Annotated in this window: 179 protein-coding genes, 1 rRNA gene and 1 pseudogene (1 of these 181 cut by a window edge); 92 read left to right on the top strand and 89 right to left on the bottom strand. The window is 68.7% G+C overall.

What is annotated here, in order from left to right:
* The 3 genes from HUA76_RS08625 to HUA76_RS08615 all read left to right on the top strand — a co-directional run.
* Positions 1–3,620, top strand: partial view of a MopE-related protein gene (locus HUA76_RS08625; protein WP_174460561.1) — the 3' portion only. It extends 532 nt beyond the left edge of the window; only the last 3,620 of its 4,152 coding nucleotides appear in the window; the start codon falls outside the window, past its left edge; its stop codon occupies positions 3,618–3,620.
* A gap of 198 nt (positions 3,621–3,818) precedes the next feature.
* Positions 3,819–6,563, top strand: a complete 2,745-nt coding sequence (locus HUA76_RS08620) for a CARDB domain-containing protein (protein ID WP_174460560.1) — start codon at positions 3,819–3,821, stop codon at positions 6,561–6,563.
* Between the two features lie 68 nt (positions 6,564–6,631).
* Complete coding sequence (locus HUA76_RS08615; RefSeq protein ID WP_141648619.1) at positions 6,632–7,033, top strand: hypothetical protein; 402 nt, start codon at positions 6,632–6,634, stop codon at positions 7,031–7,033.
* Positions 7,034–7,037: 4 nt separating this feature from the next.
* Here HUA76_RS08615 and HUA76_RS08610 read toward each other — a convergent pair whose 3' ends face one another.
* From HUA76_RS08610 to HUA76_RS08580, 7 genes are all read right to left on the bottom strand, one after another.
* Positions 7,038–7,850, bottom strand: coding sequence for a hypothetical protein (locus tag HUA76_RS08610; RefSeq protein WP_174453704.1), 813 nt, complete (start codon positions 7,848–7,850; stop codon positions 7,038–7,040).
* Between the two features lie 98 nt (positions 7,851–7,948).
* Positions 7,949–9,013 carry a nicotinamidase gene (locus tag HUA76_RS08605; protein WP_174460559.1) on the bottom strand — a complete coding sequence of 355 codons (1,065 nt, stop codon included), beginning with the start codon at positions 9,011–9,013 and terminating at the stop codon, positions 7,949–7,951.
* Between the two features lie 36 nt (positions 9,014–9,049).
* Positions 9,050–10,924, bottom strand: a complete 1,875-nt coding sequence (locus tag HUA76_RS08600; RefSeq protein WP_174460558.1) for a hypothetical protein — start codon at positions 10,922–10,924, stop codon at positions 9,050–9,052.
* 4 nt (positions 10,925–10,928) lie between these two features.
* Positions 10,929–11,732, bottom strand: a complete 804-nt coding sequence (locus tag HUA76_RS08595) for a protein phosphatase 2C domain-containing protein (RefSeq protein WP_174453701.1) — start codon at positions 11,730–11,732, stop codon at positions 10,929–10,931.
* 275 nt (positions 11,733–12,007) lie between these two features.
* A complete protein-coding gene (locus HUA76_RS08590) occupies positions 12,008–12,697 on the bottom strand; it encodes an NUDIX domain-containing protein (RefSeq protein WP_141648624.1) in 690 nt (229 codons plus the stop codon).
* A 53-nt stretch (positions 12,698–12,750) separates the two neighbouring features.
* Positions 12,751–13,755 (bottom strand): diacylglycerol kinase family protein, encoded by a 1,005-nt coding sequence (locus tag HUA76_RS08585; protein WP_174460557.1) that lies wholly within the window; start codon positions 13,753–13,755, stop codon positions 12,751–12,753.
* Between the two features lie 81 nt (positions 13,756–13,836).
* The gene (locus tag HUA76_RS08580; protein ID WP_174460556.1) at positions 13,837–14,841 is read right to left on the bottom strand and encodes an SDR family oxidoreductase; all 1,005 of its coding nucleotides are present in this window, start codon (positions 14,839–14,841) and stop codon (positions 13,837–13,839) included.
* 352 nt (positions 14,842–15,193) lie between these two features.
* On the opposite strand from HUA76_RS08580, the gene HUA76_RS08575 reads away from it, so the two are divergent.
* The 5 genes from HUA76_RS08575 to HUA76_RS08555 all read left to right on the top strand — a co-directional run bounded on the left by HUA76_RS08575 (position 15,194) and on the right by HUA76_RS08555 (position 26,426).
* A complete protein-coding gene (locus tag HUA76_RS08575; protein ID WP_217439496.1) occupies positions 15,194–16,951 on the top strand; it encodes an Ig-like domain-containing protein in 1,758 nt (585 codons plus the stop codon).
* A 35-nt stretch (positions 16,952–16,986) separates the two neighbouring features.
* Complete coding sequence (locus tag HUA76_RS08570) at positions 16,987–18,528, top strand: PEGA domain-containing protein (protein ID WP_174460554.1); 1,542 nt, start codon at positions 16,987–16,989, stop codon at positions 18,526–18,528.
* 115 nt (positions 18,529–18,643) lie between these two features.
* On the top strand, positions 18,644–20,062 hold the full coding sequence (locus HUA76_RS08565) for an IgA Peptidase M64 (RefSeq protein WP_174460553.1): 1,419 nt from the start codon (positions 18,644–18,646) through the stop codon (positions 20,060–20,062).
* Between the two features lie 123 nt (positions 20,063–20,185).
* Entirely contained in the window at positions 20,186–22,939 is a 2,754-nt protein-coding gene (locus HUA76_RS08560; protein ID WP_174460552.1) for a lamin tail domain-containing protein, read from the top strand.
* Between the two features lie 175 nt (positions 22,940–23,114).
* Positions 23,115–26,426: a putative Ig domain-containing protein gene (locus HUA76_RS08555; RefSeq protein ID WP_174460551.1), complete on the top strand. Its 3,312-nt coding sequence runs from the start codon at positions 23,115–23,117 to the stop codon at positions 26,424–26,426.
* 314 nt (positions 26,427–26,740) lie between these two features.
* On the opposite strand, the gene HUA76_RS08550 is transcribed toward HUA76_RS08555, so the two are convergent.
* Positions 26,741–27,286 (bottom strand): hypothetical protein, encoded by a 546-nt coding sequence (locus HUA76_RS08550; RefSeq protein ID WP_174460550.1) that lies wholly within the window; start codon positions 27,284–27,286, stop codon positions 26,741–26,743.
* Positions 27,287–27,708: 422 nt separating this feature from the next.
* Between HUA76_RS08550 and HUA76_RS08545 the strand changes: the two genes are divergently transcribed.
* A complete protein-coding gene (locus HUA76_RS08545; protein WP_174460549.1) occupies positions 27,709–28,515 on the top strand; it encodes a hypothetical protein in 807 nt (268 codons plus the stop codon).
* 18 nt (positions 28,516–28,533) lie between these two features.
* Here the strand turns inward: HUA76_RS08545 and HUA76_RS44895 are convergent, their stop codons facing one another.
* Positions 28,534–28,914, bottom strand: coding sequence for a hypothetical protein (locus HUA76_RS44895; RefSeq protein WP_217439495.1), 381 nt, complete (start codon positions 28,912–28,914; stop codon positions 28,534–28,536).
* Positions 28,911–29,903, bottom strand: a complete 993-nt coding sequence (locus HUA76_RS08535) for a hypothetical protein (RefSeq protein WP_174460548.1) — start codon at positions 29,901–29,903, stop codon at positions 28,911–28,913. Before HUA76_RS08535 ends, HUA76_RS44895 begins: the two co-directional genes overlap by 4 nt.
* Before the next feature lie 251 nt (positions 29,904–30,154).
* Here HUA76_RS08535 and HUA76_RS08530 point away from each other — a divergent pair, with 251 nt between their 5' ends.
* The 8 genes from HUA76_RS08530 to hxsC all read left to right on the top strand — a co-directional run bounded on the left by HUA76_RS08530 (position 30,155) and on the right by hxsC (position 42,097).
* Positions 30,155–32,764: a TerB N-terminal domain-containing protein gene (locus HUA76_RS08530; RefSeq protein ID WP_174460547.1), complete on the top strand. Its 2,610-nt coding sequence runs from the start codon at positions 30,155–30,157 to the stop codon at positions 32,762–32,764.
* On the top strand, positions 32,761–34,101 hold the full coding sequence (locus HUA76_RS08525) for an ATP-binding protein (protein ID WP_174460546.1): 1,341 nt from the start codon (positions 32,761–32,763) through the stop codon (positions 34,099–34,101). The genes HUA76_RS08530 and HUA76_RS08525 overlap by 4 nt, the downstream gene beginning before the upstream one ends.
* A gap of 34 nt (positions 34,102–34,135) precedes the next feature.
* Positions 34,136–36,310, top strand: a complete 2,175-nt coding sequence (locus tag HUA76_RS08520; RefSeq protein ID WP_217439493.1) for a DEAD/DEAH box helicase — start codon at positions 34,136–34,138, stop codon at positions 36,308–36,310.
* Between the two features lie 556 nt (positions 36,311–36,866).
* On the top strand, positions 36,867–38,576 hold the full coding sequence (locus HUA76_RS08515) for a hypothetical protein (protein WP_217439492.1): 1,710 nt from the start codon (positions 36,867–36,869) through the stop codon (positions 38,574–38,576).
* Positions 38,573–39,100 carry a hypothetical protein gene (locus tag HUA76_RS44890; RefSeq protein ID WP_217439491.1) on the top strand — a complete coding sequence of 176 codons (528 nt, stop codon included), beginning with the start codon at positions 38,573–38,575 and terminating at the stop codon, positions 39,098–39,100. The genes HUA76_RS08515 and HUA76_RS44890 overlap by 4 nt, the downstream gene beginning before the upstream one ends.
* Before the next feature lie 22 nt (positions 39,101–39,122).
* Positions 39,123–39,473 (top strand): His-Xaa-Ser system protein HxsD, encoded by a 351-nt coding sequence (hxsD, locus tag HUA76_RS08505; protein ID WP_371823451.1) that lies wholly within the window; start codon positions 39,123–39,125, stop codon positions 39,471–39,473.
* A 14-nt stretch (positions 39,474–39,487) separates the two neighbouring features.
* The gene (gene hxsB, locus HUA76_RS08500) at positions 39,488–40,930 is read left to right on the top strand and encodes a His-Xaa-Ser system radical SAM maturase HxsB (RefSeq protein WP_141645641.1); all 1,443 of its coding nucleotides are present in this window, start codon (positions 39,488–39,490) and stop codon (positions 40,928–40,930) included.
* A 3-nt stretch (positions 40,931–40,933) separates the two neighbouring features.
* A complete protein-coding gene (gene hxsC / locus HUA76_RS08495) occupies positions 40,934–42,097 on the top strand; it encodes a His-Xaa-Ser system radical SAM maturase HxsC (RefSeq protein WP_141645642.1) in 1,164 nt (387 codons plus the stop codon).
* A gap of 1 nt (position 42,098) precedes the next feature.
* Here the strand turns inward: hxsC and HUA76_RS08490 are convergent, their stop codons facing one another.
* The 4 genes from HUA76_RS08490 to HUA76_RS08475 form a co-directional block, all read right to left on the bottom strand.
* Positions 42,099–42,878 carry an SDR family NAD(P)-dependent oxidoreductase gene (locus tag HUA76_RS08490; protein ID WP_141645643.1) on the bottom strand — a complete coding sequence of 260 codons (780 nt, stop codon included), beginning with the start codon at positions 42,876–42,878 and terminating at the stop codon, positions 42,099–42,101.
* Entirely contained in the window at positions 42,878–43,549 is a 672-nt protein-coding gene (locus HUA76_RS08485; protein ID WP_174460543.1) for an SDR family oxidoreductase, read from the bottom strand. Before HUA76_RS08485 ends, HUA76_RS08490 begins: the two co-directional genes overlap by 1 nt.
* A 197-nt stretch (positions 43,550–43,746) precedes the next feature.
* A complete protein-coding gene (locus HUA76_RS08480; RefSeq protein ID WP_174460542.1) occupies positions 43,747–45,537 on the bottom strand; it encodes a hypothetical protein in 1,791 nt (596 codons plus the stop codon).
* A gap of 1,255 nt (positions 45,538–46,792) precedes the next feature.
* Positions 46,793–47,395 (bottom strand): TetR/AcrR family transcriptional regulator, encoded by a 603-nt coding sequence (locus HUA76_RS08475; protein ID WP_174458251.1) that lies wholly within the window; start codon positions 47,393–47,395, stop codon positions 46,793–46,795.
* 85 nt (positions 47,396–47,480) lie between these two features.
* On the opposite strand from HUA76_RS08475, the gene HUA76_RS08470 reads away from it, so the two are divergent.
* Positions 47,481–47,945, top strand: a complete 465-nt coding sequence (locus HUA76_RS08470) for a nuclear transport factor 2 family protein (protein ID WP_174458250.1) — start codon at positions 47,481–47,483, stop codon at positions 47,943–47,945.
* A 205-nt stretch (positions 47,946–48,150) separates the two neighbouring features.
* Here the strand turns inward: HUA76_RS08470 and HUA76_RS08465 are convergent, their stop codons facing one another.
* The 3 genes from HUA76_RS08465 to HUA76_RS08455 all read right to left on the bottom strand — a co-directional run bounded on the left by HUA76_RS08465 (position 48,151) and on the right by HUA76_RS08455 (position 52,758).
* Entirely contained in the window at positions 48,151–50,763 is a 2,613-nt protein-coding gene (locus HUA76_RS08465; protein WP_174460541.1) for a hypothetical protein, read from the bottom strand.
* Positions 50,764–51,201: 438 nt separating this feature from the next.
* Positions 51,202–51,957: an SIMPL domain-containing protein gene (locus HUA76_RS08460; RefSeq protein ID WP_174460540.1), complete on the bottom strand. Its 756-nt coding sequence runs from the start codon at positions 51,955–51,957 to the stop codon at positions 51,202–51,204.
* A 156-nt stretch (positions 51,958–52,113) separates the two neighbouring features.
* A complete protein-coding gene (locus HUA76_RS08455) occupies positions 52,114–52,758 on the bottom strand; it encodes a hemerythrin domain-containing protein (RefSeq protein ID WP_141645650.1) in 645 nt (214 codons plus the stop codon).
* A gap of 450 nt (positions 52,759–53,208) precedes the next feature.
* Between HUA76_RS08455 and HUA76_RS08450 the strand changes: the two genes are divergently transcribed.
* Positions 53,209–54,180, top strand: a complete 972-nt coding sequence (locus HUA76_RS08450) for a PDR/VanB family oxidoreductase (protein WP_141645653.1) — start codon at positions 53,209–53,211, stop codon at positions 54,178–54,180.
* On the opposite strand, the gene HUA76_RS08445 is transcribed toward HUA76_RS08450, so the two are convergent.
* The gene (locus HUA76_RS08445) at positions 54,131–58,993 is read right to left on the bottom strand and encodes a two-component regulator propeller domain-containing protein (protein WP_254614105.1); all 4,863 of its coding nucleotides are present in this window, start codon (positions 58,991–58,993) and stop codon (positions 54,131–54,133) included. The genes HUA76_RS08450 and HUA76_RS08445 overlap by 50 nt on opposite strands.
* A 511-nt stretch (positions 58,994–59,504) precedes the next feature.
* On the opposite strand from HUA76_RS08445, the gene HUA76_RS08440 reads away from it, so the two are divergent.
* Positions 59,505–60,179, top strand: a complete 675-nt coding sequence (locus HUA76_RS08440; RefSeq protein WP_174460539.1) for a hypothetical protein — start codon at positions 59,505–59,507, stop codon at positions 60,177–60,179.
* A 16-nt stretch (positions 60,180–60,195) separates the two neighbouring features.
* Here the strand turns inward: HUA76_RS08440 and HUA76_RS08435 are convergent, their stop codons facing one another.
* On the bottom strand, positions 60,196–62,574 hold the full coding sequence (locus HUA76_RS08435; protein ID WP_174460538.1) for a serine/threonine-protein kinase: 2,379 nt from the start codon (positions 62,572–62,574) through the stop codon (positions 60,196–60,198).
* 472 nt (positions 62,575–63,046) lie between these two features.
* Between HUA76_RS08435 and HUA76_RS08430 the strand changes: the two genes are divergently transcribed.
* Both HUA76_RS08430 and HUA76_RS08425 read left to right on the top strand, forming a co-directional pair.
* The gene (locus HUA76_RS08430; RefSeq protein WP_174460537.1) at positions 63,047–64,777 is read left to right on the top strand and encodes a S8 family serine peptidase; all 1,731 of its coding nucleotides are present in this window, start codon (positions 63,047–63,049) and stop codon (positions 64,775–64,777) included.
* Positions 64,778–64,942: 165 nt separating this feature from the next.
* Positions 64,943–65,629 (top strand): hypothetical protein, encoded by a 687-nt coding sequence (locus HUA76_RS08425; RefSeq protein ID WP_254614104.1) that lies wholly within the window; start codon positions 64,943–64,945, stop codon positions 65,627–65,629.
* An 81-nt stretch (positions 65,630–65,710) separates the two neighbouring features.
* On the opposite strand, the gene HUA76_RS08420 is transcribed toward HUA76_RS08425, so the two are convergent.
* On the bottom strand, positions 65,711–66,169 hold the full coding sequence (locus HUA76_RS08420; RefSeq protein ID WP_174458242.1) for a DUF2267 domain-containing protein: 459 nt from the start codon (positions 66,167–66,169) through the stop codon (positions 65,711–65,713).
* Between the two features lie 410 nt (positions 66,170–66,579).
* Here HUA76_RS08420 and HUA76_RS08415 point away from each other — a divergent pair, with 410 nt between their 5' ends.
* Both HUA76_RS08415 and HUA76_RS08410 read left to right on the top strand, forming a co-directional pair.
* Positions 66,580–66,993 carry a hypothetical protein gene (locus tag HUA76_RS08415; RefSeq protein WP_174458241.1) on the top strand — a complete coding sequence of 138 codons (414 nt, stop codon included), beginning with the start codon at positions 66,580–66,582 and terminating at the stop codon, positions 66,991–66,993.
* A gap of 164 nt (positions 66,994–67,157) precedes the next feature.
* Entirely contained in the window at positions 67,158–68,345 is a 1,188-nt protein-coding gene (locus tag HUA76_RS08410; RefSeq protein ID WP_174461173.1) for a cytochrome-c peroxidase, read from the top strand.
* Positions 68,346–68,405: 60 nt separating this feature from the next.
* Here the strand turns inward: HUA76_RS08410 and HUA76_RS08405 are convergent, their stop codons facing one another.
* The 4 genes from HUA76_RS08405 to HUA76_RS08390 form a co-directional block, all read right to left on the bottom strand.
* The gene (locus HUA76_RS08405) at positions 68,406–69,812 is read right to left on the bottom strand and encodes a M24 family metallopeptidase (protein ID WP_174460535.1); all 1,407 of its coding nucleotides are present in this window, start codon (positions 69,810–69,812) and stop codon (positions 68,406–68,408) included.
* Positions 69,813–69,982: 170 nt separating this feature from the next.
* Positions 69,983–70,348 carry a hypothetical protein gene (locus HUA76_RS08400; RefSeq protein ID WP_174460534.1) on the bottom strand — a complete coding sequence of 122 codons (366 nt, stop codon included), beginning with the start codon at positions 70,346–70,348 and terminating at the stop codon, positions 69,983–69,985.
* A 52-nt stretch (positions 70,349–70,400) separates the two neighbouring features.
* Positions 70,401–71,651 (bottom strand): kelch repeat-containing protein, encoded by a 1,251-nt coding sequence (locus HUA76_RS08395; protein WP_174460533.1) that lies wholly within the window; start codon positions 71,649–71,651, stop codon positions 70,401–70,403.
* Positions 71,652–71,822: 171 nt separating this feature from the next.
* Positions 71,823–72,149: a DUF2171 domain-containing protein gene (locus tag HUA76_RS08390; RefSeq protein ID WP_174460532.1), complete on the bottom strand. Its 327-nt coding sequence runs from the start codon at positions 72,147–72,149 to the stop codon at positions 71,823–71,825.
* Between the two features lie 183 nt (positions 72,150–72,332).
* Between HUA76_RS08390 and HUA76_RS08385 the strand changes: the two genes are divergently transcribed.
* On the top strand, positions 72,333–72,530 hold the full coding sequence (locus HUA76_RS08385) for a hypothetical protein (RefSeq protein ID WP_141646753.1): 198 nt from the start codon (positions 72,333–72,335) through the stop codon (positions 72,528–72,530).
* Positions 72,531–72,679: 149 nt separating this feature from the next.
* Positions 72,680–73,195 (top strand): aminoacyl-tRNA deacylase, encoded by a 516-nt coding sequence (locus HUA76_RS08380; protein WP_141646754.1) that lies wholly within the window; start codon positions 72,680–72,682, stop codon positions 73,193–73,195.
* Here the strand turns inward: HUA76_RS08380 and HUA76_RS08375 are convergent.
* Together HUA76_RS08375 and HUA76_RS08370 are read right to left on the bottom strand one after the other, a co-directional pair.
* A complete protein-coding gene (locus tag HUA76_RS08375; protein WP_174460531.1) occupies positions 73,192–74,211 on the bottom strand; it encodes an ABC transporter ATP-binding protein in 1,020 nt (339 codons plus the stop codon). The two genes, HUA76_RS08380 and HUA76_RS08375, sit on opposite strands and share 4 nt — an antisense overlap.
* Positions 74,212–74,370: 159 nt before the next feature.
* On the bottom strand, positions 74,371–75,291 hold the full coding sequence (locus tag HUA76_RS08370) for an SDR family NAD(P)-dependent oxidoreductase (RefSeq protein ID WP_174460530.1): 921 nt from the start codon (positions 75,289–75,291) through the stop codon (positions 74,371–74,373).
* An 87-nt stretch (positions 75,292–75,378) separates the two neighbouring features.
* Here HUA76_RS08370 and HUA76_RS08365 point away from each other — a divergent pair, with 87 nt between their 5' ends.
* The 4 genes from HUA76_RS08365 to HUA76_RS08350 all read left to right on the top strand — a co-directional run bounded on the left by HUA76_RS08365 (position 75,379) and on the right by HUA76_RS08350 (position 78,292).
* Positions 75,379–76,302: a LysR family transcriptional regulator gene (locus HUA76_RS08365; protein ID WP_174460529.1), complete on the top strand. Its 924-nt coding sequence runs from the start codon at positions 75,379–75,381 to the stop codon at positions 76,300–76,302.
* A gap of 175 nt (positions 76,303–76,477) precedes the next feature.
* The gene (locus HUA76_RS08360; protein WP_141646760.1) at positions 76,478–76,777 is read left to right on the top strand and encodes a hypothetical protein; all 300 of its coding nucleotides are present in this window, start codon (positions 76,478–76,480) and stop codon (positions 76,775–76,777) included.
* Positions 76,778–76,904: 127 nt separating this feature from the next.
* Positions 76,905–77,891 carry a C2 family cysteine protease gene (locus tag HUA76_RS08355; protein WP_174460528.1) on the top strand — a complete coding sequence of 329 codons (987 nt, stop codon included), beginning with the start codon at positions 76,905–76,907 and terminating at the stop codon, positions 77,889–77,891.
* Positions 77,892–77,926: 35 nt separating this feature from the next.
* Entirely contained in the window at positions 77,927–78,292 is a 366-nt protein-coding gene (locus tag HUA76_RS08350; RefSeq protein WP_174460527.1) for a hypothetical protein, read from the top strand.
* On the opposite strand, the gene HUA76_RS08345 is transcribed toward HUA76_RS08350, so the two are convergent.
* Positions 78,289–79,152, bottom strand: coding sequence for an SDR family oxidoreductase (locus HUA76_RS08345; RefSeq protein ID WP_174460526.1), 864 nt, complete (start codon positions 79,150–79,152; stop codon positions 78,289–78,291). The two genes, HUA76_RS08350 and HUA76_RS08345, sit on opposite strands and share 4 nt — an antisense overlap.
* 70 nt (positions 79,153–79,222) lie before the next feature.
* On the opposite strand from HUA76_RS08345, the gene HUA76_RS08340 reads away from it, so the two are divergent.
* The 3 genes from HUA76_RS08340 (at position 79,223) to HUA76_RS08330 (ending at position 81,120) form a co-directional block, all read left to right on the top strand.
* Positions 79,223–79,924 carry a TetR/AcrR family transcriptional regulator gene (locus HUA76_RS08340; RefSeq protein ID WP_174460525.1) on the top strand — a complete coding sequence of 234 codons (702 nt, stop codon included), beginning with the start codon at positions 79,223–79,225 and terminating at the stop codon, positions 79,922–79,924.
* A 98-nt stretch (positions 79,925–80,022) separates the two neighbouring features.
* The gene (locus HUA76_RS08335) at positions 80,023–80,322 is read left to right on the top strand and encodes a DUF2845 domain-containing protein (RefSeq protein WP_371823450.1); all 300 of its coding nucleotides are present in this window, start codon (positions 80,023–80,025) and stop codon (positions 80,320–80,322) included.
* 171 nt (positions 80,323–80,493) lie between these two features.
* Positions 80,494–81,120: a biotin transporter BioY gene (locus HUA76_RS08330; RefSeq protein ID WP_174460523.1), complete on the top strand. Its 627-nt coding sequence runs from the start codon at positions 80,494–80,496 to the stop codon at positions 81,118–81,120.
* Between the two features lie 246 nt (positions 81,121–81,366).
* Here HUA76_RS08330 and HUA76_RS08325 read toward each other — a convergent pair whose 3' ends face one another.
* Positions 81,367–81,903 carry a carboxymuconolactone decarboxylase family protein gene (locus HUA76_RS08325; RefSeq protein WP_174458227.1) on the bottom strand — a complete coding sequence of 179 codons (537 nt, stop codon included), beginning with the start codon at positions 81,901–81,903 and terminating at the stop codon, positions 81,367–81,369.
* Positions 81,904–82,018: 115 nt separating this feature from the next.
* Here HUA76_RS08325 and HUA76_RS08320 point away from each other — a divergent pair, with 115 nt between their 5' ends.
* On the top strand, positions 82,019–82,591 hold the full coding sequence (locus HUA76_RS08320) for a MarR family winged helix-turn-helix transcriptional regulator (protein ID WP_174458226.1): 573 nt from the start codon (positions 82,019–82,021) through the stop codon (positions 82,589–82,591).
* 270 nt (positions 82,592–82,861) lie between these two features.
* Here HUA76_RS08320 and HUA76_RS46405 read toward each other — a convergent pair whose 3' ends face one another.
* Positions 82,862–83,008 carry a hypothetical protein gene (locus HUA76_RS46405; RefSeq protein ID WP_306440919.1) on the bottom strand — a complete coding sequence of 49 codons (147 nt, stop codon included), beginning with the start codon at positions 83,006–83,008 and terminating at the stop codon, positions 82,862–82,864.
* Positions 83,009–83,125: 117 nt separating this feature from the next.
* Between HUA76_RS46405 and HUA76_RS08315 the strand changes: the two genes are divergently transcribed.
* Complete coding sequence (locus HUA76_RS08315) at positions 83,126–84,130, top strand: DUF2380 domain-containing protein (RefSeq protein WP_371823449.1); 1,005 nt, start codon at positions 83,126–83,128, stop codon at positions 84,128–84,130.
* A complete protein-coding gene (locus tag HUA76_RS08310; RefSeq protein ID WP_174460521.1) occupies positions 84,127–84,597 on the top strand; it encodes an NUDIX hydrolase in 471 nt (156 codons plus the stop codon). The genes HUA76_RS08315 and HUA76_RS08310 overlap by 4 nt, the downstream gene beginning before the upstream one ends.
* 40 nt (positions 84,598–84,637) lie before the next feature.
* On the opposite strand, the gene HUA76_RS08305 is transcribed toward HUA76_RS08310, so the two are convergent.
* Both HUA76_RS08305 and HUA76_RS08300 read right to left on the bottom strand, forming a co-directional pair.
* Positions 84,638–86,293 carry an FAD-binding dehydrogenase gene (locus HUA76_RS08305; RefSeq protein ID WP_174460520.1) on the bottom strand — a complete coding sequence of 552 codons (1,656 nt, stop codon included), beginning with the start codon at positions 86,291–86,293 and terminating at the stop codon, positions 84,638–84,640.
* Between the two features lie 45 nt (positions 86,294–86,338).
* Positions 86,339–86,866, bottom strand: a complete 528-nt coding sequence (locus HUA76_RS08300) for an ureidoglycolate lyase (protein ID WP_174460519.1) — start codon at positions 86,864–86,866, stop codon at positions 86,339–86,341.
* A gap of 199 nt (positions 86,867–87,065) precedes the next feature.
* On the opposite strand from HUA76_RS08300, the gene HUA76_RS08295 reads away from it, so the two are divergent.
* Positions 87,066–89,270: a DPP IV N-terminal domain-containing protein gene (locus HUA76_RS08295; RefSeq protein ID WP_174460518.1), complete on the top strand. Its 2,205-nt coding sequence runs from the start codon at positions 87,066–87,068 to the stop codon at positions 89,268–89,270.
* 45 nt (positions 89,271–89,315) lie between these two features.
* On the opposite strand, the gene HUA76_RS08290 is transcribed toward HUA76_RS08295, so the two are convergent.
* The 4 genes from HUA76_RS08290 to HUA76_RS08275 form a co-directional block, all read right to left on the bottom strand.
* Positions 89,316–90,725, bottom strand: coding sequence for a pitrilysin family protein (locus tag HUA76_RS08290; protein WP_141646774.1), 1,410 nt, complete (start codon positions 90,723–90,725; stop codon positions 89,316–89,318).
* Positions 90,726–90,738: 13 nt separating this feature from the next.
* Entirely contained in the window at positions 90,739–92,181 is a 1,443-nt protein-coding gene (locus tag HUA76_RS08285; protein WP_174458219.1) for a pitrilysin family protein, read from the bottom strand.
* Positions 92,182–92,272: 91 nt separating this feature from the next.
* Positions 92,273–92,887, bottom strand: coding sequence for a hypothetical protein (locus HUA76_RS08280; protein ID WP_254614103.1), 615 nt, complete (start codon positions 92,885–92,887; stop codon positions 92,273–92,275).
* 136 nt (positions 92,888–93,023) lie between these two features.
* The gene (locus HUA76_RS08275) at positions 93,024–93,578 is read right to left on the bottom strand and encodes a tenascin-X (RefSeq protein ID WP_141643066.1); all 555 of its coding nucleotides are present in this window, start codon (positions 93,576–93,578) and stop codon (positions 93,024–93,026) included.
* Positions 93,579–93,920: 342 nt separating this feature from the next.
* Here HUA76_RS08275 and HUA76_RS08270 point away from each other — a divergent pair, with 342 nt between their 5' ends.
* Positions 93,921–95,258, top strand: coding sequence for a KamA family radical SAM protein (locus HUA76_RS08270; protein ID WP_174458217.1), 1,338 nt, complete (start codon positions 93,921–93,923; stop codon positions 95,256–95,258).
* Here HUA76_RS08270 and HUA76_RS08265 read toward each other — a convergent pair.
* The 4 genes from HUA76_RS08265 to HUA76_RS08250 form a co-directional block, all read right to left on the bottom strand.
* Positions 95,242–96,126, bottom strand: coding sequence for a DMT family transporter (locus tag HUA76_RS08265; RefSeq protein WP_141643065.1), 885 nt, complete (start codon positions 96,124–96,126; stop codon positions 95,242–95,244). The genes HUA76_RS08270 and HUA76_RS08265 overlap by 17 nt on opposite strands.
* A 110-nt stretch (positions 96,127–96,236) precedes the next feature.
* The gene (locus HUA76_RS08260) at positions 96,237–97,007 is read right to left on the bottom strand and encodes an aldo/keto reductase (protein WP_141643064.1); all 771 of its coding nucleotides are present in this window, start codon (positions 97,005–97,007) and stop codon (positions 96,237–96,239) included.
* Positions 97,004–97,630 (bottom strand): AraC family transcriptional regulator, encoded by a 627-nt coding sequence (locus HUA76_RS08255; RefSeq protein ID WP_141643063.1) that lies wholly within the window; start codon positions 97,628–97,630, stop codon positions 97,004–97,006. Before HUA76_RS08255 ends, HUA76_RS08260 begins: the two co-directional genes overlap by 4 nt.
* Positions 97,620–98,789 (bottom strand): FAD-binding oxidoreductase, encoded by a 1,170-nt coding sequence (locus HUA76_RS08250; RefSeq protein WP_217439487.1) that lies wholly within the window; start codon positions 98,787–98,789, stop codon positions 97,620–97,622. The genes HUA76_RS08255 and HUA76_RS08250 overlap by 11 nt, the downstream gene beginning before the upstream one ends.
* Positions 98,790–99,048: 259 nt before the next feature.
* On the opposite strand from HUA76_RS08250, the gene HUA76_RS08245 reads away from it, so the two are divergent.
* The 4 genes from HUA76_RS08245 (at position 99,049) to HUA76_RS08230 (ending at position 104,118) form a co-directional block, all read left to right on the top strand.
* A complete protein-coding gene (locus HUA76_RS08245; protein WP_174460517.1) occupies positions 99,049–100,635 on the top strand; it encodes a hypothetical protein in 1,587 nt (528 codons plus the stop codon).
* 233 nt (positions 100,636–100,868) lie between these two features.
* Positions 100,869–102,242: a hypothetical protein gene (locus HUA76_RS08240; protein ID WP_174458212.1), complete on the top strand. Its 1,374-nt coding sequence runs from the start codon at positions 100,869–100,871 to the stop codon at positions 102,240–102,242.
* 224 nt (positions 102,243–102,466) lie between these two features.
* Positions 102,467–103,348, top strand: coding sequence for a hypothetical protein (locus tag HUA76_RS08235; protein WP_174460516.1), 882 nt, complete (start codon positions 102,467–102,469; stop codon positions 103,346–103,348).
* 44 nt (positions 103,349–103,392) lie between these two features.
* Positions 103,393–104,118 (top strand): hypothetical protein, encoded by a 726-nt coding sequence (locus HUA76_RS08230; RefSeq protein WP_174458210.1) that lies wholly within the window; start codon positions 103,393–103,395, stop codon positions 104,116–104,118.
* A 115-nt stretch (positions 104,119–104,233) separates the two neighbouring features.
* On the opposite strand, the gene HUA76_RS08225 is transcribed toward HUA76_RS08230, so the two are convergent.
* Complete coding sequence (locus HUA76_RS08225; RefSeq protein ID WP_174460515.1) at positions 104,234–106,411, bottom strand: M4 family metallopeptidase; 2,178 nt, start codon at positions 106,409–106,411, stop codon at positions 104,234–104,236.
* Between the two features lie 107 nt (positions 106,412–106,518).
* Positions 106,519–108,030 carry a hypothetical protein gene (locus HUA76_RS08220; protein WP_174460514.1) on the bottom strand — a complete coding sequence of 504 codons (1,512 nt, stop codon included), beginning with the start codon at positions 108,028–108,030 and terminating at the stop codon, positions 106,519–106,521.
* Between the two features lie 164 nt (positions 108,031–108,194).
* Between HUA76_RS08220 and HUA76_RS08215 the strand changes: the two genes are divergently transcribed.
* Positions 108,195–108,782: a GAF domain-containing protein gene (locus HUA76_RS08215; protein ID WP_141643054.1), complete on the top strand. Its 588-nt coding sequence runs from the start codon at positions 108,195–108,197 to the stop codon at positions 108,780–108,782.
* 129 nt (positions 108,783–108,911) lie between these two features.
* Here the strand turns inward: HUA76_RS08215 and HUA76_RS08210 are convergent, their stop codons facing one another.
* Entirely contained in the window at positions 108,912–109,679 is a 768-nt protein-coding gene (locus tag HUA76_RS08210; RefSeq protein WP_141643053.1) for a polysaccharide lyase, read from the bottom strand.
* A 310-nt stretch (positions 109,680–109,989) separates the two neighbouring features.
* On the opposite strand from HUA76_RS08210, the gene HUA76_RS08205 reads away from it, so the two are divergent.
* Entirely contained in the window at positions 109,990–110,787 is a 798-nt protein-coding gene (locus HUA76_RS08205) for an ABC transporter ATP-binding protein (RefSeq protein ID WP_141643052.1), read from the top strand.
* 28 nt (positions 110,788–110,815) lie between these two features.
* On the opposite strand, the gene HUA76_RS08200 is transcribed toward HUA76_RS08205, so the two are convergent.
* A complete protein-coding gene (locus tag HUA76_RS08200; protein ID WP_174460474.1) occupies positions 110,816–112,417 on the bottom strand; it encodes a putative metal-binding motif-containing protein in 1,602 nt (533 codons plus the stop codon).
* A 206-nt stretch (positions 112,418–112,623) separates the two neighbouring features.
* Entirely contained in the window at positions 112,624–115,425 is a 2,802-nt protein-coding gene (locus HUA76_RS08195; protein ID WP_174460513.1) for a hypothetical protein, read from the bottom strand.
* Between the two features lie 309 nt (positions 115,426–115,734).
* Here HUA76_RS08195 and HUA76_RS08190 point away from each other — a divergent pair, with 309 nt between their 5' ends.
* On the top strand, positions 115,735–116,757 hold the full coding sequence (locus HUA76_RS08190; protein WP_174458202.1) for an AraC family transcriptional regulator: 1,023 nt from the start codon (positions 115,735–115,737) through the stop codon (positions 116,755–116,757).
* 7 nt (positions 116,758–116,764) lie between these two features.
* Here the strand turns inward: HUA76_RS08190 and HUA76_RS08185 are convergent, their stop codons facing one another.
* Positions 116,765–117,595, bottom strand: coding sequence for a LysR family transcriptional regulator (locus HUA76_RS08185; RefSeq protein WP_174460512.1), 831 nt, complete (start codon positions 117,593–117,595; stop codon positions 116,765–116,767).
* A 208-nt stretch (positions 117,596–117,803) separates the two neighbouring features.
* On the opposite strand from HUA76_RS08185, the gene HUA76_RS08180 reads away from it, so the two are divergent.
* Complete coding sequence (locus HUA76_RS08180; protein WP_371823448.1) at positions 117,804–118,577, top strand: pirin family protein; 774 nt, start codon at positions 117,804–117,806, stop codon at positions 118,575–118,577.
* A gap of 91 nt (positions 118,578–118,668) precedes the next feature.
* Here the strand turns inward: HUA76_RS08180 and HUA76_RS08175 are convergent, their stop codons facing one another.
* From HUA76_RS08175 to HUA76_RS08165, 3 genes and pseudogenes are all read right to left on the bottom strand, one after another.
* Complete coding sequence (locus tag HUA76_RS08175; RefSeq protein WP_141643046.1) at positions 118,669–119,391, bottom strand: double-CXXCG motif protein; 723 nt, start codon at positions 119,389–119,391, stop codon at positions 118,669–118,671.
* 6 nt (positions 119,392–119,397) lie between these two features.
* Positions 119,398–120,068 (bottom strand): annotated as a pseudogene (locus HUA76_RS08170) (TIGR02269 family lipoprotein).
* 12 nt (positions 120,069–120,080) lie between these two features.
* The gene (locus HUA76_RS08165) at positions 120,081–120,950 is read right to left on the bottom strand and encodes a GNAT family N-acetyltransferase (protein WP_174460511.1); all 870 of its coding nucleotides are present in this window, start codon (positions 120,948–120,950) and stop codon (positions 120,081–120,083) included.
* A gap of 242 nt (positions 120,951–121,192) precedes the next feature.
* Here HUA76_RS08165 and HUA76_RS08160 point away from each other — a divergent pair, with 242 nt between their 5' ends.
* From HUA76_RS08160 to HUA76_RS08150, 3 genes are all read left to right on the top strand, one after another.
* Complete coding sequence (locus HUA76_RS08160) at positions 121,193–122,215, top strand: linear amide C-N hydrolase (protein ID WP_174460510.1); 1,023 nt, start codon at positions 121,193–121,195, stop codon at positions 122,213–122,215.
* Positions 122,216–122,395: 180 nt separating this feature from the next.
* Positions 122,396–123,139: a hypothetical protein gene (locus HUA76_RS08155; protein WP_254614102.1), complete on the top strand. Its 744-nt coding sequence runs from the start codon at positions 122,396–122,398 to the stop codon at positions 123,137–123,139.
* A gap of 137 nt (positions 123,140–123,276) precedes the next feature.
* Positions 123,277–124,188: a hypothetical protein gene (locus tag HUA76_RS08150; RefSeq protein WP_174460509.1), complete on the top strand. Its 912-nt coding sequence runs from the start codon at positions 123,277–123,279 to the stop codon at positions 124,186–124,188.
* Positions 124,189–124,198: 10 nt separating this feature from the next.
* On the opposite strand, the gene HUA76_RS08145 is transcribed toward HUA76_RS08150, so the two are convergent.
* Positions 124,199–125,179 carry an NADP-dependent oxidoreductase gene (locus tag HUA76_RS08145; RefSeq protein WP_174458198.1) on the bottom strand — a complete coding sequence of 327 codons (981 nt, stop codon included), beginning with the start codon at positions 125,177–125,179 and terminating at the stop codon, positions 124,199–124,201.
* Positions 125,180–125,378: 199 nt separating this feature from the next.
* Here HUA76_RS08145 and HUA76_RS08140 point away from each other — a divergent pair, with 199 nt between their 5' ends.
* The 5 genes from HUA76_RS08140 to HUA76_RS46240 all read left to right on the top strand — a co-directional run bounded on the left by HUA76_RS08140 (position 125,379) and on the right by HUA76_RS46240 (position 133,457).
* Positions 125,379–125,849: a hypothetical protein gene (locus HUA76_RS08140; RefSeq protein WP_141643041.1), complete on the top strand. Its 471-nt coding sequence runs from the start codon at positions 125,379–125,381 to the stop codon at positions 125,847–125,849.
* Between the two features lie 118 nt (positions 125,850–125,967).
* Complete coding sequence (locus HUA76_RS08135) at positions 125,968–127,053, top strand: AAA family ATPase (protein ID WP_141643040.1); 1,086 nt, start codon at positions 125,968–125,970, stop codon at positions 127,051–127,053.
* The gene (locus tag HUA76_RS08130; protein ID WP_174460508.1) at positions 127,053–129,365 is read left to right on the top strand and encodes a DUF5682 family protein; all 2,313 of its coding nucleotides are present in this window, start codon (positions 127,053–127,055) and stop codon (positions 129,363–129,365) included. Before HUA76_RS08135 ends, HUA76_RS08130 begins: the two co-directional genes overlap by 1 nt.
* Complete coding sequence (locus HUA76_RS08125) at positions 129,362–130,573, top strand: VWA domain-containing protein (RefSeq protein WP_174460507.1); 1,212 nt, start codon at positions 129,362–129,364, stop codon at positions 130,571–130,573. The genes HUA76_RS08130 and HUA76_RS08125 overlap by 4 nt, the downstream gene beginning before the upstream one ends.
* Positions 130,566–133,457: a HEAT repeat domain-containing protein gene (locus HUA76_RS46240; RefSeq protein WP_174460506.1), complete on the top strand. Its 2,892-nt coding sequence runs from the start codon at positions 130,566–130,568 to the stop codon at positions 133,455–133,457. The genes HUA76_RS08125 and HUA76_RS46240 overlap by 8 nt, the downstream gene beginning before the upstream one ends.
* A gap of 75 nt (positions 133,458–133,532) precedes the next feature.
* Here HUA76_RS46240 and HUA76_RS08115 read toward each other — a convergent pair whose 3' ends face one another.
* Together HUA76_RS08115 and HUA76_RS08110 are read right to left on the bottom strand one after the other, a co-directional pair.
* On the bottom strand, positions 133,533–134,363 hold the full coding sequence (locus HUA76_RS08115; protein WP_141643036.1) for an alpha/beta fold hydrolase: 831 nt from the start codon (positions 134,361–134,363) through the stop codon (positions 133,533–133,535).
* A gap of 120 nt (positions 134,364–134,483) precedes the next feature.
* A complete protein-coding gene (locus tag HUA76_RS08110) occupies positions 134,484–135,734 on the bottom strand; it encodes an AAA family ATPase (protein WP_174460505.1) in 1,251 nt (416 codons plus the stop codon).
* A gap of 146 nt (positions 135,735–135,880) precedes the next feature.
* Here HUA76_RS08110 and HUA76_RS08105 point away from each other — a divergent pair, with 146 nt between their 5' ends.
* The 9 genes from HUA76_RS08105 to HUA76_RS08065 all read left to right on the top strand — a co-directional run bounded on the left by HUA76_RS08105 (position 135,881) and on the right by HUA76_RS08065 (position 149,807).
* Positions 135,881–136,921, top strand: a complete 1,041-nt coding sequence (locus HUA76_RS08105) for a hypothetical protein (protein WP_174460504.1) — start codon at positions 135,881–135,883, stop codon at positions 136,919–136,921.
* A 147-nt stretch (positions 136,922–137,068) separates the two neighbouring features.
* Positions 137,069–139,120 (top strand): HEAT repeat domain-containing protein, encoded by a 2,052-nt coding sequence (locus tag HUA76_RS08100; protein WP_174458190.1) that lies wholly within the window; start codon positions 137,069–137,071, stop codon positions 139,118–139,120.
* A 132-nt stretch (positions 139,121–139,252) separates the two neighbouring features.
* A complete protein-coding gene (locus tag HUA76_RS08095; RefSeq protein ID WP_174458189.1) occupies positions 139,253–140,911 on the top strand; it encodes a TolC family protein in 1,659 nt (552 codons plus the stop codon).
* Positions 140,899–142,044, top strand: a complete 1,146-nt coding sequence (locus HUA76_RS08090) for an efflux RND transporter periplasmic adaptor subunit (RefSeq protein WP_174460503.1) — start codon at positions 140,899–140,901, stop codon at positions 142,042–142,044. The genes HUA76_RS08095 and HUA76_RS08090 overlap by 13 nt, the downstream gene beginning before the upstream one ends.
* Positions 142,045–142,053: 9 nt before the next feature.
* A complete protein-coding gene (locus tag HUA76_RS08085; RefSeq protein WP_174460502.1) occupies positions 142,054–145,227 on the top strand; it encodes an efflux RND transporter permease subunit in 3,174 nt (1,057 codons plus the stop codon).
* A gap of 66 nt (positions 145,228–145,293) precedes the next feature.
* Entirely contained in the window at positions 145,294–147,225 is a 1,932-nt protein-coding gene (locus HUA76_RS08080; RefSeq protein ID WP_254614101.1) for a patatin-like phospholipase family protein, read from the top strand.
* The gene (locus tag HUA76_RS08075) at positions 147,222–148,190 is read left to right on the top strand and encodes a 3-oxoacyl-ACP synthase III family protein (protein WP_141645846.1); all 969 of its coding nucleotides are present in this window, start codon (positions 147,222–147,224) and stop codon (positions 148,188–148,190) included. Before HUA76_RS08080 ends, HUA76_RS08075 begins: the two co-directional genes overlap by 4 nt.
* Positions 148,187–148,945 carry a lysophospholipid acyltransferase family protein gene (locus tag HUA76_RS08070; protein WP_174460501.1) on the top strand — a complete coding sequence of 253 codons (759 nt, stop codon included), beginning with the start codon at positions 148,187–148,189 and terminating at the stop codon, positions 148,943–148,945. The genes HUA76_RS08075 and HUA76_RS08070 overlap by 4 nt, the downstream gene beginning before the upstream one ends.
* A 25-nt stretch (positions 148,946–148,970) precedes the next feature.
* On the top strand, positions 148,971–149,807 hold the full coding sequence (locus HUA76_RS08065; RefSeq protein ID WP_141645848.1) for an SDR family oxidoreductase: 837 nt from the start codon (positions 148,971–148,973) through the stop codon (positions 149,805–149,807).
* Here HUA76_RS08065 and HUA76_RS08060 read toward each other — a convergent pair.
* The 4 genes from HUA76_RS08060 to HUA76_RS08045 form a co-directional block, all read right to left on the bottom strand.
* Entirely contained in the window at positions 149,797–150,684 is an 888-nt protein-coding gene (locus HUA76_RS08060) for a methyltransferase domain-containing protein (protein WP_371745644.1), read from the bottom strand. The two genes, HUA76_RS08065 and HUA76_RS08060, sit on opposite strands and share 11 nt — an antisense overlap.
* Positions 150,677–154,219 (bottom strand): serine/threonine-protein kinase, encoded by a 3,543-nt coding sequence (locus HUA76_RS08055; RefSeq protein WP_174460500.1) that lies wholly within the window; start codon positions 154,217–154,219, stop codon positions 150,677–150,679. Before HUA76_RS08055 ends, HUA76_RS08060 begins: the two co-directional genes overlap by 8 nt.
* 150 nt (positions 154,220–154,369) lie before the next feature.
* Positions 154,370–155,029 (bottom strand): exopolysaccharide biosynthesis protein, encoded by a 660-nt coding sequence (locus HUA76_RS08050; RefSeq protein ID WP_141645850.1) that lies wholly within the window; start codon positions 155,027–155,029, stop codon positions 154,370–154,372.
* A 37-nt stretch (positions 155,030–155,066) separates the two neighbouring features.
* Entirely contained in the window at positions 155,067–155,609 is a 543-nt protein-coding gene (locus HUA76_RS08045; protein WP_141645851.1) for a DUF2378 family protein, read from the bottom strand.
* 142 nt (positions 155,610–155,751) lie between these two features.
* Between HUA76_RS08045 and HUA76_RS08040 the strand changes: the two genes are divergently transcribed.
* Positions 155,752–156,963 (top strand): phosphatidylserine/phosphatidylglycerophosphate/cardiolipin synthase family protein, encoded by a 1,212-nt coding sequence (locus HUA76_RS08040; RefSeq protein ID WP_254614100.1) that lies wholly within the window; start codon positions 155,752–155,754, stop codon positions 156,961–156,963.
* Between the two features lie 109 nt (positions 156,964–157,072).
* Positions 157,073–157,726 carry an SDR family oxidoreductase gene (locus HUA76_RS08035; protein WP_174458184.1) on the top strand — a complete coding sequence of 218 codons (654 nt, stop codon included), beginning with the start codon at positions 157,073–157,075 and terminating at the stop codon, positions 157,724–157,726.
* Positions 157,727–157,771: 45 nt separating this feature from the next.
* Here HUA76_RS08035 and HUA76_RS08030 read toward each other — a convergent pair whose 3' ends face one another.
* Complete coding sequence (locus tag HUA76_RS08030) at positions 157,772–162,550, bottom strand: DNA/RNA non-specific endonuclease (protein ID WP_174460499.1); 4,779 nt, start codon at positions 162,548–162,550, stop codon at positions 157,772–157,774.
* Between the two features lie 420 nt (positions 162,551–162,970).
* Positions 162,971–163,753: an N-acetylmuramoyl-L-alanine amidase gene (locus HUA76_RS08025; protein ID WP_174460498.1), complete on the bottom strand. Its 783-nt coding sequence runs from the start codon at positions 163,751–163,753 to the stop codon at positions 162,971–162,973.
* Positions 163,754–164,221: 468 nt separating this feature from the next.
* On the opposite strand from HUA76_RS08025, the gene HUA76_RS08020 reads away from it, so the two are divergent.
* Positions 164,222–165,178 (top strand): hypothetical protein, encoded by a 957-nt coding sequence (locus HUA76_RS08020; protein WP_174460473.1) that lies wholly within the window; start codon positions 164,222–164,224, stop codon positions 165,176–165,178.
* Between the two features lie 76 nt (positions 165,179–165,254).
* Here the strand turns inward: HUA76_RS08020 and HUA76_RS08015 are convergent, their stop codons facing one another.
* Positions 165,255–166,097: a hypothetical protein gene (locus tag HUA76_RS08015; protein ID WP_246137490.1), complete on the bottom strand. Its 843-nt coding sequence runs from the start codon at positions 166,095–166,097 to the stop codon at positions 165,255–165,257.
* 362 nt (positions 166,098–166,459) lie between these two features.
* Here HUA76_RS08015 and HUA76_RS08010 point away from each other — a divergent pair, with 362 nt between their 5' ends.
* A complete protein-coding gene (locus HUA76_RS08010; protein ID WP_174458262.1) occupies positions 166,460–166,789 on the top strand; it encodes a DHCW motif cupin fold protein in 330 nt (109 codons plus the stop codon).
* Positions 166,790–166,814: 25 nt separating this feature from the next.
* Here the strand turns inward: HUA76_RS08010 and HUA76_RS08005 are convergent, their stop codons facing one another.
* The 4 genes from HUA76_RS08005 to HUA76_RS07990 form a co-directional block, all read right to left on the bottom strand.
* The gene (locus tag HUA76_RS08005) at positions 166,815–167,228 is read right to left on the bottom strand and encodes a hypothetical protein (RefSeq protein WP_174458181.1); all 414 of its coding nucleotides are present in this window, start codon (positions 167,226–167,228) and stop codon (positions 166,815–166,817) included.
* Positions 167,229–167,301: 73 nt separating this feature from the next.
* Positions 167,302–168,114: a carbohydrate ABC transporter permease gene (locus HUA76_RS08000; RefSeq protein WP_174458180.1), complete on the bottom strand. Its 813-nt coding sequence runs from the start codon at positions 168,112–168,114 to the stop codon at positions 167,302–167,304.
* The gene (locus HUA76_RS07995) at positions 168,111–169,010 is read right to left on the bottom strand and encodes a carbohydrate ABC transporter permease (RefSeq protein ID WP_141645859.1); all 900 of its coding nucleotides are present in this window, start codon (positions 169,008–169,010) and stop codon (positions 168,111–168,113) included. The genes HUA76_RS08000 and HUA76_RS07995 overlap by 4 nt, the downstream gene beginning before the upstream one ends.
* A gap of 49 nt (positions 169,011–169,059) precedes the next feature.
* A complete protein-coding gene (locus HUA76_RS07990) occupies positions 169,060–170,346 on the bottom strand; it encodes an ABC transporter substrate-binding protein (RefSeq protein WP_174460497.1) in 1,287 nt (428 codons plus the stop codon).
* A gap of 237 nt (positions 170,347–170,583) precedes the next feature.
* On the opposite strand from HUA76_RS07990, the gene HUA76_RS07985 reads away from it, so the two are divergent.
* The 4 genes from HUA76_RS07985 (at position 170,584) to HUA76_RS07970 (ending at position 174,721) form a co-directional block, all read left to right on the top strand.
* Positions 170,584–171,003 carry an STAS/SEC14 domain-containing protein gene (locus HUA76_RS07985; protein ID WP_141642807.1) on the top strand — a complete coding sequence of 140 codons (420 nt, stop codon included), beginning with the start codon at positions 170,584–170,586 and terminating at the stop codon, positions 171,001–171,003.
* Positions 171,004–171,158: 155 nt separating this feature from the next.
* Positions 171,159–171,569, top strand: coding sequence for an STAS/SEC14 domain-containing protein (locus tag HUA76_RS07980; RefSeq protein WP_141642806.1), 411 nt, complete (start codon positions 171,159–171,161; stop codon positions 171,567–171,569).
* Positions 171,570–172,022: 453 nt separating this feature from the next.
* Positions 172,023–173,324 carry a cytochrome P450 gene (locus HUA76_RS07975; protein ID WP_174458178.1) on the top strand — a complete coding sequence of 434 codons (1,302 nt, stop codon included), beginning with the start codon at positions 172,023–172,025 and terminating at the stop codon, positions 173,322–173,324.
* Positions 173,325–173,653: 329 nt separating this feature from the next.
* Positions 173,654–174,721 carry a fatty acid desaturase family protein gene (locus HUA76_RS07970; protein WP_174458177.1) on the top strand — a complete coding sequence of 356 codons (1,068 nt, stop codon included), beginning with the start codon at positions 173,654–173,656 and terminating at the stop codon, positions 174,719–174,721.
* 103 nt (positions 174,722–174,824) lie between these two features.
* On the opposite strand, the gene HUA76_RS07965 is transcribed toward HUA76_RS07970, so the two are convergent.
* Positions 174,825–175,820 carry a DUF4846 domain-containing protein gene (locus HUA76_RS07965; RefSeq protein WP_174458176.1) on the bottom strand — a complete coding sequence of 332 codons (996 nt, stop codon included), beginning with the start codon at positions 175,818–175,820 and terminating at the stop codon, positions 174,825–174,827.
* A gap of 207 nt (positions 175,821–176,027) precedes the next feature.
* Between HUA76_RS07965 and HUA76_RS07960 the strand changes: the two genes are divergently transcribed.
* Complete coding sequence (locus HUA76_RS07960) at positions 176,028–176,627, top strand: CDP-alcohol phosphatidyltransferase family protein (protein WP_174458175.1); 600 nt, start codon at positions 176,028–176,030, stop codon at positions 176,625–176,627.
* Between the two features lie 7 nt (positions 176,628–176,634).
* On the opposite strand, the gene HUA76_RS07955 is transcribed toward HUA76_RS07960, so the two are convergent.
* Positions 176,635–176,856, bottom strand: a complete 222-nt coding sequence (locus HUA76_RS07955) for a hypothetical protein (RefSeq protein ID WP_141642801.1) — start codon at positions 176,854–176,856, stop codon at positions 176,635–176,637.
* A 66-nt stretch (positions 176,857–176,922) separates the two neighbouring features.
* Positions 176,923–177,594 carry a hypothetical protein gene (locus HUA76_RS07950; protein ID WP_174458174.1) on the bottom strand — a complete coding sequence of 224 codons (672 nt, stop codon included), beginning with the start codon at positions 177,592–177,594 and terminating at the stop codon, positions 176,923–176,925.
* 241 nt (positions 177,595–177,835) lie between these two features.
* Between HUA76_RS07950 and HUA76_RS07945 the strand changes: the two genes are divergently transcribed.
* A complete protein-coding gene (locus HUA76_RS07945; protein WP_174460496.1) occupies positions 177,836–179,152 on the top strand; it encodes a thioredoxin domain-containing protein in 1,317 nt (438 codons plus the stop codon).
* A gap of 19 nt (positions 179,153–179,171) precedes the next feature.
* On the opposite strand, the gene HUA76_RS07940 is transcribed toward HUA76_RS07945, so the two are convergent.
* Positions 179,172–180,383, bottom strand: coding sequence for a murein transglycosylase A (locus HUA76_RS07940; protein ID WP_174460495.1), 1,212 nt, complete (start codon positions 180,381–180,383; stop codon positions 179,172–179,174).
* Positions 180,384–180,523: 140 nt separating this feature from the next.
* Positions 180,524–181,882 (bottom strand): amidohydrolase family protein, encoded by a 1,359-nt coding sequence (locus HUA76_RS07935; protein WP_174460494.1) that lies wholly within the window; start codon positions 181,880–181,882, stop codon positions 180,524–180,526.
* Positions 181,883–182,170: 288 nt separating this feature from the next.
* Here HUA76_RS07935 and HUA76_RS07930 point away from each other — a divergent pair, with 288 nt between their 5' ends.
* Together HUA76_RS07930 and HUA76_RS07925 are read left to right on the top strand one after the other, a co-directional pair.
* Positions 182,171–184,846, top strand: a complete 2,676-nt coding sequence (locus HUA76_RS07930) for a TonB-dependent receptor domain-containing protein (RefSeq protein ID WP_174460493.1) — start codon at positions 182,171–182,173, stop codon at positions 184,844–184,846.
* A 1-nt stretch (position 184,847) separates the two neighbouring features.
* Entirely contained in the window at positions 184,848–186,035 is a 1,188-nt protein-coding gene (locus tag HUA76_RS07925; RefSeq protein WP_174460492.1) for a hypothetical protein, read from the top strand.
* A 25-nt stretch (positions 186,036–186,060) separates the two neighbouring features.
* Here the strand turns inward: HUA76_RS07925 and HUA76_RS07920 are convergent, their stop codons facing one another.
* The gene (locus HUA76_RS07920; RefSeq protein WP_174460491.1) at positions 186,061–187,152 is read right to left on the bottom strand and encodes an isopenicillin N synthase family oxygenase; all 1,092 of its coding nucleotides are present in this window, start codon (positions 187,150–187,152) and stop codon (positions 186,061–186,063) included.
* A 183-nt stretch (positions 187,153–187,335) separates the two neighbouring features.
* Here HUA76_RS07920 and HUA76_RS07915 point away from each other — a divergent pair, with 183 nt between their 5' ends.
* The gene (locus tag HUA76_RS07915) at positions 187,336–188,298 is read left to right on the top strand and encodes a hypothetical protein (RefSeq protein WP_174460490.1); all 963 of its coding nucleotides are present in this window, start codon (positions 187,336–187,338) and stop codon (positions 188,296–188,298) included.
* Between the two features lies 1 nt (position 188,299).
* Here the strand turns inward: HUA76_RS07915 and HUA76_RS07910 are convergent, their stop codons facing one another.
* The 3 genes from HUA76_RS07910 to HUA76_RS07900 all read right to left on the bottom strand — a co-directional run bounded on the left by HUA76_RS07910 (position 188,300) and on the right by HUA76_RS07900 (position 194,299).
* Positions 188,300–192,031, bottom strand: a complete 3,732-nt coding sequence (locus HUA76_RS07910; protein ID WP_254614099.1) for an ATP-binding protein — start codon at positions 192,029–192,031, stop codon at positions 188,300–188,302.
* 227 nt (positions 192,032–192,258) lie between these two features.
* Positions 192,259–193,329, bottom strand: a complete 1,071-nt coding sequence (locus HUA76_RS07905) for a virulence RhuM family protein (RefSeq protein WP_174460488.1) — start codon at positions 193,327–193,329, stop codon at positions 192,259–192,261.
* A 148-nt stretch (positions 193,330–193,477) separates the two neighbouring features.
* Positions 193,478–194,299 (bottom strand): NAD(P)-dependent oxidoreductase, encoded by an 822-nt coding sequence (locus HUA76_RS07900; protein WP_174460487.1) that lies wholly within the window; start codon positions 194,297–194,299, stop codon positions 193,478–193,480.
* 131 nt (positions 194,300–194,430) lie between these two features.
* On the opposite strand from HUA76_RS07900, the gene HUA76_RS07895 reads away from it, so the two are divergent.
* Positions 194,431–195,411: a protocatechuate 3,4-dioxygenase gene (locus HUA76_RS07895; RefSeq protein ID WP_174460486.1), complete on the top strand. Its 981-nt coding sequence runs from the start codon at positions 194,431–194,433 to the stop codon at positions 195,409–195,411.
* A gap of 24 nt (positions 195,412–195,435) precedes the next feature.
* Here HUA76_RS07895 and HUA76_RS07890 read toward each other — a convergent pair whose 3' ends face one another.
* Positions 195,436–196,326: a LysR family transcriptional regulator gene (locus HUA76_RS07890; protein ID WP_174458163.1), complete on the bottom strand. Its 891-nt coding sequence runs from the start codon at positions 196,324–196,326 to the stop codon at positions 195,436–195,438.
* Positions 196,327–196,391: 65 nt separating this feature from the next.
* Here HUA76_RS07890 and HUA76_RS07885 point away from each other — a divergent pair, with 65 nt between their 5' ends.
* Positions 196,392–197,348 (top strand): MBL fold metallo-hydrolase, encoded by a 957-nt coding sequence (locus HUA76_RS07885; protein WP_174458162.1) that lies wholly within the window; start codon positions 196,392–196,394, stop codon positions 197,346–197,348.
* A gap of 61 nt (positions 197,349–197,409) precedes the next feature.
* Here the strand turns inward: HUA76_RS07885 and HUA76_RS07880 are convergent, their stop codons facing one another.
* Together HUA76_RS07880 and HUA76_RS07875 are read right to left on the bottom strand one after the other, a co-directional pair.
* Positions 197,410–198,420 (bottom strand): PHB depolymerase family esterase, encoded by a 1,011-nt coding sequence (locus tag HUA76_RS07880; protein ID WP_254614098.1) that lies wholly within the window; start codon positions 198,418–198,420, stop codon positions 197,410–197,412.
* 43 nt (positions 198,421–198,463) lie between these two features.
* The gene (locus HUA76_RS07875) at positions 198,464–199,279 is read right to left on the bottom strand and encodes an alpha/beta fold hydrolase (RefSeq protein WP_141642787.1); all 816 of its coding nucleotides are present in this window, start codon (positions 199,277–199,279) and stop codon (positions 198,464–198,466) included.
* A gap of 72 nt (positions 199,280–199,351) precedes the next feature.
* Between HUA76_RS07875 and HUA76_RS07870 the strand changes: the two genes are divergently transcribed.
* Complete coding sequence (locus HUA76_RS07870) at positions 199,352–199,996, top strand: TetR/AcrR family transcriptional regulator (protein WP_174458160.1); 645 nt, start codon at positions 199,352–199,354, stop codon at positions 199,994–199,996.
* Between the two features lie 6 nt (positions 199,997–200,002).
* On the opposite strand, the gene HUA76_RS07865 is transcribed toward HUA76_RS07870, so the two are convergent.
* From HUA76_RS07865 to HUA76_RS07840, 6 genes are all read right to left on the bottom strand, one after another.
* Entirely contained in the window at positions 200,003–201,679 is a 1,677-nt protein-coding gene (locus HUA76_RS07865; RefSeq protein ID WP_174460485.1) for a hypothetical protein, read from the bottom strand.
* An 86-nt stretch (positions 201,680–201,765) separates the two neighbouring features.
* A complete protein-coding gene (locus HUA76_RS07860) occupies positions 201,766–203,358 on the bottom strand; it encodes a transglycosylase SLT domain-containing protein (protein ID WP_371823447.1) in 1,593 nt (530 codons plus the stop codon).
* Positions 203,359–203,366: 8 nt separating this feature from the next.
* Positions 203,367–203,765, bottom strand: coding sequence for a BlaI/MecI/CopY family transcriptional regulator (locus HUA76_RS07855; protein ID WP_174460483.1), 399 nt, complete (start codon positions 203,763–203,765; stop codon positions 203,367–203,369).
* 64 nt (positions 203,766–203,829) lie between these two features.
* Positions 203,830–204,165 (bottom strand): protealysin inhibitor emfourin, encoded by a 336-nt coding sequence (locus HUA76_RS07850; RefSeq protein WP_174460482.1) that lies wholly within the window; start codon positions 204,163–204,165, stop codon positions 203,830–203,832.
* 3 nt (positions 204,166–204,168) lie between these two features.
* On the bottom strand, positions 204,169–205,311 hold the full coding sequence (locus tag HUA76_RS07845) for a M4 family metallopeptidase (RefSeq protein ID WP_174458155.1): 1,143 nt from the start codon (positions 205,309–205,311) through the stop codon (positions 204,169–204,171).
* A gap of 192 nt (positions 205,312–205,503) precedes the next feature.
* On the bottom strand, positions 205,504–207,090 hold the full coding sequence (locus tag HUA76_RS07840) for a bifunctional 3-(3-hydroxy-phenyl)propionate/3-hydroxycinnamic acid hydroxylase (protein ID WP_174460481.1): 1,587 nt from the start codon (positions 207,088–207,090) through the stop codon (positions 205,504–205,506).
* 249 nt (positions 207,091–207,339) lie between these two features.
* On the opposite strand from HUA76_RS07840, the gene HUA76_RS07835 reads away from it, so the two are divergent.
* Positions 207,340–209,412, top strand: a complete 2,073-nt coding sequence (locus HUA76_RS07835) for a BTAD domain-containing putative transcriptional regulator (protein WP_174458153.1) — start codon at positions 207,340–207,342, stop codon at positions 209,410–209,412.
* 14 nt (positions 209,413–209,426) lie between these two features.
* Here the strand turns inward: HUA76_RS07835 and HUA76_RS07830 are convergent, their stop codons facing one another.
* Entirely contained in the window at positions 209,427–210,362 is a 936-nt protein-coding gene (locus HUA76_RS07830; RefSeq protein ID WP_174458152.1) for a LysR substrate-binding domain-containing protein, read from the bottom strand.
* 102 nt (positions 210,363–210,464) lie between these two features.
* Between HUA76_RS07830 and HUA76_RS07825 the strand changes: the two genes are divergently transcribed.
* Both HUA76_RS07825 and HUA76_RS07820 read left to right on the top strand, forming a co-directional pair.
* Positions 210,465–211,511 (top strand): NAD(P)-dependent alcohol dehydrogenase, encoded by a 1,047-nt coding sequence (locus HUA76_RS07825; protein ID WP_174460480.1) that lies wholly within the window; start codon positions 210,465–210,467, stop codon positions 211,509–211,511.
* A gap of 141 nt (positions 211,512–211,652) precedes the next feature.
* Entirely contained in the window at positions 211,653–211,943 is a 291-nt protein-coding gene (locus tag HUA76_RS07820; protein ID WP_174458150.1) for a FruA-associating protein, FapA, read from the top strand.
* 53 nt (positions 211,944–211,996) lie between these two features.
* Here the strand turns inward: HUA76_RS07820 and HUA76_RS07815 are convergent, their stop codons facing one another.
* Positions 211,997–213,223, bottom strand: coding sequence for an acyltransferase (locus HUA76_RS07815; RefSeq protein ID WP_174460479.1), 1,227 nt, complete (start codon positions 213,221–213,223; stop codon positions 211,997–211,999).
* A gap of 148 nt (positions 213,224–213,371) precedes the next feature.
* On the opposite strand from HUA76_RS07815, the gene HUA76_RS07810 reads away from it, so the two are divergent.
* Both HUA76_RS07810 and HUA76_RS07805 read left to right on the top strand, forming a co-directional pair.
* Complete coding sequence (locus HUA76_RS07810; protein ID WP_174458148.1) at positions 213,372–213,989, top strand: RNA polymerase sigma factor; 618 nt, start codon at positions 213,372–213,374, stop codon at positions 213,987–213,989.
* Positions 213,986–214,477, top strand: a complete 492-nt coding sequence (locus tag HUA76_RS07805) for an anti-sigma factor (RefSeq protein WP_174458147.1) — start codon at positions 213,986–213,988, stop codon at positions 214,475–214,477. Before HUA76_RS07810 ends, HUA76_RS07805 begins: the two co-directional genes overlap by 4 nt.
* A gap of 12 nt (positions 214,478–214,489) precedes the next feature.
* Here the strand turns inward: HUA76_RS07805 and HUA76_RS07800 are convergent, their stop codons facing one another.
* Together HUA76_RS07800 and glpD are read right to left on the bottom strand one after the other, a co-directional pair.
* Entirely contained in the window at positions 214,490–216,265 is a 1,776-nt protein-coding gene (locus HUA76_RS07800; RefSeq protein WP_174460478.1) for a S8 family serine peptidase, read from the bottom strand.
* A 228-nt stretch (positions 216,266–216,493) separates the two neighbouring features.
* Positions 216,494–218,191, bottom strand: a complete 1,698-nt coding sequence (glpD, locus tag HUA76_RS07795) for a glycerol-3-phosphate dehydrogenase (protein WP_174460477.1) — start codon at positions 218,189–218,191, stop codon at positions 216,494–216,496.
* 1,276 nt (positions 218,192–219,467) lie between these two features.
* On the opposite strand from glpD, the gene HUA76_RS07790 reads away from it, so the two are divergent.
* Genes HUA76_RS07790 through HUA76_RS07780 form a run of 3 tightly spaced genes read left to right on the top strand, consistent with a single transcriptional unit; the run spans position 219,468 to position 223,383 of the window.
* On the top strand, positions 219,468–221,783 hold the full coding sequence (locus HUA76_RS07790) for a TonB-dependent receptor domain-containing protein (protein ID WP_217439565.1): 2,316 nt from the start codon (positions 219,468–219,470) through the stop codon (positions 221,781–221,783).
* A complete protein-coding gene (locus HUA76_RS07785; RefSeq protein ID WP_174458144.1) occupies positions 221,780–222,547 on the top strand; it encodes a hypothetical protein in 768 nt (255 codons plus the stop codon). Before HUA76_RS07790 ends, HUA76_RS07785 begins: the two co-directional genes overlap by 4 nt.
* Positions 222,544–223,383 carry a hypothetical protein gene (locus HUA76_RS07780; RefSeq protein ID WP_141642768.1) on the top strand — a complete coding sequence of 280 codons (840 nt, stop codon included), beginning with the start codon at positions 222,544–222,546 and terminating at the stop codon, positions 223,381–223,383. The genes HUA76_RS07785 and HUA76_RS07780 overlap by 4 nt, the downstream gene beginning before the upstream one ends.
* A gap of 82 nt (positions 223,384–223,465) precedes the next feature.
* Here HUA76_RS07780 and HUA76_RS07775 read toward each other — a convergent pair whose 3' ends face one another.
* Entirely contained in the window at positions 223,466–223,678 is a 213-nt protein-coding gene (locus tag HUA76_RS07775; RefSeq protein ID WP_174458143.1) for a hypothetical protein, read from the bottom strand.
* Between the two features lie 215 nt (positions 223,679–223,893).
* Here HUA76_RS07775 and HUA76_RS07770 point away from each other — a divergent pair, with 215 nt between their 5' ends.
* Entirely contained in the window at positions 223,894–224,316 is a 423-nt protein-coding gene (locus HUA76_RS07770) for a hypothetical protein (RefSeq protein ID WP_141642766.1), read from the top strand.
* Positions 224,317–224,340: 24 nt separating this feature from the next.
* Here the strand turns inward: HUA76_RS07770 and HUA76_RS07765 are convergent, their stop codons facing one another.
* Positions 224,341–226,257, bottom strand: coding sequence for an ATP-binding protein (locus tag HUA76_RS07765; RefSeq protein WP_174460476.1), 1,917 nt, complete (start codon positions 226,255–226,257; stop codon positions 224,341–224,343).
* A 292-nt stretch (positions 226,258–226,549) separates the two neighbouring features.
* Between HUA76_RS07765 and HUA76_RS07760 the strand changes: the two genes are divergently transcribed.
* Together HUA76_RS07760 and HUA76_RS07755 are read left to right on the top strand one after the other, a co-directional pair.
* Complete coding sequence (locus HUA76_RS07760; RefSeq protein ID WP_141642764.1) at positions 226,550–226,894, top strand: DUF2007 domain-containing protein; 345 nt, start codon at positions 226,550–226,552, stop codon at positions 226,892–226,894.
* 29 nt (positions 226,895–226,923) lie between these two features.
* Positions 226,924–227,928, top strand: a complete 1,005-nt coding sequence (locus tag HUA76_RS07755) for a hypothetical protein (protein ID WP_371823446.1) — start codon at positions 226,924–226,926, stop codon at positions 227,926–227,928.
* Between the two features lie 19 nt (positions 227,929–227,947).
* On the opposite strand, the gene HUA76_RS07750 is transcribed toward HUA76_RS07755, so the two are convergent.
* The gene (locus HUA76_RS07750; RefSeq protein WP_141642763.1) at positions 227,948–228,247 is read right to left on the bottom strand and encodes a hypothetical protein; all 300 of its coding nucleotides are present in this window, start codon (positions 228,245–228,247) and stop codon (positions 227,948–227,950) included.
* A gap of 64 nt (positions 228,248–228,311) precedes the next feature.
* Between HUA76_RS07750 and HUA76_RS07745 the strand changes: the two genes are divergently transcribed.
* Positions 228,312–228,512 carry a SlyX family protein gene (locus tag HUA76_RS07745; protein WP_174458140.1) on the top strand — a complete coding sequence of 67 codons (201 nt, stop codon included), beginning with the start codon at positions 228,312–228,314 and terminating at the stop codon, positions 228,510–228,512.
* Positions 228,513–228,516: 4 nt separating this feature from the next.
* On the opposite strand, the gene HUA76_RS07740 is transcribed toward HUA76_RS07745, so the two are convergent.
* Positions 228,517–228,963, bottom strand: coding sequence for a hypothetical protein (locus tag HUA76_RS07740; RefSeq protein ID WP_141642761.1), 447 nt, complete (start codon positions 228,961–228,963; stop codon positions 228,517–228,519).
* A gap of 478 nt (positions 228,964–229,441) precedes the next feature.
* Between HUA76_RS07740 and HUA76_RS07735 the strand changes: the two genes are divergently transcribed.
* Entirely contained in the window at positions 229,442–230,413 is a 972-nt protein-coding gene (locus tag HUA76_RS07735) for a quinone oxidoreductase (RefSeq protein WP_174460475.1), read from the top strand.
* 164 nt (positions 230,414–230,577) lie between these two features.
* Here the strand turns inward: HUA76_RS07735 and rrf are convergent.
* Positions 230,578–230,686, bottom strand: a 5S ribosomal RNA gene (rrf, locus tag HUA76_RS07730); the annotation flags it as partial.

Here is a 230,686-nt window from a genome sequence, read left to right as displayed (position 1 = left end):
TTCGAGCCATCGCGGCGGGCCACAACCACGCGCTCGCGTTGGACGCGGACGGCAAGGTGTGGGCTTGGGGCAAGAACGACTTCGGACAGGTGGGCACGGGGAGCGCAACGCCCTCCGTCCTGGTACCGACGCTGGTGGCCAACCTGCCTCGGGCGAAGGCCATCGCCGCGGGCTCGGGCCACTCGCTCGTGATTGACGAGCAGTTCGGCAACGTGTGGGCGTGGGGACAGAACTCGTCAGGCCAGGTGGGCAGCGGAACGCCGGGATCCACGCCGGTACTGACGCCGACCGCGGTCAACGGACTGTTCGCGGCGACGCAGGTGAGCGCGGGCCACTCGTTCTCGATGGCCATCATGGGCAACGGGCTGGTGAAGACGTGGGGACTCAACGCCTCCGGGCAGTTGGGCCATGGCGTGGCGGGAGGCAACAGCGTGGTTCCCGTGGACGTGGTGGGGATGACGGACGCAACGGCCATCGCGGCGGGCTACCACCACGCGTTGGCGGTGCGTCCGGACTGCCCGGTGTGGGCGTGGGGCAACAACGGACAAGGGCAGCTCGGCACGGGTGCGACGACCACGGCGGCCACGACGGCTCCGGTGGCGAGCCTGGTGCTCAACACATTCTATTTCGACGGGGACATGGACGGATTTGGGGACGAGTACATCGCCCTGGAGTCGTGTACCGCGCCGGACGGCTACGTGGAGGACGTCGACTGTGACGACTTCACGTCGACGACGTTCCCGGGTGCGTCGGAGCAGTGCAACGGGCTGGACGACAGTTGTGACGGCGTGGCGGACGATGGCAACCCGGGTGGTGGCACGACGTGCGACACGGAGTTGCTCGGGGTCTGCGCGACGGGCACCACCGCGTGCACGGGTGGCAGCGTGGTGTGTACGCAGAACCAGTCCGCGTCGGCCGAGCAGTGCGACAACCTGGACAACGACTGTGACGGCGAAGTGGATGACGGGAACCCGGGCGGACTCGTGACGTGCCAGACGGGAGACAAGGGCGTGTGCGGCGAGGGCGTGAGGTACTGCACCCATGGCGTCCTCGACTGTGTGCAGAAGCAGGGGCCGTCAGCGGAGGTCTGTGACGACCGGGACAACGACTGCAACGGGCAGTCGGACGACGGCCTGACCTTCACGGCGTGGTACCTGGACATGGACCACGACAACTACGGTGTGACATCGCAGTCGATGCAGGCCTGTGCGCGTCCGGCGGACCATGCGCCCAACGCGGGGGACTGCGACGACACGAAGGCCACGTTCAATCCGATTGCGCCGGAGCTGTGCGACGGCGTGGACAACAACTGCGACGGGCAGGCGGACGAAGGGTTGACGCAGCACACGTGGTACCGCGACACCGATGGTGACGGCTTTGGCATGGCGGCTGACACGGTGCGGGATTGCCGTCAGCCCGCGGGCTACGCGTCCGTGTCGGGGGACTGCAACGACGGAAGTGCGTCCATCAAGCCCGGAGCGGCGGAGGTCTGCGACGGTGCGGACAACGACTGCGACGCCCTGGTGGACGAAGGAGTGCTGAGCACGTTCTACCGCGATGAGGACGGCGATGGCTTCGGCACCGCGAGTACGACGACCCAGGCCTGCTCGATGCCCGCGGGCTACGTAGGGAACGCGACGGACTGCAATGACGCCAGCGCGGCCATCCACCCGGCGGCCCCCGAAGTCTGTGACAGCGTGGACAACAACTGCGCGGGAGGCGCGGACGAAGGGCTTCCCACCCAGGACTGGTACCTGGATGGAGACGGCGATGGCCATGGTCGGTCCACGCTGTCGACACGGAGCTGCCGTCAGCCCACGGGCTACGTGGCGAGCGCGACAGACTGTAATGACTCGAGCGCGGACATCCACCCGGGAGCCTCGGAGGTCTGCGATGGGGTGGACAACAACTGCAGTGGCGGGGTCGACGAGGGCCTCACCACTCAGGCCTGGTACCGGGATGCGGACTCGGATGGTTACGGGGCCGCGAGCATCTCCCTGCAAAACTGCAGGCAGCCCTCCGGGTACGTGTCGGATGCCACGGACTGCAATGATGGCAACGTCGGCATCAGGCCCAACGCCGCGGAGACCTGTGACAGCGTCGACAACAACTGCAATGGCTCCGTGGACGAAGGCGTCACGTCCACCTTCTACCGGGACGCGGACGGCGACACCTACGGGGACGCGGCGGACGCCACCCAGGCCTGCTCGCAGCCCACTGGATACTCGACACGCTCCGGCGACTGCAATGACGGCAGCGCGAGCATCAAGCCCGGAGTGAGCGAGGCCTGCGACAGCATCGACAACAACTGCAACGGCTCCGTGGACGAAGGGGTCCAGACACGTTGGTATCGCGACGCGGACGGCGACAGCTTCGGCTACTGGACCCCGAGCGTCATGGCCTGCGCCCAACCCACGGGCTACTCCTCGAACGACGACGACTGTGACGACACCCGGGCGAATGCGTACCCCGGAGCCACGGAGGTCTGCGACAGCGTGGATAACAACTGCAGTGGTTCGGTGGACGAGGGAGTGAAGACCACGTACTACAGAGACTTCGACAGTGATGGCTATGGGAAGCTGTCATCCACGAGTGCCGCCTGCGCTCCTCCTTCGGGTTACGTCGCGAACAGCAGCGACTGCAATGACAGCAGCGCGACCATCCACCCCGCGGCCGCGGAGGCCTGCGACGGCGTGGACAACAACTGCAGTGGTTCGGTGGACGAGGGCCTTCCCCTCCAGACGTGGTACCTGGACGGCGACCTGGACGGGTATGGCAACCCGAGCGTCTCCGTGCAGAACTGCCGAAAACCCTCCTCGCACGTGGCCGATGGCACGGACTGTGATGACACCACCTCCAGCATCCGGCCGGGGCGCACTGAGTCGTGTGACGGCAAGGACAACAACTGCAACGGCTCCGTGGACGAGGGCGTGACGTCGACTTGGTACCAGGACGCGGACGGAGATGGCTACGGGAACGCGTCGACCGCCACCCAAGCCTGTTCACGCCCCTCCGGCTACGTGACGAGCTCCACCGACTGCAATGACAGCAGCGCGATTTCCAGTCCCGGAGCCACCGAGGTCTGCGACAGCCTGGACAACAACTGCAATGGCTCCGTCGACGAAGGCGCGACATCGACCTGGTACCGAGATGCGGACGGCGATGGCTACGGCAACGCCTCCTCGACCACGCAGGCCTGCTCGCAGCCCTCCGGCCATGTGGCGAACACCAGCGACTGCCATGACGGCAGCTCCAGCATCCACCCAAGTGCCTCGGAGACCTGCGACGGAGTGGACAACAACTGCAACGGTGCCGTGGACGAAGGCGCGACATCAACCTGGTACCGGGATGTGGACGGCGACGGTTATGGCAACGCGAGCCAGACCACTCAGAGCTGTGCGCGGCCGGCCGGCTACGTTGCCAACGCCACGGACTGCAACGACAGCAATGGGGCCGTCAGCCCTGGCGCAGCGGAGATCTGCCGTGACGCCATCGACAACAATTGCTCCGGACAGAACAACGAAGGGTGCGCTTCCCTCCCTCCGTGTCCCTACGACATGTCGGAGTTGAGCTTCGGAGAGGCCTCGCTGCTCCCCCAGTGCCAGGAGACACCCATCTGATACCCCTCTCTCCCTTCAGCGCCGAAGGCCCCCCGTAGCCCGACGATGAGAACTCCACGGCCCTGAGGCGCCGGGCCCCCTCGTGAGGGTTCCTGGCGCTGTCCGTGAATAAACCCCGCCGCCCCCCGTCCAGGGGCACGGTGGAGCAATCCCCGCAGCAAGGCCGGACCCCTAGGCTCCCCCGGAGGCACGTCACACATGCACGCGCGTCGTTGGTGGGCAATCGCGCTCGCGGGAACACTCGCGGGCTGCATCGTGGAGCCCGAGGCGCCCGACTGGGACTGGGACGAGGACCCCACCCAGCCCTGGCCCGACCCCACCCAGCCCGACCCCACCGAGTCCGGCGGTCCCGACTTCCAGGTGGAGTCCGTCTCCGGCCCTTCGGCCCTCGGCGCGGGCGAGCTGCGAGCCCGGGCGCGCCTCTGCAACGAGGGCGGCGGCGCTGGCTCGACGGAGGCCTCCTTCTTCCTCACCGCCACCGCCGCTCCCGGCATGAGCGAAATCCTCCTGGCCACCAGCACCCGCCTCTCCCTCCGCTCCGGCGAATGTCGGGAAGTCTCCGTCTCGGTGAGCGCGCGGGCCGCGCCCGAGGGCAGCTACTTCCTGAGCGCGAGGGTGGATCCAGACGGCGCCGCCACGGAGACCCGCGAGGACAACAACGTCCGCCTCGGCAACACCGTCCGCGTGGACCGCACGCCTCCGGAGACACCCGCGCCCGCATGGACGCAGGCCGGAATCGGGAGGCCGCGCAACCTCAGCCTCCATACCGAGGCAGGCGCCACGGTGCGCGTGTACGAGGGCCCAGGCTGCTACGGCCAGGAAGTCGCGAGCACTGTCACGGGCAGCGACGCCTACTGCGAGGTCCCCATCGACGTCCCGACGACGCCCGGAGCCACCTGGTCCGCGCGCGCCTATGACGACGTCGGCAATGGCTCGCCCTGCAGCCCCACCGTGGACTACCCCTACGGCGACGGCACGCCACGGATTGCGCCGGTGCTGATCAGCACCAGCCCGGGCTCACCCGGCGGCAGCCTCCAGCCCATCTTCAACGGCCGCGCGGAGCCGCGCGTCACCGTCGAGATTTTCAGGAACGCCACCTGCCAGGGCACCGCGGAGCAGACGCTGACCGCGGATGGCGCCGGCTTCTTCTTCGCCCAGATGAACGTGGCCAGGGACGAGAAGGTGACGGTGTCCGCGCGAGCCAAGGACTCGGGCGGCTACTCCACGCCTTCGCCCTGCTCCAATCCCCTGGAGTACCAGAACGACGGCACGCCGCCGGCCCCGCCCCGCGTCACGGACGTGAAGTGGCAATACCTGAACGACGGCCGACAGCTCGTCGTCACGGGCACCGCCGAGCCCCATTCCACCGTGGGCATCTTCATCGACGTCGCGTGCACGGGAACGCCCGCGCGCACGGTGCAGGCGGACGCGGAGGGCCGCTTCACCGCGACCGCGCCCTTCGGAGCCGGCGGCAGCCACCGCGTGTTCCTCGCGGCGAAGGACGCCTCGGGCAACGTGTCCACCTGCGCGGAAGGGCCCGCGTACGAGCTCCGCTGCCCGCCGGGCACCGCGGACTGTGACGGCCGCTCCTCCAACGGGTGCGAGGTGGACCTGACGGCGAACCCGAACCACTGCGGCACCTGTGGCAACACCTGCCAGGACGGCCCCTATGCGGACGGCGTCTGCGTGGCGGCGACGTGTGGCCACACCTGCGCGCCGGGCTACTACGACTGCGACGGCAAGCCGTCCAACGGCTGCGAGTCGCGCACGGTGTGCCAGCCCACCAGCCAGTGCACCATCGACAAGCCGAGCGAGCTGATGATTACGGCGCTGTCCGTCGTCGAAGACCCGGTGCGCACGGCGCCCGGTGGGCCGTGGCACTTCGGCACGGTGATGCGCGAGCTGGCCGGTGGGCAGGACCCGTCGCCGATGGTGCGCGCGTGGCTGAAGACGTGGCTCGCGAAGCAGAACGTGAACGGGCTGGAGATTCCGCCGCGTCCGGAGATGCAGACGCGCGTGCTGGGGCCGTGGGAGGCGCGCAGTGGTGGGCCGTCGGCGCCGCTGGACTTCAACTCGGCGCCGTTCCGGCTGCTGGCCATCGTCAACCGCATCGACCTGCGCGAGCAGGGTCTCCAGGCGGGAGAGGGGCGCTTCATCTTCGGCGTGGTGGACCCGAGCGGTGTGCCGCTCGAGTTCACCATCATCCTCGAGTACGCCCTGCCCGGAACCACGCCGGAGTCCATCCAGCGCTGGGCCACGGACTGGCATGAGCTGGGAACGCTGAAGGTTGGAAACGCGGGCTACAACGCGAAGCTCCAGGCGCTCACGGACCGCTTCTCGAAGCGAGGGGTGATGACGGGTCGGCACGAGGGCAGCGCGCTGAACCAGATTCGCACCAATGAAATCGAGCTCGCGGAGCCGTGGGAGATGCGCGAGTTCATCCTCTCGCCGCTGGGCCTGATGCCGACGACGATGAAGCTGACGCCGGCGCTGCACTTCGAGAACACGCAGCTTTTGGCCACCTTCCTGACGGAGAACAGCGCGGACGTGCTCGCGGAGCGGCATGTGGTGCCCGACAGCATGGGGGGCTTCCCGTTCCTGGCGGCCCACTCACTGGTGCCGCTGGACTTCTTCTGGCGCGCGCCGAACGTGGCGAACGAGGTGCGCCACAAGTTCTCCCTCAACACGTGCAGCGGCTGCCACGCGGGCGAGACGCAGACGGAGTTCGTCCATGTGGCCCCTCGAACGCGAGGGACGACGGCGGCGCTGTCACCCTACCTGCGAGGCACCACGGTGACGGACCCGGTGACGAAGTCGGTGCGCACGTTCGATGACCTGACGCGGCGCGCCGATGACCTGAAGGCGCTGGTGTGCGCGCCGACGGCGGGCCTCAAGTCCGTGGGCCTGGTGCCGTCCAACCTGCCGCCCGCCCGCGTTCACTGAGTCACGCAAGGAGTCAGCAGGCCCGGGGAGCAAACCCTCTCCGGGCCTTGTCAGGGTAGGCTTTGGACATGGCCCTCTCTCCTGACGACTATGCCCGTCGCGATGTCAGCAGCGCCCTGCATGCGAAGCTGCACGTCCAGCTCGAGGTAGACCGCGTCAAGCTCCCGCCCGTCACCCCGGGCGAGGCCGTGGTGGAAGGACGCATCGCCCGGATATTCCGAGGCGACCCGGCACGGCTCTCCACCCCCGTCTCCTTCGAGGTCGCCTGCTACCGCAAGGGCGACATGCTTCCCCCAAGCGGCATCCGCTGGAGGCTCGTCAAGGACCTGGAGCACGCCCGGTACATTGAAATCTACCTCGACACGAACGCCGTAGGAGTCATGGATGCTGGGCCGGGCATCGCCGTGCTCGAAGCCCTGTCCGACACGCCCCAGTTCGTCTTCAGCGACATCGAAGAAGAGGACGAATAGCGCCTCACCGGCCGAAGCCACCCAGGGCCGTGCGGCTGAAGCTCGCGGCCCCCTGGCTCACGCGCACCGCGGACTGGCTGAACACCTGGAAGGCCGCGCGAATCTCCTGCGCCGTCTCGCCCGGGGTCAGAATCCATTTGTCCTCGATGCCCATCTCCTGGAACACGCGCCGGAAGTCCGTGCTCCCGTCATCGATGCCCATCGCCGCGACGATGTGGTTCTCCGCGCGACGCAGGTCGTTCACCACCGCCGCCACGTCCCTCGCCGTGGCGCGGCTCGAGTGCATGTCCGCGCCGTCGGTAATCAGCAACGTCACCGTGCGCACCGGCACGCCGTTGCCGCTGAACTCCTGGGACTTCGCCAGCACCGTGCCCAGCAGCACCACCGCCTGGTCGTACAGGGGCGTGCCCTGGTCCGCGCTGTAGTTCTTCGAGTGCATCCGCACCACGTCCTCCAGCGGCCGGTACGGATTGAGCACGTGGCCATTCAGGTAGCGCGTGTGGAAGAGGACGCCGTCCTTCTGCTTGCTCGCCAGCAGCGAGTCGAGCACCAGGTTGTGCCCGTCGCACACCGTCTTCGTGTGTCCGCTCGTGGAGATGCTCCCCGAGTCGTCTGGCATCACCGTCACCAGCACCACCTCGCTGGCCTGCACGTCTTCCACCCGCACGCCGAGCCCCGCCTGGATTTGCGCGCCCAGGTCCACCACCGACAGCGCCTGCAACCCCGCGGGGCTCAACACCCCTTCCGCGTGCGCATCCTCGAAGAGCTTCGTCACCGCCGTCTGGCCACCCCACGTCGATTTGCTCGTGCTGCTCATGTCCAGCTCACTTTCTCCCCCGGTCCGAGGGCAGGGCTCCGCCCGCCCGCTCTCTTCGGAGCAAGGTCGGGTCTTGATATGCGTGATGAAAAGACAGCTCAGCCGATGCGCAGGTCCGGCCAGCTCGTCAGCGGGTCCGTGGACTTCACCAGGTGCATGCCCGCATCCGCGAAGCGCTTCAGGGCCGCGTCCGCCTGCGGGGTGAAGTCCGCCGCGAAGCCGCCCTTGCCGTCGGGCACCGTCACCGCGGACATGCAGTCGGTCAACAGATACACCTTGCGAGCCAGCGCCGCGTCCTGCGCGACGATTTCTCCGAGCAGGTCGTCGATGGAGCTCTTCACGCAGTGGCTCGCGGCCTGTCCGCCAATCACCACCGCGTCCGCGGTCAGCAGTGTCTTGAGGAACTGGGTGTTGCGCTGTGCCAGCGGCTGGCCGTCATGCCGGCCCATCACCTCTGGCCGCAGCACGGAGTAGTTCTCCGTCAACGGGTTGCCGCCCTTCACCTCCGCCCAGGACTGCATGCCGCGCGCGTACGAGTGGAACAGCCGCGCCTCCTGCACCACGCCCGCCAGCGCGTGTCCGTCGCCTCCCAGGAGGCAGTGCGGCGGCCACAGGTACAGGGTGTATTTCCCCGCGCGCTCCAACTCCTCGCAGTAGTACTTCACCTGCTTGAGCAGCCAGGGGTAGTTGCCGCCGCACAGCCACTTCGCCATCGCGGGGTTGGGCCGCGCCTGCCCGCGTTCGATGTGCTCGCGCGTCACCTCGCGGTACGGCGTGAGCGGCTTGTCATCCTGGTCCACCCAGAAGGACGGGAAGAAAATCTGGTACGCGAAGTGGGTGTCCAGCGTCGCCGTGACGTTCGTCAGCGTGCCCAGGTTCTTGTAGATGAACTCCGCGATTCGGCGGCTGTCGTCCACCGCGCCGCGTCCGCTGCGCCCCGCGACGTAGAGCGAGCCCTCCGGGAAGCAGAAGTCCTTCTGCACGTCGATGAGCAACAGGTGCAGGTTGAACCCATCCGCCGCCGCCGAAGTGACTCCATGCGCGCCCCGCCACGCGCCCGCCTCCAGTTGAAGCCTTCCCGCGTCCGGGCCGTAGCTGTACTGGCTCGCGTGGTCCGCCCGGTAGAAGCCAGGCATCGGAAGTTCCTTCAGGTGCTTCTTCATCGCGCTACCCCCATGTGAAGAACTCAATGTGTCCGCTCACGCCATCCGCAGCGTGGTGAGGTCCTGCCTGCCCACCACCAACAACCCCTGCCGAGTCAGCAGGAGCTGACAACCCGAGTCCACGAAGGGCTCGGCATCCGGAAACTCGCGCACGGCCTCCAGCCGACCTTGCCGTGGCTCCACGCGGGTGAGGCCCGCGTCCGTCGCGCAGAACAGCGCCTCCCCCACCGCGCACCGTCCGCTCCGGAACGCGCCGCCCAGCCACGAGCCATCCCCCGCCTCCGCCGCGCCGCTCGCGCGCACCACGCCGTCCGAGCCCACCACCACGCAGTGGTGCCGTGTGCGCCCCGCCGCTTCCTCCGCGAGGAACAGCCACGCGAGCGCCCCGTCGAAGACACAGTCCGCGTCCACGAGCTGTCCCGAGGGCCACGGCAACACGAGTCCGTCTCGCAATCCCAGACGCTCCGCATCGAAGACGAACGCGCCCCTCAGTCCCCCCGCGCGGTGGAACCCCAGGCCGAAGCGGGGCCCCACGAACAAGTGCGTCTGTCCCTCCAGCACGTTGCCGATGCGCTCCTGGCCATGCGCGCCGTCGCGCCACAGTCCGCCGCCCACCGCCCAGTAGCGATGTCTCGCATTGGCGGCGAAGGCCGGGCGTCCCTCGGGGGCGTCCACGCTCAGTCGCTCGGGCGCGCGCTCCGGGACGAGCACCGCCACCACCCCGTCGCGTCCTACCAGCGTCGCGTCCCCTTGCAGCGACCAGCGCAGGGAGGGGTCCAGCAGTCCGCGCAACGCCACACGTCCATCCTCGCGCCGATAGGCTCCGTCCGCGTGGTACAGCCAGCGTGGGACTCCCTCCTCCACGCTCGCGTGGACCAGGACACCGCGCGTGGAGAACAGGTGCGTCGCCGTCACTTGACCGCGCGTCGAGGTGACGGGTGTGCTCGCCGCCACCGCGTGGGGCTGACACGTGGGGCAGGCGCTCCGCGCATGTTCGACGCCGCACGACGCGCACGCGGTGAAGCGCAGGCCCTCCAGCAGGGGCAGCGGGAAGACGCCGCGCAGGTCCTCCACGAAGACGCGGTGCAGGTGGTGGAGCACGTCATCCGGCAGCGTGCGCAGCGGGAGCGCGGGCTTCGGGTACTGCACTTCCGGATGGAAGACGGTGATGCGCTGGAGCAGCCGCCCCGCCGCAGTCGCCCGCGCCGCCGGGGACTTCGCCCGGTACACCCCGCCGTGAGGCCCCACGCACAGGAGCGACTGCATCGCGGCCACGGTGAAGCCATACCAATCACTCGCCTCCGACGCGGGCCGCGTGGGGATGAGGCTCGTCGCGCCGCCCAGGCGCACCGGGTCGAGGAAGCGCTCGGTGAACACCGAGCACAGGAAGCCTCCGAACTGGAAGCTGTCCGCGTCGATGAGGTGCGCGTCCGCGTGCCCCGTCACCAGCACGTTCAAATCGTTGAAGTCGCCCACCACCACGCCCGAGGCATGCACCCCGGCGAGCGTCCGATGCAGCCCACACAGCACTTCGACCGCGCGAGCGGACGTGGCGCCGACGCGGCGGAACGAGGGTTCGCCGAAGCGACGCAGGGACTCCACGCCGTCCAGCTTGCGCATGGCGTAGCCCAGCACCCTCTGTCCCGTGGAATCCGTGGCGAGCGCCTGCGGCGTCACCACCCTCCCCGGCAGGCCCGTGGGAAAGGCGCGCAGCTTGCGTTGATGCTCGTCCAGGCGAGCGCGAGCGGCGGCCTGTTCGACGGCGAGCCCCGTGTAGTCTGGATGCTCGGGCTGCTTGAACACCTTGAGCGCACGCCCCTTGCCCAGGTCGAACACATCCGCCTCGCCGCCCTTGCCCAGCGCCTTCGCGGGATTGAGCCGCACCTTCTTGCCTTCGAGCCAGAGGTCCATGGCGTCACGCCCTCCCCATGCGGCGACGGAGCACCACCATCGTCGTGTCGTCCGCGAGCAGGCCCGGCGCTCGCTCCAGGCGCCGTGCCTCGAAGTCGGCGCGCACGTGCTCTCGGTTGAGCATCGCCAGCCGGCGCCGCAGCGCATCCGGGTTCGTGAAGTAGCGGTCCTCCGTCCAGAACCGCGACAGCTCCCCCACCCGCTCATCGCTCGCGGGAAGGCGCGCCTCCGCCAGCTTCGCCAGGTCCGAGACTCCATCTGTCCCGAGCATCAACACCCGGACATCCTGCGTGGGCACCAGGGCCTGTGCGACGAGCGGCGTCTCCGCGTTACCCGACAAGGCATAGGCGAGATAGGGCGGTGCATTGTTCGCGAAGGGCCCCAGCACCCGCACCTCGCCGTTGAGGCACCACACCCCATCTCCCGCGGAGAAGACGAGCGTGTGAGAGGGCGTCAGCACCGCGCCCACCACCGTGAAGAGGAAGTCCCCCAGTGTGTCGCGGCCGAGCTCCCGCCGGAGCTCACTCAGCAGACACAGCACGTCCTCTCGCAGCCCGGGAAGGAACCCGGCTTCATCCACACGCCCGTCTTCCGCCAGTCGCACCAGCGCCGCCTGCGCCACCCGCCGCACGCCGAGCTGCGCGCCCAGCTCACTGCACGGCTGGCTGCCACAACCGTCCGCCACCACCGCCACCAGCCCGTGCTCGCTGGCGCGCACGCACCAGGCATCCTGGTTGTTGCGCCCCGCCCTCGCATGCTCCCGGCCCTGCACGGAGGCGGCGGCGACATCGAAGGGAAGCGAGGACATGGCTCTCCCGTGGCCCGCGAACGGGCTCGGCACGGCGAAGGTGCGACAAGGTGACGCGCCCTGTCCCCCGGGCTCCCCGGGAGCGGCGGCCTCCCACGCTCCCCGAAGAGGGACTCCACGGGCCGCGCCTCTCCTCTGGTGGCGCTGTCCCGCGGAGCCTCGCTCCGGGTTCGCGTACCTACGACACCAACATAGTGTCCAAACGACACTGTGTCAATGCAATGGGAGGCCGGACGGGAGGACAGGGCCTCCGTGCGCGGGTGGACAGCGGGGCGTCAGAGTTCGAAGTTGAAGCCGGCCTTCTCGAGCTGGCGGTACTTCTTGTGGTCGAACCGGTAGAGGCGCGCGGCGCGGTGGGAGACGTCCTGCTCCACCTCGTCCAGCTCCTCCAGCAGGTCCATGGCCAGGATTTTCTTGCGGAAGTTGCGCTTGTCGAGCTCGCGCTCCAGCACGACCTCGTACAGGCGTTGGAGCTGGGTGAGGGTGAACTTGGGCGGCAGGAGCTCGAAGCCGATGGGCTGGTAGCGCACCTTGCCCTTGAGGCGCTGCAGCGCGGTGTTGAGGATGTCCGCGTGGTCGAACGCCAGCTTGGGCGTATCCCAGACGGAGAACCACGCGGCCTCGCGGGCGTCGGTGGCGGCGCGCAGCGCGTGGGCGCTGAGCTTCACCAACGCGAAGTACGCCACGGTGATGACCCGACCCCGAGGGTCCCTGTCCGGCTCTCCAAAGGTGAAGAGCTGCTCCAGGTGCCCGGGGCGCAGACCGGACTCCTCTTCCAGTTCACGCCGCGCGGCGGCCTCGAGCGACTCGTCCAGCTTCACGAAGCCGCCCGGCAGCGCCCAGCGGCCCTCGAAGGGCTCCACCCCGCGCTGGATGAGCAGCACCTTCAGGTCATCGTCGTCCAGGCCGAAGACGACGCAGTCCACCGTCAACGAAGGTCTCGGGTACTCGTAGGTGTAGCTCACGGCGCACCGGCATAGTGTCCGGAGCACACCCGAGTCAACGAGAGCGCGCTGGGCTACACCTGGACCATGCGGGACAGCTTGCGCCAGTCGACGAGCTGGACGCTCTCCTCGGCCAGGTCGAACTCCACCGAGCGACGCATGCCGATGACGTCGCCGCCCATCTGGAAGGGCACGTCGCGGTCGAAGTCCATGCGCAGGCGCTGGACGAACCAGTCATGCATGTGCGGCAGCGGGTGCTCGCCGCGCCACAGCTTGAACATGTTGCGCGTGGCCTCCAGCACGCCGGCGCTGTAGACGCGCACGGAGAGCCGGTGCGGCACCGTCTGGGCGAAGGGGAAGGCCTTGAAGCCAAACCCCCACTCGGGCGTCGTGGCGGCGCCGGCCACGCCCGCGGGCCCTTCGTACAGGAGCGCGCCCTTCTCACTGTTGGGCACCGGAATCACGTTGCCGCGAGCATCCACGGTGAGGGCGGGCTCGCCCACGTTGTAGACGGACACCCGGGGGGTGCCGGAGCCGAACATGTGCCGAGGCACCGTCCGGGTGAACATCGCGGTGAGGTAGCCGCGCAGGCCCGCCTGCTGGCTGCGCAGCGGACCCGCGGCGGAGAGCTGATCCTTGAAGTCCTGAATCATCTCCGCGTCCCAGCCCGTACCGGCGAAGGGGGCCACCTTGCCCTCCACGCGCACCAGGGAGAAGGGACGCGTGGGCGGCAGGACTTCGCGCATCGCGGCGATCTGCTTGAGCGCCACGGCGGGACGGGGGGCGCCCGTGACGCGCGCCCAGGCGTTGCCAGTGCCCATGGGGAGCACGCCAATGGCCGGCAGGGCCACGCCCGCCGCGCGCAGTTCGTTGAGCAGACCGGTGATGGTGCCGTCACCGCCTCCGGCCAGCAGGAGCGAGGGCGGGTTGGGACGCAGCTCGGAAATCCAGTGCCGGGCCTCTTCGAGCGAGCGGGTGAGCGCCAGTCGGGCCTTGGGGAGGAAACGCTGCACCAGGCCGCCGACTCCCTCGGAGCCCCGGCGTGCACGCAGATTGACGAGGACAGCGATGTCGGTCATGGCGGCGGGACTTTCCCCGGGCCGTGTCATGGCCCGGTCACGGGCCCGCGATGGACCGGGCCCGTGACGACAATGTGAGTCTCACACCCCTAGTGCGTGGGCGACGCGCGCGCCAAGCCGCCCCCGAGCCTCCCTCCTCCCCAAGAGAGCGGCCGTGGCGACCAGTCCCCCGGCGAAGAGCAGGCGGCGCAGGGCTTGCTTGCTCCGGGAGTGATAGCCGCCGGACGTGGCGGTGCCCTCGGACATGGGGTGGAACAGGCTGCCGGGGGTGGCGCCCTGACGTTCGTCCTCGAAGTGAAGGGCCTCGGTGGCGCCGTGCATGGTGCGCTCGAAGGTCCGCGGCATCAGGCCGTGCATGGCGGCGAAGGCGCGGGCGGCGGGGCCGACGAGGACTTCGGCGCGGGGTTGGCGCAGGACGCGGAGGATGGCTCGGGCGACGCGTTCGGGGGTGTAGACGGGCTCCACGGGGCGCACGCGCCAGCCGGTGTAGTTGGCCGTGTGGTGCCACAGGGGCGTGTCGATGGCGGCGGGCATCACGGTGCAGACGTGGATGCCGGTATCGAGGAGTTCCTGGCGGACGGAGGCGGTGAAGCCTCGCACGGCGTGTTTGGAGGCGACGTAGGCGCTGACATAGGGGGCGGTGACGGAGCCGAAGGATGAGGAGACATTGACGAGGGTGCCGTGGCCCTGGCGGCGGAACTGCGTCACGGCGGCGCGGGTGCCGCTGACGGTGCCGAAGAAGTTGGTCTCCATGAGCTGGCGGAAGGCGTCGTCGGGGGTCTCCTCCAGGCTGCCCATGAGGTAGACGCCGGCGTTGTTGATCCACGCGTCGAAGCGGCCGAAGGCTCGCACGGCTTCCTGGGCGAGCGCCTGCACGGAGGCGGAATCCGAGACATCGGTGGGGACGGCGACGGCGCGGACGCCGAGGGAGACGCACTCACGGGAGAGGTCCTCGAGCGGCTCCTCGCGGCGGGCGGCGAGCACGAGGTGGGCGCCCTTCTTCGCGAGGGCGAGCGCGGTGGCGCGGCCGATGCCGCTGGACGCTCCGGTGATGACGACGACGCGGTTCTTCCATGCCCGTTTCATGTTCCCTGGCCTCCGTTGGGCGAGCCGGCGCGCTGGCGGCTCCTGGCCCTGAGCGAAGATGGGGATGAAGGTGGCGAGTGCCTCGTGCCCCAGGGGGCTCCCCCGGAGAGCGGGCGGCAGAGCGGTTCCGGAGCACGGACGGGAGTCCAGCGCCGAGACGGAGCCGTGGAGGTTCCACCCGAAGTGGAACGACTCCGCGCCGGTGGGTCTGGGCCTGAAAGCAAGGGGTTGGGGTGGTTTGGAGGAAGCGGGAGAGGGCTGTTATGGGCATGCGACTGTCTGGTGGGCAACGGAACGCGGCCTGCACTGACACCACACGATGAGCACTCCAAGACCTGTCCTGCCGCCCTGGGTGGTTGCCGTTCTCCTGTCCGCGCCGGCCTGTATCGACGTGCCGGGCATCACTCCCGTCCAGGGCGAGGTGCGCATCCGCACGCCCGAGGCGACGGCCTATACGAGGGGGGTCTTGGACCTCGGCATGGAGGTGACGGGGCACCGTCCGGACCGTGTGGAGTTGCTCCGGGACGGAGAGGTGCTCGCGGTGCTGGAGTCGCCGTACACGTATTCGTGGGACACGGCGGGGGAGGCGGAGGGTGAGCACCGGTTGGGGGGACGGGTGGTGTTCGGGGAGACGGTGTTTACGGGAGAGGAGCGTGTGGTGGTGGTGGACCGCACGGCGCCGCAAGTGGTGTCGCGGGCCCCGGAGCCGGGGGCTCAGGATGTGTGGGTCAAGAGCCCCATCCAGGCCGTGTTCTCCGAGCCGGTGAATGCGAGCACCGTGACGAGCGCCTCCGTACGGCTCACCGTGGGCGGAGTGGAGGTGGCCCGGACGGTGTCACTGTCGGGTGATGGGAAGACGATGACGGTGGTGCCGGCAACGCCTATCTCGGGGCCCACCTCAGCGGCGATGGTTCTCACCTTGGCCGTAACGGACAGGGCGGGAAATGCCTTGGAAGTTCCCGTGGGCACGTGGGACTGGAGACATTCCACGATGATGCTCCTGCCTTACGGGCCCGTCCTCGCCAAGGATTCAGGGAACCTTGGTGTCCATCTTTATGAGTTCGGCTCGGACAAACAAGGAAACTCCGTCATCGTCCAATCCGAGAAACTCCCGGCGTATTCCAGGCTGCGCGTCTACAGCAACACTGGCAGCCAATGGATGGAGTTGGGCAGTGGGCTGGAAGCAAGAACGTCTGGATTCGAGCCCTATAATCCAACAGTCAGATTCGACCCCCTGGATGGAACACCTGTTGTCGCCTGGCATGAAGGAAATGGCAGCAACGAATCCGAGCGCATCTATGTCGCGCGCTGGATGGGAACTCACTGGAGTTATCTGGGAGGAACTTCAGGAATTCTGCCATCCATCTCCGACAGCACTCACCCAGTCATGGACCTGGATGCGACGGGAAAACCACTCATCGCGTACTATTCCGACACCGAGCAGACCACCTATGCCTATCGCTGGACAGGAACAGCCTGGGAGCCCCTGGGAGGAAGCCTCAACGCATTGCTCGGCCTGGACTCCAGCTACCCCATCGGTATCAAGGTCGGTCCCACCCAGTCGATGTTCCTGGCGATGAGAGGGCAAAAAAACGGGCAATCGAAGCTCTATGTTGTCCGCTGGAACGGCACCGACTGGAAGCCACTTCAGGAAGCACAACCTCCGGTCGGTGTTCCCTTCGAACTCTCGCAGTTTCGTGAGCCTCGCCTCTCTCTTGCCCCCGATGACAAACCGATTCTCGCCTGGGTCGACCAACCGGTAGAGGGCCCCGCACAAGCGCACTCCTATATTTGGAAGAACGACGCGTGGGAGGTCTATTGCCCGCAACACACACCGCCCACCGAACCAACGTCCGAAATGACGCGCCTCGAGTTGGATGACACCGGAACGGTGTGGATGGCCTGGTCGGCAAAGGGAACCCCCTTCTTCCACATCGAGCGATGCACATCCGGGTCATGGACTCCCTTCGCAAGCAGCGAGACCACCCTCCCTCCCATTTCGACCGCGACATTCTCGGAATTCACCATCACAGGCATCAACACCATCCAGGTGGTGACCACCCTCGCCGATGGTGGAACGCTGGTCGTCCACTCACACCTCAATCGCTGACATCGACCATGTCCCCACCTCGTCGAGTTTCCCTCATGTTTTCCAGGAAGCATGCCGTGCGGTCCGCATTGTTCATCCTGAGCTGTGTTCTTCCCCTCACCGCCTTCGCAGCGCCCCGGCGTATGGTCGTCGCGAGCGGCGATTGCAAGGACGCGGAACTGGGCAGTCAGGCCAATGCGTTCCTCGGCGCCCTCGTGTCACGTCCGGAGCAAGACGTTTTGAGCGCGGCCGGTTTCAGTGAGCGGCTCTTTCCACAACCGACGAAGAGCTACGAGGACCTCCAGCGGCAACTCGACTCCGCGCAGGACCACTTCTACGAGAGTCGAAACGGCAAGGCCGCAGTGGCCATCGACGAAGCCCTCCAGCAGATCAACCGCCTGCCCGTGGGCGATGAGCGCTGGAAGCTCTACGTGAATGCCCAGCTCCTGCACGGCCTGAACTATCGGGCCATGGGAAGACAGAAGGAGAGCGACACGGCGTTCCGGAGCGTTTTGCGGCTCCAGCCCGACTACCAGCTCGACCCTGACTACTTCGCTCCCTCGGTGCGCCAGGGGTTCGACAAGCTGCGAAGGGAGCTGAACCTCGCCCGTAAGGTGAAGCTCTCGGTGAAGTCCACGTTGCCGACTTCAGACGTGTACCTCGACGGCATCAAGATGGGGCAGACGCCGCTGACGCTCGACGTGCTGGCGGGCACCTATGACCTCACCCTGGTGAAGGGCGAGGCCATCAGCTTCCCTCGGCAGATTCAGGCGCAAGGCGCTGACACACCGCTGCTCGTGGACCTCGCCTATGAGGGCTCCGTCTCCGCCACGCCGTTCCCCTGTCTCTCCATCCCCGAAGCCAGCGCGGAGCGGACCCTCAGTCACGCCGTCCGTCTGGGCGGCACGCTCGGTGTCGAAGAGGTCATCGTTGTGCGCCTGGAGCGCCCCAGCAGTGGCCCCAAGTGGTTCGCCGCCACCGTGCTCAATGTCGAGGGCGGTCAAAAGCTTCGCGAAGGCGGCTTCAAGACGCAGGGCCTGGATGCCCCGGCGGAAGCACTCTCCGCCCTGGTGGACTTCGTGACCACGGGTCGGTCTCCTTCCAACCTCGTAGTGATGAACGCCAATGGGCGAGCTCCCTGGGAGCAGGCTGTGACCTCGGACAAGTCTGGCGCCCAGCACGGAGGTGGCATGGACATCAGCGCTCCGAACCCTCTCTCGGACGGCATCGCGGACTCGGCGGACCGACCCACACCGGCACTGCGCGTGGCCTCCTATGTCCTGCTTGGCACCGGCGTGGCCGCGCTAGGCGGGGCGGGCGTAGTGCGGTTCCTGGCGCAGAAGAACGTGGATGACCTGGAGAAGCGCCTCGAAAACGGCCGAATCCTCTCCTCGGACCAGGAGGCGCTGCGACTTCGGAACTCCCTGGTCCAGAAGAGCAATCTCCTCACGGGACTGCTCGTCGGAGGAGGTGCGGCCGTCGCCACGGGCGCGGTGCTCTTCCTCGTCTCTCCTTCATCAGCCGACACTCCGCCCGTCTCGGTGGGAGTCGCCACGGATGGAGAAGCCTTTTCGACCAGCCTCTCCGGTACCTTCTGAATCCACGTCTCGCGGACTACGAGGGAGGAAGCCTGACACACCGCGTTCGTCACGAAGCCAGCGAGCGAGTTCGCCAGCCGCGCCGATAACGTCGCCGCCGCATAGAGTGCCGCGCATGACGCGTGCCCTTCTTGCCCTGCTCCTGGCCACGAGCGCTTCCGCCGCGGCCCCTCGCACCCTCCGGGTGGATTACTTCCACACCGGCAATGCCACCGAGGAACGCTTCAGCCTCGACCGGGTGGTCATCGAACCGCTGCCCTGGCCGGGCCACGCGGCGCGCGCGATCGACGACACCAACCTCGGCAAGTATCTCTTCGAGGTGAGGGACCGGGACACGAACCAGGTCCTCTTCTCCCGGGGCTTCGCTTCCATCTACGGAGAGTGGGAGCTCACCACCGAGGCGAAGAGCCAGCACCGCACCTTCCACGAGTCGCTTCGCTTTCCCACGCCGGAGCGCCCCGTCCAGGTGCTCCTCAAGAAGCGCGACGCACAGAACGCCTTCCGCGAGGTGTGGTCACTCATCGTGGACCCGAAGGACATGTTCGTGGACCCGTCCTCACCGCCCGCTCCGGGCCCGCTGCTGAAGCTGCTGGAGAACGGGCCGCCGGAGCAGAAGGTGGACCTGCTCATCCTCGGCGACGGCTACACCGAAGCGGAGCGCGCCAGGTTCGAGAAGGACGCCCGGCGCATGGTGGACATCCTCTTCACCTTCTCGCCCTTCAAGGAGCGCAAGACAGACTTCAACGTCTGGGGCCTGATGCCGGCCGCCGTGCAGTCCGGAATCTCCCGGCCGTCCACCGGCATCCACCGGCGCTCACCCGTGGGCACCACCTATGATGCCTTCGGCAGCGAGCGCTACATCCTGACCTTCGACAACAAGGCCTTCCGCGAACTGTCTGCCTTCGCGCCCTACGAGTTCGTCGAAATCCTGTCCAACGGCAACACCTACGGAGGTGGGGGCATCCTCGGCCTCTACGGCACCGTGGCGGCCGACAGCCTGTGGGCGCCCTACGTCTTCGTCCACGAGTTCGGCCATCACTTCGCGGGCCTCGCCGACGAGTACTACACCTCCGAGTCCGTCTACGTGCCCAGCGCCGACCGGCTGGAGCCCTGGGAGAAGAACGTCACCGCGCTCAAGGACCCGGAGCAGCTCAAGTGGAAGCACCTGGTGACGACCGGCACGCCCCTGCCCACGCCCTGGAGCAAGGAGGCCTACGAGACGCACTCCAATGACGTGCAGAAGCGCCGCCGCCAGGTCCGGGCCCAGCGCAAGCCAGAGTCGGAGATGGACTCACTGTTCGTGGCGCAGCGTGACTGGGAGGAGAAGTTCCTTTCCTCACAGAAGTACTCGAACAAGGTGGGCGCCTTCGAAGGGGCCAACTACGAGGCCCGGGGGTATTACAGACCCCAGCTCGACTGTGTGATGTTCACCCGGGATCGGGTGCCCTTCTGCGCGGTGTGTCAGAGCGCGATTTCACAGGTCATCGACTTGTACGCGGGTCCCCGACCTCCAGCCTCCCGCAAGACACCCTGATAACCAGTCATTTCGAGGGATTCCTGCGTGACATGGCGGTGTCACGGGGGCCCCGCAATGGACCCTCTCCAGGTTCAGGTGTAAGGGGGGCGAGTTACTACCTGCATCCCTGGAGGGGACCGCATGCAGAAGCGAAATTGGCTTGCAGCGCTCATGACCGCCGTGCTCGTCACGATGGGCACGGGCTGTGGAGATGAGTGCGTCGACCAGTTCGACTGTCGCGCCGATAATGGCCAGCCAGATCCGGGCAAGGAGTGGACCTGTAACGATGGGACCTGTGATCAGGTCGCCATCAACGTTCCGACCCCAGACTCGGGGACGCCGGATTCGGGGACGCCGGACTCGGGCACTCCGGATTCGGGTACTCCGGACGCGGGCGTGACCTGCAACCCGGGCTGCGGCACGGGCGAGCTGTGTGACATCAGCTCCGGCACGGGCGTGTGCAAGATTTGCCGCGACTCCGCCACGGGCACGGGCACGGATCAAGGCTGCTCCGCCGCCGCTCCTGTCTGCGACATCACTGGCACAGGCGGCAAGGGCGTATGCACCGCGTGCCGCGACACGGCCACGGGCAACGGCCAGGACCTGGGCTGCGCCGCTGAAGTGCCGGTCTGCGACACCACCGCCAACAACGGCGTGGGCGTCTGCAAGGCCTGCACGGACTCCGCCACGGGCAATAGCCAGGACCTGGGCTGCTCGGCCACGGCCCCCATCTGCGACACGGCGGCCAACAGCGGCGCGGGCGCGTGCAAGGTCTGCTTCGACTCGCAGACGAGCCCCGACCAGGGCTGCTCTTCGCCCACCAACATCTGCGACACGGCGGCCAACAACGGCGCTGGCGAGTGCAAGGTCTGCAACGCCACCGCGGGTTGCCAGGGTGAGCAGACGTGCAACGCCACGGGCTCCGCCTGCGAGGGCTGCGCGGACAACGCGTCGTGCGCTCCGGAGACCCCGGTCTGCCGCACGGACACCACGCCGACGACGTGCGTCGAGTGCTCCCCGGGCAACACCGCCCACTGCGATGCGACCAAGCCGGCCTGCAACGCCAACTTCCTGTGCGGCTGCACGGAAAATACCGACTGCGCCGCGGTGCCGGACAGCGCGCGTGACTTCTGCGACCCCACGGGCAACAACAACCGTGGTCAGTGCGAGGTCTGCGTCACCGACACTCAGTGCGCGGGTCTGGATCCGCTGAAGCCGGTCTGCAACAACCGCACGGAGTGCGTGCAGTGCCTGACGAACGCGAGCTGCACGGCGGGCCAGGTCTGCAACACGACGACCCACGCTTGCGAGACGGCCCCTGGCCCCACCGCGGCTGAGACCAGCGCGCAGATCGCCGCCTTCCTCGCCGCCGAGGCTGGCTCCCCCAACCTGCCCGTCAATGGAGCCTACGTCACGTTCCTCAAGCCCGCCGTGCCGGGCCAGGACAACGCGTCCGAGCCTATCGGCTTCTTCCTCCAGGCGGAGGCCAACGGCCCCGCGATGTTCGTCTCCGACCCCGCCGTCGTGAACCAGGTGGCCGTGGGAGACCGGATCAGCCTGACCGTCGCCACGAAGCAGCTCGCGAACCAGCAGGACCTGGCCAGCACCGTCGCGGAGTTCACGCGGCTCAGCCAGGGTCACTCGGTGCGCTCGCTTGCCGTGGACCGCTCCGGCGCGAACGACATCGTTACCGCACTGGACGGCTACGAGTATCAGCTCATCACGCTCTCCGGTACCCTGGGCGCTGTGGGCGGCGCGGGGGCGGGCTTCACGGGCTTCCCCATCACGACGACCGGGATGTCCACCACCAACACGATTCGCCTGCGCATGCCCACGGCCCTGCCCCAGGCGCTCGAAGCCGCCCCGGGCTGCCAGTTCACCCTCGTGGGTCCCATGTGGCGGTTCGGCACCACCCCGCAGCCGTCGGCCTTCTCGGCTTCGGACATCACGCTCGACTGCCCCGCGCCCAAGCTGGTCACGGCGACCAGCCTGTCCGCCACGCAGGTCCGGCTCACGTTCGACCGTAAGATTGCTGAGGCTTCGGCGCAGGCCTCGGACTTCACCATCGAAAACCTGACCGTCTCGGGCGTCGCGGTCGACGGAACGCTGGTGACCCTCACCACGAGCGAGCAGACCGCGGGCACGGCCTATACGGCCACCGTCTCCGGCGAGGTCACCGACCTGAGCGGAAAGCCAGTCGCCAGCGCGAACAGCAGCGCAAACTTCACCGGCTTCACTCCTCCGCCCGAGGGCGCTTCGCTCGTCATCAACGAGGTGGACTACGACAACCCCGGCAATGACACCGCGGAGTTCATCGAGATCTACAATCGAGGCAACGCGGCCGCCGACCTGAGCGGCCTCGAACTCGTCGTCGTCAACGGTGAATCGACCGCCACGCCGCGGCGCGAATATAACCGCTTCCCCCTGAGCGGCGTGACCGATGCGGCTGGCACCTCGGTGACGTCTCTGCCTGCGGGTGGGTACCTGGTCGCCGCCCCCGCGCCGTTCTTCACGAACAACCCGCTGCCCGGCGTTCTTCGTCTGGTCATCGCCACGCCGCCGCCGGCTAACGCGAACGAGAACATCATCCAGAATGGCACTGGTGACGGCATTGGCCTCATCCAGAACTCCACGGGAACGATGGTCGACACCATCTTCTACGAGACGCCTGCCCCGAATCCCCCGGCTCCCCCAGTCCTCCATAACCCTGTGTTCAACATCCTGACCGGCGCGGGTGACCTGGCCCTCAGCTTCGTCGAGGGTACGCGGACCCTCGCCTCGGACTCGGGCTCGACGGCGGGCTCGCTCCAGCGCGTTCCCAACGGCGGCGACACCAACGACAACAACGCCGACTTCGTGTTCCTGCCCAGCTCTCCGGGCGCGCCGACGCCGTAATCGACTGACACGGGGCTGAGCCCCCAAGCTCATCCTTCCTGGCCGCGGTCCCTTCGGGGGCCGCGGCCTTTTTCTTGGCCGAATCACCCGACACGCCATTGAGCTGCTGTCACCGCCACGGACTACAGTGCCCGCTCTCACCTGGGGCCACTGCCCCTGCTGGTTCGGAGTCTCCATGCGGTTCCAACGTGCACTGACGCTGCTGCTCGCCCTCAGCCTGTCCGCATGCCCCGGCTCCAAGCCCTCCACGCCCCTGCTCCCTGAACGGGACGCCGGTCCGAATCCCACCGACGGCGGCCACACCTCGCTCACCGTCGAGACCACCTCCCTCTCCGACGCCTACCTCGGTGACGCGTACTCCGCGCCCCTCACGGTCTCTGGTGGCTCGCCTCCCTATGCCTGGAGCCTCTCCAGCGGAGACCTTCCCTCGGGAATGCGGCTCGGCGCTCAGGGACTCCTCTCCGGCAGCCCCATCGCCTCCGGCTCCTTCACCTTCACCGTTCACGTCCAGGACGCTTCCGGCGCCGCGTCCTCCCAGCAACTCACCCTCTCCGTTCTCGCGCCGCCAACCTTCTCCACCGCGTCCCTCTCGCTCGGTGTCGTCGGCCTCCCCTACTCCGCCGCCCTCTCGGCCTCCGGTGGACTCGCCCCGCTGAGCCTCCACGTCACCTCCGGTGCCCTGCCCCCCGGCCTCCAACTGGAAGCCTTCTCCCTCGCCGGCACCCCCACCACCTCGGGCTCCTTCTCCTTCACCCTCGAGGCCCGTGACGCCAATGGCCACACCGCTTCCGCGGACTTCCAGCTCACCATCCGCGACGGACTCACCATCACCTCCACCACCCTCCCGGATGCCTATACGGACAGCGCCTACGGCCAGGCCCCTTCCGTCCTCGGCGGGAAGGCGCCCTACGCGTGGACCCTCGTCAGCGGCGCCCTGCCTCCCGGGCTCGCGCTGCTCGGCTCCGGCGTCCTCGATGGCACCCCCTCCGCCGCCGGCACCTCCACGTTCAGCCTCCGCGTCACCGACGCCAACGGCGCCACCGATACGCGGGAGCTCTCCCTCGCGACCTACCTGCCCCCCTCGCTCGCCGCCGTGGCCCCGCAGAGCGTCTACGTCCAGGACAACGTCGCTCGCGCCCTCCAGGCATCGCAGGGCAAGGCCCCCTTCGTCTTCTCCACTCCGGGGCCCCTTCCCACAGGACTCTCGCTCGCTCCCGAGGGACTCCTCCACGGACAGCCCACCCAGGGCGGCGCCTTCACCTTCGACGTCATCGCTCGTGACGCCAATGGCCGCACCGCCGCTCGCTCCGTCACATTCACCGTCCTCGCCCTTCCCACCATCACCACCCAGTCCCTCCCCGATGCGACGCTGAGCACCGCCTACCAGCACGCGCTCACCGCCACCGGTGGCCGAGGCACCCTCACCTGGACGCTCGTCTCCGGCACGCTGCCTCCCGGCCTCTCGCTCTCGCCCCAGGGCACGCTCAGCGGCACGCCCTCCTCCGCCGGCACCGCGTCCTTCACCGTCCGCGTCTCCGACGAGAACGGTCGCACGGCCCCTCGGACCCTGGCGCTCGTCGTCTACGCCCCACCCGCCATCACCACGAGCGCGCTCCCCGAGGCCGACACTGGCGCGCCCTACTCCGCCACCCTGGCCGTCTCCGGTGGCAAGGCGCCCTTCTCCTGGAGCGTCGTCTCAGGCTCGCTCCCCACCGGCCTGTCCCTCTCCAGCTCCGGCACCATCAGCGGCACCACCACCTCCAGCACCCGCACCTTCACCGTCCGCGTCTCCGATGCCCAAGGCCGCTTCGCCGAGCGCAGCGTGTCTCTCTCCGTCTACGTGCCGCCCACCGTGACGACGGACACCCTGCCCCAGGCCATCTCGGGCCAGCCCTACTCCGCCACCCTTACGGCGAGCGATGGGCGCGCACCCCTGACCTGGAGCCACGTGGGCGCGCTGCCCACCGGCCTGACCCTCTCCGCGAGCGGCCTCATCTCCGGCACTCCCACCGTCCAGGGCATCACGTCTTTCAGCGCCTCCGTGCAGGACGCCAAGGGCTCCTCCGCCTCGCGCGCGCTGTCACTCACCGTCAGCGGCTCGGGACAGCCTTTCATTGTGGGCCACTGGAACATCGAGTGGTTCGGCGCGGAGACCCAGGGCCCGCCCAACTCCACGTCACCCGGGGGGAATCTCGATGACCTGCAGCTCGCTCATGCGCGAGACATCCTCGCGGACACGGGCGCCAACGTGTGGGGCCTGGTCGAGATCGTGGACAACGCGGACTTCGACGTCCTCAAGGCGCAGCTCCCCCAATACGACGGCTTCCTCGCCAACGACTCGACCTACGTCCCCAACACCAGCTTCTGGTACTCGGCCGGAGAGCAGAAGCCCGGCATCCTCTACGACAGCAGCCTCGTCTTCCAGAGCGCGGAGCTCATCCTCACCGAGAACTCCAATGTCTTCGGAGGTCGCCCTCCCCTGCGCGTCAACTTCACCACCTTCATCAACGGCGCTTCGGCCCCCCTCATCGTCATCGTCATGCACATGAAGGCCTTCGCCGACGTGGAGTCCCATGGGCGAAGACAGGAGGCCAGCATCGCGCTGAAGGCATATCTCGACGGGATGCCTACCGCGCGCGTGATTGTCATTGGCGACTGGAATGACGATGTCGACCGCTCCATCACGTACAGCGGAGGCGTGTATCTGAACACGCCCTTCGAGAACTTCCTCTCCGACCCCACCCACTACACCTTCATCACCCGGGCCCTGTCGGAGCGCGCCGAGCGCACCACCACCGAGTACCCCGACACCATCGACCACACGCTCGTCAGCGATGAGGTCGCCGCCGTCTACGTCCCCGACTCCGTCCGCGTCGTTCGCCCCGACTCGTGGATTCCCAACTACAACAACATCGTCAGCGACCATTACCCCGTCGTCAGCCACTATGCCTTCGGCGGAGGAGGCGGCGTCCCCGACGGTGGGACGAGCACACCTCCCGCGATGCTCATCAACGAGGTGCTCGCCAACGAACCCTCGGTCCCGAGTGGCGACGGCGGCACCGTGCCCGACAGTCAGTACGAGTTCGTCGAGGTCATCAACACCGGCGGCTCCACCGCGGACCTGTCTGGCTGGTCTCTGTCGGATGCCAACGTGGTCCGGCATACCTTCGCCACGGGGACACTCGTCCCGCCGGGAAAGGCGTATGTCGTCTTCGGCGGCCCCAACGGCTTCCCACCTGGCACGCCTGACACCGTGCACGCCTCCACCGGACAGCTGGGCCTCAACAACGGCGGCGACACCGTGAGCCTGCGCAACCTCCAGAACACCGCGGTGGATGTGATGACCTATACGAGCACCGTGGACAACGTGTCGCTCAATCGCTCACCCGACGCGTTCCCCGGCGGCACCGACTTCGTCCTCCACACCACGCTCAATCCCAGCCTTGGCTCGTCACCGGGCCGTCGCGCGAACGGCAACGCGTTCTGACGCGAGGCCCCGTTGTCAGCGGACGGCACGTTCGACCTACCGACGACTCGGCGTGAGCACCCGCGCCGCTTCGTCGCGGGATGAACCGGGCGATGTCCGCTCACTGACGGCGGCACGGCCTCGTGCACGCTCACGCCTGCGAACCCGAGGCGGTCCTCGCGAGGCGGCTGCCCACGGACGGCGACATGGCCTCGTCCGCGCTCACTCGTGAGAACCCGAGGCGGTCCTCGCGAGGCGGCTGCTCACGGATGGCGACATGGCCTCGTCCGCGCTCACGCATGCGCACGCAAGAGCTGTCCTCGTGATGCGGCCGCTCACGGACGCGACGAGGCTTTGTCGCGCTCATCCCGACCGAACTCCCGCTCCGTCGGGATGAGCGGCTCCTGGGCAATCACCACCTCGACATCTCGCGCCACCCAGCCTCCGGGGCCGTCGTCGTACGTCACCTCGACGGAGTCCCCCTCGCGCATCGAGGCCAGGCCCACCTGCTTCCCGTTCAACCGCAGCAGCGTGTCCGGCGTCACCTCGACATCCCGCTCCTGTCCGCCCGAATCGCGGATGAGCAGCTCGTTGTCGCCCACCCACTCCACGCGCCCCGACACACTCCCCGTGGGCGCGGGTCGCCCCGAGCCACCCTGTCCCGTGCGGCCCTGCGCATCCGGACCTGTCCAGGCCTCGAGGTCTGGCGCACGCTCACGCGAGGCGACCAGGTCTCGAAACAAGGCCGAGCGCACCTCCCGGTCGTCCGCCGAGGGAGTGCGCGTCGACACCTTGTCCTCTTGCCGCTCGCAGCCACCGCCCCCCAGCACGCCCCCCACGAGCGCCAGCGCCCACCATCTTCCCTGGCGTGTGCGGTCCATCGTCCCCCCGTGCTCCGCATGCGCGTCAACGCTCGCGGGCCTGGGCACGACGCGCCCCGCCCGCTCACCTCCTCGTCAACATGCGAACGCTCCAGGCGGCCGAGAACCCGGGGAACCCAAGCCCCAGCCCCGAAGCACGAGGGACAGGCAGCCTGGCGCCTCGCCGCTCGGGCGTCAGCGCGAGGATTCTCGGTGGATTCGTCAGGTCCCGTTCTTGGCGAATGAGCGACTCAAGGCCCCCAGACAGTCACCAGGGGACTCGGTTGCGAGCCGCTGACACCAAGAGCGGATGGAATTCCAGCGCGCTGTCAGGCTACGAGGCGGCTTCGACCTTCGCCTTGTGAGCCCGCGTGACTCCGCTTCCCCTTCCCAAAGAGCGCCATCTGCGGCCCTACTCCTTCTTCTCGGCGCAACGGGGCGGCATGTGGCTGTTTCTCGTCGTCACCTTCGTCATCTCCTACAACGCCACTTCCCGCACCAGTTCGCTGCGCGAGTACCTGACGCCTCCGGTGCTCGCCGGCGGCTGTGTCGCGCTGTTCCTCGCGCTGTTCGCCTTCTTCTTCTGGCGCATCCGCAGGTGGGGCACGACCTATCACCAGGGAGTCTCGTTCTCGAGCGCGGGTGACGAACGAGAAGCAGCCCGCTGCTACGAGGAGGCCGCACGCCAAAGCACCCAGGGCACCCAGCGGGCCGTCTCCGTCACCATGGCCGGACAGTCTCTGTTGACTCTGGGGGAGGCAGCACGCGCACTCGAACTCTTCGGCTCCGCGGAGCACTCCGGCGCGTTGCGAAGGTTCGTTCCAGCCGCGCACCAATGGCTGCCCAATCTGATTGCCCACGCCTACTTCCTCCAGGGAGAGCTGTCCCCGGCACGTGAATGGCTGGAGGAAGGGCGCAAGCGGGCTGGGAAGCTGCCCCCCTCCTACGCGTTGCTGCCCGAGGTCTCGCTGCTCTGCCGCGACGGACAACACAACGCCGCGTTGGCGCTCCTCGCGGCCCGAGCGAACGAGGCGGACGCCCTGGCGGGGCGTGATACCCGCCGACTCAAGCTCCTCAAGGCCTTCGCCCTGGACGCCGTGGACCCGATAACTCATGCGATGGACATCGACGCCACACTGGCCGCCGCACGGCTCGGGCGCCCCGATGACTTCGAAGCCCTGTCCTCGCGGTGGCCGGAGCTGCGCGCCTTCATGGAGCGCAGGGGCCTGACGACTCCCGTCGCCGCGTAGACGGCGAAGCGGAGCCCCCTAGAACTTCCACTCCGTCCCCTGTTTCCCGAGCACGGCGCGGGTCGCCGCCACATCCTGTAGCGCCTTGAAGGGCGAGGCATCGGCCAGCTTCACGACGGAGTCCAGGACCACAGCCGCCATCTGCACATTGTCGCTGGCGATGGCTCCGTCCAGGCGCTCGAAGAGTTGTCGAAAATTCTCCCGACGCTCGTCGAAGCTGCGGTCCAGGTAGTCCAGGAGCACGTCACGCATGGCATGGATGTGCTCGACATCCACTCGGGATTCTTCACGCAGCCGAGTCTGTTCCGTGCGCTCTTTCTGGATGTCGCGCACGCACTCGGCCACCACCTTGATGCCGGTCAGCACGTCCTTCAGGGGCAGGTTCATCTTCATGCTCATGTCGTCTCCCGTTGAAGAAGGCCGCGAGACTGCTCTAGCAGGACCTCCAACTGGGTGTTGAGGTCTCCGCCCTCGGTGAAGAGCGGCACCCGCATCAGCTCGCTCTCCGCCTTCGCCAGTTGCATGGCCGTGGCGAACCGAGCCAGATGCCCATCGTTCTCGGTGTCGAAACACTTCGCCAACTCCCAGAGGGCGTCGATGGCCCGACCTGTTCGCTGGTCGAGAGCGCCAAGAACACCGCCCAATTCGTCCACGCGCACTCCCGCCCGCGCCAGCAGAGCGATGGCCGCATCGATGCGCGCGACCTGTTCATTGACGTCCTCCGCATAGGCCAGAGCCTTCGTTCTGGCTTTCTCTCCCTGACGGGCCATGACGAAACCAACAACGGCCATCGCGGGAGCCACCGCGATGCCTCCGAGGATTGCGGTGCCTCCAGCCACACCCCAGCCGCCTGCGGCAAGCGAGCCCCCTCCAAGCCAGGCCAGCAGGGCGCTGTTCGCCGCGGCGCCCGTCAGCCCCGACAACGCGGCCCCCGTTCCAGCCGTGGCGAAGCTGGTGACCAGCCCCGTGGTCAGCGCGCTCGCTCCCGCGCCTGTCACGGCCGCCGCGACCGAGCCCGACAGCGTGCCGCCGGCTTCGAGATATTGCACGGCGAACTCGCGGACGGATTCCCGACTCACTCCCACTCGCCCCAGGTGCTCCAAGGCCTCGATGCGGGCCTTTTGATTCATCTGTTCGAGGAAGTCGAAGAGACGACGGAAGGTCGTGGCGACAACGCCATCTCGCTGAGAGGCCAGGGCATCCAACTGACGTTGGAGCGCGCCGCGCGCTCCCTCCAGCCGTTGAACCGCCCCTTCATGGCGCGCCTGAGCCTCCTCGCCAATATCCTTGGCGTCCTTCATGCGATCGATGCCGTCGTAGCTTTTCTTGGCGCCATAGCCAAAGAGACCTGCGAGCAGGAGCGCGGCGGGAATGAGCGGAAGCGGCACCGCATACCTCCAGAGTGCGTGAGCAGGGACCATCAAACGAAGTCTGTCAATCAAGGGGCGGCCGACTTCAGGCGCACACTTGCCCGACCCACGATGGGTCACGAACGCCCCGATGGGAATACCTCTCCGGGGTGATGAGCCATTGAGCCTTTCCCCTCACGCTCGCGCCTGCATCCCATTACCCTGACCAGGGCTGGTACCATCAGACGTGTGCGGTAGCCGTCCTTCGGCGCCCGGCGGGGAGCGACACAATGGCCGTATGGATGCGGGCGCTGCCGACCCTGGTGGCCGCCGCTCAGTCAGACGGGGCCAGGGGAACGCTGTGCTTCATGGTCGTCCTGGGTCTGGGGGCCTGGGGCGGCATTGTCTGGCTCAACAAGCTCAACAAGCGCTGGAAGGCCGCGCAACTGTCAGGCGCCATCGTCGCTCCTGCTCCCGCTCCTTCTCCCGCCTCTCACTCCGCCCCACCTGCCGCCACCATCGCGCTGCGCTTCGAAACCGTGAGCGCGCCCAGAGTCTCCCCAGGGCTCATGGTCCGTATCCCGGATGAGCCGATGCTGGTGGCACCACGTCCCGCGCCTCCGCCACCCGCGACGCCCCCACCCTCGGCTTTCACGATGACGGCCTCCGCTCCGGTCGCGAAGCCCGTCGAGCCCGCACCGGCCGCGCCCATGCGGTCCGTGACTCCCGTGCCCAAGGCAGGCGCCACTCCCCCCGTGGCGCCTGTCGCGACGCAGTCGGCTCCCGGTCCCACGCTGTGGCCACCCACTCCTCTCAAGACCGGTTGGATTCCACCAAGAGAGGTCATCGAGGTCGCTGGTTACAAGCTGAAGGACGGCATGGTGTACGTGGGCTCGCGGCTGCGCGCCGTGAATGCGCCCGGCACCGAGCCCGCGCTCATCAACCCGAGTCTCGAAGTGGCCTCACGGCCCAACCGCGATGGACAGGGTATGACGTACTGGCCCTCCTACTCGGACATTTCTCCCGCTTCCCGCGCGGGCTATCTGGAGTGGCTCGCGAGTGGTCGCCGCAATGCCCATGCCTATATCGGCTATGTCTTCCTGTTCTTCTACGGGCTGGAGCGGCGAGTGCTCATCGAGCTGGGCACGGACGCAGCGGCGCTCGCCGAGGCCCGCCTCATCGAAGAAGAGGTCCAGGCCCTGCTCAAGATCCACGAGGAGAACAACTCCTTCCGTACCTACGCGTCGGCCTTTCTCGACGTCCTGCGCGTGCGCCGCGCTGGCGAAGATGGACTGCTGAAGGAGACGCCCCAGTTCACGCTGCGCCATGCCGGCGCGGCCTCGTTCGATGTGCGCATGGCCGTGGGCACCGCCGCGTCCAAGGGGCTGCCGCTCCCTGCGGACTGGGCCCTCGCCTGGGCCGTGGAGACCAGTGACACCAAACTGCGAACCCCCGCCACACGCTGCCCCGAGGAGTTCCAGGCCCTCTTCCGCGCGCGCTACCAGCGAGACCATGGCACGGGCATCGTCCCTCGCGCCAAGAAGTCGAGGGTGGAGGCCCGCTACGAACCCGCGAGCGCCTCCTTCGCGGGCATGGTGCGGCTGGCGTCGGCCTCCGTCACCGAGGCCTCCGAGACGTCGCTCAAGCCCGTGCGCGCGCTCGTCGAGGACTGCTGCGAGTCGCTCGAGTCCTACAGCCGCTGGGTGGGGAAGAACCCCGACGCGCGCAACAGCATGAGCGCCCTGGCGCTGCTCCCCGACGAGCTGACGTCTACGATGCAGGGAGGCTCGGACGTGCAGGCACTCCGCGAGCTGTTGCAGCAATCGCTCGGGAGCAACACCTCCGCGCCCGTGGCCGCCGCCGACCTCCTCAAGCACTGGCCCACCGCGACCTCTGGGAAGCTCTCCAAGTCCGAGGCCGTGGGGTTGGCCCAGGCCCTGGAGAAGCTGGGCTACGGCATGGAGCCCGACCCTCGCATGGGCGGCGCCGTGCTTGCCCCCGACGAGTCCGCCCACGTCTTCACACTGCATCCTGAGTCACCGAGCGCGCCTTCCGGCGACTACCTGTCCGCGCTCGCGATGCTCCACCTCGCCGCCGCCGTGGCGACCGCGGATGGAACCGTGTCGACGGACGAGACCACGCGCATGGAGGCCATGGTAGAGGCGGCCCAGGGACTGCTCGCCTCCGAGAAGACCCGACTCAAGGCGCATGTCGCCTGGCTGCTCGCGAGGCCCGCCTCCAACGCGGGCCACAAAAAGCGCGTGGAGGCGCTGGCTCCCGAGGCCCGCACCTCGCTGGGCAATCTCTTGATTGAGGTCGCCGTGGCGGACGGCAACGTGTCACCCCAGGAGCTCAAGACGCTGTCGAAGCTCTACGCGATGCTGGGACTCGACGAGGCCAGCGTCTACTCCCGCGTCCACGCCGCCACGGCAATGCGGCCCACGGCGGCGACGGAGCCCGTCTCAATGCGGCTCGCCGGAGCACCCGAGCAGGGCTTCACCATCCCCGGGCCTCCTCCCGAGAAAGGCGAACGGCTGGCGCTCGACATGCGCAGCGTGCAGGCGAAGCTCGCGGAAACCGCCGCGGTCTCCAGCCTCCTGGGCAGCATCTTCGCCGAGGAGGAAACACCGCCACCCGCCGTCCCATCGACCCCCGCCCCGGTGGAACCTGGCGTCGCGGGCCTGGACTCCCTCCACACCTCCCTGCTGCGCTCCCTCGTCGCGAAGACGGAGTGGCCTCGCTCCGAAGTGGAGAAGCTCGCCGGCGGGCTCGGACTGCTCACGGACGGCGCGCTGGATGTCATCAACGACGCGGCCTTCGAGGTGTGCGGCGAACCCGTCCTCGAAGGCGACGAAACCCTTCAGCTCAATGAGCAGGCAGCACGGGAGATGATGTCATGACGGACGCGACGCTCCAGGGACGCATCAGGCCGAAGGATCGGGATGCCATCGTCCAGTCGCTGCGCGCGGGCGTCGTGCCTCGCGTGGGACAGCAACACATCCAGGTAGGCCGAGTCGAAGAAGTCCGAGCACTGGTCCGCGACGTGGAGCGCATCGCCGAGGGCGGAAGCGCCATCCGCTTCGTCATCGGCGAGTACGGCTCCGGCAAGACGTTCTTCCTCAACCTCATCCGCTCCATCGCGCTGGAGAAGCGCCTCGTCACACTGCACGCGGACCTCAACCCCGACCGGCGGTTGCACGCGACGGATGGGAAGGCTCGCAGCCTGTACGCGGAGCTGATGCGCAACATGGCCACCCGGGCCAAGCCCGAGGGGGGAGCGCTCGCCAGCGTTGTGGAGCGCTTCGTCTCCGGCGCCCTCACGGACGCGAAGAGCCTGAACCTGAACCCCGAGGCTGTCATCAGGGAGAAGCTCGCGGCGCTCTCGGAGCTGGTGGGCGGCTACGACTTCGCGGAGGTCATCGCGGCCTACTGGCGCGGCCATGACAGCGGGAACGAGGTGCTCAAGGCCGACGCCGTGAAGTGGCTGCGCGGCGAGTTCTCCACCCGCACCGATGCACGCAAGTCGCTGGGGGTCCGCACCATCATCGACGACGCGGATGTCTACGACCAGTTGAAGCTGTTGGCGCGCTTCGTCCGACTGTCCGGCTACGACGGCCTGATGGTGTGCCTGGATGAGCTGGTCAATCTCTACAAGATGGCCAACACCAAGGCCCGCGCCTCCAACTACGAGCAGATCCTCCGCATCCTCAATGATTGTCTCCAGGGCACCGCCGAGGGCCTGGGCTTCATCCTGGGAGGAACGCCCGAGTTCCTCATGGACACCCGCAAGGGCCTCTACAGCTACGAGGCCCTCCAGTCGCGGCTGGCCCAGAACACCTTCGCCGTGGGCAACCTCGTCGACTACAGCTCTCCCGTGCTCAGGCTGGCCAACCTCACCCCCGAGGACCTCTACGTCCTGCTCACCAAGCTTCGGCACGTCTACTCCACGGGCGATACGTCCACGCAGCGCCTGCCCGATGAGGGGCTCCACAGCTTCATGACCCACTGCTCCGAGCGCATCGGCGAGGCGTACTTCCGCACGCCCCGGAGCACCGTGACAGCCTTCATCAACCTCCTGGCCGTCCTCGAACAGAATCCGACCGCGAACTGGAAGGAGCTGCTCGGAGGCGTGCAACTCGCCGTGGACGTCAACCCCGACCTCGCTCCCCTGACCGAGGCGGAGGCAGGAAGCCTGACGGCCGGAGCAGATGATGAGCTCGCATCCTTCAAGCTCTGACCCGAGCGGCTCCGCGTCAGGCTCCTTTCACCGGTTGCACCCCAAGGTGCAGCGCTGGGTGTGGACCCAAGGGTGGAAGGAGCTGCGCGGCATCCAGGAGGTCGCGATTGCGCCCATCATCGAGGGGACGCAAGACGTCATCCTCTCGGCGTCGACGGCCAGTGGAAAGACGGAGGCCGCCTTCCTGCCCATCTGCAGCCGGCTGGCGGAGGACTCCGGCGGCAGCGTACGCGCCATCTACATCGGCCCGCTCAAGGCCCTCATCAACGACCAGTTCGAGCGACTCGACGGACTCTGCGACGGGTTGGGGATTGCCGTGCATCGCTGGCACGGGGACGTGTCTCAGGGCCACAAGGCGCGGCTGCTCAAGTCCCCGGCGGGCATCCTCCTCATCACCCCCGAGTCGCTCGAAGCGCTCTTCATCCGCCAGGGCTCCGCCCTCGCCAGCCTGTTCTCCTCGTTGGAGCACATCGTCATCGACGAACTGCATGCCTTCATCGGCACCGAGCGGGGATGCCAGCTCCAGTCGCTCCTGCACCGTGTCGAGCTGACCCTGCGCCGCAACGTGCCTCGCGTGGGCCTCAGCGCCACGCTGGGCGACATGACCCTGGCCGCGGAGTTCCTCCGCCCTGGCGCCAGGGAGAAGGTCCGCCTGTGCAACTCCGACTCCGGCGGCGGAGAGCTGCTCCTCCAGCTCAGGGGCTATCGCAAGCGAACTCCGGATGCCAGGCGGCTGGCCCCTGGAGAGGACGAGGAGTCCTCCGACGGGCTGCCCGAGGATGAGCACGACGTGGGAGCGCACCTCTTCAAGACGCTGAGAGGGACGCACAATCTCGTGTTCGCCAACAGCCGGGCGAACGTCGAGCTCTACGCGGACCTCCTGCGCCGCATGTGCGAACAGGCGCAATTGCCCAACGAGTTCTTCCCCCATCACGGCAACCTCTCCAAGGAACTGCGCGAGGAAGCGGAGGCCGCGCTCAAGGCGAGGCAGCGGCCCGTCAACCTCGTATGCACTACCACACTAGAGATGGGCATCGACGTGGGCGCCGTGCAGAGCATCGCGCAGGTGGGCGTACCTCCCTCGGTGGCCAGCCTTCGTCAGCGCCTGGGACGCAGCGGACGTAAGGGTGGACCCGCCGTGCTCCGGTTGTATCTCCAGGAGGCGGAGCTGACGAAGACGAGTCCCCTGCCGGACCAACTCCGCGTGCGCCTGGTTCAATCGGTGGCCATGCTCGAGCTGCTGCTGACGAACTGGTTCGAGCCTCCCGCCTCGGGCGCCTTCCACTTCTCCACGATGGTCCAGCAACTGCTCTCTCTCATCGCCCAGCATGGCGGCGCCAAGGCGGGCGAGGCCTTCTCCGCGTTGTGCCAGGCGGGACCTTTCGCGCGGGTGTCACGCGAGGACTTCGTGCACTTCCTGCGGGGATTGGGACAGCGAGAGCTGCTCTCACAGTCCTCGGATGGGACGCTGCTTCTGGGCCGGGTGGGCGAGCGGATCGTCAACCACTACAGCTTCTATGCGGCCTTCGCCTCGGTGGAGGAGTTCCGGTTGGTGGCCTCGGGACGCACGCTGGGCACGATGCCTATCGACCAGCCGCTCTTCGTCGGCACGTACCTCATCTTCGGCGGACGACGGTGGCGCGTGCTCGCCGTGCAGGGCGACGAGAAGGTCGTGGAGTTGGAGCCCGCCCCCGCTGGGCGCGTCCCCATGTTCGAGTCCACTGGTGTCGGCGGCGTGCATGACCGCGTCCGGGAACAGATGCGCGCTGTCTATGCCGGTGACGGTGTTCCTCGATACCTGGATGCGCGCGCGCAGGAGCTGCTGGCGGAGGCTCGGGCGAACTTCCAACGATGGGGGCTCGCCGAGCGCTCCATCGTCACCTCAGGTCGAGAGGTCCATGTCTTCCCGTGGGCCGGCGACGCGGTGGTGCATACGCTGGCGCTGTCGCTCCAGGCGCGTGGACTGTCGGTGGAGCCGCTCGGTGCCGTCTTGAGCGTGGAGGCGATGCAGTCGGACGTGGAAGGCGCCCTGCGTGGACTCGTGGCGGAGGGGCCTCCTCGGGCAGAAGCCCTCACGACCCACGTGGCCAACATGGCGCTCGAGAAACATGACGGCTTCGTGCCGGAAGACCTGCTGGCGCGTGACTACGCGGCTCGGTACCTGGATGTCCAGGGTGCGTGGCGCGCGGCGCAGCGGGTGTTGCAATGAAGCCCTTCATGGAGAGGCCTTGTCACCCATGAGTCGTCCTTCCCACGAATCTCAGGCCGCCGACCCGGCTCTCCCTGTGGACGCCGCTGCCATCCAGCAGGCCGCCACCCAGGCCTTCGCCACCTGGACGCGAAGCCTGCCCGTGGCGCCCTCCAATCCCACGGACTTCATCCGCTCCGTGGAGCCGAAGGTGCGGAGGGCCTGCCGGCTCTACACAACCATCACCGAGCGGAAGGTCGTGTGGAAAGACGGCCCCACCCGGGGCTCACCGCCTGTCACGGGTTTGAGGCGAAAGGCCGACAGCGTCGACCCCTGGTTGGAGACTCGGGAGAGCCTCCACGAGAGCAGCCTCTCCATCCTTCCCTGTTCAGCGTGCGGGGGCCCAGGCTCGATTCCCTGCTCCAGATGTGGCGGGAGTGGGGACGTCCGTTGCTCGAACTGTAACGGCACACGGAAGGCCTACGGCTACGCTTCGAATGGCTCGCGCCGACTCATGAACTGCAGGTCATGTGATGCGCGGGGCACCGTTTCCTGTAGCGGCTGCAATTCGGGGCGGGTGTCCTGCTCGCCGTGCCTGGGGCATGGTCGTGAGCAGCGCTGGCTCGAGTTCGTCGAGTCGGTCCGCTTCGACCTCCTGGTGATGACGGAGGACGAGACACTGCGTGGCTTGCCGTGGACAACGGTGGGAATGGAGAAAGACGCGAAGCTCCTGGGAGAAATCAGCGCGAACGGTGCGCTGTCACAGGATAAGGTCGCGCCTCATCTCCCCGAGGATTGGCTCCAGGAGCACTGGGGGAAGACCCGAATCGCGCTCAAACTCCAGGAGCGCATCACCAGCCAGCTCTTCCAGGTCTTCGAAGCGCCCGCCGCGCGGGTCTCCTACTCCATCGCGGATGCGCTCCCCACGACGGTTCAGTTCGAGGGGCAGCGGATGCTGGCACCACCCGTCTCCGCGGACCGACAGTTCGCGGCGCGGGCCCGGAAGGTCTTCGCGGCACGGCTGGTCCTCCTCGCGCTGGCGGTGGGGGTTCCGTTCCTCTACCTCATTCGAGGCTCCTACTTCTGGAACGGCTGGCTGGTAGCGCTGTGTGTCTCGCTCGGTGGGTTCGCGATTGTGGCCGAGCACCTGGTCCGGGACTGGACCCTGGGCAGGAAGCGGAAGACTCGCCGCCGGAGCATCGGCCTGGCTGTGTACGCGCTCGCGGCCGGTTTCGTGGCGCAGGCTTCGGAGCCAAGACTCGCTGATGCCCTGCGCCATATCTGGGCGGGACGCCTCGACGCCGCGAACAAGGAACTGCTCGCGCTGGGCAAACCCGAGGACCCCGCTCTCCAGCCAATCTGGTCCGAACTCCATCTCGCCCATGCGCTCCGCGCGGAGACCGTGAAAGAGGTCGTCGAGGATGCCGTTTTGTTGAAGTCAGGCTCTCCGCAGCGGGCGAAGGTCAACCAGCGCCTCCTTGAGCTCACTCGGCGGCAGGTCCTCCAATCCCTCGCACGCAAGGAGCCGGCCTCCGCCCTGGAGGTGCTCTCCATCGCCAGGCCCGCGCTCGAACAGGATTTCTCGAAGGACGTCGGCGTGCTGACCGCGAACATCCTCGAAACGGAGTACGAGGCCTGTTCGACGGAGGCTTGCCGGTGGAAGACCCTGGGCGCCGCGCTTCGCGCCGAGTCCACACCAGGCCGGGAGCAACGCCTCGGACAGGTGCGCGCGACACTCGTGGAGCAGTTGTCGCCAAAGCCGCGTCCCAAGGTGATGACCTTGGAGTGGCTCCTGCATCTCGACAAGACTCGCGCGCTTACCACCGAACTGGGTGAGACTCCGTCCGATGCGGATCTAGGGGAGCGCGCACGACAAGCCGCTACATGGACCCGGGAGGAACGGGAGCGGATTCCCCTCATCGGCGCCGAGCGCGCCGTGGCCATCTCTCTGCTTCAACTGACGACCGGTAGCGACACAAGCCTCCTGACGAAGACGACGGACTCCGTCGCCCTCTACTGCGCGCTGAAGGATGGACGCTGCGCCGGTGCGTACCTGGTGGGCGCGGACAAGAGTTCACGCGTGCTCAACAACTTGAAGCACACGGCGACCACGAAGGAGCTGCTCTCACGTGTCATGGGGCATCCTGTCGAGCTGCCCACGCCACCGCAGCTCCGAGGAGGCAAATCACCCACCCAGACCACCTGGAAGGACGGAGGGGTGACCATCGTGGCGCGGTGGAGCAGTACCTACTTGATGGAGCTGCGCATCGGAGAGGTGAAGCCATGAATCCGAAACCTCCACGGCTGCTCTCCGTCAGCGCGGCACTCATGGGACTGCTCGGCGGCGCGGCACCCTCGGGTCTGCTCGTTCCAGGTATCGAGGTCCAGGTCGCCCAGCCCACCTGGCGACGACGCGATGAAGAGGAAGCGCGTGACGAACTGCTCCTCGTCGTCCCACCCACCAGCGGGCAGATTCTCCTCGCGGGGCATCGCTCGCACCGCTCCCACTCCTCACATCGAAGCCACTACTCCGGGAGCCGAAGCCGGAGCTACGGCGGTGGCTACTCCGCTCCCGCCGCCGAGCCAGAGCCGCCGCCTCCACCGCCCAAGCCCGCGATGGTGTCCTTCGTTGTCTTTCCCGGGGGACGCATCTTCGTCGACGACAAGCCCGCGGGGCAGGACGTGACGTCTCTCATGCGACTGGCGGCGGGCAAACACGTGGTCCGCATCGAGAACCGCTTCCTTGGCACCACCACCGTCGAGGTGGACCTGGTCGCGGGGCAGATGGGCGATGTCACGATTGAGTGGTAGCGATGGGATTGGGAGCAGACACGTGACGACGAAGGAAGCCGAAACCCCGCCACCATTCATCTTCCGCGACGGTGCCATCCAGACCGTCCTCGACCTTCGGGTCTACCGGCTCACGGCGATACAGAAGTCCGCCTATCGCTTCGCGGAGCGATGCACCGCCGTGCTCGGCTCACCCGAGGCAGACAGGCTTCCCGTCCGCTTCGTCTTCGGACCGACCATCATCGAGCAGGATGCGCTGGAGACCGCGCGGCTGTTCTTCCAGGAGCTGCTGGACCAGGAGCTGCGCGAGCAGGTGGGCGACGAGACGCGCGCCCTCCGCGCGCTGATTATCGCCCAGGCCTTCTCGCGCACCGACCTGATTCGCCAGGATTGAGGGCTTCGCACCCCATGTTCCATGACCGCTCCAGGTACCAGTCCTCTCGGGGATACCAACTGGCGCCCTTCCGATTCAGCCCACTGGACGGCTCGCGCTACATCGCCACGAACGACGTGGGCGAATACGTGGTGCTGCCCCGCGAGGAACTGGTCGAGTTCATCAGCCATGCGCTGCCACCGGACCGGGAGGCCTACAAGTCGCTCAAGTCCAGGCACTTCATGTTCGACGAGTACTCGCGCGTTGCGCTCGAGCTGCTCGCGCTGAAGTATCGGACCCGCGCGGAGCAGCTCGCGTCCTTCACCGGGCTGCACATCTTCGTCGTCACCCTGCGCTGCGACCACTCCTGCCCCTATTGTCAGGTGTCGCGGCAGGCCGAGGGACGCCTCGACTTCGACATGTCGCAAGAGCACGCCGACCAAGCGCTCAACTTCATGTTTCGCAGTCCGTCCCCAGCCCTCAAGATCGAGTTCCAGGGCGGCGAGCCGCTGCTCCACTTCGAGCGCATCCGCTACATCGTCGAGCGCGCCAAGGCTCTGAATCAGGTGCATGGCAGGGACCTCCAGTTCGTCATCGCGAGCAACCTCTCGCGGCTCACGGATGAGGTGCTGGCCTTCTGCCGGGAGCATGGCGTGCTGCTCTCCACGTCCCTGGATGGGCCCGAGGCCCTGCACAACGCCCAGCGACCGGTGCGTGGCGGGGACAGCCATCAACGGACCATCGATGCGATTCGACGGGCGAGGCAGACGCTCGGGCCAGACGCGGTCTCCGCCCTGATGACGACGACCCAGGCGAGCCTGGAGCGCGTCGAGGACATCATCGACGAGTACGTGCGCCAGGGCTTCCACGGCATCTTCCTGAGGAACGTCAGCCCGTATGGGTTCGCCGTCCGCCAACGCGCCTCGCGCCAGTACGGCGTCGAGGCCTGGGTCGAGTTCTACAAGCGAGGGCTCGCGCACATCCTTCGTATCAACGAGCAGGGGTACCCGCTCCAGGAGGAGTTCACCGCCATCCTGCTGCAGAAGCTCTTCTCACCGAGGGGCTCGACGTATGTTGACCTCCAGTCGCCCTCGGGCATCGGAATCGGGGCGCTCGTCTACAACTACGACGGCGCGGTGTATGCCTCCGACGAGGGGCGGATGCTCGCGGAGATGGGCGACTTCTCCTTCCGGCTCGGGCACCTCTCCCGCGACTCCTACGAGTCCATCATGACGTCTGAGACGCTCCTGACCCACTTGAGCGACACGATGCCAGAGGGCGCCCCCATGTGCGGTGACTGCGCGTTCCTCCCTTACTGTGGCGCGGACCCGGTCTTCCACCAGGCGACGCTGGGAGATGCCGTCGGCCATAAGGCGTTCAGCGCCTTCTGTAAGAAGCAGATGGGCGTGCTGCGTCACCTCATTGGGCTGCTCGAGGATGATTCCCGCGCCCGGGACATCCTCCTGGGGTGGCGCTGAGCCATGCCCGCCCTGGACCTCGCATCTACCGGGCTGAAGTCCCTTTCGGAGCGCTCACCCGAGCCATTCATCGGTCGCATCCGCGAGCAGCCAGACCTTCCGGAGTCCGAACGCGGACGGGAGATTCTCCTCGTCCGACGTCCGCTGGCGCACCTTCCTCCGGGCTTCCGGGGGTATCTCCTACTGGATGACGGCTCGGTGAGTCCGGGACTGCGGGACGTCTACGTCCTGGCCCCCGGGCTGCGCTACCTCGCCGAAGGGGACGTGGTCCGCATCCATCCCGAGCGAGGAGCCCTGGCGACGCTGTATCGCCGCGCGTCTCCGTCGAACACGTTCCTGGTGACGGAGCGCTGCGACAACAACTGCCTGATGTGCTCCCAGCCACCTCGCAAGCAGGATGACTCCTGGCTCGTCGATGAGCTGATGGCCACTCTCCCGCTCATCTCCCCGGAGACTCGCGAGCTTGGAATCACGGGCGGCGAGCCGAGCCTGCTCAAGGGACGTCTCCTCGAGCTCCTGGAGCGGATGAAGGGTTACCTGCCCCAGACCTCGGTCCATATCCTGACCAACGGACGCGGCTTCGCGGACGCCGAACTGGCACGCGCGGTGGCGAAAGTTCAGCACCCCGACCTCATGCTGGGGATACCGCTCTACTCGGACCTGCCCGAGGAGCATGACTACGTCGTGCAGGCCTTGGGCGCGTTCGATGACACCCTCCGGGGTATCCTCCACCTCAAGCGCGCCCGCGTGCGCGTGGAGCTGCGTTGTGTCGTCCACGCGCAGACGTACTCGCGCCTGCCTCAACTCGCTGACTTCATCACGCGCAACTTGTTGTTCGTCGACCATGTCGCGCTGATGGGGCTGGAGCTGATGGGGTTCGCCAGGACGAACCTCGGAATGCTCTGGGTGGACCCGCTCGACTACCAGGCCCAGCTCACCGCCGCTGTCAGGACGCTGAGCCGCGCGGGGCTCAACACGTCCATCTACAACCACCAGCTCTGCACCTTGCCCGCCGAGCTTCATCCCTTCGCGAGAAAAAGCATCTCCGACTGGAAGAACGTCTACACCGAGGACTGCGAGGGCTGCGTGCGGCGGGATGCCTGCGGCGGGTTCTTCGCTTCAGGCGTCCTGAAGCGAAGCCGAGGCATCCAGCCCTTCCGAGACTGAGTCAGAACGCGGGCAGGTCCGACGCCAGGTGCGCCGACAGGCCGCCGTCCATCACCACGGCACTGCCATTCACGTAGCCACTGAAGGGCCCGACGAGGAAGGACACCATCCCCGCCACCTCCTCCGGCGTCCCGAACCGCTTCACGGGGATTCGCTCCAGCAGTCGCGCGCGCACGGCCGGGTCCGCCTTCGCCAGCATCTCCGTGTCGATGTAGCCCGGGCAGAGCGCGTTGCAGGTGATGCCATACGCCCCCCACTCGGCGGCGATGGCCTTCGAGTAGCCCACCACCGCGTGTTTGGTCGCCGCATAGGTGGACGACTGCGCCCCACCAAAGAGCCCCATGATGGACGCGATGTTCACGATGCGCCCGTACCCCTGGGCCTTCATGCGCGGCAGGGCCCACTGACACAGGTTGCGCACGCCCTTCACATTCACATCGAACAACTGCTCCCACTCGGCGGCGCTCACCTCGTCCACTCGGTGGAACGGTCCACCCACCCCCGCGTTGTTCACGAGCACTCGCGGCACCCCCAGCTTCGCCTCGAGCCGTGAGAGCGCCACACCCACCGCGCCCTCGTCCGCCAAATCACAGGCCAACGGCCACACACGCCCCCCAGCCGCGGTCAGCCGCTCCTGGAGTCGCGTCAGCGCCGCCTCGTCCCGCGCCAGCAGGACCACCTCGAACCCCTGCCGCGCCAGCTCGGTGGCGATGGCCGCGCCAATCCCGCGACTGGCTCCAGTGACGACCGCGACAGGGGCCTGCTTCGACTGCGTCTCCATCAGAGGACACCTCGGGGAGGGACGAGGCGAACCTCGTCGACCCGTACGTTCAACGGCTTGGTGGAAATCTCCCAGATACACTGCGCCACGTCGTCCACCGAGAGCATGTCCGAGGGACTGAACTCCGGCCGGGACTTCCAGAAGGACGTGTAGACCGCCCCCAGGGACAGGAGCGTCGCCCGGATGCCGAGCGCCTTGCCCTCCTCGTTCAAGACCCCGGTCAGCCCTCGCACCCCGTGCTTGGACGCCGCATAGGCCCCATTCATAGGCAAGGTGAGGTGGTCGCTCACGGACCCGAGGTGGATGAGCCGCCCCCCACCTCGGGGCTTCATCCTCCGGAACGCCTCCCGCGCACACAGGAACGTCCCCGTCAGGTTCACCTCCAGACTCTTGCGCCAGTCCTCGAGCGTCAGCTCGTGGAGCGGCGCGAAGACGCCAAAACCCGAGCAGTTGACCAGCACCGAGATGGGACCAAGCCCCGCCTCCGCCTTGTCGAACATCGACACCACGGAGTCCTCACGCGTGACGTCCACGCGCACCGCGTCCTCGGTCTCCGTCGCCACGTCGTTCGCGGCGCAGAGGACCTTCAGGCCCTCCGCACGCAGCTTGTGCGTGACGGCCCGGCCGATGTCGCCCGTGCCTCCGACGACGATGACATTCCGACCACTCACGTGCCGTGCCCTCCCCTGGACTCACCCTCGCGGGGCTCGCGAGGCGGGGAGTATGTCGGACCGGCACAAGAAAGGGGCCCCGTGTCACTGCCCCCACGCGTGTTCACCCGCGGCGGGGAGTCAGGCCACGAGGGCCCGGACCCGGGAGCCGCCCCTGAAGCGGGCCACTCCCGGGGACAGCCATCCCTCCAGCCCACTCAAGCCGCGTTGCCGCGCTGGCTCAGCCGGGTGCCTTCCGGCGAGTTGTCGATGTCGACCCCCAGCTCGTCCCGGAACACGTCCAGCAAGTAGGGCAGCACGCCGATGGTGCCCGCTCGCATCCGATGGTGCAGCGCGAGGTCCTTGTTGGTGAGCCGCCGCTCCGGATGAGGACGCTTCAGCAGTGCGTTGGTCTCACGCTGGACATTCTCCAGCGCGAGGAGCGCCGAGCGCTCCAGCGTCAGATACTCCGCGGTGGCATCCGCGATGGCATCCGCGAGCTCCATGCGCGGCCCCGAGGTGGCTCCCGAGCGCTCACGGACCAGGCCCCTGAGGTGCTCGCGGGTGGTCTCGTACACCGCGTCATGCACGGGCGTGAAGACATCCTGCAAGCGAACCAACGACTCTTCCCGGAAGGTGCTCACACCGCGCTGGGCACGGTCGAACATCTCGATGTAGCGAGCCTCCGCCCAGTTGCGCTGCGTCGCCGTGTGCAGGCGCGTGGGCCTCATCATCTCCCAGTCATGCGCCATCCGCTCGCGCATCCGGCCCCAGAACCCGTCGGACTCCCCTTCCACCTTGAACACCGCCGCGCGGATGTGCTCGTAGGCGCGACACATGTAGCTCCACAGGTTGAACTGGAGCGAGTAGAGCTGGAGCCCCAACTGCCCGTAGTCCACTCCCGGAACGATGTCGTTCGCCCACTCGAAGGGAGTCGGAGGCTCACCGGCCACGGGCCTGCCATCCATCAGCGTCTGGAAGTACTCCTCCATCAGGTTCGGAGGCCCGGCGCACACCCCTCGGGTCGACAGGTAGTGGTTGTCGCGGTCCGACACGTAGAGCAGCTCGGCCGAGGAGATGGGCGTGTCGTACGTCATCGGCTCCTCCGGGAGGAAGAGCATGAAGGCCGCCACCATCCGCACGCCGTCCGTCACCCGGTAGATGTTCGACAGGACCGGGTCCAGCGTGCCGTTGGGCACCGGGTCGTTCGCGCGCATCAACATGAAGGAGGGCACCGCGAGCACGGCACACGCCACCGCGTGCAGGTCGCCCATCCGCCAGCGTCCGTCCGGAAGCACGGTGTCATCGCGCAGGAACGCCCGACGCACCGCGAGCACCGCGTGCATCATCGGCTTCCAGTGCTTCATCATCGACTTGAGCGCCGTCACGTTCATCGGCGCGCTGTTCCGGTAGCGACTGCCCGCGAAGTGACAGGCCTTGAACTCCGTCTCCACCTTCATGCGCATGGCTTCAGGGAAGACGTTGCTCTCCCCGATGTGCCGCCCCTCCGCGTCGATGGCGGGGTGCGCGATGCGATACACCGGGAGCATCGCCTCCAGGAAGCCCAGCTCCAGGGGGATTCCCGTGAGCTTCCGCATGACGTCGGACGCATCCGGGTTCCACCACATCGGCTCCGTGGGAGCCTCCCGCCGCGCCTCGAACGCCAGGTACTTCCGATGCGTCTCGCTGTCGAAGGCGAGCGTCGGGGGCTCGCGCGACACGATGCCCTCGGCCAGCAGCGCCTCGAGCAGCTCCTTCACGCGCTCCCAGGGGTACGGCTCTCCCGGCGTCCACCGCGTGGCGGCCCCCGCCATGAAGGAGTCCTCGAGGCAGAGCTGCTCTCCAAAGGAGTGCAGGTCCAGCTCCTCGATATAGATCTCCTTGGTGCCGTAATAGATGTGCAGCTCTCGCTGGCCCTCGGATGAGTTCAGGTACTCCTTGATGAAGCGACGCCGCATGGGCACGTACAGCGTCTCATGGGGGTCCAGCGACACCGCGTCCAGACTCACGTGGCAACTCCTCGAAGGCCCTGAATGAAACAGTCGCCAGCAGCCGGTATCCGGTCCGCTGGCGACTGAAGTCAGCTCATCGCTCAGAAGTCGAGAGGGGCAGCGACGATGATGCCGCCGCCACAGCCACGACCACCGATGACGGTGCCATCGTCAGCCTGCATCGGACCTGCACGAACGCGAGTCTTGATCTTCATGGACTGCTCCTTGTGCGTGTGTGAGGACTGGCTTTCCGATTCACGCGAGGAACAGACCTCGCGGACCCGGGATGTGAATTGAAGCCGGATTGTTACTTGCCGTCAAGTTGCACAAGCTTCGTGGATTTCAAATGCAACACGAGCAATGGGCAGGCCTCCCACATCGTCGCGAGCTGTCGAAAGCGAGGATGGCGCGATGCGCCACCTTCCACGTCCCTCATGCAAACAGTCGCCGGCAGGCGAGACACCACCCGCCGGCGACTGAAGTCAGCTCACAGCGGTCAGATGTCGAGCGGCGCGGCGATGATGATGCCGCCGCCACAGCCACGGCCACCGGAGGTGGCGATAGGTCCAGCGCGAACGCGGGTCTTGATCTTCATGGACGGCTCCTTGATGTGAGTGAGGACTGGCTTTCCGATTCACGCGAGGGACAGTCCTCACGGACTCGGAGTATCAATTGAAACCGGTCGACAACTTGACGTCAAGTTGCAGCAGCCATTCGGGGGCTCCATGCAATGGCCATGACGAGATGCAGCGCAATCACTGCCTCATTACTGGAATTCCTGCATCATGGACCCAACTCTTGAGACCTGAAAAACAAGTTTATCCAGGCGGCGTCAAGATTGACGATGCCGCAATGCGGCACCTGCGAAACAAAAACAGTCGCCAACAGCCGACACGCGGCCTGCTGGCGACTGAAGTCAGCTCACCGAGGACGGACTACTCGATGGGGCGGCGATGACGATGCCACCACCACAGCCAAGGACAGGGTCGGCACGGACGCGGGTCTTGAGCCTCATGGACTGCATCTGGGTCAGAGAGGACTGACTTTCCGGCTCACGCGAGGAGCAGGCCTCACGGACTCGAAGCATCAATTGAAGCGGGATGATTCCGGGAGGTCAAGTCGCGGCGGTGCTTTGCAGCCCCCCGTCATGGCCTCGACTCCGAGGATGCCACCCATTGGGTGATATCGCGGCGGCGGCGAAACCCTCCGCAATGCCTCCCAAACAAGCGCCCGCCAGAACAGGCCCTCGCGAGGCTGCTTGTTCGCGGCGCGGTCAACGTCTCGCGGCGGGTCGAATGCCGTCGAAGAGGAGCGTGAGCATGCGCTGGCGGAAGGGTTCGCTCCATGCATCCGTGAGCGCTTCCTGGCAGAGCGCGGCGAGCAGGGCGACCAGCTCGGTGGGGAGCAGGTCTCCGCGGACGGTGCCCGCCTTCTGGGCGCGCTCGAGCAGTACGTCGATGGCGGGCCGGAGGCGCGTCAGGGCGTCGCCGACGCGGACCTGGACCCCGGTTTCGGCGAGCCGGGCGAACACGGCCCTGTTCCGGGCGCTGACGGCCATGACGCGGGCGCAGAACTCGAACAGGGCGGTGACCGCGCCCTGGTTTTCGACCATCGCGTCGACCTCCGTGATGAGGCGGTCCAGCAGGTTCATCACCACGGCTTGGAGCAGGTCGGGTTTGGTCGGGAAGTGCCGGAACACGGTGCCAATCGCGACGCCGGCGTGAGCGGCCACGGCCTCGGTCGAGGCGGACGCCCCCTGCTCGGCGAACACGGCCTCGGCCGCCTCCAGGATGCTCGCGCGATTACGGCGGGCGTCCGCACGAACGGCTTTGTCCCCACCACCACCACCGGAAGGCGGCACACCGCTCCGAGCCATCAGTCCTCCATCCTTCCTTGCGAAAATGAGTCGGACTCACTATTTATCCTGAGTCGCACTCATCTTTTAATCGGGAGGTTCGACCATGTCACCCTCGGCGGCCGGCACAGCAGGTCCACTCACCGTCTACCAGCGCATGCAGGAGGCACTCGTCGGGGACGGCGCCACGCTCCTCCCCGCCGAGCTGCTGGCCGAGGATGTCGTGGTCGAGACGCCGTTCTCCCCTCCAGGCATGCGACGTCATGAGGGCCGCGAGGCGTGGCTGGCGTTCTACCGGGCCCGGAGCGCGGTCCTGCCGGTGCGGTTCGAGCAGTTCCGCGAGCTGGCCACTCACCAGACCCACGACCCCGAGGTCATCGTCGTCGAGTACGAGCTGGCGGGGACGGTCACCACCACCGGCCTGCGCGCCTCGGCGACCCTCATCGGAGTGCTGCGGGTCCGCGACGGACTGATTCAGCACTGGCGCGAGTACCAGGACATCCTGGCGATCAGCGAGGCGCTGAAACTCACGCCCCAGGACCTCGGCGGAGCTGGCACGCCCGCCCCGTAGCCCCCGGCGCGCGACACTTCGCCCGCGTCAGGCACCTCGCGCGTCATGAAGCCCACCGCGACACGTGACGGGAACCGCCCCCGGTCGAGCGCACGCGTGAAGACACCGTCGACTGGCAACGACGGAGCGCGGACCTGAAAACAGAACGGCGGACGGGCTCTCGGCCCGTCCGCCCATTCACGTCACCGTCAATCAGACGAAACGCCTACCAACACACGTACTCTTTCTCGCCATCGAAGTCGCCCAGCTCGATGCCGCACCCACCGGTACGCCACACGTTGGCGGGCTTCGGGGTCACCGGCACCTCGGTGACCGTCGTGGCCGTCGGCCAGAACTTGCGGCAGTAGTTGAGGTCATACACGTTCGCGCCCGTCGAGCAGTCCGAGTCGGTGAGCCAATCGCCGCCCGGGCTCTTGTGCAGATTGACCTTGCCCCACCAGGTGGAGATGCGGCCGAGCTCGGGGCCCGCCTGTCTGCACTGGCAAGCGGGACGGGACTCGGTGCGCGTGATGGCGAGGTCCACGTCGAGGATGTCTCGCACCGAGCCGCGACGGTTCTTGAAATGGAGGCGCACGGTCTTCAGTTCGTCGGCCTGCGCGCCGTTGGCGCATGAGAGCGTGAGCGGAAATTCAGTGTAGGCGAACTCGGGCCCGGAGAAGGCGTCGGCCTCCCTGCCACTGATTGACAGCGTCGTCTCCACGCGCCGCGCACAGGGAACGGTGACGTTCGCAAGCGTGCTGTACTGTGGCGGCGTCTCCCAGGTCGGTGCGCTGTGTTTGACGAGGAAGTTGCGCGACGCCTCCTTTCCGCCGATGCGGAATTTGAGGTCAAAGTTGCCGACGGCCCCCGAGACTTGACGCGCACGAAGCATCTTCACCGAGACCTGGCACGGCGTGACCGCGCCCTCCGTCGCTTCCACGTGCCCGAAGTTCAGGTTTGTCAGCGTGGTGCGCGTACCCAGGTCGACGACGTGCTTCGGATTGCTCGTGTTGCCACCGAACAGCTTCACCTCGGTCGTGGTGAAGAACGTGTCTTGCGTCGGCGGGCACGTGAGGTTGAGGTTGAACTGGCTGTTGCCTTTGTCATTGCGACCGATTCCGAAGAGGAAGTCGATCTCCTCGAGCCTGACGGGGATGGTCTGGCTCATCGTGCCGCCGTACGGCACGTTGTAGGTCGCGATGGGACTGGTGTACCACTGGCGCAAATCTTTCGAGGTTCCCTCGCGGATACCGAACGCATTGCTGAGTGTCGGCTTGGGGATGTCCACCACCGGGAATCCGGGGGGCGACACTTCGCCGAAGAATTGGCCTTTGCGATCAAACGCAGGTGAATCGCGGTGGGTGAGGCTTTCGAGGAAGAGGTCGAACTTGCACGGAACGGTCGGCGTTCCGGCGGGCGGCGCGCAGGCCGGCGCGGTCCCGAGGTCGGTGGACGTCGCGCAGCGGTTGCCCACGCGGGCCTCGACGGTGAAGTCGGCCTCGTGCTTCACGCGGCCGCGCCTGTTCTTGAACTGCATCTTCTGCGTCATCTTCACGGGCGCCCCGCCCGGACAATTGAGGGGCAGCGTAAAGGTGACCGAGCCCTTCTCATCAGGCCCCCAGCGGTCCTCCTCGGTCGCCGCCACGGTCACGTTCACGAACTTCGTCGTGCCGCACGGGACGGGCACGGTGGCGACCGTCTTGTTGATGCCCACCTCGTAGCCGACGGGGAGCTTCTCCGGTGCGATGTACTTGTCCACGAGTTCCACCTTCCCGGCGCCCGCGTCGACGGTGATGTTTCGGACCTCCATGCGGCGGTCAAAGGCAGATGCCGAGGTCGGCTTGAAGCTGATCAGTCGCAATTCGTAGGCACAGTCGGTCGTCCTCCCGTTGCCCGATGCGCATGCGCACGACGAGTTCGTTTCCACCGACGGGATGTCCGACGGCGCGAGGGAGATCACCTCCGGGGGAGTGAGCGGCGTCATGGTATTGGTACTGTCGTCCGCATCGCCCGGGTCGTCGGTCGCCGAGGCACAGTTCGTGCCGTTATCAAGGCAGGTGTAGACGTCGGACTCGGGCGTATCGCAGTCGTCCTGCTGGTCCCAAATACCCGTGGCGCTGGTGCAGAGGGTCGGCCCCTCGTAGCAATACGCATATTCGGTAGGGCACGGCATCGTCGTGCCGTTCGCCGAGGCGCACCTGGCGATGTCGCACTCGGTTGCGCAGTTCACCTCGACGCCGCTCGCGGTGTAACAGCGGGCCGGCGGGCAGTTCTGCGACGCATTCGCGCTGCTGGCGCAGTGGACCGCGACGTTGTTGATGTCGCGGCAGGTGACCGCTCCACAGCCAGAGATGCAGTCGACCGCGGCGCCGGACGGGTTGTAGCAAGACACCGCGGGAAGCGTGGACGGAGTCACTGGGGGCGCGGGAGGAATGGTGCCGGTCGAGTTCCAGGCATTGGCGGGCTGATTGTTGATGGCCGCCCAGAAGCGGGTGTCCATCGGGACCACGCCATTTGCCCACCAGTGCCAGCCACCCTGTCCGTCATGGAACTCGGCCATCCGGAAGCCGGCACCGAACCGCGACGCGCAGAGTGCGTCGGCGGTGGCCCGCGAGCCGAGCACCGACCCGGCGAGCGGCGCCGTCAGCTTCACCTCACCCGCGGCCCAGCCATTGTAGAAGTCCACGACGAGGCCCGCGGGCACGGGGCGACCGTCCTGGCGGAGGCAAAGCATGGGAAGGAGGGTGTCGATGGTGGTGTCACCTGAGTACACGTTGGTGATGTCATCTCCACCCACGAGCGTGAGGTTCGGCCGCTGCTCCAGGAGCCGCCACGTCATCGCGCGCCGATAGTTCGAGGAGAGGCCCTGGAGCTGGCTCCCGGACGTCTCCCCCTCGCGCGGCTTGATGGATGACTCCGCCAGCGTGTCTCCACCACAGCCAGAGAGCCCCACGGTAAGCCCCACGCCCAACAACGCCAGGATGAGTCCCATCCGCCTCGTGGACGAGACGGTTTGCTTCTGACCATTCATGAAGGTGTGTCCTCTGTGCCCGGGAGTCACACGCACTTCGCGGTGTTCTCGGATACTCTTGAAAATGCCCGAGGCTCGGGAGGTCGCGCGCTTTCTTCGCCGACCCTTGCGTTCAAGAGGCGTCCACGTCGCCGTGGCAGGCATCAGGCCGTCCGGCGGGCTATCATCACGCACCCACGTAAAAGCCCCGTGGCACCTTGCTGGCGCCACGGGGCTCGCTCTTCATTGATGCTGCCGGGCGACTGACTAGCGCAGGGGCTCGATGACGTAGATGAGCGTCACCTTCGCCTGCACCGTCTGCTCTTCCGGCTGGATGGGCGTGGTCCCTCGGGCATCCGCGGACTCCGCCATCGCGAAGCGCGCCGGGTACATCTGCGGCGGCTCCGTCACCGTGCTCGCGTCCACCACCGCGCCCAGCTTCACGTTCAGCGCCGCCGCCAGCACCTCGGCGGACTTGCGCGCGCGCGCCACCGCCTGCCGCAGCGCCTCACCCTGGACCGCGTCCTGCTTCGCCAGCCCGAAGCGCACCTGGTCCACCCGGTTCGCCCCCGCCGCCAGCGCCTGGTCCAGCAAGCTCCCCACCCGCGAGAGCTCCGTGAGGTGCACGCTCACCAGGTTGCTCACCCGGTACCCCTTGAGCTTCGGCTCCGTCTCGTTCGGCGCCGGGGGCCCGTAGTCCGGGTACACCGAGTAGTTGCGCGTCTGGATTTCCTTCCGCGCGATGCCCGCCGACGTCAGCGCCGCAATCACCTTCTCCATCTTCTTCGCGTTCTGCTCCCCCGCAGCCTTCGCGGTGGCCGCCAGCGTCTCCACCGCCAGGTCGATGAAGGCCTCGTCCGGCTGCGCCTTCACCTCGCCCGTGCCCTCCACGCGCAGGGTGCGCACGGCCGGGTCCAACGGCGGGCGCGGCGCGGACAGCGGCTGAGGCTGAGCGGAGGCCCCCAGCGCGGTGAGCAGCATGGCGGTGAGCAACATGGAACGGATGGGTCGAGCGTGAAGCATGGCGCCTCCTGGGGCGGGATTCCGGTACGGCGGGTGTCGTGATGACGCTGCCTTACTCCTCAGGACGGGGCCTGCCACCCAACATTCACGCCCCTTCACGGCACCCGCCCTTCACGGGAGGGCGGAGCGCACCCCGCCCTCCCGCGAGCGCGGACCTCACGGACTCGCGGCGTCCCCTGCCTCGTACCCGGGGGCCGGGGGCTTCGGCGTCTTCTCGCCGCGCCCGGTGACTTCCCGCACCTTCGTCGTCGCCTTGCGGCGCGCGGCCCTCAGCGCGTCACGGCCAATGTCCATCACCGCCGACACCGCGCCCGCCACCAGATTGGCCGGCGGCGTGTCCGGAGCCATCGGGTGCGGCCGGGTGGGGGCCGCCTGCTTGGCGCTCTCCAGCAACCCACCGAGCTCCCGCAGCTCCTGCGGCCGGAAGGCCTTCTTCACCTCGGGGAAGAGCGTGCCCTCCTCCTCGAGCACGTGCGCGCGCACGTTCTCCATCAACACGTACACCTTCGCGTCGAAGCGCTCCGCCTCCGCGGGCAGCTCATCCAGCTCCGACAGCACCCACTTCACCACGTGGTGCTCCTCCAGCGAGCGCAGCACCTCCTCCTTCATCGACTCCGAGCGCGTGCGCACCGCCGGGTAGAACACCTGCTCCTCGATGGCGGCGTGCACCGACAGTTCGAGCACCATCTGCTCCACCAGCTTGCGCTTGAGCTTGTGGGCATTGGCGCCCGCCTTCTCGAACCTGCGGAAGAGCTGCTCCACCGTCTTGTGGTCCGTCTTCAGCAACGCGATGGCATCCATGCTTGATTGCCTCCCTGGGGTTCTGGGGGCCGCGCATCCCCTCCATGGAGCGCAAGGCTCCAGGCGCGACATGTCCTGGATGGTGGGGATGACGTCGTCCCGATGCCGAAGCGACGGGAGAATGGCCCGCTCCCCCGCGACCCCGACAGGCGACCCTGGAGACCGCTCCCCCTGAGAACCGGAGGGATACATCCGGGTTCGCGCGAGCCCACCCTGGAGGCCCCGCCCCCCTGACAGGGAAGCACCGTGCTCAACAAGGGAACCGGATGCTCCTGGGTGACCCTTGGCCAGGCTCCGGTGTCCTGGCGGCCGTCGGGGAGGCGACGTGCCGACCGCCCCCCGGTCCAATCCCACGCGGAACCACCTCTGCTCAATCTCCGTCTCGGCGCCAAGGGTGGTGGGCCCGCTGCATTCGCGGGACGGGAAGAGGGGAACGCAGTGAACACCGTGATGAATGATGCTCAGCGCGTGCGCGTAGCCCGGATTGCGACGGAGGCCGAGGACATCTTGTCGTACGAGCTGGTCCCGGAAGAAGGTGGCGAGCTGCCGGCTTTCGAGCCCGGCGCCCACCTGGACGTGCGCGTTCCCGGCAAGGACTCCGCGCTGCGCTCGTACTCACTCTGCAACGACGCGGAAGAGACGCACCGGTACGTCATCGCCGTGCAGAAGGATGCGCGGGGCCGCGGCGGCTCGCGCGCCATGCACGAGCGCGTGCGGGAAGGCGACGTCCTGGTGGTCAGCACGCCGCGCAATGACTTTCCCTTGATGTTCGCGCGCAGCTACCTGCTGGTGGCGGGTGGCATCGGCATCACCCCGCTGCTGTCCATGGCGCGACAGCTCCAGCGCACCGGGGCGAACTACGTCTTGTACTACTGCGTCCGCGCTCCCGAGCGCGCCGCGTTCCGCGAGCTCCTGTCCTCCGCGCCGTTCGCGGACCGGGTGCGCTTCCACTTCGACGGGGGAGACCCGAACAAGGGGCTCGACGTGTCGGGGCTGCTGTCCACGCGCGGGCCGGGCACGCGGCTGTACTGCTGTGGCCCGACGGGCTTGATGAAGGCCGTGCGCGAGGCCTCCACGCGCCACCGCTGGCCCTGGGAGAAGGTCCACTTCGAGTCCTTCGGCGCCGAAGGCAACAGCGTCGCCCTGGGCAAGGAGGACACCGACTTCGAGGTGACCATCCGCAGCACGGGTCAGGTGCTCAGCGTGCCCAAGGGCCAGTCGGTGCTCAACGTGCTGCGCCGCAATGGCCTGCGCGTGCCCAGCGACTGCGAGGCCGGCTCCTGTGGCACCTGCGTCACCCGCGTCTGCGAGGGACAGCCCGAGCACCGCGACACCTTCTTCCAGCAGGAACCCGCCGGCGATGAGCGCATGCTCATCTGCGTGTCGCGCGCTCGCTCCAAGCGGCTGGTGCTGGATTTGTGACCAGGCGGGCTCGGGCCACCTCGGCCCGAACCAGCGCCCGCAGAGCCTCCGGGTCGAAGGGCTTCTCCACGCGCGGGTTCTCCACCCGCTCCAGGAAGGTGCGCGCCGTCGGAGTGAAGGCCCCTCCGGTGATGAACACCACCCGCTCCGCCACGGCTGGCGCCGTGCGCACGAGCGCCTCGTAGAGGTCCATCCCCGTCATCTCCGGCATCATCAGGTCACACAGCACCACGTCGTAGCGCTGGGGCTCGGGGGCCACCAGTCGCTCCAGCGCCTGCCGCGCGCTCACCACCACGTCCACGTCGTTCTCTCGCGCCAGCGTGCGACGGATGGCACCGCTCACCAGGGCGTCGTCGTCCACCACCAGCACCCGCCCCCGGACCGGCGGCGAGTTCTCGGCTCGGACGGGCTCCGTCGTCACCGATGGCGTCCCGACACGAGCACCAGCGTCGAGAGGAGGGCTCGTCGGCGCCCGGGCCAGCGACTCCGGGGCCGTGATGGGAGCACGTGCCTCGGGGCTCGCGCCACTCTCGGCGGAGAAGGGAGACACGGGGCCCGGGAGTCGTGCGGAGCCCGCGTCCATCACGAGGCCCGCCGCCGTGCCACGCGGAGCTGGAAAGCCCACGGGCTCGGACACCGGCGGGTAGCCCGTGGGTGAGGTATCGCGCTCCGTCGCCTGCCTGGCTCCGTGCGGTGACTCCCAGATGGTCGGGGAGCTCGTCGGTGAGGACGGGCGCTCCATCGCGGACCGCATGCCCTGCGATGACTCGGGCACCGTCGGGTAGCCCGTGGGCGAGGACGCGCGCTCCATCGCCGACCGCATGCCCTGTGACGACTCAGGCACCACCGGGTAGCCCGTGGGCGAGGCCGTGCGCTCCAGCGCCGACCGCATGCCCTGTGACGACTCGGGCACCACCGGATAGCCCGTGGGCGAGACCGTGCGCTCCAGCGCGGACCGCATGCCCTGCGATGACTCGGGCACCACCGGGTAGCCCGTGGGCGAGGCCGTGCGCTCCGTCGCGGACCGCATGCCCTGTGATGACTCGGGCACCACCGGGTAGCCCGTGGGCGAGGCCGTGCGCTCCGTCGCGGACCGCATGCCCTGTGATGACTCGGGCACCACCGGATAGCCCGTGGGTGAGGGCGTGCGCTCCAGCGCGGACAGCGTGTTCTGTGACGACTCGGGCACCACTGGATAGCCCGTGGGTGAGGACGTGCGCTCCCTCGTGGACCACGTGCCCTGTGCCGACTCGGACACCGTCGGATGGCCCTTGGGTGAGGGCTCGCGCTCCGTCACCGGCCTCGGCTCGGACACCGTGGCGTAGCCCGTGGGTGACGAGGGACGCTCCGTCACGGGACGCGCGAGCGGAGCGGACTCGGGGACTGTCGGGTGGCCCAGGGGAGACGAGGGACGCTCCGTCACGGACCGCGCCCCGGGCACCGTCGGGTAACCCGTGGGCGATGACGGACGCTCCCGCGCGGACCTCGACTCCGACTCCGCCGCGCGCTCACCCGAGCCTCGGACCGCGGCCCACCCGCTCCCCGACACCTGCCCTCGTGCATCCGACAACGAGTCCCGCGACCGCCCCCGCGCCTCCGAGCTCAAGGCCGCGCCCACTTCCCTCGCGCGACGCAACGTCACCCGGAACACCGAGCCGCGGCCCAGCTCACTCTCCACGGAGATGGTGCCGCCCATCGCCGTCACGTACGCATGGCACAACGACAACCCCAGCCCCGTGCCCACGCCCACCGGCTTCGTCGTGTAGAACGGGTCGAAGATGCGCCCGAGCGACTCCGGTGAAATCCCGCTCCCCGTGTCGCGCACCTCCGCCACCACCCACCCGTCCGGCCCACCGCGCGTCACCAGGCGCACCTCGTTCTCCTCCGCCCGGCCCTCCGGCAACGCCTGCGCCGAGTTGATGAGCAGGTTCAGGAACACCTGCGCCAACCGCGCCTCGTTCCCCTCCACCCACGTCACGTCCCCGTAGTCGCGCACCACCTTCGCGCGCGGGCGCAGCTCGCCCATCGCTATCTTCACCGCCGAGTCGAGCACCGCCCCCAGCTCCACCGGCCCCTGCTTCTCGTCGTCCGGCCGCGAGAAGGTCTTCAAGTCCCGGACGATGCGGCGCACCCGGTCCGCGCCATGCAACGCCTCGCGCAGCGCCTGCCCCACCTCGCGCAGTCGTGTCCCCGCGTCCCGCGCCTCTCCCAGCTCACGCGCGAGCGCGTCCGACTCCTCGCTCGCGTGCTCCAGGTTCGACACGATGTACGCCAGCGGGTTGTTGATTTCGTGCCCCACGCCCGCCGCGAGCTGCCCCACCGCCGCCATCCTCCCCGCCTGGACGAGCTGCGCCTGCGTCTGCCGCAGCGTGCGCACGTTCGCCTCCAGCTCCTCGTTCGCCCGCGCCAGCTCCCGCGTGCGCTCCTGCACGCGCGCCTCCAACCACCGCTCACGCGCCTTCAGCTGCCCCACTCGCAGCAGGTACACGCTGACGCCCAACATCCCCAGCCCCAGCACGAACAACACCCAGAAGTCCGTGCGCTGCCACAGGCTCGGCTCCAGCAGCACGTCCAGCGACACCGGCTCCGTCCAGCCACCGTCCCGGCCCTCCGCCTGCACCTCGAAGCGATAACGCCCGGGCCGCAGCCCCGTGTACGTCGCCCGGCGAATCTCCGCGCGCACCCAGCCGTCGTCGTGCCCCACCAGCCGGTAGCGGAACGGCAACCGCACCGCGTCCCCGGGCGTGAAGGCCGTGAAGCGGATGTCCAGCCGCGAGCCATCCGGCCGCAGCTCCACCGGGCCCGTCACCGGCACCAGCTCGCCCTGCACGCGCACTTCCTCGATGCGCACCTCGGGAGGCTGACGGCTCGCGCGCACCCGCACCGGGTCTACGACGATGGCGCCCTGGATGGTGGTGAACCACAGCCGCCCATCCTTGCCCCGCCACCCCGACGGCTGCGTGTTCCCGTTGCACTCCGCGGTGCGCATGCCGTCCGTCTGGTCGAACCCCATCACCGCCAGCCGCGAGCGGCGTCCCTCCGCCACCTCCTCCAGCTCACGCAGCGACACCCGGGACACGCCCTTGTTGCTGCTCATCCACAGGTGGCCATCTCCGTCCGGGACGATGCTGAACACCGCGTCGTCGTAGAGCCCGTGCTGCGACACCGAGTAGCGCGTCCACGCGCCCCCCTTCCACCGCCCCAGCCCCGTCTCCGTACCCACCCACACCGTGCCGTCCGCGTCCGCCAGCAGCGCCAGCACCACCTCGCCGGGCAGCCCGTCCTTCAGCGTGAAGCGGTGCAGGCCCTTGCCCTCCTCGAAGCGCCACAGCCCTCCTTCGGAGCCCAGCCACACCGCGCCGGAGGCGTCCTCGGCCATGACGATGATGGGCTCCGTCGACAGCCCCTGCCGCTCGCCGAACACCGTGACGTCGCCGCCCCGCACCCGCGCCAGCCCCTCGCGCGTGCCGAACCACTGCGTCCCACGCGAGTCCACCAGGATGGACGTCACCACGTGGTCCGGCAGCCCCTGCACGCGCGACGACTTCGCGAAGCGCTGCCCGTCGTAGCGGAACGCCCCCGCCTTGGAGCCCACCCACAGCGTGCCGTCCGGCGCCTCGTGCAGCGCGGTGATGACCGGGTCCGTGCCTCCCTCGAAGTCCTCCATGCGGTGGATGCGCCCGTCGCGCAGGTAGAACAACCCGCCGCCCACCGTGCCCAGCCACACCGTGCCCCGCTTGTCCTGCAGCACCGTGCTGACCGTCTCGTTGCTCAGGCCCTCCGGGGCGCCGTACGTGGCGAACGGGCCGTCGCGCAGGCGGAACAGCCCCGAATAGGTGCCCACCCACAGCGCCCCATCCCGGTCCTCGAGCAGCGACAGCACCTCCGCGTCCGCGAGCCCCGCGCCGTGCAGCGGTGAGCTGAAGCCGTCGACTTCCCGCCGCACCAGCCCGCCCCGCCGCGTGCCCACCCAGAGGTTGCCCTGGCTGTCCGCCAGGAGCGCGGTGACGGTGGCCGGCAGCCCCTCCGTCGCCGTGAAGCGCGTGGCCACCACGCCATTCCACGAGACGAGCCCCGTCTCCGTCCCCATCCACAGCGTGCCGGCGACGTCCTGGAAGAGCGCCGTGACTTCCGGGCGCTCGTCGGGGCCCGGAACGGGAAAGGGCGTCTGCCGCACCTGCCCACCCTCCAGCAACGCCAGGCCCGCCTTGGTGCCCACCCACAGCCGGTTGTCACCGCCCGCTCGCGCCAACGCGGTGACGAAGGAGCCCGGCAGACCGTCGGCTTCCGTGTACTGGCGCGCCACGCCCTCGCCCAGCGGCACCTGCCAGAGCCCACCGGAGGTGCCCACCCACAGGGCCCCCTCGCCCACCAGCAGCTCCTCCACCCGCACGCCCTCCAGCGGCGCGGAGGCACCGGGGGCGCGCTCGAAGCGGCCATCCACGTAGGCCACAAGCCCCTGGTCCGTGCCCACCCACAACACGCCGGAGGCATCCTCCGCGAGCGCCTTGATGGTGTGGTTGCGCAGCTCCGGCGTGTTGCGCTTGTCGAAGACGACGAAGCGCGCGCCGTCGAAGCGCACCAGGCCTTCCCACGTGCCCAGCCACACGTAGCCGTCCCGCGTCTGCGCCAGCGCCAGCAGGCTGTTCTGCGGAAGCCCGTCGTCGCTGCGCCACGAGTCCTGGCTGTACTGGGAGACCCATCGCTGGGGATCCAAGGCGAGGCCCGGCCGCGCCAGGACGAACCCGGCCAGCAGGACGAACCCCACGAACCCGCGCCAGATTGCGCGGAGCCGATGCCTCGAAATGCCCATGACGGCCCCAGTGTCCGGCAGAATCGACCGGGAGGCCAAACCTCGGGCGTTCACCCACAGTGGAACGTTGGCCGTTAACGGCCTCGGCGACAGCGGCGGGGGACCACCTGCCCCCCCACGACATCCAAACTTCCCCCCGCCGCTGTCGCCTCGTACGCCACCACCGCCGGCACCCGAGAGCCGTGCTCCCGGATGACCGGGGTCATGGCCCAAGCGCTCCTCGCTTCGAGACCCCGGTGGTGGGTGGGGTCTCGCCGCATCGCGCTGAACCCAAGATGGGAGCCACCCCTGTCTCGCGCCACTGCGGGAAGAAGACAGCAGTCACGTCCCACGGTCGCCCCAGGGCACCCCCTGGGCGGTTGTCCTCCCGCCCGGCGCCAGGCCGTGAAACAACCCGAACCCGCCTGCTCTCGCGGTGGCTTTCCGGACGAAGTCCAGGCGGCGGACGAAGGTGCATGACACCCCGAGGTCGCCGAACGTCTATGCTCCGCGCGCCGAAGAGCGAGGGTGGATGAGCGACGGGGCGTTGTTCTCGACGGACACGGTGAGCACCGAGGCGCGGTACCAGTGGCACCTGTGGGCCGCGGACGTGCTGGATGTGGCGACGTCGGCCCTGGTCGGCTGGGCCGCCCTGCGCGCGATGGAGCACGAGCGGACGCCGGTGGCGATGGTGCTGGCCATGGTCCTCTCCTGGCTCGCGTGGTCCGCGGTGGGCGGTATCTGGGGGCGGACGCTGTGGCGGCAGCTCCTGGGCGTGCGGCTGGTGCGCAACGCGGGGGCGCCGGGCGCTCAACGCGGCCTGGTCCGGGCCTTCACCACGCCCGTCGACCTGTTGGTGGCGCCCGTGCTGCAACGCCGGCCCTTCGACACGATGCTCGGCCTCTACGCGGAGCCGGTGACGGCGGGCGCGGGGGCCCGGCTGAGGGGAATGGCCCCGCAGCTTCCCTGGCTGGCGCTGCTGGCGGGCGCGGTGTGGCTGCTCGTCACTCCCACGCGCGCGGAGATGCTCAAGTACCTGGGGAGCACGTTGACGGGCTGGCACTGCTGCCACGGCACGCGGGACGTGACGTGGGAGTGCCGCACGTCACTGAACCGCGCGGTGCGCGAGGCGAACTCCGGCCGCGAGGACGTGCGCGCCGTCGTGGCGGACTGTCCCGTGGCCTCGGAGCGACTCGCGAAGCCGTGAGCCGGAGCGACAGGGGTCAGCGCAGCGTGGTGATGAGCTGTCCCTCGTCGCAGAACACGCCCACCTTGCCGGGCTCGACGAAGTGCTCGGCGTGGGTGGCGAAGTTCTTCACGGCCCGCTCCTTGTTGGGGGGCAGGATGCCCAGCATGCCCCGCTGACGGCGGTCCTTCACCACGGAGCAGTTGGTCCAGACGAAGTCGTCGAGGTTGCGGACCGCCACGCCGCTTCCACCAAACGGGCCAATGCCGCCCGCCTTCCTCACCGCGCCCGTGAGGAGCTTGGGCGCGGCAATCATCGGGGGAGCGGGCTTCGACGGCTCAGCGGCGGCCTCGGGCTCGGCGGGGGTTTCGTCGGGGAAGGACTCCAGCTCGGCACCAACCTCTGGCAGCGCGATGAAGCGCGGGCCCGTGGCCGCCCTGGCGGACTCGTCGAGGCTCAGCCGGACCATCCGCGCCTTGATGCGGTCCCTGGGGGTGGCGCCCGCCCATGACACCGTGGCGCGCCCGAGCAACACTCGCTGCATGTTCTTCGCGGGGCCCACGACATTGAACTTCTGGCGCATCCGCAGGGGCACGGCCTGGGGGCCCCTGACGGCATAGCCGCCGTTCTCCTCCACCACCGCGAGCGCCACCTCGGGCGAGACATAGGTGACGCCCTTCTCGGGCTTGGGAGCCACGGCGACGGGCTCGGGAGCCGGCTTGGGAGCAGTCGGCTTCGGCGTGGGCGTGCGCTTGGGTGGCAAGGGCTCCCGGGTCGCCACCACCTCTGGTTCCGGCCTCGGTGCCGGCTTGTCGACAGGAGGCGGGGTCGGACGCGTCTCGGCGGTGGTCGGCGGAGCGGGCTTCTTGTCCGAGGTGGGAGGCGGCGGTTTCGCGGCGACGGGCGGAGGAGGCGTGGGGGCGTCCGGGCCGCCCTGACCCTTGACGAAGTGGGCCGTCGTCACCGCGGTGCCGACCATCAGCAGCAGCACCGTGAGCGCGATGACGAGCATCGTCCCCGTCTTCCGGGAGGACGCGGGCTTCGCGGCCACAGCGGTGTTGACGGATTGGGAAACGGACGCTGTCGACACCGGAGCCACGGGGCCCGACGAGGCCGCCTGGACCACCGGGCCCGACGACGGGGCGCCGCTCGCGGCCATCGCCGCCCCACCCGCGACGCCTCCGGAGCCGGGACGCAGCGTGGTGGCATCGGTGCCCATCGCGTCCTCGGCGGAGGGAACATCCTGCCGGGCCATGCCGGCCACGCGCCGCTCATTCGAGGGAGCGGGCGGCTCCGTCGGCGCGCGCATCATCGTCGGCTCGAAGCCCGACTGCGCGGTGTTCTCCGGAGTGCCCTGGGGCCCGGTGCCGAACGCTCCCGTGCCGGTGCCACCGGCCAGGACGGGCATCGGCGCGGGCGTGCGGTGGTGGCTCCCGGACGACGTCACCTTGGAGATGAGCTGTCGCTGCGCGGCGAAGGCCTCCGGGCACAGCGCGCGGACGAAGTGGCCCACTTCCTCGGCGCCCACCGCGGCGCCCGAGCGCACCAGCTCCCCGTTGAGCGCCCGCGCCAGTTCGTCCGAGCGCGAGTAGCGTTCATCCGGACGGGCGGCCAGCGCGCGACGCACGACGGCTTCCAGCGCCTCGTCCACGTCCCCGCGCAGCCCCTTCATCGACGGCACGGTGGGCTGCGACATGGCCGCCATCATCTCGCCCACCGTCCCGTGGGGGATGAGCGAGCGGCCGGCCAGCATCTCCCACAGCACCACGCCGCACGAGTAGATGTCGCTGCGGTGGTCCAGCGCCTCCGCGCGCACCTGCTCCGGCGACATGTAGCCCAGCTTCCCCATCACCGTGGCGGGCAGGGTGTACTTGCTGCGCGCCGCGGACTTGGCCAGGCCGAAGTCGATGACCTTGACCTCACCCTCGTACGACACCATGACGTTGTGGGGTGACACGTCGCGGTGGACGATGCCCAGGGGCGAGCCATCCGGCCCCACCTTGCGGTGCGCGTAGCCCAGGCCCTCCGCCATGCGCTGGCCCAGGAACAGCGCCACCGGCACCGGCACCTGCGCGCCCTGCAACCGCGCCTGCTCCAGCAGGTACGCCAGGTCCACGCCGGCCACGTACTCCAGCGCCATGTAGTACGTCCCGTCCGCCTCCCCCATGTCGTACACCTGGGCGATGGACGAGTGGACCAGGTGCACCAGCACCTTGGCCTCGTGGTGGAAGCGGTCCAGGAACTGCCGGTCCTTCAGCAGCGTCGGGAGGATGGTCTTGACGATGCACGGCTTCTCGAAGCCGGCCGCGCCGCTGATCTTCGCCAGGAACACCTCGCCCATGCCGCCCTGGCCCAGGGGATGGACGAGCTCGTAGCGCCCGAGGAAACGGGAGGACTCTGTAGGTGCGGTGCTCATGGCTTCTCCTGGCAGCGAAGCACCCGGACACACACGGAATCAAGCTGTCGAGGGCCCTTCTCGCATCTGTCAGACACCGTACGCGCTCGGAACATCAACCCACCTGCCCTGGCCGGGGTGTCAGACCGGTGAGGCACAACTGTCAGTGAACCTCCTGTCTTCCAGTACGTCCAGCGCCCGGCCGCGTTGAACCCGTGGACGAAGGACTCCCGCGTCCTCCTCCTCCGAGGTGGGCGGTGAGCGCGGGTTTCAGGACAACCGGCGCCTGGGGTGGCCCGGGCCGAAAGCCAGTTTGAGACAGGCGGGCCACACAGGATGTGAACCCGCGCACCTCCCGTCGCCGCGCCCCCGGTCGGGCCGTTGCCGCGACGCGAAGCGATGCGCTCCCTGGGAACAGGTGGGGCCGTCCGGCCGGAAGCCCTCCGGCCGGGCCTCGCAGTGTCGCCCGGGTGGTGACGAAAGGAAGTGCCTCATGACGCGCTGGGGATTCATCGGGTTCTTGGCGGTCGCGGGCTGTCTGCCGGACGAGTCATCTCACCGGGATGCCCAGCTGACCGCCTGTCCCGGCATCACCGCGGGCATGTTGCCGGGCGAACCTCACGGGAAGGCGACAGCGGGGCTCGACTCTGGCGACGAGGACGGCCGTGAGCGCGTCATCATCCGCTACCGGCGCGAGGACGGGGTGACGGCGGCCCAGGTGCACCAGCTCGTCGGGCAGGTGACGGCGACCTTCCGGAACGTGCCGGCCGTGGCGGCGCGCGTGACGCCCGAGGAGCGGCTGGCCCTGGCGTTGGACCCCCGCGTGGAGAGCATCGAACCGGACCAGAAGCTGTACGCCCTGGGGACCTCCGCGCCGACGGCGCTGGCGCTGGCGACCACCCTGGCCGGCACGCGGGAGTACATCGGAGAGCTGCGCCGGGTGCAGGCGCTGGAGGTGTGGGACCAGGATGGGGACGGGCTGCCGGACCCGGGGGCGGTGACGGGCGCGGGCGTGAAGGTGTGCGTCATCGACAGCGGCCTGGATTTGGACCACCCGGAGCTGCGCGACGCGGTGGTGGCGGCGCGGGACTTCCTGGATGGGGACGACGCGCCCAGCGACCGGGACGAGGAGCGGTGGGGCTCCGGCCACGGCACGCACGTGGCGGGCATCATCGCCGCGCGGCCGGGGCTGGGGGGACGCGGCGGGCCAGTGCTGGACGAGCGCGGATTGATGGGCGTGGCGCCCGGTGCGCAGCTCATCATCGCCCGGGTGCTGAACCTCGAGGGAAGCACCCACATGAGCCTGGTGATGAAGGCGCTGGAGTACTGCCAGGCCGAAGGCGCGAAGGTGGCCTCGCTGTCGCTGGGCGGCAGTCTGGGCAGCCTCAACACAGAGGAAGGCTTCAAGGCGGCGCTGGACGGCGGGATGCTGGTGGTGGCGGCGGCGGGCAACGAGGGGCAGGGCTTGATGTCCTATCCCGCCTCGGACCCGTCCGTGCTGGGGGTGGGCGCCCTGGACAACACGGACCGGCGCGCGGTGTTCTCCTCCTACGGTGAGGGCCTGGCGCTGATGGCTCCCGGCGTGGACGTGCTCTCCACCTTCCCTCAAGGCCGGGGCTCGTTCGCCGCGCTGGAGGTGGGCGACTCCCGGCCCATGTCACGCTCGCTGCTGTACGCGCCGACGGGTGACACCTGGGGCTCGCTGGTGGACTGCGGCATGGGTGAATCGGTGGCCTCATGCGGGGAGGACGGCAGTTGCCGCGGCTTCGTCGCGTACGTGCACCCGAGCGCCTACGTGCGACCCGACCGGGCCATCGTCAACGTGATGCGGCAGGGCGCGCGCGCGGTCATCTTCGCCAGCGAGCTGATGGAGGGAGGCGCGGAAATCCTCTCCGTGCCGCAGCGCGGAACCTGGGTGCCGTCCGTCACCATCACCCAGGCGGCGAGCACGGTGATGGAGCGACAGCTCGGCGCCACCGCGAAGCTCAGCCTGCGCCCGGCGGACTACGCGTACATGTCCGGCACCTCCATGGCCACGCCGTATGTCAGCGGCATCGCCGCGCTGCTGTTCAGCGCGCGCCCCTCCGCCACACCCGCCGAGGTGAAGGCGGCGCTCCTGAGCAGCGCGAAGGACCTGGGCGACAGCGGTTACGACGAGCAGTACGGCCACGGCCTGGTGCAGGCCCGGCGGGCGCTGGAGGCCCTCGTCGGCCCGGTGCCCTGAAGCCCCGCGTGCCCGCCCCTCCCTCCGGGGAGGGAAGGCCAGCGGGCCGACGTGTCCACCGCCCCGTCGATGAGAGGACGGGCGAGGGACATCGGACCCGGGAACATTGCCGGGATGGGGCGTGAACTCCACGTTGCCTTTCGGACGCTCGGAAAGGAGTCCGACATGAAGGCATTCGTGCGTATCGCGGGATGTGTGGCGGCGCTGTGGGGATGCGCCGTGTGGGCCCAGGAGGACTACCGCCCCAGCGCGGAGCGGGCCCCTGGAAACCTGGAGCCGGTGCAGGTCGATGAGCCCAAGAAGTCGTCGAAGCGCGCCGACACCGGCCTGTACGCGCAGCTCGGCGGCGGCGCGGAGGGCTACACCGGGCAGCTGGCGCCCCGGCTCGACGCGGGCTTCACGTACGGCGGCGCCATCGGCTACCGGCCCCTGGGCTTCCTCGGCGTGGAGCTGGGCTACAACGGCAGCGTCAACAACGTGGACATCGACGGGAACGGCCGGGCGGGAAGTCTGGGCGAGGGCGCGGACGTGGTGCGCAACGGAGGCCAGGCGCTCGTCATCGGCAACTTCACCGACACCCAGCTGCAGCCCTACGCGGTGACGGGCATCGGCATCGACGACTACAACATCCGGCACGACGCGGTGGGCCGCGAGTTCGGCTTCAATGACGACACCAGCGGCTATGTGCCCGCGGGCCTGGGCCTGCGCTACCAGTTTGGCAAGCTCATCACCGCCGACGCGCGCGTGAGCTACAACTTCCTCTTCGACCAGGACTTCGCGCCCACGTCCGCGACGCCCAACGCCCTGGACGGCCGCTACATGGGGATGCTCCAGATTGGCGGCACCTACTAATCGAAGCCCGGCACGAAGAAGGCGCCCGGACCTGGGTGGGTCCGGGCGCCTCGTGCTTCGTGCCGCCACCGGGCCCTCGCTTCAGGAGGGCCGGTCAATCCCGATGCGCGCGGCGGACCACGTGCCCTGGAGCCACCGGGGCAGCTGGCTCTCGATTTTGTCCGCCTCCTGCTCCGTCACCTGCTCGCGCAGCGCCGCGAAGACGCCGTGCAACACGAGCCGCACGTTCTCCGGCTCGGCGTTCAGGTGGTTGGCCACCTGGAGGTAGAAGTCGTCGCGGTCCACCTTCCCGCGCACGCTGTCCGGGTGGCGGGGGCACGCATCCACGAGCCCCCGCAGGTCCTCGGGGAGCTGCTCGCGCAGCTGCCGCATCAGCCCGTCGGACAAAAGCTCCGACAGCCCGCGGAACACCGCCTCCGCCGCCTGCTCCGCCTCGAAGTCCGGGAGCTGCGCGGATACCGCGTCCATGAAGGACTTCCGGTCCGTGCCCACCCCCAGCCCCGACCACGACTGCGTCGTTTCCTGCTTCTGAATCGACATGCGCGTCTCCTCTCGCGCCTTCACCGTGGGGGCGCGGCGAGTGTCCGGCAGCAGGCAACAGGCCTGCTTCCCGGCCGCTCGGTCCGCGTCAGGCCTTGCGCCGTGCATTCCCAAGCATGGGATTCCCGTTCGCTCCTGGGACATCCAACCGACCCCGCGCAGCGCGGTATGTCTGCCTTTGATTCGACCGATGAACTGGACTCATGGCACCTCACCGCGAGTCCCTGCAGCCGGCGACAAGGCGTCCGGAACCACACGGAACTCCGGGGGATTTGCAAAAAACCCGGCACATCGCGTGCGAGAGGAATGGGTGGAATGAAATCCCGTCGCAATTGTACTGGGGGCGCGACGTAGGTCGTCTGTGCGGCGACCAGGCCGCCTTCTCTTTCCCCCACGAATTGAGGATTTTCATGTATCGCATCGCCGTTGCCGCCCTGTTCCTTGCTGCCACTGGTTGCGCCACCACGGGAGGCGCCGGGAGCCGCGAGGGCAACGCCACCGTCGCCGGTGTCATCCGTCTGCCGGAGAGCGGGCTCGCGCAGGCGGGCAACCCGTGTGACCAGCTCCGCGTCGTCGTCGCTCACGCGGCCACGCCCACGGATGCCCTGGGCAGGGCCATGGTGAAGTCCAGCCGTGGCAACCGCTGCTCCTTCACCATCTCCGGCATCCCCAGCAACACCGACCTGCAGGTCAGCACGGTGCCGGACGCCAGCCTGAAGTGCGACAACGGGTCGGTGCCCACCATCACCCCGGAGCCGTCCACCATCAAGATGGCGAACTACGGCACGGGCACGAAGGACTTCACGCTGAGCTGCGGCGCCTGAGTTCGGTTTGACGTCCGGAACCCTCCGCTCCCAACTCGAGCGGAGGGGCCGGGCAGCCCTCGGGACGTCCAGGAATTCCGGATTGCTTCGCGCTCTGAGGGGCGCGAGACTTCTGGGAGACCGCCCGCAGAGCGGCACGAGGTACCGGAGTGGACCGGGCCGCGATGGATGCGAAGAAGGACGACCCGGTGAAGATTCCAAGCAGTTGGCGCGCCGCCACGCTTGCCCTGAGCCTGGGCGGGCTGGGGTGGGCGTGTGAGTCGGAAGAACCGTTCCCCACGCTCGACGAGCTGGACCAGCTTCGCAGCCTGCACTCGCTGTCGAGCCACCCGCGCCTGGACGCCACCAACAAGGTGGACGGCCTGCCGGTGGCCCAGGAGCTGGGACATGACTTGTTCCGGGACACGGGCCTGTCTCGCTGCGGCACGGTGTCCTGCGACAGCTGCCACTCCGGCGATGGTCGCACGGTGGACACGGCGACGGCGGAGGGCTGCGGCGGACAGCGCACGGAGCGCAACCCGCCCACGGTGTTGAACGTGCGGCACAACCGCTGGTTCATGTGGGACGGGCGGGCGGACTCGCTCTGGTCGCAGGCGATTCTGCCGCTGACGAATCCGGTGGAGATGGACTCGGACGCGGAGGTGGTGCGGGCGAGGCTCCAGGCGGAGGAGTCCTACCGGACGCGCTACCAGACGCTGTTCGGCGTGGAGCCCTCGGGCGTGGCCGCGCCGGTGCTGATGGCCAACGTGGGCAAGCTGATGGCGGCGTACGAGCGGGTGCTGATGCAGGTGGACGCGCCCTTCGATACGGACGTGAAGCGCTTCATCGCCGCGGCGGAGGCCGGCTCGGCGGAGGGCGACCCGGCGTACCTGGGGCTGAAGACCTTCGTGCGCAAGGGGCAGTGCATCGTCTGCCACAAGGGGCCTTCGCTGACGGACGAGCTGTTCCACAACGTGGGCCTGGAGGACCGGGGCCCCGGCGCGGGCGGACAGTGGGCGGTGCTCAACGCGCTGCTGGACTGGGAGTTCAACGCCTCGAGCAGGCACAGCGACGACCCGAACGGCGCGGACGCGCTGCGGCTGCGCACGCTGCGCTCCCAGGCGAAGCAGGAGGAGCTGGAGGGCGCGTTCCGCACGCCGTCGCTGCGCAACGTGGCGCTGACAGCGCCGTACATGCACACGGGCGCGCAGGCCTCGCTGGAGGAGGTCGTCGACTTCTACAACGACGGCGGCAACCCGGAGGGCTCCTTCACGGGCAAGCGCACCGTCACCATCGTCCCGCTGGAGCTGACGGACGCGGAGAAGCGCGCGCTGGTGGAGCTGCTCAAGTCGCTGACGGGCACCCCGCGCTGACCGGCGCACCGACGGGCTCCCGCGCCGTGTGAGGACGGGAGCCCGCGAGCAACCGGGACTTCAGCGCACCAGGTGGAAGTCGGTCTGCCGCTTCCAGGCCCAGTGCACGCGGCCTTCCGCGTCGATGGTGATGTCCTCTTCCTGGGCGGAGCGCACGCGCTGGTTGTTCCACTCGGGCACGGGGCTCGTCGCCTGGAGCTCAATCGAGTACCACATGTTCGCCATGACCTTGTGGTCGCCGTTGCCGGGCACGCCCTCCTGCCGGTCCCACAGGCCCACCATGGCGCCCGCGCCGTGGCCGTGCAGGCCAATGGGGTGCGAGTAGATGGTGCCGTCGATGCCCTCGGACGTCATGCGCTGACGGGAGCTCTTGAGGACCTCGTTGCCGGTGCGGCCGGGGCGCAGCTCCTCGAAGACGATGTCCTGGAGGCGGTTGGACGTCTTGAGCGCGGCCTTCAGGCCCGCGGGCACGTCCGTCTCACCCTCGCGCAGCACGTAGCCCATGTGCTGGGTGTCGGTGTTGAGCCGCAGCGCGGTGACGCCGTAGTCGCAGTGGAGCACGTCGCCGCGCTGGATGACGGGGTCCTCGCCGAGCTGCTCCTCGGTGACGCCCTGGCGCTGCACGTCCACGGACGGCTGGAACCAGGTGTCCAGGCCCAGGTCCGCCAGGCGCTGGCGCATCCACCACTCCACGTCGGAGATGCGGGTGACGCCGGGGGTGACGACCTGGTTGGAGAAGGCCGTCTCGATGATGTTCCAGGCGAGCTTCGTCTCGTCCTCGTAGAAGCGGACTTCATCGGGGATGCGCCACGCGATGAGGTCCACGGGCAGGCCCTCCGCGGGCTTGAAGCGCTTCACCCAGTCGGGGCCGAGCGCCTGGGCCATGCCCTCGTACTCGCCATGGGAGAGGCCGTCGGCGAAGGCGAACGTGCGGGAGATGTCGAGCGCGATGCTCTGGGGCTTTCGCTCCTCCAGCACCTGCTTGAGCACCAGCCACTGGTCCGGGCCCCACAGCTCCGCCTGACGCAGGCCCTCGCCGCCGTGGCTCACCTGCTGCTGGGCGCGACGCGGAACATAGACGCCGCCCTGCGGTCCACCGCCGAGCGCCAGTCGCTCCACGCCCTTCTCCGGGCCCAGGTCATGGAACACGTAGATGGTGCGGCGGCGCGCGGCGAACGTGGTGGGAGACACGAGCGCCTTGAAGACGGGGTCCTCGTTGTACTCGCGCATGGGGACGACCCACATCTCGATGCCGTACTTGCGCATGAGTTGGGGAAGCGCCGTGTCCATGCGCTCGCGCAGCCAGGCCTGCTGACGGTCGGCCTGCTCACGCAGGGTGCCGAAGGGACGCTCCGGCACGGAGGCCTTCGCCGTCGCGACGGCGGTGGCGTCCGGAGACTGCGAGGAGACGGAGGCACATGCGGTGCTCAGCATGAGCGGTGCGAGGAGACGGAGGCGGGTTCGCATGGCCGCGCAGTCTGGCACGCACGGACAGGGGCGTCTCGGCCGTGTGGCGCGCCGAGGGCCGGGGGCTTCGTGACTTGCGAGGCTTTCCGCGCGGTGGTGCTCAGCCAGTCACAGGAGGTTTCGCGCGGGGGGCGGGCTGGCGCGATGCGCCAAGGCGCGCGCGGGCCGAGTCAGGGAGCGCCGGCGCACGCCTGCTGGTCGGCGCCACAGGCCGCGTCGATGCGCGAGGCGTCCACGGGCTGCTGGCACTCGCTGTCGAGCGACGCGGTCAGCACCTCCGTCCGGATGCGCATGCACCGCACGCAGCCAGTCCTGGCGCCCGTGGCGTCCTCCAGCTCCGGCTCCACCTGCCGGTAGCGCTCGAGGACCTGGGCCATGCAGGCCGCTTCGTCCAGCGAGGACCCCTCGCACCGCGCCTCGTGGGAGCACTGCACCGTGGCGGCGCGTTCGGCCCACTCGTCATAGGTGATTTGCGAGGGGTCCTCGCCGCCACATCCCAGCCACGCCACGGACATCGCGAACAGGAGCCACCGCATGGCCACATCTCACCGGGAATCGGCCGGCCTGTCACCCGCGGGACGGGCGGCCTCAGCGCCGCGTGAGTCCCTCGGCGCGGCACTGCTGGGTGTCACAGCCCTCGACGACGCACGGTGCGCACTCGAGCATTCCTCCACAGCCGTCCGGCACGGCGCCGCACGTGGCCTCCCGCGTCTCGCACGTCACCGGGACGCAGCCGGTCGGCAGGTACTGCTCGCTCGTGTCGAGCATGCCCGCCACCTCGTTGGCGCCGCCCACGAGCAGCACCGAGCCGTCCCGCAGCGTCAGCGCGCCCGGCAGGCCGCGAGGCTCCGTCAGCGCGGGAGCGGAGGCCCACTGCCCCGTCATCGGGTCGAAGCGCTCCACCGACGCGAGCGCGCCCGCCATGGGATGCTCGCCGCCCAGCACGAGCACCTGGCCCTCGGGCGTCACCACCGCGGCATGGTGCTCGCGAGCCACCGACGGCGCCGCCACCAGCGTCCACAGGCCCGTCAGTGCGTCGTAGACCTCGGCCGTGCTCGACGCGCGCGCGGTGCCACCGCCCACCACCAGCACGCGCCCGTCCGGCAGCAGCGTCACCGAGTGCCCCTGTCGATGCGTCCCCGCCGCGCCCCCCGCGAAGCCCGCCTTCTCCCAGCGCCCGGTGGCCACGTCGTACAGCTCCGCCTGAAGGCCGCTCACGAAGAGCGCCTTGCCCTGGGCCAGCATCACCGCCGTGCCGGCGCCGCCCCGCACGAAGCCCGGCGGCGTCGCGGGAGCCCACGTGCCCGTCATCGGGTCGAACAGCTCCGCGGAGCGCAACGGCCTGCGGTCCGCGTCGGTGCCACCCGCCACGAGCACGCGGCCATCGGGGAGCAGCAGCGCGGAGGGATCATTCCGGGCCTCGAACATGGGCGCCACCTGCGTCCAGAGGCCCGACGCCGGCGCGTACACCTCCGCGTCCGCGAGCGCGCCCGGCGCCACCACCTGCGTGCCACCCGTCACCAGCACGCGGCCATCCAGGAGCCGCACCACCGCGTGGTTGCGACGCGCCTTGTGCATGGAGCCCGTCAGGCTCCACATCCCCGTCTCCGGCTCGAACACCTCGCAGCTCGACAGGGTGCGCTGTCCGTCATGGCCTCCAGCGGCCAGCACGCGCCCGTCCTCCAGCGGAACGAGGGGCAGCAGCTTGCGCGGCGTCGCCAGCCTCAGGGGCTCGACGCCCGTGTCCAACGTGCCCCCGTCCGCGCGCGGACCGGAGTTGCACGAGAACACGAGCGCGAAGAACGCCACGCCGAGAAAGGATGTCTGGACACGTCGCATGGGACCCACTCGCCTCGCTGGTCGAAGAGAGCCCGTGTACCCTGACGGTCTGACATTCCTGGGATGTCCGACCTGAATGATTCCGGACGCTTGCCCCGCGTGCCGGGTCGGAAATCCCCCACTCGCGCGGAGCCCGCACTCGCGACGTGGGAGCGCGAGTCACAAGGGTGCTCAGTGGCGCACGGAGTCCTCGTCCGACGGGGCGGAGACGTTCACCGGCTCCGCGTCCATGCCATTGGAGTGGCGGGGAGGCAGCGCGCCGCCGTCGTCATCCACCTCCAGCATCAGCAGGGGGTGGTCGGCGCGGGACAGGTACACGTCCTCGTCGTTGACGTGGTCCACGTCGCGGTACTCCACCAGGTAGTCGTGGCGGGGAATGGGCACCAGTCCCTGCTCCAGCTCGAAGTGGATATCGCCGACGGCGGCGACGCGTCCCACCTTGCGTCCGTCCGCGGTCCTCACCGTCATTCCCTCGCGCACCTCGCCGGACTGAATCATCACGACCTCCTCGCGGCTGCACCTCTGTCAGCAAGAACCTGCGGGCCCGGCGCGCGTGACGACAGTCCGACGGAGCAGGCAGGGCAGCGTCCGTCTTCCTGGTGGGGGCGAAGGGAGGCGATGGGGCGGGTGGGGAGGCTCGCGCGGAGTGGAGTGCCTAACATTCGCGACAGGAGGTGCCGCATGTTGCTGGAACTGTCCGCGGTGGAAGCCCGCGAGCTGAAGCAGGCGCTGGACACGGCGTTGCTCGAGCTGCTCACCGAGATTTCCCACACGGACCAGCGCGCGTACCGCGACCTGCTGCGTGAGCGGTATGACCGGCTGGAGCAGCTCAACCGGCGCCTGGAGTTGTCGCTGGAAGGCAGTCAGGTCTACGCCTGAGGTGGGGCCGCGCGCATCGGCCGGGCGGACGAGGCGAGGGAGCAAGGCGCCGGAGCGGCGGCTCGTGAGGCGGGCGCGCGCGGAAGTGGGCGTGGTGCGCGGACGCGAGCGGGCGCACCTTCTTCCGCGAGCACGAGGGAGGCCGCGCCATGATTCCGGAGAACATCATCCAGTACCTGGAAGGTCACAACGTTCCCTTCGACCGCAGGCCGCACCTGCGAGCCATCACCGCGCAGGCGCTCGCGGCGTCACTGCATGTCAGCGGCTTCCAGGTGGCCAAGTCGGTCATCCTCCGCTCGGATGACTCGCTGTGGATTTGCGTGGTGAGCGCGCCGGACACGGTGAACCTGGACCGCGTCGCGGCGGTGACGGGCGCGAAGAACCTGCGGCTCGCCGAGGAGTCCGAGTTCGCCCCGCTCTTTCCCGAGTGTGAGGTCGGCGCGGAGCCGCCGTTTGGAAGGCTCTATGGAATCCCGGTGGTGGTGGACGAGCACCTGCGCCACGCGGAGCACCTGTTGTTCCGCGCGGGCTCCCACGCCGAGGCCCTGGAGTTGCGCTTCGCGGACTTCGAGAACGTGGAGGCCCCGCTCACCGGAATCATCGTCCATGACCGCCAGCGCGAGCAGTTGAGCATCGAGAACGACAGCTTCTCGCTGCAGCCCTAGCCCTGGGCCCGCCCCGTCTTCGCGTCGAACCGCCGCAGCTTCGAGGCATCGAAGCGCAGGGACACGGGGGTGCCCGAGGCGGCGCGGAAGTCACCGGGTGCACGGGCCACGAGCTGCTCACCCGCCACGTCCACCGTCACCCAGCTCTCCGCGCCCATGGGCTCCACCAGATACACGAGCCCCGTCAGCGCCCCCGGTGACTCGTCGCCCTGAGCCGTCACCACCAGGTGCTCGGGGCGAAGTCCCAGCACCACGTCCTCGGCCGCGAGGCCCAGTGTCCCGGGCTTCACCTGGTTGATGCGCGGAGAGCCGAAGAAGCCCGCCACGAACAGGTTCGCGGGCGCGTCATACAGCTCGCGCGGCGGAGCCACCTGCTGCACCTCGCCCTGGCTCATCACCACCACCCGGTCCGACAGCGTCATCGCCTCCGACTGGTCATGCGTGACGTAGATGAACGTGGCCTGGAGTCTCTCGTGCAGCTTCTTGATTTCACCGCGCATCTGCGTGCGCAGCGCGGCGTCCAGATTGGACAGCGGCTCATCGAACAGGAACACCTTCGGCCGTCGCACGAGCGCGCGTCCCAGGGCCACGCGTTGCCGCTGCCCACCGGACAGCTCCTTCGGCCGACGCGACAGCAGCGCCTCCAACCCGAGCACCGAGGCCACCTCACGCACCCGCGCCTCGATGTCCGCGCGCGACAGCCCGGCGACCTCCAGCGGGAAAGCCAGGTTGCGAGCCACGTCCAGGTGCGGATAGAGCGCGTAGCTCTGGAACACCATGGCGATGTCGCGCTCTTTCGGCGACATGCCGTTGACCACCTCGCCGTCGATGCGCAGCGTGCCGCCAGACAGCTCCTCCAGTCCGGCAATCAGGTTGAGCGTGGTGGATTTGCCACAGCCGGACGGGCCGACGAGGGACACGAACTCACCGTCCGCGATGTGCAGCGTCACGCCCTTCACCGCGGCCACGCCCCCTCGATACACCTTGCGCACGTCCTCCAGGGACACCGTCGCCACGCGACTAGCCCTCCCCGGTGCCCGAGCCTCGGGCCCATCGCGCGCGGGGTCTCTTCATCGAAGCTGTCTCTCGGATGCGCATGGAGGCAGCCAAGCCCCTCGTCACCGGGCACGGCAAGCGCGATGTCGCGCCGCCGTGCACCCGCTGACAGCCCGCGCCTACAGCGCCAGCGTCATGCCACCGTCGATGACGAAGGCGGAGCCCGTCAGATAGGGATGGTCGTCGCAGGCGAGCATCAGCGCCGCGTCCGCGACCTCCGCCGCCGTGGCGAGCCGCTGCTGTCCATGCACGTTGACGCGAGCCCAGGCGGCCGCCGCTTCCTGGAACTGCTCCTCCGGCATGTTCTCCGCGCCCATCTGCCGCCGGACCAGCGGTGTGTCCACCGTGCCCGGGCAGAGCGCGTTCACCCGGATGCCCAGCGTGCCGTACTCCAGCGCCGCCGCCTGGACGATTCCCACCAGCGCGCGCTTGCTCGCGGTGTACGCCGAGCTTCCCTTGCGCGTGGCGAACGCCTGCACCGAGGACGTCACCACGATGCTCCCGCCTCCCCCACTCAGCATGTGAGGGATTTGCGCCCGCATCGCCGCGAAGACGCCGCGCACGTTGGTGTCCGAGAGGTCATTCCACTCCTCCAGGGAGATGTCGTGCAGCCCCTTGGCCATGCTGATGCCCGCGTTGTTGAACGCGACATGCAGCCCGCCGTAGTGCTGGACCACCGTGTCCACGAACGTCCGCACCGCGTCCGCATCTCTCACGTCGACCTTGTAGTAGGTGGCCTCGCCGCCCGCCTGACGGATGAGCTGCTCCACCTCCTGGCCCAGGTTCTCCCGGCGACCGCAGAAGGCCACCTTGCCGCCCTCGGCCGCGAAGGCGATGGCCGCGGCCCGGCCGATTCCGGACGTCGCGCCGGTGACGAGCACCACCTTGTTCTCGAAGCGCCTCCTGCCAGTCACGGGCGCCACGCCCACCGGCGAGCCACACGCCACATCCGCCGCGAGCACCGCCGTACTCCCCAGCGCCGCCGTCAGAAACGTCCTCCGCTCCAACCGCACGGAGTCCTTCGAATCCCGCGTCGTCATCGTCACCTCTCAAGGAAAATCCTGGTGAGGCCCTCACAAGTAGCAACGCTGGACTGTTTGGATAATCCACATTAACCAGCACAGGTCATGCACCCGGGCTTCACAATGAAGAAGGACCAGCTCGACGGCGTGATGACGCTGTTGAGCGTCGCGCGTCTGCGCAGCTTCCGCGCGGCGGCGACGGAGCTGGGAATCTCTCCCTCCGCGGTGAGCCAGATTGTGCGCGCGCTGGAGGCTCGCGCGGGCGTGGCGTTGCTGACGCGCACGACTCGCAGTGTCGGGCTCACCGAGGCGGGCAGGAGCTTCCTCGAACGGGCCACACCCGCCGTCGACGAGCTGCTCGCCGCCTTCGACTCCGCGCGCTCGCTGGGCGGCAAGGCCAGCGGCCTGCTCCGACTCAACATCCCTCGCGCCGTCATTCCTCACGTCATCGAGCCCATCCTCGCGGGCTTCTGTGCCGCCCATCCGGACGTGCGGATTGAAATCCACGCGGCGGACCACCTGAGCCGCATCGTCGACGAGGGCTTCGACGCGGGCGTCCGGCTGGGCGAGCTCGTCGAAGCGGACATGGTGACGGTGCGCCTGACGCCGCCCTTCGGCTTCGCGGTGTTCGGCGCCCCCGCCTACTTCGAGCGCCACGGGCGCCCTCGCAAGCCCGAGGACCTGCGCGCACACACGTGCATCAACTACCGCTCTGGCGACGGCTCGCTGTACCGCTGGCAGTTCCAGCGCAAGGGACAGCCTCTGGAAATCGCGGTGCAGGGCACCGTCATCGTCAATGACTCCGCGCTCAACTTGAACGCGGCAGTGAAGGGACTCGGGCTCGCCTATGCGGCCCAGCCGCTCGCGGCCGAGCACCTCCGGGCAGGTCGCCTCGAACGCGTCCTCGCGTCGTTCTGCCCCGACACGCCGGGCCTCTTCCTCTACTTCCCCAGTCGCCTCCAGGCGATGCCGAAGCTGCGCGCCTTCATCGACTACTCACGCAAGCACCTGAAGGTCTCCGCCCCTTGAGGCGGGCGGTGCCTCGCGCATGACGCATCGCGCCCTGGGGCCACCCCAAACCACACATACTCACAGTCAAGGCCATACGGCCCGCGCAGGGGCCCGTGGTAGCGTCCACGGACATCATCCAGCGCGAGGACCGCTGCCTGCGGGCCGCGCGCCCTGACGAACGGGGGAAACAGTCATGGCATCCGACACCATCACACTTATCAAGGGCCAGGGGCCCCTTCCGCTGCCGGAGAAGCCGCACCTGCGCCTCGCCAGCGGCAACTTCTGGGCCGAGGAGGTGGAGGCCAAGGGGGGCCGCGAGAAGCAGCTCACCGCGGGCCTCTTCATCATCGACACCCGCACGTCTCCCTCGAAGCAGGACCATGTGCGTGTCCATGCGTCCCAGGTGGTGGAAGTGGACGGGGCTTCGCTGGAGATCCTCGAGGTCAGCGGCGCCGAGGGCAAGGAGCCCGCCATCCACCTCAAGGTCCGCTGAGTGCCACACGCATAGTGCGGGCGCGACGCAACTCTGGCGCCGCCGCCGCGACAATCCAGACATCCACTGACGCCCTTGGGGGGCGACAGTCCATCTTCAGATTCCGCTGTTCCGAGGGGGAGCATCCATGAGCTTCAAGATTGGGAATGAAGGGTCCCGCGTCACCCAGCCCGTCCCGCAGGCCACCGAGACGGTCCGGCCGCAGGCGAAGACACAGGAAGTCCGTGAGCAGCAGCCCGCGTGGGCGAGCGCCCGGACCCAGGACGGCATGCTGCCGCCCAGCCGCCGTGAGCAGTTCGCCACCGCGCTCGGCCAGACGAGCCAGGCGAGCGGCGCGGAGAGCCCCAAGACGAAGGACCCGAAGGCGCTCGACACCAACGTCACCTACGGCCCGGTGAAGAACGGCAGCGTCTTCGAGGCGGGCACCGACGGCACCAAGGCGCACTGGAACGACGTGCAGCAGGGGCAGATTGGTGACTGCTACCTGATGACCTCCATGGGCGCGATTGCGCGCGCCAACCCGGCGCTCATCGAGAACATGGTCAAGGGCCCGGACGCGTCCGGTAACTACAACGTCACCTTCCAGGACAAGGGCAAGCCGGTGACCATCACCGTCACCCCGGACCTGCCGCTCAACTCCGGTGGCAACCCGGCCTACGCCGCGACGCCGCAGGAGAACGGCAAGGCGGAGCTGTGGCCGGCCCTCGTGGAGAAGGCCTATGCCCAGTGGAAGGGCGGCTACCCCAACATCGTCCACGGCAACAGCGCCAACGCGATGGAGGCGATGACGGGCAAGAAGAGCAGCAGCCTCGACGTCGGCGGCGCCACGCTGGCGGACCTGGAGAAGCGGCTGAACGCGGGCGAGGCCATCACCGCGGGCACGCACGACGACATCAAGTTCCTCGGCATCGACCTGCCGGACGGCACCGACAAGCCGCTCTACAAGAACGGCACGCTGGTGGCGGACCACGAGTACTTCGTCTCGGGCGTGGACACCAAGGCGGGCACGGTGACGCTGCGCAACCCGTGGGGCGCCGGCACGCCGGACATCGTCCTCACGGAGGCGCAGTTCCGTGAGTCCTTCCAGTACGCCAACAGCAACCCGACGAAGTGATTCGACGGGCGCCGGGCACGCGCGGGTGGACCGGATTGGCACTGGCCTTGGGGCTGGTGCTGTCCGGGTGCGCGCGTGAGACGCCCGCCGTGGCGCCCTCCCCGGCGGAGCAGCCCGGCACCATCACGCTGACGAAGAATCACGGCCCGCTCCAGGTGACGCCGCACCTGAGTCTGGCCACGGGCAACTTCTGGCCCGAGGACACCGAGGCGGGCGCGCGTGTGTCCACCGCCGCCCTCTTCATCTACGACTCGCGAATCGTTCCACCGGAGCAGCAGCACGTGCGCGTGCGCGCGGGCCAGACGGTGGAAGTGGCGGGCGAGGTGTTCGAGGTCTCCGAGGTCATCGACCGTGGAGACGAGCAACTGCTGCGCCTGCGGCTGCGTCCGCGTCAGCCCTAGACGGAGCGAGCGGGCAGCGCTGGGACGTCACGGGGCTTCAGCATCCCGGCGGCCACGCGCACGGTGAACGCTCGCGGCGCGAAGCGAGGCATGTTGGCCTGGAACCAGTTGCGCCAGCCGGCGATGAGCGAGGGCCTGCCCTGCTCCAGGCCTCGGAGTCCCGCGAGGGCCACCTGCTCGGCGGTGGCGGTCGGCCCCACTGCGACCTGGCGCGTGCCCACCACGTCGAAGAAAGACGTCTCCACGGGCCCTGGGCACAGCGCGAGCACGCGCACGCCCCGCTCGCGGTTCTCCGCCCAGAGCGCCTCGGTGAAGGACAGGACGAACGCCTTCGTCGCGCCGTAGATGGCCATGTACGGCAGAGGCTGGTAACCGGCGATGGAGGCCACGTTGAGCACGCCTCCGAGTCCTCGGGCGACCATGTCCGGCAGGAACAGATGGGTGGCATCCACGAGCGCGGTGACGTTGAGCATCACCTGCTCATGCTGTCGGGCCAGCGGGACGGCCTCGAAGGCGCCGTGGGTGGCGAAGCCGGCGTTGTTGATGAGCAGGTCCACGTGCAGGCCGCGCTCGCGACACTGGCCATGGAGCTGGCGCGCGGCGCCCTCGTGACTGAGGTCCATGCTCAGCACCTCCACCTGGACGGCGTGTTGCTTCATCAACTCGGTGGCCAGGACACGCAGCTTGTCCTCCGAGCGGGCCACGAGGACCAGGTTCATGTTCCGCGCCGCGAGCAGGCGGGCGAAGGCCTCGCCGATGCCAGAGGACGCGCCGGTGATGAGCGCCCGGCGGCCCTCGTAGGGGAAGGGACCCGAGGTGGGCGCGGGGGAGACAGCGGGGGATGTCGAAGCGATGTGCATGGGTCCAGAATGTGAGCTAGGACTCACGTTCGCAACTCGCGTCGGTGCTCACATTCGTGGAGGAGGAATCATGCCGCGCCGTCCCCCTGTTTCCCGTCGGAGGAAGCCCCATCAGGACCGGGCGCAGGCCACGTGTGAGGCCATCCTCACGGCGGCGGCTCGCGTTCTCGTCAAGAATGGCTATGAGGCCGCGAGCACCAACCGCATCGCCCGCGAGGCGGGGGTGAGCATCGGTTCGCTCTACCAATACTTCCCGAGCAAGGAGGGATTGGTGATGGCGGTGATGGAGCGGCATCGCACGCGCTCGCTCGCGGGCTTCGAGGCGGAGCTGGTGCGACTCGCGAGCCAGCCATTGCCCCAGGCGATTCGGGCGCTGGTCCGCCAGTTGCTGACCACGAAGTTGGAGAACCCCCGGCTGCACCAGGTGCTGCACGAACTGGCGCCGAGGATGCGGCAGTTGGGGCAGGTGGACCCGCACGAGCAGCGGCTGTTCCGCCTGGTGCGAGCCTTCCTCGCGCCAAGGGCCGAGGAGCTGCGTCCCAAGGACCTGGACATGGCGGTCTTCGTCCTGGTGCATTCGGTGGAGACGCTCTGCATCAAGGCGGTGGCGGACCGTCCCGACTATCTGACCAATGAGGCGTTCCTCGACGAGCTGTGCGCGTTGATGCAGGGCTATCTCCAGCCGGCGGGAGCGGCCTCTCGGACCACGCCGAAGAAGATGACGGGACGGGGGCGAAGCTCGGCCTCGCGCGAAATCTCCGCGCGGCCGTGAATATCCTCCGGGCGCATGCGTCGGTCGCGCACCCCCGATTGTTGGAGCCGCCTCGCATGCGAACCCTCCTCGCTGGCCTCGTCCTCGCCTGCCTTATCGTGCCCCTCCGTGGTGAGGCAGCGACCCTGCGCTGTGGCAACAAGCTCATCTCGGATGGCGCCTCTCAGTCCGATGCGCTCATGAAGTGCGGGGAGCCCATGAGCAAGCACACGCGAGAGGAGTCGACATCCACGCGGAACAGGGTGCGCGAAGGCAAGGAGGAGTCCTCCACCACGCAGACGGTGACGGTCCAGGTGGAGGAATGGACATACAACTTCGGGCCCAACCGGCTGATGCAGGTGGCCGTCTTCACCGATGGCAAGCTGACCGACGTGCGCAGCGCGGGCTACGGCAAGTAGGCCCGGCACGGGCCCATGAAGAAACGCGTCGTCCCGAATCGAGAGGGTCACGGTGCCCCTCGCCTCGGGTTGCACGCCCTGAAACATCGGGCGCGGAACGCTTCGCCTCCTTGCATCGCCGTCCGTCCTCACCGAGCATTGGTCCGTGTCTCCACTCCCCTCCGCGTCGTCATGCGGCTCGCACTCCTCGCTGGTGGGTCGGCGGTGAGCGCGGACGCCAGTCCTCCACTGAACCGCGTCCTGGCTGACCTCTTCGTGCGCACGCGCGCCCAGGAGGCCGCGCTCGTCCTCGGCGCGGCGCTCTGCACCGCCTTGTTCGCGCAGGTCGCCATCTCGGTGCCGGGCTCACCGGTGCCCATCACGGGACAGACGCTCGCCGTCGTCCTCACGGCCGCCGCGCTCGGGCCTGGACGTGGCGTGGCCGCGCAGCTCGCCTATCTCTTGTTGGGGGCGGTGGGGTTGCCCTTCTACGCGAAGGCGGCCAGCGGCTGGGGGGCGCTCGTCGGTCCGACGGGCGGCTATCTGGTGGGCTTCCTCCCCGCGGCCTTCCTCGTGGGGCTCGCGGCACGCCACGCCTACGATAGGCGCCCGAGGACAGCGGTGCCCCTCTTCCTCGGGGGACAGCTCGTCATCCTGGTCATCGGCGTGTGCTGGCTCCATGTGGTGGCCTCGCTCGACTTCGCCACGGCCTTCCACAAGGGCTTCGTGCCGTTCATCCCTGGAGGACTGCTCAAGGCCGCCCTCGCCGGTCTGATCTCGTCTCTCGCCTGGCGACTCGTGCGGGCTCGCGAGGCCTGACCTCATTCTCGCGGTCGAAGCAATGTGCTCTCGGGTGCGGACCACGCGAGGAGAGACCTGACATGCCATTGCGTGGGTTCGGGAGTGCGCCCTGATGGCAAGCAAGGCGGTGCTCGCAGCGCGTCAATCCCATCAACCTATAGGTCTGGCTTCATGGGCGACCCACGTTGCACCGCGAGATTGAAAGACTCAACGTGGCGGAAGCCCCGGGCGCCGCGACCCTGCCAGCGCCCGGTGAGTGACGGCTCAGGCGACGCGGGGGAAATCCACCTCGGTGCCGGCCACCACGTTGAGGTAGTTGGTGAGCACGTTCTGCGCGACGGCGGCCACCACCTCCACCAGCTCCGCGTCGCTCAGCCCCACCTTGCGTGCCTGCGCGAGTTGCGGGCCCACGTCCGCTGCCCGCGTCCGAGCGATGGCGACGGCGAGGTCCAGAATGGCCTGCTCGCGGGGGTCCGCCGAACGGCCGGTGCGAAAGCCCGTCAGCTCATCCGCCTTCACTCCGTGCCCCTTCGCCAGCGCCGTGTGCGCGGAGAGGCAGTAGGTGCAACGGTTCAGCTCCGCCACCGCGATGGCGATGGCCTCCTGCGTGCGCGGCGACAACTTCGCGCCGCCCATGGCGTTGAAGTAGCCCGCCACGGCATCGAGCGCCGCGGGGGAGTGGGCGAAGGTGGAGAACATCTTTGGGACCATCCCGAACTTCGCCTTCAGGGCGGCGAGCGTGGGCTCGGAGGCTGCAGGCGTATTCGCGGGGCCAACAGGGGCAATGAGGGGCGTCGTCATGGGGTGCTCCTGGGGACAACGGGTTGTGTGGCAGGTCGATTGGTTTCGACTCGATACCAAATGCGCCCGCCCTCCTTGCTTGTCAAGTCAGTATCGACACGATACCTTTGTGCCCATGGCCGCCGACCGCCTCTACGTGTTGCTCGAGCGACTCGGGAACCTGCTCCGCACGGAGGAACGGGCAGCGGGGCTGCCACACGGGCTTCAGCCGGTGCACCTGCAGGCGCTGCGCTATCTGCAGTCGTGCAACCGCTACAGCAACACGCCCGCGGCGCTGACGGAGTACCTGGGGCTCACCAAGGGCACCGTGTCCCAGACGCTCCTGCTGCTGGAGGAGAAGGGACTGTTGCGAAAGCAGGCGGATACGGAGGACCGGCGCGTCATTCATCTCCTATTGACGGAAGCCGGCCGCGCGGTGCTGAAGCAGGCCCTGCCACCCGAGCTCTTCAAGCGGGCCCTCGCGGGGCTGCCCGGTGATGGCGCGGCGCTCGATGAGTCCCTCACGGAACTGTTGCGCGCGTTGCAGGCCGCGAATGCCCAGCGCAGCTTCGGCGCGTGCGGCACCTGCAAGCACTTCCAGCGAGAAGGCGCGGGGCGCTTCCGCTGCGGCCTGACGCAGGACCCGCTGTCGCGCGAGGACAGCCAGTTGCTCTGCCGGGAGCACGAGGGCATCTCCCCAGGGCACTGATGCCGGGCTCGAACCACGTGCGCTGCTCGGCCGGAGGGAGGCGTGTCGTTCCGAGTTGATAGGGTCGAAGTGCCCATGCGCACTCTTGCCCTGATGTTGAGCGCAGTCCTGTTGACCACGAGCTGCGCTTCCCAGTCCTCCTCATCCCAGAGAGAGTTGGACGCGTTCCATGCACGTCGCACAGCGCTGAACGGGCCTCCACCCGCCTCGATGGGCCTGGGCTCGGACGCCGTGCGGCGTCGCGAGAGTGGAACAGATTCGAACACCGTGTCAGGAGCCGTGGGTGGTGGGCAGCAGAACGCCGCACTGACACGACAAGCGGTCCTGGCCGCCGTCGACGAAGTGCGGAGCTCCACGGAAGACACGGCCCGAGCCATCTCCAGGCTCGCCACGAGCACGCGAGAGCTGGGTGGGCATGGCAGGCACTTCATCCGCTACTTCGACCACGGGGCAAGACAGTTGCCCTGGCTTCGTGGGGCACTCGGGAGCATCACTTCTCTCACGGCTGAATCCAGCTTGGTGGGAGACGCGGCCATGGAGCTTGGCATCCTCCGGATGACGGGCCCTCGGCTCCAGGCCGCGTTGTCCGGCACGATGCTGCTTGCCACCTGGCTCGACTTCCTGAACCTCGTGAGCGTCGTGCTCCAGCAATGCCCTTACTACAGCGTGGAGCAGTTGCTCGTGGACATGGACCGCGTGTGGAACCTGCTGGAGCCGGCCTTGGGCGCTCTCGCCTCGCGGGAGCAGGCGCGCGTGGAGGCCACGGCGACAGCCATGCCCGTGCTGATGGGGCAACTGACCCATGAGTTCCACTCCATTCGCGAAGGTGCGCGGATGGCGATGGAGCGCACAGGACAAGTGGTGGCGACGGCACAGTTCATCGAGATGCTCGCGCTCGTCTCCGCGCTGAAGATGTCACTGCCCAGGCTACCGCCCGCTGCGCCCGTCGCGCTGGGAGCGCGACTGGTGATGGGCCCTGGCGGAATCATGGCCGGCCAACAACTCGTCGTCTCCGCCGAGTGGGTGGAGATGATGCGAAGGCTCGTCCAGGCGGGAGTCATCTCCGCGCCCGTCGTGAGCGCGGCGGTCCGCACCAGCGCGGGACACGTGTGGATGGCGCAGGCGAACCAGGAACTGCCCAAGGGCGTGCGTGAGGCACTGGGAGACTCACCCGAGGTGCGCGGCATGCACGTGACGAACAGGACCGGGGCCGGCATGTCCGAGGCGCCGAAACATCACGTCCTGCCGCAAGAGCACCGGGAGTGGTTCGAGAAGCGCGGCTTCACGGGAGACATGAGCATCGACCAGTTCTGCGTGAGACTGGAGCGCTCTCATCACGAGGCCATTCACGGCGGTGGTGCTTGGCAACTGGGCCGCACCTGGCCACATGAATGGAATCAGATGATCATGGGTATCTTGCGCGATGCCGAGCTCGCAGCGGGCAGGATGTTGCCGCGCGACTCCATCCTGAAGCTCGTCGCGAAGGAGATGCAGCGCTATAACATCCCCATGGAATTCACCCCGGGGCGAAGGCGATGAGCGCGGGGGACTCATGGCATGGCAACTGGCCGGCGCGTCTGTATGAGTGCGTGCGTGAGCACGGCTACACGTCACTCACAGCCTTCGCCGACGCACATCCCGCCATCTCATTGGTCGAGTTGACGGAGATGCTCGGCAAGGGCCGCTTCAGCGCAGTGCAGGTCTTCAGTGGACTGGTCGAAGAAGCCGAACGCAGCCATCAGCTCGTACGCCTGATGCGAGGACAGCTCGTGCGCGAGCTGTCGGAGAGCTTTCCCAACGGCTGGCCCGCGGGATTGGACGACGACGCCCGCCTGGAGGCCGCGATGATGCTCGCCTCGTGGATTGGCTTCACACCCGAAACGCACAAAGAGCGTGCTCGACAGGTCACGGCCACACTCCTCGCCAATCCCCCACCCGCCGGTTGGCGCCCGCTCAGCCACGACGACGGACTCCTCCGCACCCTCCTCCCAGACGACACCGCCTGACAGGCCCACGGCGGAGACACCGCCGCGGGCCCCACACGGTCTACACAGTCTTCACCAGCGCCCTGCCCGCCGCCCGCCCCGAGAAGATGCACCCGCCGAGGAACGTGCCCTCCAGCGCCCGGTACCCGTGCACCCCTCCTCCACCGAACCCGGCCACCTCGCCGGCCGCGTAGAGGCCGGGAATCACCTGTCCCTGCGTCCCGAACACCCGGCCGGACAGGTCCGTCTCGAACCCTCCCAGCGTCTTGCGCGTCAGCACATTCAATTTCACGCCGATGAGCGGCCCCGCCTTCGGGTCCAGGATGCGGTGCAGCTTCGCCGTGCGCACCAACTGGTCCCCGCGATACCCCCGCGCCTGTCGAATCGCGGCAATCTGCAAGTCCTTCCCGAACGGGTTGTCCAACTGCCTGTCCCGCGCGAGCACCTCACGCTCCACCGTCGCGAAGTCGAGCACCGGCGTCTCCGTCTTCGCGTTCATCCCCTCCACCAACGTCCGCAAGTCGTTCGCCACGACGAAGTCCGCGCCGTGCTCCTTGAACGCCTCCACCGGCCCCATCGCCTTCTTGCCCACGGCCCGGTTGAGCACACCCTTCCAATCCTTCCCCGTGAGGTCCGGGTTCTGCTCGGAGCCCGAGAGCGCGAACTCCTTCTTCAAAATCCACTGGTTCAACACGAACCACGAATACTCATGGCCCGTCTTCAAGATGTGCTCGAGCGTCCCCAGCGTGTCGAAGCCCGGGAACAACGGCGGCGGCAGCCGCTTGCCCGTCGCGTCCAGCCACAGCGAGCTGGGCCCTGGAAGAATCCGGATGCCGTGCCGAGGCCAGATGGGGTTCCAGTTCCTCAACCCCTCCGTGTAATGCCACATGCGGTCGCGGTTGATGAGCCGTCCACCCGCCGCCTCCGTAATCGCAATCATCCGACCATCCACATGCGCCGGCACACCCTGCACCATGAACTTCGGCACGGGCCCCATGCGCTCCGGCCAGCTCTTGCGCACCAGCTCGTGGTTGCCGCCAATGCCTCCCGACGTGACAACCACCGCCGAGCCCCGCAGCTCGAAGTCCCCTGCCGTCTCCCGTGAGCTGCTCACCCCACGCTCCACGTCCGAGGGCACCAGCTTCATCCCTCGCACCCCCACCACCGCCCCCGCCTCGACGAGCAGCTCGTCCACCCGGTGCCGGAACAGGAATGTCAGCGTCCCCTTCTCCCGCGCCGCCTGCGCGCGCCGGACAAAAGGCGCGAGCACTCCCGGCCCCGTGCCCCACGTCACATGGAAGCGAGGCACGGAGTTGCCGTGCCCCACCGCGCCGTAGCCACCGCGCTCCGCCCAGCCCACCACGGGGAACCAGCGCATGCCCTGCGCATGCAGCCACGGGCGCATCTCCGTCGCCGCGAAGTCGACGAAGGCCTCCGCCCACTTCCGGGGCCAGTGGTCCTCCTCACGGTCGAACCCCGCGGTGCCCATCCAGTCCTCGAGCGCGAGCGCATGCGAGTCCTTGATGCCCATCCGCCGCTGCTCCGGCGAGTCCACCAGGAACAACCCACCGAAGGACCAGAACGCCTGTCCCCCCAGGTTCTGCTCACCCTCCTGGTCCACCACCGTGACGCGCTTGCCCGCGTCCGCGAGCTCCGTCGCCGCGACGAGCCCCGCGAGCCCACCGCCCACGACGATGACATCCGTCTGCTGTCCCATCCGGAGCCTCCAGTCCCAAAACCCAAGGGAGGCCGGATGATAGCCTCAGTCGTCGACCTGGACCCGCACCCTCGACGGCTCCGCGAACTGCCGCACCACGCAGTCCCCCTCGCTCCCATCCTCCCAGGCGAGCATGGCGAACTCCGCCGGCGCATCCAACGCGATGATGGGATGGTGCCACACGCCCCGGTGGTAGTTCACGCCCTCCCCCGGCCCACACACGAAGGCCTCCAACTTCTCCACGTCCGGCCCACCCTCTGGCGCGCTCGGGGCGACACACACCAGGTACCGCTCGCACCGCATGGGAAGGAACGCCTGGCTCGAATACGGATGATGCTCCAGCAGCTTCACCGTGAAGGGCAGCCCCTGGGGCACCGAGCGGAACACCGCGAGGTTCGGCTTCGCCGAGTCCCGCGCGTTCTCCAGCCGCGCGGACCAGTCGAACCGCACCGCCGTCCCCTGATTCGCCAGCGCACCCGGCGCGAGCCCCGCGGAGACCACATCGCCAAACGGTGCGAAGCCTTCTGGCGACAACCGCCGCGCGACGATGACTCGGGACACATGCTCACTCATGGCTGAAGCATAACGTCGGGGGATGACGCACCCAAGGCGGCCAGGCCCGGCGCGAGTGCCATGGGACTGTCATGGTCAACAGCGCATCCCCAACGCCACGGGTCCTCCCCATGGCGACAAGCGCTTCATCTCCCGTTTACATCGCCATGGCATCTTCCACGGACTCAGAGCCGTCATGCCGAGGGCTCCCCACCCCCCCATGCGAATCCTCCTCACCGCACTCGTCCTCTTGAGCGCACCCGTCCTCGCTCAACCCCCGTCCCCACCCAAGCCCGAGTCCGTCCCCAAACCCACCAGCTTCTTCCGCCAGCTCCAGGAGACACGCTCCTTCAACAGCGGCCGTCCCGTGGGCGCCACTGTCACTCCGGATGAGCAGACGCTGTTCTTCCTGCGCAACTCCGCCACCTCCAACGCGCTCTCCCTCCATGCGTTCGACGTGGCCACCGGCCAGTCGCGAGAGCTGCTCACGCCCGAGAGCCTCCTGCGAGGCGCCGAGGAGACCCTCACGCCCGAGGAGAAGGCGCGCCGGGAGCGCATGCGGATGAGCTCGCGCGGGTTCTCCAACTACACCCTGTCCGATGACGGCAAGAAGCTCCTCATGGGGCTGTCCGGCAAGCTGTTCGTCGTGGAGCGAGCGTCCGGAAAGGTGACCGAGCTCAAGACGGGACCGGGCGTCATCGACCCGCGACTGTCCTCGGATGGCACCCAGGTGGCCTACGTCCGCGAGCACGACGTGTACCGCCTGGACCTGGCCACCAACACCGAGCGCCGCGTCACCAAGGGCGGCACCGCGGAGAAGACACACGGGCTGGCGGAGTTCATCGCCCAGGAGGAGATGTATCGCTTCTCTGGCTACTGGTGGAGCCCGGACGCCAAGGCCCTGGCCTACACGGAGTCGGACACGAGCGGCGTGGAGAAGCTCTCCATCGCGGACACCGGCAACCCCGCGCAGGGCGCGCAGCAGCTCTCCTACCCTCGCGCCGGCAAGGCCAACGCCAGGGTGCGGCTGGGCGTCATCCCCGTCACCGGCGGAAAGACGACGTGGGTGAACTGGGACGCGGAGAAGTACCCCTACCTCGCCACCGTGCGCTGGCCCGCGAAGGGCCCGCTGACCCTGCTGGTGCAGAACCGCCACCAGACGGAGGAGGTGCTGCTCGCCGTGGACGTGAAGACCGGGCGCACCACGCCCCTGCTCGTGGAGAAGGACGACGCCTGGCTGGAGCTGGACCAGACCTTCCCCCACTGGCTGGAAGACGGCAGCGGCTTTCTCTGGGGCACCGAGCGCAACGGCGCACCCGAGCTGGAGCTGCGCGACGCCACCGGCAAGCTCGTGCGCTCGCTCGTCCCGCCTGACGCGGGCTTCGGCGGACTGGTGGGCTACGTGGAGAAGGAGGAGACCGTCTACTTCGTCGGAGGGACGAACTCCGCGGAGCGCTACGTGTGGCGCGCGCGAAAGGGAGACAAGCCGACCCGCGTCACCACGGGAGGCCCGGCGCTGGAGTCGGCCCGCCTCTCCCCCCGGGGAGGGCTGCTCGTCGTGACGTCGGAGGGCCCCAAGAGCATGCGGAGCACCGTGGTGCTCAAGGCGGACGGCACGCGCGTGGGCGAGCTGCCCTCCATCGCGAAGGAGCCTCCCTTCCAGCCCCGGCTGGAGGTGCGTCAGGTGGGCAAGGAGCGCTTCCCGACATCCCTGGTGCGCCCGCGCGACGCGAAGCCCGGGGTGAAGCTGCCCGTCATCGTGGAAATCTACGCGGGCCCCGGCACCGCCATGGTCCGCCAGAGCATGGCGTCGCACCTCACCGCGCAGTGGATGGCGGACCAGGGCTTCCTCGTGGTGCGGCTCGACGGACGCGGCGCCTCGCCGACGGCCGACGCGAAGCTGCGCAAGCCGAAGTACGACTTCCCCAAGGTGCTGATGGATGAACAGGTGGCGGCGCTGCGCGCGCTCGCGGCGGAGGTCCCCGAGCTGGACTTGAACCGCGTGGGAATCACAGGAGGCAGCCACGGCGGCTACATGTCCGCGCTCGCCGTGCTCACCCGGCCGGACGTCTTCAAGGCCGCGGTGGCGGTGTCGGCGGTGACGGACTGGCGGGACTACGACACGCACCTGACGGAGCGCTTCCTCGGCCTGCCCGACGAGCACCCGGACGCGTATGCCCAGAGCTCACTGCTCACCCACGTGAAGGCGGGCCAGCCCATGGGCAAGCTCCTCGTCATTCACGGCACCGCGGACGACAACGTCTTCTTCTTCCACGCCCTCAAGCTGTCGGACGCGTTGTTCCGGGCGGGCCAGTCCCACGAGTTCCTGCCGCTCTCCGGCATGACGCACATGGTGTACTCCGACCCGCAGGTGACGGAGCGCTTGTGGGAGCACACCATGCGCTACTTCAAACAGCACCTCTGACGGACAGGACGGAGGCCCTGGACTCGGCCTCCGTCCCCAACACCGTCAGCGCACCGGCGGCGGAAGCACCTTGAGCTGCGGCTTCACGACCTTCAGGTCACCCACCACCACGATGGTCATCGACTCACGCGTGAGCGTCTTCGTGGCCATCTGCTTCACCTGCTCCGGGGTGACGGCCATCACCGTCTGCACGTAGTCGCGCAGGTACGAGTCCGGCAGTCCGTGCAGGTCCACGAAGCGCAGCTTGTTGATGATGCCGTTGCGCGACGAGTTCTGGAGCAGGAAGACACCCGCCAGGTAGTTCTGCACCTCGCGCAGCTCGTCGGCGGAGGGCGGCGTCCTGCGCAGCGTGTCCACCTCCTTGAGCACCTCCTTCAGCGACTCCCCGGTGACGGCCGTCGTCACGTCCGCGTTCTGCACCCAGGACGCATCCCCCACGTGCACGGAGATTTCGCTGTAGGGCGAGTACGAATAGCCCTTCTTCTCGCGGATGTTCGCGGTGATGCGCGAGCTGAAGTAGCCACCGAGCAGCGTGTTCATCACCTCCTGCTGGACGTAGTCGGGGCTGGCGGGCGGCAGCGCCTTCACCGCGACGCGCACCGTGGACTGCACCGAGCCGGGCCGGTCCAGGTACTGCACCGACTTCGCCACCTGCTGCGTCGGCGGGTTCTGGACGCGCGCGGGGCCCGGCTTCCAGCCGGTGAACACCTCGCGCACCGCCTTCTCCACCGAGGCCGCGTCGAACCGGCCGACGATGTACAGCCGCGAGCGGGCCGCGCCGATGTTCGCGTCGTAGTGCGCGCGCACACCCTCCCGCGTGTAGCCCTTCAACATCTCCTCGGTCGGGAAGATGCGGCCATAGGGATGGTCGCCATAGACGGCCTTCGCCAGCAGCTCGTCGGCGAGCACCTGCGGCTGGCTCCGGTAGATGGCCACGTCCCGCAGCAGGTTCGCCTTCACCCGCTCCACCTCCGCCGGAGGGAAGGCCGGGCTCTGGATGACGTCCGCGATGAGCGCCACTGCCTGGGGCGCCGACTCGGAGAGCACCTCGATGCCGACGAACGTCTGGTCCTGCGTGGTGCCGACGTTGAGCTGTCCCCCCAGCCCGGCGGCCGTCTGGGCCACCTGCTCGGCGGTGCGGGAGGTGGTGCCCTCCACCAGCAGCTTGCCCGTCAGGTCCGCGAGCCAGACCTCATTGGACTTCTCGTGGATGTTGCCGGTGTCGATGGCGAGCTGGATGGCGACCTTCGGCATGTCGCCATAGGGAAGCAGCGAGACCTCCAGCCCGTTGTCGAGCTTGAACTCGGTGCGGACGGGGACCTTGAAGGGCTTGGGCGCCGCGGGAGCCGGAGGGGCCTCCTTGGCGGGAGCGGCGGCGATGGCGGGCGCGTGCAGAAGCCCGAACACCATCAGCGCGGGAGCGACGAGACGGCTGCGAAGTGAGCGCGTGTTCATGGGTCGCATGTCCTCAGCGGGCCTGGGCCTTGGTGGGGGCGGGAGTCACCGTGAGCACCGTGCGGTTCTCACGGCGCAGGTACTCACGCGCGGTCTTCTGGATGAGCTCCGGTGACACCTTCATCAGCTCGTCCTCCAGCCGGTTGATGCGCTCCGGGTCGTCGAAGAAGAGCGCGAAGGAGGCCAGCAGGTCCGCGCGGCCGAAGCCGAGGAACGACTCCACGTGCTCATACAGCCGCGAGCGCGCCTTCACCCGCGCACGCGCCAGCGTCGCCGCGTCGATGGGCTTTTCCTGAAGCTGCGCCACCACGCCGTCAATCTCCTTCAGAATCGCTTCCGGCGACGTGCTCGCGTCGTGGAACAGATACGCGGTCCACTGCATGGGCCCGTTGTAGTTCCACTGGTTGCCCAGCTCGTTCACCCCACCCTGCAGCTCACCCGCCAGGCCCTTCTTCTGCACGAGCTGCTGGTAGAGCGCGCTGTCATTGCCCTTCAGGAGCACCTCGTCGACCAGCGCCATGGCGTAGTACTCGGGCGTGCCCACCGCGGGCATGTGGTAGCCCACCGCGAGCGCCGGGCGCTCGGCCAGCTTGTCCGGCTTGTCGTGGCGCTTCTCCTTCTCCTGGCGAGGCTCGGAGATGTCCGGCTTCTGGGGCTGCGCCACCGTGGGCAGCGGCCCGAAATACTTCTTCACCCAGCCCTTCACCTGCTCCGGCTCGAAGTCGCCCACCACCACCAGCACGGCGTTGCTCGGGGCGTAGTACGTCTTGAAGAACGACTTCACGTCGTCCAGCGTGGCGGCCTCCAAATCCTTCAGGTCGCCGTAGAAGTTGTGCGCGTTGTACCAGTTGGTGTTCGCCACCTGCGGCATGTCCAGCCACGGGAAGCCGCCATAGGGCTGGTTGAGGACGTTGACCTTCACCTCGTTCGACACCACGCCCTGCTGGTTCTTGAGGTTCTCCTGCGTCACCTCCAGGCCGCGCATCCGGTCGGCCTCCGCCCAGAGCATCGTCTCCAGCGCGTTGGAGGGGACAATCTCGAAGTAGTTGGTGAAGTCGAAGCGCGTGGAGCCGTTGAGCACTCCGCCGTTCTTCTGGATGAGCCGGATGAACTCCATCTTCCCGAGGTTGGTCGAGCCCTGGAACATCATGTGCTCGAACAGGTGCGCGAAGCCGGTGCGGTTCTTCGGCTCGATGCGAAAGCCGATGTTGTAATAGACGCCAATCGCCGTCTTGGGCGCCGTGGTGTCTCGCGAGAGGACCACCTTCAAGCCGTTATCGAGCTTGAAGTAGTCCACCGGCACCTGGAGCTTGGGCGTCTCGGCGGGAGCCGGGGCCGGGGCCGCCACCGCGGGAGCCTCGGCGGGGGCAGGTGGGGCTTCGGGCTTCTGGGCTTCGTGTGATGCCGCGCACCCGAGGAACGCGGCGGCTGTTACCGCTCCGAACACTCTTCTCATCGACCCCTCCCAGGGACCTGGCCATGCGTCGAAGGACGCCGACCCTTACGGCGAGCTGTGACCATCGATTGCGAGGACGTGCTGGCGACTTCTAGGCCACCATGAAGGGGGCCGCGCAGTAGGAGCAGACGACCTTGTCTCCTGGAAGAACATTCTCCGCGCCCACCGGGGCATCACACGAGGGACACCTGCTGGCGACACTCTGCGCCCGCTCCAGCGCGTCCCGGTGGACGTACTCGCGCGACTCCGCCAGGTAGACGAGGTCCACCTCGTGACGGGCGATGAGCGCGGTGAGCAGCGCATCCGCCTCGTCCTCGGACACCTTGAGGTGAAGGGCCGCGTCGCTCGCGCGGAGCCGGATTTGTGCTCGGATGAAGCCACGCAGTTGCTCCCGGCGCCGAGCCGTCCGGGACGGCGCCATGCCTTTCTTCCACAGGAAGACCCCCACACCCACGAACACGACCGCCAGCGCCAGAACCAACCACCCGTCCGAGGCTTTCTTCCCTTCATCCGGCGAAACGATTCCCACCACGCCCACCGCCAGCCCCATCACCCCGAACACCGCGCCAGCGACCCCCACCCACGCGACCACCAGGCCCACGGCCCTTGCCAGCCAGTCGAGGACGCCCGAAGCACCAGGGCTCACGGCGGCGGGCGGCGGGGACACGGCTGTCAGCGGGGAGTCGTGACGGCGAGGAGTATTCATGGAGTCTCACGGGCTGCGGGCGGGAGCCCCGCATCCTAGAGGCCGCCCCCGCGGCGGTGTCCCGGGAAAATCCGCCCCGCCGCGCCCGGCCACACTCCGGGCACGGCGAGGTTGTCACTCAGGGAAGGTCAGCCCTTCAGCCCTGAGGCTCCTGCGGGCACGTCGAGCACATGGGCGGGCAGTCCTGGGGGCACCACGTCGGCTCACCCGTGGAGCAGATGAAGTCACCGCACGGAGGCGTGTTGGGGCAGTCGATGGGGCAGGACCACCCATGCTCACCGTTGTTGCAGAGGCCGTCACCGCACGAGTTGCTGGGGCAGTCGCCGGGACACGTCGACGTCGTCTCACCCCCGTTACAGATCCCATCCCCGCACGAGGTGCCAGGGCAGTCCGACGGGCACGACCAGGTCGTCTCCCCGTTGTTGCAGAGGCCGTCACCGCAAGTGGGCACCGAAGCGCAGTCCTCGGGACAGGTGGAGCTGCTCTCCCCGTGTGCGGTGTCACAGAAGTTGTCGCCGCAGATGTAGGCGCAGGGCTCGCACCACGGCCAACTGCCCCCGCATGGGCACTGCTCGAGCCCCGCCTCCACCTGTCCCGGCTCCATCACTCGGGAGTCGGGAGAAGACTCGCCACACGCGGAGAAGAGCCCCAGCGTCAGGCTTGCCACGACGACCAACAGACGAGACTTCATGGGCGACTCCTTGGAAAAATGGGTGTCCAGGGTAACCCAGAATATCATCTCAATAACAAACACAGACGATGCGTGATTGCGCGGGACGTCATGGACGCGACTTCCCCCTGGGAGTCCGCGCCTGGCACCCGGACACATCGACAGGGTCTCCCCTCACCCGGCAGCGTCATTCGACGTTTCTTCTCTCGGACGGAGTGACAGGTCCACGTGCCGTGTGTTACCCCGAAAGACCACCTCGTTGGTGTTCAAACAGTACGTCTGGTTACTGACACCAACCCATCCAGGGCCGTTTCCGTGGAGCCATCGCGGAGGGTCCTGCCATGCCCAAAAGTGAGGAACCGCGTGAGCGCTACATCCAACGCGGTGCGGCCCCTGTCCCTGGGACAGCGATACCGTGCCTATACCCACAGGAACCTGGACGAGCTGACGGCGAGGGCACGCCTGTCGTCGGACGAGCGGCTCGCCGTGCAGGCGGTGGCCCAGGTGCTCCCCTTTCGCGTCAACACGTACGTGGTGGACGAGCTCATCGACTGGTCCGCCGCGCCGGACGACCCCATCTACCGGCTCGTGTTTCCGCGGGCGGACATGCTGCCCGCATCCGACGTCTCGCGCATCGTCGACCTGATGCGCTCGGGGGCGCCCGCGCTGGAGCTGGCGGGGGTGGTGCGAGACATCCGCGCGAGCCTCAATCCGCATCCCGCCGGGCAGATGCAGCTCAACGTGCCCAAACTCGCCAACGAGGAGCCGCTGCCGGGGCTCCAGCACAAGTATCAGGAGACGGTGCTCTTCTTCCCGAAGCAGGGACAGACGTGTCACGCCTACTGCACGTATTGCTTCCGCTGGGCGCAGTTCGTGGGGGACGCGGATTTGAAGTTCGCCTCGCGAGACATCGCCCCCATGGTCGACTACGTGCGCGAGCACCCGGAGGTCACCAACGTGTTGTTCACCGGGGGCGACCCCATGGTGATGAGCGAGGCGGTGCTGGCGCGCTACATCGAGCCGCTGCTGGACATCGAGCACCTGGAGGCCATCCGCATCGGCACCAAGGCGCTGGCGTACTGGCCGCAGCGCTTCGTCACGGACCCGGACGCCGACGACACGCTGCGCCTGTTCGAGAAGGTGGTCGCCTCCGGCAAGAGCCTGGCGTTCATGGCGCACTTCTCCCATCCCAACGAGATGGTGCCGGACATCGTGCAGGAGGCCGTGCGCCGCATCCGCTCCACGGGCGCGGTCATCCGCACCCAGGCGCCGCTGATTCGCACCATCAACGATGACGCGGCGACGTGGGAGCGCATGTGGCGCACGCACCTGCGCCACGGCATGGTGCCGTATTACATGTTCATCGAGCGGGACACGGGACCGCAGGACTACTTCGCCGTCCCGCTCGCCTCCGCCTACGACATCTTCCGGAGCGCCTACCGGCAGGTGTCTGGCCTTGCGCGCACGGTACGCGGCCCGTCGATGTCCGCCACGCCCGGCAAGGTGTGCGTGGATGGCGTGACGGAAATCGGGGGCGAGAAGGTCTTCATGCTGCACTTCATCCAGGCCCGGGAGGCGGAGTGGGTCGGCAAGCCCTTCTTCGCGAAGTACGACGAGAAGGCGACGTGGCTGTTTGATTTGAAGCCCGCCCTGGGTGCCACGCACTTCCCCTGGGAGCAACCCGCTATCCCCCCAGGATGAGGATGGCCATGCCGAGGATGAGCACGGCAATCATCCCGGACTTCAAGAGGACGTTGGCCTCGCGGAAGAAGAGGGCAGACAGGATGAAGCCCACGATGAGGCTCGTCCTGCGCAGCACGGACAGGTGCGTCACCATCGCCTGCGGCTCGGTGATGGCGACGAAGTAGATGAGCTCGGCCGCCACCCAGGAACACCCCACGAGCGGAATGCCCCAGCTCCAGGTGAGGCCCAGGCCCAATCCGCCGTTGCGCAGCATGTACGGCACGAAGACGAGCGCGGACAGGAGGCAGCGCTGGAACGCGGAGCTGGCTTGCAGCTCCAGCACGGGCAGGCCCAGCCGCGAGACGAGGAACTTGTCATACACGGTGGTCGCCGCCGACAGCGCGGTGGCGGACAACATCCACCACACGGAGCGGTTCTTCGCCAGCACCAGCCCCTCCTTCCGGCCGACGATGGAGAGCACGTAGTACGAGCAGACGGTGAGCATCAGCCCGAGGAACTGCACGGGCGTCAGCAGCTCGCGGAACATCAGGAAGCCGCCCGCCAGCGTCCACAGCGGACCGGAGGCGCGCACCGCTCCGGCGATGGAGATGGGCAGCTCGCGGACCGCGTAGTACGCGAGAATCCACGACGCCGTCATCGCCACGCCCTTGGGCAACAGCCACGCCTGCTCCCGCCACGTCAATCCAAACGGCTCGACGTGGATGGGCAGCGCGCCCGGAATCAACACCGGCACCCAGCACAGCGCGCCAAAGAGAGAGGACCACATGACGACGGGGATGACGCTGTTGCCCGTCATCGCCTTCTTCGTCCAGACATCATAGAGGCCGAGCATCACGCCCGCGCCCAGGCCATACGCAATCCACATGGTTGAGGGTCTTCGAGGCAAAGAGGTGCCCGCTCGGGCCCACGGCTTCGCGAGGCCCGAGTCGGGAGCACGGCGGAGCGACACGCCCCGCCGGCGAGAAAGTCTTCCCGTCAGCCTTCGAGCGAGCGGAAGGCGTCCAACGTCTGACGCAGGTGCTCCGGAGACTTCGTGCCCGTCAGCACGTAGCCGGAGAAGCGCTGCCCGAGGATGTGAGTCAATGACTCGCGCATGGACAGCCGCGCGTCCCTCCCCTCCTCCTGGAGCAACTGGCCCATGGCGAAGGGGCGGTTGACCAGGACCTGGAGCCCGTGTCGGGCCGCCAGCTCGAACGCCGGCTCCAGCGTCCGGTGGAGCAGGTTGTAGGGGAACTGAAGGAAGGAATAGACGCCCGCGGCACAGGCGGCCTCGGCGCCGGCCCAATCACTCACACTGGCGCCCACGCGGGAGACCCCGAGCGTCCCCGCGTACTCGAGCACGCGCAACACCTCGGGCGAGCCCACGTTGCCGGCCGTCGCTTTGTGAACCTGGAGCAGGTCGATGTGCCCGAGCAGCCGCACGCTCTCGTCCAGGCTCCGGCGAAGCGCGTCCGGCGAGTGGTCCGTGAAGGACGTGTTCCGCACCGCGTCCCAATGCTCACCCAGCTTGGTGGCCACGAAGACGGAGCTCCGCGCGGAGCCGAGCCCCGACAGGAACGCACCGAAGCGCTTCTCGCTCGAGCCATACGCGGGCGCGGTGTCGAAGCAGCGGACCCCCAGTTCGAGGGCGGTGTCGAGCAGCCGTCTGCCGTCGGCCTCCGACGGAGGCGGCTCGGCGCGGTAGCCCCACCTGCGCCCGAGCGAGAGCAGTCCGAGCCCCAGCTCCACGGGCCGTGTCCCGCTCATGACTTCACCTTGGGGTGATAGAACGCCTGCGGCTTCACGTCCTCGGCGCGGAAGCCACCGTTGCCCAGGATGACCTGTCCCACGCCCAGCACCAGGCCCCGCGCCGTGCCCGAGCCCTTCAACACGGCCGCGCGCACGTCCGGGTCCGGGTCGCTGAAGGCCGCGCCCGCCGCGAGCTGACAACTGTCCACGGTGATGGCCCCGAGCACCTGCGTCCCGGAGCCGAGCACGCTCTCTCCGAACACGGACACGCCACCCAGATACCGTCCCCCGTCGCCCACGGTGATACGCGCACCGGAGCGATTGGCCTTCGCGGTGAAGCCGCCCTCGCCAAACTGGTTGCCGTCACCGACGAGGATGCTGCCCGTCTCGGCGGCCAGCAGCGTGCCCGTGTGGAGGATGTTCCGGCTGCCCAGTTGGAACTCCGCCGAGGCCGCGCAGGTCAGCGTGACACACGGATGGATGACATTGCCCTCGCCGATGCGCAGGTGCCGCGAGATGAGCACGGAGAACGGGTCATAGATGACGTTCCCCGTGTCCGCGAGCGCGAGGACCTCCTCCACGGTGAGCAGTCCCGCCGAGCGCCGGGGCGCATCCAGGGCCGCGAGCAGGTCAAGCCGCATGGGTGGCCTCCCGCACGACGGACGCGAGGCTCGCGTGCAGCACGTCACACGGGCGCTTGGCGATGAGCCCATCCTCCAGTCGCTCGTAGAGCCGCGCCGTCAGCACGTCCGTGAGGAACGGCGCCTCCGTCATCTTCCCCGGCAGGATGCAGATGTGGCCGGGCACCGGCTCGTGGATGGCGATGTTGAGCGAGCGCGCGGAGCCCGCATCGGGCGCGAAGTCCACCTTGGTGCAGGCCACGTCGCTGTGCGGCCCCGCGTTGCGCCAGCCCGGCACCAGCCGCTCCAGCGCGCGGTGGAGGTTGTCCGCCCGCTCGGGCACCACGTGGTAGTCGGGATTGGCGCACAGGAGCGCGTCTTCGTTGAGTCCCACGACGCTGTAGTCACCGTGGTGCATCATCGCCGCCTCGTGCGGGTCCACGTAGAACAGCCCGTGCCCGCCCAGACGCGGCACCACCACCAGGTGGCTCTTCCAGTAGCGAATGGGCAGCTCCAGCCCGAAGAACTGGCGGAACAAATCTCGCGCCCCGAAGCCCGTCGAGTAGACGAACAGCCGCGACTCGATGTGCAGCGTCTCCCCCTCGGCGGTGATGACGGTGGCCTCCGAGCCGCTCACGCGCTCCAGCCGCGAGCCGGTGAGGACCTCCGCGCCGCCCTGCTGCGCGGACGTGTACAGCTTGCGATACAGCATCCGCGTGTTGATGCTGACGTCGGCGACTTCGAACACCGCGGACGCGCGAGACAGGTCCGCCGACGAGAAGCGCGCCTGGGCCTGCGCGTGCGTCAGCGGACGATGGCTGACGCCCGCCTCCTCCCAGCGCGAGACGAGCTCCTGGAGCCGGTCCGCGTCCCGCACCAGCACGAGCGGCGGCCGGTCCGCATCCTCCACGGCCTCCGGCGCGAAGGCTCGAATCTGCTCGTGCCCGTAGATGCACCGCCGCGCCACCTGGATGGCCGCCTGTCGGTCCTTCACCGAGCCCGCGTGATAGCTGCCCCGGTGCAACCAGCCCTCGTTCCGGGTGGACGGCCCACTGGCCAGCGTCGGTTGCTTCTCCAATAACAACAACCGCAGGCCGAGCCGCGCCAGCTTGTGGCTCGCCATCAGCCCCGTCACGCCTCCGCCCACCAGCACCACGTCATACCGACGGATGTTTCGCATCACGTAGCTCTCCCTATGTCCTGTCACACCGTCACGCGCCCTCCGTGACGAAGAATTTTCACAATCGTGACTTTCACGATTAGCTCGATTTGCTACTATTGACGCTTTGCGTCTGACTTAGGAAGGACGCGGCGGGTGTGGCGCCTGGGAGGCGTGAAGCACCATCCCGGGTGGGCTCGCGCGGAAGTCCCCGAGCGAAGGGCACCGAAGCAAACCCACGAGGGGCGTTCTCCTGGAAAATCATCAGGAGGCTGCAACCGTGCGACGGATGTTCAGGCTGCTGTGCTGTGTGGGCGTGCTGGCGGCGTGTGGTGGCTCGGAGACGGACGAGGACTTCGAGCAGGAGAGCGACCCGGGCACGCGGCTGGCGAGCGTGAAGCTGGCGGACGGCCAGGCGGTGACGTTCTACGAGGTGCCCGACTACGGCATCGTCACGGTGGTGAAGGGCCCGCGAGGCACGCCGATGCCGGACGCGGCGGCCTTCGACGGCATGCCCATCCCGGACATCTACCGCAAGTTGTCGGGGGGCCAGGAGCCGCCCGCCGCGCTGGTGGAGGCCGCCCGCCGCGTGCCGTCCGCCCTGGCGCAGACGCCCGTGCGCGAGGCGATGGCGCCCGAGGGCAAGGCGCAGACCTCCCTGGGGCCTTCAGGAGACGGCGTGAGTCAGCTGGCCGTGCCGGACACCGCCTGGTGGTCCGCCAACTTCTGCCAGGGCCTCAACACCGAGTACGACGAACTCTGGTGCCCGCTGGGTGTCTACAGCTGGGCGCACACCGGCTGGGGGCCCGTGCAGAAGTACTACCAGGCCTGCGCCACGACGGGTGAGGCCACGGGCTCGCTGTGGATGGACAAGTGGGCGAGCGGCGCGTGGCAGCGCCTGCAGACCGCCACGCTGCCCAAGTGGTGGTGGACGTGCGTGTGGGGCGTGGGCGCGGCGCAGTACCGCTCCGGCCTGGACGCGACGGCCAACGCGCTCTTCGTGGCGCGCTACCGCTACGCCATCCCCAACATCATCGGCAGCGCAGGGGACCTCCCGGCCGACCGCAGCTACCCGAACTTCGCCGACAACATCCAGGGCATCACCCACAACTCCACGCACTGGTTCCTGACGCGAAACACCACCAACTTCTGGAAGGACGAGGCCACGAACGGAATCATCGCGAAGCAGGCGATGACGGCCATCAACGACGACCCGCCGGAGCGCTTCCACATGCCGACGCCCTGGTACAACGCGGGCTTCCGGCACTACGGCGACCTGGTGCACGTCAATGGCTACCTCTACATCGCCATGGATGGACCGAGCCAGGGCGGCGCCGTGGGCGTCTTCAACACGAGCATGCAGTACATCGGCTACGCGTCGCTGCCGAACTGGTCTGGTGGCGTGGCGTTCCTCGCGTACAACCCGCGTGACGGGCTGTTCTACGCGGCGACGAACGCCTTCGGGGCGACCTCGCTGCGCGGCTATTCCATTGGCCTGTCTGGCAACACCGTCACCGTCACCCACAAGCGCACGCTGACGCTGTCGAGCAGCATCCCCGTGGGCGCCTGGATTCAGGGCGGCAAGATTTCCGCGCGCGGCAACCTGTACATCAGCGTGGGCGGCGGCGGGCAGACGTCCGGCATCTACATGGTCGACGTGGTGAACGGCTTCGTGCAGACGTATTACTACGTGCCCTACGGCTCCTCGGACGAGTTCGAGGGCCTGGACCTGTGGGATTTGGACGCGGACCAGCGCATCGGCGCACGCGGACAGATTCACATGCAGAAGATCAACATCGACCTGCCGGGCTTCGCCGACGACTACTGGCTGTCTCACTACCGCGTCGACGACCCGAGCAAGCTGTAGCAAGGGGAATGGACGACCTCGAGCACCAAGGAGCCCGAGGTTTCAATCCACCCCGCACGGCGAGGGCCCGCGGCTCGACCCCGGAGCCAACGGCCCGCCCATAATGAAACACAGGCTCCGCGCGCCGTCGCCCCCCGGACACCCTTCGTTCGGGGGGCTGGTGATACAGCGACAGGGACGACAAGGCTGTCGGCGCCGCATGGAGCGGGTTTGTCGCATCGGAGTGGCTGTCCATGAAGTGCGTCGGATTCAGCGTGTTCGTGAAGGGGCTGGCCCTGGGGTCTCTGCTGTGGATGACGGCATGCAACGTGCCCATCGAAGCGGAAGAAGAGACAGGGGAGCTCGTGTCGCAAGAGGAGTCATCCCTGGAGTCACCGCTGGTTCCCGGCGTTCCGTGCGCCGACGGAACCATGGAGCAGATTTTCTCGGGAGGCATGGCGGGGTGCGCGGGCAAGGTCACCTGGGGCAGCCGCGCCTCGCTCTGCGCGCCAGGCTTCCGCCCCGCGAGCGCGCGTGAATGGGACACGCTGTTCAATGGACTCTCGCCCGCGCACAACTACTGGACCAACGATGACCTGCGCTACAGCGGCGTGTCGGGGGCCTGCAGCGTCTCGTACGTGACGGGCACCGCCTGTCCCGCCGGTCAGCCCATGCGCGTGTGTACGGCCGCCGGCACCGACGCGGAAGGCAACGCCTGCAATTGGACCGGGTGCGGCTTGCTGGCGAACACCCCCAACAGGTTCTTCGGAGGCTGCGCGGGCAACACCACCGCGGGCACGCTCTGCGTTCCTCGGGGATGCGCGGATGGCACCGTCGAGCAGACGTTCGCCAACGGCATGGTGGGGTGTGCCGGAAGCATGAACTGGGCGAATCGCGCCGCGCTGTGCGCCCCCGGCTACCGGGTGGCCACCGCCGCCGAGTGGGTCGGCCTCCATGGCACGAGCGTGCCCACGCACCACTACTGGACCAACGACGACCTCAAGTACAGCGGCTCGGCGGCGGCGTGCTACGTGAGCACGACGGTGGGGAGCGCGTGCCCCGCGGGCCAGCCGATGCGCGTGTGCCGGTCCACGGGCACCGACGCCGAAGGCAACACGTGCAACTGGGTCAACTGCGGGTACGGCGCGCTCCCTCCGCCCAACCAATACTTTGGCGGGTGCGCGGGCAACCCCACGGCGGGCGCGCTCTGCGTGCCGACGCGGGGCTGCGCCGATGGCTCCGTCGAGCAGGTCTTCACGAGCAACCTCGTGGGCTGCTCGGGCGTGGTGACGTGGCCCAACCGCAATCAACTGTGCGCCCCGGGCTGGACGGCGAGCACCGCGAGCACCTGGACCAGTCAGCATGGCCTCGCGGCCCCTCGGTACAACTACTGGACCAGCGACAACCTGCGGTATCTGGGCACGGGCACCTCCGCCTGCGCGGTGTCGACCACGTCCGGCACGGCCTGCAACGCGAACCAGCCCATGCGCTTGTGCACGCCGGCTGGGACAGATGCCCTGGGCAACCAGTGCAACTGGACACACTGCGGCTACCAGACCAACACCCCCGACCATTACTTCGGCGGCTGCAACGGCAACACGACGGCCGGAACGCTGTGCAGGCTCTAGGCATCCTGGCCTTGCAAGCCACAACGCCAACGTAGTTCTACCATGCAGCCAAAAGGCAGACACAACGACTGGAATTCATGACCAGCCTTTGGGTTCCCGCCTAGTATCCGTGAGCCCCCCAAGGGCTCACCATGACCCGACCCAACCCCCAGAGACCTCATCCCGGAGGATGGCGACCCGCCGTCCTCCTCGCGACCCTGCTGACGACCCTCCCCCTCCCGGCGATGGCGCAGTACACCTGCTTCTCCCAGCCGGGGACCCCCGGCTGTTACTTCGACTGTGGACCGGGTGACCTCGGCTACCCGAACGGGGCCATCCACATGTGCACGTGTGACGGTTCGCCCCAGGCCCCCCCGCCCCAGTACGGCTCGAACATGGGGGCGGCCTGCTACAACATTGGCAACCACTGCGCGTCGTGGGAGACCTACCCCCACTCGACCAACAGCTGTTACCAGTGGGCCTGCACCCCGGGCCAGAGCTGCACGGCGACCAATGGCTGTGGGGGAAGCTGCGTCTATACCCCGCCCTCCTCGGGGAGCAGCGGGACGCCCACCGCGTGTGTCGCCGGCCCCTCCGCTCCAACCTGCGGCGACAGGTGCTGCGCGGCGAATGAGGCGTGCGTCAACAACGCGTGCCTCCCGCTCTGTGACGGCTCGCCCTACAACCCCGCCAATCAGTGCTGTGTGGACAATGAGGACATCCGCTCGAAGTTCGTCATCGAGGACCTGGATGACTGCCCCGGCCGCTCGCCGCGGCCCGGCTGGGACCCGAACGCCGGCACGAACCAGAACGCCTGTGGCACCGAGGACTCGGCCTTCGACGTTCCCGACTCCTTTTCCACCCCCGCCGGCACCGCGAACTTCTTGCCGTCCTGCAACGTGCATGACTCCTGCTACGGCACCTGCAACAGCGACAAGGCCACCTGCGACACCAACCTGAGAAGTGGCGTCGAGGCGGCGTGTCGGAGCGCGTTCAACACCCCCGCCACCGCCACTGATATGACCCGCTGCCTGAGAATTGCCCCCGAGTATCACTGGGCGGTGAGACTCTTTGGCGGTACCCCTTACGAGAACGCACAGAAGAAGGCCTGCATTTGCTGCCCTTGAGTCGACGCCTTCGCGTCCGGCCCTCCTCTTCCACAGGTCTCCTCATGAACTTCCACGCACCCACACTTCTCATCACCTGCTTCGTGACCGCGCTGGCTTCCGGATGTTCCGAGCGGCCTCAAGCCTCTTCGAATCCACCACCACCGGCCGCCACGGCACAGGCCCCTCTCACCGACAGCCTCACGGGCATCTGGGTCGGCACCATGGCCATCGCCGGCTCCACGTCCGCGTCGATTCGCTACGAAATCACCGACAACAACGGGCAACTGTCGGGGAATGCCTTCGACCTGGAGCCCAGCCGGAATCAGTTCATCAAGACGGGGACCCTGACAGGCACCCGGACGGGCACCGCGGCGCAGTGGACGAGCGGAGGGGATACCGTCTCCGGGACCCTGAGCGGTGACTCCTTCACGGGCACGCTCGTCGTCGCGGCGCAGGGACCGGACGCGTCCATGACGGCCCAGGTCGCCCTTGAGCGCACCACCTGTGTCGCCGAATCCGACGCGGCCTTCTGCACGCGGCTCAACGCCAGCTGTGGCCAGAAGGCGGCCGCGGACAACTGCGGAGTCCGGCGCGCGGTTGGCAACTGCGGCTCCTGCACGAGCGGAACGTGCACCCAGAACCAATGCCAGCCCGAAGCCTGCTCCGGGACGACCTCGACCACCTGTAACGGGGAGTCGGGCTGCTCCTGGAACTCCAACTGCTGCGGCGGCGTGTGCCTCCCCTTGGGCGGGACGTGCCCCATCACCTGTCCGCCCCCGGAAGGGTGACGCGGCGGAGCTCACGTTGAAACGGACCGGCGCGGCGGCGCCCCTCCCGTCGCCGCCGCTGCGTCAGTCCCCCGGGCGCGAAGTCAACCTCGCGCCCGGGTCCTGAACGTCAGGGTTACTTCACACCGACGGCGGTCCAGCTCTCCTTCACCTTCGCCACCTCGGTGGAGTCCGCGCCGTAGAGGTCCGTGGCCGCCTGGATGGTGGCGGTGCGGGCCTGGGCGAACGTGGTGCTCGGCGTCATGTAGTGGGCCAGGGCGCGGTAATAAATCTTCAGGCCCTTGTCCATGCCGACGCCGTCCTTCACCTCGAGCTTGGACGTGCGGTTCGTCCCGCCGTTGGCCAGCAGGTAGAAGGCGTTGTTGGCGATACCGCTGGAGCCGTGGACCTCCGTCTGCTTCGGGTAGTCCTTGTAGTTGTCGATGGAGTACCCGTCCTTCGTGGGGTCGTCCATGTAGCGCAGGCCGTCCGTGTCGTCGCCGTTGGTCGGCGTCCAGGCCGTCTCGCCCACCGTCCAGTTGAACTTCACCGCGGAGTTCTTCGTGGACGCGTACCACTCCACGCCGGCGCCCATGATGTCGCTCATGGCCTCGTTCAGACCACCGGACTCGCCGCGGTAGACCAGACCGGCGGTGCGCTCGGTGAGGCCGTGGGCGATTTCATGGCCCGCGATATCCAGCGCGGTGAGCGGACCGGAGTCCACGCCGTCGCCGTCGCCGTAGCTCATCTTCTCGCCGTCCCAGTACGCGTTGACGTAGTTCTCGCTCACGTGCACGTAGTTGACGAGCTTCTCGCCCTTGCCGTCGATGGAGTCGCGGCCGAGCACGTCCTTGAGGAAGTCGTACGTCATCGCCGCGCCGTAGTGCGCGTCCACGGCGGCCTGGTTGCGCTTCGGGTCCGTCGCCTCGCCCCAGACGTTGTTGTCGTCCTTGAAGGGCGTGGTGCCGCTGGCCTCTTCCTGGTTCTTCGCGTCGTACGTCGACACGCCCTTGCCGCGCGTGGTGTCTTCCAGCGAGTACGTCCCGTCCGCGTTCTGCTTCGTCTTCAGGTCCACCTTGCCGCTGTAGAGCGAGGTGTCATCCGCCGTGCCGGGCGCGGGCGGCTCGGTGGGGGGCTCCGTGGGCGGCTGGGTGGCCTTGGGCGAAATCGACAGGCCCCAGTTGTTGAGCTTGCCCTTGTCGCCCTTCGCGTTGTCCTTCACCGTCAGCGTCCACTCGCCCTTGGCCGTCTCGCCGGCGAAGACGCTCAGGTCGAAGTCACCCTTCACGTTGTCGGTGCTGCCACCGGTGCGGTTGTGCACCGCGGCGCTCTTGCCAGAGGGGCTCGTCAGCGTGACGGTCAGGTCGCCCTTGTACGTGTGGCTGATGTCCAGCGACAGCTTGAGCTTGTCGACGGTGACGTCGTCGGCCACCTTCACCTTGGAGGTGACGGTGCTGTTGTCCTTGATGGCCGCGTTCGGCGAGGTGGAGACCTTCACGTCCGCGGGCGGCGTGGCGGCGGCGCCCTTGGTGCCCTTGGTGGCCGCGGCGTCACCCGTGCCGTGCGTGGCGCAGGGGCAGTTCTTGAAGCCGTCGATGGTGTTGAACTTCTCGTAAATCTTGCCGGTGTTCGCGTCGACCAGGTAGTTCATCCGGCGCGGGTTGTCGGTGCCATTCACATTGGCGACCTCGACGCGGTACGCGGAGCGGTACTCACCGGACGGGTCCTTGTAGATGACGCGCTCGGAGTTCGGCTGACGGTCCGGCTTGCCCGCGAAGTCCTTCAGCGCGATGTCCAGCACCTGCGCGTGGGACAGCTGGGGCTTCTGCGTGCCCAGGCCGGCGGGAATCGTGGACTGGTCACCGGTGACGCTGCTCACCTTGCCGTCCTTGCCGAGGTGAGACACCACCTGCTCGGCATACACCTTCACGCCCTCGTGCTGCCGGTCCAGGCGCACGTGCGTCATCCCCAGCTCGTCGCGCTCCACGTTCTTCGGGACGAAGGCCGGGTACTGGATGCCGCCCCGGAGCCCCTGCGTCGCGGGCTTGCTGGTGGCCGGAGTGAGGTGCTCCAGCGAAGTCTGGATGGCGGACTGCGCCTCCTTGCTCTCCAGCGACAGGCGGCCCACGGGAGCCGGCAGCGGCTTCAGCGTCTGCTCGGCGCGCGCCAGGTCGGTGGTCTTCGCCGCGGGACCGAAGCCGTCCTTGATGACGTTCGGAGCCGTCCGGGTCTTCGCGGTGTTCTTCGGCTGAGCCTCAGCGGAAATGGTGGGGAGGACCGTCGGCTTCGAACCATCAGTGCGGCGAATGCTCATGGGTCTCAGAACTCCGTACGAGGTGGCTAAAGAGTTATCGCCAGAATGTATCAGGAAGTTCCCTGCTGATTTCCACTCCACCCCCTGGAGCCATGTGTCTGAATATTTCAGTCCGCGAGCCAGCGCGCGGAGGAGACCTTGTCTCCAAATCCCCAGGAATTGAGATTCACTTCTCGGAGTGAACCGTCTCCGATGAGGTCCTGAGTCTTGCCGCTGTAGTTGGAGTCGGCGTGGAGCCGCACGCGGTGTCCGGGCGGGAGGCACCAGCGCACGGCGGAGACCTTGTCGTTGAGCCCGTCGATGTCGTGGAAACGGGCCCAGGTCTTCGCGCCCCGGTCCGCGAAATCGAAGATGAACCCCCGGTCGCTGAAGTCGGAGTCGTCGTAGAAATCGACGAAGGCGCTCGCGAGGTTCGCGCCACACCCGTCGTTCGCCCAGATGTTCCGGAATTCCACCATCTTCACGGAGCCCGAGGGGCCGTCATCGGCGTGCTCGGTGGCGTAGAGGATGAGCTTGCGGTCCGCGCCCACGAAGACTCCGCCGGCCGCGTCGAGGTTGCACTGCCGCGCGCCGTCGTTGCTGCAATACAGGTGTTTCGCCGCGACGTGCTCCAGGCGCAGGTGGCCGTCCAGACTCACCCGGTAGAGGTGGGCGTAGTCGTCGCTGACGGGGCCCCAGCGCAGGCCGCCGAGCAGCGTGCCCACCAGGTAGAGCTGACCGTTCTGACAGTCGGTGACGAAGTTGAGGTTCTGGAAGGGGCCCCAGGTATCGGAGGCCAGCTCCTCGCGTGCCCACTGGTCCACGCGCGTCCACGCGTTCGTCGGCGAGCGGAGGTCCGTGGAGGTGGAGAGGAAGACCTCGAGCACCTTCGCGTCGTACTGGCCGAGCAGCAGCAGGTAGCGCCGGTCGGACAGGCGCGTCAGCGAGGCCGTCCCCGCGTTCGCGGAGGCGCCGGGGATGAAGGCGAAGGGCTCGGGGGACAGGCCCTGGTTGAAGTCATACAGCGCGACGCGGCCGGCGCCAGGGCCCTGCTCCATGGGGAGCGCGAGGATGTTGCCCACCGCCTGCATGCCTCCGCCGTGGGCGTAGCCGTTGAGCACGGGGAGCGCCGTCACCGCGCGGTCATCGAGCGGTGGCGCGGTGTCCTCGGGTTGGGAGATGGAGGGGGACAGGCGATTGGAGCGAAGGCGCAGTCCTTCACCGTTGCGCGAGGGGAGGTGGACGACGTGGCCCACGTTGCCGTTGGTGTTGCCGTCTCGCTTGGACACCACGAGGTAGCGCCCGGAGCCGAGTGACAGGCGTTGAATCCCCTGCCAGTGATTGTCACCGGGATAGGCCACGTTGAAGTTGAACGAGCCGGGGCGGAAGCCGAGCACCTCGCCATGGTCTCGGAGTTCATTGAAGCGCGCGGGGACGTCGGGGACACAGAGGTTGCAGTCCGGGCTTCCCCAGACACAGGAGGTGTCTCCCTGGAGGGGAACGAGCGAAGCGGACGTGGTGGTGACAGTGGATGCGGAGGTGGCGTGCTCCGGGCCGCAGCCGGCGAGGCTCGCGAGTGACAGGGCTGTGGCCAGGGCGCGGGCCCACGTCTGGGAAAAGGTGCGGGGATGAAGGGGCATGGTCTCCTCGGGAAAAATGACGCGGGCGGCTCGGAAGCAACGGAGCGTATGGACCTGGTACGTCCAGGAGCATGGCTTGACCCGAGGGTGTCGTGCCATGCGACGCTTCTTCTTCGCGCTCCCCCCGGCGCGACAGGCCCGTCCCCCACCTGGAGTTCCCCCTCATGGCCTCGAAGGCGTACGCCGCCATCATGAATGTGTCGCAGTTGTTGTTGGACAAGGGCTTCGAGCCCCAGAACGTCTCGGAGGCGCTCGGACAAGTGGGTGTCGCGCTCGACGTCGACCGTGTCTATATCTTCGAGAACAGCAAGGCCGCCGATGGGAAGCTCTTGTGCAGCCAGCGCTACGAGTGGACCGCGGCCTCGACCTCCGCGCAGCTCGACAACCCCGAGCTCCAGAACGTGCCGTATGACGAGGTGCTGCCGTCCTGGGTGCCGCCGCTGTCCTCGGGCCAGGTGGTGAAGGGCCATCCCCGCGACTTCGCGTCCCCCGCGCGTGAGCTGCTGGAGAGCCAGGACATCCGCTCGCTGCTGGTGTGTCCCATCACGCTGGGCGGCGAGTGGTGGGGCTTCGTGGGCTTCGACGACTGTCGGACGGAGCGCGCGTGGCCCACGGCCGAGAGCGCGGTGCTTCAGGCCCTGTCCAATGCGCTGGCCGGCTCGCTGCGACATGCGCGGCTGCGCAGCGCGCTCAGCGGCGTGCAGACACAGCTTCGCGCCATCATCGAGCGCTGCGCGAGCACGACGTCCTGAGTTGGAGACGCCCGGGAAGACGCGCCAGGCGCTGAGCCTCCTTCAGGTCTTCCTTCGACAGGGACATGTCTGGAGGGCCCACCTCGCAGCGGGCCTGCTCGAGTCAGGCCCGCTGAGCGCACTGCCTCTCTACCACTGCGCGGGGTCGGCGTCGGCGAAGGTGGTCCCCACGCCAATCTCGTCGAACCAGATGCTCCGTGTCCCCTGGCTGCCTTGCATGTACCCGTTGTCGTACCAGCCATTGGCATACAGCCCAACCCGGAACTGGAAGTAGCGGTCGTCCGCTATCGTCGTGTTCAGGTTGTACTGCTCCAGGACCTTCGTCCCGTCGAACCACAGCTTGTAGAAGCCCGTCCCATCCGTGGCCCACTTCGCCTGAATCACAATCTTGTGCCACTCCCCCGCCGTCACCGTGGCCAGATTGCCGAACGTCACCGTCTTCTGATTGCAGATGGTGCCCTGCTTCACCCGCGTGAAGAGCTGGTTGCCCGAAATCCACACCATGCTCGACGGCATGTAGTCGTCGCAGCCCGTGTCGGAGAAGTCCGCGATGAACTGCGCGATGTTGTACGACTGCGGCTGGAACTGCCAGTCCGCCTGCAGCCGGAACGCGAAGCCGTAGAAGCCCGTGTCCCCTCGGCGGTACACGTTGCTTCGCATCACCTCCGAGTGGTACCGGCCGCCGTAGGCCGCATCGTAGATCTGCGTCATCTTGAGGCCCGTCGGCCCCTCGTAGGTGACGTTCGTCACCTCGTTCACCGAACCTCGGTGCTCCCGGCTGATGGAGTTCCAGCCAGACAACGTGCCCGTGTTGCGGAAGAGGGACGCCGCCTCGGCGACCAGCCCAAACGCCAACAACGTGGCACCGGCAACAACACCCAGTCTCTTGGTTTTCATTGTGCTCGGGGGTGAGGGGTTCGGGGCCCGCCCACGGCCTGGCCCCGAAGTCCTCTTAACCAGGAAAACAAGACAGTGCATGCCGAGGTGAAGGGGACGTTTCCTTTCGAGCGCTCGGGCGCAGGAGCGCGGCGCGGGCCCCACCGGGTGGCGGCATTTATCCAGGCCGACTGGTGGTTTCGTCGAGGGACGTGGGGGCCTGGTGGCGATGTGCCGAGCGAGGGGGCGAGTTGCCGCTCGGTGGTGGGATGCCGCGGGTTCGCGTCTTGGGAGGGGCGGAGCGGCGGGGCCCGCACTATGGTGAGGAGCGATGAGCGAATCGGGCAGTCAGGTGGCGGCGAAGCTGGCCATCGAGGTGAAGGACCTCCACAAGTCCTTCGGTGACAACGCGGCGCTGCGCGGGGCGAATCTCGTCGTGCCCGAGGGCACCACCTGCGTGCTGATGGGCGTGTCCGGCTCCGGCAAGTCCGTGCTGATGAAGCACCTGATGGGGCTGATGAAGCCGGACCGGGGGTCGGTGAAGGTCAACGGCGAGGAAGTGGCCGAGCTGGACGAGAAGGCGCTGAACCAACTGCGCCGCCAGCAGGGCGTCCTCTTCCAGGCCAATGCCCTGTTCGACTCGTTCAACGTCTACGACAACGTGGCCTTTCCGCTGCGTGAGCGCACGGAGATGTCCGAGGACGAGATTCGCCAGACGGTGGACAAGACGCTCGCCATGGTGGGGCTGTCCCACGCCACGACGCGCTTTCCGGGCGAGCTCTCCGGCGGCATGCAGAAGCGCGTGGGCTTCGCGCGCGCCGCCATCCTCCAGCCGAAAATCCTCCTCTACGACGACCCCACGGCCGGTCTGGACCCGCTCACCACGGCCTCCGTCAACGAAATCATCTTCACCGGCAAGCAGCAGCTCGGCGCCACCTCGCTGGTGATTACGCCGGACGTGGCCTCCGCTTTCGGCATGGCGGACCACCTGGCGCTGATGCACGAGGGCCGCGTCGTCGAGTACGGCCCGCCCGACTCCTTCCGCGAATCCCAACACCCCGCCGTGAAAGCGTTCCTCAACAACTACCTCCGACGCCGCTCCCAGCGCGTCCGCGCCGCCGAGGGCTGAAGTCCCCTCGGACGGCGCGCGTCGCGAATCAGGGCGTGCAGTAGCGCACCGAGTCCAGGTAGCTGCCATCCGGCGTGGTCGTCATGTACATGGCTCCCACGCGACGGGGCGCGAGCTTCTCCATCAGGACCCACTGCGCATACCGATGCAGTGGCAGATATTCGGAGGTCGGAGACCTGTCCACCGCGGCATGCCCCTCGTCCAGCGTCCACAGGCGCCCATTCCACCCGAGATAGTCAACACCCTCCGGCGGCGGCGCCTGATGGTCCTTGAACGCAGCAATCCATCCAAGGCGGAGCACTCCTTCGTCCGCGAGGGCGCCGTACCAGAGCACCTCCGCCGGGGAATGGGCTTCCGCCCACGTCTCCGGCAGCCCTCCACCGAAGAGGTTCTCGACCACCTGAATCACGCGCCCCGGCCCCACTCGCAGGATGAGCACGGGCGACGCCAGGGGCCCACCGCGCGTCGAGCCCAGGTCCACCAGCAAGGGCATCGCCTCATAGGAGGTTTCAAAGGAGCGCTCGTCGCCCACCGGGTCCAGGTTGGCATCGAAGCGACGCAGTCGCACCGTGTCGCCCGCGAGCCCTGACTTCTGATCACTCATGGCGACCAGAATCTCCCCATTGCGCAGCCACAGGACATTCGCCAGATTCTGCGTGACGTCCCCCACGCTCGTGAAGAGTGCTTTGGGCGCCGTGAGCACCTGCCCCTGCGCATCCGTCACCGTCCCCATCACCTGTATCGGCGGGGACTGCGCGGAACCCGCGCGCCAGATGACCACCACCCGGCCATCCGCGACGGACGTCGCCGCACGAGTGCTCCCACTGTCGAACTCCCTGTCGAGCAGTGGGTACTCCACCAACCCGCCCTCGGGCAGAGGTGTCGGCGCGCCCCGGGCGTCGAGTGGAACAAGATAAGCCCGGAGCGGTGCCGACCCATTGCGCGCCACGGTGGCGTAGTGCAGCGCCAAGCCCGTCTGCGTGCGCACGAGCTGCGCGTTCTGGAGACTCCCTTCAGGGGCTTCCGTCCGAATCCACGGCATCGACACGCTCGCCGTCCCCTGGATGGCCAGCTCCGAGTTCAACCGCAGGATGAGGACCCTGTTGCTGTCACCAATGCTCACGAACACGCCACTGTCCGTCTTCAGACTGGAGACGCGCCCGAACGCCGTCTCCAGACTCGTGACGCGCGACCAGCTCGGAGGGTCCGTCACGCCATCGCAATCGTTGTCGAGTCCATCGCAGCGCGTCTCGGACACGTCTTCATAATCCGCGCCATACGAGCGCCCGGTACACACCGCCTCATAGGCGCCGTCCACCCACGCCCGCCTGGCCCCCGCGCAGACGCCGCGCGTCTTCTCACACGCCAGCGGCTCCACACCGCCATCCGACTCGGGGGGGCCAGCGTCCGGCTCGGGAGTGCCACCATCCCCCCCCGTGCCACCATCCAGTCCACCGTCGGTGAAGGTCTCTCCTCCATCCTCGCGGTGGCCACCATCTCCCCCTCCGTCCTCCACCACGCCCGGCCCAGAGTCCCGCTTCCCTTCATCCTTCGAACTCGAGGAACCACACGCCGCCGCCATCACCAGCAGCAGGAGCCCCATCCCCGCATGAACATGCTTTGCTTGCATGCCGCACAGGATGGCACAGCCAACTCCTGGCGTCCCAAGACCCAGACACGCGCCCCGCGGAATCCTTTCCTCACGCAACTATTCCACGAGGCGCCGTCAGCATTCCTTCCCATCCACGTCCTGTGCGCGGCCTTCCACACAACGCGTCCGTCTTTGAAGCCCCGCGAGGAGCCCGACAGTCTCCTCGCGGGGGGGCCCTCGGACTGCTAGCGATTGAGGCCGATGCGCGGACCCGAGCCCGGCGGCACGCAGGTGTAGGTCACCTCCTGGCCCGCCGTCTTCGCGTAGTTGCGCAGCGTCGCGTCCGTCACGTTCGCCGCCGTCCCGTCATCCGGAGTGAAGGCATTCGCGGCCGGACTGAAGAGGAAGCCCTTCACGCGCCCTCCCAGCGCTACCTTGGCCACCAGGTCGCACTCCGTCACCGCTCCACCCAGGACCTTCGAGGTGAACGGCGTGCGCGCGCGCTGCAACAGCAGGTCGATGCGCGGACCCACGCTCGCGGAGTTCGTGTTCGTCAACGTCACCTGCTGACCAACAATCGGCGCCAGGTCCGTGTCGAACGCGAGCAACAACTGCTCCACATCCCGCCGCGTCGCATCCGGGTTGTTCAACGGGAAGCCCACGCCGATGCTCGGGATGAACACGATGGCCGACAGGAACCGCGCCGCGGTGTCCACCGCGCCGTCATGCACGAAGCCAAAGCCTCGCACCTGGTCCCCCGTCCAACCACTGTCCCGCGCCAGGAAGAAGGGCGTCGTCGGATTCCCGAACATGCCGACCTTCTGATACATGTTCCGCAGGTGCGGAATCTTCACAATCTGCGGGATGTTCTCGAAGCTCACCCGACCATCCGTCCCGAAGAAACCCTGGGACGCGTCGATGCGGTGACACCCCTCACACGTGAAGCCCAACCCCTCTCCAAACGGAATGCCGTCCGCGCGACGCGAGCCCGAATAGAAGTTCAGGCCCCGCTGCTGCGCCGCCGTCAATGAGTTGTCCAGGTTGCGCACCGGGTTCGGCGGCAACTGCACTTGCAGCTGGAAGTCGGTGAAGCGCTGCATCTCCGCCACCGTGGGCATGCTCGCCCGGCCCAGCAGCCCCTCGAACGCGACGATGAAGTTCATGAACGAGAGGTTCGGGTCCAGCTGCCCCACGCCGAAGAAGCCGTTGGAGCGGTCCCCTCGCCAGTGCATGGCTCCGGAGTTGACCATGCCGCGCAGGGTCTGCGTCGTCATGGGGCCCTTCATCGGGTGGAAGTCCTCCACGTTGCCCGAGCCGTTGATGTGCGGCTTCAAGAGCTCCGCCGCCCCCAGCAGGCGCCCCGGAATCGTGTTCTCCACCACGTCCTCATCCGGGTTGCCCAAGTCCCAGGCGAGGTCGTCCATGTCGCCGAAGATGTGGCAGCTCGCACACGAGGCCTCGCCGTTGGCGGAGAGCGTCGTGGCGTCGTAGAGCACCGGCCGCCCCTGCACCACCGCCGCGGGCTCCGGGTTGGCCAGCACCTGCTTGCCCAGCTCCGCGCGCGTGGCCAGGTCGATGACCTTCACCGCGTTGTCGAAGCGGGTCATCACATAGAGCCGGTTGCGCTCCTCATCCAGAATCAGGCCGCTGGGCCCACCACCGCTGACCGGGATGTACGCCGCGCTGTTCAACGTCGGGTTGAAGCTGTCCGCCTCCAGGGCCTGCGTGTCGAACACGCCCACCTTGCTGGAGCTGTATGCGGCCACGTAGAGCTTCCGGCCATCGCGGCTCACCACCATGTCCAACGGCATGGAGAGGCTGTGCGCCTTCGCCGCCGGGTCGAACCCGGGCTCGTTCGCCAGCTTCGAATAGTCCAGGTGCTTGTTCAGGTGCCGGGGCAACACACTGCCCCCGAGGATGGCGGTGATGCGCGTCTCCGCCAGGTGGCCCTGCACCGTGGTGCCGCCGTAGTTGCCGGGGCCCTCGAAGCGGACGTGGTTGAAGGCCTCCGTGTTGGACACGTACACCGTGCCCGTCACCGGGTTGGTCACCATGTTGAACAGCGTGGTGCCCACGTGCGGATAGGCCGCCTTCTGGCCCAGCGTGTTCGCGTCGAGCGCGAAGACGTCCTGGTCCGGCAGCCGGAAGCGCACCGCGTTGTTCCAGTTGCGCCCCAGCTCGTCCTGCCACTGGCTGGACTGGTTGTTGTACTTCACGATGAGCGCCACCTCGGGCGCGGGCACGCCCTGGTGGTTGGTGGCCGGGCCCGGGCTGCCGCCAGGGTAGATGGAGCCATTCACCAGACAGGGCAGATAGGGATTGAAGCCCTCACACACCGCCTCCTCCATGATGGAGGTCGTCTGGTTGCCAGACTTGAACACGGCCGCGTACACCGTCTGCCCATCCGGGCTCACCGTCAGCGCGCGAGGCGTGTCACCGAACAGGTTGAGGATGCGCACCGGCGTGCCACCCAATGTCGTGCCCAGGTTCGCCGGGTCGAAGACCCAGACGTCCGCGCGCCCCACGCCCGGCGTGGTGAGCTGTGGATCTCCCGCACCCGGCACACCCGCAATCGAGGCGTGCGTGCGGTGCTGTCCACGGTGCGCCGTGGTGATGAACGCCCGGCCCCCCGTGCCCGCGAAGACGATATCTCTCGGCTCGTCACCCACCAGCAGCGTGCGCACCACGCGCGGTGTCCCCGAGAGAGACACGACGCTGACACTGTCCGACAGGTGGTTGACCACCCAGACCTCGCTGTTGCCTCGCGGCGCCACGGCCACCGGCTCCAGTCCCACGGGAACCTTCGCCTGCAGCGCGAGCCCGGAGGCCCCCACCGTGAAGATGGACAGGCTGTTGTCCGGCGTGTTCACCGCGAACAACCGCGTGCCATCCGGTGACAGCGCGAGCGGACGCACATGGCCACTCTCGAAGGCGATGAAGGACGGAGCCGCCGCGTGCGCCGGGGTGAAGGCCGGCGACATGACGGCGAGCAGCGACAGCGCCGCCAGCAAGGACTTCTGGATGCTTCTGAGTCTCGGGGGAGTCATGGGGAGGCCAGACCTCTGGGTACGACGAGGGGGACGACGCACACGCCGACCAAGGCGCGGCGGGGCATCTGCCGACGGAGGGGTGAAGCCAGAATGTGAGCGGGGTGGAAAAGCGTGGAGCCTTTGAACCGCTACGCTTGAGGCGGTCTACAGACAGACATGATGCGACGCGTCACGAGGAGGGCACACGATGCGAGGGCAAGCATCCTCACCTCCGACATGGCAGGATTCCCAGGAAGACAAGGTACTGGGGGAGGCGCCTTGGGTGCTTGCTCCGTTCCGCCAATTCCTTTGACCAAAGGCGACAACATGAGCTCTCCGGCGACCATGTTGACGAGCTGGGCGCTGGCGCTCCACCGCACGCTGGAGCTGCGTGGCGTGGACTCGCATGCGCTGTTCGTGCAGGCGGGACTGAACCCGGGGCTGCTGGGAGACGCCAACGCGCGCTATCCGCAGGAAGGGATGACTCGGCTGTGGCGGCTGGCGGTGGAGCGCTCGGGAGAGCCGGCCATTGGACTGGCGATGGCGCGGCAGGTGAGTCCCACCACGTTCCATGCGGTGGGCTACCGGCTCAATGCCTCCAGCACGCTGCGCGAGGCCTTCGAGCGACTGGTGCACGCGGTGGCGCTGGTCTCCGACGCGCTCCGGCCGGCCTTCACCCGGGATGGGGACTGCTATCAGGTGATCCTCTACGACGGGGGCGAGGGGCCGCACCTGTGCGAGGAGGAGACGGACGCGGTGGCGTACCTGCTCGTGCGCTTCTGCCGGGTGGTGTACGGCAAGGAGCTGTCACCGCGCGAGGTGCTGCTGCGCCGTCCGGAGCCCTCGGACCTGACGCCCTACGCGAAGCTGTTCCGCTGCAAGGTGACGTTTGGAGCGAACGCGGACGTGCTGGTGTACGAGCGGCCACCGTTCGAGGTGACGTTGCCGGGAGCGAACCCGGAGCTGGCGCGCATCAATGATGAGCTCATCACCCGGCACCTGGCCCGGCAGGCGGGGCAGGACGTGGTGGCTCGGGTGCGCGCTGTGCTGCTGGAGTTGCTGCCCCAGGGAGAGCCGTCGCAAGAGAAGGTGGCGGAGCGGCTGCATATGAGCGCGCGCAGTCTTCAGCGGCGACTGGTGGACTCGGGCTCGGGGTTCCGCGAGCTGCTCGCGGAGACTCGCCGGACGCTGGCCCTGTCGTATCTCTCCGAGCCGGGGCGTTCGGTGAGTGAGATTGCGTATCTGTTGGGCTTCTCTGATGTGAGCACGTTCACCCGCGCGTTCCGGCGGTGGACGGGACAACCTCCGAGCCGGTTCGGGATGCCGGCTCGGGCGCGCTCGGGTTCGTGAGAAGGACTCATTCGACGAAGGCACCCTCCGTCGCGCGCAGCGCGGCGAAGAGGTCCCGCTGAACCTCGCGAAGCTCCTTCGGGATGCCATGTGCCATCGGCGCGAGGAGCCAGAGGGGTGGCCCCGCGTCGAGTTCCCTCTCGAACTGGAGCCGGGCGTCTCCGTGCGCGAGGAAGGCCGGGAGCGCGGCCCGTCCCAGGCCAGCGGAGCACGCATCGCGCATGGCCAGCAGTGAGCTGCACGTCACGGCACCCGGTACGTCCTTGGGGACCTCGCGCCACCAGCTCATCGAGGCCCTGGCGCGCAGCTCAACGCTCGGCTGCAGCCAATCCGGCGCACCGCTTCGTGCGCGATAGACTCCGACCTTCAACCGTCCAAGCCGTCGACCGCGCAGCGCCCCGCTCGGGTTTTGACCGGGACGCAGCGCGAGGTCCACCTGACCCGGCAGCAGCTCCAGTTCGTCGTCACTCACGAGCACCTCTACCGCCTGCACGGGCCTGGCCTTCGCGAGCGCGAGGAACAAGAGCGGGGCCAGCACGTCGCTCGTCGTGATGACCACGGTTCGTTCCCGGCCCCGTCTCTCCGCCCCTACGAAGTCCTCGATGTCCCTCGCGGCCACGCGCATCGTCGCGGCCCGCTCCGCGATTCGCAGCGTCAGCGCGCTCGGCACCAGGCGCGCGCCCCTCGCGAACAGAGCCGTGCCGAGGCGTGCCTCCAGCGCCGCGACCCGCCTCGACACCGAAGAATGTCGGAGCGACAACTCGCGTCCGGCGGCCTCGACGCTGCCAGTGCGAACCAGCGCCTCGATGGTCTGAAGCTCGTCCCAGGAGATGTGCATTCTCGCACATCTTCTGTGCGTCCATCCGGAGGTGTCAAACGAGCCGGGCCGGGCTAACTCCTTCACCGCGCATCCCAGCGCGGGAGGAGACGAACATGGGCAGACACCGGGACACAGGGCCCGCCCCTTTCAGGGCAAGGACGTCGATGCGCTCCTCCCGCTCAACGCCGACGCCTCGCTTCTCGCCGCCGCTGACGAGGCCCACGTCGTGAAGCTCTCACGTCGCACGTTCGTCGCCGGAAGCGCCGTGGCCCTCTCCGGTTGTCACACCGATAGGAACCTGCCCATGCCGCGCCTCGAACACCGCACGCTCGCATCGCTGCCTCGCACCACGCTTTCGTGGCTCTCGCTCCGGGACCACTTCGTCGCGACGGTGGGACCCCACTCCGGCCAGGGTCGACCGCTGGGGCCGCTGCTCGTCCTCGCGGATGCGACATTCGCGCCGAAATCGCGGTTCCCGCTTCACCCGCACGAGGAGATGGAGATCCTCAGCATCGTCGTGGACGGGACGCTCTCGCATCACGGAGACCAGGCGCACGGCGCGACGATGGGACCGAGGACCGCGCAGTTGATTTCCGCGCGGAGCGGGATGATGCACGCCGAAGGAAACGACACGGACCGGCCGACGCGGATGCTCCAGTTGTGGTTCCGGCCACACACCTACGGCGGCCCCCCTGCCTACTACTCGCGCCAGCTCTCGGATGACGGGCGTCAGCTCATCGCGGGCGACGAAGGGATGCCTCTGCGCGCCGACGTGCGGGTCTGGTGGCTCCCGCTCGTCGCGGGCAGGCCCGAGCGGCTGACGCTCGACCGCGCCCGTAACGGATACCTGCTCGCGACGACGGGACCGCTCCGGGTGGAGGCGCTCCAAGGAGGCTCGGGTGTGGACCTGGCGCTCGGCGAAGGCGCCGTGCTCGGCGAGGGCGCCGTCACCGTGACAGCGGACACCGCGAGTTCGGCGCTCTGGATTGACCTTCCTTGAGGCGCTGGCTCCGAGGTCTCGTGGTGGCCCTCCATCAACGAGGCCTGAGCATGAGTGCTCGGCCTGCATGCGGAAGTGGGTGGACTCGGGCTCAGCGGGTTGGCAGCTCGCGGAACGTGAGGCCGTCGAGTTCCAGGCGGAGCACGGCGTCTTTGAACCGCTCCGTGCCGATGACCATGGTGGCGAAGTTGCCCAGTCGGAACAGGTCCAGGTCCGTGGGCAGGGTGGCCGCGTCCAGGATGGGCTCGTCGGGCCATCGGAGACTGAACCGGTCACAGGTCGGGCACGGCGGTGGATGTCCTGGCGGCATGCAGTCGGGATGAAGCCGTCCTCGAGGAGCCACCTGGAGTTCCAGCAGCTCGGGCGGGGCCTTCTGGCGAAACCGCAGCTCCGTGCGGCAACCGAGCAAGCCTCGCAGTCCTTCCGCCTGAAGGAGCTCCAGTGCTTCACGGCGCATCAGCAGGCGAATGCCTCCCAGCCAGTCAATGGACCCGAAGCTCCCAGAGGCACGCCCCACCAGAGGTCCGAAGGTTGTCCCAGGAGGAAGGGACACGTCTGGAGGCACCAGGGGACGCACCAGCTCGCGCAGGCGCACGAACTCAGCGAAGGGCTCGGGCCTGGGCCTTTTAAACTCGTCGTGCTCTGGGAGCCCGGAGAGATCGACGGACGGGTAGTCGTGCCCCACGGAGCTCCAGGTCGCGCCACAGGAGTGGCATCGCAAGCCAGGCAGCCCCCACTTGTGGCTCCCATCCAGCTCGTTGCCGTGCTTCGCCATTGCGGCTTTGTCTTCGTCCAACAAGAAGAAACGGCTCATGCGCACCTACGCTCCTGGGCGGGAGTAGTACGGACGGATAGGACCACCCATCAGCTCAAAGCGGTGGATAAGCTCGCCCGCGTGCCTGAAAATCTCTTCGGGAGAGGCACCACTGTTCGCCTTCCGGAATGCTCGCCACGCATCGTTCCAGGCACCTCCACGCCCCGTGCCATCATGGATGCGCCGGTGGACGGAGAGTGGAATGGGCATCGTGTAGTGATGAATCTTGACACCCTGACGCTCGAACCACACTGCCAGATCTTGAGACTGAGGGAAGATGTGGTGCTTCTCCCAACGCCCCGGCGTGAGCTGGCGTGACGGAGGGGTGACTCGGTCCGGAGCACCGTTCCAGTTGGGGAACGTCATGACGGAACCCGGGGGAAGCTTCTGCGCCCCACCCCAATTCCTCCGAGGCCCACTGCCCGGTGCCGCCGCTGCAGCGGGTGGGCGCGACGGCGGGAAGCGCGCCAGTTCCACTTCTACAGGCGTGTCCTCGCAGCGATAGAAGCCGCAGGTGTCACCCAGGCACAGCAGGGTTACACACTGTCCTCCTCTGGTGCCTGACACTCCAGCTCGGCCTCGTCCCAGGCCTGCTGCACGGGTGGCTTTTCAACCGTGGAACAGCCCAGCCAGGACACCGCGACCAACGCAAGCCATTGGACGTAAGGGATTCGCATGGGCCAAGCCCATCACGTCCGCGCCATCACCGGGAAGCGATTGGCTCCCGCGGGCAGCGAGAGGTTGCGCACGAAGAGGTCCGCCTCCATGTCCTCGCCAATCACTTCCGCCCCAGGCCACCACCGCTCGGGCGTGAAGCCGAACTGGACCGCCTTCACGGGCTCGTCCACCAATCGTGACAAATGCGGACGCAAATCGAAGCCCTCTCGCGCGAACACATCCTCGATGTAGAGCGTGCCGTCCTCGACGCCCGCGAAGACCCACGCGTCCTCGCTCAGCTTGCGCAAGGGCCGCGCGAAGTTCGCCGCCGCGTACCAGGTCGCGATGTGTCCGTGCCGGCGCGCACCGAAGCGCTCCGTCACCGGGACGCCCTCCTCCGCCAACGCGACGAGCCTCGCCCGCACCGACGCCTCGGACACATCCAACACCGGCGCGGGCTCCCCCCTCGGCGTCACCTCCAACGTGACTCCGAACAACGTCTGCTCCCGGGGCTCAAAGCCAAAGCGCGGATAGAAGTCGAGCACCTTCTTGTTCGCGAACAGCACCACCGGCGCATCACCACACGCGTCCATCGCGGCCTCCATCGCCACCCGCGCCAGGCCCTGCCCCCGACGCTCGGGCACACACCCCACCGCGCCCAATTGATAGCCGACCACCTCGCGCCCCTCCACGCGCAGGCACATCCGCATCACGGAGGCATTCGCCACCACCCGGCCCTCGTCCACCACGCTGAACGCGCGGTAGTCGTCCGTCCACTCGCCCCAGGCGCACCAGCGGCGGAAGTCCACCGTTCGGAAGACCTGGGGCACGTACTCACAGAAGGCGGCTTGCAGTTCGGGAACACGGTGGTCGATGACCACGACTCGCGGAGACTTCGACATGGGATGCATGAACATCACAAACGCACGCGTGTTGGGAAATTCCCGCACGGCACCGCGTCGACCCGGGACGCAGGCGCCTTCCGCGGGAACGCAGGCCGTCGCCGCCCGCGTGCGATAGGCAACACGCCCGGCGAAGCCAGACCCGCGTGCGATTTCAACCCCCGGGATTCACTGACAGGACGGCACTGGCGCGACGGCTGCACAGGGCCGCCCTCGCCACCCCCCACACAAGGAGCCGTCACATGTGCACCGACTTCCTCGTCGTCGCCTCGGACAAGAGCGTCGTCAATGGCCGCAGCATGGAGTTCGGCGTCGACCTCGACTCGAAGCTCCTGGTCCGAGCCCCCGGTGAGAAGTTCGTCTCCCCTTCCCCCAAGGGACTCAACGGCCTGACGTGGACGACCACCTACGGCTACGTCGGCCTCACCGCCAAGGGCAGCCTCCCCATCATGGTCGACGGGCTCAACACCGCCGGCCTGTCCACCGGCAGCCTGTGGCTGCCCGAGTCCCGCTACCCCAAGGTCACCGACAACGCCAAGGCCCTCACCCTGGCGCAGTTCCCCGGCTGGCTGCTCGGCAACTTCGCCACCGTGGCGGAGGTGAAGACCGCCCTCCAGGAAGGCGAGGCCCAGGTCTGGGAGAGCGACTGGCTGGCCCAGTACCTCCCCCTGCACTTCCCCATCCACGACGCACAGGGCAACAGCCTGGTCGTCGAGTTCCTCGATGGCGAGATGCACCTGCACGACAACCCCGTCGCCGTGCTCACCAACGCGCCGCCCTTCCCCGTCCAACTCCAGAACCTGCGCGACTACGTGGGCCTGTCCCCCTGGGACGCGAAGCGGGTGGAGCTGGGCTCGGAGACCTTCGCCCAGCCCGGCCACGGCAGCGGCCTGCGCGGCCTGCCCGGGGACCCGATGCCACCTTCCCGCTTCGTGCGGGCCGCGTACCTCAAGCAGTTCGCCCGGCCCGTCGCCAACGCCACCGAGGCCACCAGCCTCGCCTTCCACCTGCTCAACACCGTCGACATCCCTCGCGGCACGGTCCGCTCGCTCGATGAGAAATCCCTCAAGGAAGAGGACGACTACACCCAGTGGACCGTGGTCAAGGACCTCACCCACACCGTCCTCAACGTGCGCTTCTACGAGGACCTGCTCATCTACTCGGTGAACCTCAAGACGCTCGACTTCAAGGGCGCCAACGGCAAGACGTTCGCCGTGCCGACGAGCCCCGCATCCATCGACATCACCTCCAAGCTGACGACCTGAGCCTCGGACGCCGTATCAGTCCCAAGCGCTGAGAAACGCCGTGCGACAGGCCCGTCCCCGAGACTTCCGGGGGCGGGCTGTTTCGTGTCAGGATTGAATGTGCAACTGGTGCACGCGTCGATGCGCCACTCCGCCGGGCTTCCCCAGCGCGGACCCATTCCCATCCTAGGAGCAAACCTCATGAAGCGGCTCATCCAGGGACTGTCCCTGACGTCTCTGTGTCTCTCGCTGGTGGCCTGTGGCTCGAGCAAGTTCTACACGCTGCCCGTCGCGGCGAACGATGCCTCGGCGACCAAGACGTCCATCGGAGTCTGTGCCCTGGAGAGTGGCCTCGAGTCGCATTCCGTGGACACCACGGCCATCGCCGTCACCTACGATGCGACCTCCACGATGTACTACCGTTACAATGGTAACGACGCGTACACCTTCCAGGTCTCCGTGGACGACAAGCAGGTTCCTCCGGCGGAGTTGGAGACGAAGCTCACCACGGTGCGCAAGAAGGGCGAGGAGCTGTACCTCTGCGCCCAGGACCGCATCAACCCGCGCTTCGTCGCCGCCCCCGCCCATGAGCCGTCCCAGACGAACGTCACCATCAACCTGAACGCCCCTGGCGCGAACTCGGCGGACACCGTGTCGGCCGGCGCGTCGGTGTCGACGAACACGAACACGGCCTCGGCCACGACGACGTCCTCCTCCGCGTCGGTGAACCTGAGCGAGGGAACCTGCGCCCGCGCCGTGGACTGCTATGCGCGGCTGGCCAAGACGGTCTGCGAGGGCGCGCAGGACTGCAGCTTCAAGGTGGAGATCTCCGGCAACGACGAGACGGGCTGCCGTGACGCGCTGCTCCGCGTCCCGGACCTGCTCCAGCCGTTCAAGATGATTCGCCCCAACCTCTCCGCGCCGGCCGTCTGCCGCGCCGAGTAGTCCCCAAAGACAACCCGCCTCCGGCGCCGTGCCGGAGCGCGGGCGACAGCGGCCTCCGGTTTCCCAACCCGTGAGGCACGCGGAGTGGACTACCTTGGGCCCCCTCGCCGTGAGCCGAGGCGGGACGGGGTGGTGCCATGAGAGCGACACGCGGACATGTGCTGCTGGGGCTTCTGGTGCTGGTGGGGCTGACGGCCGCGGGCATCGCCGGGGTGACGCTGCGCTATCGGGCCCCTCCGGCTCCCGCCCTGGCGTGGCTCGTGGGAGGGCTGCTGCTCGCGACGTGGAGCGCTCGGGCCTTCTGGAAGCGCGACGCCGACGGCGCGGCCAAGCTGCTCTTGTTCTGTTTCGGGATGCCCGCGGTCGTACTGGGCATCTGGATGGTGGCCTCCTCCGACTTCAGCGGACTTCCTCCTTGGCTCGCGTTGGGCTGCGCGGCGGTGACCACGTTCATCGGGGTCCGGATGTGGAAGGACTGGCGGCGGGCGGAGGTATTGCCCAACGTGCTGCTCGAATGGGCGCCGGCCGAGGACATCCTCGAGGTCGACGGCGTGCACTTCGCCGTGAGACTGGCCGTGACGGAAGAGGGGTCCGCGCCGCTGGAGCTGCACCTGATGGCGCAGGGGTGCGTGGACGCGGAGCGGGCGCTGACGCTGAAGCTGTCCGGGCCTCCCGAGTCGCGGCTGCGCTATCCGCGAGAGACGACGGTCCACCTGGAGGCGGGAGAGGTGGGCCTGCTCATCGTGCCGCTCTTCCCGGTCCCCGGGGCCCCGGCGCCCGGCAAGCTCTCCCTGCAGCCCAGTGCCCGAGGTCCCTCGGCGCCACGCCTGCGTCACTGGCGCGCGCGGCGCTACGAGGGGCCCCTCCATCCCGCGATGCGAGTCCTGGGCCTGTTCGCGGGCATCCTCGCCTGGGGTGGCGGGATGCACGTCGAGGTGGCGGGGGTATCGGAGGGGAAGCCTCCTCCACCCCAGCTCCCCGAGGCGCGCTGGAAGGTGCTGTGGCGGCCGGGCGCGGAGGAGATTCAGCAGGCCCGCGCCGCGGCCTGAGCGACAGGCTTCAGTGGATGCGCAGGGCCAGCTTGCCCAGGTGGTGCTTGCCCACGGCCTCGTGCGCGCGAGTGACTTCATCCAGGCGGTAGACCTTCGAGACCTCGACGTGGAAGGGGCCGGACTCGATGAGGCTGTTGAGGCGGCCGAGCACCTTGGGGTTCGCCTCGCCGTTGTAGGCGGTCGCCTTGACGCCCTCGGGGCCCTTGGGCGCGGGCTCGACGCCGTTGGGGAACGCGATGTGGCCACCCTTCTTCACGACGGCCTTGAGCAGCTCGTTCACCTTGTCTCCGCCCGCGAGCACCAGCGCCGCGTCGAGGCCGTCCGGAGCGAAGTCCCGCACCGCCTTCACGACGTCGTCGGAGCGGCCATCCACGGCCTTGTCCGCGCCGAGCTTCTTCATCAACTCCACGCCGTCCGCGCCCGAGGCCACCGCGAGCACCTTGGCTCCGAGCCGCTTCGCCAGTTGCACCGCCAGGTGCCCCACGCCGCCGCTCGCGCCGTACACCAGCAGCGTGGTGCCCTGGCCAACCTTGAGGGTGTCCTCCACGCCTTGGAGGGCCGTGATTCCGTCCGCCGCGAGCACGCCCGCCTGCTCCGCGCTCAGCCCCTTGGGCACGGGCGCGGTGTCCGCGGCCCTCACCGCGGTGTATTCCGCGTAGAAGCCTCCCTTCTCGTTCAGGAAGCCGAAGGCGTAGACCTTGTCGCCGACCTTGAGGTTCTTGACGCCTTCGCCCAGGGCCACGACGGTGCCCGCGCCATCCGTGCCAAGCACGTATGGGAAGGAGGCCTTGCTGCCCGGCTTGTAGCCTTCCATCTCGCCCGCGCGCTCGGCGGGGTCCCACTGGCCGATGCCGGCGGTCTCCACCTGGATGAGCACCTCGCCGGGGCCTACCTGGGGAACGGGGACGGTCTTGGTGCCGAGAACTTCCGGTCCGCCGAAGCGGTCGATGGCGGCGGCCTTCATCTGAGAGGGAACGGAGGTCTTCATGGAAATGACTCCTCGCGGGCGGAGGTCCCGCGCCGGACAGGGTTCCTCCGCAGGCTGGTCATGGGTGGGAGGAATTGCAGAGGAAGCGACGAAGCCCCAAGCCAGGGCCCGCCCTCACGCCCGCCACCCTGGCGCGGGAGGACACCAGGCTGGCGTACAGTCGCGCGGCGGATTTTCCCCGAAGATTCCGGAGGTGGAGATGTCGTCGCGAACGAAGCTGCGCTCGCTGCTCGTCGGTGGTGTCCTGCTGCTGTCCTCCACCGCTGGCAGCGCGAGCGCTCCGAGCGTGTCGCTGGGAGGAGTCGAGCTGCGCGTCTTCGACCGGCAGAAGGGCTCCATCGTCACGGTGGAGGAGGCCTCGGACCCGTATGGGATGAACGTGGACGCGCTGCTGCTGGTGAAGGTGCAGGGCAAGTACGAGGGGGACAAGCCGCTGAAGCTGAAGCTCGTGGTGAGCGCGCCGAAGGAGGAATCGGAGGCGGGTGAGCGGCGCGCGTGGAAGGTGACGCAGACGCGCGAACTGCACGTGCTCGCGGAGGGCGGCGTCACCGTGGTGCCATTCCTGATGCCCTACGAGTGCTCCTCCACCGTGAAGGTGGTCGCCACGCTGTCGGGCCCGGGCGTCAACGGGAGCAAGAAGCTGGACACCGCGTTTCCGTGCGCGGAGTGAGTTGCCTCCATGCGCCGCCCACCCAGAGGCATGCGCCCTTCAAGGTCGGTTTTGCGAGGGGTATCCAAGACAACCCCTCGGATTGCGGCGTGTCAGACCGAACCGGTAGCTTGCATGCATGCCGGACATCCGACTGCCCGCCGAAGCGAAGTTCAAGACTGAGCTGGAAGCCCTCGCCGCCCATGACGACAAGCCCCGCCCTCCTGGATGGGCGCTGTCGCCTCGCGCCGTGGAGACGTACATCCTCGGCGGGTCCAAGCCCGTCGGCGGCGTGACGATTACGCCCAAGTACGTCGGCGACAAGGGACTCATCCAGGTCTGCATCGCCACCCTCGCCTCGGACCGCGCGCTGATGCTCGTGGGCGAGCCCGGCACCGCGAAGAGCTGGCTGTCCGAGCACCTGTCCGCCGCCGTCAGCGGCACCTCCGCCCTCATCGTCCAGGGCACCGCCGGCACCAGCGAGGACCACCTCAAGTACTCGTGGAACTACGCGCTGCTGCTCGCGCAGGGCCCCACGCCCGAGGCCCTGGTCCCCTCCCCCGTCCTGCGCGCCATGCGCTCCGGCAAGTTCGCCCGCTTCGAGGAAGTCACCCGCACGTCCCCGGAGATTCAGGACGCCCTCATCTCCATCCTCTCGGAGAAGCAGGTCTCCATCCCGGAGCTGGGCGAGGTGGTCAGCGCCCAGCGCGGCTTCAACCTCATCGCCACCGCGAACACGCGGGACAGGGGCGTCAACGAGATGAGCGCCGCCCTCAAGCGCCGCTTCAACTTCGTCACCGTCCCCGTGGTCGAGGACCTGGAACAGGAAATACAGATTGTGACGAAGCGCGAGGCGGAGCTGCGCAATGACTACCAGGTCGGAGTGCCGCCTCCGGAGGAGCTGTCGCGAATCCTGCTGACGCTCTTCCAGGAGCTGCGCAAGGGCGTGACGAAGGACGGCAAGACGAAGGTCCGCACCCCGGGCGCCGTGCTGTCCACCGCGGAGGCCATCAGCGTGCTGTTCAACAGCTCCATCCTCGCGGAGCAGTTCGGCGGCGGGAAGGTCACCCCCCACGAGCTGGCCGCGTCACTGGTGGGCGCCGTGGTGAAGGAGCAGGAGGACGACGTGAAGGCCCTGCGCGAATACATGGAGACCGTCGCCAAGGGCCGCACCGGCGCGTGGAAGGACCTGTACTCCGCCAGCAAGAAGCTCCTGAGGGGCTGATGGACCTGGACCTGCTCTCCCGGGTGCATCTGTTCCCGGTGCGCCACCACTCGCCGCGCACCACGGCGGTGCTCGGGCGCTGGCTGGAGCGCGTGAAGCCGGAGGTCGTCCTCATCGAGGGGCCTTGCGATGCCTCCGACCTGATTGACGTGCTGTGTGACGCGGAGACGAAGCCGCCCATCGCGCTGCTCGGCTACCGCACGGATGACACGCCGGGCTCCGCGCTGTGGCCCTTCGCGGACTACTCCCCCGAGTACGCCGCCCTGCGCTGGGCGAAGGTGAATCGCGCCCGCGCGCTCTTCATCGACATCCCCGTCGGCGTCAGCCTCGGCATGGACCGCCATGACGAGACGGCCGGTGTCGAGAGCGAGGAGGTCCCGGAGGGCGAAAGTCACGAGCACCTCCATGACGAAGAGCCGCTCACGGAGCGGTTCGCCCGCGAGCAGGGCTACCGCTCCTTCGAGGAACTGTGGGAGGCGCTGTTCGAGGCGCCCGACTGGACGCCCGAGGGTTTCCGCCCCGTGCTGCTCGCCTGGGCGGACGTGCTCAACGCGGGGCCTCGCCAGGACTACCACCGCTGGCGCGATGCGTTCATGGCGCGCAAGGTGCTGGAGGTGGTGGCGAGCGGCGTCGCGCCGGAGAAGGTCGCCGTGGTGGCGGGCGCCGCGCACATCGCGGCCTTCCTGGCCCGGGACGTGGAGCCCGCGCTGGAGGCGAAGCTCCCCAAGGCGGTGCCCTGCGCGGTGACGGTGATTCCGTACAGCTTCCCCCGGCTGTCCGAGCAGCTCGGCTACGGCGCGGGCAATCGGGCGCCGCACTTCTACCAGAAGGCCCACGAGGCCCAGTGCGACTTCCGGCGCGCGACGCTGGAGGTGCTCATCGACTTCGCCGCGCACCTGCGCATGCGCGGCTTCACCGCGTCGCTGTCGGACGTGCTGGAGGCCTACCGACTGGCGATGACGCTGGCGGACTTGCGCGAGAAGAGCGCTCCAGGACTGGACGAACTGCGCGAAGCCACCGTGGCCACGCTGTGCCGGGGCGACGCGACGCATGTCGACGCGTTCCTGTGGAAGAGCGTCGTCGGTCATCAAGTGGGACGGGTGGCCAGTCGCATCGGCAAGAACTCGCTCCAGGCGGAGTTCTGGCGGGAGCTGGACACGCGCCGGCTGCCGAGCACCGACAGCGCGGAGACCTTCACGCTGCGCCTCAACAACACGGTGGAGGTCGGCTCCTCGGTGTTCCTCCACCGCCTGCGCGTGGCGGGGATTCCCTATGCGACGCTCGCGGCCACGGGACAGCAGCGCGCCTCGCCACAAGAGGCTGGCGGACAGGCGGCGCTGACGCGGGTGCGCGAGTCGTGGCAGGCGCAGTGGACGCCGTCCACGGACGTGGCGCTGGTGGAGAAAATCGTCCTCGGCGACTCGCTGGAAGCCGTGACGACCCGCGTCCTCCAGGAGCAACTGGACGCGGCGAAAACCACGGGCGCCGCCGCGGACGTCCTGTTGGAGTCGGTGATTACCGGCTGCCCGCAGACGATGGCCGCGGCCCTGCGCGCCTGTGACACGCACGCGGCCACGGACGTGGACCTGCCCTCGCTCGCCTCGGCGGCGCGCGCGCTGTCCGGACTGGTGGCCTATGGCACCTCGCGCGCGCACACGGACGTGGGCGACGAGGCGGTGGCGGTGCTCTGCCAGAAGACGTACTCCCGCGCGCTGCTGCGCGTGCGCGAGGCCTGTGCCTGCGCACCGGACGCCCTGCCTTCCGTGGTGGAGGCGCTGCGCACCCTGCACGAGGTGGCGCTGGCCCAGCCGCTCGCGGACAAGGCCGGCTGGCTGGCGGAGGCCCGCGAGCTGATGGACAGCACCACCGTGCACCCGGCGACGTCGGGCCTGGCCACGGGCCTGCTGTATCTGGCGCACGAGCTGAACGAGGCGGAGGTGGCGCTCATCGTCGGACTGCGGCTGTCGCTGGCGGTGGCTCCCGAGGAAGGCGCGTCCTGGATGGAGGGCTTCCTGGGCGTCAACGCGCTGGTGCTGGTGAAGAACCGCGAAGTGGTGAAGGCCCTGGACGACTTCCTGACCAGCATCGACCCCGAGCGCTTCCGTCAGACCCTGCCGGTATTGAGAAGGGCACTGGGCGTGCTGGGTACCACCGAGCGCCGCTACCTCATGGAGAACGTGGTGGCGGTGCGGCAGCTCGGAGAAAAGGGCCGGGCCGTGAAGACGGTGCTCGAAGAGAAGGACACAGCGAAGCTCAAGGACATGAGCGCCGAGCTGGGCAAGGTGCTCGACGACCTGGACGACCTGCTATGAGCGTGGACCCCAAGGAACTGGCGGAGAAGGACCGGGATGCCCTGCTGCGCTGGCGGCTCGCGCTCGGCCCGACGGCGGAGAAGACGGGAGCCTGTCCCTCGCTGCGAGCCCTGAGCACCCAGGCGGGCTCGGTGGGCGTGGGCGGCGGAGACCTGGAGGCGTTGGATGACGCGCTCTCCTTCGTCTACGGGGAAAAGCGCGCGAGTTCGTCCGGCTCGCGCCCCTACATCCCCGAGTGGCTGGGTGCGCTGCGGACTTTCTTCCGCGACGACGTGATTGCGCTCGTCCAGAAGGACGCCATCGAGAAGAAGGGGCTCACCCAGCTCCTCTTCGAGCCGGAGACGCTGCCCTTCCTCGACAAGAACGTGGAGCTGGTGACGACGCTGGTCAGCGCGCGCGGGCTCATCCCCGACGAGGCGAAGGCAATTGCCCGGCAGATTGTCCGCGAGGTGGTGGAGGAGCTGCGCAAGAAGCTGGAGTCCTCCGTCCGCACGGCCGTGTTCGGCGCCCTGCGCAGGGACAGGACGAGCCCGCTGCCGATTGCGCGCAACATCGACTGGAAGCGCACGATTCGGCAGAACCTGAAGGGCTGGGACGCGGAGCACAAGCGACTGGTGCCCGAGCGTTTCTACTTCTGGCCCAACCAGCGCAAGCATCACGAGTGGGATGTGACGCTGGTGGTGGACCAGTCCGGCTCCATGGCGCAGAGCGTGGTGTACAGCTCCGTCATGGCGGCCATCTTCGCGTCACTGGATGTGCTGCGCACGCGCCTCATCCTGTTCGACACGGAGGTGGTGGACATGACGCCCCTGCTCACGGACCCCGTGGAGGTGCTGTTCACCGCGCAGCTCGGCGGCGGAACGGACATCAACCGCGCGGTGGCCTATGCGCAGGCGAACCATGTGCAACGGCCGGAGAAGACCCTCTTCCTGCTGATTACCGACCTCTATGAAGGCGGTGACGCGGAGGAGCTGGTGGCGCGGCTGCGTCAGTTGGTGGACTCGCGGGCGAAGGTGCTGTGCCTGTTGTCGCTGTCGGACGGAGGCAAGCCCACGTACGACCACGCCATGGCGGAGAGGCTCACCGCGCTGGGCATTCCCTGCTTCGGGTGTACGCCCAAACGACTGGTGGATGTGGTGGAGCGGGTGATGCGCAACCAGGACCTGACACCGCTGCTGACCGCCGACAAGGAGACACACCATGGCTGAGCCTCGCAAGGTGGCTGCCAGCAGCGGAGGGTTGACGGAAATCATCGGAGACCCCTCGGAGGTCGCGAAGGGCACTCGCATCTTCGACGACAAGCAAATCACCCACCTGTCCCGCTTCGAGAACCGGCTGTTCGCGGATGCGCTGGGCTCCGGGGCGTCGCCCTACAAAGTGTCGCTGGTGTTCGGTGACGGGCGTGAGGTGAAGGGGAAGTGCTCCTGCGTGGCCGCGCGCTCGCGGCCCTTCTGCAAACACGCGGCGGCGCTGCTGGTGGCGTGGGCTCGCGCGCCGGAAGCCTTCGTCACCACCGATACGGCCCCGGCGGGCGCGGGAGGCCCGGCGAAGAAGAGCGTGAAGAAGGGCAAGACGGAGACGGGCGAGCTGATGAAGGCGGGCGTGGCGCAGGTGTCCACGCTGGTGCGGGAGCTGGGCCTGTCGGGCGTGACGTCCCTGTCCGAGGACCGCGCCGAGCAGGTGCGCGCCCTGGGTGAGTCGCTGCGCGCCAATGGCCTGCGCCGGCTGGCGGCCCGCACGGTGGAGGTGGCGGCCCTGCTGGAGCAGGCGGCGGCGCGGACGGGCACGTTCGAGCCCCCTGTCTTCACCGACCTGGTGGCGGACATGCTGCTCACCGCGCGCAAGGTGGAGAAGCACCTGGGCGGTGAGCCCCTGGAGGACCGCTACGTCGAGGAGCTGATTGGCAAGACGTGGACGAAGAAGGACCGGGCTCCCATCGAGGGGCTGACGCTGGTGGAGTACGCCTTCACCACGCGCACCACGCCCGACAACTTCCTCGTCCGGGAGAGTCGCTTCCTGGAGCTGGGCACCGGAGCCCACTACACGGAGAAGCAAATCCTCCCCGCCTTCCTCAAGACGGTGGAGCCCAAGAAGAGCCACGCGGGCGTGGTGCTGGAGGAGGCCAAGGGTGGGCAGTACCCGGGCTTCCCGCCTCGGCGGCTGGACCTGGAGGACGCGAAGTCGACGCATCCACAGGACGACTCGGCGCTGCGGCTGTTGGTGAAGATGGCGCTGCCGGACGTGGGGGCGGCACTGGCGGCCTTCCAGGAGCACCGCAAGGACGTCTTCGCGCCGGAGCTGCTCCCCGTGGCGCTGCGGGTGCAGACGCTCCTGGCGAGCGGGCAGCGCTCACAGTTGGTGGACTCGGGAGACCGGGGGCTGTTCCTCCCGGCGGACTCGCGGCTGGAGGAGCCCTTCGCCGCGGCACTGGAAGGGGCCACGTTGAAGGTGGTGCTGGGGGACGTGGGGCTGGAGGCGGCGCTCCCCACGCTGTTCCCGCTCGCGGTGGTGGTGGAGACACCGGAGGGACTGGAGCTGCGCGGACTGGGGCTGCGGGAGGCAACGGAGGAGCCCACGCGGCGTCGGCGTCGTCGGGCGAAGCCGGAGGCGCCGGTGGCGGTGCCTCGCAGCGGATGGGCGGACGCGGCGCGCGAAGCGGGGGCGTCTCGCGCGGCCATCGCCCTGGCCGAGGTGCGGGATGAGCTGGCGGAGAAGTTCTCCAACGGGCTGTCCTCGCTGTCTCCGCGCGCGGTGGAGCCGCTGGTGGCCCGACTGAGGGAGCTGGGGCTGGAGAAGCCCGGAGCGCTGCTGGAGGCGCTGGCGCAGCGTCCCGACGCGGCGGAGCGGCTGGATGACTTCGTCAAGGTGTACCAGGTGCTCGGCATCGCCCTGGTGCGGCTGGCGGGGGCGGCGCAGGTCCAGGGGGACACGTTGGAGCCAGTGCCCACGCACCCGAGCATCCACATCCGGAAGCCCGAGGCGCCGCTGCCTCCGGGTGAGGCGCTGTTGAAGCGGGCTCGAGGAGAGCTGTCTCGTTACGAGGCCGCGGCCCATGCGGCGCACTACTACGCGAGCCTGGACGCGGACTCGCTGCTGGAGTCCCTGTATCCCGCGTGGAGCGACGGCGCGGCGAGCACCTTCGTGGCCCGGGCGGTGGCGGCACGTCCGAAGGAGCGCGTGCTGGAGGTGGTGAAGCAGGCCCTGTCCGAGCATCACAGCCGGATGGTGCGCCGCACCGCCATCCAGGTGCTGGGGCAGTTGGAGGTCCATGCGGCGCGAGTGCTGCTGGACGGCATGACACGCAAGGGCCACGACGCGGGCCTGCGGCTCCATGCACGCGAGGTGTTGAACGATGTGCAGGCCCGGGAGACGGGGCCCGCGTCCATCGCGGCGCTCGCGAAGGTGCGACAGGGGAGGATTCGGCCGCTCGCGCAGCGGGCGCTGTCGGAGCCGACTCGGGAAGCGCGGCTGGCGGCGGTGGATCAGCTCGAGGGGTTGGGGCTCACGCAGGCGTGGCCGGTGCTGCGGCAGGTGTTCTACGGAGACCCGTCGAACGAGGTGCGGAGACGCGCGGCCATGGCCCTGGCGTGGCTGGGGGACTCGGAGGTGCTGGACAAGTACGTGCACAGCGTGGAGGCGCGCGACACGGACGACGAGGAGGCCAAGACGGCGGTGTACGCGCTGGGGGTGCTGGGTGACGTGCGCGGCGCGGAGACACTCCTGGCGGCGTTCGTCGACGGGTGGAAGCCGGGCGTCGTGTCCGACTCGCTGAAGACCTTCGGGCTGGCGATGCTGGAGCCGGCCGTCCGATTGGCGGAGACGCGGCCGGAGGCGATGGAGCGACAAGCGCTGCGCAACCTGTTCGAGCGATTCCCAGCGGACGCGCTCTCGAAGGTGCTGCTGGCCCATGTGGAGGCAGCGCGCGCGCACCCCGAGCGGCTCACGCGCTTCGGGACGTACCTGAAACTCGCGAACGAGAACATCCACGGCGCGGGCAAGGTGGTGGCGGCGGCACTGCTCGACATCCCCGATGCCGCCGGGGACAAGACGCTCTCACGTCAGGCGAAGAAGACGCTCGGGGTGAAGACCTAGCCGCGACGCCGTGCAGGCCAACACCGCGCCGGGGCGCGCACTCAGTCCCCGGCGCGAACACCGCACAGCCCCAACTCACCCCACGCGTGACGACACGTGCGGTCTCACCAGCGACTCCAGGAAGGAGCCGAGCGCGGCGTTGACGAGCGCGGGCTCCTCCACCGTGGAGGAGTGCCCCCCGCGCGGAAGCCGCGTCAGCCGCGAGCCCGGAATCAACTGGTGGAGCCGTTCGGCCTTCGCCGGAACAGTGGCCACGTCCTCTTCCCCCACGACGATGAGCGTGGGCACGCGGATGTTCGGCACCTCGTGTGACACCGCGTTGCGACGGATGACACCGTTCACCGCGCGCCAGATGTCCCGACGGTTCTCCAGCAGCCGCGCCCGCCACAGCGCCCGCTCCTCCGCGCGGTTCGGGTCCGTCAGGAACGTCCGGCCAAACATGATGCGCATCACCGGGTCCACCACCGGCCGCAACCCCGCCATCCGAGCGATGAGGTTGAGCAACGTGTAGCGCGGCACGTTGGCCAGCGGCTCGGCGTCCGCCGACGTATCCAGCAGGCTGAGCGAGCGCAACAACTCCGGCCGGCGCGCCGCGATGCGCATCCCGATGAAGCCTCCCATGGACAGGCCGACGAAGTGACACGGCCCCAGGTCCAGCTTCTCCATCAGCCCCACCGCGTCCAGGTACAGCGTCTCCATGTCGATGGTGCTCGCCTCGGGCACCGCGCTGCGCCCCTGCCCCCGGTGGTCATACGCGATGCAGCGATAGCGACTCCGCAGCGCATCCACCTGCGGGTCGAACAGCCGCGAGCTCCACAACAACCCATGGCTGAACAGGATGGGCTCACCCGAGCCACCCGTATCCTCGTAGTGCAACTCGGTTCCATTCACGGTCAACATCGGCATGGCGGTTCCCTCCCCACGTCCCGCAGGATAGGCCAGCTCGTGACGCGACACGGCACCCGTCTTGCCGCGGTGCGCCGGCTGTCGACTCGCGGACGCCGTGGGAGAACGGACGTGCCCGGGTTACCAGAGCCCCTGGGCCTGGAGCAGGGCCCCCATCTGTCCGGGGGCGGCGGCGCTGGCGGTGAAGAGCCGCTCGGCGGCCTCCGGCGACGGGTCCTCCCAGGTCAGCAGGCCCGTGTCCTCCTCGCGACGACACACCACCAGGCTCGCGCGCACGTGCTCCGCGGACTCGAAGGCGAGCAGGTCCATCAGCACGGGACTCTGGCTGGTGAAGAAGCTCTGCCGCCCCTTGAGCGGCTCCACGCTGGCCCGCACGAGCTGGGGGTGGAGGGAGTGGGCCACCTCATCCACGACGACCACCGCGCGCGCCCGGGCCAGGTAGTGCTGGAGGGCGAGCAGGCGCTTCTGGCCATGACCCAGCTGACGCGCGGAGACCCGCGTGTCTCCGGGGCCCAGGAAGTCCAGCTCCAGGCCCCCGAGCGTGAGGGATTCGTACTTGCCCTCGGGCGACGCCTCCAGGGGAACGAGGCTGGCCTCCGCGGAGGTGAAGCCGAGCAACCGCGACGCGTCGCGAAGGAAGGGGACGGCGTCCGACGGGACGACATACCGCGCGGAGCCCCACTGCGCCGCCGCCAGCCGCCGCAGCCCGTCCAGCAGCGCCTCCGACGCGAGCCCCGTGCCCGTGGCGAGCACACCCTCCGCCCGCCGGGAGAGGCGCAGCTCCACCTGGTAGAGCTGCTCGAAGTAGGCGAGCCCCTCGTCGAAGCGGCTCAGCCCCGCCAGGGCGGACACCTCGCGGGCCATGGCCAGCAGCGGCTCCACCGTGGCCGTGCCCTCGCCCGTCTTCTCCACCCAGGCGATGCCTCCGGACATGAGGACCAGCCACAGCCGGCCGGCGACCTCGGGAGCCAGTCGCTCCTGGACGACGAGCGAGGTGTCACCCTCGCGCGAGACGGTGACCTGGAGCCCCTCGCGACGGATGACCAGCGGCCACGCCATGTCGCGCGGCGACACGACGATGTCCATGGACAGCCCGGAGCCCGCGGGCCCGTCCTGGGGCATCACGGGCACGTTCCGAACCCGCACCGTGATTCGGCCGGTGTCCGCGCTCAGCGCGTACTCCAGTTCGAAGGGCTCCAGGGCCATGGCCGTGAAGTCCGAGCTGGCGACGGCCGCGAGGAGGTCCAGGAGCAAGGTCTTCCCCGTGCCGTTGCGGCCCAGCAGCACGTTGAAGGACGGACTGAACGACAGCCGCGTGCCGGGGTTCACGGAGCGGAACTGGTGGACCTGGAGCCACTGGAGCTTGAGCATCGTCCACCAGCCTCCCCCTCGGACACGCCAGGGTCAACCCTGCCTGTGACACAAAACGCTACTCTCGGAGAAGTCAATCAACACCCATTGTGAACAATTCTTGAGACAGTCAGGCTGCTGGTGCAACGCATTGACGGAGGTCACTCATGTCCCCGCAGCCGCGCCTGATTCGTTTCACTTCGAGGATTTCATTGCTCGCGCTCCTGGCCGCCCTGGGTGCCGTCACCTGGAGCACGCCAGCCCAGGCGCGGACGCCAGGGGGCGTCATCGGCGTCGGGTATTACGACCATCAAGGCCCGCCGCCCTGGGTCGATACGGCTTGCAAGTACACGGCGGTCTACAAACCTTGTCATTGCCCGCCCCCTACCGTCGCCAACTTCGACTCCGCCATGGGCTGTTCCAACGAGAGCCAGGCGTGGGCTGACAGGGACGCGCTGAACTCCTGTACCAACCTCTGTGCGAGGGCGGCCAAGGACTCGCCGGGGGCCGGCAACGGCAACAACAACGGCGGTGTCGCGGGACGTCCAGGGGGCTCGACGAATGGCGGCATCTCGCTCGGCGGCGCCGGCACCCTGGCGGCCCGGGAATCGGGGGGCTATGTGGGGTACGTCCCCTTCAGCCTGGAGCCCATCGGACACGCCGAGCAGAAGGAGCATCTGGCCGAGGCGCTCGTGGAGGCCACCTCCGTCCCCTGGGTCTTCCTCGAAGGGATGGGCGAGTCCATCCAGTGGGAGGACCCGAAGGGCGCGGCGGCCTTCGTCCAGGCCTACTGGAGCGACCGCGGCACGCCCAACCCCATTGGCCACTGCAAGCACTCCCTTCAGGTCTCCTGTCCTCTCCAGGATGTGAAGCTCGGTGACAGCCTTCAGGTCTGCTCGGGGGAGAGCGACGAGGACGCCCAGAAAATCGCCGAGACGAGCTGCGCGCCGCTGCGCTACGACGCGCTGAGCCGCTCCTGGAAGACCTGGGGCCTCTTCGGCTACCACCACGAGGGCTCGTACCGCGCGCCGACCGCGACGGTCCTCGCCGTGGGTCCCCAGCAGTTCCTCGGCTTCGTGCCCTCCAGCATGGAGGCCATGGGCCCCTCCGAGGACTGGAGCAAGCTGGCGGACGAGCTGCTGGAGCGCACGGAGGGCACCAGCGTGTGGCTCGCCGGACCGCCGGAGTTCTACTCCGCCAAGGAGTAGCGACCCACCGGCCGCGCCCGCTCCGCGGCTCGCACGCGGGGCGGAGTGACGGCCCGCCCAACCCGGGAGGACGGCCCAGTCCCGCCATCCCCGGGAGCCCGGCTTGTCACGACAGGGCGCGACAGGCAGGCTCAGGGCACTTCCGACATGCGCCCTGCTCGTCCCGCCCTGCTCGCCCTCGTCCTCCTCGCATTGCTTGGCACGGCCGCGGGAGTCACCTACGCGCTGCGCCCCCCGGCCTCCACACCGGCCACCGCGAGCGCCTCCCCTCCCACCGCGCCCAAGCCCGTGGCCCAGGCCACGCCACCGCCCGCCGAAGTGAAGGACGGGCACCCGCCGCGCGGCGTCTACGCCGGCGCCGAGGCGTGCGGCGAGTGCCACGAGGACGAGCACGCCGAATGGAGCAAGGGCTGGCACTCGCGCGCGCTGTCCCCCGCGACGTCGAAGTTCGTGGTGGGCGACTACCGCAAGAACACGCACTTCAAGGGAGACTCCAGCGAGGCGTGGATGCGTCGCGACGGTGAGCACCACTTCATGCGCACGAAGGGCGCGGACGGTCAGCTCGCGGAGTTCCCGGTGCAGTGGGTGGTGGGCGGCAAGCGCATGCAGGACCCCGTCACGGTGCTCGCAGACGGTCGCTGGCAGGTGCTGCCCGTCTACTACCACGTCACCGGCAAGGGCGAGTGGGTGGACTACTCGGAGACGAAGCAGGGCGCGCTCACGCCGGACCACCCGTTCTTCTGGGCCAACTTCCGTCGCAGCGCGCAGCACGCGTGTCTGGACTGTCACGTCACCGGACTCGACGCGCGCCACGACCGCGCCACCCACACGTGGACCACGCGCTTCACCGACGCGGGCGTCGCGTGCGAGAGCTGCCACGGGCCCGGCGCCAGGCACGCCGACACGCAGGACCCCAAGGACATCGTCCAGCCGTCGAAGCTGTCCTCGGAGCTGGGCTTCGCGGTGTGCGCGCAGTGCCATGGCCCGCGCCGTCCCCTCTTCCCCATCCTCGACCTGGCGCACCGCTTCCAGCCGGGCCAGAAGTATGAGGACTTCTACCAACCCATCGTCCTCTTCGTGGGCAACGAGCGCTCCGGCGACTACTTCACCGACGGCCGCCCCAGCACCTCCAGCTTCGAGTACCAGGCCCTCATCCAGTCGCAGTGCCACCTGCAGGGCAATGCGACCTGCCTCACCTGTCACACCGCGCCGCACGAGCCACACGCGCCCAACGAGCTGAACCTGCCGGAGAAGACGGCCGCGAAAATCTCCGTGGGCTCGGCCACCTGTCAGCAATGCCACGCGGACCTGTTCGCCGCGGGCGCGAAACACTCCAAGCACACCGGGCGCGCCGCGCAGGACTGCGTGGCCTGTCACATGCCGCCCGTCGTCTCCGGCGTGCTCGACAAGTTCGCGGACCATGCGCTCGACGTGCCCGCGCCGAAGAACACCACGCGCCACGGCATCCCCAATGCCTGCAACACATGTCACACGAAGGAGACGCCGGAGGCCATGGACCAGGCCCTGGCGAAAATGTGGCCGGACTCCGCGAAGCGGCAGGAGCGGCGCGTGCGCCTGGCGGACGCCTTCGACGACAAGACCGCGGACACCAGCCGGCCCGCGCTGGAGGCCGTGCTCGCGGACACGAAGGAAGCCGCGTCGCTGCGTGGCGTGGCGGCGAAGGTGCTCGGGCGGCGATACAAGCGCGAGGCCGTGCCCGCCCTGCGCGCCGCGCTGAAGGGGACGCAGGACAGCCTGCTGCGCGCGGACGTCATCGAGGCGCTGGGCGCCGTGGGAGGCAAGGAGGCCACCGAGGACCTGGCGGCGCTGCTCCAGGATGGCTCCACGTGGGTGCGCCAGTCCGCGGCGCTGACGCTGGCGAGCTTCGGCGACGCGCGCGGCACCGCGGCCGTGGAGGCGCTGGCGTCGCGGCCGGAGACCTCCGGGCTGGTCCAACCGCACATCATGCTCGGGCAGCTCGCCGTGCGTCGGAAGGACCTGACCACCGCCATCCGCGAGTTCGAGCGGGCGTTGGATTTGCAGCCCTACAACGCCGACGCGCTCGTCCGCCTGGCCGACCTCTATGTCGTCCAGGGACAGGTGGAGAAGGGCAAGGAGCGGCTCGAGGACGCGCTGCGCTTCGACCCACAGAGCCGCGCGGCGAAGCAGCGTCTGTCCATGCTCAAACAGGGTCGCTGAGCGGAGGACGCGAGCCCGCGGGCGCTCCATCCACTGCTGAGCAGGCTCTCGTCCCTTTTGTCAGACAGGCGGGGACCGGCCCCGGGGTACGTGGCCGGTATCGGGTGCCTCCCCTACCTCAGGGCACCCGATATGAACGCCCTGCTGCTCGCCCTCCTCCTCTCGCACCCTGGCTCCGAGCCAGGGGTGCCGCTCGCCCAGGCCCGGCCGCCGTCCGCCGTGCGACAGCGGCCCCAGGGACACGGCGCGCCCAAGGTGCTGCCCATCCAGAATCCCAGGCCACAGTCGGCCCAGGGACAGGGCATTCCCGTGACGCCCCCGGGAGCGCCGTCACAGGCGCCCGGCGCGCCACGGCGGGGCACCCCTCCCCAGGGGCAATGGGACACGTCCGCCCCAGGGCCCGGTGAGGACACCGGGACGAGCGACGACCCGCCGGAGCCACCGCAGCCCGAAGTGTCGGACCCGCTGCTGACGCCCATGCCGCCCGCGCCCATCCAGGTGAAGTCCTGGGAGGAGGCGCTGGACATGGTGCGGCAGAGCTCCACCGACTTGAGGACCGCGCTGGCCCAGGTGGAGTCCGCGGCGGGACAGGCGCGCATCGCGCTGGCGGGCCTGCTGCCCGTCATCACCGGCACGGTGGGCGTGCAGTACAACGTGCTGGACCCCGACTCGACGACCTTCATCGGCGGCGGCACGGGGGGTGGCGTGGGCGGTGGCGTGGGGGGAGGCATTGGCGGCGGTGTCGGCGGGGGCACGGGGACGGACAGCGCCCTGAGACCCACGCAGCCGCCGTTCGCGGGAATCCTCTCGGCCTCCGTGCCGCTGTTCGACCTGCAGGCCATTGACGCACGGCGCACGGCGCGGGAGGCCCAGCGCGCCGCGGCGTGGTCGCTCGCGGAGACGCGGCGTCAGCTCAGCGGCGCGCTCGCCCGGGCGCTGGTGCAGGTGGCCGCGCAGGAGCGACTGGCCGAGGTCAACCGCGTCAACCTGCGCACCGCGCTGGAGCGGCTCGCCCTCGCGCAGCGTCGGTTGGATTTGGGCGCGGGCACCCGGTTGGACGTGGTGCGCGTGAAGCAGGACGCCGAGTCCGCGCGCGCCCTCGTCGTGTTGGGTGACGAGAATCTGCGACAGGCGCGCGAGGCGCTCGGGCTCGCACTCGGGTTGCCGCAGGCGGTGGGCCTGGCGAAGGGCGTGCGCGTGGACGAACTGCTCCAGAGCGCGCGGAAGGACTGCCGCCAGCTTCCAGAACTGGAGGGGCGCTCGGACCTGGCGGCGGCGCGCTCGCGCTTCAGGGTGGCGCAGCGGCAGGTCAGCTCGGTGAAGGCGCAGTACGCGCCCTCGATATCGCTGACGAGCACGACCATTGCCCTCACCGTGGAGGAAGACTTCGTCAACGTGCCCATCTGGAACATCGGAGCCAGCCTGCTCTTGCCCTTCTGGGACGGCGGGGCACGCGAGGGACTGCTGCGACAGTCCCGCGCGGAGGCGGAGGTCGCGCGCCAGCAGGTGGTTCAACTGGAGCGCTCCGTCACGGTGGAAGTCACGCAGGCGCGGCGTGGCGTGAAGGTCTCCCAGGCCTCGCGGGACATCTCGTCGCAGGAGCGGGTACTGGCCGAGGAGAACGACAGGCTCACCCGACGCAGTTTCGAGGTGGGCACGGGCACCAGCCTGGAGCTCATCCAGACAGCGGCGGCGCTGCGACAGGCGGAGCTGGCGCTGGTGGTGCGCGAGTTCCAGCTGGAGCAGGCGCGCGTCGAGGCATTCCTTGCGGAGGCGGCATGCGACTGGTGAGGAGATGGGGCGCGGGGTGCGCGGTGGCGCTGGCGCTGGCGGGGTGCAAGGGCTCGAAGGAGGGAGACGCCCCCCAGGGCGGGCAGGCCGGCGCGGGGACGGCCCTGTCCGTGCAGACGCTGGCGCTGTCGCCCGGCGAGGTGCAGGAGGCGGGCGAGTACGTGGGCACGCTCATCTCCCGCAGCAGCATCTCCCTGTATCCCCAGGTCGCCGGCTACGTGCAGGCGATTCCGGTGCGCCCCGGCTCTCGTGCGCAGCGCAACGAGGTGCTGCTGGTGGTGGACCCACGCAGGGAGCAGGCGGGGCTGCGCGCCACCCAGGCCCAGCGCGCGTCGGCGCTGGCGCAGCGCGAGTTCGCCCGGCGCACCCGGGAGCGCAGCGCGCAGCTACTCAAGGAAGGGCTCCAGAGCCGCCAGGACTATGACCAGGCGGTGGCGCAGGCGCAGCAGGCGGAGGCGAGCGCGCGGGCGATTGAAGCGCAAATCCAGTCGCAGCGCGTGCAGCTCGGCTTCTACGAGGTGAGCGCGCCCTTCGCGGGCGTGGTGGGAGACATCCCGGTGAAGGTGGGCGACTACGTCACGCCGCAGACGCGGCTCACCTCGCTGGACCAGAGCAAGGTGCTGGAGCTGTCCGTGCAGGTGCCGGTGGACCGCGCCCAGCGCGTGCAGGTGGGGAAGACGCCGCTGGAGGTGCTGGACACGGAAGGCAAGGTGCTGGTGTCCGCGCCCGCCTTCTTCGTGGCGCCCACGCCCGCCGCGACGACGCAGTTGGTGGAGGTGAAGGCCGCCTTCGAGAACACGGGCAGGCTGCGCGCGGGGCAGCTGGTGCGCGCGCGGGTGGTGTACGCATCGCGCGAGGCGCTCACCGTGCCCACCGTCGCGGTGACGCAAATCAGCACCCAGTCCTTCGTGTACCTGGTGGGCTCGGCCGACGGAGGCACCGTCGCGCAGCGCACGCCACTGGACGTGGGAGAAGTCACGGGCAACGACTACGAGGTGACGGGAGGGCTGGACGCCGGGGCCCAGGTGGTGGTGACGGGGTTGCAGTTGCTGCGCGATGGCCAGCCCATCAAACCCACGCCCGCGAAGCCCGAGGGCCAGGGTGTGGGCGGCGCCTCCGACGCGGGCCAGTGAGAGGACGGCATGTTCACTGACTTCTTCATCCGCAGGCCCATCTTCGCCAGCGTGCTGTCCATCCTCATCACGCTGACGGGGGCCATCAGCATCCCCACGCTGCCCATCGAGCAGTACCCGGACCTGTCACTGCCGGAAGTGCAGGTGACGGCGACGTACATCGGCGCGTCGGCGGAGACGGTGGAGAGCGCCGTGACGACGGTGCTGGAGCGCCAGCTCAACGGCGTCCAGGGGATGCGCTACATCTCCTCCACCAGCAGCAACACGGGGCAGAGCAGCATCACCGTGACGTTCGACCAGGACCGCGATTTGGACATCGCGGCGGTGGACGTGCAGAACCGCGTGGCCACCGCGTCGCCGCAGCTCCCCGCCGCCGTCAACGCGCTGGGCATCACCGTCAACAAGGCGCAGACGCAGCTGCTCATGGCCTTTGGCCTGTTCGACGCGGAGAACCGCTACGACACGGGCTTCCTGAGCAACTACGCGGACGTCTACATCCGCGACGCGCTCCTGCGCGTGAAGGGCGTGGGCGACGTGCGCATCTTCGGCGAGCGGCGCTTCGCGATGCGGCTGTGGCTGGACCCGACGGAGCTGGCGCGGCGCAGGCTGCAGGCCTCCGACGTGGTGGCGGCGCTGAGCACGCAGAACGTGCAGGTGGGCGCCGGACAGGTGGGCCAGGAGCCGGCGCCTCCGGGGCAGAACTTCCAGTTCACGTTGCAGGTGCAGGGGCAGCTCGCCACGGCCGAGCAGTTCGGGGCCATCGTGGTGCAGCGTGGCCAGGATGGCTCGCTGGTGCGGGTGCGGGACGTGGGCCGGGTGGAGCTGGGCGCGGAGAACTACGCGCAGTTGCTGCGCTTCAACGGCCGGGACGCCGTGGGCCTGGGCATCTTCCAGCTCCCGGGCTCCAACGCGCTGGAGGTGCGCGACGGCGTCGTCGCGGAGCTCAACCGCCTGCAGAAGAGCTTCCCCCCGGGCATGAAGTACGAGGCAGCCTTCGACACCACCGTCGCGGTGCAGGCGTCGATTGAAGAGGTGCTCGTCACGCTGGGCGAGGCGGTGCTCCTCGTCGTGCTGGTCATCTTCATCTTCCTGCACGGCTGGCGCAGCGTGCTGGTGGTCGCCACCACGCTGCCGGTGTCACTGATTGGCACCTTCCTCTTCGTCAGCGCGTTCGGCTTCTCGCTCAACACCCTCACCCTCTTCGGCCTCACGCTGGCCACGGGTCTGGTGGTCGACGACGCCATCGTCGTCATCGAGAACGTGGAGCGCACCATGGAGGAGGGCTACTCGCCGCGCGAGGCCACGCAGCGGGGCATGCGGCAGGTGGCCGGCGCCGTGGTGGCCATCGCCCTGGTGCTGTCCGCGGTGTTCGTCCCGGTGTCCTTCTTCCCGGGCACCACCGGCTCCATCTACCGCCAGTTCGCGCTCACCCTCGCCTTCTCCATCAGCCTCTCCGCGCTGGTGGCGCTGACGCTCTCCCCCGCCCTGTGCGCCCGGCTGCTGCGGCCTCAAGAGGGCCAGAAGTGGCTGGCGTTCCGCAAGTTCGACAAGGGCATGGACCGCTTCCGCGACAGCTATGGCCGGCTCCTGGAGAAGCTCATCGGCCCGCTGAAGTGGCCGGTGGTCATCGTGTTCGCGTTGTGCCTCGTCGGGACCGTGCTGGTGTACCGGGCCACGCCCTCCGGCTTCATCCCGGACGAGGACCAGGGCTACATCATCGTCGCCGTGCAGGGCCCGGAGGGCACGTCGCTCGACTACACGCGGCGGGTGCTGCTCCAGACGGAGGACGTGCTGAAGAAGCAGCCCGAAGTGGTGGACATCTTCACCGTGGGCGGCTTCTCGCTCCTGGGCACCGGCGCCAACTACGGCACCCTCTTCGTCAACCTGAAGCCCTGGGACGAGCGCAAGACGCGCGAGGAGAGCGTGGCGGGCCTGGTGGAGCGGCTGCGCGGTCCGCTCATCGGCATTGGCGGCGCGCGCGTGCTGCCCTTCCAGCCTCCGGCCATCCGAGGCGTGGGCAGCGTGGGCGGCTTCGAGTTCGTCCTGGAGGACCAGCTGGGCGGACGCTCCCTGTCGGACCTGGCGAAGACGACGGAGGCGCTGGTGGGCAAGGCCAACCAGGCCCCGGTGCTGCGCGGGGTGTTCTCCTCCTTCACCGCCAACACGCCGCTGCTCGATATCCAGGTGGACCGGGAGAAGGCGCTGTCGCTCGGCGTGCCGTTGGACTCGCTCTTCTCCACGCTCCAGGTGTACCTGGGCAGCCAGTACGTCAACGACTTCACCTTCTCCAGCCGCGTGTATCGCGTGTACGTGCAGGCGGCGATGCCCTTCCGCAGCGAGCCCAGGGACATTGGCGCGCTCTATGTGCGCTCGGCGGGCGGGGACATGGTGCCGCTGGAGGCCCTGGTGCGAATCAAGCCCATCACCAGCGCGCAGAACATCCAGCACTACAACCTGTATCGCTCCGCGGAATTGAACGGGCAGGCGGCCCCGGGCTCCAGCAGCGGCGCGGCGCTGGAGGCCATGGAGGGCGCGGCGCGCGAGGTGCTGCCGGAGGGGTACACCTACGAGTGGACGGGCCTGTCGCTGGAGCAGAAGGAGGCAGGTGGGCGCGTGCTCCTCATCTTCGGACTCGGTATCGTGTTCGTGTTCCTGGTCCTCTCCGCGCAGTATGAGAGCTTCGCGCTGCCCTTCGTCATCCTCCTCGGGGTGCCGGTGGCCATGCTGGGTGCGCTCGGGTTCCAGAACCTGCGCGGCCTGCAGAACGACGTCTTCTGCCAGGTGGGGCTTGTGATGCTCGTCGGACTCTCCAGCAAGAACGCCATCCTCATCGTCGAGTTCGCCGAGCAACTGCGTCACGAGGGAAAGAGCGTGATGGACTCCGCGACCGAGTCCGCGCGCACGCGCCTGCGTCCCATCCTGATGACGTCGTTCGCCTTCCTCATGGGCGTGGTGCCGCTGGTGCTCGCCTCGGGCGCGGGCGCGGCGGCGCGCAAGTCCCTGGGGACCACCGTGTTCGGCGGCATGTTGCTGTCGACCTTCGTCAACCTCATCTTCATCCCCGTGCTGTACGCGGTGGTGGAGTCCACGCGCTCCCGACTCCTCAAGCGGCACGAACACGCACGGCCCGATGGCGGAGGAACACCACCGCCCAACGAGCCGCCGCGTCCACAGCCGGCCTGAGCCACGTGGCGGGGCCGATACGACCCAATATCCCAAGCCGGAGGGTTCGCTATCCTCCGGCGATTCATGGCCCGCTCCATGCCCCTCGACGTCCAGCGTCGTCGGCTGTACGCGCTCAAGCGCGCTCCCGCATTGCGGCACACCAGCAACACCGTCCTCCTCCAGATGTTGGATGTGGCCTGGGATGTCACCTGGGCCAAGGACACGGTGCTGTGCGAGGAAGGCCAGGAGGCCCACGGCTTCTTCCTGCTGCTCGAAGGAGAGCTGGAGGCACACCGTGACGGCGAATTGCTGCTGACACTGCGTCCTGGAACCCCACTCGGGTTCGAGGCGCTGATGGGCGGCCACTACTCCGTCACCGCGCGCGCGGCGACCGCCTGCAAGGGCCTCTTCTTTCCACGCGATGGCGTGTGGACGCTCGTCCAGGCACGCGCGGGGCTGAGGCAGGACCTGAAGCGACTGCTGGCTCACGCGGAGCCACCGAAGCAGGAGGACCCGCTGCCGCAGGTGGAGGTGGTGACGTTCGCGAGCGAGGTGCGGGACACGCCGCTGTCCGAGCTCATCGAGCTGGTGGCCAAGGTCATCACCCACGACTTCAAGGACCGGGTGTTGCTGGTGCGCACGGCGGAGTCGGGCTCGGACGAGCTGCCGGTGAAGGGCGCGGACGGCGTGCTGCGCGCCACGGTACCGGCGTCCGAACCAGGGGCGCCGGGACGCCTGAGCGTGGCGCGCCTGCGGGAGCTGGCCCGGGAGCACGACCCGCATTACGTCTTCCTGGACGGCTGTCAGGTGACGGGCAGCGCGCCGCTCGTGGACAAGCACGTGCTCCTGGTGACACACCATGAGAACACCCGGGTGCCGCGCCCTGGAAAGGACCGCGTGCTGCCCACGGTGGTCATCGACCCGAGACATCCGACGCGGGAAGCCGAGCTGCGAGGCCGACCCCATGAAGGCCCCCGCGCGGACGCGCATGTCCTGCCGCCCTGTCGCCTGCGGATGGACCTGCGACGACTGGCGACGCTGAAGGTGGACGCAAGGCCGTTGACGGAGGTGGGCCTGAGCCCCGCGGAGCGGGACGCGCTGTCACGCTGGGCCCGGGCCATCACCCACCGTCGCGTGGGACTGGCGCTCAGCGGCGGCGGCGTGTGGGGCTTCTACCATGTCCACATCCTGCGCTGGCTGGTGGAGCACCGCGTGCCGGTGGACTTCGTCAGCAGCTCCAGCATGGGCTCGCTGGTGGGGGCCTACTTCTGTGGCACCGCGCTGGATGGCCACAGCGGCCTGGAGGGCCTGCACCGCCTGGAGGAGCGGGCCATGAGCCACCGGCTGTCGCTGGCGGCGATGGCGGCGGTCTTCACCACGTACTCGCTGGAGCACCTGGTGACGCAAGATTTGGGAGACGTGGGGCTGGAGGAGCTGCCCATCCGCTTCCTGCCGGTGGCGACGGACCTGACGAGCGGCGAGTGCGTGGCGCTGGAGCGCGGCCCCGTGGCACGGGGAGTGCGCGCGAGTGGCTCGGCGCCCGGACTCTGGGCGCCCACGCTGGTGCCTCCCGCACGCTACGTGGACGGAGCCTTCACCAGCATGGTGCCCGCGAGCGTGTTGGTGAGCGCGGGCGCGGACCTGGTGTTCTCCAGCAACATCTTTCCCTTCGGCCTGCGTGAAACAGCCTGGATGCCGGAGAGCCGGGTGGGCCGATTCCTCGCGGGTCTCAATCCTGTATCGAGGGCGCTGGACCTTGTTGCCAGCGGTGTGTTGCTGTTGCATCGCAGCGGTGACGCGGAGAGCTTGATGGCGGACGTGAGTTACGACATCCAGTCAGCGGACACTCCGCTGAGAACGGCGATGGAGTTCACCAAGGCGCGAGACATCCTGAAGCGCGCCGCGTCGGATGAAGCGCTGGCCTGGAAGCTCACGGAGCTGCGCGCCCACTGGGAGCAGATGCGCCTGCACTGCGGTCCCAACGGGCGGCGCTGTGGAGGACAGCAGGCGGCATGATTCCCGTGCGAATCCTGGGAACGGCGAGCCTGCAACCCGGCCCGGCCGTGACGACCGAGGAGCTGTGCGCGCGCGTGGGCCGTGACGCGACGGAGGTGCTGCGCAAGACGGGCATCCGCTCGCGGCACTTCGCGCCACCGGGGACGAAGGCGGCGGACGTCGCGGCCGAGGCACTCCACGGCGCGCTGGTCGCCGCGGGACTGGAGGCGAAGGCGCTGCGGCGCATCTTCTGCGTCTCGTCCATGGGCGGGGATGTCACCACGCCCGCCACCGCGAACCGGGTGGCCGCGGCGCTGGGCCTGTCGGGGAGCTGCGACGCGATGGACCTGAGCAACGCGTGCATGGGCTTCCTGAGCGCGTTCGACCTCGCGGCGCGCTCGGTGGCGACGGGGCTGGGGCCGGTGGGCGTCGTCTCGGTGGAGCTGCTGTCGCGCACGACGACGCCAGACGACCCCAGGCCCTACCTGGTGCTGGGAGACGCCGCCGCCGCCGCGGTGCTCGGGGCCGGACGGCCTGGGGAAGGCGTGCTGGGCGTGGCGCTGGGCAACGACGGCTCGCTGCCGACGGACGTGGTGCTGGAGAACCCGCACGCGACGGGTAAGCCGGAGCGGATGCGCTTCCTGACGCCCAGCAAGGAGATGACGCGCGTGGCGCTGGACGCGCTGCTGCGCGCCGCGCGCACGGTGTTGGAGGAGGCCCAGGTGGCCCTGCGCGACGTGGAGTGGGTGCTGACACACCAGCCCAACGGGCGGATGCTGGAGGTCGTCCTGGATGCGATGGGCGTGGAGGCGGCGCGCGGGGTGCGCGTCGTGGACACGGTGGGCAGCGTGGGCTCCGCGTCGCTGCCCACGAGCCTGGACCGCCTGTGGCGCACGCGGCCGGTGAAGGCCGGGGACCGCGTCCTGATGGTGGGCGTGGGCGCGGGCGTGGCGCACGGCGCGGTGCTGTACCGGGTGGGAGGATGACGCGCGCCGGTGGGCTGCCTCTCGCCGCGTGGCTGGGCGCCTTCGGGTGGCTGCGGCGCTACCACCGCTACGAGGTGGTGAACCTGGAGCCGCTCTTGCGTCCGGGCGCCAAGCTCATCGTCGGCTATCACGGGCGCCCCCTCGCGGTGGACCTGTGCATGCTGACGGTGACGTTGCACGAGCACCTGGGCTACCTGCCACACGGCGTGGCGCACGGCGCCTTCGAACGCATCCCCGGGATGCGCGCGGTGGTGGACGGCCTGGGCTTCGTCACCGGAGACGACCCCCGGCTGGCGGAGGCGGTGGCGCGAGGCGAGCACGTGCTGTTGCAACCCGGAGGCACGCGCGAGGGATGTCGCAGTTACCGGCATCGCTACCAGGTGAGCTGGGGCGAGCGGCTGGGCTACCTGCGGCTGGCGGTGCGTTACCGGCTGCCCATCGTCCCCGTGGGAGGCAGCGGCATGGATGACGCATACCTGGGACTCAATGACGGGTACGCGCTGGGCAGACGTATGGGGATGCCCGCGAGGCTGCCGCTGTGGCTGGGCCTGGGCGCGACGGGGGTGTGGCCGCTGTCGCTGCCCTTCCCCGTGAAGATGACGCAGTGGGTGGGGGAGCCGCTGACGCGTCATCTGGAGCCGGGCTTCGACGCGGGCAGGCGAGAGTCGATGTTGGCAGCACACCAGGAAGTGGCGGGCGCCGTGCAGGCGCTCTTGGACCGGGCACGCGGCCGGCGGCCCGAGGCGATGGACTGAGCGAGGCAGGGAAGGCAGAGGGGCGATGAGCGACTCGGAGGAGGAGAGAGGCAAGGGAGAGCGACCATGGGCGCTCATCCTGGGGGCCTCTTCGGGCACCGGCGCGGCGATTGCCAACGCGGTGGCGCGCAAGCCGGGGCTGGATGTGTTTGGAGTCCACCGGGGCCGCTACGTGGACAACGCGGCGCTGGTGGAGCGTCAGGTGAAGGAGGCCGGACGACGCGCGCTGCTGTGGCAGGCGGACGCGTCCACGCCCGAGGCGGCGGAGGCGGGTGTACAGGCCTTGCGCGAGGTGGCGGGGCCTCGCTCGGTGAAGCTCTTCGTCCACTCGATTGCAGGCGCATCGGTAGGGCGGTTCCTGTCGGAGGGTGAGGACCGGCTCCACGCGCGGCGCATGCGCAGGACGTTCGACACGATGGCGCACTCGTTCGTGTACTGGGCGCAGGCGCTGGTGGCCGAGGACATGCTTGCGCCGGACGCGCGGCTCCTGGGGTTGCAGAACTCGCTGGACGAGACGCACCTGTCGAACACGGCGCTCATCAGCGCGTCGAAGGCGGCGCTGGAGATGTACGTGCGTTATCTGGCGATGGAGCTGGGCGGCAAGGGGCACCGGGTGAACCTGCTCAAGTTCGGCACGGTGCTCACGCCCGCGCTGAAACACGTGTACTCACCCGAGGCCCTGGTGCGACTGGAGGCGGCCCACGCGCGCATGAATCCCGCGGGACGCATGTGCACGGTGGAGGAGGTGGCGAACTTCGTCGGCGTGCTCACCGGTGACGAGGCGGGCTGGTTCAACGGCGCCACCATCGACTTCACCGGAGGCATGACGCTGCGCCTGTTGGACCTGGTGCTCAACCCGTGACGGGAACCACCGCGAGCTTCGGCATCCGGAAGCGCAGGCAGTAGAAGAACGGCGACACCTGTTCCTCCAACACGTCCGTCGCGCGGGAGGGCAAGAGCTCCCGGGGACAGTGCGCGTCGCGCGTGTAGAACGTTATCGCTCGGAACGCGGCGCGCTGGAGGAGCGAGGGTCGGTGGGCCGCGTCCAGCTGCTCGTCCACCACCACCACCGGCGTGCCCGGCTTCGCCACGCGCGCCAGCTCGCGCAGTCCCGCGGCCGGGTCTCGATAGCCGCCAATCCCTCCCACGCTCAGCACCCGGTCGAACATGCCCGAGGGAAACGGCAGCGAGTGCCCGTCCGCCATCATCAACCGCACGCCCGGGTAGCTCCCCTTGCGCAGCCGATGCTGGCAGCGGCCCAACATGCCCTCGCTCAGGTCCACGCCCCAGACCTGGACCTCCTGTCCCGCGCCCAGCTCGCGACGGATGAGCGGCAGGTTCGCTCCGGCGCCCACGCCCACCTCCAGGATGCGAAGGGGCGCTCCATCGTCCGACGAGGGGGGCAAGGCGCCCAGCTCCAGGCGCCGGATGTAGCCCGCGCGCATCTTCGACTCGGTGACGGACTGGAGCAGCGGCGTCAGCACCTTCGTCAGCGGGTCATGCAGCGCCGGCAGCCCGTCGTAGATGACGCGCATCAGCCGGTCCGTGCCGCGCACCGACTCCTCGCGATACAGCCGCGCGAGTCCGCGCTTCACCGGCCACGCCTCACCGCACCCTCCGCAGCGCAGCCAGCCCCACGACAGGCGGCCTTCCTCCTGCTGGCCGTGGAACACCAGTGTCCCGGCGCAGGCCGGGCAGGCCAGCAACGCGACGTCCCCTGCTTCCAATCCGCTACGCACCCGGACTTTGTAGCACCCTCGCCCGGGCCAGGTCGTCCTGCGCGCCCATGTGTTCGAAGCGCTCCAGTGCGCGTGTCAGGTGCGGACGTCTCGCCGGGTCCTCGGGCGGCAGGTGCCGCGCCAGCTCGAACCGCGCGCGAGCCTCCTCGTACGCCGTCTCCTTCGCCGTCGACATGGCGACACACTCGCGCCACGCCTCGTACGCGCGAGGCGCGTCACCCGACAGCCACGCCTCCAACCCGCGCCACAGCTTCGCCGCGGGCTGCGCGAAGAGGAACACCTTGGCGAAGCTCTCCACCGCGCGGCACGCCGCCCGCGCGTTCTCCAGCAGCGACACGTCGCGGCCCCCCTCGAGTTCCCAGAGGGTGAGCAGCACCTCCGCCACCGCCGTGACGGGGAAGTAGATGAAGTGCGCCACCGACTTTCCGGCCACCAGCTTCGCCAGGGCCTTCTCCTCCGCCACCCGCGCGCCGGCCAGGTCTCCCTCGCGCAGCCGCAGGAGCGCCAGCGAGCCATCCAGGATGATGCGGTCGGTGAGGCCGCCCTGCGCCTCCGTCCAGACCACCGTCTGCTCCAGGGCCGCGCGAGAGCGCGCGTGCTCCCCCAGGCGCAGATGGATGTACCCCTGGTAGTGCAGCGCCCAGTGCTGCGTCTGGAGCGCCCCGCGCCGCCGCGCCGAGTGCTCCAGCCAGTCCATCAGCGGCAGGCCCCGGTGGAACTTCCCCTGGTAGCAGGACACCACCGTGAGGAGCGCGCGGCACTCCTCCGCGAGCCGCAGGTCACCCACCGAGTCGACGATGCCGATGGCCCGCTCCAGCCACGCCTCCGCCTCCGCCCACCGCGCCATGTACGTCGAGTACACGGCGTTGCGACACAGCACGTAGGCCAGGTCCGCGGGGTTGCCCATGCGCTCGGCCACCTCGCGCGCCCGCCCCACCCACGCCTCCGCCACCGGACGCACCGGCACCGTGCCCGCCACCACCGCCATGTTGGTGTAGCCGCGCGCCAGCTCCGACGACGCGCCCGCGGGCTCACACAGGTTGAGCATGCGCAGGCCCGCCCAGAGCACCGGCAGCGCCTCCTGCCCGTAGATGAACGCGTCGGTCAGCCGCATCAACAAGCGGCCAGCGACGCGACGCACCCGCCGCCGCTCCTCCGTCTCCACGTCGTACGCGTCCGGCCGCGCGCTCTGCGCCAGCCGCAGGCCCACCTGCACCAGCGTGCCCAGGGCCCAGCCCAGGCGCGTGGTGGGCACCGGCCAGCCGAAGTGCCGCAGCGCCCGCTCCGCGTGTCCCCGGAACGCGGCCAGCTCGCCCAACTGGAAGCGCGCCTCTGCCAGCAGCGCCTCCAGGTGGCCCAGGTGCAGCGCGTCGCGCGCGGGCACCCGCTCCAGCGCACGCGCGAGGAAGGGCAGCGCCTCGCGACAGGCACCCACCCGCAGGGCCTCTTCACCGGCGCGCTGCGCGTACTCGGCCTCGCGCGTCGAGTCGCCCGCCTCGCCCCAGTGGTAGCAGAGCGCCGCCGTCCGCTCCGAGCCATCGCGGTGCGCCGCCTCCATCGCCTCCGCCACCCGGCGGTGCAACAGCGGGCGCTCCGCCGCGGCCAATTCCTCCAGCACGCCCTCGCGCAACTTGTCGTGCGCGAAGCGCCAGTGCCCGTCCGCCACGTCCAGCACCGCCGCCGCCGCGCAGTACGACAGCCAGCGCTCCACATCCACGCCGGGCGCCGCGTGCCTCAAGAGCGCCACGTCCACCTGTCGCCCGACGATGGCGGCCACGCGCAGCAGGTCCCGCGAGCTGGCGGACACCTTCTCCAGGCGCCGCCGCACCAGCCGTCGCACGCCACCCGCGAAGACGCGCTCCGGCAGCGGCATGTCGCCCAGCCGGTCCAACCCGCCCGCCTCCTCCGCCAGCGCGCGCGCCACCTCCACCAGGAAGAAGGGGTTGCCCTCCGTCTCGCGGCGCAACAGCTCCACCAGGTGCGGCCGCCCCCCGGCCGGGCCAATCATCGACTCGCTGAGGACGGCGATTTCGCCCGCGTCCAGCCGGGGCAGCCGCAGCACGTCCAGGCCCGGAAGCTGCGTGGGCAGCGTGGGCGCCTCGTCGTCGCGGAAGCTGCCCAGGAGCAGCAACGGCAACCCCGTGGCGCGAGCGGCGAGCCGAGACAGCAACAGCAGCGATTCCCCGTGGGCCCAGTGCAAATCCTCCAGGAGCACCACCGTGGGCTGCGTCAGCCGGGAGAAGATGTCCTCCACCACTTGCAGCAGGCGCGCCTGCGCCATCTCCGCGCCCAGCTCCGCGGGGTCCGGCACGGCGCGCCCCAGGATGAGCTCCAGGTCCGGCACCAGCGGCTTGAGGATGCTGGCCTCGCGGTCATCCAGCGGCGTGAGGATGGACAGCCAGCGCAGCACCGGGCGCCACTCCTGATACGGACTGCCGCCCGCCGCCACCGCCTGGCCGCGCAGCACCACCGCGCCGCGCACCAGCGCCAGGGGCCGCAGCTCGTCGAGCAGGCGCGACTTGCCTACCCCGCTCTCTCCACCCACCAGCAGCCCGCCGCCATGCCCCAGCAGCGCCGCGTCCAGCACGGAGGACAACAGCGACAGCTCGCGCGCGCGGCCCACGTAGCGCGCGGCCTGCAGGAAGCTCTCGCGCGTGGTGACGGACTCCGCGGGCACCGGGCGATGGGTGGCCGCGCACAGCGCCGCAATCACCTCGTCCGCGCTGCGAGGCCGCCGCCGCGAGTCCTTGGAGACCAGGCGCTCCAGCACCTCGTGCAGCGCCTCCGGGAAGTCCGGGGGCGCCGGAGGGGCCTTCCCGTCGAAGGGCAGCCGTCCGAAAATCATCTGGCACGCCATGGCGCCCACGCTGAAGAGGTCCGTCACCTCCGAGGGAGGCTGGTCCTCGAACAGCTCCGGCGCCAGGTAGCCCGGCGTGCCGCCCGGCTGCGCGCGGTGCACCTGCTCGCGTCCCACGGCGAGCCCGAAGTCGAGCACCTTCACCTGCCCACGCGCCACCAGCACGTTGGCGGGCTTGAGGTCGCGGTGGATGATGCCTCGGCGGTGCAGGTACGCGAGCGCCTGGAGCGTCTGCACCAGCAGGTCCACCTGCACGTCGAGCGGCTGATTCACGCCCGCCTGCACCAGGTGCCGCGCATCCTCCAGCAGGTCCATGGCCAGGTACGGCCGGTGCTCGGCGTCGAAGCCGTAGTCGAGCACGCTGATGACGTGGGGATGTCTCACCGACGCCAGCGTCTGGAACTCGTGGGCCAGCGACAGCGCCAGCTCATGGCGCGCGGCGGAGGACGGGGTGTTCTCGCCCACGGGCGGCTTCACCAGGTCTTCCACCGTCTTGTGCAGCCGCTTGATGGCGACCGGGCCGTTCAGCAAGTCCTGCGCGCGCCACACCGTGCCCGCCCCGCCCCGCCCCAGGAAGTCGGCAATCCGGTAGCGCCCCCCGACGACCTCGCCGTCGAAGAGACGGCGCGCCGGGTCCTCGAGCCGAGGCTGTGTCGCATCCAGTGGGATTGAACGCATGTGCGGGGGGCCGCCCGCCGGCATGATAACGAAGATTCAGGTTATCCGGGGGGTTGCTTTCACCCGGGTGATACACGGGTTGTTACACACCCGGCACCGGGCGCCTTTCCCATTGCCCTCCGGGGTAGGAGGGCCCGCCTGCCGGAATGTTCAGCGGCCGATGAGGCTCGCCAGGCCCCGGCCGCCCTGGATGGCGCCGAAGATGAGGGCTCCGAAGTAGCCGATGGTGCCCAACGTCATGCCGTGGCCCGCCAGGATGGCGTAACCGTCACGCTGAAGAATGCCGATGGCGAAGAACAGCGCGGCCAGCGCGGGCAGGGTGTTGCTGAACGGCACGAGGCCGAACGGCGCCATCAGCAGCACGCCGGCGACGAACAGCATGAAGCCGTTGAAGCGGTTGGTGCTGGCGCCGTGGGTGAGCGCGAGCAGCCGCGGCTTGCTCAAGCGGTCCACCTTGGTGAACACGTCGGCGCCCTTCTCCAGCGCGGGCTGGAGCGACGCGCGCGCGAGCTTCCTGTCCATCAGCTTGCGCGGCAGCCAGGGCACGCGGTTGAACGTCACGCCCACGCCGATGAGGACGATGAGCGCGCCGAACACGGTGGACACGCCCGGGACGGACACGGGCAGGAGGAAGGGGAAGGTGAGGATGCAGCAGAAGAGGAGCAGGCCCTGCTCGCCACACGACTGCATCAGCTCGCGCACGGTGAGCGACTCGGGCAGCCGCGCGGCCAGGGACCGCAACGTGGCGGACAACTGGGTCTGGGTGTCGGAGAACTGAGCGGAGGGCGAGGACGACGAGGGCGTGGACATGGACGCCCGCTGACTACCACGACCGGCCGGCCCGTGGTCAGCTCCAGGCGATGTCGTACACCGCCTCCTCGCCCTCCCGACGAACGACCTGCACGGAGGGGTGACGAGCGCCGCTGGCCTCGAGTCCCGCGAGGAAGAGGCCCACATAGAAGCCCGCCACCACCACGGGCCGGCAGGTGAGCGCGTAGCGCCCGGGCCCCCGAGGCTCCAGTGACGCCTCCAGGTAGTTGGTGCCCGTGCGCAGGTTGCGCGTCATCCGCGCCAGCATCCGTTCAGGCCCCAACAGGCGCACGGTGGTGAGCAGCGCGCTGCCGATGAGCGTGGAGCCGAAGCCCTCGACGAAGCGGCGGCCCACGACGACGGCGCCCTCTTCCAGCGGCATCTGCGGCGCCAGCGTGTCCGCGGCCACCTTCAGCGCGCCCAGCCACACCTCCAGCGGATAGGCGGGGGCGAGCCGTCCGTTCGTGTCGATGCCCACCTGCTTGAGCCGGCCGACGCAGCGCTCATCGAGCTGGTCTCCCAGCGCGCGGATGAGGCCTTCAAAGCTCTGGGGGAAGACGAGAGGCTCGCGGGTGTCCAAGGCGGGCGGATGCTAGACACAGGACACAGCGCTCCGCATCCGGCAGGTTGCCGAATTCGCGGGAACTGAAACATCCACTGGTGAACATCTGTCTCGTCCTCGGGGATGACCCAGGGGGTGCGCGTGCCTATCTCGAAGGCGCATGCGCGGGTGGATGGCCTGGGTGGTGGCGGCGTGGGTGCTGACGGGGTGCCCCGTCGCGTGCACGGAGGAGCGACCGAAGCCGTTCCAGCTCACGGGTGAGGTGGGCTCACACGGGCCGGACTTCGCGGTGGCGCTGTATCAGACGGTGGGCGTGCGCATGGCGCCGGGCAACCGGCTGACGTGGGCCAACAACGGCGCCGTGTTCGACGTGATGGAGGAGGAGATTCGCAAGGCGCGCTCCTCCGTGCACCTGGTGATGTTCATCTGGCGACCGGGGCGTGCGTCGGACCGGATGGTGGCGGCCATGGCCGAGCGGGCGCGCGCGGGGGTGGCGTGTCGGGTGATGGTGGACCCCTTGGGCAGCGCGGGCTTCGAGACGGACGTGAAGCCACGCCTGGAGGCGGCGGGCTGCCGGGCGCACCTGTTCCGACCGCTGCCCGCGGACGAGAACCTGGCGCGCAACCACCGCAAGCTCTTGGTGGTGGATGGCCGCGTCGGCGTCACCGGCGGACTGGCGATTCAGGACGAGTGGCTGGGCGAGGGCCTGCGTGAGGAGGAGTGGCGCGACACGAACGCGCGCGTGGTGGGCCCGGTGGTGGAGCAGATGCAGCAAGCGTTCGCGGAGAACTGGCAGGAGACGACGGGCGAGCTGTTGCCCGTGAGCGACTTCCCCACGCTGGCGCAGCCGGTGCCCGGGCTCGACGACGCGGGCGCGGGCTGGGCGGCCTTCGTGGGCAGCACCGCGAACCCCGAGGTGACGCGCGCGGAGCGGCTGACGCAGTTGATGGTGCGCGCGGCGACGAAGCGGCTGTGGATTGCCCAGTCGTACTTCACGCCGAACGGGCCGCTGTCGGAGCTCTTGCAGGAGCGGGCGCGCGCGGGGGTGGACGTGCGCGTGCTGGCACCGGGGGACCTCAACGACCAGGAGATCATCACCGTGGCGCAGCGCGCGACGTATTCGTCGCTGCTGGAGGCGGGCGTGCGCGTCTGGGAATACCAGCCGTCGATGATGCACGCGAAGACGATGCTCGTGGATGACCGGCTCGTCCTGGTGGGCTCCATCAACTACGACCCGCTGTCCTTCAACGTGCTGGAGGAGGGCTCGCTGGTGCTGGAGGACCTGGACGCCGCGAAGCAGATGGAGGCCTTCTTCCTGGAGGACCTGACGCACGCGCGCGAGGTGGGTGACTCCGGGCAGGCGCGGCGCTGAGCGCGGCGCGACACGTCCGATAGGCGGCGTCGCTTCGTGGGTGGACTGGGCAGCCTCGCGACAGTGTGCTGAAGAGGGGCCACCCTTTCCCGCCGCTGGAGCCGCCGCCATGACGCAGCCATCCCGCCTTCTCTTCGTCGCCGGAGCCACGGGCGCCACGGGGCGCAACGTGGTGAAGCAGGCCCTGGCGCGCGACGTGCCGTTGATTGCACACGTGCGCCCCAAGAGCGCGGACACCGAGCCGGCGCGGAGCTGGCCGCGCAAGGCCGTCGTCGAACTGGCGAGCGGCGAGCCGCTGGCGGAGGCGATGAAGGGGAGCACCACGGTGCTGCAGCTCATCGGCACGATGCGCAAGCGCTTCGCGTCGGGGGACACGTACGAGTCGAGCGACATCGGCACCACGCGGCAGCTCGTGGAGGCGGCGAAGCGCACGGGGGTGGACCACCTTGTCCTGCTCAGCTCGGTGGGCGCGGGCCGGCCGGTGGGGGCCTACTTGAAGGCGAAGGCGGAAGCGGAGCGGCTGGTGCGCGAGAGCGGCATCCCCTGGACGGTGGTGCGCCCGCCCGCGTTCGAGGGCGAGTACCACCGCCCGCCCGCGCTGCTGCGCACGCTCTCGAAGCTGCCGCTGCTGGGCGGGCTGCGGCCCATCCACCTGGACCAGCTGGCCGCCGTGCTGCTGCATGTCGCCCAGAAGCGAGCACCGCTGAACACGGTGCTCGAAGGGGACAGTCTGTGGCAGGAGGTGGCGGCGGCCGGCGCGTGAGCCCGGCTCATCGCCCTCCATCCAGGCAGGGCGATGACCGAGACCTCAAGGCGTGGTGGCTGTTTCCGGGGGGTCCTCGTCCGGCCTCTCGCGCTCGAAGTTGTCCATCCGGGTGGAGTTATCGAAGCGCCAGTCACCCCGCACCACTTCCGTCGTCCCGTTGGCGTTGGAGGTGAGGACGGCATCGACCCGAATTTCATTCGGACGATTCGTCTGATCGCCCACGTACTGAGGCGTGATTCGCACTCGGACGGAGTCTCCCGCCGCCAGGTGCCTGGCCATCTCCGCCTCGAACTCATACCAGTTGCGGAAGAACTGGGGACCCGTACCCGGCGGAGCATTCTCGTCATTCAGACGCGTGCGAGGGTCGTCCGAGCGATTCGTCACAGAGCCGTTTTGATACCGGGTCTGTGGCACGTAGTTGAGGAACTCAGGCGGTCCGCCGAATTGAGCGCCAATGAGGTGGCCGCCCTCGTCGTGTCGGTACTTGAGGTGTTCCTGCACCGTCCGGCCATCCACCTGCGTCTGGACCTTGAGGGGAACCCGTCGGCCATTCTTGTCGACGAGGTACTCCTTGTTGCCTCTGCTCTGCGCGGACTCGCTGCGGACCTGGTCGGGCACGAGGTAGAGGTCGCCTTCGACGGAGGACACCCGTCCCCGGCTGTCCGTCACGTAGAGGTAGCGTCCATCCACCCAGTACGCGGTGTTGGGCTGTGGCTTGCCCAACTTGCTGTTGAGCTTGTCCCCATTCGTGACCTTGCTGCTCTCACTCCTCACATCCGCCGGATTGATGTTGGGCGGAAGCGCTCGAGCCACCCAGGGTGGGACCCCCGCCGGCAGTTGGCTGATGCGCTCGGGGTTCACGACGGATTCGACCTGCCGCTGACTGTTCGTCACCTGCAGCGTCTGGCCGTCCCAGTACGCGGTGTTGGGCCTGGGGTTCGTTGGCAGTCCCCCCGTCACCACGCTGCTGGGCCGGATGTGGGGGGGAAGGATGTCCGAAACCCACGGAGCCACGCCCTGAGGCAGCCGCTCGTCCGGGTCCGTCACAGGCGAGACATCATCCTCGCGCGCCACGTATCCACGGCCGGTCGTCAGGGAGTCCACCTGCGCCGCATGAGCGTTGAGCTGGCTCTCCACGCTGGCAATCTGCCGCTCCATGTCCGCGAGCTGCGCGGCCGTGGCCGGCGTCTGATTGCCCGTGGCACCCGCGATGCCTTGATTGAGCGTCGCCTGCGCGGCCTCCAGACTCCGGAGGATGTTGGAGAGCTTCTGCACCTCGAGCCGGGACTCGAAGCCCTGGCTGCCGTAGCCCGGCATGCCGGTGATGGCCTGCTTCACCTTGTCGATGAGCTGGCGTGCCTTGCCCACCGCGCCCTCGTAGCGCTGGAGCACCCGCGCCGTCTCCATGTGCGCCTGGATGTCCTCGGCCGTCGCTTCCGGGCCCGCCTCGATGCGCACCCTGCCGTCGTCGTAGCGCACGTGCGTCGTGCGACCCTGGAGCTCGGGGTTGCGCACCACGGGCACGGGGGGACGTCCCGTGTTGTCCGTTCCCACCTCGGGCGTCTGCGCGGGCGTCGTGGCGCCCGGCCGGTCCGTGCGCGACGGGCCTGCCGTCGGGGGCACGGGGATGAGCTGTCCCGTCGCGGGGTTCACCCGGTACTCGGTGGGCGCGGGACGATTCTCCACCGTGTTCTGGGGAGGACGCCCGGTCTGCTCGGGTCCACCCGTCGTGCCGGGCCGGGTGTCGGTGCCCGTCGTCGTGCCGGGTCGATTGTTCGTGCCCGTCGTCGTGGTGCCCGGCCGGTCCGTTCCGCCCGTGGTGCCGGTATTCCCCGTCGAGCCGTTGGTGCCATCCGAGCCATTCGACCCGTTGGAGCCGTTGCTCCCCGACGTCCCGTCGCGCCTGCGTCCGCCGACGCTGACGGTGGTGCCCGCGCCGCCGTTGGCGCCCTCGGCCGTGACGTCGCGGTGGCGGGCGTTGACCTCGAAGTCCACCACGCCCAGCTTCGCGCCCACGCCCAGCTCGCGGTCCTTGAACGAGCCCGAGGTGAACTTCGCCTCCAGGTCCAGGCCGTCGAAGGCGTTGTCGAACTTGCCGTCCATCAGGTTCTTCGTCACCTGCTGGAGCTGCTCACCCTTCAGCCCGCTGATCTCCGCGGTGAAGAACTTCCCCGCGGGCCCCGCGTCCACCGAGCCCGACACGGAGATGCTCGTCTCCGCGGGCCCCGCGAACGCCGCGGTGGCGGGGCTCGCGATGAACGCCAGCACGTCCTTGGCGTCCAGCTTGCTGGCATCCAACGGAATCTTCGTCTCCAGGCTCACGGAGCCGGTGACTTCTCCGCCGATGTTGAGCCCCGCGTCACCCTTGAGTCCTCCGGCGATGCTCGCCGCGCCGGAGCCCTCGATTTCGAGCGACCGCACCAGATGCGTGGGCTTGCCGTTCTCGAACTCCACCCGGAAGCTCGCCGTCGCGCCGATGCTGGCCGACAGCTCCGCGCTGGCCGGACCCAGCTTCCCGCCGAGGCCCGCCTCCGCCTCCGCGCCCATGTTCACTTCCATCGCCGACAGGTGGTCGAGGAGGAACTTGTGGTCCTCTCCACCGGAGGCCAGCGCCGCGGGCCCCTTGCCCAGGATGACGGCCGCCTTGGCCGCCTCCTCCGGCGTGTCGAACGTCATCTCCATGCGGCCACCGGCCGACACCGACGCCGAGCCCACCAGGCCCACGCCGACATCACCCGTCACCTCCGCCGACAGCTGGTACTTCCCGTCGGCCGTCTTCTCGACCTCCACCTCGCCTTCGATGCCGGCCTTCAGGCCCACCTTGACGTCGAGGTTGCCGCTCAACGTCAGCGTGTCGCCCGGGCTGTTGAGCTTCTTGATTTCGTCCGCCACCGCGCCTTCGATGGGCGCGGTCACCTGGTCGATGACGTAATCAATCGGCTTGAGCACCGCGTCCTTGGCGAAGCCCAGCGCGTCCTTGGCGAAGTCTCCCGCCGCGCCCGCCAGGTCCCCGAGCCCCTCGGTGACGAAGTCCTTCGCGTCCTGGTACCAGGGGAGCTGGCGCTCCTTGTCGAGCTCCTTGGGCTTCGCGCCCGACGCCACCTTGCCGTCGGCGCCCGTCTCGAACTCGACGTGGTCGTACTTCCACCGGTTGTCGTCCGCCTCCTGGAGGCTCTTCACCTGCGTGGGCTCGTGCTTCATCTGGAGCTGGCCGTCGGGGCCCACGGTGCCGGAGGAGTTCAACACCGTCTGCGTCCGGTTCGCGTAGCCGTCGTCGAAGCGGCTGCCGTCCGGGTCATACCCCGTCACGGTGGTGTTGCTGGTGATGTTGCCCTGCGTCTGCTTGGTGAGGGCGGGCAGCGAGTCGGTGGACGCGGCGTCCTTGGGCCCGTAGGTGACCTCCTGCTGGCTGCGCGCCACCTGCACGCCGTTGCCGTTCTTGTCCGACGCGAGCGGCTGCGTGGACACCGACTCCGTCTTCTGCGTGGAGGTGGCGGGCTCGCCCTGCGCGTTGAAGCGCGTCTCCTCCGTCAGCGTGAGGCTGGACTCGCCGGGCTTGAGGGTGGTGGGGTCCCGGTTCGTGTCGTGGTGGTCCTCGCCCTTGGAGGCGTCGTTCAGGGCCTTGCCCTGCTTCGCCTCGAAGTCGCTGACGGCGTTCGCGTCGAAGCCCGGAGTGTGGATCTCCGTCTTCTTCACCTGCTTGGCGGGCAGGCCCTGCGCGTTGAACTCCGTGTCCGTCGTGACCGTCGTCGGGCCCTGGGGCGTGTTGGGCCGTCCCACCAGCGCCGCCGAGGGCTTCTCCATGCGCACCTCTTCGGAGCGCGACTGGGGCAGTGCCGTAGCGGGGTTGTACTTCGTGGTGGACGTGGTGGTGGTGGCGCCCGTCTCCGGGCTCTGCGTCGTCTGGCTCTTGCGCGACTCCAGGCTGGTGGTCTTGCCCTGCGCATCCGACGACCTCGTCCACGTCGTCTCGCTCGTGCCACCTTCCTTCGGTGACTCCTTCGCCGTCACCGTGGACGTGTAGCTGCCATCGGGCTTGATGGTGACGGTGTTGCCGCTCTTCGCGTCGGACAGCACCGTCTCGCCGGTGGACGCGTTCTTCTTCACGTCGTAGTTCGCGCCCGAGGACGGGTCGGTGAACTTCTGTCCGTCCGCCAGCTTGGAGGCGTCCTGGACGTCCTTCGCATCCACCGCGTCGAGCGAGGCGGGCGACCCGTCCACGGGCTTCGGCGCGGGGACCTCGGCCTTCGGGGGAGCGGTGGTGCCGAGCAGCTTCTCCAGCTCGGCCGTGCGACTGGAGCCCTCGAACGCGGAGACAAGCTCGTTCTTCTTCGGCTTGACGCTGTCGATGTCCTTCTGCGTGAAAGGAGGAGTCTTCTTCTCCTGGGTGGCGGCGGTGTTCGCCTTGCCCATGGCCTCCTCGGCCTTCTTCGCGGTGAGGGCGACCTTCTCCTCGGCGGCCTGGAGCTGCTTCTCCGCGGCGGCGGCCTTCTGCGCGGCGGCCTGCTTCGCCTTCTCCGCGTTGGCGGCGGCCGTCTTCGTCTTCTGGGCATCCTCCGGTTTCTGCCCGGGCTTCTGCGCATTCTTCTGCGCGTCGGCGGCGGCCTTCTGCGCGGCGGCCTGCTGTCTGCGCGCGGCCTCCGCGGCCTTGCGTGCTTCCTCCGCGGCCTTGCGCGCGGCTTCGGCGGCTTTGCGCGCGGCCTCCGCGGCCTTGCGCGCTTCCTCTGCTCGTTGCCGAGCTTCCTCGGCGCGACGCGCGGCCTCGGCCGCTGCAGCGCTCGAAGTTCCAGAACCACCACCCGTAGGTGACAGACCGCCCATGGAACATCCCCTTTTCGTCAGAACCGACCCCTCATTATCGGAGGAATGAGAAAACGATTTCCTCCGACACTCCTGAGGGGTCTGGATAGTTGCTGAATGAGTCCTATCCGGAAACAGGCGTTAGATACCAACAGGCCTGCCCGCATGCAGAGCAAAGACTGGCAGGGACGCGCGGCAACGCCTCGCAGCGACACGCGGTGAAAACCAGCCACCCCGCAATGTCTGACATGTGGGCCTCGCCTGCCCACGGAATGGTCTCACCAGAATTCTGGGAGCCACATCAAACCAACCAGGCGAACGGATTCGCAGTGCGAAACGTGGGAGCCCGAACAGAGTGCCCGCCGCGCGCGCCTCCGGAAACACCTCGGGCCCGAGCGGAGACTCCGCCCGGACCCGAGGTGACTTCGTCGAAGTCGCGCGTCAGTTCTTCGCTTCGGTGGCGCGGCGGATGCGGTCGAAGTCGAAGTTGGGCGACGGGTCCTGCTTCTTGTCGGTGATGTCCTTGTGACCGACCAGGTTGTCCGCCGGCACGTCGTAGCGCTTCGCCAGGTAGGGAACGAGCTGCTCGAGCGCCTTGTACTGGGCCTCGGTGTAGCCGTCCTTGCCGTCGCCCTCGTTGACGATTTCGATGCCAATCGAGCGATCATTCACGTCGCCCGGCTTGCCCGGCAGCGAGCCTTCACCGGCGTGCCACGCGCGCTTCTCGTCGCCGACGAGCTGGTAGATGGTGCCTTCCTTGCCAATCACGTAGTGCGAGCTGACGTCGCCCCGCCCCGTCACGTCCTTGTACTTGGACTCGAGCCAACCCATGAACGACGTGGGCTTGCCCGTCAGCGTCTCCAAGCTGCTCTCATCCGAGGGGTCCGCGGTGTGGTGCAGGACGATGGAGTCGATGTCCTGTCCCGCGGGCCTGTCATTGAAGTTCTTGGAGGGGCGGACGACCATTTCCGGCGTCGGGTTGGTGGGGTCCGTGGAGATGGGCGTCAGCGGCTGCGGCGCCGCGGGCGCGGGCGGCGGCGTGGGGGACGGGCCCGGGCTCGGAGAGGGCGTGGGGCGCGCGGCCTTCGGCTGCTCGAAGCTGTCCACCGGCTTCGGCGTAGGGCCCGCCGTCGGCTGGGGAGGCGGAGGAGGCGGACGCGGCTCTTCGGACCTGAAGGGACGCAGGAGGGTGTTCTGAACAAAGCGCTGAAGCGGAGCAACCATGGGGTGTGGTCTCCAGGGAAAACAACGACGTGACTGGGTTATCGCGCACCCGGTGTTCCCAGTTGCGGTTTCTTCGAGAGAAAGAACCCCGCACCCACCCGGAGTTCCTCCCGGTACCACCTCACGGTTCGAGGCCGGCGACGCTGTAATGCGCGGGCGGCCCATCGAGGTCCTCGGCGGCGCCTTCGCGCCATGGCCTCGCGGCGGAACCACACATCCAGGGATCAGCCACAGGCACCATCGCGAGCGCCGTGGACCTGTAGCTGGCCGCACAGTGGCCGCGCGCGTCGCTCCCTGCTCGCGACGCCCACCGTCTCGCTGGCCGAGCAGGCCCAGGCGAGCACGACCTCACGGGCGCGCTGAGTGTTGTCCGAACATGGCATGGGTAACACAGTGGCGGGTCTGGGCGCCGTTTTGACGTGGACGCGGTAGCGTGGGCCCCTGCTCATTCTTCGATCGAGACACCCCATGCATCGTCTCCTCATCGCCGCCCTGCTCTCGCTGTCCCTCGCTGCATGCTCGGATGACCCCGACCCTTCTCCGCCGACGGATGCCGGCGCGGACGCGGGCGTTCCGGATGACACGGATGCGGGCTCGGATGCCGGGACGGATGCGGGCTCGGATGCGGGGCCTGGGCCTTGGACGGATGCGGGCAGTTCGCACGGCACGGGGAAGCTGCCGTGTGACAGGACGGGCACGGTGGTGGACGACACCAACCAGACGTATACGTTCTGTGTCGCGCAGGTGGCGGGCGTCGAGCTGAAGATTGTCGAGCCTCGCGCGGGCATCGTCCCCGTGCCGCTGAACCTGGCCATCTACCTGCATGGCGACGGGGCTCGGGCGCACACGGGAAACACGGCGCCGCGCCTGCAGGCGCCGTGGGCGTTCGACCACGACACGCTCTATGTGTCAGCGCTCGCGCCGAACAAGTGCGCGTGGTGGACGAAGCCCTCGTTGACGACGTGTACGGACACCGCGACAGCCGCGGACCGGGATGTCGCGGGAGACAATGCGCGGGCGCTGACGGAGGTCATCGACACCTTGCGCAAGCGCTGGGACCTCAACAACGAGCCCATCCTGTTCGGCGGGTCTTCGGGGGGCTCGGTGTTCCTCACTGCGAGCTTCCTGCCGAAGTACGGCAGTCGCTATCGCGGCATCTACGCGCTGGGGTGTGGCGGCGAGGCGCCGTGGAGTGGCGCGCTGGACTGGGACAGCACCCGGCCCGAGCTGCGCGGACCGACGAAGCTGTTCTATTTGTACAGCGACCAGGATGAGTATCTCCCGGACATCCGGGCCAGCATGACGGAGTACCGCAGGTTCGAGGTGCCGCTGGCGGAGAAAGTCATCGCGGGAGCGGGACACTGCGTGTTCGACGATATCGGCGGAGTGAAGGACATCTGGGCAGAGGCGCTGGACGCGAAGTAGTCGCGGGCAGGACGCCCGGCATCGGCGGTGAGCTCCGGATGCCGGGCGTTGCGTGGGTTGGAGTCGTGGGCAGGGGTTACTTGACGCAGTTGCCCCAGCCGCGCTTGCCATTGACGACGGTCATCTCCCAGAAGCGGGTACCGGCGTTGTAGTCGATGCTCACGCCGTCCGTGTAGCTGCTGGTATTGAAGTGGCCGCCGATGCCGGAGAGGAGGCAGGCGACGCTGTCGGGGTTGTAGGCGAGGTTCTCGGTGAAGCCGCCCGGATCTCCAGCGACCCAGAGCCAGCCACCGTGGTTCTCGGGCACGTCGACACACACGGCGCTGCCGCCACCATCGCCCGCGAGGTTTCCACCGAGGTACCAGTTGAGGCCGTCACTCCAGACGCGGACATAGTCCGAGTTGGAGTTGAAGCCGCCAGAGGCCTCGATGGAGGTGAGGAAGCAGCGACGCTGCGCGGTGGCGGCGCCGAGGAGCTTCGCGGCGGAGCCCTGGTACCAGGACACCTCGGCCGTCCGGTTGGCGGCGGTGGCGAGGCACTGGATGCCAGTGGAGAGCGCCTTGCTGTTGTTCTGGCTGACGTACACGGTCCAGTTGCCGCCGCTGATGAACGTGCCGGTGCCGCTCCAGCTTCCGGTGACGCGCGGCACGAGGTTGCCCTGGACGCCAGAGAGGAAGCAGGTGCGGTTGGTGGCGGTGCCGATGGCGGTGGAGGTGAAGCCGTTGGTGGAGGTGCCCCACCAGTACGTGCCGCCGAGGGCGACGCCCTGCTCGACCTGCGCCGGGGATTCGTCACCGGCCACGGGTGCGGTGTCCGTGGGCTGCTCCAGGGGCTCGCCGCCGCAGCCGACAGTGAGGGCGGTGAGTGGCAGTGCGAACAGCAGGTTGCGCACGGCCTGTCGTGAACACATCGAGTGCATGAGTGGGCCCATTCCTTGTGAGTGAGTCGCCGAGGCGTACTGGAGCGCGGTGGTGCGCGCAGGGCACGCCGACGGTGTCCCCGTGACGCGGGCCGCGGGGTGCGGACCTGTTTCATCACGGAGCGGGGACACGCAGAGCAACTCGGGTGCCAAGGGATTGGGGGCACCGTGGACGTGGGGATGATGCAGGTCTTGCACTGTTTCGTGAGGAGGTCCGTGCAAGTGCTGCTCGGTGTTGCAGGGGTTGCACGGTGGGCCGGTGCTCAACGCCTTTCGGCAGCAGCCGTCCGTCCAACACCTTGTAGAGTGAAGGCCCAGCCGCCCCCGTGCCGCACGAGCCCTGTTTCTGAAAGGAGCCGTTCCTGAAGATCTCGAACATTCCCTTCTGCACGACGGACTGGAGCGCGCTCCAGCCAACGGAGCACCCGGGGGTCTCTGGGAAGGCGCTCTGGCGGACTCTCCAGGCGGGAGACATCCGGGTCCGGCTCGTTGAGTACACACCCGGATACGTGGCGGACCACTGGTGCAGCCGCGGCCACATCCTCCTCGTGCTCGAGGGAACGCTGCTCACGGAGCTGAAGGACGGACGGCGTTTCGAGCTCGGGCCGATGATGAGCTACCAGGTCGCGGACGACGACGGGGCCCACCGCTCATCGACAGAGACAGGGGCCAGACTCTTCATCGTGGACTGACGTCGCGAGTGTTCCCCTGGCGGCGTCACATGCGAGGCTTGCATGCTGACAAGCTCAAGCCCACCCGTGGGAGCAGGCGCCGTCGCATCAGTCCCCCCAGCGTCACGATGAAGGGAAGCAGTGTCTCGACGAGCAAGAGAACAAGGTACGCCCGCGCTTCGGGCGAAGAGAGTTCGGCCCGGAGCATCGGGCCGACGTCAGCGCTGAAGAAGTCGTTCTGGAGCCAGACGAAGACCCAGAGGACCGACAGTGCACAGGCCACGCGCCACAGTCCGTCTCGGCGCCACAGCACCAGCAGCGCACAGAGCGCGGACATCATGACAGTCGCAATGACCGGAACGGGCTCCCAGGGGGCCAGCTGCTTGTCCAGCACCTCTGCCCAGCACAGGCCAGGGAACAAGATGACGCCCAGGGCGACCCGGTATGTGTGTCTTTCCATGGATGTGGCTCTCCAGCCTCGGTCCTCACCGGACTGCAAGGAGTCCGCCAACCAGTCACGAGAGAGCCTCCACCTACTCCTTCACCGCGCCCGCCGTGAGTCCCGACACAATTCTTCGCTGGAACAGCACGGTGAGCACCACCAGGGGCAGCGTGGCCACCACGGACGCCGCGGCAATCTCGCCCCATGGCTCGCGGTACTCGCTGGCGAACAGGCTGATGGCCACGGGCACCGTTCTCTTCTCCGGTGTCGTCAGGAACGTCAGCGCGAACAGGAACTCGTTCCACGCGAAGATGAAGACCAGAATCGCCGTGGTCGCCAGCCCCGGCGCCGCCAGGGGCAACAACACGCGGCGGAACGCCTGGAACGGCGTGCAGCCATCCACCCGCGCCGCCCGATACAGCTCATCCGGGAGCTGCTGGAAGAACGACGTCAGCACCCACAGCGTCAACGGCATCGCGAACGTCGCATAGGGCAACGCCAGTCCCACCAGGCTGTCCCTCAGGCCCACGGCGCGCAGGATGAGATACAGCGGGCTCACCGTGGCAATCGGCGGAAACATGCTCACCGCCAGCGCCGCGCTCAACAGCAACCCCTTGCCTCGAAACTCCAGCTTCGCCAGGGCGAACGCCGCCGCCGAGCCAATCACCAGACAGAACACCGTCGTCAGCGCAGCCACCACCAGCGAGTTCAACACCACTCGCAAGAATGGCCTCCCCCACAGCACGCTCACGTAGCTCTCCAGTGTCAGGTGCGAAGGCCACGGCCTTGTCAGCTCGCCATCCGGCCACAGGCTCGTCAGCACCTGCCAGAAGAACGGCCCCAGGAAGAACGTGAGGAACGCCACCACCGCCAGCGCCGTCCCCAGGCCCGCGCGTTGTCTCATCGCGCCTCCTCCTGCCGCCCCAGCAATCGCAGCCACACCGCCGCCAGCACGACGACGCACAGGAACGTCGCCACCGACAGCGTGCTCCCGTACCCGAAGTCTCCCGAGCGCATCAGCGTCTTGTACGCATAGATGCTCAGCGTCTCCGTCGTGTTCGCCGGCCCTCCCTCCGTCAGCACGTAGATGGCGTCGAATACCCGGAACGCATCCAACGAGCGGAACAGCAACGCCAGCAGCAACGCCGGCTTCAACAGCGGCAAGGTGATGGAGCGGAACGTCCGCCACGACGACGCACCGTCCACCCGCGCCGCCTTGTAGAGGTCCTCCGGAATGCCTTGCAGCCCCGCCAGCACCAGCAGCGCCACGAAGGGCGTGGTCTTCCACACGTCCACGAGGATGGCCGCGTGCAGCGCATACCCGGGCGCGCCCAGCCAGTTGATGTCACTCCCCAGGAGCAGGCGGTTGATGAGCCCGTAGTCCGGATTGAACATCCACGCCCACAGCCTCGCGCTCACCACCGTGGGAATCGCCCACGGCACCAGCACCGCCGCGCGCAGCAACCCTCGCCCCGGAAACGCGCGTTGCAGCAACAGCGCCAGCGGCACCGCGAGCAACAGCTCCACCCCCACGGCCACCCCCGTGAAGTACGCCGTGTTCCCCAGCGCCGCCCAGAACCTCGCGTCCCCGAGCAGGTACGCGTAGTTCCCCAACCCCACGAAACGCCGCTCACCGAAGACGAGGATGAAGCGGTGCAGGCTCAGCCACACCGCAGCGAGAATCGGATACAGCGCCACCGCCGCGAGCACCAGCACCGCCGGCGCCACCAACCAGTACGCCTGCCTCCGCTCCCGCTCCAGCGAGCCCCTCGCACGCGCCCCTCGCCCCTCGGAGGTCATCGCGCCGCCTCCTCGAAGCCCCGTACCCGTCCGCCCGATGCCCCCGCGCTCATCGCCCCTCCCCCATCAAATGGTCCACCTGCTTCTGCGCGCGCTTCAGCGACGCCTCGGGCGAGCGCAGTCCCGCCACCGCCGCGGAGAACTCGCTCTGCAACACATCTGAAATCAGGTTGTAGTACGGCGTCACCGGCCTCGGCCGCGCGCGCTCCGCCATCTCCCGCAGGCCCGCGATGAACGGCGAGCTCTCCTTCAACCTCGCATCGTCATACACAGACGCCCGGGGCGGATTGCGCGCGTAATGCACCGCCAGCACCAGGTTCGCCTCCGGCGACGTCAGGTGTGAGATGAGCTTCGCCGCCAGCTTCCGCCGCTCCGGCGACACGTGCGCGTTCACCGCGAGCTGATACCCACCCAGCGTCCCGAATCCCGGCTCGCCACTCACCGTCGGCAACGGCGCCATCCCCACCTTGCCGCGAATGGGCGAGCCCTCCTTCTGCGCCTCGCTCCACGCATACGGCCAGTTGCGCATGAACACCGCGCGCCCCTCCTGGAAGATGCGCCGCGCCTCCTCCTCCCCAAACCCCATCACCGTCTCCGGTGACACCCCACTCACCAGCAACCCGCGCAGATACGCGAGCGCCTCGCGCGCCGCCTCCGTCTCCAACAACACGCGCCCGTACTCCCCCATCGCGTCCCCGCCGTGCCCCCACAGCGCCTCAAAGACATTACAACTCAACCCCTCGTACTGCCGGCCCTGCCACACGAAGCCCTGGATGCCCGGCACCTTCGCCTTCGCGTCCAGCGCGAAGCGCTCCAGCTCCGCGTACGTGCGCGGCGCCCGAGGCACCAGGTCCGTCCGGTAGTACAGAACGCCCACGTCCAGGTACCAGGGCACCGCGTACGTCCGCCCCTCCACCACCACCGCCTCCACCGGACCCGGCAGGAACTCCGCGCGCAGCCGCTCCGGCGGGAACTCCGCGGACAGGTCCGCTATCCACCCCGCTCGCGCGAACTCCGGCACCCACACCACGTCCGCCACCAGCACGTCGAAGTCCTTCGCCCCACCCTCCAACGACGTGAGGAAGAACTGGTGCGCCAAATCGGAGGAGTTCGGCAGCGCCTCCGTGACGAGCGTCACCCCGGGGTTGTCCCGCTCGAAGCCCGCCAGCAACGCCCGGAAGGGCTCCGGCGGCCCCCACAGCGGCTGGTACTTCAGCACCAGCCGCGTGGCCCCCGCCCCATCACGCCCTTCGTCCGAGCCCGAGCCGCCCCGCCGGCACCCCGCCGACAGCACCGCGACACCCAACACGAACACGACGAAGAACGAGCGGACCATGGGTGCCCGGCATGTCTCCAACCCTCCACCCCACCGTCAACCCACTCCGACGACCCACGGTTCTCACCCCAACACCCCCACCGGCACGTCGGAGGCCCCACGTCGGGTAATTCGTGCCCATTTGGAGAAAAACGCCCCTCTGGAACTCCAGGGACCAAACCCAGGGCGTCCGTTTGCCTTCACCCCGGGAACGGGCGTTATCCTTCCGACAGACTGGACCTCTGGGTGGGGGATGACATGGTGGAGAAGGCTCGGGAGTGGAAGTACGGCGCGCATCGGGTTCGCATCGAGCCGCCAGACATCGCGGTGGCGACCTTCGAGGGCCCCATCACGATGGACGACGTGAAGCGCACCTCCGAAATCTACAAGGAGGTCTTCACCGTCCTCGGCCCCTACTACATCCTCGCGGAAATCGGCCGCTCCCAGATTGAGGCCGCCGGCCGCCGCTACCTGTCCGAGAACAACCGCTCCGAGTGGTTCAAGGGCTGCGTCTACGTCGGCGCCGACATCGTCCAGCAGACCTTCGGCAAGGCCATCTCCCTCGCCATGCTCTTCACCGGCAAGTCCAGCTTCGAGACCACCTTCGTCAAGACGCTCGACGACGCCCGCGCCTGGGTCCAGCAGAACCGCGCTCGCTCCCAGCGAAAGGCCGGCTGAGTCTCGCTTCACGGGCTGTGTGAAGTCTGACACCCCCGCTGTCTCCTTCCAGACCCAGGCCCCCTCCGAAAGTCCTGGTTTGGGAGGGAAGACTGGATTCTCGCTCCCTGTTGCCACGGGCGGTATGCTTGTGTCGTCAGCCCAAGGGAGCGCCCATGCAGCAACAGGAATGGAAGTTCGGTGCCCACCAGATTCGCCACGAGGCCCCGGACCTGGTGGTGGCCGTGTTCAGCGGCATGCTGAATCTGGAGGACATGAAGCGGGCCGTTGAAATCTACGGCCAGGTCGCCAAGAGCGGCGGCTATTACATGATTGCCGATATCGGCAACTCGCAGCTCCAGGCGGAAGCCCGCCGGTACCTGTCCGACAACAGCAAGGCGGAGTGGTTCAAGGGCTGCGTCTACGTCGGCGCGGACATGGTCCAGCAGACCTTTGGCAAGGTCATCTCGCTGGGCATGTTCCTGACGGGCAAGTCGGAGTTCAAGACGGAGTTCGTCAAGACGATGGCCGAGGCCCACGCCTGGGTGGAACAGCAGCGCCGCGCCAACCTCCGCAAGAGCGGCTGAGCGCACCCGGTCCGCCTTTTTCCGTCGTCTGCTTCAACCTTCGCGGTGGCCCCTTTCCGGGGCCCCGCCGCCCCCCCGGGCCCAGCTCGCGCCTGTAACCGGGTTGAGCGCTGTTTCCTCTCCGAGGACGCGCTCCCCGTACCCCTGGTGCCTGCTGGATTTCTCACAATCCAAGCCGATGCGACGTCCGTGCGTCCGGCCAACCCTCCGGAATCAGGCGGATTCTATAAATACTAAACCTTCGTGGTGTCACAAGAGACCAGTTTCACTAAAAAAATCGCACCATACTGGCATAAACCCGGGAAATTGAGGTATAGGCGGTCATTCTGGAGCCCCCATCGCGCCCGGTATTCCAAGTCAGGGCTCCGGAAGCCGGCTGTGCCCCATGCCTCAACCATCCTTTGTCCGAGCGGTGAGCTGGGGGGGCCCGCGCTCGAACTGACGAGTGACGCCATGCCCGTAACGGTTCAGAAGCAGGAAGAGACCGGTGTTCCGGCCCACGCCCCCGCCTCGCGATGCCCTCACCTGGGGGCGCAGTACAACCCCTTCGCGGGGCCGCACGTCGACAACCCCCACCCCTTCTTCGAGAAGCTGCGCAAGGAAGAGCCGGTCAGCTTCAGCCCCATGCTGGGCATGTGGCTGGTGAGTCGGAACGACGACGTCCTCCAGGTACTCAAGGACACGTCGCGCTTCTCCAACCGGGACATGCTGGTGAGCGGCACCCACCTCACGGAGGAGGCGAAGGGCATCCTCGCGCAGGGCTTTCCCATCGCCCACGTGCTGCTGGGCATGGACCCGCCGGAGCACACCCGCCTGCGACGGCTGATGAACCGGGGCTTCACCGCGCAGCGCATCTCCGGCATGGCGCCCTTCATCGAGAAGATGGCGCGCCAGCTGGTGGGCCGCTTCGCGCAGGAAGGTCACGCGGACCTGGTGGAGCAGCTGGCCTATCCGCTGCCCGCCCACGTCATCCTCGGCGTCATGGGCGTGCCGCAGGAGGATGTCTGGAAGATAAAACGCTGGAGCGCGGACTGGCAGCAGCTCACCTTCGAGCACGTCCCGCCGGAGAAGCAGCCGGAGATGGCTCGCGGCGTGATTGAGTTCCAGCGCTACTGCATCCAGCTCATCGAGGAGCGGCGCAAGGCACCCCAGGAAGACCTCATCAGCTACCTGGTGGAAATCGAGGCCGACGGCGAGGCGCTCACGCTGCACGAGCTGGTGATGGCCATTGGCGCGTCCATGCTGTCCGCCGGCCACGAGTCCACCACGGCGATGATGTCCAACACCTGGAAGCTCGCCCTGGAGCACGGCCTCTGGAAGCGCCTGCGGGACAACCGCGAGCTCGTCCCGAAGTTCATCGAGGAGGGCTGCCGCTACGACTCCGTCCAGCACGCGATGATTCGCACCGCCCTGGAGGACGTGGAGGTCGGCGGCGTCCAACTGCCCAAGGGCTCACGGCTCCTCATGCTGTACGCCGCCGCCAGCCGGGACGAGTCGCTCTGCCCCCACTCGAACAAGCTCGACGTGGACCGCGAGAAGCCGCCCCAGCACCTCACCTACGGCCGTGGCACGCACTTCTGCCTGGGCGCGCCCCTGGCCCGGCTCCAGGCGCAAATCACCACCAACGTCCTCCTGGACGCACTGGAAGACCCGCGCATGGTCCCCAACCAGGACCACGGCACCTGGCAGAGCATCGTCCTGCGCCAGATGCGGCACCTGAAGGTGGAGTGGACGCCGTCTCCGGCAATCCCGTAGCCACCGCCTCCGGGAAATCGGCGCTTCCCGCGCCTCCCCATCCATGTCATGAGCCGGGCCCTGCGGACCTTCATCGGTCTCCAGGGCCCGGCGCATGTCTGGGCCCTGACTTCAGTGGACCCGTGCCTCCCACAAGCGGTCCACTCGCACCCGGCTTCCGGCCAGAGTCGGAGTCACTGTCGACCCTCATGGGGTTTCGGCGGACTTCACTTGGCTGTTTGAAACGGGCGTGCGTACGTTACAGAGAGAAATTTCTTGCCATACTGGCCGTTCTTGCGAGAAAGAGTCCTGGAATACCCTGCTTGCTCGTAAAGACGAAGGAGCCCCCCATGTACGCCGAGGTCATAGACGAAGCGGATGTGCAGTTCGCGCGGCGCGTCGACCGGCAGGCGCTGGCGAAAATGACCCGGGAGATGTCCCGTGTGAGCAACGTGAGGGCGCTGTGGGCGCTCGGCACGCAGTGGCTCGTCATTGTCGCGGCGTTTGCCGCGGTGGTGTGGGTGGACCGGTGGTGGGCCTGGCCCATCGCGGCCCTGGTCATCGCCACGCGTCAGCACGCGATGCTCGCGCTGATGCACGAGGCGGCGCACTACCACTTCCTGTCGAACCGGAAGGTGGGTGACGTGGTGGCCGACTTCCTGTGCGCCTTCCCGCTGAACATGACGACCGCGGGCTACCGGCACCAGCACATGGAGCACCACCGCCACGTCAACACGGCGAAGGACCCGTACTGGGCCTCCATGCAGCAGGACCCGTCCTGGCACTTCCCGCGCACGCCGATGCGCGCCGCTGCGGTGTTCATGGGCGACGCACTGGGCCTGTACGCGCCCAACCACCTCAAGGTGGTGTTGCCCTGGACGTACTGGGGCCGGCTCCTGGGCGGCGCGAAGCCCAAGGTCTCCGCCGCCGAGCACGTGCGCTACGTCATCTACGTCGCCGCGCTGCTCACCACGCTGGTGATGACGGGCGCGTGGCTGCACTGGCTGCTGTTGTGGGTGCTGCCGACGACGACGGTGATGATGGCTTTCTTCCGGATGCGCGCGCTGGGCGAGCACCCGCTGGACGCCGAAATCAAGGGCGACGAGACGCGCGAGACGCGCGACGTGAAGGGCACGCTGCTGGAGAACTTCTTCGTGGCGCCGCTCAACTGCAACTACCACCTCACGCACCACGCCTTCCCCTCCGTGCCCTTCTACAACCTGCCTGTCATGCACGAGGAGTTGGACAAGGCGGGCATGCTCGAGGACGGGGTGAACCGCTTCGACACGTACCTGGGCAAGCACAACAGCCTGGTGAAGTACCTGACGCGCAAGCCCGCCACCGTCGCGGAGGCCCTGCCCGCCACCACGCCGACGCCGACTCCGGCTTCGGGCGTGAGGATGCCGCTGCACTCGTAGCCTCGTGACGACGCACGCATCGCCCTGGCGAGCGAGGCGTTGGCCGCTGTCAGTCACCGTCGGGGTGGGGGCCCCGCGGAGAACGACCGGTCGACGACACGCCTCACGGGAAGCGACGCAGCGACGTCCACGGGAAGGGCTTCCAGAAGGGCGTGCTCACCGCGTCGGCATCGAGCGGGAACCAGGGCCCCACGGAGTCATTTCCCGAGGAGAGGACATGGAAGTCCTGAGCGGGCATGAAGCCTTGCCCCAGGAGCGCCACGCGGCGGCCCCCCGCGTCGGCCGCCACGTCCAGCACCAGCACCGTGTGCCCCGGGCTGCCGCCCAGCACGAAGAAGTCCCCGCCACGCAGCTCGTCTCGCGCGGGACGCCCCTTGGCGCTCTCCAGTGACAGCGTGCCCGCGTAGGTGAAGACCAGGTCCAGGTAGGAACGGAACGCCGCGCGAGAGCTGTCCGCCGCCGCGCTCCTCGCCCACGTCACCTTGGAGCCCGCGATGCGCGCCCGGTCTCCCGCCGCGTACTTCGGCCACGAGGCCAGGTGTCCGCTGGTGAAGCGATAGGCGATGCGCTCCCGTTGCTGACTGGACCACTGCCACTCCGCATGCAGCCGGATGATGGAGTCCGCGCACTGCTGGAGATTGGCCGAGCCGATGTCCAGCTCCGCCACCGCTGCCAGTCGCGCATCGTCGCCGGGCAACACCTCTCCGCCCCGGAAGTGCAGCACGGGCGTGCCTTGCGCGCGCAGGGGCAGGCCGCGCAGCCACGCGCCGAACGAGCCCGCCTCCAGTGTCACGCGCGTGTAGCCCTCCGGCGCGGGGATGGCGAGCTCCAGTGGACGGACCTGGGCGTCCTTCGCCAGCCAGCCATAGCGCGCCAGCTCCTCGCGCGTGGGGGCGCGGGGCTCGGAGGAGGCGGTGGACTGCTCGGGGGCCCGTGAAGCCGCCGTCGCGAGCACCGTGCCCCGCAGGCGCGGCGCCAGCGGGCTGGCCCCCGAGGCTCCTGGCCACAACAGCGCCACCAGACAGGCCCGGGCGAGCCACGCCGCCCCGGTGCGAAGTGGAGAGGACGGGGAAAGGGGCGGACACTCGGATGCGGTCACGACGGGAGACTCCAGGCAGGTGGGGAGCGGCGCTCCGGATGGGAGGATTCTCGCCGCTCGAAGGTTCCCTCGCAGCCTCGCGTTTCGTGGAATGCGCACGCGCGTGAGGTCGCCTGCTCTCCGCCGGGGCGATGACCGACGACTCGACGACACCTCCTCCTCCCCGGCAGGTGCGTGATGACGCTCGTGCACTACCTTTGAACGAAGATGCGCCGCCAGGCGAGCCTCGTGCTGCTCAACATCCTGTCCCTGTCCCGCCTCCCCATGGCGGTGGCCTTCATCGTCGAGTCCGACGCGAAGGTGCGCGCGGCGCTCGTCGTGCTGGCGGCCTTCTCCGACTTCCTCGACGGCTGGATTGCGCGACACAAGGGCCTGGCCACGCGACTGGGCGCGCTCATCGACCCGGTGGCCGACCGCGCCTTCATGGTGACGGCCATCCTCGTCTGCTACCTCGACGGCCTCATCGCCCTGCCGGAGGTCCTGTTGTTGCTGGTGCGGGACATCGGCACCGCGGTGGGCTTCATCGTCACCCGACTGGTGCCGAAGCTGCGGCGGGTGGAGCTCAAGGCGCGGATGCTCGGCAAGGTGGTCACCTCGCTGCAACTGGTGACGCTCTTGTGCGTGCTGCTGTTTCCCCCCGCTGTGCGCCCGCTCGTCGCGCTCATCGCCGTGCTGTCGCTCGCCTCGGTGGTGGACTACACGCGCGCGGTGCTGCGCTCCCGGATGAGGGCTCGGGGGGCTTCACCTGTCCCGCGCTCCGACGAACACGGGCCGCGGGGAACGCCTCTCCCCACGGCCCGTAAATAGAAGCGCCTCAGCCCGGAGGTGGAGACGCGGAGTCTTGCGAATCCGAGAGCCCCAGGGCCCGGTCGCGCTCGGGGGATGCGGCGGCGCGCTCGCCTTCACTCATCTCCGACCAGACATCGTCCAGGTCGTCCAACAAGGCATCCTCCTCGGGCGAACCACCCTGTGGATTTCGCGCACGCACACTCTCGAACTTGCGCAGCAGTGCGCGGTATCGGTCAAAGGCCGTCATGACGGGAACCTCCCTGCGAGCGACGACGAACCTGAACGCGAGCGACTGACGGGTCGCTCCCGCGTCTCAATTGTCCGGGTCCTCCTTCCGGAGCACCGAGATTTCCACCGTCTCGTGTTCACCCACCATGTCCACCACCGCGCTGACGCGATCTCCCGGGTCCAGGTCTCGCAAGCCCACGCTCTTTCCGTTGCGCAGCACCCGCGTCCGCGGAGTCACCTCCAGCGTCAGCGGCTCTCCACTGTCCTGCGCGATGACGACGTCGGGCGGAGCCACCGAGCGTACCGCCCCCGTGAAGGTGGCCATCACCACCGCCGTCCCCGTCGGCGCCGGCACGTTGGAGCCAGCGGGCGGCACGTCGGTTTCCACCTGTCGTGGCGCGGTGCCAGCGCCCCCCGTGCCGCGCGCCTGGGTATCCGGCTCGGAACCCGCCCGCGCCTGTGTGCCCGAGCCGCCCGTGCCCTGCGCCTGGGCGCCGACCTGCGTGCGCAGCTTCGAGACTTCCTGGCGGAGCTGGCGGACCTCCGCGCGCAACCCCGACATGCTGTTCCACAGCTCGGACACCTCGGCGGGTGTCGGCGTCTGTCCTGACGGAGGCACCGGCTTCACTTCCGAGGGGGCGGCCGGCGGCCGTGCCTCCTCGGACGCTGACTGCGCCTCCGCCGTACAGCCCCCCGCGCACAGCATGAGCGACAGGCTCGCGACCACGACCGCCATCCAGGCAACCTTCCCTCGCATGAGGCACGGCCTCCCTTCCTCCACAAAGGTGGGGCCTGCCCGCTCATGGACAACCGCCGAAATGGCGGGCAAGCGCCCCGAGAGCAGGCCACCAGGGCAGCGCTGGATGGCCCTCTCCCCTGAAGCCAGGTCCTCCGGCCGACAGGTCGGCCTGACTCGCACCCAGGTCCTCGAAAAAGAGCGCTGAAACTTTCGGCGCGCTCGGCGCACTCCGTGGCGTCACTTTTCCAGGAGTCGTGTCGTGAGCAAGCCATCCGTATGGGTGAGCCTCGTGGTGGGGCTCGTGTTGGGATTCGTGGGAGGCCGCACGTCGGCGCCCGCCGCTGCCCCCAAGGGCGCCACTCCCGCGCCAGCCGCCGTGGCCCAACCCTCCGACCGCCAGCGCCCTCCCATCTCTCCCGTCGTCTACAAGGTGCCGGTGGATGGCTCGCTCGTCCACGGCGAGGAGAGCGCGCTCGTCACGCTCGTGGAGTTCTCCGACTACGAGTGCCCCTTCTGCGCTCGCGGCCACGCCACGGTGAAGCAGTTGCAGCAGCGTTATGGCGACAAGCTGCGCGTGGTGATGAAGCACCACCCGCTGGACATGCACCCTCGCGCCCGGCCCGCGGCGGTCGCGGCCCTGGCCGCCGGAGAGCAGGGGAAGTTCTGGCAGTACCATGACGTCCTCTTCGCCAACCCGAGAGCCCAGTCCGACGCGGACCTGGAGCGCTACGCGAAGGAGCTGGGGCTGGACGTCGCCCGCTGGAAGCAGGACCTGGCGGAGCCGAAGCTGGCCGAGCGCATCCGCCGGGATGAGGCGATGGCGATTCAGCTCGGCGCCACCGGGACGCCGGGCTTCTTCGTCAACGGCCGCTTCATCAACGGAGCCCAGCCGCTGACGGTCTTCACCGGCGTGGTGGACGAGGAGCTGAACAAGGCGGAGGCGCTGGTGAAGGGTGGCGTGCCCAAGGCGGACGTCTACGCGCGCATCATCGAGCGCGGCGTGGAGCGCCCGCCCGCTCCTCCCGCTCCGGCGGAGCTGCCCCGGCAGCAGGTGGAGGTGGGTGAGGCACCCTCGCGCGGCCCCGCCAACGCGCCCGTCACGCTGGTGGCGTGGTCCGACTTCGAGTGCCCCTTCTGCTCCCGCGCGGTGCCCACGCTGAAGGCGCTGGAGAAGGAGTACGAGGGCAAGCTGCGCGTGGCCTTCAAGCACCAGCCGCTGCCCAATCATCCCAACGCGAAGCTCGCCGCGTCCGCGTCCATGGCGGCGCATGAGCAGGGGAAGTTCTGGGAGTTCCACGACCTCCTCTTCGCCAACCAGCGGCAGCTCGACCGGGCGGCGATGGAGGGCTACGCGAAGCAGGTCGGGCTGGATGTGACGCGCTTCAAGAACGCGCTCGACGCCAGGAAGTTCGACGCGCGCATCGACCTGGACTCGGCCGAGGGCACGCGGGTGGGTGCCGGGGGGACGCCCACGTTCTTCGTCAACGGCCGCCCCATCGTCGGCGCGATGCCCATCGACCACTTCCGTCGCATCATCGACGAGGAGCTGAAGAAGGCCGGCGTGGCCCAGCGCTGAGCCACCTCCGGGCCTCGCGTCACCGGGCGTCCACCACCGGGACGCGGGGCCTGGGCACCAGGAAGAGCAGCCGCCCCTTCTGCTTCATCATGCCCGCGGCCAGCTCCGCCTCGGGGCCTCGGCCCCAGAAGACATCCACGCGGCCCGCGCCCCGGATGGCTCCGCCCGTGTCCTGGTTGAACACGAAGCGGGACAGCGGCCTCCACTGCACCGAACCATCCGCCATCTTCACCGGGTGGTCCGTGAGGATGAAGGCCAGGCCGCCCTTGGGGAACAGCCGCGCGTCCGTGGCGATGGAGCGGCCCGGTGTCACCTCCCTGCCCAGCGAGCCCACCGCCGCGCCGGGCAGGAAGCGGAAGAAGACATAGGACTCGTTGTAGTCCAGCACGCGGTCTCGTTCGGTGGGGTTCGCCGCCAGCCACGCTCGCAGCGCCTGCATGGACATCTGCTCTCGGGGAATCACTCCCTCCTGGATGAGCAGGGCGCCGATGCTCCGGTACGGACGGCCGTTCGACGCGGCGTAACCCACGCGACGCTCACCACCGTCATTCAGCCGCAGGGTGCCGCTGCCCTGCACCTCCATGAAGAAGAGCGAGACCGGGTCCTTCACCCAGGCCAGCTCCAGCTTGCGCGGGCTCAGCCCGCCGCCGCGAATCTCGGCGCGGTTCCAATAGGGCACCAGTCGCTTGCCCTCCAGTCGCCCGAAGACGCGCTCTGACGCGAAGCGCTCCGCGAAGGGCTCCAGCGGCACCTCGATGAGGTCATCGGGCGCGGACAGCACGGGGACGCGGTACTCGTCGGTTCGCGACAGGCTCGCTTCGAGCACGGGCTCGTAATAGCCCGTGAAGAGCACCGTGCCGTCCTCGCCTCCAGCGGACTCGAGCAGGTCGAAGTCCTCCATCACCGCCTTCGACACCTCCAGCGAGGACATGCCGTCGGTGAGGCGCGCGCGCAGCCGCTCCAGGGCGGATACCAATTCTCCGGCCGTGACCTCGCGCGGGCCGTAGACGAAGCGCTGGTCCACCGGCCGCGTGCGCAGCCAGATGAGGCTCTGGTCCAGCGCGATGCGCAGGGACGCCGACTCGCCGTCGTCCACGAGCTTCACCGTGTCGGAGAACTCCACCAGTGCTTCCTGGGGGCGGGTGACCGCTGGACGCGGCACGCGCGCACAGGAGGCGCAGACGAGGAGGAGCACCGTGAGCGAGACGCGTCGAGCGGACCGGGAGAGCATGGCCCCTGGTAACTACTCCAGCCGGAGCCCTCGCGACACTTCCGAGGAGCGTGCCAGAGGGCCGCGGCCTCGCGAAACGCATGAGCGCGGCGCCATCGACGCGCCACCCCGACTGGCTCCGAGGAGCGCTCCGCCAGCTCTCAGCGCGCGGGCGTCGCCACCGGGGACAGCGCTCCCTGGGCGTCCACCACCACCTTGCCGTCCTTCATCACGAAGCGCACCTGACGCAGCGCCTTGAGGTCCTTCAACGGGTCGCCGTTCACGGCAATCAGGTCCGCGAGCCTTCCCGCTTCGAGCGTGCCCACCCGGTCCTGCATGCGCAGCAGCTCCGCCGCGTTCGCTGTCGCCGCGCGCAGGACCTCCACCGGCGGAAGGCCCGCCTCACCATGGGCGGTGAGCGAGCGCATCGTGGACGCGCCACGCGTCTGCCCTGGCACCGCGAGGTACATGTCCGAGCCCGCCGCCAACCGCACGCCCGCCGCCACGGCTCGACGCGTGCGCTCATACCCCTTGGCCACGAGCTTCTGGCAGCGCTCCTTCATGGCGCGCCGCGCCTCCGCGTCACCCGCGTCCGAGGGAAACTCTTCACAAATCTCCAGCGGTCCCTCGGTGGGCACGAGGAAGATGCGCTTGCGCACCATCGGAGCCAGCACGTCATCCGGCAACGCATACCCATGCTCGATGGAGTCCACCCCCGCCTCCACCGCCGCGCGGATGCTGTCGTCCTTGGTCGTGTGCGCCGCGACCGGGCGCTTCACCCGATGCGCTTCCTCGACGATGACCTTCAGCTCCTCCACCGAGAGGATGTTGTGGCCATTGTCGACGATGACCTTGATGCAGTCCGCGCCGTCATACACCGCCTGCCGCACGGCACGGCGCGCCTCGTCCACGCCTGTCACGGTGACGTATTCCTGGTCGATGAGTCCCTGCGCGGGCTGCTGGAGCTGCCCGAACTGTCCACCCTGCGGCGCGAGCGCGCGGGTACACGCGGAGATGCGCGGCCCCTCCACCCAGCCCCGTTGGATGGCATTGCGCAGCGCCACATCCCCATTCACACCGGAGTTGCCCACGTCCCGCACCGTGGTGATGCCCGCCTCCAGCAACTCCCGCCCCAGCTTCGCACCCATCAAGGCACGCTCGGCGGTGCTCATCCGCGCCACGAGCAGCTCCATGCTCGACCCATCCCCTCCCAACTCGAGGTTCGTGAGCAGGTGCGAATGTGTATCGATGAGTCCCGGCAGGAGGGTGACGTCCCCCAACTCGAGCACCCGCGTGCCCTCGGGAATGGCCAGGCCGGAGCCCACCGCCTGGATGCGATTGCCCTCGATGAGCACCACGGCCTTCGTCACGAGCTTCGCGCTCCTGCCGTCGAACAGCCTCGCCGCGCGCACCGCGACCCGCTCGGGCCCGGTCGCCTGCGCCCTCGCCGGAGCAGCCAGCCCCCAGGACAGCAGGACACCCATGCTCCACCACAACGAACGCCAGGAACCCAGGGTCATCGCGCCGCTCCTGAACGACAGGGAAGCCCCACGCTCGCCCTGCCGGAGTGCGAAGGCAAGCACCGGCCCTTCGCGAGCCTGGGGCCCGCGCTCCGACAGAGCCCTCGCAAGGGGACCATCGCCGTGGCCGTGGATGGGTATTGCGCAAGGAGCCTCGGGCAAACCGTCCACCTGAGATGAACTCATTGCCAGATGAACGTCATTGCCACACGGCCCGCGACAACCTGACTTCCGTTGTGGTCACGTATAGGAGGTTTTCAGCGCCCACACCCCCGCCCCCACACCACGATGACGCGACTCGGACCGTCTCTTCTCGCCCTGGCCCTGGTCGCCGTCCCCTTTCGTGCCCAGACGACTCCGCGGCCTGGCACCGAGTCCTCGCCGCCCTCTGCGCTCTCGGCCCCCGCGCTCCGTCCCCCCACCCTGGCCGAGGACGCTCCCGCGCGGCTGCCTCAAGGCCTCCACCTGGACGCGCCCGTCACCGTCGAGCTGGAGCTGACCGTCGACGAGGCCGGTGACGTCGTCGAGGCCCGCATCGTGGGCGAGCCTCCCTCCGCGCTCGCCCAGGCCGCGCTGCATGCCGCGCCCCGCTTGCGCTTCCACCCAGCCACCTCACAAGGGCAACCCGTCGCGGTGCGACTGCCCTTCACCTATCGCTTCGAGCCGCCCCCCGTGGCCACCCTCCGCGCGGTGCTCACCGGCCGGGTGCGCGCCAAGGGCACACGCAAGCCCATCGCCGGAGCCACCGTGCGCGCCGACGCGGCGACGACGGAGACAGACGCCCAGGGACTCTTCCGACTGGAGCTGCCCCCCGGCGCGCATGCGCTGAAAATCACCGCGCCCGGACATCGGCTGCTGATGCTCACCGAGACGCTCGACGCGAGCCAGCAGTTGGAGGTGCTGTACTCGCTGGAGCCGCTCGCGGTGAACCCCTACGAGACGGTGGTGCGCGCGGACCGGCCGCGCACCGAGGTCTCCCGCGTCACGCTGCACGAGCAGGAGCTGCGCGAGGTCCCCGGCACCATGGGCGACCCGTTCCGCGTGGTGATGCTCATGCCGGGTGTGACGGCGCTGGCCTCGGGGCTCTCCTATCCCGTGGTGCGCGGAGTGCAGCCCGCCGCCAGTGCCTTCTACGTGGACGGCGTGCGCGTGCCCTTCCTTTATCACCTGCTCGTCGGCAACGCGGTGGTGTACCCGGACCTCGTCGAGTCGCTCGACTTCCAGGTCGGTGTGCCCTCCGCGCGCTACGGCAGCCTGCTGGGCGGCGCGGTGGACGCGCACGTGAGCCGGCCGCGCGAAGAGGGCCTGCACGGCAGCGCCTACCTGGACCTCATCCACGCAGGCGCGTTCCTCGAGGTCCCCATCCCGGAGACGAGCACCACCGTCACCGCCGCCGCGCGCATCAGCTACACGGGCCTCCTCATCACCCGCATCGCCAACAGCCTCACCGGGCCGTCGTCGACCACGATAGGCGGCAACGTGTACTCGGAGCCCGGCGAGCCCAAGCTGTACGCGGACTATTGGGACTACCAGACGCGCGTGGAGCAGCGCGTGGGCCAGGGCAACCTCCGAGTCCTCGCACTCGGCACATCGGACGCGGTGGGACTCACGGCGCGCATCCCCACGCAGAGCTCGGGCGGCGTGGGCCTGCTGTTCCACCGGCTCGACTTGCGCGGTCGCCACCCCTTCGCGAGAGGCGAGGCGGAGGTGGGCCTGACGCTCGGGTATGACCGGCTGAGCCTCGCCTACAACAAGGGCGGCAGCGCGCCCGGCCGCTACGAGCTGACCCAGGGCAGCGTCGCCCTGCGCACGGGCTACACACGCGAGCTGTCCTCCGAGCTGAACCTGGAGGTCTTCGGACACCTGGAGCGACGCGACGCGAGCATGGTGGCCACCGGCCTGTTCCGCCCCGTGGGCCCGGTCGACGGGAAGGACGCGTACTCGCGCCCTGGCATCCTGGGCACCTTCGCGGGCGTGGGCACGCAGCTCACCTGGCGGCCTTCCCCGCGGTGGACGCTGGTGCCGGGCCTGCGGCTGGACAGCTACCACGGCTTCGGGGACACGACGCGGCTGGCGGTGGAGCCTCGGCTCGCGGTGCGGCATGCCTTCACGGACACGCTCACGCTGAAGGCAGGCGCGGGCCTGTACCACCAGCCCGCGACGGTGCTGCTCCCCGTGCCCGCCGGAGAGATGCTCGCGCTGGAGCGGGGACTCCAGCGCGCGGCGCAGTTCTCGCTCGGCTCGGAGTGGCGACCATCTTCGGAGTGGGAAATCTCCGCGGAGGCGTACTTCAACCCGCTCCTGCGCACGCTGGAGTTCAACTTCGAAGACGTGGTGAGCAACCTGCGGCGTCGGGGACTCGAAGCCGAGGACGTGGAGAGCCGGGGCCACAGCTACGGCGTGGAGCTGATGGTGCGAAGGCCACTGGGGCGACGCTGGTTCGGCTGGCTCACGTATGGATTCAACCAGAGCCGGCGCTTCACGCGCTACGCGAAGGTGGGCCCGGATGGCGAGGAGCTCGGCATGGCGGAGGGCTACCTGCCCTATGCCTTCGAGCAGGCGCACTCCGTCAACGCCGCGCTCAGCTACCGCTTCGACTTCGTCACCGTGGGCGCGGTGGCGCACTTCAACACCGGCCGCCCCGAGACGGGCCAGTTCGGCTACCGCACCATGCGCGAGGGCCTGGGCGAGGACGGCGAGCCCGAGTGGAAACCGGTGAGCCGCGACGCGGTGGACCGACTGCCCTCTTTCTTCCGCGTCGACTTCCGCGCCTCACGCAGCCTCGTCTTCGACAACTTCATGCTCGATGTGTACCTGGATGTCTTCAACGTCACCGCGCGCAGCGAGGTGCTGACCCGCGACTATGGCTACGAGGGCGAAGAGGGCCAGCCCGTGGGCCTGAAGCGCAAGAGCCTCGGCATCCCAGTGATTCTGCCCACGCTCGGCATCAAGGGGACCTTCTGACATGCGCCACCTGCTCATGGGGCTCGCCTGCGCCATCACCTCGGCCGGCTGCGCGCTGGAGCCCGAGTCTCCCGTCTTCCTCTCCGGCACCGTGCTGGAGTCCGACGGCTCACCCTGGCGCGGCGCTCCGCTCACGCTGATGCGTCCGCGCCGGCTGGATGGACCCCAGCCGATCCCAGGACAAGCTCCGAGTGGACGCCTCACACTCGCGTACGAGCCCTGGGCCCTGGTGACTCCGGACGCGCAAGGACTGTTCCTCCACGAGCTGACCGCGCGCGACACCGGCGCGGACCAACTGGCTCGCCCATCCCCCTGGGCGAGCCTCAGCGCCTTCCAGCTCCACCTGCCGTCCCTGGACGGCGCGAGGGACTTCCTGGCCTTCAACTTCATGCGGGACGTGGACCTGCCGCCGCTTCGCCGCTGGGACAGCCAGTTGCGTGCGAGCGAGGACTCGGGCGGCGTTCGCCTGACGTGGGTGGACGTGCCGCCGCTCGCGGACATCCCCGAGCACGGCTACTTCGTGCAGGCGCGTGGCGAGTCCGGCGTGGTGTGGAGCCAGGAGAAGCGCTCCGGCGAGGCGTGGCTGGGGCCGGAGATGCTGGAGGACTTCGCGCCACCGCTCGCCTTCGTGCAGGCCCGAGCCGAGGGCTGGCGGGACTGGTTCCTGAGCGTCCTGGAATATGTGGATGTGCATGAGGCGCCCCCGGTGCCGCTGCCCTTCACGGGACGCATCCCCTTCAGCCGAGGACAGCCGTGCGAGACGGATGACGGCGTCGTGGACCCGTGTCCCTTCACCGACGGCAAGCTCGAGTCGGCCCAGGTGCCGACGCCGATGTACGGCTCGCTGGAGCAGGTGCTCATCATCCGGCTGCGGGAGCCCGTCCATCCCCGCCGCGTGCTGGTGCGCGGCCACAACAGCACGTTCATGGAGGAGGTCCTTCACGTGGAGGGCTCGCTGGAGGGCGGCGCATGGCAGCCGCTGGGCCAGGACACACTCATTGTGGCGCTCGACACCCCACCCCACACGGACGACAGGAACACGCAGGTGGCCTTCGAGCGCGACGTCGACGCGCCCCTCCGGGAAGACACGCCGCTCGTGGACCGGGTGCGCATCTACACCGCGAAACCGTCCAGCAACCCACCGATGCGCGGCTACTTCCACCAACTGCGCGAGGTGTCTGTCTTTTGAGGAGACACCCCGCGCGCGCCGCGCGTCACGCGTAGGGGTTGTAGAACTTCGCGAATGTGGCGCGGGCGAAGTCGCCGAACGTCATGCCCGGCTGGAAGGCGCCCACGCGCAGCTCCGCCGGGTCCGTGCCCTCGGGCGGACGCAGGCGCTCCTCGTTGTCGGGCTGCATGAAGACGGCGAACGTCGAGCGGGAGATGTTGCGGCTCGCCGGGTGCGCCAGCGCCTGCACCGCGTGCGGTGTCGCGCGCAGCAGTCCGCCCGTGACGATTTGCGCGCTCTCGCCAATCTGGAACGCGAGGCAGTCCTTGGGGATGACGACCTTGCGCTCCTCGCCACCGCGCGTGCGCACGTAGAGCCCCGCCTCCGGGTCCGGCACCGCGATGTCCTGCCGCGTCGGCTCCGAGGCCCCGGGCTCCGCGTCGAAGTACATGGCGGGACACAGCCCCGTCAGCGAACCGTGGTCACTGTGCCAGCCGCACCAGGAGTCGCGCGTGCGCGGCGTCGAGTCCTCGTTGATGGCGAAGTAGTAGAGCAGCCGCGCCTTGCACGCACGGGACTCGCGGATGGTCCGCGCCAGCTGCGCATCCGGCGAGAGCCTCTCGCCCAGCCGCGCCGTCACGTACCGGTCGCACTGCGCCGCCACGAGCAACCCCACGTCCACCATCTTCCGCCCCAGGGCCTGGAAGGCCGGGCGCAGCGCGGGGAAGTCCGGGTCCGGCCACACGTTGGGGAGGTAGTTCTCCGGGTACTTCTCCACCAGCGACGCATCCACCTGGGGCGAGTCGTACTGGGGATTGTTGTAATAGGAGCCCTTGAACTCGTCGAACTGGCCGGGCTTGAGCACTTCCTTGCCGTGGCTCCAGCCGAAGGAATAGCTGCTGCGCTCGTGGACGTAGCGGTCCTTCACGTCATTGGGCAGCGCGGCGAACCGGAAGCCCAGCGGCAACAACCCCTGCCGCAGCTCCACCAGCCCGGGGATGCCCCGGACGATGAGCAGGCCAATGCCGTCATACCCATACGCGCGCTCGATGTCGGCGGACAGGTCCGCGCCGTCCACCAGCTTCGCGTAATCGAGAACCACCACTCCGTCCTTCGCTCCCGCCACATCGCTGCTCATCCCGAACGCCTCGTCTCTTCTCCCCGGACCGCGTGGAAGGGGGGCGACGCGCGCCGTGCCCTTCCAGGGCCATGCGGAGGGCCCCAGCATAGCCGAGTCCCCGCGCGCGAGGACGGCGACGAAGCCCCGGCCGGTGCACAATGGGGGCAAGCGTCTCCGGCTCCCTGTCCTGAAGGAAGAACCATGGCCTCCGCGAACAATCCCTCCCAGCTCGGCATCACCCTCTGCGCCGTCTCCTACCTGGGCCAGTTCGACTCGAACTCCAAGCGCTACACCCTGATGAACGAGGCCCTGTCCGCCACGCTCACGGAGGGCTGGCAGGTGACGTGGGGCCCGGCGACACACGGCGAGGACCTGGTCTACGTCGCCGCCAACACGAGCGGCGACTGCGCGGTGGTGGTGCGCGGCACCCTGTTCGACCGCATCGAGGACCTGCTCCAGGACAAGAACATCAACCCCCAGGAGCCCCTGCCCTTCACCGCGCCGTCGTTTCCCGCCGATGCGGCCATCTCCAAGGGCGCCGTGGAGGTGTGGAAGAACGTCGTGGCCATGTCCTCGTCCGTGGGCCCCGGCGGCGGCGCGCTGCTGACGTTCCTCCAGGGGCTGCCCCAGGGAACGTCGCTGCTCGTCACCGGGCACAGCCTGGGGGGACAGGTGGCCACCGTGCTGGCCGCGTGGCTCCAGGGCGCGCTGACGAACGTGTCCGTGCTCCCCGTCACCTTCGCCGCGCCCACCGCGGGCAATCCCGCCTTCGCCGAGGCCTTCGACGCCGCCTTCCCGGAGGCCCAGCGCTACTACAACGCGCTCGACGTGGTGCCGCGCGCGTGGACCGAGGAAGGGCTGACGTCCATCATGTCCCTGTACCCCGGCGGCCCCGCGTGTGGCCTGCTGTGCAAGGCGGCCGTCGACGCCGCGCTGAGGACCCTCCGGGACAACGCGCTGACGTACCAGCAGCCCACGACCGGCACGGAGCTGCTCGGAACCGTCTACTCGGTGAGCGGCTTCGGCGCCTTCGAGGACGAGGTCAACGACCAGCACCGCGCCCTCTATTACATGTTCCTGCTCGACATCCCGGTGAGCACCATCCACTCGCTCAATGCCACCTGGGCACCGCCGCCGAGCGAGGACGCGCGCTCGGCGGGGTGAGTCAATTGGAGCGGGCCGAGTTCAGGCGCTTGAGCAACGAGCCCAGGGTGGCGAAGTCGATGGGCTTCACCAGGTGCGCGTCGAAGCCCGCCTCCTTCGAGCGCTGCCGGTCCGACTCCTGGCCATACCCCGTCACCGCGATGAGCTGGAGGCCCCCGTCCGGGCGCTGGGTGCGCAGGTTGCGCGCCAGCTCGTAGCCGTCCATGACGGGCAGGCCGATATCCAGCAGCGCCAGCTCCGGGCAGAAGGACGGCGCCACCTGGAGCGCGCTCGGGCCGTCGTAGGTGACGCGCGTCTCGCAGCCCAGCATGTCCAGGGCCTCGGCGAGTACGTCCGCCGCGTCGCGGTTGTCGTCGACAATCAGCACGCGGTGCGGCATCGGCGCGACCTCCTGCGCCGCGACCGCGGAGGCCACGCTCGCCTCGGCGGGCAGCGCCTCCAGCGCGGGCAGTCTCACGGTGAAGGTACTGCCCTGTCCCCGGCCATCACTGCTCGCCTGAATGGTGCCGTCGTGCTGGGCCGCCAGGCTCCGGGCAATCGCGAGCCCCAGTCCCAGTCCGCCCTGCGAGCGGTCCAGCTCCTGCCGCTCCTGGAAGAAGAGGTCGAAGATGCGCGGCAGCATCTCCGGAGTGATGCCGCTGCCGTTGTCCTGGACGGAGGCCACCACCTCCGAGCCCTCTCGCGTCCCGGTGATGGTGATGCGCCCACCGGGCTCCGTGTACTTCGCCGCGTTCGTCAGGAGGTTGGAGAACACCTGCCCCAGTCGCGTCGCGTCGGCGTCCAGCAACAGGCCATGGCGAGGCAGCTCCACCACCAGGTGGTGGCCGCGCTCCTCCAGGAGCGGACTGGACTGCTCGATGGCCTTCGCCACCACCTCCGCCAGCTCCACGCGCTCACGGCGAAGGACCAGCTTGCCCCGCGTCACGCGGGACACGTCGAGCAGGTCGTCCACCAGTCGCACCAGGTGATGCACCTGTCGCTCGATGACGGTGCGCTCGCGCTCCGCGCCGTCACCGCCGCGCAGCCGCATCAGCTGGAGCGCGGTGAGGATGGGCGCCAGCGGATTGCGCAGCTCATGGCCGAGCATCGCCAGGAACTCGTCCTTGGCGCGGCTGCCCGCCTCCGCCTCGCGGCGCGCGTTGGACAGGTCCGTCACGTCGAAGGCCACCACGACGATGGAGTCCACCCGGCCCTCGTCGTCCAGCATCGGCTGGTAGACGAAGTCGAAGAACACCTCGCGCGGAGGGCCCCCCTCACCGGAGACCATCATCAGTCGCAGCGAACGGCCGATGTATGGCTCGCCCGTGGCGATGACCCTGTCCAGCAGCTCGAAGATGCCCTGGCCCGCCAGCTCCGGCAGCGCCTTCGCGATGGGCTGGCCGACGACGGGGCGGTTGGCGACGAGCCGCAGGTAACCCGCGTTGGCGAACTCGAAGATGTGCTCGGGCCCCTTCAGGATGCAGATGCCCACCGGCGCGTACGTGAAGACGCGCGTCAGGAGCCGGGCATGGGCCTCCTGGATGGACCGCAACCGCGCCTTGGTGAGCTGCGTCTCCACCCGCGCCATCAACTCGCGCGCGGAGAAGGGCTTCACCAGGTAGTCGTCGGCGCCGGCGCGCAGGCCCTCGATGCGAGCCTCCTCACCCGCTCGCGCGGAGAGGACGGTGACGGGCACTCCGCGCGTCCGCTCGTCGGCGCGCAGCTCGCGCAGCAGGCCGAAGCCATCCAGCCCCGGCATCATCACGTCCGTCAGCACCAGGTCCGGAGGTCGGGCTCGCGCGGACTCCAGCGCCGCGAGGCCGTCCGCCACCGCTTCCACTTCCCAGGTCCGCGAGAGCAGCGACGTCAGGTACTCGCGCATGTCGGCGTTGTCGTCCGCCAGCAGGATGCGCGCGCCCTTGGCGACGTTCTGCGCCGAGGGGACCTCGGCCCCCAGCTCCAGCGACTCCACCTCCAGCCCGCCTGGCAGCCAGCGCAGGGCCTCGTTCACATAGGGCGCGGCGCCCAGCGCCGTGAAGGCCCGCGAGTCACGAGCACCGACGTGCGCCTTCGGCAGATGGTCCGCGCCGGAGGGGATGCGCAGGGTGAACGTGGTGCCCTTGCCTTCCGTGCTCGCCACGCCGAGCGTGCCGCCATGGAGGCGGACCAGCTCGTGTACGAGCGCCAGGCCGATGCCGGAGCCCTCATGCGTGCGCGCGCGTGCGCCCTGGACGCGGTGGAAGCGCTCGAAGACGCGGGGCAGCTCCTGCTCCGAAATGCCGATGCCCGTGTCGAAGACCTGCAGCTCGACCTGACCATTCGTCCACCGCTGGGAGATGCGGATGGTCCCCTCGAAGGTGAACTTCAGCGCGTTGGAGAGGAGGTTGAGGACAATCTTCTCCCACATGTCCTGGTCGACGTAGACGTCCTCGGGCAGTGGCGCGCAGTCGACGTCGAAGCGCAGGCCCGCGCGCTCTATCGCGGAGCGGAACGCGCTCGCGAGTCCCGCGGTGAGGGCGGGCAGGTCCACCGGCTCGTAGTGGGCCTGGATGCGCCCCGCCTCCAGACGGGAGAAGTCGAGCAGGGAGTTGACCAGCTTCAAGAGCCGCAGCGAGTTGCGGTGAACCGTCTCCAGCGGCTCGCCGGAGAGGGCGCGTGACGGCGAGGCCAGCGCGTCCTCGGTGGGGCCGAGCATCAGCGTCAGCGGCGTGCGGAACTCGTGGCTGACGTTGTTGAAGAAGGCCGTCTTGGAGCGGTCGATGGCCGCGAGGGCCTCGGCGCGCTGACGCTCCTCGTCGTAGGCGCGGGCATTGGCGATGGCCGTCACCACCGGGTCCGCGGTGAGGCGGAAGAGGCCCAGGTAGCGGTCATCCAGGACGCGGCGCGGGCTGACGCCAGCCACCAGGAAGCCATACGGATGCGGCTGCCCGGAGCGAGCCAGCGGCAGCACCACCGCGCGCGACGGCGCCGTTCCCCAGCGGCCCGTGGGGAGGTCCCCGAAGCGCGAGGCCAGGTCATCGACGAGGACCTCCCGTCCGGTGCGCGCCGCTTCCACGAAGGGCCAGCAGCCGGCGGGGTCCGTCACGCCGTTGAAGGCGCAGTGCGCGGGCTTCGCGGAGCCCGCGTAGCCCTCCATGCCGCTGGAGCCCACGCACCGGACCTCGGTGCCGGCGTCGTCGAGCAGGTAGAGCAGCGTGAAGGGCAGGTCCTGGTCGTAGCCGGAGAAGATGGACGCGGCGGTCTGACAGGCTTCCTCGGCCGTCTTCGCGGCGGCGGAGCTGGTGGCCAGCTCGCCCAGCATCTTGAGCTGGCGGTTGTCCTGCACCTGCTCGGTGGTTTCCTGCACCGTGACGAGGACACCGCCGACCTGGCCGGCTTCGTCATACACGGGGCTGTACGAGAAGGTGTGGAACGTCTCCTCGATGAAGCCTCGGCTGCTGATGAAGAGCGGAAGGTGCTCGCTCCATGTCGCGGGTCCGCCCTTCAGCACGCCTTGGGCCATGGGGCCGATGACGTCCCAGATTTCAGCCCAGACAACGGAGGCGGGAGCGCCCAGGGAGCCCGGGTGCTTCAGGCCGAGCACGGGCCGGTAGCCGTCGTTGTAGATTTGAAGCATCTGGGGTCCCCACCACAGCAGCATGGGGAAGCGGTTGCCCAGGACGACGCCCACCATCGTCTTCAGGCTCGTGGGCCAGCCGGAGAGGGGGCCCAGCGGTGTCGCGGACCAGTCCTTGGAGCGGACCAACTCCGCCATCTCGCCGGCTCCGCCGAGGTGCCCTTCCTGGAATGCCGTGGCTCGCTGTTTGGGGAAGTCCGGCGCGGACATCAGTGCTCGTTCGGAAGAATGGAAGTGACCTGGGCTTCTAGTGTCGCGTCCACAAGCACGCAATCACTGCCGCATGGAGCCTCTTCTCCCGAACATTTTACCGGTGGTCCGCCCACCCCCGGGGCAGGCGGGCTCGCCGCCCGGGAGCAGCCGACTCATGGCTTCTTGCCTCGGCCCCCTGTCCTGGATTCGAGCTGCTTCGTCTTCTCCACGGCCCGGTCGAAGTCGGAAGTCGGCAGGTTCGACTCCAGCTTCCGCTGGTTCTCGCGATACCGGTCGAACTCGGATTCCGCGTGGGCCGTCGCCAGCTCGTGACTGACTTGCCCCGCGTGGGACAGGACGTCCCGCTCATTGAACTGGAGGAAGCCATCCAGCTTCGCCACCCAGCTCTCCATCGTCATGGGGCGCCGGCGGCGGGCCTGGTCCTCCGCGTAGTCCAGATACATCGTGACGACACGGCTGAGCTCTCGCAGCTCGGGCTCCGTGAGGTAGTTCTTCGCCACCGTGACATCCGCTTTCCGGATGGGTCCTTCGGGAGCGTGCTTCCAGGTCGCGAGTCCCATGTGGGGCTGACTCGCGTCGGCGCGCTCTCGAATCAGCTCCGCGGCGGTGTGGCCATGAATGGCCCAGTGCAGCTTGTTCTGCACCGTCGCATAGAACGTCTGGGTGATATCCGATTGGGCGTCATAGTCGACGCTGCACTGGGCGTAGATGTCGGTCAGCTTTTGATAGAACCGACGCTCCGACGCTCGAATCTCCCGGATTCGCTCCAGGAGTTCGTCGAAGTAGTCCTCTCCCAACGAGTCGGCGGACTGGAGGCGGGCATCGTCGAGCACGAAGCCCTTCACCAGGTACTCGTCCAGCAGGGCCGTGGCCCACTGCCGGAACCGCGTCCCCTGAGTGGAGCGGACCCGGTAGCCGACCGCGAGAATCGCGGGCAGGCAGTAGTGCTCCACCAGCCTCGCGACTTCCCGGGTGCCCTCCATTTGAACTATCCGGAATTTCCGGAGGGTTGCCGCCGGGTCGAGCTCTCCCTCCTCGTAGATGTTCTGGAGGTGCTCGTTGACGGTTCGCACGTCCTTGCCGAAGAGCTCGGCCAGTTGCTTCTGGGTCAGCCAGACGGTGCCCTCGACGAGCCGCACGTGGACCTTCGAGACACCATCCTCACCCACGTAGACCAGGAACTCTCCCGGACCGGGCCCTCCCTGTTTGGCGTCACCGCTCATCCTGGCGGCTCCTCGCGACACTCGACGTCACACCCTGCTCGGACTCCCACGCCATCTCGCCACCCTCCTCGCCTTGGGCCCTTGCCGGAATACTCAACGCACGGCCCACGCTCCCGAACCGGAAGCATGGGCCGTACCAATCCACCCCTCAGAGGAAGTAATCGGGGAACAACTCCGCGCCGGGCACGGATTGATACTTGTCGAAGTTCGTCACGCCGTCGGCGCGCAGGACGTCCTCGTCGATGCAGAAGTTGCCGGTGAAGCTCTTGCTCGGCTTGGTGAGGATGGCGTACGCGGCGTCGGCCATGATGTCCGGCGAGCGGCTGCCGCGAATCGTCTCCTCACCGCCCAGCAGGTTCTGCACCGCCGCCGTCGCGATGACCGTGCGCGGCCACAGCGCATTCACCGCGATTCCATCCGGGCGCAGCTCGTCCGCCATGCCCAGCACACACATGCTCATGCCGTACTTCGCCATCGTGTACGCGACGTGCGGCGAGAACCAGCGCGCCTCCATGTTCAGCGGCGGCGAGTTGTTGAGGATGTGCGGATTGCTGGAGCGCTTGAGGTGCGGAATACACGCCTGCGAGCAGGCGAACGTCCCGCGCGTATTGATGCCATGCATCAGGTCATAGCGCTTCATCGGCGTGTCCTCCGTGCCGGTGAGGCTGATGGCGCTCGCGTTGTTGATGAGGATGTCGATGCCGCCGAACGTCTCCACCGCCTTCGCCACCGCCGCGGCAATCTGCTTCTCGTCGCGGATGTCCACCGCGAAGGGGAGCGCCCGGCCGCCCGCCTTCTCGATTTCCTCCGCGGCCGTGTAGATGGTGCCCGGCAGCTTGGGGTGCGGCTCCGTCGTCTTCGCGGCGATGATGATGTTGGCGCCGTCGCGCGCCGCCCGGAGGGCCATCGCCTTGCCGATTCCTCGGCTGGCCCCGGTGATGAAAAGCGTCTTCCCCTTGAGTGTCGTCATGCGGCCGGTCTCCGTGGGTGGCACGTAAGGTCTGCTTAAGAACTCCCTGGGTATAGCGATTCTCGGGCCCGAGAACACGGGCGACATGGACCGGACCTCCCCACTCGCACCGGCCCAGGAGAGGACTCGCGATGAGCGACCAGGACAGGAAGGACACCCTCACCTCGGTGATATCCCGCCGAAGGGTGCTGCGCGGCATGGGCCTGACGCTGGCGGCGATACCGCTGGTGCAGGTGCTCGCCTGTGGCGCGGATGACTCGGGCACCCCGGGAACCGGGGGAGACACCGACTCCGGAACGAACACCGACGCGGGCACCACCGCCACCGACTGGGCCACCGGCGGCACCGCGGTGATGGCGGGCACCTACGCCAACCCCTTCACCGACGAAGCGGGCACCACCTGCGCCCTCACCTGCGCGGCCACCCTGGGCCCCTGCTATGCGCAGACGCTGGTCCGCAAGGACATCAGCGAGGGCCACGACGGCCTGCCCGTGCGGCTGGCCTTCCGCGTGCTGAACGAGGCGTGCGAGCCCATCCAGGGCGCCTCCGTCGACATCTGGCACGCCGCGCCGGAGGGCCTCTACTCGGGCGAGGACGCCAGCACCTTCTGCACCTCGGACGACCCGACGGCCACGTCCGCCCGGTGGTTCCGAGGCGTGCAGGTGACGGACGCCGACGGCCGCGCCGACTTCGATACCTGCTTCCCCGGCTGGTACAGCAGCCGCACCGTCCACATCCACTTCACCATTCGCGTGGGCGAGGCGGAGTACGTGACGTCGCAGCTCTTCTTCGACGACGCGCTCAACGACGACGTCATCAACCACCAGCCGCTCTACAACACGCGCGGACCGCGAGACACGACGAACGCCAACGACAACGTCGTGTCCGCCGAGTCCGTGGGCAACTACCTCTTCCAGACCTCACGCCAGGCGGATGGCGCCATGCTCGCGTGGAAGACGCTCATCATCCGCTCCTCACTGGACACCGCGCAGTGCCAGATTCCAGGAGGCGGCGGAGGCGGTGGTGGTCCGGGCGGCCCTCCGCCGGGCGGCGACGGAGGCCCCGGTGGCCCTCCGCCGGGTTGGGACGGCGGCATGCCCCCCATGCCTTGAGCCCGCGTCTCCGAGCGCGCGAAGTCAGCGCGACTTCGCGCGCTCCAGCTCCTCCACCAACAGCTCCGACACCTTGCGCACGCGAGGAATCTCCAGGGCCGACTTCGCGCAGATGAGGTGGAGCTGGCTCTTCTTGTAGGGCCCCAGGTCGATGTCGAGCGGCACCAGGTTGCGCTCCCGCTGCTGGCTGAAGCGGTGCGTGACATGGCCCAGCGCAATCGCGCCCACGCCCGCCTCCGCCGCCGCCAGCAGCACCAGGAAGTTGTCCGCGGTGAAGACGGGGGCGAAGTTCGGGATGAGCGACTCCAACTGGGGATTGGGCGACATCGCCTCGAACGGCGGAGCCCACGCCACCCAGGGCAACTCCTGGAGCGTCGGCCGCTTCGGCAGCGTCGCCTTGAGCGACTTGGAGACGAGGACGGCGGTCTCCACTTCCAACGTGTACACGCGGGTGAGGTCCGCGTTCCTCGTGGACCGCGTGCGCAGCGCGAGGTCCGCCTCCCCGCGCCCCAGGTCCGCGTAGTTCACCGACGACTGCACCTCCAGCCGCAGCCCCGGGTGCTTGCGCGCCACGTGGCCCGCGAAGGGCGCCAGGAAGTCGAAGCTCACGAAGGGGCTCGCCGTCACGCGCACCAACCCCTGGGGCGAGGAGTCGGCCGACTCGGCGGCGCGCTGGAGCTCTCCGGCCCACTCCGCCATCTTCCTCGCGGGCTGCAGCAGCCGCTCCCCCGCCGACGTCAGCGCCGCGCCGTCCACGCTCCGCCGGAACAGCTTCGCCCCCACCTCGTACTCGAGCGCCGCCAGCCTGCGACTCACCGTCGGCTGGCCGATGCGCAGCCGCTTCGCCGCCGCGCTGAAGCTGCCCGTCTCCGCGATGGCCAGGAACAGCCGCGCGTCATCCCACGGAATATCCATATTTGGATGGCTTCATACCAAAATTGCCATTTCCCATGCATCAACGCATCGATACCTTGGCGCTCATGAAGAACGTCAAGCGCATCACCCTCTCCGTCCTCGCCGTCCTCGTCCTCGGTGCGGTCATCCTCGGAGTCGTCGGCGTGGCGGCCACCTCGCACCCCCACCAGCGCTCGGCGCTCGGCGCGGCGCGGCCCGCGAATGACCTGCTCGCGGTGCTGGACGAGCCCGGCCCCGTGGAGTTGGAGTCCGTGGCGTCCTCCGACTGGGCCGTGGCGCGCAGCGGCCTCATCAACCTGAATCACCCCACCGCGAAGGCGGCGAAGCTGGAGGACGGGGATGAGCCCATCCAGGTCTTCTTCCATGCGCTGCGCCACCCGACGAAGGGGCTCTTCATCGTCGACACCGGCATCGAGACGGCCCTGCGGGACGCGCCGGAGAAGGCGGCCATGCAAGGCATCGTCGCCAGCGCCATGAAGCTGGAGAAGCTCAAGGTGCACCAGCCGCTGGGCGAGTGGCTGGCGAAGCAGCCCCAGCCCCTGGCCGGCGTGTTCCTCACGCACCTGCACCTGGACCACCTCACCGGCATGGCCGACGTGCCCGCGGGCACCCCCGTCTACACCGGCCCGGGCGAGGCGGAGGCCCGCGCCTTCCTCAACGTGCTGATCAAGCCCAACACGGACCGCGCGCTCGCGGGCAAGGCCGCGCTGTCCGAGTGGACCTACGCCGCCGAGACGGGCGGACTCTTCGAGGGCGCGGTGGACATCTTCGGTGACGGCTCCGTGTGGGCGCTCTGGGTGCCGGGCCACACGCCGGGCAGCACCGCGTACCTGGTGCGTTCGACGAAGGGCCCCGTGCTGCTCCTGGGCGACGCCAGCCACACCCGCTGGGGCTGGGAGCACGACGTGGAGCCAGGCACCTTCACCGCCGACGCGACGCGCGGCACCGAGAGCTTCAAGAAGCTGCGCGCCTTCGCCGCCGCGCACCCGAACGTCGCGGTGCGCTTCGGCCACAAGCACTGACTCGGAAAAGGCCCGCGCTCCTCATCGACGCTCGAGGAGCGCGGGTGGAAGTCCCGCGCGGCTACGGCAGGTCGAGCGCGTGCTGCTTGAAGAAGTCCCACATGAACGTGGTGGCGTCGGGGCCGGCCGGGTCGGCGAAGGGGTAGCTCGCATTGCCTCCCGGCCACGCGTGGTCCATGCCGCGAATCTCGTACTTCTGGGCCACCAGCTCACCGCCGTAGACGTAGTCCTTCACGACGTAGGTACGGCCACCGGGGACGCTCAAGGTCCGCGTGCTCGTCGGCGTGCCCTTGACGCTGTCATTGGCCACGCCGTCATCGCCGTAGTCGCTCGTCTGGAGGAACTGCTTCACGGCCTGCTCGCCGTTGAGGGGATTGACGACGCTGTCCTCGGTGCCGTGCACCACGAGCACCGGCACCGTGCGACGCGGCCGGCCCGAGCAGACCCACGCGTCCTTCCCCTTGTCATCCGGCGAGTAGATGCTGCCGAAGAGCATGGCGAAGGCCGTGCCGGACACCGTGGTGGCCGCCTTGTACATGGCGCCCGCTCCCACCATGCCCGCGGCGAACACATCCGAGTAGCAGGACATCAGCGTCGTCGTGAGCACGCCGCCCGCGGACACGCCGCCCACGTAGACGCGGCGCGCGTCCACCGAGTAGCGCTGCTTCATCAACTCCACCATGCCGACGATGAGCGACGGCTCGCCCGTGCCGCGCTCCTGGTTGTTGCCGAGCATGAAGTTCCAGCACTGCGTCGCGTTCACGAACGTCGCCTGGTTCGGATAGAGGATGAGGAAGCCCTCCGCATCCGCCTTCTCGTTCAGGCGCGTCAGTCCCGCGAACTGGTCCGGGTTCTGGAGACAGCCGTGTAGCGCTACCAGCAGGGGGCGCGGTGTCCCCGGTTGGTAGCCAGTGGGAACCCAGAGTTGGTAGCCCCGGGCTCCCCATGCGCCCACATAGTTGCCATGGACCCACGAGCCGGCGTACGCGGGTGCTCCCGTGGAGAGCACCAGCAACACCGTGAGTACAAACAGCGACCGCGAGAGTGCGACACCACGTCGATGCATCGACATCGTCCAGCCTCCTGGGTTGTGGAGCTCGGGTTCGCTGCTCGGCTCAGGCGCCGAGCGAGGTGCCGGGTGCATCGCTATCGACGGCACGGAGGAAGTCCTCCACGGCGTCGGTGAGCGGACCGGGCTGGTCCAGCGGAGCGGCATGGCCGGAGTCCGCCAGCACGTGGAGCCGCGCCTGGGGCAGCAGGTCCACATAGGCCTGCTTCGCGGACAGCGGCGTGTAGTCGCGCTCGGAGTGGAGCACGAGCACAGGACAGGTGACGTCCTTCAACCGCGCCATGACGCTCCAGCCCAACAGTCCGCGCGTCGCGCGCAGGTAGGCATCCGGGTCATTGGCGGAGAACGTGGCGATGGCGCGCTGACGGAGCACCTCCTGCTCCGGCTTGGGGAACAGCTTCGGAGCCAGCACCTTGGCCAGGGCCTTGGGACCCAGGAAGCGCAGGAGCGTCAGCCGCAGCGCGAAGTCGAACTTGCGCCGCACCGTGCGGGCGACGAGCTCCGGGCCGCTGTTGACGATGACCAGGCTGCGCACCAGGTCCGGCCGATCCACCGCGAGCTGGAAGCCCATCATCCCGCCCATCGACAGGCCGATGACGTGCACCTGCTTCAGGCCGAGCGCGTCGCAGAGCGCGGCCACATCCCGGGCGAAGAGCGGCACCCCGTAGGCACCAGCCGGCCGACCGCTGCGACCGTGGCCCCGCGCATCCGGGACAACGAGTCGGTAACCGTTTACCAGCCGTGGCGTTACCAGCTCCCAGTCGACTCCGGAGGAGCCGAGCCCGTGAAGCAGCAACACAGGAATGCCCTGACCCGACTCTTCGTAGTGGAGAGTGAAGCCTTCGAGCTGCAACGTGGACATCCTCGAACTCCAGGCGCGGAAGTAACGTTGGCCCACCCTATCTGAACGAACGTTCGTTTAACAAGAACCCACATGAGCACACCCACTCGCTCTCGGCTCCGCGCCCAGCCGGCGAGCCTCCCGCCGTCAGCTCCGTCGGACGGCACCCGACGTCGAATCCTGGAGACGGCGCTCCAGCTCTTCGCGAGCCGCGGCTACCACGACACATCCATCCGCGATTTGGCCAAGGTGCTGGAGCTGCAGCCGAGCGCGCTGTACGCGCACTTCGCCTCGAAGGAGCACGTGCTCGCGGAGCTGGTGCGCATTGGTCATGAGGCGCACCACGAGGCGCTCCAGACGGCGCTGAAGGAATCAGCACCCGAGCCGAGGCAGCAGGTGCGAGCGCTGGTCCGCGCGCACACGCGAACGCATGCGCTGCATCCCCAGCTCGCGGTGGTGGTGAACGAGGAGCTGTACGCGTTGACGCCGGAGCTGGCCGCGCCGGCGGTGGCGCTGCGGGACAAGTCCGCCGCGCTTTTGGCGGAGGTCATCGAGCGCGGGGTGGCGCAGAAGAGCTTCTCGCCGCCCCATCCCCGCGTCACCGCCGCCGCCATCTCCGCGATGGGCGTGCGCCTGCCCTACTGGTACGAGCAAGGCGGCGCGCTCGACGTGGAGACCCTCTCGGAGCTCCACGCGGAGCTGGCGCTGCGCATGCTGGGAGATGGCGCGGCGCGGTGAGGGGACTCACGGAGGGGTCGCGTTCGCGGCCTCCACCTCCGTCTGCAACTTCTTCAGCGGCGGCACGCCCCACTTCGCGCGCTCCTCGTCCGAGACCGAGGGGTCGACCGGGACGAGTCGCCACTTCCCGTTCACCTGCTCACGCTGGGTTCCGTAGCGTTGCGGCTTGCCCTGCTGGGTCAACAGCCGGTCCTCGGCGGCGGCGGTGAGCCAGCGAGCCAGTCCGTCCTTCGGGTCGAGCTCCACGGCCTTGAGCAAGAGCGTGTGCGCGCGCTTGAAGTCCGCCACATCCTTGCCGTGGTGGAAGAGCAGCGCGGCGTGGAAGGAGTCCTTCGCGCTCTGGACCTTGCCCTCCTCCAGGAGCTGGCGAGCGCGGGCCAGGCGCTTCACGTCCCGGGGACCGACCACCGCCCAGTCTATCTTTGACTCATCCTGTCGGTCGTCCTGGTCATCCAGGTAGAGGCCATACAGCTCCGCGTTGGTACCAGGAGGCGCCGCGGCCATCAGGTTCGCCCTCACCTGGGCCATCAGCGGGGCCCAGCGCGCGTCCGCACGCAGCGGGGCGAGGTCCTCGTCGCGCCGGACATGCTGCCAGTTCGAATACCCATGCTTCGCCGCGCGCTGGAGCGCGGTGATGGCCGCGTCCGAGTCCTTGGCCAGGGAGTGGCAGCAGGCCTCGTTGTAGGCGTCGGACGCGGCCTTCGAGGAGTCCACCCGGGCCGCCTCGGCGAAGTGCTTCGCGCACTGCGCGAACTGCTTCGCGTCATAGGCCGCGTCGCCCTGGGCGCGCAGCGACACCACCTGGACATTGATGCCCGCGCCCTGCTTCGACTCCACCGCGGGCAGGGAGGCAGTGATGGCGCCCACGTGGAAGATGCCGTGATAGCCATTCTCGACGGAGGCCGCGTGTTCGACGAACGGACGCTCGCCCTTGTCCTTCCCCTTCATCGGGTACGCCGAGCACACGGCGTTCTGGCCCATACAGACCCAGGCACTGCCACCGGTGTAGCTGTTGTTCAGCGACGTCACCGGGAGCTTCGCCTGGGCGAGGTGCCAGCCCATGGGGGTGTAGTTCGCATCCCACGGCGTGCCCTTCTCGAGCCGCACATGGAGGTTGCCCGCGAGCACCAGCGTGAGGTCCTCCGCGCCCTTCGAGAGGGCGGCGAGGAGGTTCTTCGCCATCTCACCGTCCCGGTCCGCGCTCTTCGCGACGTCGAAGGCGACGACGGTGAGCTTCGCGCCGGAGCGACGCAGCTCGCGCAGCCGGCTCAACAACTGGAGCATCGCCTTGCTGCTGCGCCCATCCTGGACATCCCGCATCCAGAAGGGGCGCAGCAACAGGTCCGCCTGGCTCTTCTGGGCGTCATCCTCCGCCAGGAAGGCGTCCAGCGGGCCCTGCTCCTCCGAGGGAATCTCGAGCCCCACGCGAACCGCCAGCCCCTGGACGGACGCGTGGCACGCGACGTCGCCCACGAAGCGGGGCACCTCCTCGGTGCCATGCATCTCTCCGAAGAGGACCAGCCCACCGGGCTTGAGCAGCGCCTCGAGCCCCCGTGGCGCCTCGCCACATTCAGGCTTCACGCTGCTGGGAGCCGCGCTTCCAGAGGACGTGGAAGCACAGGCGGACAGGACACAGAACGACCAGGTGGCGAGACAGACTCCAGACACGATGCGTCTTCGCATGTGGACCCCGGGACCAGCGAGAGCGCGCACCTTATAGCGCGCCATATCGAATCCCGTGAGGCCCCGCGACACGCGGGCCCGGCACCTCAGTCCAACAGATGCGGATTGCGGACAATGAGCAGTCCGGCTTGCACGGTGGCCACGTAGTCATTGAGGTGACCGCCCGCGATGAGCGCCGTCACATCGCGGCTGGCACCCTCGGTCAGTGCCTGGTCCACCTTCTTCTCACCCTGGTTGTACGCCGCGAGCGCCAATCGCCAGTCGCCATAGCGCGCATGCAAGTCAGACAGCAGGGCCGACGCGGCCTGCGTCTCACGCGCCACGTCCAGTCGCTCGTCACGCGCCGCGCTCACTTCCAACCCATAGCGACGCGCGGTCTCCGGGATGAACATCCACACGCCCGCCCCACGCATTCCGGGCGCGAGTGACGGCCGACCATCCGTCTCCGGCATGTTCGTCACCGCCGACTCCACCACCGCCACCGCCAGCAGCCCCTCGGGCAGCCCCTTCGAGCGCAGCGTCGCCGTCAGCGCGGCCCGGTGCGTCCCCAGGTTCTCCAGCGCCCGCTTCATGAACGCGCGGCCCTTGTCGGTGCCGACCAGGCGGTTGAGGTGCTCCACCACCTTCGCATCCACCACGATGGGCAAATCCCCCCGAGGCTGACTCGTCCGAGCGAGCGCCTCCGCATCGGCCTGCGTCACCGCGCGGCCACGCGCCGCGCCTTGCGCCAGGACGGCCACGGGAAGCAACAGCAGGGACAGCGCGGCGAGCAGCGCGGGGACGGCATGGGTGCGGCGGGGACGCGGCTGGAACAGCATGTGGATTCTCCTCTGCGTGGGATGAGACATGCCGGTGGCACCGGCGGGAACGGGCGGAGCGCCCGGGAGACGCAGCGCCGCCTGGAGCAGACAGCGCGCATAGGCCTGGGCCTGGGCACGGCCGCTCGCGACCAACGCCTCGTCACAGGCGAGCTCCTGGAGCGACGCGAGCCACGCCGACAACCCATGCGCCGCCGGATGCCAGAAGAAGGCCCCCGTGAGCACCAGTCGCCCCAGGGCCAGGTGCGTGTCGCGCTGACGGTGGTGCTGAAGCTCATGCAGCACGGTGAGCCGGAACGACTCCGCGTCCTCCAGCAGCGCGGGAGGCACCACCACCCACGCGCACGGACGCCGTCCCCAACGAGGGAACCACGCGGAGAACGCCGGAGTCCCTTCCTCACCGAGCACCACCACCACGCGCCCCACCGAGCGGACCCGGGGCAGCGCCTCCAGTCGACGCAACAGTCGCCCATGACGCACGAGCGCCCGCCCGATGAAGAGCCCCGCTCCAGACAACCAACCCAGTGACAACAGCATCCAGATGGATGCAGGCATGGAGGCAGTTCCACGAGCCACGGGCACGGAGACATTCGCGCCCCCCGTCCACACCGTGGAGGGAAGCCGCTCCGCCTGTCGCGCCACCGAGCGCTCGAAAGTGAACAGTGGCCCCGCGGGAGTCAGCGCCCGCGCCCCCATCGCGAGCAGCGGCAGCAGGAGCACCAGGGCCAGTGCCCCGCGTCCCACCCGCAGCGCCTGCCGCGCGGACAGCGGCCATCCCAGCCGCGCCAGGAGCGCCAGCGCCCCCCACGCGAGCAGCAACGCCACCGGCAGCAGCAGCGCCACCGCGAGATAGAAGGACACGAGCCCGCTCACGACTTGCCCGCCTTGCCCTTCAACAGCTTGCGGATCTGCTCCACCTCGTCGGGCGCCAGCGGCACTGCTTCCACCAGTCGCGCCACGAGCGCGGACGGGGTTCCATCGAAGACGGTGTCCACCAGGTGGCGCAGGCTCTGCGCCTCATACGTCTCGCGCGGCAGCGTGGCCGAGTACAGGTGTCCCCGCCCCTGCTTGCGGCTCATCACCACGCCCTTCTGCTCCAGGATGCGCAGCACGGTGGAGACGGACGTGTACGCCAGCGCGCGCTCCGCCGGCAGCGCGGCCAGCACGTCCGCCACGCTCACCTCGCCCTGCTTCCACACGATGTGCATCAGCTCGAGCTCCACCGGCGTCAACGGCCGGGGCGCCTCGGGCTCGGGTTGTCTGGCCATGGGTGTCCTCCGTGGCCAGCATTACTACTAAGACCTTAGTTCTTCGTCAACTAAGCCCTTAGTTCTAGTATCCACCGCGGCGGCGCGTGGCGCGCTTCACCAGGGACAGCAGCTCGCGCAGGTGGGGGTCCTCCACGGGCTCCACCAGCCTCACGGAGTGTCGCCGCGTCCCCTCCTCCACGGTGAGGGTGTACTGGCGCTGGTCGGCGCCTCTCGAGCGGGAGCCCTCCACCACGGACGGCAGCTCATGGAAGCGCGCGTCGCGCAGCCCCTGTTCAATCGCCTCCGCCTGCTCGGCGGGAAGCTCGCCCAGCTCCACGCTCCTCGGGCGAGCGAGCCCCGGGAAGGCGGCGAGCCCTCCCTCCTGTGAGAGCTCGATGCGAACGCTGTCACGCGACACGGCTCAGGCTCCCGGCTGGACGCCACCACCACCCGGCCCCCACTGAGGGATGGACACCCTGTCGCGCGAGACGCGGATGCCCACCTCTTCCCAGGCCTCCTTCACGGCCGCCTCTTCGTTGCCCGCGCCATACAGCCGGGTGGCGGCCATGACGGTGATGCGCGCGAAGTCGGAGAAGTTCGTGTCCGGCATGATGCGCGGGTCCCTCATGGCCTCGTACCAGATGCGTCCCGCGCGCTCCCACGCGCTGCCTCCCAGGCTCATGGCCGTCAGGCAGAACGCCCGATTGGGGATGCCTGAGTTGATGTGCACCCCGCCGTTGTCCTCCCACGTGTTCACGTAGTCGCGCATGTGTCCGGGCTGCGGGTCCTTGCCCAGCACGTCGTCGTCGAAGGCCGTCCCGGGCTCCTTCATGGACCGCAGGGCCGTGCCCTCCACCTCCTCCGCCAGCAGCCCCGCTCCGATGAGCCAGTCCGCCTGGTCCACCGTCTGGCCGAGCAGCCGCTGCTTCACCAGGGAGCCGAAGACATCCGACATCGACTCGTTCAGCGCGCCCGCCTGCCGGAAGTACCACAGCGGCCCTTCATCCTCCGTCACGCCGTGGGCGAGCTCGTGCGCGATGACATCCAGGGCGATGGTGAAGCGATTGAACAACTCACCATCCCCGTCGCCGAACACCATGCGACGCCCGTCCCAGAAGGCGTTGTCGTAGTCCCGCCCGTAATGGACATACGCCTGCAAGGGCATTCCATCCCCGTCGATGGAGTTGCGCCCGAGGATTTCCCAGAAGAAGTCATACGTGGCGCCCAGGCCCTCGAAGGCTTCATCGGCCGCGGTGTCTCCACACGGCCCCTGCCCCTCCGAGCGCACCAGCGTCCCGGGGAAGGCCTCCTCGCCCTTCAAGTCGTAGATGCTCCGCTGTCGCTGGGACTCCACCATCATCGCCGGCATCCGGCGGACCGATGACGCGGAGGCGGCCACCCGACCTCCCGCGAAGCGCAGCGCCCGGAAGGTGCTGTCCGTGGCCACGGTGTGCAGGGCCTTCACGCGCTGCTGCGGCGTGCCGTTCTCCGCGATGGAGCGCAGGAGATACGGAGGCAGGATGCAATGAATGGAATGAATGTGCCGCGTGCCGCGCGTCGTCATCGAGGTCCCCCCTCATGAGCGTCTCAGCCCTGAAGGTAGGGACCTCGGCGTCGCGTCGAGCACTCGGGCACCCACTGTCTTCCCGCGCTCCCACGCCCTGCCTGCGACGCGCGTCGCGCCACACCGCGCCCCCGTGGGACGGGGGGCCCGCGCACCCCTCGGATATCCACGAGGCACGCGGGCGAGGGTCCGTCACACCCCCAGCGCGTCGCGCAGCTCCGGCAGGCGCTCCGCCTTCACCGCGCCGAAGACGAAGCGGTCCGGCCGCAGCACCACCACGTCCGAGTCATGGCGCGAGAACCAGTCGCCCAGCTTCCCGGTGATGTCCTCCACCGCGGGGACCTCGCTCCCGTCCGCGCCCGACGACTGGACGGCGAGCAGCCGCGCACCCAGGGCCTCCGCCAGCCCGCGCGCCGCCGCCACCTGCGCGGAGGGAGCGTTGGCCCGGCACAACACCGCGAAGTCGTTGCCGATGGCGTCGTCCAGCAGCACCTCCTTGCCGGACTGCAACCGCACCTTGGGCTGGATGAAGTACGTGCCCTCCGCAGACTCCGAGGCGTGCCCGCCGCCCAGGTAGTAGCCGCGCTCGTGCATCGGCGGCTGCTTGAACTCGAAGCCCTGGATGAAGCGGCGCACCCGGGGGATGCGCTGCAGCGCGCGCATCACCATGTCGCGCGCACCCGCCACCCAGCGGTTGCGAGCGAGGAAGAGATGGCCCACTCGCACGCACAGCTTCTGCACCGCCTCCACGTGCGGGCGACGCTCCTCCTCGTAGGTGTCCAGGAGCGACGCCGGCGCCAGGCCCCGGACGACGCGCTGAATCTTCCACGCGAGGTTGGACGCGTCGCGCATGCCGGACACCAGCCCCTGACCCATGAAGGGCGGCATGGTGTGCGCCGCGTCACCCAGCAGGAAGACGTTGCCGTCCCGCCAGCGCGCCGCGTTGAGGCAGTGGAACGTGTAGACCTGCGCGCGCTCCACGTGGACGCGCTCGGGGTCGATGTAGGGCGCCAGGAGCTTCTTGATGGTCTCCGGCCGCTCCATCTCCTCGCGCGTCTCGCCCGGCATCAGCATGAACTCCCACCGGAACTGGCCCACCGCGCCCGTCGCGACGAAGGCGGGGCGCTTGGGGTCGCACACGAAGCGGCACAGCTCCGGCGCGTCACCCTCCACCGAGCCGGACACCGCCAGCCAGGGCTCCCCGTAGGCCCGCCCCGACATCTTGATGCCCAGCGCCTTGCGCACGCCGCTGCGCGCGCCGTCGCACGCCAGCAAGTAACGCCCGCGCACCGTGCGCGTCTCGCCCGTCTGCAAGAGCTGGTAGCGCACCGTCACGCCCGCCGCGTCCTGCTCCAGGCTCTCCACGCTCGCGCCCACCTGGAGCTTCACGTGGGGGAAGCGCCCCATGCCCTCGCGCAGCACCCCCTCCACCTTCGGCTGGTGGAAGAACCACAGCGGCGAGTAGCCGAAGCCGAAATCCGCCGAGCCGGTGTGCACCTCCGCGAAGCGCTTGCCCGTCTCACCCACGTATTCGGCGAACCGGTTCTCCCGCATGTCCTTCTGCAGCTCGGCGCCCAGGCCCGTGGACTGGTAGATGCGCAACGCCTCGTCATCGCAGGAGAAGGCGCGCGGCTGTCCATGCGGCGCCAGGTCCTGCTCCAGCACCAGCGTCCGCACGCCCAGGGAGCCCAGCAGATTGCATGTCAGGGCTCCCACGGGACCGCAGCCGCTGATGATGACATCAACCTCCATGTCGGCCTGCTGCTTGTCACAAACCATGAGAGCCCCCGGTCCATTCAGTCTGGAGCAATCAATAACGAATGAGGTGTGACCAGGGTGTGACCGCACGAAAGGTTTCGCAACGTCGTCCGTTCGTGACGGCGAGCTGCCGTGTCCTGGAAATTCGAGAGGGAAAGCAGGCGGTACCTCGGACCCTGCCTGGGGTCATCCCTACCCGTGAGGGAGCATCGGGTGCGACGTGTTACGTTACGCGAAACGCGCTCTCTCATTCTTGGAACTCCGGAGGCCATGGCAGGCGACGACGCGGTGAAGACGCAAGTCTTTCATCTGGAGCTGCTCGGCGAAGCGCGCCTGCGGCACGACGGCGCACACCTGCCCCTGGAGCGCCGCACCGCCGCGGTGCTGGCGTGGTTGGCATTGGAAGGCCCGCACCCGAAGTACCGTCTCGCGGGCCTGCTGTGGGCCGAGTCCAGCGAAGTCACCGCCCGAAACAACATGCGACAGCTGTTGCGCCGGCTGCGTCTGTCCACGGGCGCGGAGCTGGTGCAGGGCGGGGATGTGCTGTCGCTGGTGGAAGGCATCACCATTGACGCCTCTCAACTCCAGGCCCATGCCCTGGCCGGGCGCCACGCGCGCGTGCTGGAGCAGGAGGGCGTGCTGCTGGCCGCGCTGGAGTTCGACGACTGCCCGGAGTTCCAAGCGTGGCTGGAGAGCGCGCGGGAGCGGCTGGACAAGCTGCGCCGGCGGGCCGCGTCCGCGGAGTCGGAGGCCCGCGAGCGCGCGGGGGACCTGTCCGGCGCGCTCGTGCTGGCGGAGAAGCTGCTGGGCATGGACCCGTATTCGGAGGAGGCGTGGCGCAGGCTGATGCGGCTGCACTACGTGTCCGGAGACCGGATGGCCGCGCTCAACGCCTTCGAGCGCTGTCGTCGCCTGCTGCGCGAGGAGCTGGACACGCAGCCCCTGCCGCAGACGGTGGCGCTGGCGCGGGAAATCGAGCGGGGCCCCACCGCGTCCCACGCCCCGCGCGCGCTGGCGGCGAAGCTGCCCCTGTCCGTGCTGCGTCCGCCCGTGCTGGTGGGGCGCGAGCGGGAGTGGGCGCGGATGGAGGAGGCCTGGGCGGCGGGGCTGACCATCTTCCTCAGCGGCGAGCCCGGGGTGGGAAAGACGCGGCTGGCGCATGACTTCGCCGCCTCGCGAGGCAACCACCTCATCCTGGAGTCGCGCCCCGGAGAGATGCACGTGGCCTACTCCACGCACGTGCGGCTGTTGCGACAGATTCTGGCCCGGCGTCCGGACCCCAAGCTGGAGCCGTGGGTGCGCCGCGAGCTGGCGCGACTGATGCCAGACCTGGCCGGCCCGGAGGGACTGCCTTCGCCCATGGTGGACGAGGCGGACCGCAGCCGCTTCCTGGAAGCCAACTGTCAGGTTGTCTACCAATTGTGCGCCGGGCTGGACGCCATCGTCGCGGATGACTTGCAGTACATGGACGCGGCCACCGCGGAGTTCGCCCTGCTCATGCTGTCGCGTCGCCACGACACGCAGCCGGGGGGCGCCTTCCCCCACTTCGTGGACACCTTCCGCAAGGGCGAGCTGTCCCCGGTGGCCGTCGCCTGCATCCAGCAACTGGTGGAGGCGGGGCTCGCCATCGTCATCGAGCTGGAGCCACTGCAGACGGACGCGGTGGGCTCGCTGCTGGGGAGCCTGGAGCTGGCGGGCGCGGAGAGCCTGACGGACAACGTGATGCGCTACACGGGCGGCAATCCCCTGTTCATCATGGAGGCGCTGCGCCACCTGCTGGAGTCGGGCGGGCTGGAGCGGGGCTGGCCCGAACACATCCACCCCTCCGGCCGGGGCCGGGACTTGATTCAACAGCGATTGGAGCGGCTGTCCCCCCAGGCGCTTCAAGTCGCCCGGCTGGCGGCGCTCGCGAAGACGTCCTTCGAGCTGGAGCTGGCCGTCGAAGTCCTGGAGATGACGCCGCTGACGCTCGCCGCGCACGTCTCCGAGCTGGAGGCGGCGCACATCCTGCGCGGAGAGCGCTTCACCCATGACCTGCTCTTCGAGGTGGTGCGGGAGACGATTCCCCCGTCGCTGATTCCCCTGCTCCATCGCAGGCTGGCCAGCGCGCTGGAGCAGCGCAAGGCCGCCCCCGTCGTCGTCGCGCAGCACTGGCTGGAGGGCAAGGAGCCGGAGCGCGCCGCGCCCTACCTCGTCGCCGCCGCCAACGCGGAGGCCTCCGCCTTCCGACACATGGAGGCCGCGCTGCTGTACTTCCGCGCCGCCACCGCGCTGGAGGAAGCCGGCGCCTTCGAGGAAGCCGCCCGTGTCAGGGCCCGCGCCCGGGGCATCCCCAGCGCCTGAGCTCCCCCGCCGGGCTAGCGGGTGCGCGAGGGACGCGACTCGGAAGCCCGCGGCTCCGAGGTCACCTCGCGCGCCACGTCCACGAAGGCGCGGAACGCGGGGGACACGTGGGAGCGGCTGGGGAAGTAGAGGAAGAAGCCATCCACGTGGGCCGCATAGGACTCCAGCGCGATGCGCAGCACGCCCCGCTTCACCCGGTCCGCAATTTCCGGCTCGAAGGCATACATCAAGCCCACCCCCGACTCGGCCAGCTCCATCAACGCGTGGTGGTTCGAGGTGACCAGCGGCCCCCGCACGGGGACGCGCCAGCTCCGCGCGCCGCGCTCCAGCTCCCATTGATAGAGCGCCCCGGTGGTGCCGGAGCGGATGCAAAGACAGTCATGCGTCAGCAGGTCGCGCGGCTTCTCTGGGACACCGCGGCGCTTGAAGTATGCGGGCGAGCCCACCACCACGAAGCGGAAGCCCTCCGACAGGCGCACCTGCACCATGTCCCGCTCCAGGGACTCGGAGAAGCGGATGCCGCCATCCAGCCCCTCGGAGACGATGTCCACCATGGAGTCCTCGACGCGCAGCTCCACCTCCACGCGGGGATGGCGGGCCAGGAAGCGCGTCAGCACCGGCGCGACGACGTGGCTCACGGACACGGTCGGCACGGTGAGCTTCACCAGCCCCGTCACCTCGCCGGGCTGGGCCGCCGCCACCTTCAGCGCCGCCAGCGCCTGGTCCACCGACGGACCCGCGCTCTCCATCAGCCGACGCCCCGACTCGGTGAGCGCCACGCTGCGGGTGGTGCGAGTCAGCAACGCCACGCCCAGTCGCGCCTCGAGCTGGCGGACGGACTGGCTCAACGAGGAGGAGGAAACGCCCAGGTCCGCCGCCGCCGCCGCGAAGCTGCGCCTGCGGGCCACGGCGAGGAATGCGTTCAGCGCGTTCAGCGGGGTGAAGGCCATTGCGAAGTTTTTCTACATGACGTGTCCTGATTCCACTGGTTTCGCGAATGGGGGGCCCCGCGCATATTCCATGCGTTCGCTCACCCCCATCAAGGACCTCCCATGATTCCCGTTCTCGGATACGCCGCCCAGGACGCCAAGTCCCCGCTGGCCCCCTTCAACTTCGAGCGCCGCGAGCCCGGCCCCGACGACGTCCAGTTCGACGTCCAGTACTGCGGCATCTGCCACTCCGACCTCCACCAGGCCCGCGACGAGTGGGGCGGCTCCATCTTCCCCATGGTCCCCGGCCACGAAATCATCGGCCGCGTCACGCGCGTCGGCGCCAACGTGAAGAAGTTCAAGGTCGGCGACTCCGTCGGCGTCGGCTGCATGGTCGACACCTGCCGCACCTGCCATGCTTGCAAGCAGGGCCTCCAGCAGTACTGCGAGCGCGGGCCGACCTACACGTACAACTCGCGGGAGCGCGAAAGCCAGCAGCCCACCCAGGGCGGCTACTCCAGCGCGCTCGTCGTCGACCAGGCCTATGTCCTGCGCGTCCCGGAGAACCTGGACCCGGCCGCCGCCGCGCCGCTCCTGTGCGCGGGCATCACCACCTGGTCTCCGTTGAAGCACTGGAACGTGAAGGCCGGTCAGCGCGTGGGCGTCGTCGGCCTGGGCGGACTGGGACACATGGGCGTGAAGTTCGCTCGGGCCTTCGGCGCGCACGTCATCGTCTTCAGCCACACCGACAAGAAGAAGCAGGACGCGCTGCGCCTGGGCGCCCATGAAGTCGTCGTCTCCTCCAACGAGGCGGAGATGAAGGCGCGCGAGGGCACGCTCGACTTCGTGCTCGACACCGTCTCCGCGGCCCACGACATCAACGCGTACCTGCGCCTCTTGCGCATCGACGGCAGCCTCGTCCTCGTCGGCGTCCCGGAGAAGCCGCTGCCCGTCCAGCCCTTCGCCCTCATCGGCCAGCGCCGCAACTTCTCCGGCTCCAGCATCGGCGGCATCCAGGAAACCCAGGACATGCTCGACTTCTGCGGTGAGCACGGCGTCGTCTCCGACGTGGAGGTTATTCCCATCCAGCAGGTGAATGACGCCTACACCCGGCTTCTCAAGGGTGACGTGAAATACCGGTTTGTCATCGACATGAAGAGCCTGAAGTAAAGCCTGACGCGGCGCACAGAATTCGCACCGTCCGGAAGTTTCCGCTCTGGATGGCTTCTGGGCGCCGTGTGCTCGCTACAAGACAGACACCTGCCCGAGCGGACAGGTGCCTGCTCGGCGCTCGGTTCACATTCTCAAACCATGACTACGACACTTGAGCATGCCGGTTACAACAAGATGACGGTGCTGTATCCCGAAGAGCATGAGCTGCTGACGCCTGGTCAGTCGCTGAAGGACCCCCACGCGGCGGCCAAGCTGCGACTCCAGGCGAGCCTCTGGCTCAGCCGTGCGCAGCGCGAGCTGCATGACGCCATCTTCCTGCGAGACGGCTCCGACGAGAGCATGGACCGCTATTGCGGCGCCCGCGCGGAACTGGACTCCGCCGAGGCGTGGGCCCTGCTCGTCGCCAAGGCGCTCATCCAGCCGGACTGACGGCGCGCACGACGGCGCGCGGGACGCAATGACTCCCGCGCGCGACTTCCGCTTCAGCTCGCGGCGCCCGGAGTGCTGCTCGGGGCCGGAGTCGGGGCCGGAGCCGGACGCTCGCTGTACGGGAAGTAGTCCTTGAGCTTGAGGAAGTGCTTCTCGAAGAGGTTCCAGCTCACCAGGGCGATTCCCAGCGAGAGCGACGCGGCCACGACGTAGAAGAGCAGCTGCATGGGGAAGTCGGAGCCTCCCACTTCCTTCAGCGGCGTCTTCAACACGGTGCGCCGGAGGATGGCATCCAGCGGCGAGTGCACCAGATAGATGGCATAGCTGTACTTGCCGTACATCAGGAGCACGCGGTTGGAGAAGAAGCGGTGCAGGAGCGTGCCCGGCTTCGCGGCCACCACGCGGTACACCAGCACCGTGTAGAGGATGCCCACCGCCGTGTAGCCGCCGGTGCGCAGCACCGTCTTGAAGGCCGGGCCCACCGGCAGCACAATCACCGCCGCGACAATGGGCAATGCCAGCCATGGCGCCCAGCGCATCCACGGGAAGGCGGACAGCCCCTTGCCCTCCGGCTGTCGCAGCGCCAGCGACAACAGCGCCCCCAGCGCGAGCGAATCCACGCGGCAGAACGTCACCACGTAGGTGCTCTCCTCGCTGGCACCGTACAGCGTGAGGCCCACTCGCACCGCCACCGCCATGGCGATGGTGCCAAGACACAGGCGGATGGCGCCCTTGTAGGAGACGGCGGCGATGAGGAAGGGCCAGACGATGTAGAACTGCTCTTCAATCGCCAGCGACCACACCACGCCCAGGATGGGGTGCGTGGTGTCGATGAAGAGTTGATAGAAGTTGGAGAAGTAGAGCAGGTACCAGACGGCGCCGTCCGTGGTGATGCGCTCGTCCAGGTTCAGCCGCCCCGTCAGCGACGGCAGGACGAGGAACGAGACGGCCAGCGCCGCGTAGTACAGCGGGAAGATGCGCAGCACGCGGCGCGCATAGAAGTTGCGGAAGTAATACGTCTGCCCCTTCGCCTCCCACAGGATGCCGGTGATGAGGAAGCCGGAGAGGACGAAGAACAGGTCCACGCCCGTCCAGCCCGCACCGGCCAGCCACCAGATGGCACGCCCCGCGACGCTCTGGTCGCTCAAGTGCGTGGTGTGGAAGAAGACGACCAGCAGGACCGCGAGGCCCCGCACACCGTCGAGCACGGGCAGATGCCCATGCAGACGCGGAGCGTGCGCCGCCGGAGCCGCGTCCGGGCGGGCGTAATCGGAAGACATGGGATTCTCATACCAACAACGCCAGTTCCCCAACAAGGTTGGCTCCCGGCCCTCGGGAGAAGACCAGGCGGGCACGCGTGACACCCTCGCGAATCCAGATTCGACAGGGCCGCTGAAACTCCCGGGCGACTCGTGACACCGTGGAGCCGTGGCTCTTCTCTCCGCGGTGAAGATGGTCCTGGTGGGTGCGCCTCCATCCGACACGGATGGGGAGCGAGGCCTGCTGCGCCGGGCGCGCACGGGAGACCCCGCTGCCTTCCGCACGATTTTCGAGCGGCACTCCCCGGGCGTCTGGCGTTTCTTGAGAGACCTCCTGCGCGACGAGTCCGCCGCGGACGAGGCCACCCAGGAGACCTTCGTGCGCGCCCATGCGCGGCTGAGCGCGCTGCGCGACGAGGACCGGGTGGGCTCGTGGCTGCTGGGCATCGCCCGGCATGTCTATCTGGAGTCCCGTCGCACCCGGGGGGTCCACGTGGACGTGGCGGACGAGGAGCACGCCCACCAGGTGGAGGCGGTGCTGCCCACGCCGTCGCCGGAGGACCTCTTGTTGGACCAGGAGCTGGCGGGGCTTTTGACGGAGGCCCTGGGGATGTTGCACGCGGAGCGGCGGGCGGCGCTGCTGCTGCGCATCGACCACGGGCTTGCTTATGAGGAGATTGCCTCGGTGATGGGCTGGTCGCTGCCGAAGGTGAAGAACGAAATCCACCGCGCGCGCCTGCGCCTGCGCGAGCAACTGGCGGCGCACGTCGGAGGAGGACGCCCATGAGCACGTGCCGCGAGAGCGAGCTGGACGCGCTGCTGGCAGGAGAGCTGGCACCGGAGGACGCCGCGCGGGTGCGCGCGCACGCGGAAGGCTGCGCGGCCTGCAAACACGCGCTGGCGTGGCAGCGACTGGAGCGAGGGTGGATGGCCCAGCGCGCGCGCCGCGAGCCCGCCCGGCCCGCGCTGAGCTTCGCCGTGCTGGAGGCCCGACTCGCCCACGAGCCCCAGGCGCCCGTGCGTCACGCGCGGCGCGAGGGACAGTGGCGACACTGGGGGAAGATGGCGATGGCCGCCGCGGCGGCCGTGGCCTTCGTGGGCCTCAGCCTTCCTCGGGGCGGAACCGGCGTCGGCGGCACGACGGAGGAGCCGTGGAGCCGCGAGCTCATCGTCGCCACCGGCGTGGAGGCGTGCGAGGACGCCGCCGCCGCGCTGGAGGCTCGGGTGGGCGCGTGCCTCATCGCCTCACCCATGGTGGCCCTGCGCGGGGACTAAGCCCCGCGCGACTCACGGCGCGGGCGGGCAGCGCTGCTTCGCGAGTTCCACCGCGTCCCAGGCCTGCACCAGCCCATAGCCGAACTTCTGGTCCTTGCCGGTGTCGCCCAAATCGTGCGCGCTCTCCTCAAGCACCGCGCGCAACTGGACGTTGGTGAGCGCGGGGCACGCGCTCCACGCCAGCGCGGCGACGCCGGCCACGTGCGGGGTGGCCATGGACGTGCCCGACTGCCGCAGGTAGTCCAGGCCGGAGACGTCCACCGTCACGTCCTGCCCCGCGAGTCCCTTGAGGGTGTTGGTGGAGGCGAGCGTGACGGCCGTCGTCGGCACCCAGTACTCGGCGGGGTCGGTGAGCGTGAAGCCCCCACCACCCTCGGTGGTGTTGTTGCCGATGATGATGGCCTTGGCGCCCGCGCGGATGGCGTTGCGCGCCTTCTCCTGGAACAGGATGCCACCGCCCCGGTCCACCAACGCCACGAACCCGTCGCAGGTGGCGCCCTGACCGCACGAGGACACGCGCTCGCCCAGGCCGCAGTACACCATCTTCCCCGTGTAGACGCCGACGGCGGTGTACTCCAGCGGCTCGGAGGCGTAGCGCGTCCCCGCGGCCTGGACGTCACCGTACGGCGCGCCGCCGACGATGGTCGCGCTCAGCACACCCACGCCCGGCCCCACCAGCGACACGAAGTCGCCGTACTGCGAGAAGGGCGCCCAGGCTCTGTTGGAGTCCACCGCGCCCACGGCAATCACCGTGTCGTAGCCAGCCGGATAGGACGTCTCGTTGGTGCCTCGGTTGCCCGTGGCCGCGATGGCCAGCACGCCCGCTTCCTGCGCCTTCTCGAAGGCGAGCTTCTCCGCGTCCGAGTCGGCAATCGACCCGAGCGACAGCGAGGCGATGTTCGCGCCCTGCGACACGCACCAGTCTATCGCGGCGATGACGTTCGCCGTGTTGCCGTCACCGTTGACGTTCAGCACACGGGCGACGAGCAGCGACACGGTGGGCGCCACGCCCGCCACGCCGTTGGGCTCCTCTCCGGGGCGCACGTGCGCGCCCGCGCCGAGCTGCGCGGCGATGGTGGCCGCCGTGTGCATGCCGTGACCACCGCCCCACTGCAGCACGCCGTCCACCTTGCCCTGGTCCAGCGGTTCGTCGTCTCCGTCGAGGAAGTCCTTGCCGCCAATGTACGCGGCCGCGAGCTCCGGGTGCCGACTGTCCCAACCGCTGTCGATGATGCAGACCTTGATGTTCGTGCCCGACGGAGCGCCGACATCCAGCTCACCGTCGTTGTTGGCATCCCAGACCCTGGGCGCCTGCACGGCCTTCAAGCCGTCGGTATATTCACCAGTGGAGCCTCGCGTGTTGGGGGGCAGCGCGCCCTGCCACAGCGAAGGGGAGAGGCTCGGCATTCCGAAAGCGTGCACCGGGCGGTTGGGCTCCACCCTCAGCACGTCCGGATTGTTGGCGAGCGCCGCGCGCGCCTCGGGCGTCACGTTCGCGGCGATGGTGTTGATGCGGGGGAAGCGGTGGCTGACGTGGGCCCCCACGCGTCGCGCGTCCTCGGCGAAGGCGTCGGTGCTCGCCATGGCGCTGGCGGACACCCGGGGGCGGAAGGTGATGAGCACCGACTCCGAGCCGTCCTCCGCGTCGAGCGACGACTGTGAGCGCGTGGGAAGCGACATCTCCTCCGTGCCAGGACAAACGTCCTCGGTCTCCACGGGGGGACGCTCTGGCACCTTGGTGCACGCCACCGCCCCACCGAGCAACCCGAGCCAGACCCAACGCTTCATCGTCGTTCTCCTTGCGCATCCCGGCCAGCGGACAGGTACGTCATCAGCGCCGGCGTGGATGCATCGGCCGGGGTGAACGGGAGCACATCGCTTCCCAGTCCCCGGGCGCAAGTTAAGCACGCTGGCCGTCCGGCCGCTCGCGGGCCTGTCAGGCGATGGACGTCTCTCTCACGGAGTGAGACACGGGGGCGTGAACCGGCGAACGCTGGGCGAGCGACTTCGACCGACTCAGGACTCGGCGCTGTCGACACCGAAGATACGCAGCGCGTCGGAGGCATACGTGTCGAGTTGCCGCTGGGTCTCCGCGGCATCCCACCCCAGGCGAGGTGCGATGACCTCGGCCGCCACCTGGGCGGCACCACGGCCCAGGTCCCGCGTCTCGAAGCCGACCTTGAGTCGGCGGATCAGCAGGTCGGAGAGCGAGTGGACGAACTCGTGGGTGACACCCCAGACGGCCTCGGCGGCGCGGTACGGCAGGCCCTCGGCGAGCGGCCGGGCCAGCGAGGCGTCTTCGCGGGTGAGGTCCCACACCCGGCGCCAGCGACTGCCATAGGCGCGCACCAGGTGGGTGGCGGTAGCGGCATCGCCGATGGTCTCCCGCGCGGCGGCGAGCTCCGCGTCCATGCGGGGGATGTCTCCGCCGGGCAGCGGCAGCGTCTCGGTGGGCGACTTGCGACGAGGCTGCCCGAGCTGACGCTCCACGGCGTCCACGACATCGCGAGCCATGACGCGGTAGGTGGTGAGCTTTCCGCCGCTGATGGCGAGCACGCCGGTGGGGCTCACGTCGATGTGGTGCTCGCGGCTGGCGCTGCCCGGGTCGGCCTGCGTTCCATGGTAGCCGGTGGCGGAGAGGGGGCGAATGCCGGCCCAGGCGCTGACGACATCGGCGCGGGTGAGGTGGGCTTCGGGGAAGAAGGCGTTCGCGGACTCGAGGAGGTACGCGACATCGGTCTCACTGGCGCGCACCTCGGCCGGGTGGGCGCGCGTGGACGTCTCCGTGGTGCCGATGATGGTGAAGCCGTCGGCGGGCAGCACGAACATGACGCGGCCGTCCTTGGGGGACAGCAGCGTGAGGGCATCATGGTTGCCCAGCCGCTCGCGAGGGACGGAGATGTGGACACCCTTGCTGCCGCGCACCGCGTGCACGTTGCCGCCGGAGGCATCGAGCTTGCGAATCTCATCGCTCCACGGGCCGGTGGCGTTGACGATGGCGCGAGCGCGCACCGTGAGTTCCTGGCCCGTGAGGTGGTCCACCACCACGGCGCCTCGGGCGTGGCCATCCACGACGGTGAGACGCTGCACGGAGGCGTGATTGAGGACGACGGCGCCGGACTCGGAGGCGCCCAGGGCGTTGGCCAGGGTGAGACGAGCGTCGTCAGTGGCGGCGTCGTAGTAGCGGGCGCCGCCCTTGAGTTCGTCGGTGCGCAGGGCGGGCTCGGCGGCGTGGAGCTGCTCGCGGTTGAGTCGCTTGTAGCCCTTCACGTTCCGGAAGAGGGAGAGGGCGTCGTAGAGCATGAGGCCCGCGTTGAGCTTCCAGCGAGGCACGCGAGCGCCGGCATAGACGGGCCAGACGAAGGCGAGCGGGCGGACCAGGTGCGGTGCGAGCTTGAGCAGGCGCTGGCGCTCGATGCTGGACTCGAAGACGAGGCCCAGGTGGCCGTGCTCCAGGTAGCGCAGGCCTCCGTGGATGAGTCGGGACGAGCGACTCGAGGTGCCGCTGGCGAAGTCCTCGCGCTCGACGAGCGCCACCTTGAGGCCGCGCAGGACGGCATCGCGCGCGGTGCCGGCACCGGTGACGCCACCTCCGATGACGAGGACATCGAACTCCTCGGTGGCCAGGGACTTCAGCCGCTCGGAGCGAGGCTTCGTCGGTGGGATGGCCCCTTCGGTGGACTGCTGGCGAAGCGCCGCGGATTCAGAACGCACACGCGGATTGTAATAACGGTCCGCCCCCGGTGACACGGGAATCAATGCGGCGCGTCAAGCGGGCCACAGCACCCACATCCGCGAGGGAGGAATGGTGGACAACCTCCTGGGTGGAGTGACGCGGTGGAGGCGGAAGGCTCGTCCTGGAGGGGGGCGGGGCCGAGGGAGCCCACGGACCGTGGCGCCGACCCCGCGCGGGCGCACCTGGGACCGGAGGCCCCTGCCCTCACCCACGGGTGTTGTGAGCGCATGACGACACGCCAGACATCCGGACGACGGGCCCTGTCCGTATAGCACGCCGACATGGGTATCTCACCGCGCGTCACACACCGGGACCGCCGCACCCGGGCGAGGACAGTGAAACAGCGTCGGCCCGCACGGGTCATCGACGTCGGTCCGTCGTCGCGGGAGACAGAGACACGTTCCACGGCATCGCTGATGGCTCCAGCGTCGTCATCGGTATCGCGACAACCACGGAAGCGACCTGTCGATGCCAGCGCGTGTAGTGCTCGTTCACGCGAGCAATCCTGCATGTCATTCATTGTGCTGAATGGCGGGCATCACGTCGGTAGCTGCCTTGCGTGCATGGAGGAAGCCGGGTAGGAGGCGGCCACCGTCCTCTCCACCCGCTGACCGAGCCTTGCTGAATCCCCACGACCGACGAGACCTCGCGAGCCTGGGCCTGATGGTCCTGGTGTACGGGCTTGCCGTCGCGCCGGTGTTGCATGCGGTGGTGGGTCATGCGGGAGGACTGGGAGGGGCAGCGCATGTCCACGCCCATGGCGACAAGGCCCACTCGCACGGAGCCCGAGCCGAAGCGTCGCCCCTGTCGCCGGAGAGGCCACGGGAGACCGACGGTCATCGGCGTGAGGGTCACGGTCAGGATGGACACAAGCACCTGACAGGCTCGGTGGAGCACCTGAGCGCGGTGGCGACGACGTGGGCCATGGTCCATGTACCCGCTGTGCGCTGGGTCTCGTGGGTGACCGAAGTCGCGCGTGGGCCAGCTGTCGCGCCCGGAGCGTCGCCGCGACCGACGGCGATGCCACAAGGCCCGTAGTCCGGGGTCGGCGAATCATCCCCCGAATCCTTCGAGCGTGAGCCCGGTGCTCTCGTGCACGTCGTGCGCGAGGTGAGCACGGGGTGGTTCACGTGTTCTCGCACATTGCTTCCCGTCTCCACGACGGCGGGCTGTCACGACGATGAGCCAGCGGTGTCACGCGAGGTCCGCGTGCACGAGGGCGCGGAGCGTGGCCGTCCAGCCGTGGGTGTCTCCATGTCCGTGCGTGTCCTGGCCGTATTGTCGACCCCACTCCTGGCGTTGTGCCTGCCCTGCGTCGCCATGGCGCAGGAGTCCTCCGTGCGCACGGAGGCTCCGTCCACTGTCGAGCCCCTCCGTGTGACGAACACGGAAGCCACGCGTGAGCACGAAGCCACCCGAGACGGGGGTACGGCCGACGGCAAGCAGGAGTCCGAGGCGTCGGGCAACGCCACCTCCGCGCCAACCTTCCCCGCGGATGAGCGTGAGGCGGCCCCTAGCCCCCTCACGGCATCGCAAGACGAAGCCAGCACTCCCCCCGCGAGCCAGGACAGCGCCACCGCGGGCACACCCGAATCACAGCCAGCATCAGGCACCGTGGTGCGAGGCACCAGGACCGCGCGAAGCGCGTCGGAAGTCACCCTGGGCCGGGACATCCTCGACGCGGCACCCCGCAGCAGCGCCGTCGACCTGCTGCGCGCCATCCCGGGGCTCGTGGCCTCGCAACACAGTGGCGAGGGCAAGGCCCACCAGCTCTTCCTGCGCGGCTTCGATGCGCTGCACGGACAGGACGTGGAGCTGGATGTCGCGGGCCTGCCAGTCAACGAGGTGAGCCACATCCACGCGCTGGGCTACGCGGACCTCAACTTCGTCATCCCCGAGGTCGTCCAGTCCATCGAAGTCACCGAGGGCTCCTATCGCGCGTCACAGGGTGACTTCGCGGTCGCCGGCTCGGTGCGGATGGACCTGGGAGTGAAGGAGCAGGGCGTCCACTTCGCGGGCACGTTGGGGCAGTACCGCCAGCGTCGCCTCGTGGCCACGGTGCGCCCCGGAGACGACCCGGGAACCTTCGCCGCGGTGGAGCTCGGTGAGGGCAAGGGCTACGGCACACAGCGAGGCTACGGCCGGGCATCCCTGCTCGCGCAGGCGACGGCGCGACTCGGAGACGGGCTCACGGTACGAGCGCTCGGCGGCAGCTATGTCACGCGCTTCGACTCGCCCGGAGTGGTGCGCGAGGACGACCTGCTCACGGGCAACAGCGACTTCTTCTCCGCGTCCACGCCGCGCCAGGGAGGCACGGTGTCCCGCCACCAGTTGCTGCTCGGCGTGGACCTGCCCCGAGCAGGCAAGGGCCGCACGAAGCTGGAACTCTTCGGAATCATCTCGGACCTGCGCCTGCGCAACAACTTCACCGGCTACCGGGTGGACGACCGGGGTGACGGACTGGAGCAGACGAACGACGCCACGGTGCTCGGAGCACGAGCGGAGCACCGTCGAAGCGTGACGGCGTTCGGCCGCCCCGTGACACTGGAGCTGGGCCTGGGCGCGCGGCGAGACGGCGTGGAGCAATCGCAGCGCCGTTATCGCGAGTCGGACGGCACGTTCTTCTCCGACGAAGTGGACGCGCGCTTCACGCAGACGAACGTCTGGGGCTGGGCGGAGGGAAGGATGGCGCTCGGTCGCTGGGCGCTGCGCCTGGGCGGTCGCGCGGACGCGCTGGGCGTGGAGGTCTTCGACGCGCTCGCGTTCCGGGACCCGCGTTTCTATGACGGGCAGGGCTATTCGCGCAGTGCCTTCGGAGTGCACCTGGGCGCGAAGGCGGGCGTGGAGTACGCGCTGTCCGACGGCGCGGATGCGTGGAGGTTGTTCGCCAGCTATGGCGATGGCTTCCGTTCTCCGCAGGCGCGCAGCCTGTCCGAAGGTGAGCGGGCCCCCTTCGTCTCCGTGCACGGCGCGGAAGTGGGAGCGAGGAAGGACGGCGAGCGCTGGGCCGCGCAGCTCAGCGTCTTCGGCTCGCAGGTGGAGAACGACTTCTTCTTCGACCACACGGTGGGCACCACCGTGTACACGGGCGAGACGCTGCGCTCGGGAGTGACGGCGTCGCTCCAGGCGCGTCCTTTGCCCGGCATCGTCGCGGCGCTCAGTGGCACCGTGGCGCACGCCTACGTGACGGCGACGGACACGCTGCTGCCCTACTTCGCGCCGCTCGTCGCCAGGGCGGATATCGGCTGGGAGCGCCCGGTGGAGTGGCTCGGTGGAGAGGGCACCCTGTTCTCCATCGGCACGGGCCTGACGTTCCTCGGTCCGCGTCCCCTGCCCTTCGACGAGCGCAGCCAGGCGGTGTTCCTCGCGGACGCGGAGATGGGGCTGCGCCGGGGAGAGCTGGGCCTGCGGCTGGAGGTGAGGAACCTCCTCGACTCGCGCTGGAGGGATGGCGAGTTCGTCTACAGCTCGCGCTTCAACCCGAGCGCACCGGCCAGCCTCGTGCCGGCCAGACATTTCACCGCGGGGTCGCCTCGGATGGCCTCGCTCACCTTGGAGGTCCATCTATGAATCGCGGACGCATGCTGAAGAGCGCGGTGGCCATGGCCGCCGCGTCATCCCTGTCGTTCGGCTGTGGCAGCGAGGCGGAGCGCCGCGCGTTTCCCGTGGAGGTGACGGCCGCGACGCTGTCACAGGAGCCCAACGAGCGAGGGTGGCGAATCGTCCTCGACTCCGCGCACGTCTCCGTGGGTCCGGTGCGCTTCTTCGAGGGCCGCGTGTTGCTGTCGAGCCGCGCCACACCGCGCTTCGACTGGTACTCGCTCATCGGCGGGACGGCGCACGCGCATCCGGGCCACTACGTGCCGGGCGACGCGCTGGGCGAACTGCTGGAGACGCACACGGTGGACCTGCTCGGGGGTGTCAGCGTCATGGGCACGGCGAGCGCGGTGACGGGCGAGTACGGCTCGTTGGAGCTGACGCTCGCGACGCCCACGGACGCGCAGGGCGCCCTGAAGGGCCACGCGGTGCGAGTGGTCGGCACGGCGACGAACCCGGATGGAGGCCAGGTGCGTTTCGATGTGGACGCGGACCTGCCCAAGCCGGTGGCCGGAGTGCGCTTCGAGAAGTCCCTCGGGACGGAGATGGGCCGGGTGCGCATCTCCGTGGACCTGAGGAAGTGGATGGACCGCATCGACTTCGCCACCGCGACCGACCCGGACGCGGATGGCGTCTACACCTTCCCCGCCGACAGTCAGGCGCGAAATGCGCTGCTGCGGGGCGTGGAAGACACAACCGCCTACGTGGTGACGTGGGAAGAAGGAGCCGTGCAATGAAGAACTGGATGCTGGGGTTGTCGTGCCTGGGACTCGTCGCGTGCAGCGATGGCACGGGCAACGTGACGTTCACCACCTACGGCGAGGACTACATCGAGAAGGAGATTCCCGCCGCGGTGGGCGAGGAGGCGGGCTTCGTCGACGGCTGGACGGTGCGCTTCTCGAAGTTCGTCGTGGTGCTGAGCGAGGTGAAGGTGAAGACGCAGGACGACGTGGCCGCGCAGCAGACGCAGGCCCGCGTGTTCGACGTGCACAAGCCGGGACCGGTGGTGGTGGAGTCCTTCAAGGACCTGGACGCGCGCGAGTGGGACGACATCAGCTACGCGATTGCCCCGGTGGCGAGCGCCGTGGCCGGCAACGCGGACGCGCAGGACGTGGAGCGGATGAAGACGGAGGGGCTCAGCCTGCTCGTGGTGGGCACGGCGACGAAGGGCGGCGTGACGAAGCAGTTCGACTGGGGATTCAAGACGAACACGCTCTACGAGCGCTGCGAGAGCCCGGAGCTGGGCGCGGGCGTGACGGTGCCCAAGGATGGCGAGGAGACGGTGCAGCTCACCATCCACGGCGACCACCTCTTCTTCGATGACCTCCAGTCGCCGGACGCGAAGATGCGCTTCGACGCGATGGCGGCGGCGGACAGGCTGGGCATCGCGGGTCCGGACGGTGTGGTGACGCTGGAGGAGCTGGCGACGGTGGACCTCACGGAGCTGCCGGCGGAGCAGTACGGCACGGGTGGCGCGGGCAACGTGCGCAACCTGCGCGACTTCGTCACGGCCCTGGTTCGCACCGCGGGCCACTTCCGTGGCGAGGGCGAGTGCTCGCCCAAGGCACGCTGAAGCAAGGCCACCGGGACACAGTGGCCCCCGTCGTTCCATCTCCGGTTCGCTGGTCCGGCCGGAGATGGGACGACTGATGCAATCAGTGATTGTTCTTCGACGGGTCGGGGCGTCCATTGCCGCCAGGCGTGCCGCCCGGAGTCGTGGACGGGGGGCTCTTGCTGCCCCCGTGGTTCGGGTTCATCTGGTTGGAGCGGTTGTCCTGCGCGGACTTCTGCGACGGGTTGTTGGGATTCTTCGTATCGGAGCGCTGGTCATTCGCGCTCGGCGTCTTGCCACTTCCCTTGTTGCCCATGGACGAGTCCTCCGGAGTCCCGAGCAGACAGTTGCTCGAGAGGGCCGCACCGTAGAGAGGGGCTCGCGAAGGGACACTCGAACGGCGGGCTCGCCACGCTGTCATGAAGCGTACGTCCGCGCGGTGGGTCCCCGGCGTTGCGGGCCTCCGTTCGTACGTGCGGGGATGGCGATGCGCGCCTGAGTGCCTACCTCCCTCCCACGGAGGTGATGGGCGTGAGAACGATGACCTATGAGCGCAGCGGCCGGACGAACACGGCGGCCCAGGCACTGAGGGTGGAAGGACTCAAGCACCTGTGGGTCCTGGAGCAGGGAGAGGTGATATCGGAGCGAGACCTCACTCCGCACGAGGCGCGAAGCCTGGCACCTCTTCTGGAGGAGGCGACTCGGCAGCCGGCGCCCGCGGTGCTCGTTCCCCAAGCGGGAGGGCCGGATGGCCTCGCGGTGACGCTCGCCTTCGAGGACGAAGAGTCACCCCGGGTCCGCCTGGCCACGGAGCGACTGCCCGCGCACGGAGCGGGGCCGCACTACGACGCCCTGCTCGGGGAGCTGGATGCGCTGCTGACGCGGGAGCTGCACGCCAGGGCGCCGCGACACGCGCACGCGGTGCTACCGCACCAGCTTCGTCAGGAAGAGTAGCCGAGGCCCGAGCACCGCCACTTCTCACGCGGAGGCGTCGACGGTGACGGCGCTCTCCAGGGGCAGCCGGACGATGAAGGTCGAGCCGGCGTTGGGTCGGCTCTCCACGCGAATGTCGCCGTGGAGGGCCTCGACAATCTGCCGGACAATCCAGAGGCCCAGGCCGAAGCCGCTGTAGTGGCGTTGGGACACGGCGCGCTCGAAGCGGTGGAAGATGCGCGACTGGTCCTCGAGCGCGATGCCGATGCCCTGGTCCTTCACGCTCAGCCGCGCGAAGTCTCCTTCCCGGGTGACGTGGACTTCCACGGGCCGTTGCGCGCCGTACTTGAAGGCATTGGAGAGCAGGTTGGTGATGACCTGCTCCACGCGCACCCGGTCCCAGGAGCCGACCAGGGGCTCGGCCACGACGAGTCGCACCGAGCACCGCGCGCCCGCCGCATCCTCCTGGACGCGGGAGACCAGGTCCTGCGTGAGCGAGGACAGGTCCACCGGCTCGCGATGCAGGTCGAGTCGCCCCGCGCGGATGCGGGACACATCGAGCAACGTCGCGACGAGCTGATGCAGTTGAGCCACGGAGCGCAGCGTGGCGTCGACCCGACGGTGCACGAGCGAGACGGTGCCCTCGGCATCCACGGCGGGTGCCGCGCGAAGGAGGAACTGGAGCTGGAGCTGGACGGAGGTGATGGGTGTGCGCAGCTCGTGACTGGCGATGGAGAGGAACTCGTCACGGGCCTGGACGGCCTCGCGCAGGTCCCGAGCCAGGTCCTCCGCCGCGCGCCGAGCCACCACCAGCCCCGTGACTTCCACGGCCACGGCCATGACGCCCTGAATGACGCCGCGAGCATCGCGCCACGGTTGCCAGGTGAAGTCATGGAACCGCTGCTGTCGGGAGAGCGAGGGGGTGACGTAGGGCGAGGCGGACGCCAGGGGCACTTCGCGACCGGAGAAGGGCCTCCCTTCGCGATAGACCTCATCGAGGAGGCGCAGCATGCCCGGGTCCAGCGAGGGCTGGACGTCACGCAGCGGCTTGCCGATGGCGGCGCCATCGACATCCAGCAGGGCGCGAGCCTGGGGATTCAGCAGCGCGCAGACATGGTCGGGGCCATGGAAGACGGCGATGGCGGTGGGGGCCTGGAGGAAGAGCGACTCCATGCGCTCGCGTTGAGCCTGGGCTTCGCCCAACGCGGCATGCTCGCGCGCGAGCAACTGCGAGCGTTCGAGTTCGAGCTGCCGACGCGAGGTCGCATCGCGGAACATCCACACCGCGCCGAGGTCCTCACCGTCGCGCCCCTTGAGCGGTGCGATGCACTCCTCGATGGGGAGTTCTCCGCCATCACGTCGCTTCAAGGCGCGCGGCCACTGGGACCACGACGCGGGCGTCGTCGGGTGGCGTATGGGGAACGAGCCGGATTCAGGTCGGGAGCGCAGCACCTTCGTCAGGGGGGCTCCGACAGCTTCTTCTTCTGGACACTGGAGCAGCTGCGCGGCGGCAGGATTGAGGTAGCGCACGATGCCATTCGCATCCGTGGCCAGGACCGCGTCGCCAAGGCTCCGCAGCAGGCGAGCCTCCAGCACCTCGTGCGACGGAGCGGGCGCGCGTTCAAGCGAGGAAGACCCGATGGCGCCAAGCCCCATGGAGCGCCGGCCCGCCAGGAGGCCAACGAGTCCCCCCACGGCGAGGAACAGGGCGATCTCCAAGGCGACGGTGGCGACAGGGCTCGGGGAGGCGCTGGAGGCCACGGCGAACGAGCCCAACAGCGTCGCCAGCCAGGCGGGGCCCGCGCCACCGACGAGCGCCGCGACGAGGACCGCTGCGATGGAGCAGAGGACACCCAGGGACGCGGGAAGAGGCCCCAGCACCCACGGCAACGCCCAGGCGGAACCCGCGCAGAGCACGGCCACCCCGTGCCGAGCCCACACGGCGCGCGCGAGGGCGGCCAATCTGAAATGGAGAGCGTGCGCACGCATCGGACGGCGTCTCGCTTCCTGGACAAAGGCTTCACACACCGGATGACAGGAGCGCAGGGAGACTCTCGAGGCGACAGCCCGTCGGCGCGGATCTTCACCTGGACTCGCGGTGAAAGGCAAACACGGGAGAAGGAGGGGCGCGTGGTCCAGGTGACATGTGACAAAGCATGAACAATAAGCAGACGAGCGGGCAGCGGTGAGTGAAGGCACGAGCAGGAGGGAGGGTGTGGTTGCCGAGCGCCTTGCGTTCTGTGAAGAGAGAGACATGACGCGTGTGCAGTTCTCCGTGCACCGCACGGTGGGAGAGGCGCGGTTGCTGGCGGGAACGCTGGAAGCCGAGGGAATGTCCGTGGAGGTGCGCGGCGAAGCCCTCGTTCCGCTGAGCGGGGAGATTCCGAGCGGGGAGACGTGGGTGGAGCTCTGGCTCCTGCCCGGCGACGTGGAGCAGGCGCGGGAAGTGGTGGCGGAGCTGAAGAAGGACGAAGAGGAAGCGTCGCGCACGGTGGAGTGCCCGGGCTGTCGGGAGGAGAACCCCGGCAACTTCGAGTTGTGCTGGAGCTGCGGGGTGGAGCTGCCCCGAGGGCTGCGGACCCGACTTCGCGCGGTGTGAGCGGCGACGCCTGCTCGGGGAGACGGGAAGTGCGAAGGACGGAAGCAGGGCAACAGGAGCCGCTGGACGCGCCTTCATCGCGCGCCGACGCGGCTGTCACCCACCCGGGGCGCCGACGAGGCCTGCGCGGCATGGTGATTGTGTGTGGAGTGGCGGTGCTGCTTCACCTCATCCCGCTCCTGTTGCCGAGGAACATGCCCGAGCAGGAGCTGGCCATCGCCCGGGTGACGCAGGGCGTGGAGGCGCGGGTGAAGCTGCTGCTTCCGCTGCGAGCGCATCCGAAGGCGACCGCCGCCGAGCTGCGGGAGGCCGCGGAGTTGCTGCTCGAAGGCGCGCCCGCCGAGGCCCGTGAGCTGGCCCAGGAGGCGGAGCGGCGGGAGCCGGCGGCCGTGGAGACACAGCTGCTCCTCGCGCGCATCTGCGACATGGAGCGGATGGAGCGCTGTGTGCGCGCCTCACTGGAGCGAGCGGTCCAGGTGGCACCTGGTGACGCGCGACCGGACATCCTTCGAGCGGAGCTGAAGGAGAAGAGTGGAGACGTGGTGGGAGCCAGCGAGGCGATGAAGGCCGCGTTTGGAAAGGCGCCCGCGGATCCGCTCATCGGCTTGCGGTATGTGCGACTGCTGCGCGCGGCCGAGCAGCCTTCAGAGGCCCTGTCCGTGCTCGCGGCGCTTCAAGGGAAGGTGCCCCGGGCGCGGTTGCTGGTGGAGCAAGGGCTGGTGCTGAGCGCGGACGGGAAGGACGCGGAGGCGGTGGCGGTGTTCCGAAAGGCGACGCAGGAAGACCCCCGGCTCTCGCTCGCGCAGTTCGAGCTGGGGCTGGCGTTGTTCCGCGTGGGGGAGCTGGATGCCGCGCAGGACGCGTTGAGGCAAGCGGACCGACTGGACCTGGGAAGCCCCAAGTCACTCGCGGCACTCTGTGCGCTTCAGCTCCAGGCGAGGCTCATTGAGGACGCGCGACTGACGCGAATGGACCTGGAGCGACGCTTCTCGGGGCGGATGGAGCTGATTCGACAGTCGTGCAGCATTCCCTGAGCCGAGACTCCGGCCGTGTTCACCGAGGCTCGATTCCTCGAATCTGGCGAAGCATCCGGGCGGAGGCCTTGACCTCCGGGTCCACGGCGCCATCGACGCGTTCGGTGCGCACAACGGCCTGGAGGTAGGCGAGCGCCTCGTCGTCGCGCTGTTGCTGGAAGAGGAACTCTCCGAGCGCGAAGCGGGCCTGTGTCAGCAGGATGAGGTCGTCCGCGGCGACGGAGGCATCGATGGCATCGCTGAGCGCGGACTCGGCCAGCTCGGGTTGTCCTCGAGCGAGGAGCTCGCGAGCCCTCTGCAGGTGTTCCTGGACGTTCATGGCGAGACGGGAGCGTGGGACGAGGGGGGACGACGAGGGCTTCTCCGGGGTAAGGGTAGGCCCCATGGACGAGAAGCGCATCGCCGAGCTGGAGATTCGCTACATGCAGCAGCAGGAGACGCTGCAGGAACTGAGCGACGTGCTCTATCAGCAGCAGCGAGTCATCGAAGCGCTGCGAGTGGAGCTGGACATGCTGAAGAAGAAGCTGGAGGCGGAGCCCGGGCTGGTGGATGCCCGGCAGCACGAGCGTCCGCCCCACTACTGAGGGGTCAGAACTTGTAGCCCAGGCGCAGACCGATGACGGGGTCGGGTTCCAGGTAGCCCACCTCGACGCCGATGCTGGCCGCCTTGCCCTGGAGGCCGAAGCCGAAGGCCGCATGGGCTCGGAGCGCGTCTCCTCGGCCCATGACGATCCAAGGGCCCACGAGCCCCTCTACGTAGACCTTGGCGCTGGTGATGTTGGCGCGAATGACGAGGTCCAGGGGGATGCCCACGTCATTGCCATCCGTGATGAGTGCCGCGCCGAAGCGGGCTCCGACGGAGATTGGTCCGGTGATTCGGCCTTCCACGCCGAGCAGGAAGCTGAAGGCCGCGCTCTGATCAATCCAATAGTCGGCTCCGAGCCCAAGGCGAACCGTGGCGGCTTCCGAGCTCATGGGCGTGACGAAGAATCCGGCCGCGAGCAGAACACCGAGCGAGGGACGAAGCAGCTTCATGCGGGAGGCTCCTCTGCGTGAAGGGGGCCACCACTCAAGCAAGCCACGTGGGGCGAGGCCAGCCACACGAGGCGTTCCCTCCTCTGTTCCGTCTCTTTTTCCGCCGCGTGCACCAACGACAGCGGAACACCGACAGCCTCAACGGACCTGAGCCGGTCCTCGCAGGAAGCACGGGCTCGTTTCGCGCAATGAGGGACTGGGGAGGGGGAAGCACGAGCCTCGTCTTGCCGCCCGAGGCGAGCACGAGCCTCGTCTCGCTGCCCGAGGCGAGCATGGGGAGGGGGAAACACGAGCCTCGTCTTGCCGCCCGAGGCGAGCCTGGGGAGAGGAAGCACGAGCCTCGTCTCCGCTGCCCGAGACGGGCCCGGGGAGACGAAGCACGAGCCTCGTCTCGCTCGAGGAGGGACTTGGGAGCGGCGAGTTCGAGCCGGCGGTGAGAGCAGCGGCATGAAACAAGGCGCGCCGTTAGAGGCTTCGCATGAAAGCCATTCGCTATCACGAGGTAGGGGGGCCGGAAGTGCTACGCCTGGACGAAGTACCGGAGCCGACTCCAGGTCCGGGCGAGGTCCGCATCCGGGTGAAGGCCGCGGGGGTGAACTTCGCGGACACGGAGCGGCGTCGCGGCCTGTATGACGCGACCTCGCCGTTGCCCAGAATCCTTGGAAGCGAAGCCGCCGGCATCGTGGACGGGGTGGGGCCAGGGGTCGATGCGAAGTGGGTCGGTCGCCGGGTGGTGGCCCTCGCGCCGCGCAGCTACGCGGAGTTCGCGACGACCGCCGAAGAGGAACTGCTCGAGCTTCCTGAGCACGTTTCGTTCGAGGAGGCCGCCGGGCTGCTGGTCCAGGGGCTCACGGCCTGGCACCTGATACACACGTCGGCGCAGCTTCAGCAGGGCCAGCGAGTGTTGATTCACGCGGCGGCGGGAGGAGTTGGACTCCTGGCCATCCAGCTCGCGAAACAAGCAGGTGCGACAGTGCTCGGAACGGTCTCGAGCGAGGAGAAGGCAAAGCTCGCGCGCGAGTCCGGAGCCGATGATGTTTTTGTCTACGGAGGGACCGCCTCAGTCGCTGAGTGGGTGCGCACCGTCACGCAAGGAGCTGGAGTGGAGGTGGTGCTGGACTCCGTGGGTGCCAGCACGTGGGCAAGCAGCCTGGAGTCGCTGGCGGCCTTCGGGCACCTGGTGGCGTACGGGAGCGCGAGCGGGCCCCCGGCGGCGGTGGAGGTGGAGACGCTGTACGCGAAGTCGCTGAAAGTCAGCGCGTACTGGCTGCGCACACCGCACCCGGCGGCGCTGCAGCGGCGAGCGCGCGAGGCGCTGGGAAGCGCGCTGGCGGGAGGGCAGCTGCGCGTGAAGCTGGGGTTGGTGGTGGGGCTGGAGGAAGCCGCGCAAGCCCACCAGCGACTGGAGTCGCGCGCGACGGTGGGCAAGGTGGTGCTGCGAGTGCCCTGAAACCGCGCGTGCCGTCAGGCCTCGGGGGTGGCCTCGGGCCGCAAGCCCGCGGGCGCCCTGGCGGCCGAAGCGGGCACGGGGCCCCTCGCGGCGTCGGAAACTCCAGACGCACAAAAGCGAAAAGCCCCCGTCACACGAGGCGACGGGGGCTTCTCTCAAAAAGAATCCGGCAGCGACCTACTCTCCCACGCGGTTTCCCGCGGAGTACCATCGGCTCTGGAGGGCTTAACTTCCGTGTTCGGGATGGGAACGGGTGTGACCCCTCCGACATAG

The organism is Myxococcus sp. CA056 (assembly GCF_013336715.1).
Classification (GTDB): Bacteria; Myxococcota; Myxococcia; order Myxococcales; family Myxococcaceae; genus Myxococcus; species Myxococcus llanfairpwllgwyngyllgogerychwyrndrobwllllantysiliogogogochensis.
Note: the sequence above shows the minus strand (reverse complement) of the source record. Positions and strands in the feature narration are given on the sequence as shown.

Bases quoted from the DNA above. Each gene is read 5' to 3' on its own strand.
- HUA76_RS08620 (WP_174460560.1), top strand. From the start codon at position 3,819: ATGCACGCGCGTCGTTGGTGGGCAATCGCGCTCGCGGGAACACTCGCG.
- HUA76_RS08615 (WP_141648619.1), top strand. From the start codon at position 6,632: ATGGCCCTCTCTCCTGACGACTATGCCCGTCGCGATGTCAGCAGCGCC.
- HUA76_RS08610 (WP_174453704.1), bottom strand. From the start codon at position 7,850: ATGAGCAGCACGAGCAAATCGACGTGGGGTGGCCAGACGGCGGTGACG.
- HUA76_RS08605 (WP_174460559.1), bottom strand. From the start codon at position 9,013: ATGAAGAAGCACCTGAAGGAACTTCCGATGCCTGGCTTCTACCGGGCG.
- HUA76_RS08600 (WP_174460558.1), bottom strand. From the start codon at position 10,924: ATGGACCTCTGGCTCGAAGGCAAGAAGGTGCGGCTCAATCCCGCGAAG.
- HUA76_RS08595 (WP_174453701.1), bottom strand. From the start codon at position 11,732: ATGTCCTCGCTTCCCTTCGATGTCGCCGCCGCCTCCGTGCAGGGCCGG.
- HUA76_RS08585 (WP_174460557.1), bottom strand. From the start codon at position 13,755: ATGACCGACATCGCTGTCCTCGTCAATCTGCGTGCACGCCGGGGCTCC.
- HUA76_RS08580 (WP_174460556.1), bottom strand. From the start codon at position 14,841: ATGAAACGGGCATGGAAGAACCGCGTCGTCGTCATCACCGGAGCGTCC.
- HUA76_RS08570 (WP_174460554.1), top strand. From the start codon at position 16,987: ATGTTTTCCAGGAAGCATGCCGTGCGGTCCGCATTGTTCATCCTGAGC.
- HUA76_RS08565 (WP_174460553.1), top strand. From the start codon at position 18,644: ATGACGCGTGCCCTTCTTGCCCTGCTCCTGGCCACGAGCGCTTCCGCC.
- HUA76_RS08560 (WP_174460552.1), top strand. From the start codon at position 20,186: ATGCAGAAGCGAAATTGGCTTGCAGCGCTCATGACCGCCGTGCTCGTC.
- HUA76_RS08555 (WP_174460551.1), top strand. From the start codon at position 23,115: ATGCGGTTCCAACGTGCACTGACGCTGCTGCTCGCCCTCAGCCTGTCC.
- HUA76_RS08550 (WP_174460550.1), bottom strand. From the start codon at position 27,286: ATGGACCGCACACGCCAGGGAAGATGGTGGGCGCTGGCGCTCGTGGGG.
- HUA76_RS08545 (WP_174460549.1), top strand. From the start codon at position 27,709: ATGTGGCTGTTTCTCGTCGTCACCTTCGTCATCTCCTACAACGCCACT.
- HUA76_RS44895 (WP_217439495.1), bottom strand. From the start codon at position 28,914: ATGAGCATGAAGATGAACCTGCCCCTGAAGGACGTGCTGACCGGCATC.
- HUA76_RS08530 (WP_174460547.1), top strand. From the start codon at position 30,155: ATGGCCGTATGGATGCGGGCGCTGCCGACCCTGGTGGCCGCCGCTCAG.
- HUA76_RS08525 (WP_174460546.1), top strand. From the start codon at position 32,761: ATGACGGACGCGACGCTCCAGGGACGCATCAGGCCGAAGGATCGGGAT.
- HUA76_RS44890 (WP_217439491.1), top strand. From the start codon at position 38,573: ATGAATCCGAAACCTCCACGGCTGCTCTCCGTCAGCGCGGCACTCATG.
- hxsB (WP_141645641.1), top strand. From the start codon at position 39,488: ATGTTCCATGACCGCTCCAGGTACCAGTCCTCTCGGGGATACCAACTG.
- hxsC (WP_141645642.1), top strand. From the start codon at position 40,934: ATGCCCGCCCTGGACCTCGCATCTACCGGGCTGAAGTCCCTTTCGGAG.
- HUA76_RS08490 (WP_141645643.1), bottom strand. From the start codon at position 42,878: ATGGAGACGCAGTCGAAGCAGGCCCCTGTCGCGGTCGTCACTGGAGCC.
- HUA76_RS08475 (WP_174458251.1), bottom strand. From the start codon at position 47,395: ATGGCTCGGAGCGGTGTGCCGCCTTCCGGTGGTGGTGGTGGGGACAAA.
- HUA76_RS08470 (WP_174458250.1), top strand. From the start codon at position 47,481: ATGTCACCCTCGGCGGCCGGCACAGCAGGTCCACTCACCGTCTACCAG.
- HUA76_RS08465 (WP_174460541.1), bottom strand. From the start codon at position 50,763: ATGACGTGGCGGCTCCTGGAGCAGCGGCCGAACCTCACGCTCGTGGGT.
- HUA76_RS08460 (WP_174460540.1), bottom strand. From the start codon at position 51,957: ATGCTTCACGCTCGACCCATCCGTTCCATGTTGCTCACCGCCATGCTG.
- HUA76_RS08455 (WP_141645650.1), bottom strand. From the start codon at position 52,758: ATGGATGCCATCGCGTTGCTGAAGACGGACCACAAGACGGTGGAGCAG.
- HUA76_RS08450 (WP_141645653.1), top strand. From the start codon at position 53,209: ATGAATGATGCTCAGCGCGTGCGCGTAGCCCGGATTGCGACGGAGGCC.
- HUA76_RS08445 (WP_254614105.1), bottom strand. From the start codon at position 58,993: ATGGGCATTTCGAGGCATCGGCTCCGCGCAATCTGGCGCGGGTTCGTG.
- HUA76_RS08440 (WP_174460539.1), top strand. From the start codon at position 59,505: ATGAGCGACGGGGCGTTGTTCTCGACGGACACGGTGAGCACCGAGGCG.
- HUA76_RS08435 (WP_174460538.1), bottom strand. From the start codon at position 62,574: ATGAGCACCGCACCTACAGAGTCCTCCCGTTTCCTCGGGCGCTACGAG.
- HUA76_RS08430 (WP_174460537.1), top strand. From the start codon at position 63,047: ATGACGCGCTGGGGATTCATCGGGTTCTTGGCGGTCGCGGGCTGTCTG.
- HUA76_RS08425 (WP_254614104.1), top strand. From the start codon at position 64,943: ATGAAGGCATTCGTGCGTATCGCGGGATGTGTGGCGGCGCTGTGGGGA.
- HUA76_RS08420 (WP_174458242.1), bottom strand. From the start codon at position 66,169: ATGTCGATTCAGAAGCAGGAAACGACGCAGTCGTGGTCGGGGCTGGGG.
- HUA76_RS08415 (WP_174458241.1), top strand. From the start codon at position 66,580: ATGTATCGCATCGCCGTTGCCGCCCTGTTCCTTGCTGCCACTGGTTGC.
- HUA76_RS08410 (WP_174461173.1), top strand. From the start codon at position 67,158: ATGGATGCGAAGAAGGACGACCCGGTGAAGATTCCAAGCAGTTGGCGC.
- HUA76_RS08405 (WP_174460535.1), bottom strand. From the start codon at position 69,812: ATGCGAACCCGCCTCCGTCTCCTCGCACCGCTCATGCTGAGCACCGCA.
- HUA76_RS08400 (WP_174460534.1), bottom strand. From the start codon at position 70,348: ATGCGGTGGCTCCTGTTCGCGATGTCCGTGGCGTGGCTGGGATGTGGC.
- HUA76_RS08395 (WP_174460533.1), bottom strand. From the start codon at position 71,651: ATGCGACGTGTCCAGACATCCTTTCTCGGCGTGGCGTTCTTCGCGCTC.
- HUA76_RS08390 (WP_174460532.1), bottom strand. From the start codon at position 72,149: ATGATTCAGTCCGGCGAGGTGCGCGAGGGAATGACGGTGAGGACCGCG.
- HUA76_RS08385 (WP_141646753.1), top strand. From the start codon at position 72,333: ATGTTGCTGGAACTGTCCGCGGTGGAAGCCCGCGAGCTGAAGCAGGCG.
- HUA76_RS08380 (WP_141646754.1), top strand. From the start codon at position 72,680: ATGATTCCGGAGAACATCATCCAGTACCTGGAAGGTCACAACGTTCCC.
- HUA76_RS08370 (WP_174460530.1), bottom strand. From the start codon at position 75,291: ATGACGACGCGGGATTCGAAGGACTCCGTGCGGTTGGAGCGGAGGACG.
- HUA76_RS08365 (WP_174460529.1), top strand. From the start codon at position 75,379: ATGCACCCGGGCTTCACAATGAAGAAGGACCAGCTCGACGGCGTGATG.
- HUA76_RS08360 (WP_141646760.1), top strand. From the start codon at position 76,478: ATGGCATCCGACACCATCACACTTATCAAGGGCCAGGGGCCCCTTCCG.
- HUA76_RS08355 (WP_174460528.1), top strand. From the start codon at position 76,905: ATGAGCTTCAAGATTGGGAATGAAGGGTCCCGCGTCACCCAGCCCGTC.
- HUA76_RS08345 (WP_174460526.1), bottom strand. From the start codon at position 79,152: ATGCACATCGCTTCGACATCCCCCGCTGTCTCCCCCGCGCCCACCTCG.
- HUA76_RS08340 (WP_174460525.1), top strand. From the start codon at position 79,223: ATGCCGCGCCGTCCCCCTGTTTCCCGTCGGAGGAAGCCCCATCAGGAC.
- HUA76_RS08330 (WP_174460523.1), top strand. From the start codon at position 80,494: ATGCGGCTCGCACTCCTCGCTGGTGGGTCGGCGGTGAGCGCGGACGCC.
- HUA76_RS08325 (WP_174458227.1), bottom strand. From the start codon at position 81,903: ATGACGACGCCCCTCATTGCCCCTGTTGGCCCCGCGAATACGCCTGCA.
- HUA76_RS08320 (WP_174458226.1), top strand. From the start codon at position 82,019: ATGGCCGCCGACCGCCTCTACGTGTTGCTCGAGCGACTCGGGAACCTG.
- HUA76_RS46405 (WP_306440919.1), bottom strand. From the start codon at position 83,008: ATGCCCACCCAGCTCTCGCGTGCTCGTGGCGAGCCTGGAGATGGCTCG.
- HUA76_RS08315 (WP_371823449.1), top strand. From the start codon at position 83,126: ATGGAGCTTGGCATCCTCCGGATGACGGGCCCTCGGCTCCAGGCCGCG.
- HUA76_RS08310 (WP_174460521.1), top strand. From the start codon at position 84,127: ATGAGCGCGGGGGACTCATGGCATGGCAACTGGCCGGCGCGTCTGTAT.
- HUA76_RS08305 (WP_174460520.1), bottom strand. From the start codon at position 86,293: ATGGGACAGCAGACGGATGTCATCGTCGTGGGCGGTGGGCTCGCGGGG.
- HUA76_RS08300 (WP_174460519.1), bottom strand. From the start codon at position 86,866: ATGAGTGAGCATGTGTCCCGAGTCATCGTCGCGCGGCGGTTGTCGCCA.
- HUA76_RS08295 (WP_174460518.1), top strand. From the start codon at position 87,066: ATGCGAATCCTCCTCACCGCACTCGTCCTCTTGAGCGCACCCGTCCTC.
- HUA76_RS08290 (WP_141646774.1), bottom strand. From the start codon at position 90,725: ATGAACACGCGCTCACTTCGCAGCCGTCTCGTCGCTCCCGCGCTGATG.
- HUA76_RS08285 (WP_174458219.1), bottom strand. From the start codon at position 92,181: ATGAGAAGAGTGTTCGGAGCGGTAACAGCCGCCGCGTTCCTCGGGTGC.
- HUA76_RS08280 (WP_254614103.1), bottom strand. From the start codon at position 92,887: ATGAATACTCCTCGCCGTCACGACTCCCCGCTGACAGCCGTGTCCCCG.
- HUA76_RS08275 (WP_141643066.1), bottom strand. From the start codon at position 93,578: ATGAAGTCTCGTCTGTTGGTCGTCGTGGCAAGCCTGACGCTGGGGCTC.
- HUA76_RS08265 (WP_141643065.1), bottom strand. From the start codon at position 96,126: ATGTGGATTGCGTATGGCCTGGGCGCGGGCGTGATGCTCGGCCTCTAT.
- HUA76_RS08260 (WP_141643064.1), bottom strand. From the start codon at position 97,007: ATGAGCGGGACACGGCCCGTGGAGCTGGGGCTCGGACTGCTCTCGCTC.
- HUA76_RS08255 (WP_141643063.1), bottom strand. From the start codon at position 97,630: ATGCGGCTTGACCTGCTCGCGGCCCTGGATGCGCCCCGGCGCTCGGCG.
- HUA76_RS08250 (WP_217439487.1), bottom strand. From the start codon at position 98,789: ATGCGAAACATCCGTCGGTATGACGTGGTGCTGGTGGGCGGAGGCGTG.
- HUA76_RS08240 (WP_174458212.1), top strand. From the start codon at position 100,869: ATGAAGTGCGTCGGATTCAGCGTGTTCGTGAAGGGGCTGGCCCTGGGG.
- HUA76_RS08235 (WP_174460516.1), top strand. From the start codon at position 102,467: ATGGCGCAGTACACCTGCTTCTCCCAGCCGGGGACCCCCGGCTGTTAC.
- HUA76_RS08230 (WP_174458210.1), top strand. From the start codon at position 103,393: ATGAACTTCCACGCACCCACACTTCTCATCACCTGCTTCGTGACCGCG.
- HUA76_RS08225 (WP_174460515.1), bottom strand. From the start codon at position 106,411: ATGAGCATTCGCCGCACTGATGGTTCGAAGCCGACGGTCCTCCCCACC.
- HUA76_RS08220 (WP_174460514.1), bottom strand. From the start codon at position 108,030: ATGCCCCTTCATCCCCGCACCTTTTCCCAGACGTGGGCCCGCGCCCTG.
- HUA76_RS08215 (WP_141643054.1), top strand. From the start codon at position 108,195: ATGGCCTCGAAGGCGTACGCCGCCATCATGAATGTGTCGCAGTTGTTG.
- HUA76_RS08210 (WP_141643053.1), bottom strand. From the start codon at position 109,679: ATGAAAACCAAGAGACTGGGTGTTGTTGCCGGTGCCACGTTGTTGGCG.
- HUA76_RS08205 (WP_141643052.1), top strand. From the start codon at position 109,990: ATGAGCGAATCGGGCAGTCAGGTGGCGGCGAAGCTGGCCATCGAGGTG.
- HUA76_RS08200 (WP_174460474.1), bottom strand. From the start codon at position 112,417: ATGCAAGCAAAGCATGTTCATGCGGGGATGGGGCTCCTGCTGCTGGTG.
- HUA76_RS08195 (WP_174460513.1), bottom strand. From the start codon at position 115,425: ATGACTCCCCCGAGACTCAGAAGCATCCAGAAGTCCTTGCTGGCGGCG.
- HUA76_RS08190 (WP_174458202.1), top strand. From the start codon at position 115,735: ATGAGCTCTCCGGCGACCATGTTGACGAGCTGGGCGCTGGCGCTCCAC.
- HUA76_RS08185 (WP_174460512.1), bottom strand. From the start codon at position 117,595: ATGCACATCTCCTGGGACGAGCTTCAGACCATCGAGGCGCTGGTTCGC.
- HUA76_RS08175 (WP_141643046.1), bottom strand. From the start codon at position 119,391: ATGAGCCGTTTCTTCTTGTTGGACGAAGACAAAGCCGCAATGGCGAAG.
- HUA76_RS08165 (WP_174460511.1), bottom strand. From the start codon at position 120,950: ATGTCGAAGTCTCCGCGAGTCGTGGTCATCGACCACCGTGTTCCCGAA.
- HUA76_RS08160 (WP_174460510.1), top strand. From the start codon at position 121,193: ATGTGCACCGACTTCCTCGTCGTCGCCTCGGACAAGAGCGTCGTCAAT.
- HUA76_RS08155 (WP_254614102.1), top strand. From the start codon at position 122,396: ATGAAGCGGCTCATCCAGGGACTGTCCCTGACGTCTCTGTGTCTCTCG.
- HUA76_RS08150 (WP_174460509.1), top strand. From the start codon at position 123,277: ATGAGAGCGACACGCGGACATGTGCTGCTGGGGCTTCTGGTGCTGGTG.
- HUA76_RS08145 (WP_174458198.1), bottom strand. From the start codon at position 125,179: ATGAAGACCTCCGTTCCCTCTCAGATGAAGGCCGCCGCCATCGACCGC.
- HUA76_RS08140 (WP_141643041.1), top strand. From the start codon at position 125,379: ATGTCGTCGCGAACGAAGCTGCGCTCGCTGCTCGTCGGTGGTGTCCTG.
- HUA76_RS08135 (WP_141643040.1), top strand. From the start codon at position 125,968: ATGCCGGACATCCGACTGCCCGCCGAAGCGAAGTTCAAGACTGAGCTG.
- HUA76_RS08130 (WP_174460508.1), top strand. From the start codon at position 127,053: ATGGACCTGGACCTGCTCTCCCGGGTGCATCTGTTCCCGGTGCGCCAC.
- HUA76_RS08125 (WP_174460507.1), top strand. From the start codon at position 129,362: ATGAGCGTGGACCCCAAGGAACTGGCGGAGAAGGACCGGGATGCCCTG.
- HUA76_RS46240 (WP_174460506.1), top strand. From the start codon at position 130,566: ATGGCTGAGCCTCGCAAGGTGGCTGCCAGCAGCGGAGGGTTGACGGAA.
- HUA76_RS08115 (WP_141643036.1), bottom strand. From the start codon at position 134,363: ATGCCGATGTTGACCGTGAATGGAACCGAGTTGCACTACGAGGATACG.
- HUA76_RS08110 (WP_174460505.1), bottom strand. From the start codon at position 135,734: ATGCTCAAGCTCCAGTGGCTCCAGGTCCACCAGTTCCGCTCCGTGAAC.
- HUA76_RS08105 (WP_174460504.1), top strand. From the start codon at position 135,881: ATGTCCCCGCAGCCGCGCCTGATTCGTTTCACTTCGAGGATTTCATTG.
- HUA76_RS08100 (WP_174458190.1), top strand. From the start codon at position 137,069: ATGCGCCCTGCTCGTCCCGCCCTGCTCGCCCTCGTCCTCCTCGCATTG.
- HUA76_RS08095 (WP_174458189.1), top strand. From the start codon at position 139,253: ATGAACGCCCTGCTGCTCGCCCTCCTCCTCTCGCACCCTGGCTCCGAG.
- HUA76_RS08090 (WP_174460503.1), top strand. From the start codon at position 140,899: ATGCGACTGGTGAGGAGATGGGGCGCGGGGTGCGCGGTGGCGCTGGCG.
- HUA76_RS08085 (WP_174460502.1), top strand. From the start codon at position 142,054: ATGTTCACTGACTTCTTCATCCGCAGGCCCATCTTCGCCAGCGTGCTG.
- HUA76_RS08080 (WP_254614101.1), top strand. From the start codon at position 145,294: ATGGCCCGCTCCATGCCCCTCGACGTCCAGCGTCGTCGGCTGTACGCG.
- HUA76_RS08075 (WP_141645846.1), top strand. From the start codon at position 147,222: ATGATTCCCGTGCGAATCCTGGGAACGGCGAGCCTGCAACCCGGCCCG.
- HUA76_RS08070 (WP_174460501.1), top strand. From the start codon at position 148,187: ATGACGCGCGCCGGTGGGCTGCCTCTCGCCGCGTGGCTGGGCGCCTTC.
- HUA76_RS08065 (WP_141645848.1), top strand. From the start codon at position 148,971: ATGAGCGACTCGGAGGAGGAGAGAGGCAAGGGAGAGCGACCATGGGCG.
- HUA76_RS08055 (WP_174460500.1), bottom strand. From the start codon at position 154,219: ATGCGTTCAATCCCACTGGATGCGACACAGCCTCGGCTCGAGGACCCG.
- HUA76_RS08050 (WP_141645850.1), bottom strand. From the start codon at position 155,029: ATGTCCACGCCCTCGTCGTCCTCGCCCTCCGCTCAGTTCTCCGACACC.
- HUA76_RS08040 (WP_254614100.1), top strand. From the start codon at position 155,752: ATGCGCGGGTGGATGGCCTGGGTGGTGGCGGCGTGGGTGCTGACGGGG.
- HUA76_RS08035 (WP_174458184.1), top strand. From the start codon at position 157,073: ATGACGCAGCCATCCCGCCTTCTCTTCGTCGCCGGAGCCACGGGCGCC.
- HUA76_RS08030 (WP_174460499.1), bottom strand. From the start codon at position 162,550: ATGGGCGGTCTGTCACCTACGGGTGGTGGTTCTGGAACTTCGAGCGCT.
- HUA76_RS08025 (WP_174460498.1), bottom strand. From the start codon at position 163,753: ATGGTTGCTCCGCTTCAGCGCTTTGTTCAGAACACCCTCCTGCGTCCC.
- HUA76_RS08020 (WP_174460473.1), top strand. From the start codon at position 164,222: ATGCATCGTCTCCTCATCGCCGCCCTGCTCTCGCTGTCCCTCGCTGCA.
- HUA76_RS08015 (WP_246137490.1), bottom strand. From the start codon at position 166,097: ATGCACTCGATGTGTTCACGACAGGCCGTGCGCAACCTGCTGTTCGCA.
- HUA76_RS08005 (WP_174458181.1), bottom strand. From the start codon at position 167,228: ATGGAAAGACACACATACCGGGTCGCCCTGGGCGTCATCTTGTTCCCT.
- HUA76_RS08000 (WP_174458180.1), bottom strand. From the start codon at position 168,114: ATGAGACAACGCGCGGGCCTGGGGACGGCGCTGGCGGTGGTGGCGTTC.
- HUA76_RS07995 (WP_141645859.1), bottom strand. From the start codon at position 169,010: ATGACCTCCGAGGGGCGAGGGGCGCGTGCGAGGGGCTCGCTGGAGCGG.
- HUA76_RS07990 (WP_174460497.1), bottom strand. From the start codon at position 170,346: ATGGTCCGCTCGTTCTTCGTCGTGTTCGTGTTGGGTGTCGCGGTGCTG.
- HUA76_RS07985 (WP_141642807.1), top strand. From the start codon at position 170,584: ATGGTGGAGAAGGCTCGGGAGTGGAAGTACGGCGCGCATCGGGTTCGC.
- HUA76_RS07980 (WP_141642806.1), top strand. From the start codon at position 171,159: ATGCAGCAACAGGAATGGAAGTTCGGTGCCCACCAGATTCGCCACGAG.
- HUA76_RS07975 (WP_174458178.1), top strand. From the start codon at position 172,023: ATGCCCGTAACGGTTCAGAAGCAGGAAGAGACCGGTGTTCCGGCCCAC.
- HUA76_RS07970 (WP_174458177.1), top strand. From the start codon at position 173,654: ATGTACGCCGAGGTCATAGACGAAGCGGATGTGCAGTTCGCGCGGCGC.
- HUA76_RS07960 (WP_174458175.1), top strand. From the start codon at position 176,028: ATGCGCCGCCAGGCGAGCCTCGTGCTGCTCAACATCCTGTCCCTGTCC.
- HUA76_RS07955 (WP_141642801.1), bottom strand. From the start codon at position 176,856: ATGACGGCCTTTGACCGATACCGCGCACTGCTGCGCAAGTTCGAGAGT.
- HUA76_RS07950 (WP_174458174.1), bottom strand. From the start codon at position 177,594: ATGCGAGGGAAGGTTGCCTGGATGGCGGTCGTGGTCGCGAGCCTGTCG.
- HUA76_RS07940 (WP_174460495.1), bottom strand. From the start codon at position 180,383: ATGCTCTCCCGGTCCGCTCGACGCGTCTCGCTCACGGTGCTCCTCCTC.
- HUA76_RS07935 (WP_174460494.1), bottom strand. From the start codon at position 181,882: ATGACCCTGGGTTCCTGGCGTTCGTTGTGGTGGAGCATGGGTGTCCTG.
- HUA76_RS07930 (WP_174460493.1), top strand. From the start codon at position 182,171: ATGACGCGACTCGGACCGTCTCTTCTCGCCCTGGCCCTGGTCGCCGTC.
- HUA76_RS07925 (WP_174460492.1), top strand. From the start codon at position 184,848: ATGCGCCACCTGCTCATGGGGCTCGCCTGCGCCATCACCTCGGCCGGC.
- HUA76_RS07920 (WP_174460491.1), bottom strand. From the start codon at position 187,152: ATGAGCAGCGATGTGGCGGGAGCGAAGGACGGAGTGGTGGTTCTCGAT.
- HUA76_RS07915 (WP_174460490.1), top strand. From the start codon at position 187,336: ATGGCCTCCGCGAACAATCCCTCCCAGCTCGGCATCACCCTCTGCGCC.
- HUA76_RS07910 (WP_254614099.1), bottom strand. From the start codon at position 192,031: ATGGCGGAGTTGGTCCGCTCCAAGGACTGGTCCGCGACACCGCTGGGC.
- HUA76_RS07905 (WP_174460488.1), bottom strand. From the start codon at position 193,329: ATGAGCGGTGACGCCAAACAGGGAGGGCCCGGTCCGGGAGAGTTCCTG.
- HUA76_RS07900 (WP_174460487.1), bottom strand. From the start codon at position 194,299: ATGACGACACTCAAGGGGAAGACGCTTTTCATCACCGGGGCCAGCCGA.
- HUA76_RS07895 (WP_174460486.1), top strand. From the start codon at position 194,431: ATGAGCGACCAGGACAGGAAGGACACCCTCACCTCGGTGATATCCCGC.
- HUA76_RS07890 (WP_174458163.1), bottom strand. From the start codon at position 196,326: ATGGATATTCCGTGGGATGACGCGCGGCTGTTCCTGGCCATCGCGGAG.
- HUA76_RS07885 (WP_174458162.1), top strand. From the start codon at position 196,392: ATGAAGAACGTCAAGCGCATCACCCTCTCCGTCCTCGCCGTCCTCGTC.
- HUA76_RS07880 (WP_254614098.1), bottom strand. From the start codon at position 198,420: ATGTCGATGCATCGACGTGGTGTCGCACTCTCGCGGTCGCTGTTTGTA.
- HUA76_RS07875 (WP_141642787.1), bottom strand. From the start codon at position 199,279: ATGTCCACGTTGCAGCTCGAAGGCTTCACTCTCCACTACGAAGAGTCG.
- HUA76_RS07870 (WP_174458160.1), top strand. From the start codon at position 199,352: ATGAGCACACCCACTCGCTCTCGGCTCCGCGCCCAGCCGGCGAGCCTC.
- HUA76_RS07865 (WP_174460485.1), bottom strand. From the start codon at position 201,679: ATGCGAAGACGCATCGTGTCTGGAGTCTGTCTCGCCACCTGGTCGTTC.
- HUA76_RS07855 (WP_174460483.1), bottom strand. From the start codon at position 203,765: ATGGCCAGACAACCCGAGCCCGAGGCGCCCCGGCCGTTGACGCCGGTG.
- HUA76_RS07845 (WP_174458155.1), bottom strand. From the start codon at position 205,311: ATGACGACGCGCGGCACGCGGCACATTCATTCCATTCATTGCATCCTG.
- HUA76_RS07840 (WP_174460481.1), bottom strand. From the start codon at position 207,090: ATGGTTTGTGACAAGCAGCAGGCCGACATGGAGGTTGATGTCATCATC.
- HUA76_RS07835 (WP_174458153.1), top strand. From the start codon at position 207,340: ATGGCAGGCGACGACGCGGTGAAGACGCAAGTCTTTCATCTGGAGCTG.
- HUA76_RS07830 (WP_174458152.1), bottom strand. From the start codon at position 210,362: ATGGCCTTCACCCCGCTGAACGCGCTGAACGCATTCCTCGCCGTGGCC.
- HUA76_RS07825 (WP_174460480.1), top strand. From the start codon at position 210,465: ATGATTCCCGTTCTCGGATACGCCGCCCAGGACGCCAAGTCCCCGCTG.
- HUA76_RS07820 (WP_174458150.1), top strand. From the start codon at position 211,653: ATGACTACGACACTTGAGCATGCCGGTTACAACAAGATGACGGTGCTG.
- HUA76_RS07815 (WP_174460479.1), bottom strand. From the start codon at position 213,223: ATGTCTTCCGATTACGCCCGCCCGGACGCGGCTCCGGCGGCGCACGCT.
- HUA76_RS07805 (WP_174458147.1), top strand. From the start codon at position 213,986: ATGAGCACGTGCCGCGAGAGCGAGCTGGACGCGCTGCTGGCAGGAGAG.
- HUA76_RS07800 (WP_174460478.1), bottom strand. From the start codon at position 216,265: ATGAAGCGTTGGGTCTGGCTCGGGTTGCTCGGTGGGGCGGTGGCGTGC.
- HUA76_RS07790 (WP_217439565.1), top strand. From the start codon at position 219,468: ATGTCCGTGCGTGTCCTGGCCGTATTGTCGACCCCACTCCTGGCGTTG.
- HUA76_RS07785 (WP_174458144.1), top strand. From the start codon at position 221,780: ATGAATCGCGGACGCATGCTGAAGAGCGCGGTGGCCATGGCCGCCGCG.
- HUA76_RS07780 (WP_141642768.1), top strand. From the start codon at position 222,544: ATGAAGAACTGGATGCTGGGGTTGTCGTGCCTGGGACTCGTCGCGTGC.
- HUA76_RS07775 (WP_174458143.1), bottom strand. From the start codon at position 223,678: ATGGGCAACAAGGGAAGTGGCAAGACGCCGAGCGCGAATGACCAGCGC.
- HUA76_RS07760 (WP_141642764.1), top strand. From the start codon at position 226,550: ATGACGCGTGTGCAGTTCTCCGTGCACCGCACGGTGGGAGAGGCGCGG.
- HUA76_RS07750 (WP_141642763.1), bottom strand. From the start codon at position 228,247: ATGAACGTCCAGGAACACCTGCAGAGGGCTCGCGAGCTCCTCGCTCGA.
- HUA76_RS07745 (WP_174458140.1), top strand. From the start codon at position 228,312: ATGGACGAGAAGCGCATCGCCGAGCTGGAGATTCGCTACATGCAGCAG.
- HUA76_RS07740 (WP_141642761.1), bottom strand. From the start codon at position 228,963: ATGAAGCTGCTTCGTCCCTCGCTCGGTGTTCTGCTCGCGGCCGGATTC.
- HUA76_RS07735 (WP_174460475.1), top strand. From the start codon at position 229,442: ATGAAAGCCATTCGCTATCACGAGGTAGGGGGGCCGGAAGTGCTACGC.